At 26.7% G+C, this 230,686-nt stretch carries 247 protein-coding genes, 1 tRNA gene, 1 pseudogene and 1 riboswitch (1 of these 250 cut by a window edge); of the genes and pseudogenes, 55 read left to right on the top strand and 194 right to left on the bottom strand.

Annotated elements, in window-relative coordinates; translation table 11 throughout:
- Nucleotides 1-290: 290 nt before the first annotated feature.
- The 18 genes from mtrH to MarbSA_RS07615 all read right to left on the bottom strand — a co-directional run bounded on the left by mtrH (nt 291) and on the right by MarbSA_RS07615 (nt 17,612).
- Nucleotides 291-1,223, bottom strand: coding sequence for a tetrahydromethanopterin S-methyltransferase subunit H (gene mtrH, locus MarbSA_RS07700; RefSeq protein WP_054834878.1), 933 nt, complete (start codon nt 1,221-1,223; stop codon nt 291-293).
- A 16-nt stretch (nt 1,224-1,239) separates the two neighbouring features.
- Complete coding sequence (gene mtrG / locus MarbSA_RS07695) at nt 1,240-1,482, bottom strand: tetrahydromethanopterin S-methyltransferase subunit MtrG (RefSeq protein ID WP_042703054.1); 243 nt, start codon at nt 1,480-1,482, stop codon at nt 1,240-1,242.
- A gap of 12 nt (nt 1,483-1,494) precedes the next feature.
- On the bottom strand, nt 1,495-1,695 hold the full coding sequence (locus tag MarbSA_RS07690) for a tetrahydromethanopterin S-methyltransferase subunit F (protein ID WP_042703053.1): 201 nt from the start codon (nt 1,693-1,695) through the stop codon (nt 1,495-1,497).
- Between the two features lie 12 nt (nt 1,696-1,707).
- On the bottom strand, nt 1,708-2,433 hold the full coding sequence (gene mtrA / locus MarbSA_RS07685; RefSeq protein ID WP_054834884.1) for a tetrahydromethanopterin S-methyltransferase subunit A: 726 nt from the start codon (nt 2,431-2,433) through the stop codon (nt 1,708-1,710).
- On the bottom strand, nt 2,433-2,759 hold the full coding sequence (locus MarbSA_RS07680) for a tetrahydromethanopterin S-methyltransferase subunit B (RefSeq protein ID WP_080459569.1): 327 nt from the start codon (nt 2,757-2,759) through the stop codon (nt 2,433-2,435). The genes mtrA and MarbSA_RS07680 overlap by 1 nt, the downstream gene beginning before the upstream one ends.
- 11 nt (nt 2,760-2,770) lie before the next feature.
- Entirely contained in the window at nt 2,771-3,610 is an 840-nt protein-coding gene (mtrC, locus tag MarbSA_RS07675; RefSeq protein ID WP_042703049.1) for a tetrahydromethanopterin S-methyltransferase subunit MtrC, read from the bottom strand.
- On the bottom strand, nt 3,610-4,314 hold the full coding sequence (gene mtrD, locus MarbSA_RS07670) for a tetrahydromethanopterin S-methyltransferase subunit D (RefSeq protein WP_054834879.1): 705 nt from the start codon (nt 4,312-4,314) through the stop codon (nt 3,610-3,612). The genes mtrC and mtrD overlap by 1 nt, the downstream gene beginning before the upstream one ends.
- Nucleotides 4,315-4,327: 13 nt before the next feature.
- Nucleotides 4,328-5,218 carry a tetrahydromethanopterin S-methyltransferase subunit E gene (mtrE, locus tag MarbSA_RS07665; RefSeq protein WP_054834880.1) on the bottom strand — a complete coding sequence of 297 codons (891 nt, stop codon included), beginning with the start codon at nt 5,216-5,218 and terminating at the stop codon, nt 4,328-4,330.
- Between the two features lie 244 nt (nt 5,219-5,462).
- Complete coding sequence (gene mcrA / locus MarbSA_RS07660) at nt 5,463-7,115, bottom strand: coenzyme-B sulfoethylthiotransferase subunit alpha (RefSeq protein WP_042703044.1); 1,653 nt, start codon at nt 7,113-7,115, stop codon at nt 5,463-5,465.
- Between the two features lie 15 nt (nt 7,116-7,130).
- Entirely contained in the window at nt 7,131-7,880 is a 750-nt protein-coding gene (mcrG, locus tag MarbSA_RS07655) for a coenzyme-B sulfoethylthiotransferase subunit gamma (protein ID WP_042703042.1), read from the bottom strand.
- A gap of 3 nt (nt 7,881-7,883) precedes the next feature.
- Nucleotides 7,884-8,486, bottom strand: coding sequence for a methyl-coenzyme M reductase I operon protein C (mcrC, locus tag MarbSA_RS07650; protein ID WP_042703040.1), 603 nt, complete (start codon nt 8,484-8,486; stop codon nt 7,884-7,886).
- Between the two features lie 126 nt (nt 8,487-8,612).
- Nucleotides 8,613-9,059, bottom strand: a complete 447-nt coding sequence (mcrD, locus tag MarbSA_RS07645) for a methyl-coenzyme M reductase operon protein D (protein ID WP_042703039.1) — start codon at nt 9,057-9,059, stop codon at nt 8,613-8,615.
- A gap of 184 nt (nt 9,060-9,243) precedes the next feature.
- A complete protein-coding gene (mcrB, locus tag MarbSA_RS07640) occupies nt 9,244-10,575 on the bottom strand; it encodes a coenzyme-B sulfoethylthiotransferase subunit beta (RefSeq protein WP_054834883.1) in 1,332 nt (443 codons plus the stop codon).
- Between the two features lie 891 nt (nt 10,576-11,466).
- On the bottom strand, nt 11,467-12,720 hold the full coding sequence (mmp10, locus tag MarbSA_RS07635; protein WP_221061328.1) for a methyl coenzyme M reductase-arginine methyltransferase Mmp10: 1,254 nt from the start codon (nt 12,718-12,720) through the stop codon (nt 11,467-11,469).
- A gap of 318 nt (nt 12,721-13,038) precedes the next feature.
- Complete coding sequence (locus tag MarbSA_RS07630) at nt 13,039-13,878, bottom strand: DUF4013 domain-containing protein (protein ID WP_221061327.1); 840 nt, start codon at nt 13,876-13,878, stop codon at nt 13,039-13,041.
- A gap of 328 nt (nt 13,879-14,206) precedes the next feature.
- Nucleotides 14,207-15,016: a DUF4013 domain-containing protein gene (locus MarbSA_RS07625; RefSeq protein WP_221061326.1), complete on the bottom strand. Its 810-nt coding sequence runs from the start codon at nt 15,014-15,016 to the stop codon at nt 14,207-14,209.
- A 306-nt stretch (nt 15,017-15,322) separates the two neighbouring features.
- Nucleotides 15,323-16,126 carry a DUF4013 domain-containing protein gene (locus MarbSA_RS07620; RefSeq protein WP_221061325.1) on the bottom strand — a complete coding sequence of 268 codons (804 nt, stop codon included), beginning with the start codon at nt 16,124-16,126 and terminating at the stop codon, nt 15,323-15,325.
- Between the two features lie 310 nt (nt 16,127-16,436).
- Nucleotides 16,437-17,612, bottom strand: a complete 1,176-nt coding sequence (locus MarbSA_RS07615; protein ID WP_221061324.1) for a tRNA (guanine(10)-N(2))-dimethyltransferase — start codon at nt 17,610-17,612, stop codon at nt 16,437-16,439.
- Between the two features lie 584 nt (nt 17,613-18,196).
- On the opposite strand from MarbSA_RS07615, the gene MarbSA_RS07610 reads away from it, so the two are divergent.
- Both MarbSA_RS07610 and MarbSA_RS07605 read left to right on the top strand, forming a co-directional pair.
- Nucleotides 18,197-19,303, top strand: coding sequence for a DegT/DnrJ/EryC1/StrS family aminotransferase (locus MarbSA_RS07610; protein ID WP_221061323.1), 1,107 nt, complete (start codon nt 18,197-18,199; stop codon nt 19,301-19,303).
- Between the two features lie 445 nt (nt 19,304-19,748).
- Entirely contained in the window at nt 19,749-20,789 is a 1,041-nt protein-coding gene (locus MarbSA_RS07605; RefSeq protein ID WP_221061322.1) for a hypothetical protein, read from the top strand.
- A gap of 158 nt (nt 20,790-20,947) precedes the next feature.
- Here MarbSA_RS07605 and MarbSA_RS07600 read toward each other — a convergent pair whose 3' ends face one another.
- The 5 genes from MarbSA_RS07600 to MarbSA_RS07580 all read right to left on the bottom strand — a co-directional run bounded on the left by MarbSA_RS07600 (nt 20,948) and on the right by MarbSA_RS07580 (nt 25,025).
- Nucleotides 20,948-21,253, bottom strand: coding sequence for an MTH1187 family thiamine-binding protein (locus MarbSA_RS07600; protein ID WP_042703021.1), 306 nt, complete (start codon nt 21,251-21,253; stop codon nt 20,948-20,950).
- Between the two features lie 64 nt (nt 21,254-21,317).
- Nucleotides 21,318-21,998 (bottom strand): SepCysE family protein, encoded by a 681-nt coding sequence (locus MarbSA_RS07595; RefSeq protein WP_054835602.1) that lies wholly within the window; start codon nt 21,996-21,998, stop codon nt 21,318-21,320.
- A 36-nt stretch (nt 21,999-22,034) separates the two neighbouring features.
- Complete coding sequence (locus MarbSA_RS07590) at nt 22,035-22,514, bottom strand: Lrp/AsnC family transcriptional regulator (RefSeq protein WP_221061321.1); 480 nt, start codon at nt 22,512-22,514, stop codon at nt 22,035-22,037.
- Nucleotides 22,515-23,237: 723 nt separating this feature from the next.
- Nucleotides 23,238-24,149 (bottom strand): methanogenesis marker 7 protein, encoded by a 912-nt coding sequence (locus tag MarbSA_RS07585; RefSeq protein WP_221061320.1) that lies wholly within the window; start codon nt 24,147-24,149, stop codon nt 23,238-23,240.
- Between the two features lie 243 nt (nt 24,150-24,392).
- Nucleotides 24,393-25,025: a hypothetical protein gene (locus MarbSA_RS07580; RefSeq protein WP_221061319.1), complete on the bottom strand. Its 633-nt coding sequence runs from the start codon at nt 25,023-25,025 to the stop codon at nt 24,393-24,395.
- 267 nt (nt 25,026-25,292) lie between these two features.
- On the opposite strand from MarbSA_RS07580, the gene comB reads away from it, so the two are divergent.
- The 4 genes from comB to MarbSA_RS07560 all read left to right on the top strand — a co-directional run bounded on the left by comB (nt 25,293) and on the right by MarbSA_RS07560 (nt 29,767).
- Nucleotides 25,293-26,012: a 2-phosphosulfolactate phosphatase gene (comB, locus tag MarbSA_RS07575; protein WP_054835614.1), complete on the top strand. Its 720-nt coding sequence runs from the start codon at nt 25,293-25,295 to the stop codon at nt 26,010-26,012.
- Nucleotides 26,013-26,622: 610 nt separating this feature from the next.
- The gene (locus MarbSA_RS07570; protein ID WP_221061318.1) at nt 26,623-27,789 is read left to right on the top strand and encodes a TraB/GumN family protein; all 1,167 of its coding nucleotides are present in this window, start codon (nt 26,623-26,625) and stop codon (nt 27,787-27,789) included.
- A gap of 359 nt (nt 27,790-28,148) precedes the next feature.
- Nucleotides 28,149-28,376 (top strand): DUF1922 domain-containing protein, encoded by a 228-nt coding sequence (locus MarbSA_RS07565; RefSeq protein WP_042703006.1) that lies wholly within the window; start codon nt 28,149-28,151, stop codon nt 28,374-28,376.
- Between the two features lie 56 nt (nt 28,377-28,432).
- The gene (locus tag MarbSA_RS07560) at nt 28,433-29,767 is read left to right on the top strand and encodes a hemolysin family protein (RefSeq protein WP_221062075.1); all 1,335 of its coding nucleotides are present in this window, start codon (nt 28,433-28,435) and stop codon (nt 29,765-29,767) included.
- A 125-nt stretch (nt 29,768-29,892) separates the two neighbouring features.
- Here the strand turns inward: MarbSA_RS07560 and MarbSA_RS07555 are convergent, their stop codons facing one another.
- The 7 genes from MarbSA_RS07555 to MarbSA_RS07525 all read right to left on the bottom strand — a co-directional run bounded on the left by MarbSA_RS07555 (nt 29,893) and on the right by MarbSA_RS07525 (nt 37,930).
- Nucleotides 29,893-30,750, bottom strand: coding sequence for a TIGR00269 family protein (locus MarbSA_RS07555; protein WP_042703005.1), 858 nt, complete (start codon nt 30,748-30,750; stop codon nt 29,893-29,895).
- 153 nt (nt 30,751-30,903) lie between these two features.
- Complete coding sequence (cofG, locus tag MarbSA_RS07550) at nt 30,904-32,031, bottom strand: 7,8-didemethyl-8-hydroxy-5-deazariboflavin synthase subunit CofG (RefSeq protein ID WP_221061317.1); 1,128 nt, start codon at nt 32,029-32,031, stop codon at nt 30,904-30,906.
- Between the two features lie 256 nt (nt 32,032-32,287).
- On the bottom strand, nt 32,288-32,731 hold the full coding sequence (locus MarbSA_RS07545; RefSeq protein ID WP_054834980.1) for a DUF2120 family protein: 444 nt from the start codon (nt 32,729-32,731) through the stop codon (nt 32,288-32,290).
- A gap of 180 nt (nt 32,732-32,911) precedes the next feature.
- Entirely contained in the window at nt 32,912-33,850 is a 939-nt protein-coding gene (mptA, locus tag MarbSA_RS07540) for a GTP cyclohydrolase MptA (protein WP_221061316.1), read from the bottom strand.
- A 250-nt stretch (nt 33,851-34,100) separates the two neighbouring features.
- Complete coding sequence (locus MarbSA_RS07535) at nt 34,101-34,871, bottom strand: class I SAM-dependent methyltransferase (RefSeq protein WP_054834979.1); 771 nt, start codon at nt 34,869-34,871, stop codon at nt 34,101-34,103.
- A gap of 936 nt (nt 34,872-35,807) precedes the next feature.
- Nucleotides 35,808-36,452 carry a fibrillarin-like rRNA/tRNA 2'-O-methyltransferase gene (locus MarbSA_RS07530; protein ID WP_221061315.1) on the bottom strand — a complete coding sequence of 215 codons (645 nt, stop codon included), beginning with the start codon at nt 36,450-36,452 and terminating at the stop codon, nt 35,808-35,810.
- A gap of 200 nt (nt 36,453-36,652) precedes the next feature.
- Nucleotides 36,653-37,930, bottom strand: coding sequence for an NOP5/NOP56 family protein (locus tag MarbSA_RS07525; RefSeq protein WP_221061314.1), 1,278 nt, complete (start codon nt 37,928-37,930; stop codon nt 36,653-36,655).
- Nucleotides 37,931-38,266: 336 nt separating this feature from the next.
- Here MarbSA_RS07525 and MarbSA_RS07520 point away from each other — a divergent pair, with 336 nt between their 5' ends.
- From MarbSA_RS07520 to MarbSA_RS07505, 4 genes are all read left to right on the top strand, one after another.
- On the top strand, nt 38,267-39,196 hold the full coding sequence (locus MarbSA_RS07520; RefSeq protein WP_221061313.1) for a dihydroorotate dehydrogenase: 930 nt from the start codon (nt 38,267-38,269) through the stop codon (nt 39,194-39,196).
- A gap of 132 nt (nt 39,197-39,328) precedes the next feature.
- Nucleotides 39,329-40,159, top strand: coding sequence for a dihydroorotate dehydrogenase electron transfer subunit (locus tag MarbSA_RS07515; RefSeq protein WP_221061312.1), 831 nt, complete (start codon nt 39,329-39,331; stop codon nt 40,157-40,159).
- A 31-nt stretch (nt 40,160-40,190) separates the two neighbouring features.
- The gene (locus MarbSA_RS07510; protein ID WP_221061311.1) at nt 40,191-41,252 is read left to right on the top strand and encodes an AI-2E family transporter; all 1,062 of its coding nucleotides are present in this window, start codon (nt 40,191-40,193) and stop codon (nt 41,250-41,252) included.
- Nucleotides 41,253-41,311: 59 nt separating this feature from the next.
- The gene (locus MarbSA_RS07505; RefSeq protein ID WP_221061310.1) at nt 41,312-43,162 is read left to right on the top strand and encodes a DNA-directed DNA polymerase; all 1,851 of its coding nucleotides are present in this window, start codon (nt 41,312-41,314) and stop codon (nt 43,160-43,162) included.
- A gap of 146 nt (nt 43,163-43,308) precedes the next feature.
- Here the strand turns inward: MarbSA_RS07505 and MarbSA_RS07500 are convergent, their stop codons facing one another.
- The 3 genes from MarbSA_RS07500 to npdG form a co-directional block, all read right to left on the bottom strand.
- A complete protein-coding gene (locus tag MarbSA_RS07500) occupies nt 43,309-43,923 on the bottom strand; it encodes a TetR/AcrR family transcriptional regulator (RefSeq protein WP_221061309.1) in 615 nt (204 codons plus the stop codon).
- A gap of 980 nt (nt 43,924-44,903) precedes the next feature.
- Nucleotides 44,904-45,998: an NAD(P)-dependent alcohol dehydrogenase gene (locus tag MarbSA_RS07495; RefSeq protein ID WP_221061308.1), complete on the bottom strand. Its 1,095-nt coding sequence runs from the start codon at nt 45,996-45,998 to the stop codon at nt 44,904-44,906.
- A 154-nt stretch (nt 45,999-46,152) separates the two neighbouring features.
- Nucleotides 46,153-46,833, bottom strand: coding sequence for an NADPH-dependent F420 reductase (npdG, locus tag MarbSA_RS07490; protein WP_054834954.1), 681 nt, complete (start codon nt 46,831-46,833; stop codon nt 46,153-46,155).
- Between the two features lie 638 nt (nt 46,834-47,471).
- Here npdG and MarbSA_RS07485 point away from each other — a divergent pair.
- The gene (locus MarbSA_RS07485) at nt 47,472-48,797 is read left to right on the top strand and encodes a sugar porter family MFS transporter (protein ID WP_221061307.1); all 1,326 of its coding nucleotides are present in this window, start codon (nt 47,472-47,474) and stop codon (nt 48,795-48,797) included.
- Nucleotides 48,798-49,120: 323 nt separating this feature from the next.
- On the opposite strand, the gene comE is transcribed toward MarbSA_RS07485, so the two are convergent.
- From comE to MarbSA_RS07410, 15 genes are all read right to left on the bottom strand, one after another.
- Nucleotides 49,121-49,714 (bottom strand): sulfopyruvate decarboxylase subunit beta, encoded by a 594-nt coding sequence (gene comE / locus MarbSA_RS07480; RefSeq protein WP_054835685.1) that lies wholly within the window; start codon nt 49,712-49,714, stop codon nt 49,121-49,123.
- Nucleotides 49,715-49,762: 48 nt separating this feature from the next.
- Nucleotides 49,763-50,254, bottom strand: coding sequence for a sulfopyruvate decarboxylase subunit alpha (gene comD / locus MarbSA_RS07475; protein ID WP_221061306.1), 492 nt, complete (start codon nt 50,252-50,254; stop codon nt 49,763-49,765).
- 255 nt (nt 50,255-50,509) lie between these two features.
- Nucleotides 50,510-51,538: an L-sulfolactate dehydrogenase gene (gene comC, locus MarbSA_RS07470; RefSeq protein ID WP_221061305.1), complete on the bottom strand. Its 1,029-nt coding sequence runs from the start codon at nt 51,536-51,538 to the stop codon at nt 50,510-50,512.
- 351 nt (nt 51,539-51,889) lie between these two features.
- Nucleotides 51,890-52,915 carry a phosphoribosylformylglycinamidine cyclo-ligase gene (purM, locus tag MarbSA_RS07465; RefSeq protein WP_054835892.1) on the bottom strand — a complete coding sequence of 342 codons (1,026 nt, stop codon included), beginning with the start codon at nt 52,913-52,915 and terminating at the stop codon, nt 51,890-51,892.
- Between the two features lie 403 nt (nt 52,916-53,318).
- Nucleotides 53,319-55,223 carry a beta-CASP ribonuclease aCPSF1 gene (locus MarbSA_RS07460; protein ID WP_054835546.1) on the bottom strand — a complete coding sequence of 635 codons (1,905 nt, stop codon included), beginning with the start codon at nt 55,221-55,223 and terminating at the stop codon, nt 53,319-53,321.
- A gap of 463 nt (nt 55,224-55,686) precedes the next feature.
- Nucleotides 55,687-56,319, bottom strand: a complete 633-nt coding sequence (psmB, locus tag MarbSA_RS07455) for an archaeal proteasome endopeptidase complex subunit beta (protein WP_042702987.1) — start codon at nt 56,317-56,319, stop codon at nt 55,687-55,689.
- A 795-nt stretch (nt 56,320-57,114) separates the two neighbouring features.
- A complete protein-coding gene (gene coaBC / locus MarbSA_RS07450) occupies nt 57,115-58,338 on the bottom strand; it encodes a bifunctional phosphopantothenoylcysteine decarboxylase/phosphopantothenate--cysteine ligase CoaBC (protein ID WP_054835627.1) in 1,224 nt (407 codons plus the stop codon).
- 314 nt (nt 58,339-58,652) lie between these two features.
- Complete coding sequence (locus tag MarbSA_RS07445) at nt 58,653-59,201, bottom strand: PsbP-related protein (protein ID WP_054835628.1); 549 nt, start codon at nt 59,199-59,201, stop codon at nt 58,653-58,655.
- Nucleotides 59,202-59,233: 32 nt separating this feature from the next.
- Nucleotides 59,234-59,911: a hypothetical protein gene (locus MarbSA_RS07440; RefSeq protein WP_221061304.1), complete on the bottom strand. Its 678-nt coding sequence runs from the start codon at nt 59,909-59,911 to the stop codon at nt 59,234-59,236.
- A gap of 271 nt (nt 59,912-60,182) precedes the next feature.
- A complete protein-coding gene (gene pheA, locus MarbSA_RS07435; RefSeq protein WP_221062074.1) occupies nt 60,183-61,001 on the bottom strand; it encodes a prephenate dehydratase in 819 nt (272 codons plus the stop codon).
- Between the two features lie 292 nt (nt 61,002-61,293).
- Nucleotides 61,294-62,118 carry a CBS domain-containing protein gene (locus MarbSA_RS07430; protein WP_054835538.1) on the bottom strand — a complete coding sequence of 275 codons (825 nt, stop codon included), beginning with the start codon at nt 62,116-62,118 and terminating at the stop codon, nt 61,294-61,296.
- Nucleotides 62,119-62,370: 252 nt separating this feature from the next.
- Nucleotides 62,371-63,318 carry a CBS domain-containing protein gene (locus MarbSA_RS07425; protein WP_042702977.1) on the bottom strand — a complete coding sequence of 316 codons (948 nt, stop codon included), beginning with the start codon at nt 63,316-63,318 and terminating at the stop codon, nt 62,371-62,373.
- 644 nt (nt 63,319-63,962) lie between these two features.
- Nucleotides 63,963-64,703, bottom strand: coding sequence for a 7-carboxy-7-deazaguanine synthase QueE (locus MarbSA_RS07420; protein WP_244987862.1), 741 nt, complete (start codon nt 64,701-64,703; stop codon nt 63,963-63,965).
- Nucleotides 64,663-65,307 (bottom strand): 6-pyruvoyl trahydropterin synthase family protein, encoded by a 645-nt coding sequence (locus tag MarbSA_RS07415; RefSeq protein WP_156314788.1) that lies wholly within the window; start codon nt 65,305-65,307, stop codon nt 64,663-64,665. The genes MarbSA_RS07420 and MarbSA_RS07415 overlap by 41 nt, the downstream gene beginning before the upstream one ends.
- A 122-nt stretch (nt 65,308-65,429) precedes the next feature.
- Nucleotides 65,430-66,116 carry a DUF366 family protein gene (locus tag MarbSA_RS07410; RefSeq protein WP_042702974.1) on the bottom strand — a complete coding sequence of 229 codons (687 nt, stop codon included), beginning with the start codon at nt 66,114-66,116 and terminating at the stop codon, nt 65,430-65,432.
- Between the two features lie 446 nt (nt 66,117-66,562).
- Between MarbSA_RS07410 and MarbSA_RS07405 the strand changes: the two genes are divergently transcribed.
- From MarbSA_RS07405 to MarbSA_RS07395, 3 genes are all read left to right on the top strand, one after another.
- Nucleotides 66,563-67,702 carry a DNA polymerase subunit beta gene (locus tag MarbSA_RS07405; protein ID WP_221061303.1) on the top strand — a complete coding sequence of 380 codons (1,140 nt, stop codon included), beginning with the start codon at nt 66,563-66,565 and terminating at the stop codon, nt 67,700-67,702.
- Between the two features lie 418 nt (nt 67,703-68,120).
- A complete protein-coding gene (locus tag MarbSA_RS07400; protein WP_221061302.1) occupies nt 68,121-69,410 on the top strand; it encodes a homoserine dehydrogenase in 1,290 nt (429 codons plus the stop codon).
- Between the two features lie 803 nt (nt 69,411-70,213).
- Complete coding sequence (locus tag MarbSA_RS07395) at nt 70,214-71,020, top strand: hypothetical protein (protein ID WP_054834515.1); 807 nt, start codon at nt 70,214-70,216, stop codon at nt 71,018-71,020.
- Between the two features lie 157 nt (nt 71,021-71,177).
- On the opposite strand, the gene MarbSA_RS07390 is transcribed toward MarbSA_RS07395, so the two are convergent.
- From MarbSA_RS07390 to MarbSA_RS07315, 16 genes are all read right to left on the bottom strand, one after another.
- Nucleotides 71,178-71,345: a hypothetical protein gene (locus MarbSA_RS07390; protein WP_221061301.1), complete on the bottom strand. Its 168-nt coding sequence runs from the start codon at nt 71,343-71,345 to the stop codon at nt 71,178-71,180.
- A 110-nt stretch (nt 71,346-71,455) separates the two neighbouring features.
- Entirely contained in the window at nt 71,456-72,487 is a 1,032-nt protein-coding gene (locus MarbSA_RS07385; RefSeq protein WP_221061300.1) for a hypothetical protein, read from the bottom strand.
- 109 nt (nt 72,488-72,596) lie between these two features.
- Nucleotides 72,597-73,310 carry a hypothetical protein gene (locus MarbSA_RS07380; protein WP_054834519.1) on the bottom strand — a complete coding sequence of 238 codons (714 nt, stop codon included), beginning with the start codon at nt 73,308-73,310 and terminating at the stop codon, nt 72,597-72,599.
- Entirely contained in the window at nt 73,303-73,593 is a 291-nt protein-coding gene (locus MarbSA_RS07375) for a hypothetical protein (RefSeq protein WP_221061299.1), read from the bottom strand. The genes MarbSA_RS07380 and MarbSA_RS07375 overlap by 8 nt, the downstream gene beginning before the upstream one ends.
- Before the next feature lie 3 nt (nt 73,594-73,596).
- Nucleotides 73,597-73,737, bottom strand: coding sequence for a hypothetical protein (locus MarbSA_RS07370; protein WP_156314521.1), 141 nt, complete (start codon nt 73,735-73,737; stop codon nt 73,597-73,599).
- The gene (locus MarbSA_RS07365) at nt 73,734-73,994 is read right to left on the bottom strand and encodes a hypothetical protein (RefSeq protein ID WP_054834521.1); all 261 of its coding nucleotides are present in this window, start codon (nt 73,992-73,994) and stop codon (nt 73,734-73,736) included. Before MarbSA_RS07365 ends, MarbSA_RS07370 begins: the two co-directional genes overlap by 4 nt.
- 3 nt (nt 73,995-73,997) lie before the next feature.
- Nucleotides 73,998-74,828, bottom strand: coding sequence for a hypothetical protein (locus tag MarbSA_RS07360; protein ID WP_221061298.1), 831 nt, complete (start codon nt 74,826-74,828; stop codon nt 73,998-74,000).
- Nucleotides 74,829-74,842: 14 nt separating this feature from the next.
- The gene (locus tag MarbSA_RS07355; RefSeq protein ID WP_221061297.1) at nt 74,843-76,123 is read right to left on the bottom strand and encodes a hypothetical protein; all 1,281 of its coding nucleotides are present in this window, start codon (nt 76,121-76,123) and stop codon (nt 74,843-74,845) included.
- Nucleotides 76,123-76,272 carry a hypothetical protein gene (locus MarbSA_RS07350; RefSeq protein WP_197272486.1) on the bottom strand — a complete coding sequence of 50 codons (150 nt, stop codon included), beginning with the start codon at nt 76,270-76,272 and terminating at the stop codon, nt 76,123-76,125. Before MarbSA_RS07350 ends, MarbSA_RS07355 begins: the two co-directional genes overlap by 1 nt.
- Before the next feature lie 68 nt (nt 76,273-76,340).
- On the bottom strand, nt 76,341-76,904 hold the full coding sequence (locus MarbSA_RS07345) for a hypothetical protein (protein ID WP_221061296.1): 564 nt from the start codon (nt 76,902-76,904) through the stop codon (nt 76,341-76,343).
- 5 nt (nt 76,905-76,909) lie between these two features.
- Nucleotides 76,910-78,004 carry a baseplate J/gp47 family protein gene (locus MarbSA_RS07340; protein WP_221061295.1) on the bottom strand — a complete coding sequence of 365 codons (1,095 nt, stop codon included), beginning with the start codon at nt 78,002-78,004 and terminating at the stop codon, nt 76,910-76,912.
- Entirely contained in the window at nt 78,001-78,351 is a 351-nt protein-coding gene (locus MarbSA_RS07335) for a contractile injection system sheath initiator (protein ID WP_221061294.1), read from the bottom strand. The genes MarbSA_RS07340 and MarbSA_RS07335 overlap by 4 nt, the downstream gene beginning before the upstream one ends.
- A gap of 1 nt (nt 78,352) precedes the next feature.
- A complete protein-coding gene (locus MarbSA_RS07330; RefSeq protein ID WP_221061293.1) occupies nt 78,353-79,375 on the bottom strand; it encodes a transglutaminase domain-containing protein in 1,023 nt (340 codons plus the stop codon).
- A gap of 5 nt (nt 79,376-79,380) precedes the next feature.
- Nucleotides 79,381-80,436 (bottom strand): XkdQ/YqbQ family protein, encoded by a 1,056-nt coding sequence (locus MarbSA_RS07325; RefSeq protein ID WP_221061292.1) that lies wholly within the window; start codon nt 80,434-80,436, stop codon nt 79,381-79,383.
- Nucleotides 80,433-81,233 carry a hypothetical protein gene (locus MarbSA_RS07320; RefSeq protein WP_221061291.1) on the bottom strand — a complete coding sequence of 267 codons (801 nt, stop codon included), beginning with the start codon at nt 81,231-81,233 and terminating at the stop codon, nt 80,433-80,435. Before MarbSA_RS07320 ends, MarbSA_RS07325 begins: the two co-directional genes overlap by 4 nt.
- A gap of 4 nt (nt 81,234-81,237) precedes the next feature.
- Nucleotides 81,238-83,643 carry a phage tail protein gene (locus MarbSA_RS07315; protein ID WP_221061290.1) on the bottom strand — a complete coding sequence of 802 codons (2,406 nt, stop codon included), beginning with the start codon at nt 83,641-83,643 and terminating at the stop codon, nt 81,238-81,240.
- An 82-nt stretch (nt 83,644-83,725) separates the two neighbouring features.
- Here MarbSA_RS07315 and MarbSA_RS07310 point away from each other — a divergent pair, with 82 nt between their 5' ends.
- On the top strand, nt 83,726-85,462 hold the full coding sequence (locus tag MarbSA_RS07310) for a hypothetical protein (protein ID WP_221061289.1): 1,737 nt from the start codon (nt 83,726-83,728) through the stop codon (nt 85,460-85,462).
- 15 nt (nt 85,463-85,477) lie between these two features.
- On the opposite strand, the gene MarbSA_RS07305 is transcribed toward MarbSA_RS07310, so the two are convergent.
- Nucleotides 85,478-85,669, bottom strand: coding sequence for a hypothetical protein (locus MarbSA_RS07305; RefSeq protein WP_221061288.1), 192 nt, complete (start codon nt 85,667-85,669; stop codon nt 85,478-85,480).
- Nucleotides 85,662-86,012, bottom strand: a complete 351-nt coding sequence (locus MarbSA_RS07300; RefSeq protein ID WP_054834538.1) for a hypothetical protein — start codon at nt 86,010-86,012, stop codon at nt 85,662-85,664. The genes MarbSA_RS07305 and MarbSA_RS07300 overlap by 8 nt, the downstream gene beginning before the upstream one ends.
- A 205-nt stretch (nt 86,013-86,217) precedes the next feature.
- Between MarbSA_RS07300 and MarbSA_RS07295 the strand changes: the two genes are divergently transcribed.
- Together MarbSA_RS07295 and MarbSA_RS07290 are read left to right on the top strand one after the other, a co-directional pair.
- Nucleotides 86,218-86,457 carry a hypothetical protein gene (locus tag MarbSA_RS07295; RefSeq protein ID WP_221061287.1) on the top strand — a complete coding sequence of 80 codons (240 nt, stop codon included), beginning with the start codon at nt 86,218-86,220 and terminating at the stop codon, nt 86,455-86,457.
- A gap of 252 nt (nt 86,458-86,709) precedes the next feature.
- Nucleotides 86,710-86,889 (top strand): hypothetical protein, encoded by a 180-nt coding sequence (locus MarbSA_RS07290; RefSeq protein ID WP_221061286.1) that lies wholly within the window; start codon nt 86,710-86,712, stop codon nt 86,887-86,889.
- Here the strand turns inward: MarbSA_RS07290 and MarbSA_RS07285 are convergent.
- The 51 genes from MarbSA_RS07285 to MarbSA_RS07040 form a co-directional block, all read right to left on the bottom strand.
- On the bottom strand, nt 86,876-87,931 hold the full coding sequence (locus MarbSA_RS07285) for a hypothetical protein (RefSeq protein WP_054834541.1): 1,056 nt from the start codon (nt 87,929-87,931) through the stop codon (nt 86,876-86,878). The two genes, MarbSA_RS07290 and MarbSA_RS07285, sit on opposite strands and share 14 nt — an antisense overlap.
- Before the next feature lie 6 nt (nt 87,932-87,937).
- Nucleotides 87,938-88,132 (bottom strand): hypothetical protein, encoded by a 195-nt coding sequence (locus MarbSA_RS07280; RefSeq protein ID WP_221061285.1) that lies wholly within the window; start codon nt 88,130-88,132, stop codon nt 87,938-87,940.
- Nucleotides 88,116-88,616 (bottom strand): hypothetical protein, encoded by a 501-nt coding sequence (locus tag MarbSA_RS07275; protein WP_054834542.1) that lies wholly within the window; start codon nt 88,614-88,616, stop codon nt 88,116-88,118. The genes MarbSA_RS07280 and MarbSA_RS07275 overlap by 17 nt, the downstream gene beginning before the upstream one ends.
- Nucleotides 88,613-89,050 (bottom strand): hypothetical protein, encoded by a 438-nt coding sequence (locus MarbSA_RS07270; RefSeq protein ID WP_054834543.1) that lies wholly within the window; start codon nt 89,048-89,050, stop codon nt 88,613-88,615. The genes MarbSA_RS07275 and MarbSA_RS07270 overlap by 4 nt, the downstream gene beginning before the upstream one ends.
- A gap of 5 nt (nt 89,051-89,055) precedes the next feature.
- A complete protein-coding gene (locus tag MarbSA_RS07265; protein ID WP_054834544.1) occupies nt 89,056-89,502 on the bottom strand; it encodes a hypothetical protein in 447 nt (148 codons plus the stop codon).
- A gap of 59 nt (nt 89,503-89,561) precedes the next feature.
- Nucleotides 89,562-90,866, bottom strand: a complete 1,305-nt coding sequence (locus MarbSA_RS07260; RefSeq protein ID WP_054834545.1) for a carboxypeptidase-like regulatory domain-containing protein — start codon at nt 90,864-90,866, stop codon at nt 89,562-89,564.
- A gap of 40 nt (nt 90,867-90,906) precedes the next feature.
- Nucleotides 90,907-91,893 (bottom strand): XkdF-like putative serine protease domain-containing protein, encoded by a 987-nt coding sequence (locus MarbSA_RS07255; protein WP_221061284.1) that lies wholly within the window; start codon nt 91,891-91,893, stop codon nt 90,907-90,909.
- A 91-nt stretch (nt 91,894-91,984) separates the two neighbouring features.
- Nucleotides 91,985-92,809, bottom strand: coding sequence for a hypothetical protein (locus MarbSA_RS07250; protein ID WP_221061283.1), 825 nt, complete (start codon nt 92,807-92,809; stop codon nt 91,985-91,987).
- Nucleotides 92,806-94,260, bottom strand: coding sequence for a hypothetical protein (locus tag MarbSA_RS07245; protein ID WP_221061282.1), 1,455 nt, complete (start codon nt 94,258-94,260; stop codon nt 92,806-92,808). Before MarbSA_RS07245 ends, MarbSA_RS07250 begins: the two co-directional genes overlap by 4 nt.
- Entirely contained in the window at nt 94,260-95,501 is a 1,242-nt protein-coding gene (locus MarbSA_RS07240) for a PBSX family phage terminase large subunit (RefSeq protein ID WP_221061281.1), read from the bottom strand. Before MarbSA_RS07240 ends, MarbSA_RS07245 begins: the two co-directional genes overlap by 1 nt.
- Complete coding sequence (locus MarbSA_RS07235) at nt 95,467-96,033, bottom strand: hypothetical protein (protein ID WP_221061280.1); 567 nt, start codon at nt 96,031-96,033, stop codon at nt 95,467-95,469. Before MarbSA_RS07235 ends, MarbSA_RS07240 begins: the two co-directional genes overlap by 35 nt.
- Nucleotides 96,034-96,260: 227 nt before the next feature.
- A complete protein-coding gene (locus MarbSA_RS07230; RefSeq protein WP_221061279.1) occupies nt 96,261-96,446 on the bottom strand; it encodes a hypothetical protein in 186 nt (61 codons plus the stop codon).
- Between the two features lie 239 nt (nt 96,447-96,685).
- A complete protein-coding gene (locus MarbSA_RS07225; protein WP_054834553.1) occupies nt 96,686-97,018 on the bottom strand; it encodes a hypothetical protein in 333 nt (110 codons plus the stop codon).
- 59 nt (nt 97,019-97,077) lie between these two features.
- A complete protein-coding gene (locus MarbSA_RS07220) occupies nt 97,078-97,482 on the bottom strand; it encodes a hypothetical protein (protein WP_054834554.1) in 405 nt (134 codons plus the stop codon).
- A 17-nt stretch (nt 97,483-97,499) separates the two neighbouring features.
- Nucleotides 97,500-97,649 (bottom strand): hypothetical protein, encoded by a 150-nt coding sequence (locus MarbSA_RS07215; protein ID WP_221061278.1) that lies wholly within the window; start codon nt 97,647-97,649, stop codon nt 97,500-97,502.
- A 234-nt stretch (nt 97,650-97,883) separates the two neighbouring features.
- A complete protein-coding gene (locus MarbSA_RS07210; RefSeq protein WP_054834555.1) occupies nt 97,884-98,276 on the bottom strand; it encodes a hypothetical protein in 393 nt (130 codons plus the stop codon).
- Between the two features lie 42 nt (nt 98,277-98,318).
- Complete coding sequence (locus tag MarbSA_RS07205; protein ID WP_054834556.1) at nt 98,319-98,612, bottom strand: hypothetical protein; 294 nt, start codon at nt 98,610-98,612, stop codon at nt 98,319-98,321.
- Between the two features lie 13 nt (nt 98,613-98,625).
- A complete protein-coding gene (locus MarbSA_RS07200) occupies nt 98,626-98,817 on the bottom strand; it encodes a hypothetical protein (RefSeq protein ID WP_054834557.1) in 192 nt (63 codons plus the stop codon).
- A gap of 161 nt (nt 98,818-98,978) precedes the next feature.
- A complete protein-coding gene (locus MarbSA_RS10440; protein ID WP_280636253.1) occupies nt 98,979-99,104 on the bottom strand; it encodes a hypothetical protein in 126 nt (41 codons plus the stop codon).
- A 26-nt stretch (nt 99,105-99,130) separates the two neighbouring features.
- A complete protein-coding gene (locus MarbSA_RS07195; protein WP_054834558.1) occupies nt 99,131-99,421 on the bottom strand; it encodes a hypothetical protein in 291 nt (96 codons plus the stop codon).
- 41 nt (nt 99,422-99,462) lie between these two features.
- Entirely contained in the window at nt 99,463-99,678 is a 216-nt protein-coding gene (locus MarbSA_RS07190) for a hypothetical protein (protein ID WP_054834559.1), read from the bottom strand.
- A 164-nt stretch (nt 99,679-99,842) separates the two neighbouring features.
- Nucleotides 99,843-100,205: a hypothetical protein gene (locus tag MarbSA_RS07185; RefSeq protein WP_054834560.1), complete on the bottom strand. Its 363-nt coding sequence runs from the start codon at nt 100,203-100,205 to the stop codon at nt 99,843-99,845.
- Nucleotides 100,202-100,345 (bottom strand): hypothetical protein, encoded by a 144-nt coding sequence (locus MarbSA_RS07180; protein ID WP_156314531.1) that lies wholly within the window; start codon nt 100,343-100,345, stop codon nt 100,202-100,204. Before MarbSA_RS07180 ends, MarbSA_RS07185 begins: the two co-directional genes overlap by 4 nt.
- Complete coding sequence (locus tag MarbSA_RS07175; protein ID WP_054834561.1) at nt 100,342-100,611, bottom strand: hypothetical protein; 270 nt, start codon at nt 100,609-100,611, stop codon at nt 100,342-100,344. The genes MarbSA_RS07180 and MarbSA_RS07175 overlap by 4 nt, the downstream gene beginning before the upstream one ends.
- Entirely contained in the window at nt 100,608-100,766 is a 159-nt protein-coding gene (locus tag MarbSA_RS07170; protein ID WP_221061277.1) for a hypothetical protein, read from the bottom strand. Before MarbSA_RS07170 ends, MarbSA_RS07175 begins: the two co-directional genes overlap by 4 nt.
- A 23-nt stretch (nt 100,767-100,789) precedes the next feature.
- A complete protein-coding gene (locus MarbSA_RS07165; RefSeq protein WP_221061276.1) occupies nt 100,790-101,458 on the bottom strand; it encodes an ERCC4 domain-containing protein in 669 nt (222 codons plus the stop codon).
- Entirely contained in the window at nt 101,455-101,919 is a 465-nt protein-coding gene (locus tag MarbSA_RS07160; RefSeq protein ID WP_221061275.1) for a hypothetical protein, read from the bottom strand. The genes MarbSA_RS07165 and MarbSA_RS07160 overlap by 4 nt, the downstream gene beginning before the upstream one ends.
- Nucleotides 101,916-102,089 (bottom strand): hypothetical protein, encoded by a 174-nt coding sequence (locus MarbSA_RS07155; RefSeq protein ID WP_221061274.1) that lies wholly within the window; start codon nt 102,087-102,089, stop codon nt 101,916-101,918. Before MarbSA_RS07155 ends, MarbSA_RS07160 begins: the two co-directional genes overlap by 4 nt.
- A complete protein-coding gene (locus tag MarbSA_RS07150; protein ID WP_054834565.1) occupies nt 102,089-102,679 on the bottom strand; it encodes an HNH endonuclease signature motif containing protein in 591 nt (196 codons plus the stop codon). Before MarbSA_RS07150 ends, MarbSA_RS07155 begins: the two co-directional genes overlap by 1 nt.
- A gap of 58 nt (nt 102,680-102,737) precedes the next feature.
- A complete protein-coding gene (locus tag MarbSA_RS07145) occupies nt 102,738-103,022 on the bottom strand; it encodes an aegerolysin family protein (protein ID WP_054834566.1) in 285 nt (94 codons plus the stop codon).
- 299 nt (nt 103,023-103,321) lie between these two features.
- Complete coding sequence (locus MarbSA_RS07140) at nt 103,322-105,856, bottom strand: DUF5906 domain-containing protein (protein WP_221061273.1); 2,535 nt, start codon at nt 105,854-105,856, stop codon at nt 103,322-103,324.
- Nucleotides 105,844-106,086, bottom strand: a complete 243-nt coding sequence (locus MarbSA_RS07135; RefSeq protein ID WP_054834571.1) for a hypothetical protein — start codon at nt 106,084-106,086, stop codon at nt 105,844-105,846. The genes MarbSA_RS07140 and MarbSA_RS07135 overlap by 13 nt, the downstream gene beginning before the upstream one ends.
- Before the next feature lie 32 nt (nt 106,087-106,118).
- On the bottom strand, nt 106,119-106,628 hold the full coding sequence (locus MarbSA_RS07130) for a hypothetical protein (RefSeq protein WP_221061272.1): 510 nt from the start codon (nt 106,626-106,628) through the stop codon (nt 106,119-106,121).
- A 13-nt stretch (nt 106,629-106,641) separates the two neighbouring features.
- Nucleotides 106,642-107,391 (bottom strand): AAA family ATPase, encoded by a 750-nt coding sequence (locus tag MarbSA_RS07125; RefSeq protein ID WP_221061271.1) that lies wholly within the window; start codon nt 107,389-107,391, stop codon nt 106,642-106,644.
- Nucleotides 107,392-107,396: 5 nt separating this feature from the next.
- The gene (locus MarbSA_RS07120; protein ID WP_054834574.1) at nt 107,397-107,624 is read right to left on the bottom strand and encodes a hypothetical protein; all 228 of its coding nucleotides are present in this window, start codon (nt 107,622-107,624) and stop codon (nt 107,397-107,399) included.
- 1 nt (nt 107,625) lies between these two features.
- Entirely contained in the window at nt 107,626-107,787 is a 162-nt protein-coding gene (locus MarbSA_RS07115) for a hypothetical protein (protein ID WP_221061270.1), read from the bottom strand.
- Nucleotides 107,772-107,945 carry a hypothetical protein gene (locus MarbSA_RS07110; protein WP_156314537.1) on the bottom strand — a complete coding sequence of 58 codons (174 nt, stop codon included), beginning with the start codon at nt 107,943-107,945 and terminating at the stop codon, nt 107,772-107,774. The genes MarbSA_RS07115 and MarbSA_RS07110 overlap by 16 nt, the downstream gene beginning before the upstream one ends.
- Nucleotides 107,946-107,957: 12 nt before the next feature.
- Entirely contained in the window at nt 107,958-108,173 is a 216-nt protein-coding gene (locus MarbSA_RS07105; RefSeq protein WP_054834575.1) for a hypothetical protein, read from the bottom strand.
- 33 nt (nt 108,174-108,206) lie between these two features.
- A complete protein-coding gene (locus tag MarbSA_RS07100; protein WP_221061269.1) occupies nt 108,207-108,428 on the bottom strand; it encodes a hypothetical protein in 222 nt (73 codons plus the stop codon).
- A 17-nt stretch (nt 108,429-108,445) separates the two neighbouring features.
- Nucleotides 108,446-108,772: a hypothetical protein gene (locus MarbSA_RS07095; protein ID WP_054834576.1), complete on the bottom strand. Its 327-nt coding sequence runs from the start codon at nt 108,770-108,772 to the stop codon at nt 108,446-108,448.
- Between the two features lie 5 nt (nt 108,773-108,777).
- On the bottom strand, nt 108,778-108,996 hold the full coding sequence (locus MarbSA_RS07090; RefSeq protein ID WP_054834577.1) for a hypothetical protein: 219 nt from the start codon (nt 108,994-108,996) through the stop codon (nt 108,778-108,780).
- Nucleotides 108,997-109,011: 15 nt separating this feature from the next.
- The gene (locus MarbSA_RS07085; protein ID WP_054834578.1) at nt 109,012-109,200 is read right to left on the bottom strand and encodes a hypothetical protein; all 189 of its coding nucleotides are present in this window, start codon (nt 109,198-109,200) and stop codon (nt 109,012-109,014) included.
- 25 nt (nt 109,201-109,225) lie between these two features.
- The gene (locus MarbSA_RS07080) at nt 109,226-109,693 is read right to left on the bottom strand and encodes an HNH endonuclease signature motif containing protein (RefSeq protein WP_221061268.1); all 468 of its coding nucleotides are present in this window, start codon (nt 109,691-109,693) and stop codon (nt 109,226-109,228) included.
- Nucleotides 109,693-109,854, bottom strand: coding sequence for a hypothetical protein (locus tag MarbSA_RS07075; protein WP_221061267.1), 162 nt, complete (start codon nt 109,852-109,854; stop codon nt 109,693-109,695). The genes MarbSA_RS07080 and MarbSA_RS07075 overlap by 1 nt, the downstream gene beginning before the upstream one ends.
- The gene (locus MarbSA_RS07070; protein WP_156314540.1) at nt 109,855-109,998 is read right to left on the bottom strand and encodes a hypothetical protein; all 144 of its coding nucleotides are present in this window, start codon (nt 109,996-109,998) and stop codon (nt 109,855-109,857) included.
- A complete protein-coding gene (locus MarbSA_RS07065) occupies nt 109,998-110,348 on the bottom strand; it encodes a hypothetical protein (RefSeq protein ID WP_054834580.1) in 351 nt (116 codons plus the stop codon). Before MarbSA_RS07065 ends, MarbSA_RS07070 begins: the two co-directional genes overlap by 1 nt.
- Before the next feature lie 4 nt (nt 110,349-110,352).
- Nucleotides 110,353-110,532 (bottom strand): hypothetical protein, encoded by a 180-nt coding sequence (locus MarbSA_RS07060; protein WP_054834581.1) that lies wholly within the window; start codon nt 110,530-110,532, stop codon nt 110,353-110,355.
- Nucleotides 110,533-110,535: 3 nt separating this feature from the next.
- Complete coding sequence (locus MarbSA_RS07055) at nt 110,536-110,910, bottom strand: hypothetical protein (protein ID WP_054834582.1); 375 nt, start codon at nt 110,908-110,910, stop codon at nt 110,536-110,538.
- A 432-nt stretch (nt 110,911-111,342) separates the two neighbouring features.
- The gene (locus MarbSA_RS07050; protein WP_054834583.1) at nt 111,343-111,579 is read right to left on the bottom strand and encodes a hypothetical protein; all 237 of its coding nucleotides are present in this window, start codon (nt 111,577-111,579) and stop codon (nt 111,343-111,345) included.
- Nucleotides 111,576-111,719 (bottom strand): hypothetical protein, encoded by a 144-nt coding sequence (locus MarbSA_RS07045; RefSeq protein ID WP_156314541.1) that lies wholly within the window; start codon nt 111,717-111,719, stop codon nt 111,576-111,578. The genes MarbSA_RS07050 and MarbSA_RS07045 overlap by 4 nt, the downstream gene beginning before the upstream one ends.
- Nucleotides 111,704-111,973 (bottom strand): hypothetical protein, encoded by a 270-nt coding sequence (locus tag MarbSA_RS07040; RefSeq protein ID WP_054834584.1) that lies wholly within the window; start codon nt 111,971-111,973, stop codon nt 111,704-111,706. Before MarbSA_RS07040 ends, MarbSA_RS07045 begins: the two co-directional genes overlap by 16 nt.
- Before the next feature lie 175 nt (nt 111,974-112,148).
- Between MarbSA_RS07040 and MarbSA_RS07035 the strand changes: the two genes are divergently transcribed.
- Together MarbSA_RS07035 and MarbSA_RS07030 are read left to right on the top strand one after the other, a co-directional pair.
- Entirely contained in the window at nt 112,149-112,322 is a 174-nt protein-coding gene (locus MarbSA_RS07035; RefSeq protein ID WP_156314542.1) for an AbrB/MazE/SpoVT family DNA-binding domain-containing protein, read from the top strand.
- 354 nt (nt 112,323-112,676) lie between these two features.
- Complete coding sequence (locus tag MarbSA_RS07030) at nt 112,677-112,826, top strand: hypothetical protein (protein WP_054834585.1); 150 nt, start codon at nt 112,677-112,679, stop codon at nt 112,824-112,826.
- 287 nt (nt 112,827-113,113) lie between these two features.
- Here the strand turns inward: MarbSA_RS07030 and MarbSA_RS07025 are convergent, their stop codons facing one another.
- Nucleotides 113,114-113,329: a hypothetical protein gene (locus tag MarbSA_RS07025; RefSeq protein ID WP_054834586.1), complete on the bottom strand. Its 216-nt coding sequence runs from the start codon at nt 113,327-113,329 to the stop codon at nt 113,114-113,116.
- A 196-nt stretch (nt 113,330-113,525) separates the two neighbouring features.
- Here MarbSA_RS07025 and MarbSA_RS07020 point away from each other — a divergent pair, with 196 nt between their 5' ends.
- Nucleotides 113,526-113,726 (top strand): hypothetical protein, encoded by a 201-nt coding sequence (locus MarbSA_RS07020; RefSeq protein ID WP_054834587.1) that lies wholly within the window; start codon nt 113,526-113,528, stop codon nt 113,724-113,726.
- Nucleotides 113,727-114,327: 601 nt separating this feature from the next.
- Here MarbSA_RS07020 and MarbSA_RS07015 read toward each other — a convergent pair.
- Complete coding sequence (locus MarbSA_RS07015; RefSeq protein WP_054834588.1) at nt 114,328-114,540, bottom strand: hypothetical protein; 213 nt, start codon at nt 114,538-114,540, stop codon at nt 114,328-114,330.
- A gap of 117 nt (nt 114,541-114,657) precedes the next feature.
- Between MarbSA_RS07015 and MarbSA_RS07010 the strand changes: the two genes are divergently transcribed.
- Entirely contained in the window at nt 114,658-114,936 is a 279-nt protein-coding gene (locus MarbSA_RS07010) for a KTSC domain-containing protein (protein ID WP_082397946.1), read from the top strand.
- Here MarbSA_RS07010 and MarbSA_RS07005 read toward each other — a convergent pair.
- Nucleotides 114,904-115,278: a hypothetical protein gene (locus MarbSA_RS07005; RefSeq protein ID WP_054834589.1), complete on the bottom strand. Its 375-nt coding sequence runs from the start codon at nt 115,276-115,278 to the stop codon at nt 114,904-114,906. The genes MarbSA_RS07010 and MarbSA_RS07005 overlap by 33 nt on opposite strands.
- A gap of 508 nt (nt 115,279-115,786) precedes the next feature.
- Between MarbSA_RS07005 and MarbSA_RS07000 the strand changes: the two genes are divergently transcribed.
- Nucleotides 115,787-116,614: an AAA family ATPase gene (locus tag MarbSA_RS07000; protein ID WP_221061266.1), complete on the top strand. Its 828-nt coding sequence runs from the start codon at nt 115,787-115,789 to the stop codon at nt 116,612-116,614.
- Nucleotides 116,615-116,634: 20 nt separating this feature from the next.
- On the opposite strand, the gene MarbSA_RS06995 is transcribed toward MarbSA_RS07000, so the two are convergent.
- A complete protein-coding gene (locus MarbSA_RS06995) occupies nt 116,635-117,735 on the bottom strand; it encodes a site-specific integrase (protein WP_054834592.1) in 1,101 nt (366 codons plus the stop codon).
- 58 nt (nt 117,736-117,793) lie between these two features.
- Here MarbSA_RS06995 and MarbSA_RS06990 point away from each other — a divergent pair, with 58 nt between their 5' ends.
- Nucleotides 117,794-118,180 carry a CRISPR-associated protein Cas4 gene (locus MarbSA_RS06990; protein ID WP_221061265.1) on the top strand — a complete coding sequence of 129 codons (387 nt, stop codon included), beginning with the start codon at nt 117,794-117,796 and terminating at the stop codon, nt 118,178-118,180.
- 208 nt (nt 118,181-118,388) lie between these two features.
- Nucleotides 118,389-118,679, top strand: a complete 291-nt coding sequence (locus MarbSA_RS06985) for a hypothetical protein (protein WP_042702971.1) — start codon at nt 118,389-118,391, stop codon at nt 118,677-118,679.
- 161 nt (nt 118,680-118,840) lie between these two features.
- Here the strand turns inward: MarbSA_RS06985 and MarbSA_RS06980 are convergent, their stop codons facing one another.
- The 19 genes and pseudogenes from MarbSA_RS06980 to MarbSA_RS06890 all read right to left on the bottom strand — a co-directional run bounded on the left by MarbSA_RS06980 (nt 118,841) and on the right by MarbSA_RS06890 (nt 133,323).
- Nucleotides 118,841-119,497 carry a DUF5612 domain-containing protein gene (locus MarbSA_RS06980; RefSeq protein ID WP_042702970.1) on the bottom strand — a complete coding sequence of 219 codons (657 nt, stop codon included), beginning with the start codon at nt 119,495-119,497 and terminating at the stop codon, nt 118,841-118,843.
- Between the two features lie 236 nt (nt 119,498-119,733).
- Complete coding sequence (gene ehbP, locus MarbSA_RS06975; protein WP_042702968.1) at nt 119,734-119,994, bottom strand: energy-converting hydrogenase B subunit EhbP; 261 nt, start codon at nt 119,992-119,994, stop codon at nt 119,734-119,736.
- Between the two features lie 177 nt (nt 119,995-120,171).
- The gene (locus tag MarbSA_RS06970) at nt 120,172-121,170 is read right to left on the bottom strand and encodes a respiratory chain complex I subunit 1 family protein (RefSeq protein WP_221061264.1); all 999 of its coding nucleotides are present in this window, start codon (nt 121,168-121,170) and stop codon (nt 120,172-120,174) included.
- Nucleotides 121,171-121,290: 120 nt separating this feature from the next.
- A complete protein-coding gene (locus tag MarbSA_RS06965; protein WP_221061263.1) occupies nt 121,291-122,424 on the bottom strand; it encodes a hydrogenase large subunit in 1,134 nt (377 codons plus the stop codon).
- A gap of 314 nt (nt 122,425-122,738) precedes the next feature.
- On the bottom strand, nt 122,739-123,185 hold the full coding sequence (locus tag MarbSA_RS06960) for an NADH-quinone oxidoreductase subunit B family protein (RefSeq protein WP_042702964.1): 447 nt from the start codon (nt 123,183-123,185) through the stop codon (nt 122,739-122,741).
- Nucleotides 123,186-123,363: 178 nt separating this feature from the next.
- Nucleotides 123,364-123,885 (bottom strand): 4Fe-4S dicluster domain-containing protein, encoded by a 522-nt coding sequence (locus tag MarbSA_RS06955; protein WP_221061262.1) that lies wholly within the window; start codon nt 123,883-123,885, stop codon nt 123,364-123,366.
- Between the two features lie 102 nt (nt 123,886-123,987).
- Nucleotides 123,988-125,607 (bottom strand): 4Fe-4S binding protein, encoded by a 1,620-nt coding sequence (locus tag MarbSA_RS06950; RefSeq protein ID WP_221061261.1) that lies wholly within the window; start codon nt 125,605-125,607, stop codon nt 123,988-123,990.
- Between the two features lie 348 nt (nt 125,608-125,955).
- Entirely contained in the window at nt 125,956-126,210 is a 255-nt protein-coding gene (locus MarbSA_RS06945) for an energy-converting hydrogenase B subunit J (protein ID WP_221061260.1), read from the bottom strand.
- Nucleotides 126,211-126,319: 109 nt separating this feature from the next.
- A pseudogene (locus MarbSA_RS06940) lies at nt 126,320-126,775 on the bottom strand (MnhB domain-containing protein); the annotation flags it as partial.
- Between the two features lie 13 nt (nt 126,776-126,788).
- Nucleotides 126,789-127,142 (bottom strand): Na(+)/H(+) antiporter subunit B, encoded by a 354-nt coding sequence (locus tag MarbSA_RS06935; protein WP_231624087.1) that lies wholly within the window; start codon nt 127,140-127,142, stop codon nt 126,789-126,791.
- Entirely contained in the window at nt 127,135-127,479 is a 345-nt protein-coding gene (locus MarbSA_RS06930; RefSeq protein WP_221061259.1) for an energy-converting hydrogenase B subunit G EhbG, read from the bottom strand. The genes MarbSA_RS06935 and MarbSA_RS06930 overlap by 8 nt, the downstream gene beginning before the upstream one ends.
- Entirely contained in the window at nt 127,480-128,976 is a 1,497-nt protein-coding gene (gene ehbF, locus MarbSA_RS06925) for an energy conserving hydrogenase EhbF (RefSeq protein ID WP_221062072.1), read from the bottom strand.
- The gene (locus tag MarbSA_RS06920) at nt 128,966-129,391 is read right to left on the bottom strand and encodes a cation:proton antiporter subunit C (RefSeq protein WP_081720061.1); all 426 of its coding nucleotides are present in this window, start codon (nt 129,389-129,391) and stop codon (nt 128,966-128,968) included. The genes ehbF and MarbSA_RS06920 overlap by 11 nt, the downstream gene beginning before the upstream one ends.
- Nucleotides 129,388-129,624, bottom strand: coding sequence for a DUF4040 domain-containing protein (locus MarbSA_RS06915; RefSeq protein WP_042702953.1), 237 nt, complete (start codon nt 129,622-129,624; stop codon nt 129,388-129,390). Before MarbSA_RS06915 ends, MarbSA_RS06920 begins: the two co-directional genes overlap by 4 nt.
- Nucleotides 129,617-130,186 (bottom strand): EhaC family protein, encoded by a 570-nt coding sequence (locus MarbSA_RS06910; RefSeq protein WP_221061258.1) that lies wholly within the window; start codon nt 130,184-130,186, stop codon nt 129,617-129,619. The genes MarbSA_RS06915 and MarbSA_RS06910 overlap by 8 nt, the downstream gene beginning before the upstream one ends.
- The gene (locus MarbSA_RS06905) at nt 130,179-130,448 is read right to left on the bottom strand and encodes a monovalent cation/H+ antiporter complex subunit F (protein WP_197016891.1); all 270 of its coding nucleotides are present in this window, start codon (nt 130,446-130,448) and stop codon (nt 130,179-130,181) included. The genes MarbSA_RS06910 and MarbSA_RS06905 overlap by 8 nt, the downstream gene beginning before the upstream one ends.
- Nucleotides 130,449-130,704: 256 nt before the next feature.
- Nucleotides 130,705-131,022 (bottom strand): Na+/H+ antiporter subunit E, encoded by a 318-nt coding sequence (locus tag MarbSA_RS06900; protein ID WP_054834945.1) that lies wholly within the window; start codon nt 131,020-131,022, stop codon nt 130,705-130,707.
- Nucleotides 131,023-131,350: 328 nt separating this feature from the next.
- Nucleotides 131,351-132,178 (bottom strand): metal-dependent hydrolase, encoded by an 828-nt coding sequence (locus MarbSA_RS06895; protein ID WP_082397976.1) that lies wholly within the window; start codon nt 132,176-132,178, stop codon nt 131,351-131,353.
- Nucleotides 132,179-132,555: 377 nt separating this feature from the next.
- Entirely contained in the window at nt 132,556-133,323 is a 768-nt protein-coding gene (locus MarbSA_RS06890) for a succinylglutamate desuccinylase/aspartoacylase domain-containing protein (protein ID WP_221061257.1), read from the bottom strand.
- Between the two features lie 1,793 nt (nt 133,324-135,116).
- On the opposite strand from MarbSA_RS06890, the gene MarbSA_RS06885 reads away from it, so the two are divergent.
- From MarbSA_RS06885 to fen, 6 genes are all read left to right on the top strand, one after another.
- Nucleotides 135,117-136,292 carry an argininosuccinate synthase gene (locus tag MarbSA_RS06885; RefSeq protein ID WP_221061256.1) on the top strand — a complete coding sequence of 392 codons (1,176 nt, stop codon included), beginning with the start codon at nt 135,117-135,119 and terminating at the stop codon, nt 136,290-136,292.
- A 482-nt stretch (nt 136,293-136,774) separates the two neighbouring features.
- A complete protein-coding gene (locus tag MarbSA_RS10435) occupies nt 136,775-136,909 on the top strand; it encodes a hypothetical protein (protein WP_269316537.1) in 135 nt (44 codons plus the stop codon).
- 258 nt (nt 136,910-137,167) lie between these two features.
- Nucleotides 137,168-138,343: a homocitrate synthase family protein gene (locus MarbSA_RS06880; RefSeq protein WP_054835425.1), complete on the top strand. Its 1,176-nt coding sequence runs from the start codon at nt 137,168-137,170 to the stop codon at nt 138,341-138,343.
- Nucleotides 138,344-138,392: 49 nt separating this feature from the next.
- On the top strand, nt 138,393-139,649 hold the full coding sequence (gene hacA, locus MarbSA_RS06875; RefSeq protein WP_054835424.1) for a homoaconitase large subunit: 1,257 nt from the start codon (nt 138,393-138,395) through the stop codon (nt 139,647-139,649).
- A gap of 70 nt (nt 139,650-139,719) precedes the next feature.
- On the top strand, nt 139,720-140,280 hold the full coding sequence (locus MarbSA_RS06870; RefSeq protein WP_221061255.1) for a chorismate--pyruvate lyase family protein: 561 nt from the start codon (nt 139,720-139,722) through the stop codon (nt 140,278-140,280).
- 246 nt (nt 140,281-140,526) lie between these two features.
- Nucleotides 140,527-141,516 carry a flap endonuclease-1 gene (gene fen, locus MarbSA_RS06865; protein WP_054835423.1) on the top strand — a complete coding sequence of 330 codons (990 nt, stop codon included), beginning with the start codon at nt 140,527-140,529 and terminating at the stop codon, nt 141,514-141,516.
- Between the two features lie 275 nt (nt 141,517-141,791).
- Here the strand turns inward: fen and MarbSA_RS06860 are convergent, their stop codons facing one another.
- The 3 genes from MarbSA_RS06860 to MarbSA_RS06850 all read right to left on the bottom strand — a co-directional run bounded on the left by MarbSA_RS06860 (nt 141,792) and on the right by MarbSA_RS06850 (nt 145,004).
- Nucleotides 141,792-142,553: a DUF2119 family protein gene (locus MarbSA_RS06860; RefSeq protein ID WP_221061254.1), complete on the bottom strand. Its 762-nt coding sequence runs from the start codon at nt 142,551-142,553 to the stop codon at nt 141,792-141,794.
- Between the two features lie 85 nt (nt 142,554-142,638).
- On the bottom strand, nt 142,639-143,889 hold the full coding sequence (locus MarbSA_RS06855) for an adenosylhomocysteinase (RefSeq protein WP_221061253.1): 1,251 nt from the start codon (nt 143,887-143,889) through the stop codon (nt 142,639-142,641).
- Nucleotides 143,890-144,182: 293 nt separating this feature from the next.
- The gene (locus MarbSA_RS06850; RefSeq protein ID WP_244987860.1) at nt 144,183-145,004 is read right to left on the bottom strand and encodes a succinylglutamate desuccinylase/aspartoacylase domain-containing protein; all 822 of its coding nucleotides are present in this window, start codon (nt 145,002-145,004) and stop codon (nt 144,183-144,185) included.
- Between the two features lie 405 nt (nt 145,005-145,409).
- Here MarbSA_RS06850 and MarbSA_RS06845 point away from each other — a divergent pair.
- The 7 genes from MarbSA_RS06845 (at nt 145,410) to MarbSA_RS06815 (ending at nt 154,794) form a co-directional block, all read left to right on the top strand.
- Nucleotides 145,410-145,518: transfer RNA gene (locus MarbSA_RS06845), tRNA-Met, on the top strand.
- A 374-nt stretch (nt 145,519-145,892) separates the two neighbouring features.
- Nucleotides 145,893-147,047 (top strand): aldo/keto reductase, encoded by a 1,155-nt coding sequence (locus tag MarbSA_RS06840; RefSeq protein ID WP_221061252.1) that lies wholly within the window; start codon nt 145,893-145,895, stop codon nt 147,045-147,047.
- A gap of 567 nt (nt 147,048-147,614) precedes the next feature.
- Nucleotides 147,615-148,940, top strand: coding sequence for a type I glutamate--ammonia ligase (gene glnA / locus MarbSA_RS06835; RefSeq protein ID WP_042702934.1), 1,326 nt, complete (start codon nt 147,615-147,617; stop codon nt 148,938-148,940).
- Nucleotides 148,941-149,394: 454 nt separating this feature from the next.
- Nucleotides 149,395-151,230, top strand: coding sequence for a DUF128 domain-containing protein (locus tag MarbSA_RS06830; RefSeq protein ID WP_221061251.1), 1,836 nt, complete (start codon nt 149,395-149,397; stop codon nt 151,228-151,230).
- Nucleotides 151,231-151,876: 646 nt separating this feature from the next.
- Nucleotides 151,877-152,680, top strand: coding sequence for a molybdate ABC transporter substrate-binding protein (modA, locus tag MarbSA_RS06825; protein ID WP_221061250.1), 804 nt, complete (start codon nt 151,877-151,879; stop codon nt 152,678-152,680).
- A 179-nt stretch (nt 152,681-152,859) separates the two neighbouring features.
- A complete protein-coding gene (locus tag MarbSA_RS06820; RefSeq protein WP_054835616.1) occupies nt 152,860-153,642 on the top strand; it encodes an ABC transporter permease in 783 nt (260 codons plus the stop codon).
- 42 nt (nt 153,643-153,684) lie between these two features.
- Entirely contained in the window at nt 153,685-154,794 is a 1,110-nt protein-coding gene (locus MarbSA_RS06815; RefSeq protein WP_244987859.1) for an ATP-binding cassette domain-containing protein, read from the top strand.
- Nucleotides 154,795-154,947: 153 nt separating this feature from the next.
- Here MarbSA_RS06815 and MarbSA_RS06810 read toward each other — a convergent pair whose 3' ends face one another.
- From MarbSA_RS06810 to MarbSA_RS06725, 18 genes are all read right to left on the bottom strand, one after another.
- The gene (locus MarbSA_RS06810; RefSeq protein WP_042704496.1) at nt 154,948-155,259 is read right to left on the bottom strand and encodes a DUF2097 domain-containing protein; all 312 of its coding nucleotides are present in this window, start codon (nt 155,257-155,259) and stop codon (nt 154,948-154,950) included.
- Nucleotides 155,260-155,281: 22 nt separating this feature from the next.
- Nucleotides 155,282-155,575 carry a DUF2097 domain-containing protein gene (locus MarbSA_RS06805; RefSeq protein WP_042702928.1) on the bottom strand — a complete coding sequence of 98 codons (294 nt, stop codon included), beginning with the start codon at nt 155,573-155,575 and terminating at the stop codon, nt 155,282-155,284.
- Nucleotides 155,576-156,045: 470 nt separating this feature from the next.
- On the bottom strand, nt 156,046-156,864 hold the full coding sequence (locus MarbSA_RS06800; protein WP_042702927.1) for a formylmethanofuran dehydrogenase subunit C: 819 nt from the start codon (nt 156,862-156,864) through the stop codon (nt 156,046-156,048).
- Between the two features lie 9 nt (nt 156,865-156,873).
- The gene (locus MarbSA_RS06795) at nt 156,874-158,583 is read right to left on the bottom strand and encodes a formylmethanofuran dehydrogenase subunit A (protein WP_221061249.1); all 1,710 of its coding nucleotides are present in this window, start codon (nt 158,581-158,583) and stop codon (nt 156,874-156,876) included.
- A 12-nt stretch (nt 158,584-158,595) separates the two neighbouring features.
- Entirely contained in the window at nt 158,596-159,945 is a 1,350-nt protein-coding gene (locus tag MarbSA_RS06790; protein WP_221061248.1) for a formylmethanofuran dehydrogenase subunit B, read from the bottom strand.
- Nucleotides 159,946-159,960: 15 nt separating this feature from the next.
- A complete protein-coding gene (locus MarbSA_RS06785) occupies nt 159,961-160,500 on the bottom strand; it encodes a molybdopterin dinucleotide binding domain-containing protein (protein WP_221061247.1) in 540 nt (179 codons plus the stop codon).
- An 11-nt stretch (nt 160,501-160,511) separates the two neighbouring features.
- Nucleotides 160,512-160,742 carry a 4Fe-4S dicluster domain-containing protein gene (locus MarbSA_RS06780; RefSeq protein WP_042702921.1) on the bottom strand — a complete coding sequence of 77 codons (231 nt, stop codon included), beginning with the start codon at nt 160,740-160,742 and terminating at the stop codon, nt 160,512-160,514.
- A gap of 58 nt (nt 160,743-160,800) precedes the next feature.
- Complete coding sequence (fwdF, locus tag MarbSA_RS06775; RefSeq protein ID WP_221061246.1) at nt 160,801-161,838, bottom strand: tungsten-dependent formylmethanofuran dehydrogenase subunit FwdF; 1,038 nt, start codon at nt 161,836-161,838, stop codon at nt 160,801-160,803.
- Nucleotides 161,813-162,289, bottom strand: a complete 477-nt coding sequence (locus MarbSA_RS06770; protein WP_054835137.1) for a 4Fe-4S dicluster domain-containing protein — start codon at nt 162,287-162,289, stop codon at nt 161,813-161,815. Before MarbSA_RS06770 ends, fwdF begins: the two co-directional genes overlap by 26 nt.
- Nucleotides 162,290-162,903: 614 nt before the next feature.
- Complete coding sequence (gene moaA, locus MarbSA_RS06765) at nt 162,904-163,920, bottom strand: GTP 3',8-cyclase MoaA (RefSeq protein WP_082398083.1); 1,017 nt, start codon at nt 163,918-163,920, stop codon at nt 162,904-162,906.
- Nucleotides 163,904-164,752 carry a molybdopterin-guanine dinucleotide biosynthesis protein B gene (mobB, locus tag MarbSA_RS06760; protein ID WP_221062069.1) on the bottom strand — a complete coding sequence of 283 codons (849 nt, stop codon included), beginning with the start codon at nt 164,750-164,752 and terminating at the stop codon, nt 163,904-163,906. The genes moaA and mobB overlap by 17 nt, the downstream gene beginning before the upstream one ends.
- A gap of 799 nt (nt 164,753-165,551) precedes the next feature.
- On the bottom strand, nt 165,552-166,760 hold the full coding sequence (locus MarbSA_RS06755; RefSeq protein WP_221061245.1) for a Coenzyme F420 hydrogenase/dehydrogenase, beta subunit C-terminal domain: 1,209 nt from the start codon (nt 166,758-166,760) through the stop codon (nt 165,552-165,554).
- A gap of 42 nt (nt 166,761-166,802) precedes the next feature.
- Nucleotides 166,803-168,863 carry a formate dehydrogenase subunit alpha gene (gene fdhF, locus MarbSA_RS06750; protein WP_042702914.1) on the bottom strand — a complete coding sequence of 687 codons (2,061 nt, stop codon included), beginning with the start codon at nt 168,861-168,863 and terminating at the stop codon, nt 166,803-166,805.
- An 871-nt stretch (nt 168,864-169,734) separates the two neighbouring features.
- Nucleotides 169,735-170,574, bottom strand: coding sequence for a formate/nitrite transporter family protein (locus tag MarbSA_RS06745; RefSeq protein WP_054835225.1), 840 nt, complete (start codon nt 170,572-170,574; stop codon nt 169,735-169,737).
- Between the two features lie 988 nt (nt 170,575-171,562).
- Nucleotides 171,563-171,805 (bottom strand): hypothetical protein, encoded by a 243-nt coding sequence (locus tag MarbSA_RS06740; RefSeq protein WP_042702912.1) that lies wholly within the window; start codon nt 171,803-171,805, stop codon nt 171,563-171,565.
- A 346-nt stretch (nt 171,806-172,151) separates the two neighbouring features.
- Complete coding sequence (locus tag MarbSA_RS06735) at nt 172,152-172,727, bottom strand: FmdE family protein (protein ID WP_432420118.1); 576 nt, start codon at nt 172,725-172,727, stop codon at nt 172,152-172,154.
- Between the two features lie 54 nt (nt 172,728-172,781).
- Complete coding sequence (locus MarbSA_RS06730) at nt 172,782-173,603, bottom strand: ABC transporter ATP-binding protein (RefSeq protein ID WP_197016890.1); 822 nt, start codon at nt 173,601-173,603, stop codon at nt 172,782-172,784.
- Between the two features lie 40 nt (nt 173,604-173,643).
- A complete protein-coding gene (locus MarbSA_RS06725) occupies nt 173,644-174,684 on the bottom strand; it encodes a FecCD family ABC transporter permease (protein WP_054835649.1) in 1,041 nt (346 codons plus the stop codon).
- A gap of 901 nt (nt 174,685-175,585) precedes the next feature.
- On the opposite strand from MarbSA_RS06725, the gene fdhD reads away from it, so the two are divergent.
- Together fdhD and MarbSA_RS06715 are read left to right on the top strand one after the other, a co-directional pair.
- Nucleotides 175,586-176,338, top strand: coding sequence for a formate dehydrogenase accessory sulfurtransferase FdhD (fdhD, locus tag MarbSA_RS06720; protein WP_042702908.1), 753 nt, complete (start codon nt 175,586-175,588; stop codon nt 176,336-176,338).
- Nucleotides 176,339-176,539: 201 nt separating this feature from the next.
- The gene (locus MarbSA_RS06715) at nt 176,540-176,872 is read left to right on the top strand and encodes a carboxymuconolactone decarboxylase family protein (RefSeq protein ID WP_197016922.1); all 333 of its coding nucleotides are present in this window, start codon (nt 176,540-176,542) and stop codon (nt 176,870-176,872) included.
- Nucleotides 176,873-176,969: 97 nt separating this feature from the next.
- On the opposite strand, the gene hxlB is transcribed toward MarbSA_RS06715, so the two are convergent.
- Nucleotides 176,970-177,560 (bottom strand): 6-phospho-3-hexuloisomerase, encoded by a 591-nt coding sequence (gene hxlB / locus MarbSA_RS06710; protein WP_042702903.1) that lies wholly within the window; start codon nt 177,558-177,560, stop codon nt 176,970-176,972.
- Nucleotides 177,561-178,114: 554 nt separating this feature from the next.
- On the opposite strand from hxlB, the gene MarbSA_RS06705 reads away from it, so the two are divergent.
- The 4 genes from MarbSA_RS06705 to lysS all read left to right on the top strand — a co-directional run bounded on the left by MarbSA_RS06705 (nt 178,115) and on the right by lysS (nt 184,886).
- Complete coding sequence (locus MarbSA_RS06705; RefSeq protein ID WP_221061244.1) at nt 178,115-179,035, top strand: helix-turn-helix domain-containing protein; 921 nt, start codon at nt 178,115-178,117, stop codon at nt 179,033-179,035.
- Nucleotides 179,036-179,770: 735 nt separating this feature from the next.
- The gene (locus MarbSA_RS06700) at nt 179,771-180,697 is read left to right on the top strand and encodes a carbohydrate kinase family protein (protein WP_221061243.1); all 927 of its coding nucleotides are present in this window, start codon (nt 179,771-179,773) and stop codon (nt 180,695-180,697) included.
- A gap of 472 nt (nt 180,698-181,169) precedes the next feature.
- Nucleotides 181,170-182,474 (top strand): phosphomethylpyrimidine synthase, encoded by a 1,305-nt coding sequence (gene thiC, locus MarbSA_RS06695; protein ID WP_221061242.1) that lies wholly within the window; start codon nt 181,170-181,172, stop codon nt 182,472-182,474.
- 825 nt (nt 182,475-183,299) lie between these two features.
- The gene (lysS, locus tag MarbSA_RS06690) at nt 183,300-184,886 is read left to right on the top strand and encodes a lysine--tRNA ligase (protein WP_054835458.1); all 1,587 of its coding nucleotides are present in this window, start codon (nt 183,300-183,302) and stop codon (nt 184,884-184,886) included.
- 190 nt (nt 184,887-185,076) lie between these two features.
- On the opposite strand, the gene MarbSA_RS06685 is transcribed toward lysS, so the two are convergent.
- From MarbSA_RS06685 to MarbSA_RS06615, 15 genes are all read right to left on the bottom strand, one after another.
- On the bottom strand, nt 185,077-186,213 hold the full coding sequence (locus MarbSA_RS06685; protein WP_054835457.1) for a cation:proton antiporter: 1,137 nt from the start codon (nt 186,211-186,213) through the stop codon (nt 185,077-185,079).
- Between the two features lie 23 nt (nt 186,214-186,236).
- Nucleotides 186,237-186,312: riboswitch (Fluoride riboswitch) on the bottom strand.
- A gap of 323 nt (nt 186,313-186,635) precedes the next feature.
- Nucleotides 186,636-187,406 carry a proteasome assembly chaperone family protein gene (locus MarbSA_RS06680; RefSeq protein ID WP_042702891.1) on the bottom strand — a complete coding sequence of 257 codons (771 nt, stop codon included), beginning with the start codon at nt 187,404-187,406 and terminating at the stop codon, nt 186,636-186,638.
- 232 nt (nt 187,407-187,638) lie between these two features.
- Entirely contained in the window at nt 187,639-187,806 is a 168-nt protein-coding gene (locus tag MarbSA_RS06675; RefSeq protein ID WP_221061241.1) for an RNA-protein complex protein Nop10, read from the bottom strand.
- 116 nt (nt 187,807-187,922) lie between these two features.
- A complete protein-coding gene (locus tag MarbSA_RS06670; RefSeq protein WP_042702889.1) occupies nt 187,923-188,702 on the bottom strand; it encodes a translation initiation factor IF-2 subunit alpha in 780 nt (259 codons plus the stop codon).
- 131 nt (nt 188,703-188,833) lie between these two features.
- Nucleotides 188,834-189,013 carry a 30S ribosomal protein S27e gene (locus tag MarbSA_RS06665; protein WP_042702887.1) on the bottom strand — a complete coding sequence of 60 codons (180 nt, stop codon included), beginning with the start codon at nt 189,011-189,013 and terminating at the stop codon, nt 188,834-188,836.
- 189 nt (nt 189,014-189,202) lie between these two features.
- Entirely contained in the window at nt 189,203-189,481 is a 279-nt protein-coding gene (locus MarbSA_RS06660; RefSeq protein WP_042702885.1) for a 50S ribosomal protein L44e, read from the bottom strand.
- A 406-nt stretch (nt 189,482-189,887) separates the two neighbouring features.
- Entirely contained in the window at nt 189,888-191,069 is a 1,182-nt protein-coding gene (locus MarbSA_RS06655) for a DNA replication complex subunit Gins51 (protein WP_221061240.1), read from the bottom strand.
- A 306-nt stretch (nt 191,070-191,375) separates the two neighbouring features.
- Complete coding sequence (gene pcn / locus MarbSA_RS06650) at nt 191,376-192,110, bottom strand: proliferating cell nuclear antigen (pcna) (protein WP_042702882.1); 735 nt, start codon at nt 192,108-192,110, stop codon at nt 191,376-191,378.
- A gap of 594 nt (nt 192,111-192,704) precedes the next feature.
- Nucleotides 192,705-193,550 (bottom strand): tetraspanin family protein, encoded by an 846-nt coding sequence (locus tag MarbSA_RS06645; RefSeq protein WP_054835196.1) that lies wholly within the window; start codon nt 193,548-193,550, stop codon nt 192,705-192,707.
- A gap of 332 nt (nt 193,551-193,882) precedes the next feature.
- A complete protein-coding gene (locus MarbSA_RS06640) occupies nt 193,883-194,197 on the bottom strand; it encodes a transcription factor S (RefSeq protein WP_042702876.1) in 315 nt (104 codons plus the stop codon).
- A 157-nt stretch (nt 194,198-194,354) separates the two neighbouring features.
- Nucleotides 194,355-194,798, bottom strand: a complete 444-nt coding sequence (locus tag MarbSA_RS06635; protein ID WP_221061239.1) for an NUDIX domain-containing protein — start codon at nt 194,796-194,798, stop codon at nt 194,355-194,357.
- A 360-nt stretch (nt 194,799-195,158) separates the two neighbouring features.
- Nucleotides 195,159-195,434 carry a DNA-directed RNA polymerase subunit L gene (locus MarbSA_RS06630; protein WP_042702873.1) on the bottom strand — a complete coding sequence of 92 codons (276 nt, stop codon included), beginning with the start codon at nt 195,432-195,434 and terminating at the stop codon, nt 195,159-195,161.
- Nucleotides 195,435-195,511: 77 nt separating this feature from the next.
- The gene (locus MarbSA_RS06625) at nt 195,512-196,081 is read right to left on the bottom strand and encodes an exosome complex RNA-binding protein Csl4 (RefSeq protein ID WP_042702872.1); all 570 of its coding nucleotides are present in this window, start codon (nt 196,079-196,081) and stop codon (nt 195,512-195,514) included.
- A gap of 333 nt (nt 196,082-196,414) precedes the next feature.
- A complete protein-coding gene (gene dph2, locus MarbSA_RS06620) occupies nt 196,415-197,422 on the bottom strand; it encodes a diphthamide biosynthesis enzyme Dph2 (protein WP_221061238.1) in 1,008 nt (335 codons plus the stop codon).
- 162 nt (nt 197,423-197,584) lie between these two features.
- Entirely contained in the window at nt 197,585-198,919 is a 1,335-nt protein-coding gene (locus MarbSA_RS06615; RefSeq protein WP_221061237.1) for a signal recognition particle protein Srp54, read from the bottom strand.
- A gap of 595 nt (nt 198,920-199,514) precedes the next feature.
- On the opposite strand from MarbSA_RS06615, the gene hpt reads away from it, so the two are divergent.
- Both hpt and MarbSA_RS06605 read left to right on the top strand, forming a co-directional pair.
- Entirely contained in the window at nt 199,515-200,084 is a 570-nt protein-coding gene (gene hpt, locus MarbSA_RS06610) for a hypoxanthine/guanine phosphoribosyltransferase (RefSeq protein ID WP_221061236.1), read from the top strand.
- Nucleotides 200,085-200,288: 204 nt separating this feature from the next.
- Nucleotides 200,289-201,587, top strand: coding sequence for a tRNA pseudouridine(54/55) synthase Pus10 (locus MarbSA_RS06605; protein WP_054835563.1), 1,299 nt, complete (start codon nt 200,289-200,291; stop codon nt 201,585-201,587).
- A 202-nt stretch (nt 201,588-201,789) separates the two neighbouring features.
- Here the strand turns inward: MarbSA_RS06605 and MarbSA_RS06600 are convergent, their stop codons facing one another.
- Nucleotides 201,790-202,962 (bottom strand): acetylornithine transaminase, encoded by a 1,173-nt coding sequence (locus MarbSA_RS06600; protein WP_221061235.1) that lies wholly within the window; start codon nt 202,960-202,962, stop codon nt 201,790-201,792.
- A gap of 731 nt (nt 202,963-203,693) precedes the next feature.
- On the opposite strand from MarbSA_RS06600, the gene MarbSA_RS06595 reads away from it, so the two are divergent.
- Entirely contained in the window at nt 203,694-204,116 is a 423-nt protein-coding gene (locus tag MarbSA_RS06595; RefSeq protein WP_042702866.1) for a peptidylprolyl isomerase, read from the top strand.
- A 167-nt stretch (nt 204,117-204,283) separates the two neighbouring features.
- Here the strand turns inward: MarbSA_RS06595 and MarbSA_RS06590 are convergent, their stop codons facing one another.
- From MarbSA_RS06590 to MarbSA_RS06550, 9 genes are all read right to left on the bottom strand, one after another.
- Entirely contained in the window at nt 204,284-204,886 is a 603-nt protein-coding gene (locus MarbSA_RS06590; protein WP_155930742.1) for a HemK2/MTQ2 family protein methyltransferase, read from the bottom strand.
- A 43-nt stretch (nt 204,887-204,929) separates the two neighbouring features.
- Nucleotides 204,930-205,826 carry a 16S rRNA (adenine(1518)-N(6)/adenine(1519)-N(6))-dimethyltransferase RsmA gene (gene rsmA, locus MarbSA_RS06585; RefSeq protein WP_221061234.1) on the bottom strand — a complete coding sequence of 299 codons (897 nt, stop codon included), beginning with the start codon at nt 205,824-205,826 and terminating at the stop codon, nt 204,930-204,932.
- A gap of 276 nt (nt 205,827-206,102) precedes the next feature.
- The gene (locus MarbSA_RS06580) at nt 206,103-206,729 is read right to left on the bottom strand and encodes a DUF655 domain-containing protein (protein WP_042702862.1); all 627 of its coding nucleotides are present in this window, start codon (nt 206,727-206,729) and stop codon (nt 206,103-206,105) included.
- An 859-nt stretch (nt 206,730-207,588) separates the two neighbouring features.
- Nucleotides 207,589-207,927, bottom strand: a complete 339-nt coding sequence (locus MarbSA_RS06575) for an RNA polymerase Rpb4 family protein (RefSeq protein WP_042702860.1) — start codon at nt 207,925-207,927, stop codon at nt 207,589-207,591.
- Between the two features lie 4 nt (nt 207,928-207,931).
- Nucleotides 207,932-208,222, bottom strand: coding sequence for a 50S ribosomal protein L21e (locus MarbSA_RS06570; protein WP_042702858.1), 291 nt, complete (start codon nt 208,220-208,222; stop codon nt 207,932-207,934).
- Nucleotides 208,223-208,669: 447 nt separating this feature from the next.
- Nucleotides 208,670-209,557, bottom strand: a complete 888-nt coding sequence (gene dapF / locus MarbSA_RS06565) for a diaminopimelate epimerase (RefSeq protein WP_221061233.1) — start codon at nt 209,555-209,557, stop codon at nt 208,670-208,672.
- Between the two features lie 77 nt (nt 209,558-209,634).
- A complete protein-coding gene (gene lysA / locus MarbSA_RS06560; RefSeq protein ID WP_054835109.1) occupies nt 209,635-210,945 on the bottom strand; it encodes a diaminopimelate decarboxylase in 1,311 nt (436 codons plus the stop codon).
- A gap of 408 nt (nt 210,946-211,353) precedes the next feature.
- A complete protein-coding gene (locus MarbSA_RS06555) occupies nt 211,354-213,051 on the bottom strand; it encodes an MFS transporter (protein WP_221061232.1) in 1,698 nt (565 codons plus the stop codon).
- A gap of 305 nt (nt 213,052-213,356) precedes the next feature.
- Nucleotides 213,357-213,782, bottom strand: coding sequence for a MarR family winged helix-turn-helix transcriptional regulator (locus MarbSA_RS06550; RefSeq protein WP_054835125.1), 426 nt, complete (start codon nt 213,780-213,782; stop codon nt 213,357-213,359).
- Between the two features lie 259 nt (nt 213,783-214,041).
- Here MarbSA_RS06550 and MarbSA_RS06545 point away from each other — a divergent pair, with 259 nt between their 5' ends.
- Together MarbSA_RS06545 and MarbSA_RS06540 are read left to right on the top strand one after the other, a co-directional pair.
- Nucleotides 214,042-214,449, top strand: coding sequence for an NUDIX hydrolase (locus MarbSA_RS06545; protein ID WP_054835126.1), 408 nt, complete (start codon nt 214,042-214,044; stop codon nt 214,447-214,449).
- A 471-nt stretch (nt 214,450-214,920) separates the two neighbouring features.
- Nucleotides 214,921-215,190, top strand: a complete 270-nt coding sequence (locus tag MarbSA_RS06540; RefSeq protein WP_221061231.1) for a transcriptional regulator — start codon at nt 214,921-214,923, stop codon at nt 215,188-215,190.
- Nucleotides 215,191-215,316: 126 nt separating this feature from the next.
- Here MarbSA_RS06540 and MarbSA_RS06535 read toward each other — a convergent pair whose 3' ends face one another.
- The 6 genes from MarbSA_RS06535 to hisF form a co-directional block, all read right to left on the bottom strand.
- Nucleotides 215,317-216,819, bottom strand: coding sequence for a serine--tRNA ligase (locus tag MarbSA_RS06535; RefSeq protein ID WP_221061230.1), 1,503 nt, complete (start codon nt 216,817-216,819; stop codon nt 215,317-215,319).
- A gap of 18 nt (nt 216,820-216,837) precedes the next feature.
- A complete protein-coding gene (locus MarbSA_RS06530) occupies nt 216,838-217,485 on the bottom strand; it encodes an HAD family hydrolase (RefSeq protein ID WP_221061229.1) in 648 nt (215 codons plus the stop codon).
- A gap of 12 nt (nt 217,486-217,497) precedes the next feature.
- A complete protein-coding gene (locus tag MarbSA_RS06525; protein WP_221061228.1) occupies nt 217,498-218,427 on the bottom strand; it encodes a class I SAM-dependent methyltransferase in 930 nt (309 codons plus the stop codon).
- Nucleotides 218,427-219,824 carry a B12-binding domain-containing radical SAM protein gene (locus tag MarbSA_RS06520; protein WP_221061227.1) on the bottom strand — a complete coding sequence of 466 codons (1,398 nt, stop codon included), beginning with the start codon at nt 219,822-219,824 and terminating at the stop codon, nt 218,427-218,429. Before MarbSA_RS06520 ends, MarbSA_RS06525 begins: the two co-directional genes overlap by 1 nt.
- A 380-nt stretch (nt 219,825-220,204) precedes the next feature.
- Nucleotides 220,205-221,176 carry a DNA glycosylase gene (locus MarbSA_RS06515; protein WP_221061226.1) on the bottom strand — a complete coding sequence of 324 codons (972 nt, stop codon included), beginning with the start codon at nt 221,174-221,176 and terminating at the stop codon, nt 220,205-220,207.
- 151 nt (nt 221,177-221,327) lie between these two features.
- Nucleotides 221,328-222,152: an imidazole glycerol phosphate synthase subunit HisF gene (gene hisF / locus MarbSA_RS06510; protein ID WP_054835577.1), complete on the bottom strand. Its 825-nt coding sequence runs from the start codon at nt 222,150-222,152 to the stop codon at nt 221,328-221,330.
- A 394-nt stretch (nt 222,153-222,546) separates the two neighbouring features.
- Here hisF and MarbSA_RS06505 point away from each other — a divergent pair, with 394 nt between their 5' ends.
- The 7 genes from MarbSA_RS06505 to MarbSA_RS06475 all read left to right on the top strand — a co-directional run bounded on the left by MarbSA_RS06505 (nt 222,547) and on the right by MarbSA_RS06475 (nt 228,919).
- Entirely contained in the window at nt 222,547-223,257 is a 711-nt protein-coding gene (locus MarbSA_RS06505; protein ID WP_052332123.1) for a DUF2162 domain-containing protein, read from the top strand.
- Nucleotides 223,258-223,366: 109 nt separating this feature from the next.
- The gene (locus MarbSA_RS06500) at nt 223,367-224,011 is read left to right on the top strand and encodes a MotA/TolQ/ExbB proton channel family protein (RefSeq protein ID WP_042702847.1); all 645 of its coding nucleotides are present in this window, start codon (nt 223,367-223,369) and stop codon (nt 224,009-224,011) included.
- 107 nt (nt 224,012-224,118) lie between these two features.
- Entirely contained in the window at nt 224,119-224,457 is a 339-nt protein-coding gene (locus MarbSA_RS06495; RefSeq protein WP_054835375.1) for a DUF2149 domain-containing protein, read from the top strand.
- 220 nt (nt 224,458-224,677) lie between these two features.
- Complete coding sequence (locus tag MarbSA_RS06490; RefSeq protein ID WP_231624181.1) at nt 224,678-225,523, top strand: energy-coupling factor transporter transmembrane component T; 846 nt, start codon at nt 224,678-224,680, stop codon at nt 225,521-225,523.
- On the top strand, nt 225,471-227,195 hold the full coding sequence (locus MarbSA_RS06485; protein ID WP_244987857.1) for an ABC transporter ATP-binding protein: 1,725 nt from the start codon (nt 225,471-225,473) through the stop codon (nt 227,193-227,195). The genes MarbSA_RS06490 and MarbSA_RS06485 overlap by 53 nt, the downstream gene beginning before the upstream one ends.
- Before the next feature lie 206 nt (nt 227,196-227,401).
- Entirely contained in the window at nt 227,402-228,016 is a 615-nt protein-coding gene (locus MarbSA_RS06480; protein WP_052332122.1) for an ECF transporter S component, read from the top strand.
- Between the two features lie 159 nt (nt 228,017-228,175).
- Nucleotides 228,176-228,919 (top strand): sugar phosphate isomerase/epimerase family protein, encoded by a 744-nt coding sequence (locus tag MarbSA_RS06475; RefSeq protein ID WP_054835369.1) that lies wholly within the window; start codon nt 228,176-228,178, stop codon nt 228,917-228,919.
- Nucleotides 228,920-229,204: 285 nt separating this feature from the next.
- Here the strand turns inward: MarbSA_RS06475 and MarbSA_RS06470 are convergent, their stop codons facing one another.
- Nucleotides 229,205-230,686 carry the end of a DUF1565 domain-containing protein gene (locus tag MarbSA_RS06470; protein WP_221061225.1) on the bottom strand. Its footprint extends 3,420 nt past the window's final position, so 1,482 of the gene's 4,902 nt are visible here — the last part of the coding sequence; its start codon lies beyond the right edge, outside the window — the gene reads right to left on this strand; its stop codon occupies nt 229,205-229,207.

The following is a 230,686-nucleotide window of genomic DNA, read 5'->3' as shown; positions in this document are numbered from 1 at the left end:
TCTTCAAGCATATAAAGTTATTGAAAGTATAAAAAAAAGTCAATTATAAAAATAATATTAAATTTATATAAAGAAATTTTATAAAAAGATATTAAAAATAAAAATATTATGAAATAAAAATATTATGAAATAAAAGTATTATGAAATAAAGAATATTATAAAATAAAAAGTATTATGAAATAAAAAGCTATAAAAACTAAAAATAATAAAAAAAGAAAAGATAGATTAGATGATAATCATCTAACCTCGTATATTGTTTTGTTAAAGAATAAACTATGAACAGATTATTCTTATATCATTTTGTTTATTGGATGGTCTTCTACAGGTTCAGTTCCCATATCTTTAGCAGCTTCAGCTATAAATATGTCAGCCATTGCACATGCAGGGAAAGCAATTTTAGCATTTTCAATAGGGCCAAAGAGAACAAAGTCTCCACCTACCATTTGCTGAACAATGTTAGAACCAATATCACAAACAGGCCATGCTTCTTTATGTTCTTTTTTGTATTCTCTTAACCAATCCCATGCAGAAGGCACATTGTGAATACCAGAACCTACAGGTAATCCCCATTTACTTTTTACAGCAAAGGAAGTTCTTGCAGCAACCCCAGCACCTTGACCAAGAGGAGTAACAGCAGTATCCATTAAAGGCTTAGTAATTCCACATTCTTCAGACATTTGTAATAAACCTTGATCGATGGTACCATCACCATCTTCCCAAATACCAATTTTACCTTCAATAGTAGCATTCATTGGGTTAAAACCTAATACAATAGAAGCAGAAATATCAGATTCTTTTACAGCTTCAATTTCTTCAGCTTCTGCAGCCATGTTAATTGAATTGTAAATAGCTCTTTCAGATAATCCAGCTTCAGTAGCATATTTTGCTCCAGCCATTCTTGCTTCACCAGAAGTAGAATCTATAAGGAAAGGAGCGTCAGAAATGTCTCCAACAAACTCTAAGTACTTAACTAAAGCTTCTTCAGTTTGTCCGAAAACTTGTACTAAACAAGGATTTCCAGTGACATCCATCATTTCTTCCATAGTTTTAATTCTTTCTTCTGCAGCATCTTTATCAAAGACACCTGCTTTTTCATCACTAATAATATTATGTCCACCATAAAAGATGGTACCTGCTAAAACAGTAGGATATTCTCCTGGCTGGCCTCCAATATTAACGCCAGCTATATCCAATACTTCTTGTTCTTTATCAAACCTAAACATTTATAATCCTCCATCCTTAGAGTAATGCGCCTAATAGTAATGGTAAAAGATTATATTTCATAACTACAACCATTATTATAAGACCTATTATTATACCATATAAAATACCAACATCTCTACCAGTTTGTTGACCTAATCTTTGGTAGTATTCACCAAGAGTAAACTCAACTTTTTCTTCAATCTCATCTAATTTCTCATTAGATTTATTATAATCATCAGCAGAGACAAGTACTCGAGGTATTGTATTTTCTTCAGACATTCATAACACCTCTTAGAACAAATTCGCTATATATGGGATTACTACAACTAATAAAAAAGCAATAGCTATTCCTAAGCCAATCCCAGTAAATCTTGTTGAAATTAATCCTGCGAATAATCTTCCTTCTCTTCCAATCAATTGAGATCTGTATTGTATATCTTCGGATACATTTTTAATACCACGGACGTTTGGTTTGTTAGATAACTTAACCATAATTAAACCTCCTTATATAAATCCTAGGAATAAACATCCAACTACCAAAGTAAAGATTAGTCCTATCATAATACCTTGAACTTTACCAGAATAATTACCAGCAAAATTTCTTTGTACAGCACCAATCATTTTAATTTGAGTTTGAATGTTTCTCATCCTTGCCTCAATTAAAGCAGTTTCAGGAGCAACTGGGCGAACTTCTTCACCCTCATCCTCTTCATCTCCACTATCATCAAGAGAAATTACATAAGCTTCCTCTTCGAAAGCACCAGGATCTTTTTCAATACATTCTTTAACTTTAGCTTCAATTGCACCAGCATCTTCCACATCGATCATGTTGACAATCTCAAGTTGAGATTGGAATCTTTCAATTCCTTCATCAGGAATGTTTTCAACATAGGGAATAGCTCCAGTAGCACCCATTATACTTCTTTTTTCTGGGTCTACACCATTTTGATGCAATGCTTCAAAACTTTGACCTGTAATGTGTCCTTGAACTTCAGACCCACATAATATTAAAAATCTAATGTTAGGGTTTGATATTATATTAGCTACAACTTTCTCAATACCGAGATTCTCTGTTTTACAAGGTCCAGCAATAGCTGCACCAGCGTTAGCAGGAACATCTTCATTGTGAGAACCTAAAGTTGTAACAGCAACAGGACTCTCAGGGTCTCCAGCAATATAATCTCCATTGATTATTGGCCATCCTTCTGCAGGTGATTTTTTATCCACCATCATAAAACCCCCAGATTAACGAGTAGAGGAATTGCAGCTATTAAAACAAATAAAGCTATTAAGAATCCATACACCATGTTTGTAAGCATACCGGCAGTAGCATAGGCACCTTCTCTTCCAGGATAGGATCCTCGAGAAACAGTGTTTGGATCTAGTGAATTCATTAAATCGTCTGCTGCAGCCTCTAAATCAGTTATTTCATTGTTTATATCATCCATAGAGAGTACTAAAACTTCTCTTCCTAAAGCAGCCCCAACTATCCCAGTAGAGGGATCGAGAGTTAAGCTGTACTCAGGAACAATTTTAATTAAAGGTAACATTTCCATATTTTCTCCCCCTATTGTTCTTCAACCTTAGGCCATAATCCAGACCATTTGACAGATGCAGCTTCATTGAATGATGCTTTAATGTATGCTCTGATAGATATTATCCAACCAATTGCAGCAACAATAATTACAGCTACCCATACAGGAATTCCCATCCACATATTAGGAACAGGGTTAATAATAGTTAAAATTCCAGTGATAAACATAGCTAAAAATGCTGTAGATGCAGCTAATTTAAGAGTTCTAACTTGGTTCTCATTAGGACCTAAACATGCATTAAATGGATGTTGTATAGCCATAGTATTCATTATAAAGAATAAAGCAATGAATCCAGGAGCTACAACAGAAGTAAGAATTCCATCAATATTATAGGTTCCTGCAAGAGTTGCAGAGAATGCTAAGACAGACAAACCAGCAGCACCTGAAATTTCAGCAGTACATCTTTCAAGTACTGGTATTTTCATTCCAACAATCTTCTTTGCTATTACACCAATAATAAGACCTAAAACCATTGAAAGAATTAAAGCAATGATTGGTCCTAAAATTCCAAGTCCACTAGCAAAAGAAAGAGATACTAAAGCAATACCAGCTAATGCACCGATAATACCTATTGAAAGAGACATATATCCGATAGAAGGTACACCAGTACCTAAACCGTAACTTGCAACTCTACGAATAGCATCTGCACCCCATACTATAGCACAGACCCCACCAAGAGCTGCTAAAACAGGACCGAAAACTGGGTTAAATTGGACTAAATAAATTCCAACAAGGCCTCCAACTATTCCTAAAAGAAGCAATTTTTCAGCACCAATTGCACCACCAGATGGTCCTCCACCAGCTGCTGACATTATGCAACACCTCCAGTTAAAACAATAGCAAATACACTCATTATAATAGAAGCAATAGCACAAGCAAGTATACCAGTACCAATTCTTTTAAATTTAGGGTCGTGGAAACCTTCAATAGTACCACCAATATTATAAGAAGCAATTACTGAATTTATAAAGAATACACCAACTGCAAGAATAGCAGCTAAACCTGCAGTTATAGCAGGATCAGTTACAAAGCTTCCTTCAGTCATTGCAATATTAATACCATAGTAAACAAGTCCACCACCAGCACCACCGAGTAAACCACCGATGATACCACTTACAAAACAAACAGTAGGAATACCATGCCCTTCAGTACCAGAAGTAACATATTTTTCTTGATTTCTACCAGTTATTGGGTCAACTTCAACTTTAGCAGAAGAAGGTACAACACCAACACCGAAAATATAAATAATATTTGCAATTAGCATAGTTATTCCAATCATCATCATTGCACCTACTGCACCAGCGATTGCAATGATATACCATGGCTGACCAGTCATAGCTGCTGCAGTGATTAAACCAGTTAACCCAGCACCCGCTGCGAGCATTGCTGTACCAGTTCCTACACCAGTAGCTGTTGCCATAGCTGCAGGAGCTCCTCCTACTGGTATGAAGTGTACACCTCCACCAATGAGGATTCCTCCAACTGTTATAAATAATATTAAACTTATTGGATCCATAAATGAAACCTCCTTAATCTTCCTTATATGGTCCATATTTAGTTCTGGCAAAGTTTTCAAGTCTTTCATTCATAATAATAAGAAGAATAACTATAATCAAGCCTGCAATTAATCCTCCGACTAACCCAAATACTACGGTTATCCAGAAACTTAAAAATACAATAGCACCAAAACAAAAACCAGTTAATGGTCCACCAAATTTCGCACAAAAGTTAACAGTATCAATAGAATTTCTTGCACCAAGTTCAGACTTAGTTACTATATCACCATGAATAGCTACAGGAATACCTCCACCAAATGGATATTGTTGGTATTCTCTTTCTGCACCATAAGCAACATCCCCAGTAGAAGAACCAATAGCACCAATAGTTATCCCCCATAAAACAGCAAGAAGCGGTAATGGGAAAACGTGTAATGGAGTTCCATTAAGAGGTATAGTCATTAAGTAAGATATACTTACAATACAAAAGGTAGTTATAAAACCATGACCTGCAATAGGTCCTAAAGCTTGGGTTAAAGCATCCATAAATAATGGCTGCTCAAACTGAGATTGACTTACAATCCGTCCCATATGTGCTGTTACTGAGTATACAACATGTACTAAAGCAGCAATAGTTGCACCAATAGCAATTCCTACAATAGGCATTAAATTAAAGTTAAACATTGGTGAAATCAAAACAAATGCTATAGAACCTGCGATACCACACCAAGCACCATATGCAACTGGTTCACCAGAAACAGCCTTATTAATAAATCGGTGTAAATGTCCCATTTGAGGAGCTAGCTGAACTTGTGAGTTTGGATTACTCATGGAACCAACATCAGATTCTAAATCTTCAGAAGTTCCAGCTATAGTTGCAGCTGCACCCATCAATGCAACAACACCTAATGTTATAGGGTCCATATTTTCTTTTCCTCCTTAGTTTTTATTAAATTGATTATTTAATAAATATAATATTTTTTATTAGTTAATAGTTGTCTATTATTATTAATTTACTAAGATTAAAATTTACTATGATTAATTTATAAGTTTTAAATTTTTCAATTTATGAAACATAATGATAATAATGATAATTAATGTCTTAACTCTCTCAAATCATGAATTAAACAACTAACAAAAAAATAAAAAATAATAGGTGTTAAAACACCTATTTAGCTGGTATAATTAGAGATCTTTCACCATCTGGCATGAATTCTCTTAATGCACCTTTTGCAATTTCAGCACGAGGTTGGGAGAAGTCGAAACTTAAGTTTTGATCAGCAAATGCGATTTTAACCAATGGGTTAAATGCAAATGCATCTCCACGAGCTGAATGAGGAGCTTGTGAAATACCTGCGTATTCACCTTGGTGTCCTACATTCATTGCATAGTTAGGATAGTTTGGTCCTCTCATTTCAACTGGTAATCCTTCGTCATTTCTTATAGAGAATACGTTGGATGCACCACATTGATCTTGTAAATCGTAACCATAGAATCCTAATCTAGAGTGTTGTTCTTTGTGTAAGTACATAGATAAATACCATGCGCTTAAACCAGTTTGGGAGTTTCCAGTAGCGAAAGCTGTTGCACAACCAGCAGCGGCTGAAACAACAGATGCTCTTTGAGAACCACCGAATTGGGTTTCAAGTAATGCAGGATATTCTTCGTATTGTTCTAATCCATAGAAAGTTACTTCAGAACCTACATCAAGAACAGTGTCCATGTTGTTTGGAGCTTCACATATTCCAAATTTGTCTTCGACATATTCTTTACCATAGTATAAGAAATCGTCAAGAATATTGTCAGTATAAGCTGCAGATGCGTATTGAGTAAATCCAACACCACCAGACATGTAAGAACCTAACCAAATTTGGTCGTATAAAGCAGCTCCAGCAGCTACTACATCTAAAGCAGATCTAACTGGATCATCAGGGTTAACTCTTGTAGATTGAACCATATCAGCTAAGAAACCAAATGCAATTCCACCAGGTTCATTTTCTGCTCTTGCTCTTCTAACTGGTAAGTAAGTACCCATATGTATAACTTCTGCATGTTTAGATGCGTAAGCAAAGTCACCAGTAGCTCCTTCACCAGCACATTGATTATAAGCAGAAATCATTGACATACCAATTTGCATAGCAGACCATCTGGAAGTAGTACCACCATCACAAACTCTTCCAACAATAGTCGGAATTCTTACAGCTTGCCATACTTTATCACCAACTTCAGCTTTTAAAGCTTCAGCTTGGTCTTCTGGGAACTCTTTGTTAATGTCTAAAACAAATGCACTGTCAATTTCATCAGCTAATTCATCATCACCAGTAAATACTTTTACATAACTGTCAGCTACGAGTGATGGGTTAGTTTCAACCATGTGCTCTTGTACAACAGCAGCACCAGGCATAGCGTGGTTAACAGTTTCTAAATATTCAGTAATTGTTTCAGGAGTAACTTCCATACCTAATCTTTTTTCAAGAACATTGTGTGCAGTGTTTAATCCTACAATAACAGTTCTTCTGATGTCATCCCACATTTGTTGGATAGCAGCATTATTAACAAAATGGAAATCGTCCCCTTCAACATAAGTGTCAGTTGTAGATACTTGGTAAGGCATTAATGCTCTTTGTCCTAATGGAGAACCTACATCTGGGTTATATTGAGGAATACCTCTTTTTTCGGCAATTTCTTTACCTGCGTTAGCAAATTCAGTTTTCCTTTCAGATTGTTTCCATCCACCTAAATTATAAAAAGTAGTGGTTTTTTCTTCAGGATCTTCTTTGAATTTTTTATTTAATGCTTCGATAAACTTTTTATCAGCCATATTAATCTCCTCTCCTTATTCTGGACAGAATCCACCTTCGGATCTTGTGACGTGTATTCTTTGTAATATTTCTACAGCGTCTTTATCGTCCTTATAAGCTTCACCATCTACTCTGTAAATAGTGGTCTTCTTCATTAAAGTTTCTTCATCTAATGGCTCACCGAGTACAACAGGTTCATCAAGTTCTTTACCAATTTGGTCCTTTACCATTTCGATTTTTCCAGTTTCTTTGTTTAATAATTGTCTTCTTAACATATCAAACATTACACCATCTTCATCGAGTCTTAAAGAGTGACCATGAACAGATTTACCTCTGATTCCAGATCTTGCTGGATCAAAGTATTCGGTTTCTAATAATTCTTTTGATATTTTTTCGAGATCTCTTTCTCTTGCTTCGATAATTTGTCTTCCAGACAAAGTACCTGCGTCTACTCCTCTATATCTGTTTAAGTAAGATCTAGATCTTAAGTAAGGTTGAGCAGGAGCAAAATACATTGAATCTACAAATTGAATATATCTAACTCTATCCCCGGCTTTTGCACCATCGATTGGTTCTACTAATTCTCTAATAATGTCCTCAGGCTCATCCATTTCATCTAATGGTGGGTGAACACTTTTATATTCTTCACCTGGAGCTCTGTGACCTAATACTTTTACTACACCTTCATCAGATATTTCTCTTAATTTTTCTAACTCATAATCAGGGTCAGAAAAGTTTCTTCTATTTTGAGCTACCTGAGAAGTTCCTGGATAATATTGTGCCATAAATCATGCACCTCCTAATGCTAACTTAACTTTTCTAATAATCTCATCTAATTTTTCTTGGGAACATGTTTCTCCCCTAATAACACCACTAACAATATCAACAATTTTACCCTTAGTTTTAACTCCTTCATTAGCCTCATCAGGCATGACACGAGAGGTTTTAACACCAATTTTAGCAAAATCTTCAAAATCGACAGGATATTCACAAATAATAACACAAGGACAATTGACATTGCGAAGTATTAATCTCGCTTTGTAAATAATATGATTTTTAACTCCTCCAAGATGAATGACCAGTAACTTGAATTGTGACATTTGATCAACTTCTTTATCAGTTAAACCAAATCCCCCACTTGCACCTGGAGCATCCGATGGAGTACCTGCGCCAGCATTAAGTATCATTGTACTAGTTAAAACATTAGCTTCGCGAAGTGCAAAGGTTATTTCACAAACAGGTTTTGTGATATGCCTTCTTCCAGGAGACATAGCTACTGCAAGAACATCACTTCCACATTCTGCAAAAGTTCCTCTTTGAGCTATTCCTCCACCTTCACCAAGACCCATTGTTTCACGACAATCAACAACATGGGTACAACGTCCAATCATCTTATTCATCCTTATTATATATTATTTATCCTTACTATTGATCATTAATATTTATCTTTACTATTGATCATTAATTGATATCATAGTATATGAAATATTTCAATAAGATCCTTTTAAATAAAATCTTCAATCCTTATCTTTTTTTATGATAGTTACTCTGTCTGAGAGCTTAGCTGATTGATCAGTCATTCCAATTAACTCTTCAGGAATGTCTGCATCCCCATATTTAATGTTATCAGAGACAGTCTTCTGAGTTCTGATGTATTTTCCAATATTTATATCAAATCCAAAAGGAAGATATTCATTGCATATTTCCCTTATATCATCAATAGTGGATTCATTTGAAATTTCAACAAAAATACGGCCAGTTTTAACTTTAAGCTCAAGTTCTTTACCATTGACTGTAATTTTTCTTCTATCAACATATCGTGGATCTTCGTTAGGGTCTTCAGGAGGGAGTCTTGGTCCTTGAATAACCGTCCTTTTAACATCATCAAGACTTTCAATACCATTCAACAACTTTTCAGTTGTATCTGCTCCTAAAACTCTATGTGGAAATACTTCTATGTCCATTTATAATTATCCCCATTTAATTAGTATGATTATATGATTAATTTTAGTATATCTAAATAATTTATCCCATATCCTAGATATTGATTCTAAACAACATTTAAATACCATATTAATATTTAAACACTATCTTAATAATTCATTTAAATATTTTATAATTAATTAATCACAAAAAACATGCGAGATTTTAGATGTCACCTTTTATGTCTGCAGCTGCTTCCACTACATATTTTAATGGTTCTCTGAATTCATCAACACTACTGAATACTTCTTTAATTAATCCAGAAGTAGCTTCAGGTGAGAAAAGCTGAGTACCTGCGTCAAGACACATTGCAGCTACAACACAAGGGATACAGAATCCTTTACTGTGTCTGGTTACAACGTGGTTACCGTTAAAGAGACCTGGGCCTCCTCCACCATAAATAGAGTGACTAAAGAATGAAAATCCTACAGCTACCCCTTCAGCTCTACCGAAATCTACACCAGGAAGACCAGTTGCAAATTCAAGAGAGTCATTGAAATACAAAATTGAAGATGGTACACCCTGAGCAGCTCTAGCAGCACCTACATTTACTATAGTTGCAGCAGTAGCTCCAGCAGCAGCATAAGCATTCCATTTAGCTAAATCGTTAGTTTCATAAACATTGAAACCATTTAAATCTTTTTCTACACTAACAACACTATCATCAGTAGCTCTAGCAACAGTATCATTCATAACAGAACCAACAGTTCCTTCTTTAGCATTATCTTTAACTAAGTCTAAAACAATATTGTCTGCGTTCATTCCTTGATATGCTAATCCTAATAAGTGCATTCTTTCAAATGCTCCAATAGCATCACCCATTTCAAACATAGCAGTTTGTTCTAAGATACTGGAAAGTGCAGTTCCTTGTAATGTGTTTTTTAATGTAGCAGCAGCTACGTGGTTAGCCATAATATTTCTTAAAGCATAACCTGGACCTTCAAGCTTTTGAGGAATATCTAACATAGTTGCAATGTTAGAACCCATGTAATCAACAGACTGAGGATATCTTCCAAGAATTGCAGCTTTTACCATGTTAGCATCATACATACTAATATCAAATTGTTTAATAATAGCTTGTACTAATGCAGTTGCAGTAGATAAGGTTGCTACAGAATATTCAGCAGCAGATTCTAATCTTGCAGTTGGTATTTGAACTAAAATCCTCTTTCCACCAGAAAGAAGCTCTACATTTGTATCATCATCATCAGTTACTTGAACCATTTCTTTTAAAGCAGATGCAATAGCTTGAGCATTGCCAGTAATATCTAGGTCCATTTCTCTTCCTAAAATCTTAGATCCTGCTCCACCGACAGATGCAGATCTTAAGGAATTTTCAATACCTTCTAAGTTTACAGCTACGGTCCTTTTTACACCACTAACGATGCTTTTTATTGCAGGGTTCCGTAGTGGGCTTAAGGCTTCGATAGGTACATCAGATTCAACTAATGACCCTCTATCGTCGTATAAATCGACTTTATCATCAAACTTCGCCATTTTTTCCCTCCTAACTAAATATAGTTATTAATATACCTCTCTAATACAAACGGTCATTTTTAAGCTTGTATTGAGTAAGCTCATTTGCAGTTTTTTGCAATAACTAGCTATTTGGTATACGAATTTTAATTTGATTAATATATATTATAAATATTATTTCTGAAGGCAAATAGCAAAGCTTATAAAGGAGAAGGAAACCTGAATTTTTTAAGAATCCTATAATAGAAAGTAATACTTTTTTAAATGAATAAAAAAGAGTTTTAACAGTTTTTAAAAACATGAAAATGATTTAAAATAATAAATAGACATTAAAATACTTTAAATAGTAAAAATAGAATTATTAAATTAATGATTATTAAAAAAACCATTAAAATCATTTTAAATAAAAATATGTTAAAATAATGAAAAATAGGACTAACATAAATAAACAAAATATTAAAAAATATTAAAAATAATGTAAATATTATCTAAAAATTATATAAAAATTGAAACAATATCAAATTAAATAATGAAATAATAAAAATTTTATAATTATAATAAGTAATAATAATCATTGGATAAAAAGTAAGGGTATTTTGATATCATTTATTATTTTTTATCATAATAAATATAATTTTAAAGAGTAATTTTAAAGATTTAAGGAATAATTTTAAAGAGTAATTTAAAGAATAATTTTTTATGTTAGATCGATTTGTGGATTGTTTTTATAAAAATTTAATTAATATAAATATTAGTTAAAATATTTAGAAAATTAGTATAAAATATTCAAAAATATTATTATAAATAAAATATTATTATAAATAATTTAAAAAAATATTATAAAAAATTTAATTTAAAAAAATAGTATAAAAAATTCAATTAAATACTGAAACTAAAAATAAAAAAGATACTTCAAGTCTTTTTCATTTTCATACCAAAAAAGTTAATAGCCTCGACTAAATCTCTAAATAATTCAATTTCTTTTTCAATTACATTTTCTTCAGTCAAAGTTCCACTCATTTCTCCATCAACAGACAATTTTTCAGGACCTCTACCAACTACCCTCTCAATGCCATCAGAACTAAAAATCTTCTCTGCATCAATTTGATGAACAAAACATCTGCCAGGAATTATAACTGTATCTTTTACATCAGATAAATCTAAATCTTCTAAATCATTCTTTGTAATTAAGCAAGCAATATCTTTTTTAGTTGCAACAACATTAACATCATCAGTATCTAATTTATCGAATATTTTTTCAATATAAGGTGCAGCTATTTTAGATGTTACGATTGTAGCTTCACCAGTTATCTCTTGAATAAACTGAAGATAGATCTCATTTTCATTTTTTGATAGTGCAAATGGAGCACCAGTATCTGGATCTGAAACAGGAGTTCCAGTAACTCGAATATTATATTCTTTATTTATACTTTCTACAAGCTTTTGAAACTCATCAATACTAGTAGAGTTTATGCCATTTATAACAGGCTCATTACCTAAAATTAAGCCTTCATTTGTAGTATTAGCAAAACGCATAAGAATCAAAGCTTTTGCACCCCAACTTTCAAGATCTTCACAAGTTTGATGTAAAATATCCCCATCATTTACACCAGGAATTATAACTGTAGCTGCATGAAGATCAGTACTTTCAGCAAAGATTTTTGCTGCTTTAATAGATTCTTCAGGATTAGGATCTTTCATCCAATCTGCTCGAAGTTCAGGATTAGAAGCAAACAATGTATATGTAACTTCATCCACTCCATGATTTATCAATCGATTAGCCATCTCTGCATCATCAATACCTTTTCCACTTGTATAACCAAGATGTATAGGTATATCAAATTGTTTTAAAGTTCCAGTTAGTTCTTCAAGATGAGGATAACAGCTAACATCTCCCCCACCACTAATATTGACCTTAAGATTATTATCATTAGGATTAGTCATCATCAAAGTAGTCTGAATCTCATTTACAACAAAAAAAGGCATTTTAAATTCATTTTTAGTTTCACTAACACCTTCACTACAATTAGAGCATCCAACTTTACCAGGAGAACACTTAGAACATCCTAAAGGTTCAATAGATTTTACTTTCCTAAAATAACAATATTTACAGAATCCTCGACAGTCTTTTCCTGGAATCCCGCCAACATCAGCTACAATTTGCATATTAATACTATTTTTTTTATACTATAAAAATCTTTTTAGTTATAAAAAATAGTATTAAAAAGAAAAAAATCATGGGAATTCTAATAATTATTAATTTTTTGATTGTTATTATTATCTTTATTTATTAATTAACGAAAATAAAATAAAATAAAAAGAAGAAATGAACAGCCCAATGATGAAAATGTAAAAAATAAAGAAATAAAAATGAAAAAATAAAAAATAAAAAATAAAGAAAAAATAAAAAAGAAAGAAAAATTTAAAAATGAAAGTTTTTAATAATTGATAAAAGCTATAACTAATAGATTAATAGTTTTTAATTCAATTATTTGCTTCATTGTATATTAAACCAATTGATCTTGATTGGAATAAAGTCAAGAAAGATGGAATAATTAATAAATAAATAATGAAACCAATTATTGGAATGAAAATAATTAGAGCAGCTATAAAAGAAATAACAACTACAATTATATACAGAAGTATAAACCAAACTATATAATTTCCCCAACCAATTCTAGAAATTGTATCATTTATTTCTCTAAATTTGATAATTGAACCTAATTTACCAGATTCAGCTAATTTTGCCATAGCAATAAATGCAAACAATGAGAATATTACTGATAAAATAGCTGCTACAGTATTAACGATAGCAACTGCATATCCATTACTAACCATATATCCTGTAGCAATTGAATTAGGTAAATACGCTCCAGTTTGATTATAAATATTTAAAGATTGATTAATACTTGCAAATTCAGAAAATACACCTAATGCATAAGCAAAGACCAAAGTAATAATAACTGGTATTATCATATATACAATATTTAAAACTAAAACCTTTAATCCATCAACAATGTTGTCAGACCACTTAAATTCTGGTAAAGATTCTTCTTGATCATCAATTGCCACATTTTTGTTAAAAATAGTTTCTCTTATTACACTAAGACCATACCCACTATAAATTAAACCAACAATTATAGCAAAAATTAATGCTATAACAAATATTATAGCTATTGGAATGGCTTGGGCAAATAAAAGGCTAATTCCAGCAATAATCATTAATATAAATAATCCTATTATTAATAAACCTAAAATTAAAACTTTGCCCCAATCTTTAGTTGGATATTTAAATGAATTTTTAAATAATTCTGAGATGTTCATTTTATCACCATAAAGTTATTTGGTATAATTTATCTAATTTACTTAATATATAATCTAATAAATTTAGCCTAATAATAAATTGTCTAATAAATAAACTGTTATTGTAGTTATGTTATTATAGTTATTTTTTAAGTTATTTATTATGTTATTTTTTATACTTCTGTTATTTTTCTATATTATTATTAATTTCTATATTATTATTAATATTTTAATTATTAATAATTATTATATTAATTATTATTCTGCTTTTTATTTTGATTAGTATCCTAATTACTGTTTTAATTATCTTTTATAATCATTTTATATCATTTTTTTAATATTAAAGATCCTAAAAATTTCTAATTTTAGATTTTTTATAAATTAAACCTATACTTCTACCATAAAAAATTGTCATAAATGGTAAAATTACTAAAAATAGTATTATCATACCTAAAAATGGAATAATCGAAATTATAAATCCTACAAATAAAATAAACAGTGAAATAAAAAATAATATTACTAATAAAAGTATATACTTACGCCAAGATATTTTTACAATATCTGAAAATACTAACTTAAAATTTAATCCATCTTTAATATTACCAGAATCAGCAAACCTTGCAATAGCTATAACCAAAAACAATGTAAATATAATAAACAAAATAATAGCTATTATAGGGATTATAACAATGTTAGGAATGGTTTCAACCATAAAATAACTTGGAATAGAAGTTTCAATACCAAAATAAAAAAATGATGCAAATATTTGGGAAATGATATTATATGCACCAATTAAATAAGCGACAATTAGAACTATTATTGCAGGTATTAAATAATATGCAATAGAAATAATAAATACTTTAATTCCATCTGAAAGATTTTTTATAATTCTTATTGAAGGAATATCCACATTTTCATTAATAGTACCTTTAATTATAGATATTAAATAACCAATAGCTATTAATACTATGAAAATACCTATAATATTTGAGATAAAATACAAGATCTGAGTTAAAACCCCATAACCTAAAGCAGTAGTGAGTGAAGGTAAAAGAGATATAATTGCATCAAAGAAAAATAAAACACCCAAAGTTAATAATTTATCAACATCTTTACTTGGATAAGATAAAGAATCTTTAAAAAGTTTAATAGTCTTCATTTTTCTCACTTACAAGTATAAAAATCAAATTTTAATATTTAACTAGTAAAAATTATAACTAGTAAACAATACTTATTAAACTATTGATATTAAACTATTTTAAATTATTGTTTTAAAATAATATTTATTAAATTTATTATTAAATTTATTTTAAATTAATAATAATTATTAAATTAATAATAACTGTTAAATTAATAATAAAATAATAATGATTGTTAAAATAGAACATTAATGAAACTAGAATAAAAAGAAAATAAAAATAGAATAAGGATAGAATAAAAAATATAAAAAATAAAAAATTAAAATTTATTCTTTAGATTCATTGTATATTAAACCAAGAGTTCTCGCAGAAAATATCTCAGTATAAGATTTTACAATCAAAAGTACTATTATAGCTCCAATAAATGGAATAGCATTAATTAAAGTTGTTATAATACCAATGACAATCAAAATTATTGCGAAAAGAATAAGCCATATTATATAAGTTCCCCATCCAATTTTACTAATTTTTTTGAAGACATTGGCAAAGTTAGCAGCTGCACCTAAACTTTCAGTTTCAGCTAAAACAGCTTTAGCAATTAAAAGCAATAATCCAAATATTATGAATAATATTGCAGCTATTATAAATACTGTAAGAAAACTAAGACCCGCAGATGCTACAAGAGATTCTGGCGCAGTCTGAATAGATCCAGTAGAAGCACTTAAAATCGCTAATTGATAAAAGTAATTAAATGCACCAGTAGCATAAGCTACAATTAAAGTAATAATAACTGGGATTATATAATATACTATATGTAAAATAGCTAATTTAATTCCATCGATAAAATTCTTTCCCCAATCAAAATCAGGCAAAGGATCATCTGTATCCTTGACTGTTGTTCTAACTATACTCAAAGTATAACCATAGATTATTAAACCTACAATAATGAAAATAATTGCAGATATAATCTCTAAAATGTTTGCAGCAATATACTGACTTAATGCAATACCTAAAGCCTGTAAAAGACCAAATATTCCCGCGATTATGAATAAAACACCAAATATTAGTAGTTTATTCCAATCTTTTGTTGGATATGTTAATGAATCTTTAAAAAGTTCAATGATTTCCATATTTTCACCTCACATAGACAAAAAATAATACTATTTTTTGTTATTAAATTATTTGTCTAATATTATTAATATAGTTTTAGGATTATTTAGATAAAAAGTAGGGATATGAAAAAACATTTAGATTTAATCATTAGATACTTAATAAAAAATCATACATACAATAGTTAGATATTTAATAAAAAATTACATGTACACTAATTAGTTATTAATAAAAATTATATAATAAAAGTAATATCTATAATAAGAGTAACATCTTGTAAAATAAAAATAATAATGTAAAAAATAATACCACTAAATAAAAATTATACTGTTATACTAAAGAATTAATAATCTCCTTTAATCTTACAATACCAATATCTGATTTTACACCAATAGGATTAAAATGAGTTTTAACCACTATATAACCCTCTTTTTTTATTTCATCCATAATATCAGCTATCTTAGGAGCACTTATTTTAAGATTTTTACAAATTACATGAATATCATAGAAAGTAATAGGTGCATTTGACTCCTCGAAGCAGCTATGAAGTAATTTTAAGATCTTATCTTCAGTGTTTAATTTTTTCCTATTAGAATTATCTTCATCCAGTTTTTCAATCATTTTAGAAATAAAATCAGGATTTTGAAGCTTACCAATCCACAAAGGACCTGCAGAAATTAATTTTTCCCCACAAACTGGACAAAATTCTGGAATTGGGTTAGCTAATCCTTTTATAGCAGTTCTATAAAGACATTTTTTACAATGAGAAATATAACCAATATTAGAAGCTAGTGAATCATCAGTAGCTTTTGAACCTTTATCGATTTTAATATATAACCTCATATAATGTTCACTACTATGAGAAAGTTTAATATCTTCAATATATTTTTTATACTTAGCAAGAGTTAAAGAAACAAACCCTGCTAAAATCCTAATTCCATTCTCATGACAATACTCACTTTTAAAAGGTACTGCATTATATTTCCTAATACAAGGCTCTTTATAAGTACCACATAATGCAGAAGTATCAGTAGCTGTAATACAGAGAAGTGAATCTTTTTTTAAAGAATAACCTACAGAATCAACAAAATAAGAAGGAGTACCAAAAGGATCAATATCAACTACATCAAAGACTCCCCTATTCTCACGAAGTATTATATTAGCTTCTTTTTGATAAATATCAATTTCAACATTGTTATTAAGTGCATTTTGTTTTGATTGTTCTATAGCAAGTGAACTAATGTCATTTACAGAAACTATCCCCACTCCCTCAATTTCTTTTTTATATCGAATAGCTCTTATTCCACTTCCTCCAAAAACATCACAGATATTTATTTCTCTTTCTACTTCCTCTTGAAATGTTTGTAAGGCAAGTATTGATATATCTCTATTAAATTCCATTTTAGGATTATAAAAAACAGGTGCACTAGATGAAACTTTATCAAATTTAGGAACTCTAATTTCAACTAATCCTTCATTAATTATTTCAATTTCCTGTTTATCCATAAAAAAAGCCCCTATAATTGATTGAAATTTCAGCATTGATAAATCCAATACTAGGTTTATAGTATTTTTAAATTTTTAATATTCTTAAGCTTATAACATTCTTAGAATTTTAATATTTTAAATTTATAATATTCTTAAATTTCTAGTATTTTATTTTTTGCTTTTATTTTGTTTTTTCATTTATTTTTATATTTTATTTTTATATCAATCTTAATTCTTTTAATTATTAATTTTATTATTAATTCTCTTTTATTAATTCTCTTTATTATTGCTTTTTTATTATTATATTATTCTTTATAGATTAATTTATATATTAACTCAATGTAATAATAAAATTCAATGCATAATAAATATTAACTCTAAAATAAATATCAAATCTAATAAATATTAATCTCAGATATAATTATCTCAAATATAATGTTAAATCTCAATATAATTTATTATGATTACTGTCAATTACTAAGATATATTAATAATGATTAAAATAAATATCTTTGTAATGTATATTATAAATTATAAAATTATTATAAGATTATTATTATAAAGTTATAATGTAATTTTTGAATATAATAAAAGGTGTATTAATGTCAGAGATTAAAATTCCCATTGCAAATCCTATTATTGGAGAAGAAGAGATAGAAGAAGTTGTAAAAGTTTTAAAAACAGGGTTTATTGCTCAAGGCCCTAAAGTAGCTGAATTTGAAGAAAAATTTGCAGAATTTGTTGGTGCAAAGTATGGAATAGCTACTAGTTCAGGAACAACAGCATTACATGTAGCTCTTCTAGCTTGTGGAATTAAAGAAGGAGATGAAGTAATCACAACACCATTTTCATTTGCAGCTACTGGAAATTCAATTTTATATACTGGAGCTAAACCAGTATTTGTAGATATAGACCCAAAAACATTCAATATCGACCCTAATAAAATAGAAAATGCAATAACCGAAAAAACAAAAGCTATAATGCCAGTTCAATTATATGGTCAAGCAGCAGATATGGATAAGATTAATGAAATAGCAAAAAAACATGATTTATATGTTATTGAAGATGCTGCACAAGCTCATGGATCCATGTATAAAGATAGTAAAGTTGGTAGTATAGGAGATCTTGCTTGTTTCAGTTTTTATCCAACTAAAAATATGACCACAAGCGAAGGAGGAATGATTACTACTAATGATAAGGAATTAGCTGAAAAAGCAAGGATCTTTAGAGCCCATGGTGAAACAAAAAGATATGAACATGCTGTTTTAGGCTATAATTTTAGAATGACAGATATAGCTGCAGCTATTGGTCTTGCACAACTCAAAAAAATTGATGAATTTAATCAAAAGAGAATTAATAATGCTGAATACCTTGATGAAAATTTAAAAGATGTTGAAGGAATAATTACTCCAAAAGTTCTTAGTGGAGTAAAACATGTTTATCATCAATATACTATAAAAATAAAAACAGGAAATAGAGATGAGTGGGTCAATTTCCTTAATGAAAATGGAATTGGAACAGGAATTCACTACCCAATACCTATTTACAAACAAGAACTTTATATTAACTTAGGATACGATGATAATCTTGAAGAAACAGAAAATGCAGCAAGTTCAGTCATTTCACTTCCGATTCATCCAAAAATCAATCAAGAAGATTTAGATACTATTATTAAAGTATTAAAAGAAGCATCAGATAAATTTAGCTAATTAATTTAGTTAAGATAAGTTTAACTGATAAAACTATCTAAAACTTAGCTTAAGTTAGTTAATAAATTATGGGTTTAAATAAATTACTGGTTTAATAACTTGATTATATTCATTTTAATTTTTATGATATAGATTTTATTTATTATATCTTTATCAATTTATTATATTTTTTATTATTAAATCGTTTTATTTTATAGTTATAACTAATAATATTATTTATAATTAATAATTTTTTAATTATATTAAATTTATACACTATTTTTAGTCTAAAAAACTAAAATATTAAAATTTAACTTTTATCGTGATTTAATGTTTTCTAATATTCTATAAAACTATTCTATCAGGATATTGATAAAGAATAACTTATTATATAGAAATTATATAAGAATATACTAATTATATAAAATTATTATAACATGATTCAATTAAGAAGGAATTTAGTACTATGTATGGAAAAGCCTATGGAAAACATTTAAAATTTATTTTTATGATAATTTTCTTATTATTTGTTGTTTCTTCATTAGAATGTTCTTTAGCTACAGATATTGATAAAAATAATATTTTTATTGGTAATAATATTAAAACAAATGTAGAAACTAATTCAACATCAAATGACACCTTAAACACAAAAATAGATTCAAAAAAAGAGGATTCAAAAACAAATACTCCTACTAACATAAGTAGTAAAAGTAAGTCTAAAATAGAAACTGGTTGTTGTTCTATAATTCTTCAAATAAACTCTAGTGCTTATACTTATGCTTATAGAAGAGATTCAACATATGCAGCAAATTTATACATAAAGAAAGTAAAATTATATGGAATTGAAGCATTAAAAGAATATAAAACAACAAACACATACTTTTTCCATTCAATAATATTCAAAAATGGATGGTATCTTGCAACAGGAGGAAGCGATAATCCAAAGGTTAATAAATATCTTCAGAATTTAGGAGCTAAGATGGTATATAAAAACACTATAAACTCAGTTTATATGAAAAAAGCTATGAAAAAAGTTAAAAGTTTAGGACTTGGGCATTTTGTTATTAAAGCTCCAAATGGAAAAGTTGGAGTAGTAATTTATAATTATGGAGTTTCAAAACTAAGTATCTTTAAAATGAAGTCTGGAGAATATTTAAGTATTCCAAACAGCCCTAATTTATTCAGACACAACAAATACACAGTGAAAAAAAATAAATCTGTTGATGCAGCTATATATATTGCAGGTACTGATAAATTTGGAGTAAATAGAAGAAATATAATAGTATATAATGTTGAAAACTTTAAATACAAAAATAAACTTAATAAAAATAAATTAAATAAAAAAACACTGATAAAAATTTGGGTAAGTAATGATAATGGAAGATACGTTGGAAGAAATACTGGTAATAAAGCAGATAATGTTATATTTAAAGGTAAAACTGTTTATGCAGGATCTATACCAAAAATTCCTAACAAAAGATACATTGGAAAAGTTTTACTAAAATAAAGATTACTAAAATAAAGATTACTAGATTACTAAAATAAAGATTGACAATTTATAAAATATATAAAATATACGAAATATCTATAAGTAAATATTCTATAAATAAGTATTATTTTATAATAAATATCTAATATATTTGTCTATCTCAATGTATTTGTCTATCAATCTATTATTTCATTAACAGTTGCAATTTTATCCTGCAAACCCCTATTTTTTTTATCTCTTCTATCATCTATTTTTAAAACAGTGAAAACTCTGTTAGCTCCAATATCAAAAACTGCTTCTTGAGCAGTTTTAACTGCTTCATAAACTTCATCAAGGTTTTGAGCTTCTATTTGAGTTCCCATTCCTGTAAGTTCATATTTAAGTCCAGATTCTTTAATAGCTTGAACAGCTACAGCAACATATTTTCCTAAGTCAGTTTCTTTAGTTCCTATTGGAACAACACCAAAATCTACAAGTATCATATTCTTACCTAATATTTATTAAAGCCTAATATTTTCTTACCTAATATTTATTAAATATTTAGCATTAGTTATTTTCAATGATTTCAATAAGTTCATTATCATTTAAATCTTTAAGATTATCATTCAAATATACTATAGCATCATAATACTCTTCTGCTCTTTTTCCAAGTAATTGTCCGTTTAAATCATTTTCAGCCAACACAATTATTTTTTCTGGATTTAAAGAATTTTTCTTTCGATTAATATCGTTATGTATATGTTTAACTCTTGTTTCTATTCCTTTTAATGCAGATTCAGGAATTTTTGGATTAATCTCTTTGATATCCATTACATCAAGAGGAACACTAGCTACTATTATTCTTTGAACATCCACACCTAATTTCTTTAAAAGCTTTTTAAAATTATTTTTAGAAGTTATAAAAAGAATATTTTCAGTTAATTTAGACATATCAATTTTTTCTTCTGTTTTTTCAATAACCTTAAAATCTGTAAGAATAGAATCTATATTATTTCTTGCTGAAATAAGAAATTTTGTAAATTCTCCTGCTTCTTCTTCAGAAAGTTGATGTTTAGGTAAACTACTATATATAAAGTCTTCTGCAGCTATCAAATCTTTAAATATATGTTCAAATATTTTAACATTAATATTTGCAGAGTTAGGAGCTTTTAACTTAAAATCTCCCTCTGAATTTACAGCAGATTTTTTTAATAAATGTTGAGCTTGCTTTAAACGAAAATCTTTCATAAAATTCCCTTTTATTAATCCTTTTTGACTTAAAAATTAAAGCATGTGAATTGAACTTGAGTCTTCTTTAACCACATTAAGAACAGTTTGAGTATAAGTTCTTTCTACATAAGGCTCTTTTAATAAATTTTTCACAAATCTATCTAATTCATCAGTGTCTTTAAATTTAGCTATTAAAAAAGCATCATACTCCCCAGTAACATCATAAATAGCTAAAACATGTTTACTAAAAGATTCTTTATTCTCCCAATTTTGTAACTTACCTCCTTTTACTCTAACCCCAATAATACTAGTAAGACCATATCCCAATTTTCTATGATCCATTATAGGTGCAAATTTCTTAATTACTCCAGTTTTCATTAGTTTGTCTACACGGTTATGAACTGTTCCAACAGAAATATCAAGTTCCCTTGAAATTTGTCTATATGGAGTTCTAGCATCTTCATTTATCATTTCTATTATATTCTTATCTGTTTCATCAATGATAACCACTTCATCTTTGTTATTACTATTCATATTATCCTCCTAAAAACAATACATACCTAAAAACAATATTTAAATTAGTTAACAACACTAGTAATGAAAATTAGAAACTAAAAGATTATGATGTTCTAATTTTAAAATTACTATATCTTTGAACAATGTTTAGTTTTTCATTATTAATATTCTTTTTCTTTTTAAAATTTTTATAAAAATATAATATTGGTACATTTATATTTACAAATAAGAATAAATTTCAGATAAATAATATCATATTAAAAATAGTACCCTTATTATTATTGCAAAAATATTAAAATATTAATAGTTACTATAAAAATAAGAACAATAATTATAAAAATATTAAATAAATATTATTATTGTAAATATTATTAACAATTTAGGAATTAACATAAGTTCGTAAAATATGGAGTTTCAAAACTAGATATTTCTAAAATGAAATCTAGAGAATACTTAAGTATTTCAAATAATTACAATATATTAGCTTAAAATATATCTTTGTTTTATAATACCCCTTCAAAAGCATTTAAATTAAATAATTAATTTAATAATTAAATATGGATATCAAATATACTATTTCTTATATTTAATAAAATTAAATTTTATAAATTTTTTAAGAATAATTAAAAAATATAAATTAATAAAATAAATATAAAACAATACAAAAATAAGCTAATAAAGAAATATAAGCTAATAAAGAGCTATAAGCTAATAAAAAATATAAATTAATAAAAGAAAGAACTATACAATAGCACTTTCACTTAAAAGTTTAACAAGAATATAATCATACATCTGAGATTTTTTAATATCTGCAATTTCCCCTAAACGTTTATCATTTACCATAACATTAGATATTTCTTCATTATATTTATCATAATCAAGTTTAACTCTAACACCATCAAGTTGACTTGTAACTGGTGTTGGAGAAATAATTTCTGATATAGCAGGAACTTGATTTTCAATAGCATTTTTAACTAGTATAGAAGGAGCTAATGGGGGGTCCAATGCAATATTCTTTCTTTTTTTATCTAAAACATCTTCAACAACTTCAACAAGTTTTCTAAGAGCCCTTATATTCTCTCCTCGCTTTAATCTTCTAGGGATCCTACCTAATCCACTAACATATTCATCAGCACCAGGAAGATCATTAATATCAATTTCAGGAGCTCCTGTAACAATCACTGGAATATCAATATCATCAAATAAGAAAGTTTTATCCATAATACATTGTTTAAAGCTACCAAGTGCATATATAACTATATCATGCTCTTCAATTAACCTTTTTTCATATTCTGTAATTCCTGCAGTACCTTTTCCAGCACCACGAGCAAGTCCAATCATGTTATCCTTAGCACCAAAACGTCTAAGATATTCAGAAATATCACATGCTGCATGAGGCAAATGATGTCTTGCAAGAGTCGGAGACACTATAGCTATTTCACAACCAGCCATTGGAGCAACAGAAATTTTACCTAGCAATTCTTTAGCTTTTTCTTTAATTTTATCAACATCATCAATAGGAATTGCCATGTTTAAAATTAAATCCATTTGAAGAACATTTTCTTGAAGAATAAATCCTCCTAAATCTTCAATGAGCTCCCTAATTTCCTCACTTTTATGGACTCCTCCAGAATAAGTTAAAGTTTCATACATAGTGTCATCTCAAAATATATAATCAAACGATAATTTAAGCAAACAATAATTATTAAATAATTATTAAATATATGTATAATCAAAGATCAAAGCCTTAAAAATACATTACAATAAAAATATATTATCAATCATTATTTATAAAATTATTTAATTATTAAAGGTTAATTATTAAAATTTAATTATTAAAACCTACTTATTAAAATTTATTTAATTATTAAAATAAATTAAACCATTAAAATTATATTAACTCTTTAAATTATTTAAAATAGAATATCTCAACTCAGCTCGTTTAATTGGATTTTTAGATACATTATTATGTGTGGGAATAGAAATTAACCCATATTTCTTGTTTTCTTCGTCTATATCCATATAATCTGGAAATATAATGTAATCAATATTTGAACTATTACTTTCTAAATCAACAATATTAAAGCCCATATCCATTATAATATCTTTAAGAAAAGATGAATAAACTTCAACATTTATTTTCGAGTTTTTTTCTTGAAAAACATTTTTTTTATTCATATCTAGCCAATCAGATGCTAAAGGATATTCTAAAAATATATCATTAATTTCTTGAGAGTTTAAAGTTGGTTCATAAAAACTAAAATCAATTTCATTCCAATTAAATTTTGAAGAATTTGAATTGTAGTGTTTATTTAAAATATTTTTAATTTTAGACACTTGAATAATGCTATTTTTTATCTGGGAAAAAGTATTTAATTTTATTTTTAATGAGTCCATTTTAGTATTGCTTTCAGATAAAATAATAGCTAAATCCCCATCTTCATTATCAGGATTTTTATTAACTTTGTAATCAACTATCCCTACAAATTCAAGTATCTTTTCACACATAGGTGTTGTGACAATTTTCATAATATAATATAATTCAATATGTAATTTATAATTTTAGAATTTTAGAATCTTAATAATGATAAAAATTAGATTTTCAATATAAATTATAATCTTAACAATGGTTTTAGAATCTTAACAATGATTAGAATTTTAACAATAATAATAAATTCTAAAATAATAATAAATATCAAACGAATAATAATAAATATTAAAGGAATAAATATTAAAAGGATAAATATTGTAAGAATAATAATGATTTAAAAGAAATAAAACTTTAAAGGAATCAAAATGGAAGTTACACTAAATCTTGAAAAAACAAGTTCAAAAGATATTTCTATAATGGTTGATGCTTTTAGAGCAAGTACTAGTATCACACTCGCTTTAGATAAATTTAATGAAGTTATACCTACATTCACACCTGAAAAAGCGAAAGAAATAGCAAAAGAAAAAAATGGAATGCTTGCAGGAGAACGTATGGGAAAAGCTTTGGAAGGCTTTGATATAGGAAATTCTCCAGTTGAGATAAATGAGTTAAATACTAAATTAAAAACCTTAATTTTGACTACAAGCAATGGAACAAGAATTTTAGAGAATATGAAATCTACCGTCCTTATAGGATGCTTTATAAATGCCAGAGCAGTAGCTAAAAAAAGTTTAATCTTAGCAAAAGAAAATAATTATAGACATATCGATGTAGTTATGGCTGGTTGGAAAGGTAATTTTGCAATTGAAGATTTTTTAGCTAGTGGTGAAATATTATACTGGATTCAAAAAGAATTATATGAAAACCACACCACGGATGAAGATTTTGATATTAGTGAATATGCTCAAAGTGCTATTTTAGCTAGTAGAGACTATAAAAAACTTAAAGAAGTCATCTATAACACAAAATCATCTAAAAGACTAAAAAAATTAGGGTACGAAAAAGACATAGAACTATCCCTTAAAAAAAATATTAATAATAATGTAGCAATATATAATGAAGGTGTCTTAAAGCTATTAAAATAAAATTATTTGGATAAAATTAATTATAAGTTGAATATAATTTTAAAATAAAATATAAGAGTTAAAAATAGATAATTATGATTAAATATCATGATAATTACTAATGAACTCAATTATAATGATTAAAAATAAAAATAATTTCAAAAATTAAAAATAAAAATAATCTTAAAAATTAAATTTATTATTCCTTAATAAAATATTTCTTAATAAAATTCATTATTTTTTAATAATATATTAATTTATAATAAATTTATTATAATTTTTAAATACCTATTAAAAAATTAATTATAAATCTATTATAGAAATATTGATCTTAAATATTAATTTTAAATATTAATTTTAAATATTGTATTTATTTTTAAAAGTTTTATTTGTTTTTAATTATTATATTTTATTTTAAAATTATATTCAACATTTATTTTCAACTTTTTATTTATTTTAAAAATAATAATCTAATTTAAAAATAGTACATAAAGTTTTATATATAAATAGTAACATATTATTATAGCTAATAATATTAATTTTATGAATTGTATAAATTATTAATTAAATTAAAATTAACTAATCTAAAGATTTTTATTTAAAGGTTTTTATTATCAAGAGTGTTTTTTAAATGAAAAGAGAATGTTTAACTATCATTGGAACAGCTCATGTTTCTCAAAATAGTGTTGAAGAAGTTAAAAATGCTATATATGAACAAAATCCAGAAGTAGTTGCAATAGAACTCGATATTGGAAGATATGAGCGTCTTATGAAAGAACAAGCAGGTATTGAGGAAGACGAAGAAATATCTGTAACCAATATAATTAAAGAAAATAAAGTAGGGCTATTTGTAGCTAGTGGAATTTTAACATATATCCAAAGTAAAATTGGAGAAGATGTTGATGTTAAGCCTGGTTCTGAAATGATTGGAGCAATAGAAGCAGCTAATGAAATAGGTGCAAAAATTGCTTTAATTGATCGAGATATTAACATAACACTTCAAAGGGCTTTAAATGAAATGTCCTTATGGGAAAAATTAAAATTTATGATGAGTGCAGTATTTTCATTATTTGCAAGTGATGATGATCTTAAAGATATTGAAGATTTGAAAAATCAAGACACTTTAGATGAAGTAATGGAATACTTTAAAGAAGCATCCCCAAGTGCTTATAAAGTTCTTGTTAAAGAAAGAGACGCTTATCTTGCAAATAGTATTTTAAATATACCAGAAGATCATGTGATAGCTGTAGTTGGAGCAGGACATAAGGAAGGAATGGAGAAGTACTTAGACAATCCTGAAAAAATTCCACCAATAGAAGATTTAACTAGTATTAAAAAAAAAAGTGGAATTCCATGGCTTAAAATTATATTAGCAGCTATTCCAATATCTTTTGTGGTGATATTTTTTCTTGCTTTTTTAAATGGAATAAATATAGAAAATAACCTGTTAGAATTTGTTTTAATAGGAGGAGGAACTGCTTTTATTGGATCTATACTCTCTGGATCAAAAATACAATCTGCAATAGTTGGTTTCATTGTTGCACCTCTTACAATAATACACCCTCTTCTTGCTGCAGGTTGGTTTTCTGGATTAACTGAAGCAAAATATAGAAAGGTTAGAAGAAGTGATATTGCTAAGTTAAGTAAAATTAATAGTTTTAAAGACCTTTGGAACAATAATATATTCAGAATATTATTAGTTGTTATTGGGACAAATTTAGGTGTTAGTATTGCTACTTTGGTTATATTACCCTCTAGAGTTTTTATTCCGTTATTTTTAAAAATCTTTGGAATGTAAACAATTTGATCATGAAATATCATTATAGGATAATAATGATAATAACTATCTAATAGAAAATAGTAAGAATAATATAGAATGACAATAGAAGAGAATGACAAATAGTAATAGATAATAATTAAAGAATAATAAAGAACAATTATTATATTAAATGAATAAAAAAGGAATAATGTTTACAGAATATAACTAATATTTATAAAATATGAATAATATAACTATATTAATAAAAAATTAGTTAAAAATATTATAATAAAAATTATAATAGAAATTATAGGAAATATTATAATTTATAAATATAATGTGTTAATTATCTGTAAATATCTATAAATCTGTAAATTTATTATATATTTGGAGAAAAAATGTATTTTATTTTTCGTTGCGATTGTGGTAGAGCTTTATACTCAAAAGAGGGAGTAGCTACAAGAAAGTGTGTTTGTGGAAAATCTCTTAAAGTTAAAGAAAGAAGAATCTTTAAAAAAGTAGAATCAGCAGAAGAAGCTTCACAAGCAGTCCAAAAAATGCAAGAAGAAATTTATGGAGCCAGTGTATTCAAAAAAGCAAACGAAATTCCAAAAAAAAGATTTTGAAATTTATGATATAAAAATTATGATAAAAATATGCTCATCAAGGAAATAGAGAAATGATATATGATACGATATTAGAAATCATTATAATACTCATTTTAATAGTTTTAAATGGAGTATTAGCTATGTCAGAACTTGCAATTGTTTCTTCTAGAAGAAGTAAATTACAACAAATGGCAAACGAGGGTAAAAAACATGCTAAAACAGTTATAGAATTGATTGATGATCCTAATCAGTTTTTATCTACAATACAAATTGGAATCACATTGATCGGTATTTTAGCAGGTGCTTTTGGTGGAGCAACATTAGCAGAACCTTTATCTCAGAATTTAACATTTTTAGGAGATTATGCTAATGGAGCTAGTGTTATAATCGTCGTTTTAATAATTACATACTTATCATTAGTAATTGGAGAATTAGTTCCAAAAAGAATTGCTTTAAATAATCCTGAAAATATAGCAGTTCGTGTAGCTAAATACATGAAAATATTATCTAAAGTTTGTGGACCTCTTGTTAAAGTATTAAGTTCTTCAACAAATTTTATCTTAAAAATTATTGGATCTAGTGAATCAAAAGATAGCATAGTTACTGAAGATGAAATAAAAATGCTGATTGAAGAAGGGATAGAAGATGGAACAATTGAAAAAGAGGAAGAAGACATAATAAAAAGAGTTTTCCGTCTTGATGAACAAAAAGTAGATATGTTGATGACTCCAAAAAATGAAATTATTTGGATTGATCTTGAAGAATCTTTAGAAGAGTCAAAAAAGAAGATAATTGAAAGTGAAAGATCAATATTTCCAGTTGCAGAAGGAGATTTGGATAACTTATTAGGAGTAGCACAAGCAAAAGATATTCTTAGTTCAATATTTAAAGAAGAAAACTTAAATATTAAAAATTATTTGAAAAAGCCATTGATAGTACCAGAAAATCTTCCATCATTAGATATATTAAAATTGTTTAAAGAAAATCTCGAATATGTTCATATTGCTATTGTTGTTGATGAATATGGTAGTGTAGAAGGATTAATAACTTTAAATGATATATTAGAAGGTATTGTTGGAGATATTCCAGGTATTGATGAAATGGATGAACCTAATGCAATTGAAAGAAAGGATGGTTCATGGCTAATTGATAGTGGTTATTCTATTGATAGGTTCAAAGAACTTTTTGAGATTGAAGATTTAAACGAAGAAGAAGGGAATTTTACTACTCTAGCAGGTTTTATTCTTAGCTACCTTAATAAAATACCTGAAACTGGAGAAGAGTTTAGTTGGAAAAACTTCGATTTTGAAATAGTTGATATGGATGGACACCATATTGACAAAATACTAGTTATAAAAAATGAGATAAAAAATTCTGAAGAAGAAACATCTGAAGAAAAAGATAATTAGTATATAACCACTAATATCTAATACTAATCCATAATCTCTAATATCTAATACTAATCCTATAATCCCTAATATCTAATAATAATCCCATAATTATTAACAACTAAAATTAATATTATAATTATAATCTAACTACTATCAATAAGATCGATTATCTCACAAGCTTTACATATTAGCCCAGAACTAGGTTCTCCACATTTTTTACATTCATTAATATTATTTTTTGGAGTCTTGATATTCAACATCATTTTTTTAAAAGACTCCATTATATTTTCTTTAGTTCCAGGATTTTTAGATTCTGTTTGATTAAGAAAATTCTTTGTTTTTCCCCTAAGTGAAATACTCGAATAAGGACATTCATCAAGATGAATATCAATATTATTCATTACTGCCCAAGTTCCAACATCTTTTTCAGAAGTGTTCCAAAGAGGTTTAATTCTAGGAATAAGCTTCGGATGAATCATGCTGAGCATTGGCCCAAATTTAGAGAATTTAACTGTATCTGCTCTAGAAAAACTCATTAAAAATGATTGAATTTCATCATCAAGATTATGGCCTGTAGCTATTTTATCTGCACCAATTTCAAAAGCTGTTTTATTAAGAATATTTCTTCTAAAAACACCACAAGGAATGCATGCACTTTTAAAATGATGATAAATATCATCTAAGGTAAAACCTACTTCTTCATAAAATGACTTTTGTATAAGATCTACTCCAAGTTTTTCAGTATTTTTTATAGCAGAATCAATACCATGATGACGATAACCTCTAATACCCTCATCAACTGAAATAGCAGTTAAATCAAAATCAATATTAGATATATTTTGATATTTGACTAATGAATGTAATGTTAAAACACTATCTTTTCCACCAGAAAGAGCAATAGCTATATTATCCCCATTTTCAATAAGATTATATTGAACTATTAGATTTTCTATCTTAGAAAATATCTTCTTATTAAAATCATCTTTCTTTAAAATAGTCATAAAAACTCCATATTAGCTAAATTATTAGCTATATTAGCTATATTAGTTAATTATTAGTTAATTATTTGTTAACTATAATTAACTATTAATTAGTTATTATTAGTTATTAGTTAGCTATTAATTGATCATTATTCAATTATTTGTTAATCATATTTAATTTAATGATTTTTTTAATTCTAAAGTTCTGTGCAAAAGTTCATCATTTAAATATGTTTCATTAATATATTTATTATAGATTGGCAACCTTTCCTTAAGATTTAAACCTGCATCTTTTGTTAAATTACGCATATGATCAATTTCAGGCCAAGGAGAATCAGGATTTACATAATCTTTTGTTATTGGAGAAATTCCTCCCCAATCATCAGCACCACATAATAAGAATACCTGATTTGTTTCATAATTAAGATTAGGAGGAACTTGAATAGAAACATCAGAAAACAATAATTTAGCTACCGAAACAGTCCTAATCATATCTAATAAAGAAGGTTCTGGGTTTTTTTCCATTGGAATACCTTTTTTAGATCTAAAATTTTGAATTATAATCTCCTGTATATGGCCATATTTATCATTTAAATTTTTAATTGTAAGTAAAGAATCAGCAATTTCTTCTTTTGTTTCCCCAATTCCAATTAATATCCCTGTTGTATAAGGAATTTTTAACCGACCTGCTTCAGCTATAGTATCAATTCTAACTTTAGGATCTTTACCAGGACTATTTATGTGAGCTTCAATAGTTCTAAGTCTGTCAGATGAATTTTCAAGCATCATCCCCATTGAAACATTTACTTCTTTTAAAGATTTCATCTCTTCATAGCTTAAAACACCAGCATTAGTATGTGGGAGGAGTTTTGTATTTTTTAAAGTACTTTCACAAATATCATAAATGTATTCATTCATGTTTTCAAAGCCCTTTTCTTTTAATGCTATTTTTACAACTTTTTCTTGATCTGCTTGTTCACCAAAAGTAAATAAAGCCTCTTTACATCCATATTTTTCTGCATTTTTAAGTTGAAAAGTAATTTCTGTTTTATCTTTTAAAATAATGGCATTATTATCATTAGGGTCTTTTCTAAAAGTACAATACCCACAATAATTCCTACAAATCTCAGTTAAAGGAATAAAAATATTTTTAGAGTAAGTGATATTATTATTTTCTCTTTTTGAATTAGCTATAGCCATTAAATCAATAATATCATTCTGATTAGTATTCAAAAGACTTATAATTTCATCTTTTGTTAAATTTCCTTTTTCTAATTTGGATTTAGAAACATTAAAAATCATCAGATAAACCTCTATTAAAGAAAGTCATTAGAAATCATGAATTATAAATATGACTCCTAAACAAAATATACTAAAACTTATAATAAAAGATATAGTAAAATGTAATAATTATTAATAAGAATTATATATTAATAAGAATTATAATAAAAATTACAATAAAAAAATAATTAAAAAATTTAAATAAGAAATAAGATTTAAATAAAAATTATTATTTAAATAAGATTTATCATTCAAATAAAAAAATAATTATAAAAAATCATTCTTTCTCATCATCAGAAACTACAACTTCAACAAACAATGGACCTACATTAGCTTTATCCTTCCAAGTAACAACAAATACTCCAGAATGATTTAAATTCATTAATCTAAATTTTACAAATAAATTCATAGCTTCTAATGATTTTGTCATCCTCATTATTCCATTAGAATCAGTATCACCTTGAACAGAAACACTAGCCCTTATTTGTTCATCCATCCTATTTATAAGTTTTGCTGCTTCTTCAGATACCACATCAACATCAATTCCCTGAAGATGTTCTCTCAATTCATCCAATTTTGATTCCATATCATCAATAGATATATTTTTTGATGATCTTCCTCTGACAATTAAAATTCTATCAGTATCTAAAGCTGCTCTTGAACCATCAAAAGCTTCAAAAAATCCCATTACTTGCCCTGCGATTTTATGTAGTTTTACCATTAAATCACTCTTTTATAAATTTAATATTTTTTTTTATAAATCTAAACTATTTATAGATAATACTATTTTATAGATTACTAATACTCTTTTATAAATTAGTACTATTGTAGATTAAATATTTTTTATATTACCTATTTTATAGATTAAAACTATTTTATATATCATACTCTTTAATTTAAATTAATTATCTTCTATTTCTGCTTTTAAATCTCCCATAGTAGAAATTTTCTCTGCAAAAGCATTATGTCTATGAATACTTTCTTCATTAACTTGACGAACAGTAACTAATGTGTCATCTGGAAGATGAGAATAATTTTGAATAATCTTTTCAACCATATTCCTAACACAATCCTCAACAAAGCCAGGCTTTTTGTGTGCTTGCATAACTACAGCATTTTCATCAGGTCTTTTAAGAAGCTCACAGACAGGAGAACTCATAGAATCTTCAATAATTTGAATTATATCTTCTCCACGAACTACATGATGCTCTGGAACTTCTATTATAACAGTCCCAATACCTCTTTGATTATGAGAAGCAAAAGTAACAGTATCTACTACTTTTTGAGTAGTTTCTTCATCTAAGAATTCTAATAGCTTGTTTCTATCAGCTTCCATTACAGATTCTTGTGCGCATGGACAAACAGTCATTCCTACAACTTCTGCACCAATACTCTTTCTAATCTTAAATTCATCATTGTTTCTATAACCAACCGCTTTTGCTATAAGTTTTGTCATTTCCTGAGTTTTATTTTCAGTGACTGGAGATTTTTTCACAAACATGAAGTCACTGATCATTCTTACTTCAGCCACTTTAGCATATTTATGTTTTTCCATCATTGTCTTGACAATTTCAGCACATAGTGACTCAATCTCAACAGAACTCTTATTTACAACCTCTTCTACAACTTCACTAATAGCTTCTGGACTCCTAGACATATGAATACCACGTTGATCACTTGGAAGATCAACAAAAGCATCAAATTTAGGAATAAGAACTATAGGTCTTTTTTGACCCCTTTCTATTTTTAAAAGTTTTTTTACCCCAGTAACTCCAACACGAGTTAAATGAACTGGGATTTTAGGCATATTATCTTGTGTATCTGGGAAACAAACTACCAACTGTAACACCACAGTAAACATAAGTCAATTTTATGAATAAATATTATCATTCACGAATATTTATAAATAATTTAATCAATTTAAAAAAATTTACATTTGCATTCTTAAAACTTTATATATTTTCTATATTTATAATACTAACATTTGTACTAATAATCATTTAAAAGTATCTAAAAATACCAAACAAACAAAAATAATAATTAATTATAAAATAGTAATATAATACTTAATAGTGAAATAATAATTACCTTTAAAATATTCTCGCATCAACAACACAATGAACTACTCCAGGAGAATATTTTTTTATAATCCTATTGCCTAATATTTCTACTTCTCTATCTTCAGCAGCTTTTTTAATTCTTTTTATTGGACGTTTATCCATCAGTTTTTCTGGAACAGTTTCATGATAATGAATAATTCCTCCAGAATTAATAGAATTTACAGCTGGAGCTAAAAAATTATGGGTTGTTTTTACATATCCCATTAAAATCCTATCTGCAGATATATTAGGAGTTATTAAAGCAGAATCTCCCAAAATAGGTTTTATTACATCATACCCTAAATTTTTATTAGATTTATGATTAATTTTATTTAAATATATATTTTCATTAAGATAAAAATAAGATTCTGGGTTTATTTCAATAGAATAAACCTTTTTTGGATTAGAATGAAGAGCAATAGGTATTGAAAAATAGCCAACTCCCGCAAACATATCAACAATTACTTCACCATCCTGAACAAGATTTGCAATCCTCATTCTCTCGGTTGTATTGCCTTTTGACCACATAACTTTAGATATGTCAAGTTTGAACAAACAACCATTCTCTTTATGAATGGTTTCAGTAGATTTACTCCCTGCTAAAACTTGAACAGAGGGTTTTCTCATTTTTCCATTAATTCCTGTAACTTTAGCTATTGTATCTACATTATGTTCCTTTAAAAGATTGTCTAATTTTCCAATATAATCATCTTCTAAATTCTTATCAATGATAAGTATTCTACCTATTTTTTTCCACTTCATATAAATCTTTATTATTGTTTTTTATATTATAAAAGAGCATTAGTAAATTTAATTATATAATTTTAAGTGATATAATTTTAATTAATATACTTTCAATAATATAGTTCTAATTCTATAATTCTAATTAGTTCAACCAGTATAATTCTAATTGTTTTAATTATTATAGTTATATTTAGTATAGTTAATTAATATAGTTCTAATTAATATAATTTTAATAATATAATTTTAATAATGTAATTTTACATATTCAATAAAAATTCTGATGAGGATAAAATAAGTTTTATAATATATTTTAAATATTGAATAGGTAATTTAAGAGGATTCAAAGCTGAAAAAAGTAATACTTTTTCGAGTTTTTTTAAAAATAGTCAATTATTAATGATTTATCATTAAAAAATAGATAGAATAATCAAATAAGGGAAATTCTGTATAAAAAAATAAGTAAAAATAATCATTTTTAAAGAATAAGTTCAATCCTCTGGATTTTACCAATGTGGAGTGTATATGAGTGTGAAAATTCCCAGAGGACGAATTATGAACTTTTTCTTATATTGCATTAGCAAATATATTTATAGTAATACTAGTATAAAAAGCTTTCTTTAGTAATACTTTTTTAAAGTTTTTCAAAAAAAATATTCTCTACAAAAAAAGAGATAATTCTTAAATAAGTATTGATACTATTTATATGATTATAATATATTGCTTTAATAGAGTGATTTAATAAATAGAATTTTTAAGATATTTAATAATAAAACATATATAAAAACAAACATCATAATTATTAAATATTCTAATTATTTATTTTTATTAAAATAATCTTACATTTTTAATCTTTAAAACAAGACAAAAAATTTTTAAAAATATAACAAATAATACTTTATAAGAATAATACTTTTTATAAATAAAATATTAAAAAGTTTTAGAAAATAATAAAATCTAAAAAATGTTTTTAACTAAAAAACATATGTGATCCTTTTCATAAGGCTCAAGTTTAACTTTTTCTACTATTTTAAACCCTTTTTCTTTTAATTTTTTTTCTTCTTGTTTAAATATCTTTTGTGGTTTCTGATTAACATCAATACTCCTTGATTTAATCATTATAATTCCAAAACCATCTTTTTTCAAAAAAAGATTCATATTATCTATAAAAGCATCAGTTTGATTTGGTTGAGCTACATCACAATAAACTAAATCCACTTTAGAAACCAAATTAAGATATTTTTTTGGTTTAGTGGCATCTCCAAGAATTGGAGCGATATTTGGACGTTTTTCACATAAACGGACTAATTTTCGCATACTTACTGGTGAAAATTCTAATGCATAAATAAAACCATCTTTTGCTATATCCGATATATGAGATACTGTAGTTCCAGTGGAAGCTCCAAGATATAAAATTTCTGATTGTTCATCAATATTCAAATTTTCAAGCCCATTAAGATATGCTGCAGCTAATTTAGAACGAGTTGGATTCCAAAATCTGTATTCTAAATTATCTTTTTCAAATAGCTGCTCTCCATATACTCTTTTCCCAGGAACAATATTTTCAGTTGCTATTTCATCATCTTTAATATAAATATTCATAATAATCAGTTCTTATATAATTTAATCATTTATTATATAAATTACAAAATAATAAATTACAAGATAATAAATTACAAGATAATTTTTATTATACATACAATATAATAATATTAACTTTATCAAAGTCATTATCAATTCATAAAATATCATTTCATTAGCTAAATATTATTTTTAGCTAAATATTATTTTTCAGCTTAATATTACTTCTTTTTTCTTTTTTTATTCTTGAATTTTTTCTTTTTTTGTTTTTTAGTTTTCTTATATGATTTAGATTTTTTTCCTTTCTCAAAATTTCTTTCCTCTTTCCTTCTTTTTGTTGTCTTCTTTGGGAAAGGATTGTCTTTTTTAATTTCTTCTACTCTTTCAAGAAAACTTTCAGAAATACTTGGATCAAATTCTCCAGAAAATACATCTTTTCTTACAGCTAATGATATTTTCAAAGCTAAAGTTCTAGCTATTTTTCCTCTAATCCACCAATTATTTGTTCTTACCTGAGGATGCTGGAAAATCAGCCCATGTTTAGGAGGTCTTTCTCCTGTTTTAAGGTGTCTAAATAGAGCTTTTTCTGCCCCCATAATTTGAATAGTAGATGCAGAATACATCGAAAGATTTTTAATCCCTCCAATATGGGCAATTAGCTTTGCAGCTAAAGAAGAACCAAGTAAATCTCTTAAATTTGGAGCTAATTTTTCCATCTTTTTATCTATATATCCTTCTGTTTTATTTCTTGTTTTTTGAAGAGATTGAATTGATTTTGCAAAATTATTTATCATTTCTATGTCTTCAACTTCTATATCCGCACCACTACTTCCATTTTCAATATCAATTTCATTATTTTTTAATATAATATCAGGAGGAGATTCAATAATTTTTTCTCTATCATTATCTGCAATTAAATTGATAAAACTTTCATTATTTTGAATTATATCAATTTCAGGGAAATGTATAACATTCCATTCACGAAGTCTTTCTATTAGTTTACTAATAGACTCATCAATTTCATCTATAGAATTAATTGCTTGAATAACTAATTTATCTTCTTCTTTAGAAGATTCCTTCATTTTAAAAATAGCTATTTTGTTATAAATTGAAATTAATTTAGACTTATTATTTAATCTTTTAGAATTATCTAATTTTTCAGAGTCAAAAAAACCTATTTCACATAGAACATTCTCTAAATTTGACCTAAGGTAATTTCCTCCCCTATTTGGAGTCTGGATATGAATTTTATCTTTATATTCAGTACCTAAATAAGAAATATAATTAGAAAGCCTTATATTACTTTCAATGATTATATTATCATTATTTTTGATCAATCCTCTTATTAAATCAATTTCTTCAGTTAAAATTTCATTATTTTCTATTTTAACAAAATTTAAAGGTATATCATCTTCTTTAAAAAGATTATAATCAATTATATTTAATTTTTCATCAAGAGCTATGAAACCTGCAATAGAACTTGTAATATAAATTTCCATAATATAGTTTTTAATTTACATAATTATAAATCTTACATTATCTAAACATTTATAATATAAAATATTAAATTTATTAAATAATATTATTATTAAATAATATCAGTAAATTTACTAAATAGCCCTAATATCATAAAATTATTATTAAATATTAGTAAATTTACTAAATAACCATATTAACAATAAAATTTGTAACAAAAACTGAGAATAGTAAAATTAAAATTAATAAATCATACAATTAATTATAATAAACTCAATTATACTATAATAAAATTAAAAATAATAAACTTAAAAGCATTAAAATTAAAAATAACCAATATAATTAAGTGGAGTTTGTATATGCTTAAAACAGAATTATGTGGAATCCAATTTCAAAATCCTCTAATATTAGCTGCAGGAGTCATGGGGAGTACTGCCTCTTCCTTAAACTTGATTTTAGAATCTGGTGCTGGAGGCGTTGTAACAAAATCTTTTTCAATAAATCCTAACAAAGGTTATAAAAATCCAACAACAGTTGCAGTAAAAGGAGGAATTATAAATGCTATTGGTCTTTCAAGTCCAGGTGTCAAAAACTTCAAAAATGAATTAAAACTTATTAACAAGAAAAATAGGAATGGAGATGAAAACATATCTATTGCCTCTATCTATGGTTCAAATTCTGATGAATTTGGATATATGGTGAATGAAATAGAGTCTCTTGTTGATATGATTGAATTAAATGTTTCTTGCCCTCATGCAATGACTGGATGCGGTGCAGCTATTGGTCAAGACCCTGATCTCACATATGAAGTTGTTAAAGCTTCAAAAAACGCAACATCTTCAAATACTCCAATTATAGCTAAACTTACACCTAATGTCACCGATCTTACCCAAATAGCAAAGTCTGCTGAAAAAGCTGGTGCTGATGCAATAACTCTTATTAATTCAGTTGGTCCTGGAATGAAAATTGATATAAATGCTGGAACCCCAATTCTTTCAAATAAATTTGGTGGAATGTCTGGTCCAGCTATTAAGCCTATAGCTATCAGATGCGTTTATGATGCTTATGCAAATTGTAACATTCCAATAATAGGTGTTGGAGGAATATCTAATTATGAAGATGTGGTTGAATTTTTATATGCAGGAGCATCAGCTGTTCAAATTGGAACATCAATAATGTATGAAGGAATAGGTATATTTTCAAAAATAAAAGATAAGTTAAAATTTTTCATGAAAGAAAATGATTTTAAATCTATTGATGAAATGATAGGATATTCTAATAAAGGATAAAATATTCTAAATGATAAGATATGTTAATAAATGATAGGATATGCTAATAACTATTAAATCCATTTACTGAAAATTTTATAAAATTATTGGAATTTTTAGAAATTTATTTGGAAATTTACTAAGGGGATTTTAATGAATAAAATTATAAACAATTATGAGATTTTAGAAATTAAAAAAATAATTTCTGAAACTGATACTATTAAAACATTTATATTTGATTGGGAAATGAAAGAAGATAGGATACCGATTCCAGGACAATTTGTCATGGTTTGGAATTTTTTAGGAAAAAGTGATGAAAAACCAATGTCTATTTCCATAATTGATAGAGAAAATAATAAAATAGGAATTACCATTAAAAAAATTGGAGAATTTACTGAAAAGTTACACAGTTTATCTGTTGGAGATAAATTAGGTATTAGAGGGCCATATGGAAATGGTTTTAATCTTGAAAATATAGAAAATAAAAAAATACTAGCTATTGGAGGGGGAGTTGGTATGGCCCCAATAGCTTGTTTTACAAGTTACATAGGACAAAAATCTAATATAGATGTTATTTGTGCTTCTATAACCAAAGATGAATTGTTATTTTCTGAAAAATTAGAAGATGGTAGTGCAAATATTTTCACATGTACTGATGATGGAACATGTGGATTTGAAGGATATGCAACTCATCGAACTATTGATTTACTTAAAAGTAACTCATATGATATAGCAATTGTTTGTGGACCTGAACTAATGATGAAAGGAATTTTTGATTTACTTGAAGATAGAGAAATACCTGCACAATATTCTATGGAAAGGTATATGAAATGTGCAATGGGAATATGTGGTCAGTGTTGTGTAGACAATACTGGTTGGAGAATCTGTGTAGAAGGACCTGTTTTTTCAAATAAAGATTTAAAAAAAATTGAAGAGTTTGGAAAATATCATAGAAATGCCTCAGGGGAAAAAGAATCATATTAAATAATAATTATTATTATAAAATGGTGTTAGAGTGAAAGAAAAAATTTTTGATACAATTGGATCATCCCTATTTATAATATTGATTTTATTAATAGTGTCATTATTCACATTAATGCCAATATTAAATATGATAATACTTGGAATAATAATAGCTTATGGAATAAAGCCAATAAAAAATAAGTTTCAATCTAAACTTAAATACCCTTCAATATCCATTATATTAAGCATAGTAATTGTTGTTATTCCACTAATATTATTATTTGCATATACAATTTCAGTTACAATAGATTTATCTTATACATTTATTAATAATAACCACAACATTTTAAGTCAAATAAGTTTCAATCAAACAACAAGCATTATTAATAGTTATATACCTACTGAAATGCAGTCATCAACCGAATCAATCACTACTACAATAACAGAATTGATAAATGACATATTAAAATTATTCTTTGGATATTTCATAGAATTTGTAAAATCACTACCATTTGTTATGATTCAAGTATTTGTTTTAATATTCTCAACATTTTATTTTGCAAGAGATGGTTATAAAGTAAAGTCATATGTTAAAGCACTTATTCCAAAAGAAAAACATCAATTCTTTGGAAACATGATTAAAGAAATTAAAACTGTGTTAAAAAGTATATTCTATGGACATTTCCTAACAGGATTTATTATTGGACTTATTGCAACCATTGGATTCTTAATATTAGGATATCCTTATGCCCTATTTTTAGGTATTTTAACTGGTGTATGTCAATTAATACCACTCATTGGTCCTTGGCCAGTTTATACAATATTATTTATATATGATATGGTATCTGGAAATTATGTAAGGGGAATTATAGTATTATTATTTGGATTTGGTTTAAGTTTAAGTGATATGTATATAAGACCTACCCTTTCTGGAAAATATGTCGATATTCATCCAATGATACTTTTACTTGGATTTGTATCTGGACCAATTGTCTTCGGATTGATTGGATTTATATTAGGCCCTTTAATATTGGGAATTACTTATGCTGTTGTTAAAACATATAAAAATGAAAAAGAAAGATTAAGTTTAGAAAATAAAAATGTAACAATCTAAAAAGATAAAAACCATCTGAAAAAAATAAAAAAATAAAAAACAATTTGAAATGATCAATTATGGAAATTAAAAATATAATATTATTGGATATTGATTATATAACTCATGAAGAAAAAGCTGTTATACGTCTTTTTGGAAAAGAAAAAGATGAAAATGGTAAAACAGGTGAAAAAAAGATAATAGCTTTAGATGATACTTTTGAACCTTATATATATGTAATAGCTAATGATATAGAAAAATGTATAGAAGATATTGAAGATTTAGATTTTAAACTTAAAAAGATTGAAAAGGTTCATAAAAAGAAATTTCAAATTGAAGGTGAATTTTTAAAAGTAACATTTACACATCCTCAGGATGTTCCAAAAATAAGAGAAATAATAAGAGATCTTGAATCTGTTGATGATATAAGAGAACATGACATTCCTTTTTATAGAAGATATCTTATTGATAATAATATTTTTCCAATGTCAGAAATAGAAGTTTCTGGAGAAACAATCCCTTCTTTTCCAAGTATTAAATCTAAAGATTCAAATTTAAAAATAATGAAATTAAAAAAATCTCCTAAAACAGTAGATAGTGAATTTCCAAGTTTAAGAATATTAAGTTTTGATTTAGAAGTTAGAAACCCTTATGGAATGCCAAATTCAAAAAAAGATGAAATAATAATGATTGGTATTTCAAGTAATTTTGAGGTTGAAAAAGTAATCTCTACAAAAGGAAAAGAGCTAGATTTTGTAGAAACTGTTTCCTCAGAAGAAGAAATGATAAAAAAATTTGTAGAAGTTGTTAAAAATAATAATGTAGACATTATTGTAGGATATAATTCTGATAATTTTGATTTTCCTTATCTTAAAGATAGAGCAGGAATTTACAACATAAACCTTGATTTTGGAATGGATGGTTCAGGAGTGAAATTCTTAAGAAGAGGTTATGCAAATGCTGCTTCTTTTAAAGGACTTATACATGTTGATTTGTACTTAGTTATGAGAAGATATATCAGTTTAGATAGATATACTCTAGAAAGAGTTTATTTCGAGCTATTCGGTGAAGAAAAGATTGAAGTGCCTGGAGATAGAATTTATCAGTTTTGGGATAATGGCGGAGAAGAATTAACAAACTTATTTAATTATTCATTAGATGATGTTTTATCTACTTTAAAGATAGCTGAAGAAACATTACCTCTTAGTTTAGAATTAACTCGAATTGTAGGGCAGCCATTTTTTGATTTAACTCGTATGGCAACGGGGCAGCAAGCTGAATGGTATTTAGTACGAAAAGCATATGAAGACAATGAACTTGTTCCAAATAAACCGACTGGAGGAGAATTTTCTTCAAGAAGATCAGAAAGTGCTGTAGGAGGTTATGTAAAAGAACCAGAAAAAGGATTACATGATAATTTAGTACAATTTGATTTTAGAAGTCTGTATCCCAGTATAATAATTTCAAAAAATGTTTCTCCAGATGTTCTTTTAAAAAAACATTTAGGTGATGATTATAATATAGCTAATTATCTTTATAAAGAAGAAGAAATAGATGAAGATGAAAATAAATTCAATATATCCCCTGAATATGATAATAAATTTGCAAAAACTCCAAAAGGATTTATTCCTTCTGTAATAGGTAATGTAATTAGTGAAAGATTAAAAATAAAAAGACAGATGAGAGAAACTGATGACCCTACTGAGAAAAGAATATTGAAAGTACAGCAAGATGCATTAAAACGACTTGCAAATACTATGTATGGAATTTATGGATTTTCAAGATTTAGATGGTATTCTATGGAATGTGCGGAATCTATCACTGCATGGGGCAGAGATTATATAAAGGAAACAATGAAAAAATCAGAAGAATACGGTTTTAAAGCAATTTATGCAGATACTGATGGATTTTATGCTAAATATGATAAATAATTAAAAAACAAGGGAAAAATAAGTTTTAAAGTCTATTAAAAATAGCATTATTGGCAAATTTTTATGATATAAGCAAATATGACATAATACAGATTATAATTTATTAAACTAATAACATTCATTAGTAAAAATAATAAAATTAGTTTTTAATCAATTAATAATTTTTCCCATATTTGATCTAGATGATTAGAAAATGAATCAAATAAATTTAAATCATCAGATGCAACCCATGAAACAAGATCCCCTATATATAATGCAAAAATAATTGTAGACATTTCATTAGAATCAATATTTTTCTTAATTTTTCCTGATTTTATATCATCATCGATAAAATTTTTTACTATATTAATAATGTTTGATTTAGTATTATTATAATTATCTTTTAAAAATTTATATTTTCTAAAACTACTTAAAAAAAGTCCTGCTAACTTTTTATAATCAATTTTTTTACCACTATATGTGATATTATTGAATTCTTTTTTGTTTAAATCATATCGAATAGATTTAGAATAATATAATTTTATTTTATCTATAGTTGGAACTTTTGAGTTTATGATTTTTTCAGAAGGTATATTAAAATAATAATAGATATATGTTTCCATTACTTCAATAATCAAGTCATTTTTAGTCTTAAAATAGTGAAAAAAGCCCCCATTGCTGATATTTGCTTTTTCCATTATTTTAGTAACAGGAACATTCTCAATTCCATAATCTAAAAAAAGTAAAAATGCTGATTCAATAATTTCATCTCTTTTACTCATATTTTTAGTCTCCTCGAATAAATTATATATAAAATTTGTATAGTTATACAATACATAGTATAAGACATGAAATTTTATATATATTAAAAATTTCTAAATAATGAAAAATTTCATCATTCACTTTAAAATTAAATTTAAAGTATATATAACCATTTTATAAAAATGTTTAAAATAAAATTTTCCATGACTATAACTATAATTTTATGTCCATCATGAAATAATAAGTAAAGTTACATTTCATTAATTATATATTTGTCATGATACTTTGTCATGAAAATCTATAATATTATACTTACTATTGATATATATTATTTTAAGAATAAAAACATTGTTATAATTTATTGACAAGCAACCAATTATGTTTTTGTTAAACAAGGTTAATATTTTTTAAATTTAATTAAAAAATATTCAAATTATTTTAAATAAAAATACATTCTTCATTTTAATATATATCTTAATTAAACAAAAATATCGTACATAACCAATCCATTTAAAAAAAATTTAGAAAAAAATATTTTAAAAAATGACTTTGTAGAAAGTCCTCTTTAATATCACTAAATTGATAAAAATTTAGAATTAAAATGATCTATTTTAATATTAAAGAAGAATTAACAAATTATGGTGTACTACTTAAAAATTGTAACTAATACTTATTTTCACATTTTTTTGTAAAAATTTCTAAAAATACTTTAATTCGAATCTGAAGAACGTTTCAAAATTAAGTATTAATCAAAATTAATCATCTATAGTAAATTTTGGTAATATACTATAATTTCACAAAGAGAATTATTAAATATGAAAAAGAAGTGTTTCTACAAATCCTAAAAATAAAATAAATTATGCAAAAAATATGAAGAAAAAGTATAATCAATAGATAGATCAATAACAATTTATCATAATAATATAAAATACTTTTGAAAATGAATTAAATGTGTAATCATAAAATAAAAACAAATGACTACACATATTGACAATGCTTATTATTCTAAATATACAATTGGCTTTATTAATTCTCTTGGTTTGTCTTTCATTAGAATGAGTGAATCTTCAATTGAATCAAAACCATTAAATTTGTGTGAAATCATTTTAGATGGATCAAGTCTACCATATTTAACCATATCAATTAATCTTTCCATCCTATTTCTACCTCCAGGACATAATCCCCCTTTAATTGTTTTATGACTCATTCCCATTCCCCAACCTAATAATGGTATTGGTATGGTATCTTGTTTACTGAAATAATTAACATTACTTATGTTTCCACCAGCTTTAGTCATATTAATAGCATCCATCATTATACTTTCATTACCTCCAGCAATAATAACAGCATCAGCACCTTTACAATCAGTTTTTTCCATTACTTGTTCTACAGTATCTCCATCGTGATAATCGATTATATCTGTAGCACCATATTCTTTAGCTAGTTTTACAAGGTTCGGTCTACTTCCAACGGCAAATATTCTTCCAGCCCCATTTAATTTAGCTCCTGCTACAGCCATTAGACCTACTGGGCCAATTCCAAGAACTACTACTGTGTCTCCAAATTTAATATCTGCGTTTTCTACCCCATGAAATCCTGTTGTAACCATGTCAGATATCATAACACCATTTTCTACAGAAACTTCATCAGGCAAAATAGCTAAATTCATATCGGCTTGTGTAACTTTAAATAAGTTAGCAAAAACACCATCAACAACAGCGGTGAATTTATATGCTCCTAGAGCGTCGTCTATTTTTTGACAATATCCTGTTTCATAAACAGCATGTTGTGGGTTTCCGTTTTGAATTGCTTCACAATCCCAATCTGGAACAATTGCAGGTACAATTACTCTATCTCCAGGTTTAAAGTCTCTAACTTCATCTCCAACTTCTTCAACTATTCCAACAGCTTCGTGTCCAAGTATAGCATCATGTAAATCTCCAAGAGTACCATCAAATACTGTGTGTACATCTGATGAACATGGTGCTACAGCTATAGGTCTTATAAGGGCATCTCTTCTACCTATTTCAGGTTTATCTTTTTCAACCCATCCTACTTCACCAATTTTTTTCATAGCTAATCCTTTTACTTTCATAAAATAATTCCTCCTTTTATTTAAAATTATTCATCATAAAAAAAACAATTTAGTAACTAATTAATTTTAGATAGCTAAAAATATAATAGCTATCCAAATCCTAATTAGTTAAATAATTTATTTTTCCATTTGAGCGATGAAAATTAAACTAATATTATTTTTGTTTTAATCCAGTTATTCTTAATCCACCATAATGTGTTTTATATCTTATATTTAACCCGATCAAAAGAGATGTTATTCTTTCAACTGTTCTTGCTTGCTCTAAAGGTCCTGCATCAATACATTCAATTCCAGGGATTTTTTCAATTAATTCACTCACGATTTTTTTAGAATCAGCATCATCACCAGATATAAGACAATCACAATCAACTTTTTCATTAAAATTCATTAAACTAGAAGAACTTATATTATTAAATGCTGATACTATTTTTGCTCCATTTCCTTTTAAAATAGCTTCTGTTTCCTCAGCAGCAGATCCTTCCCAAGGAATAAAATAAGTCATAGGTGTACCACCAAGATTAGACTGTAAAGGAACAGTAGCATCAACAAATATTTTTCCATTTACAAATTCCTTTACAGATTCTAATGTTGGTTTTTGAGCGGTTATTGGTACAGTCAATATTAATATATCACCTTTTTTTGCAGCATCTTCATTAGATAATCCTTCAATATTATCTAAATTTTTTTCTTTAAGTAATTCTTTAATTTCTTCTACAGCTTTTTCAGCTTTTTCAGCTTTACGGGAACCAATAATCACATTTTCACCCGCTTGAACAAAACGAATGGCAATGCCTAAACCTTGATCACCAGTACCACCAAGAATTGCAATTTTCATAGTTTTTTCTCCTTATATTTTTTTTATTAATAAACCAATAGTAAAAAACCATTGTTTAAAGAGATTTTTGTTTTTATAATATTTAAACATTCCGTTTACTCTCTCTGTAATAATATTTCAGAAAAAAATAATAAATTATTGAATATAACTAATATATTAAATCCATTCTAAAGTCTACATAAAAGTAGAATTATGTAAAATACCAAATGAAACAAGACAAAGAATAAAAAACTATTATAAAAATATTACTATCTAAAACAAGCCAAATATAATTAAAAGAATAAAAAATCAGAAACTAAAGAAAAATAAAACAAAAACAATGATATCTTATATTAATATACATAAACAGCTGAAAAAATGCTTTTTATTTTCTTTAAATTAAAATTAAATAATTATATAAAAAATAAAAAAATTTTAACTCACCTAATAATATTAACATATTTAATTTTTCCAAAAGTATATTATACTACTTATTATTCATTGTAAATTTTATATGAACTTATTACTAAAATTTTAAAAGATATAATTTATATGAATTAAAAAGTTATATTTAATTATAAAAATAATTTAATTAATAACAAGTAATTAGAATATGTTGCATAAAATATTCTTTAATTAAAATAGTATCTATCAGTTCCATGACAAATTATAAACATTTATATTGGATAATCTCTATTGTAATGACTGGAGGAATAGTCTGTGGTTTAAATATCGCAGGAATTTCAGGAGCAGTTAGTCAAATTCAGAATATTTTTAATTTAGATGATAATGGAATAGGAATAGTAGTAAGTTCGCTTACTATTGGATGTATTATAGGATCCATGATATTGGGCTATTCATCAGAAAAATATGGCAGAAAAAAAACATTAATTTTAACTTCAGTACTGTTCACTATTTCTTCAATAGGTAGTGCATTATCTACTTCCCCCTTGTCATTAATATTTTATCGTTTTATTGGAGGAATAGCTGTTGGAACAATTTCATTTTTAGGACCTTTATATATTTCAGAGATATCCCCTCCAAAAATTAGAGGAAAACTCGTTTCTCTAAGCCAGTTTGCCATTGTTATTGGTATTCTTTTAGCTTATATTTTTGACTATTTTTTAATAGATATAACCAATTCTTGGAGATATATGTTATTAGTTCCATTTATTTTCAGCATCATATATATGGTACTTTCAACCATTTATCTTCCTGAAAGTCCACGATGGTTAGTAATTAATAACAAAAAATCAGAAGCAAAAAATGTTTTTGAAAAAATAGAAGGGAAGAAGTTAGCTAAAAAATATATAAATAACATAGAAGAATCTTTATCTATAAAAAATAAAATATCGTTTAAATATTTCTTAAAAGGGAATATTAGGAAGATAATATTAATAGGACTACTTTTAGCTATTTTTCAGCAAGTTGTAGGGATAAATGCTGTTATAACTTATGCTCCAATGATATTTGAAAATATAGGAATTCAATCCCAAAATGCATTATTACAATCAATTTTAATAGGTTTTGTGAATTTTTCAGCTACTATTATTGCACTTTGGTTAATTGATAAGAAAGGTCGTAAAATATTGCTTATTTACGGAGCAATAGGGATGACAATAACATTATTATATCTTACTTATGCTTTTAGTTTTAGTCAAAGCAATATTTTAATACTAATAGCTATTTTAATGTATGTTATATTCTATGCATCCTCGTTTGCACCTATTCTTGGAGTTATTAATTCAGAAATATTTTCAAATAACTTCCGAGGAATAGGTATGTCATTTGCAGCTGCAATAAATTGGTTATCTGCGTTTTTAGTAGTTCAATTTTCTCCATATATTATAAATAATTTAGGAGGGTCTGTGTTATTTGGAATTTTTGCAGTCTTTAGCTTATTAGCACTAATATTTGTTAAACTTTATATTCCTGAAACAAAAAATAAGTCTTTAGAAGAAATAGAAAAAGAATTAAATTCATAAAAACAATATTTTTAATAAATTAACATTATTGAGTAATATTTTAATTTATTAAATGAAATTAATATTATTAGCTAAATTATTAATTAAATTATTAATCAATTTATAAATTCAATATTATCTAATTATTATTTGGATTATTAGTTAATATTATTATTTAAGTTAAAATTAAGTTTTTAGTTAAATTATTATTAATATTATTAGTTAATAATATTAATTAATGTTATTAGTTAATATTATTTTAATTTCTATTAAAAATCATAATAGTTGTAATAACAGTGAAATATTAAAAATTAAAGGTTTATAAATATAAAATTTATAAAGTATTAATGGTTGCTGGTATTTAATGAATCCATAAACCTAGTTTTAATTTCTTCAGGACTAAAATCTATAATTGGAGAATCAGCATTTCCTGGAAGAATCTTATAGTGGATGAAAACAGGGCCTTCACATTCATCAAGTAAAATATCCTCAAAATCAATATCATTATAATCATGACAATTTTTAAAGCCAATACTTTTAGCTACTTCTAAAAGATCAATATTTTGTGCATAAGTACATTGATTACCAGTAGAACCATAACATCCATTATCAAAAACAACGAGGATGAGATTTTTTGGATTTTGATTGTAAATTGTGACTAATGATCCCATGTTCATTAAAACAGAGCCATCACCATCAAAAACAATTATTTTTTCTTTATTTTTTTTAAAATCATTTGCATTGGTAATAGAATTATCATTAGCAATAGCCAATCCTAGACCAATAGAAGAAGCAAGCCCCATTGATCCTAACATGTAAAAATTCTTGGATCTATCTTTAATTTCAAAAAGCTCTCTAGAAGGAAATCCAATATTACATACAATAATCTCATCATCAACATATTGCATTATATCTAATATTGCATCAAAACGTTTCATAATATTGAATCCTTAAAATTTATTTAATATTTGTAATTTGTTTAAAAATCACCAGTAGTTTATATCTAATAATATTGAAATAGGAGATCCTTCATCAACAGACAAATCCCAGGATTTAGATATAATATCTTTTGAATCGATGGGATTTTTAGGATTAAAATGTTCTAATTCCATTGCATCTAATACTTTTGGAGTTGCTTTACCCATTGGGACTTGACCCACTATTGGTTCTCCTTCAGTTCCCCTATGACTCATTATCATTACAATTGGCAAAGAATATAGCTGGTAAAGAGATCCTAAAGCATTTACACAGTTGCCAAGACCAGAGTTCTGCATTAAAATAGCAGTTTTTTTACCTCCGAAATAAGCTCCAGCACATACTCCAAGCCCTTCCTCTTCTCTTGTAACTGGAACATGAATGATATCTTCATCTTCATCAATTATTTCGAGTATTTTTCCAAGATTTACACAAGGAACACTAACAATAAAATTAATTCCAGCTGATTTCAATCCTTGATAAACTGCTTCACTACTATCCAATTAAAAAACCTCATTTATAAAAAAATATGAATAATTTAAATTTATATTATTAAATATAAATAACAATTTAGGTTTAAAATAATTTAAGTTTAAAATAATTTAAATATTAAGTAATATATTTTAAAATAATTTAAATAAGAAATAAGTTAGTTTAATAATACCAATAATTAATAAGAATAATTATAAAGATAATCATTAAATTTAATAACCATTAAAAAACTTATAACTAAAAAACTTATAATTTAATATTCCTGATTATTCAGAGATATATTCATTAATATCGATATCTAAACCATTACAAATTTCCTTTAAATTATCATATAGTTTTTTATCCACAGCTAACCCCGATTTTTCATTCTCAGCAATATTTTTCACTTCAAGATCACCAGGAATAAAAGTATTTCCAGTTTCACGAACTTCAGTAACAAACTTTTCATTTTTTTCTTTAAATTCATCAAGATCAACAAATTTAGAAGGATCAATAGCTATGAAAAGGTCACCCTTAGTACATTTTTGTGTATGATTAGCTGTTCCTTTAACTCCAGTTCCAACAGAAGCATTAACCAAAGTTCCGGTCATTAATTCAATCATAAAAGCTAAAGCATACCCTTTATGTGCACCGAATGGCAATATAGATCCTTTCAAAGCTTCAGCAGGGTCTGTTGTAGGCTTACCTTCACTATCTAAAGCAACACCTTCAGGTATCTCTTCGCCTTTTCTTAGAGATTCTAATAATTTCCCTCTAGCTGAAGCAGAAGTAGCCATATCAACAGCAATGTATGTATCTTTAGAAGGAATTCCTATAGCAATGGGGTTAGTTCCAATCATAGGTTTATTTGCTCCTAAAGGAGCAATAGCTGGTTCAGTATTAGCAGTAACAATACCTATAACATCATTTCTTATAGCTAAATCAGAATAATATCCAGTAACTCCAAAATGATTAGAATTATGTGTTCCTACAGCTGCTATGCCCATTTTTTTAGCTTTTTCAATTGCCAACATCATAGATTTATAAGCAACTAATTGTCCAAAAAGACCATTACCATTTACAAGAGCCATAGCATCGGTTTCTCTTTCAATTTTGAGATCTCCATCAGTTTTAATATTACCATTCTCAATACCATGAATGTATTGAGGGAATCTTCCAATTCCATGAGAAGTAAATCCTTTTAAATCAGCATCCAAAGTAGCATCGGCTACAATTTCAGCATCTTCTTTATTCAAACCTAATTTAGTTAATATTGCTATTAAAAGTGATTTTTCTTTTTCCGCTGTTAATATCATTAAAACACCCTAAATATTTTAAATTTTTTATCTTATAAATAATATTCCTTCTTATAATAATATTTCTCATAAATAATCGTTATTATTATTAATATACTTATTATTTTAATATATTTACTACATACTTATTATAATTAATAAATGTTAATTTTAGTAAAAGCATTTATAATTAATAAATAATACTTATCATAAATAATAATATTTAAAATAGTTATATTAATAAAATAGCTAAAATGAATAATTTATATATTCAATTTTCAATATATTTAAAACTAATTTATTTTAAATAATATATCTAAAATCAAATTATTAATTAGCATTTTCAAGCCAATTTATCTCAATTAACTAATTTTAATATTCAATTTCATTAGATTTAAAAGTTGTAATTTTGACTTTATTGGAATCTGATGTTACTTTACCTATTTTATATGCTTCACAATTGTTTTTTAAATTATCTAATGCTTCATCTGCATCTTCCTCAGAAACAATTACAACAAAACCAATACCCATATTGAATACTTTATACATTTCTTCTAAAGATACTCCCTGATCATATATTAATTTAAAAATTTCTTGAGGTTCAGGAAGGCTATTTATGTCAAAACCAACATTTTTATTTAGTCTTTTAAGATTATTAAATCCACCACCAGTTATATGAGCTAAACCTTTTATATTTAGATTATTTTCAAGTAAATCAACAATTGGTTTAACATATAATTCTGTTGGACGTAACAATTCTTCTCCAATAGTAGTATTTTGATCATTTGGTAAGGGATCATTAATATCAAATTTATTATTTTCAAGAAGAGTTTTTCTAGCTAAACTCAAACCATTACTATGAATACCACTACTTCTAATACCAATAAGAATATCTCCATCAGAAATATTTGCACCAGTTATAATTTTATCAAGGTCAACAAAACCAATTCCAGTTCCAGCAAGATCAAAATCATTCACTACTTCTGGAAGTGAAGCTGTTTCTCCACCAATTATAGCTATTCTTGAAAGTTTTGCACCATAAGCAAGGCCCTCAGCAATTTTTTCAGCGATTTCAGGATTAGGCTCTTCAACAGCTAAATAATCAACTAAAGCTATTGGTTCTGCACCTACGCATAGTATATCGTTTACAACCATCGCAATACAATCAATACCAATAGTATCATATTTTTCCATCATCTTAGCCACTAATATTTTACTACCAACACCATCAGTACTCATTGCAATTCCACGATTGCCAATTTTAACTAAAGCTGCAAAATGCCCACTTTCAGTTATAATATCCCTATATTTTAAGGTTGGTTTTAATTTTTCTGCCAATTTGGCAACTGTAACTTCTTCAAGATCTATGTCAACTCCAGAATCGGAATAGGTAACCATTTACTCACCATTTTCTAAAACAAATTAATGATTAAAATATTATATAAAAAACTCAACTATATCTATCTTTAACGATATCTAAAACTTAATTATATCTAGACTTAATAATTTCTAAATTTAATTATATCTAATTTAACTAACCTAAACTTAATATATAGACTTAAATATATAATAATTCAATTTTAATATAATAATTAACTTTATATCAACTTAAAACCTTTATATCAACCTAATACTATATTATAATGATTTAAAAAATTAAATATAGATTAACATTTTGCAATAAAATTTATTATAAAGTTTGTATGAAAATCCATTATACTAATATTCTTATACAATGAATATTTATTGATTTCATATTATTTATAATTATTATATTAAAAAACTATTATATTAGAGTCATTTATTGAATTCTAGTAGATTCTAAATTAAGCGGTGTCTTAGTTTCAATTTTATAACTTCTATGAACACTTGAAGCTAGATCCAATGTTTTATATGCATCACCATGACACATTATAACTTTTTCTGGTCGTGGAGAAAGTTTCTTTACATATTCCATTAATTGGCGCCTATTAGAATGACCACTGAAACCTTCAATAGTTTTAATCTCCATTTTAACATTATAAAGCTTAGTCTTACCTTCTTCTTTTAGAGGAATTTCTTTCCATCCTTTCTGTATTCTTCTACCAAGAGAACCTTCAGATTGATATCCAACAAATATAAGGGTGCTTTTTTCATCTTCACTCAACCATTTAAAGTATTCAACAGAATTACCACCAGTCAACATACCAGAAGTTGAAAGAATAATACAAGGCTCACCTTCCACAATATCTTTCCTTTCATTAACATTTTGAACTTTATGGAAAGATTCTGAAATAAACGGATTCCTACCCATATGGAATATTTGATCCCTAAGATCTTTGCTTAAGTATTCTGGCCTTGCAGTATGAATAGCTGTAGCTTCCCAAATCATACCATCAATATAAATTGGAACTTCTTCTATCATACCATGACGCATATACTCTTCTAAAACAATCATTAATTCTTGAGCTCTTCCAACAGCAAAAACAGGAATTAAAACTTTTCCTCCACGCTTAAGAGTTTTATAGATAGTTTTCATCATCTGTTTTTCAGCATTATTTCTTGAAGGTTGAACATCCTCATGACCACCATATGTACTTTCCATAACAACAGTTTCAACTCTTGGGAATCTAGCTGTAGCAGGTTCTAAAAGTCTACTTCTTTCATATTTAAAGTCCCCAGTATAAACCATATTATGTTGACCATCACCAATATGCATATGAGACATTGCAGAACCAAGAATATGTCCCGCATTATGGAGAGTAAGACGAATATCAGGAGAAATATCAGTTACTTCACCATAATCAAGAGTTATTGTATGTTTAATACTTTTTTGAACATGTTTAATATTAAATGGAAGAGGATCATCTTCTCTATGAGCAATATCAATATGATCAAGTTGAAGTAGTGTCATCAAGTCCCTAGTTGGAGCAGTACAATAAATAGGACCTTCATAACCATAATGATAAAGATAAGGTAAAAATCCAGTATGGTCCAAGTGAGCATGTGAAATTACTACTGCATCAAGATCAGATAAGGAAAATTCTGGAACATTAAGGAATGGATATGCGCTTTTTTCATCTCCAGCAACATTAACTCCACAATCAAGAAGAACACGACTATTTGGTGTTTGAAGTAACATGCATGAACGACCAACTTCTCTAAATCCTCCCATGGAAGTTAATCTTGCCCATTCATTTTCATATTTTGAACCTTGATGTATTCTAGTACCAAGATCTTGTAATATCTTTTTTCTTTCTTTACTATTGTGTTTAAGAGTATTTCTAACTCTTTCAATAATTTCAGAAGATATTGGAGGAGTTCTTAATATTTTAGGAGCCCAACCAGTATTTTTAACAACTTCTCTAGAAGTTACTCCATATTTCCCAATAACAAGCCCTGGTTTTTTAGCTTCAATGACAACTTCACCAGTTACTTCATCAAAATATATATTTGTAATTTTTGCTTCTTCTGGTACAATTTCATGTATTTTGTCAATTGTTTTTTCAGGATCTAAAAGTACTGATTTATCAGATCTGATTATGATTCTCTTTCTTAGGTCTTTAGCTAAATTTCTAATCAAATCTCCATTTTCAGTTATTATTTCTGGATTTTTTGTATAAATAACAACTTCTGGACCTTCAAATTCAACTTTAGCTACTTGCACTCTTTCAGGAAGTCTTTGTACGATTGTTTTTTTGATTTCTTCAAGAATCTCTGAAGTCATATAATCACTTTGAAAAATGAGATGTGTAAAAATCTTGATTTAAACAAAAATTATCTAAAAATTCTAAATATTTTATATTATCCTTTCTAAATATTTTATATATTCTAAATTTTATATTATCCCAAATAATTAAATAATTCAAAAATAATTCAAAAATCTGAAATATAGTCTAAAATAATACGATCTTTGAAATTTATGTATTTTAAAATGTTTAATTAATATGAAACAAATTATTATATTATATAAAAATGATTTCTAGAAATCTCTAAAAATTCCTAGAAATGAAATATTAGTATTATAAATATTAAAAATATTATAAGAATTTTTAATTTAAGTTTTGTAAAAAATGTATTTTCATGAAAACAGTCTTTAACAAATAATATTTTGTTTGCTCAAGTCTTTCCAAATACACATATTTTAATAAAATAAGTTTTAATAAATAAAAAATGTAAAATTAGCTAAATTAACTAATTTCTTTTAATTTTGCTTCAATAACATCTTTAGATAACATTTCGAAGCCTTTTTCACTGTTAACAGTAGCTACTAAAATACCATTTCCAGAATAAGTATCACGTTCCATAGCTGCTCTAATAGCCCTAATAGCTACATCAACACCCTCTTCAACAGTAATATCTTCTTTTACTCTGTCTTCTAGTACACCATAGGAAAAAGTAGAACCAGATCCAGTAGATATAAATGAATCTTTAATCATTCCTCCTGCAGGATCAAGAGAATAAATTGAAGCCCCATTCTCATCGACTCCACCAAGTAAAGTTTGAACATATAATGGAGAAGAATGTAAAATATTTGCAGCTAAAGCTGAAGCAGATTCAATGCTAATATTCTCACCATTTCTCATTTTATATAATGAAACTTCAGCACTTATAACTTTCATTAAACTTTGTGCATCAGCAACAGATCCTGCAATTGTAGCTGCAATATGATCATCAATTTTGAATATTTTTTCTGCGACTTTATGAGCTACTAAATTTCCCATACTAGCTCTTCTTTCGCTAGCGAAGACAACACCATCAGTGCATGTAATGCCTACAGTTGTAGTGCCTTCTAATGTATCTAATGTGTTTTTATTATTCATCCAATAACACCTCTTAATGGTAATAATTCTATTAAACAATAATTCTATTTTGAATTATAATATAAGCTTTAATAATATAAATTTTAATAATACGAATTTTAATAATTAATATAAGTTTTAATTAATATAAATTTTAGCAATACTGATAATTAATTTAAAGTTATAATTTAATTAATTTTTTAAAATTATTTTTCAAAAATAAAGCTAAAAATCACCTGTAAACAATTTTTAATAAAAAATTTGATAATAATTAAATGTGATATTATAAAATTAGCATAGTTTTAATTAGAGATATTTTCAAACATCTAAGAATGAAATAAACATATCAATATGATTTAATCTAAATCAATTTAACATGTTCAATCTAAGTAATAATATTTATGTATTTTACAGATATATAATGTTTTCTATAACTAATGTTTCATATAACTTTATTTAATTTTATTCTAAAAAATTTCTATAAAAATTGAAAAATTAATAGAACAGTGATTTTATATTATATAGTATTCAAATCTGAAATTAATAAATATAAGTTACAAAAACAATAAAATAAAAAAATATTAAAACTATTAATTAAAATTACCTAATTATTATATAGATTACACAATATTATAAATTGTTATATTATGAATTATCATACATATTATAATTTATTATTAATATATTATTTGTAAGTTCACTATAATAAAGTTTACTATAAAAATACTATTAAAAATATGATAACATAAATATACCGATTAAAATCATATTATCCAAATTTTTTATAGTTTAAAACCTTTTTAGTTTAAAAACTTTTTAATTTAAAAACTTTTTTTCTAATTTATCAAATATTATCTCAGCTATTTCTGATTTAGAACAAATTGGAAGTTCAAGAATATCCTTATCAACTAACACAACTTGGTTATTATCAGAACCAAATCCACAATTTTCAATGCTAACATCATTAGCAACAACTAAGTCAGTACCCACTTCTTTCATTTGTTTTTTAGCTAGATCTATCATTTGATCATTTGAAATATTATATTCAGCTTTAAAACCTACTAAAAATATATTAGGGTTTATCTGTTTTATCTGTTTTATAATCTTTTCAGTTTTTTTGAATTCTAGAGATAGGCTGATTGAAGAAGATATTTTAGAATCTTTTTTATTGATTGGAGCAAAATCAGAAACAGCAGCAGTAGCTATAAAAATATCATATTCATTTACTAATTCTTTTGTCTTTTTATTCATCTCTTCACTAGATTCAACATAAGTTACATCCAAACATTTTGGTATATCCACATCTACTATTCCTGCTATAATTTTAACATCTAAACCTCTTGAATAAGCCTCTTTAGCTAATTCTAATCCCATTTTTCCAGAAGACTTATTAGTTATACCTCTTATAGGATCAATAGCTTCATAAGTTCCACCCAAAGTAATTAAAACCTTTTTACCTTTTATATTTGAAATTTCATCGTTTTCATCTATAACATCTCTATTTTTATTAATTCCAGTGATGTTCTTATTTAAACTAATCAATCTCTTAGATTCTAATACAATATCAGTAATCTTTGGAAATTTAGCTTTACCTTCCTCTATTCTAGGATCTACAAAATTTAATTTATTATAGTCTGTTTCTGATTTAATTTTATTGATATTATCTGAAATTGATTTAAGCATAGAGTCATGCATAGACGGAACAAATAAAATAGGAGTGTTATGACCATGAGCAGTTATAAGAAGTGAATTAATAGGATTATCAGATATTTTATATGCAAATTTGGTTATAACATTGGCAGTAGCTGGAGCAACTAGTATTAAATCAGCTTGAGAATACTTAACATGTTCTATTTGACCAGTAAGATCCAAAACAACATTTTGACCAGTGGCAAACTCCATAGAATTAGGATGAATTATTTGTGTAGCAGCATCACTCATAAATGCTTTAACTTCAAAATTTTGCCTTTTTAATTCTCTAGCTAATTTAATTGATTCAGTAGCAGCTATACTTCCAGTTATACATAATATGATTTTCATTTTAAAACTCTCAAGACTAATTTTTTATGATTAATTTGTTGAAAGATATCAATTATTAAAAATAATTAAATCTAAAAATTAAGTTTAAAGATCAATTTCAAATATTAAATCTAAAGATCAAGTTTATCTAAAGACCAAAGTTAAATATTAAAATTAAAGATTAAATCTAAAGATCAAGTTTATCTAAAGATCAAAGTTAAATATTAAAATTAAAGATCAAAGACTAAATTTAAAAACTAAAATTTAAAAAATTAAAGTTAAAAATATAATAAATTTAAACTATAATTGTGAGTTTTTAAGCTATCTTAAATCTTTTAAGTTATTCTAAAGTTATTTAATATAAAATCAAAGTTTTTAATTTGATTTTGGAAATCTTCCTGAGGAGCTGTACACAAAATAACAAAAACTTCGCCATTATTTTCTATCCAAATCGCTCTATGTTGTTTTACTGACCCATTGCCTTCTTGAGTGTAAACAGCTTCTAATGCATTATATGAGCCAATAGACGTGTTTCCTATAGCAACTGGAGTGTAACTCGAGTTTGAAAATAATTTAGAGTATGTTTGGTTGAAATAGGTATCTAAAGATGAAGGAAGCTCTTTTTTCTGAATATTAACATTAACACTACTAAATCCAGTTACAGAATCTTTAAATTTAGGATCCGCAACAGCCATTATAGAATTATTTACATCAGATTGTGCTACAACCCAAGATCCAGGATATTTAATCAAAACACCATTTTTAGCCATAGTTTTAGGAGGTTCTGTTCCATTAACACCAGAATTATCACTAGAGGAAGTGATACAACCAGATACAAAAATAACAGCTATTACAAGTATGATACCTAAAATATATTTTTTCATTAATTCACCCATTAGTTCTTTGGTGTTATAGATTAATTAGAAGTTTTAGATTCAGAATTATCAGAATTTCCACCGCCAGAATCTCCAGAATCACTATTGTCCCCATCATCCTTACCATTGCTTCCATTATCTGAATCATCATTAGAATCTCCAGAATCAGACCCATCACTAGAAGAGTTAGTATCAACAGATACATCAGTAGTAGTTTGAATGTTACTATTATCAGAAGTAATGTTTGTAGCATTAGCTAAAAAATCAGGAAATGCAGTATCATCAACCATAACAGAAGCAGCAGGAATGGCTGTTTGAGGAGTAGTGAACAACCCAAAGCTTATTCCAACTAGAAAAGCTCCGATTAAACATACAACAGCTAAAATAGCATATTTCCCTTTATTAGAAACCGGAACATTTTCTTTTATATTTTTATCTTCTTTTGATTTTACTACATATTTGTTAATAAGATCTTGATCTTCTTTTTTACTAGCTTCAGCCATACTTCTTTGAACAGAATGAGATTTAAGTTTTTCATCACTTTTTCTACCTTGCATAGACCTTATTCTATTTGTAGCATCTAAATTAGCTATTCTATTAGAATATTCATTAGATAAATATTTATATTTATCTTCAGAAATATTTCCTGCCTCATAATCTTTTTTAAGCTCTTGCATAATCAGTAAAAGCTTTTGTTTATCTTGATTAATATTAACCACCTCATAAGGCTTTTTTTCTAAAAATAATATTTAAAATTTAACTTATTTATATTAATTATTATTATAATACATTAGTGTCTTATTTAATTTACTATTTTAATATAACACATTTAATATTTATTTTGTTAATATATATTTTTATTAATATATATTTATAATAAAATCAAGATATATATTTATAATAAATATACATTTTTATAACAAATTTTATATAATAATTTAAACTTTTAATTATATGAAATAATTATATGTAAACTAGTTTATTTATAATTTATCCAAAATTTACTTTTGGATATGAACCCAATATTTTTAAATAAGATACTTTTTCTTCAATAGTATTTAAAATATTTTCAACAATATCTTCATTTTTATGACCTTCAAAATCAACGAAGAATATATATTTACCAAGTCCTTCTTTAGATGGGCGAGATTCGATCTTAGTAAGGTTAATATTGTTCTTTGCAAAAATTCCTAAAATATCATGAAGACCACCAGGATTATCATCAAAAAGAGAAAATAAAATTGAAGTTTTATCATTACCTGAGATTTCAGTTTGATCTTTAGAAAGTACAATAAATCTCGTTTGATTATTTTTTATATCTTGAATATTTTTATCGATCGCTTTTAAACCATATAATTCTGCAGCTTTTAATGTTCCAATAGCCCCCACACCAATTTTACCTTTTATAGACTTAGCAGCTGCAGCAGTACTTAAAGTAAAATGAGTTTTCATATTATGGTTTTCTAGATAATTTTGACACTGAGCCAATGCTTGTGAATGAGAGTATACGTCTTTTATAGTATTTATATCAATAATATTATCATAATTATCTTCATCAACAAGAAGATTATGATTGATTGGAATAATCAATTCTCCTTCAATATTAAGATTAATTTTATGAGCTAAAAGATCTAATGTTAAACCAACTGGACCTTCAATAGAATTTTCAATAGGTACTATCCCTTTACAACATTCACCAGTAACAACAGAACTCATAACAGAAGGAATAGAACAATAAGAAACTAATTCACCTTCTAAAATAGATGCAGCTTCATGAGAAAAAGTTCCTTTAGGGCCTAAAAAAGCAATTTTAGATTTTTTTTGAGTATTATTTGAATTTAATTTCGTATCTATATTAAAAACTCCTTAATAAATTATTTTAAACTTACAACCTATTTAAAACTATTTAAAGCTATTTAAATTACTTCAGAATAATCTAATCAAAGTTATCTATTAATCTAACCTAATATAAGTTAATATAAGTTAAATTTTTAAAATTATAGCTAGAACATATAAATAAAAATCAATTAAAATGCCAAACAAGAATAAAAATAAGAAATGAAAAGAAGAGCTAAAGAAAAAATAAAAAAGAACTAGTTAATTATCTTCCTAGTTCTAAATCAACAATTAACCCAAGTAAATCAGATTGAGTAACAATACCAATAACTTGATCTTCTTCATTCACAATTGGATATCCATTATATCCAGTTTCTAACATAGCATTAGCAACATCAGATACACTAGCATCTGAAATTATCCTATTGACATTAGGAGACATAACCTCTTCAACTAATATATTTTTTATTTGTGCTTGTTTATATTTATCTGGAACATGTTTTCTAAATGAAGTTAAAGCTCTAGCTATATCTTTAGAGGTTAATATGCCTGCAAGCTCATTATTTTCATTTATTAAAAGTCTTCCAATGTTAGAATCCATTATAACCCTTCTTGCATGAATTAACCTATCTTGAGAAGAGACTGATATTAATTCACTACTCATTATCTCAGTAGCTAATATTTTTTCATATGCTTTCCCTTTACAAATATCTATAAAATCAGATTTAGTAATTATTCCTACTAGATCACCATTAGAAATAACAGGAACTGCACCAATATTCTTTTCAAGAATCATTTTAGCAGTTTTATTAATATCCATATCATCTTCTACAGTGACAACATCTTTAACCATTACTGTAGAAACATGAAAATGAGAAGGAGCTAAATTACCATATTTTGAAGATCCTAATTTTGTAGCAATATCTTTTTCTGCAATAATTCCTACTAACTCTTTTTCATTATTCTCATTTTGATTAGTGACAGGAAGTCTTGATATTTTGTGTTTTTTCATTAGTCTAAGAGCATCACAAATATTTTGATCTTTATCAATAGTTACTAACTCCTCAGACATTAAGTTTTTTACTTGCATATTTATCACCAAAGCATACGAAACTTTATAAAAATATTAAATCCATGTTCTAAAATCTATACATAAGATAAAATTTGCATAATTTGCAAATTTTAAATAATATATCTATTTTATTATATTAAATTTCACAACAATACATTTTAAAATAGAATATAAACCTTTTTTATTAATTATAAATCTATAACCAAATAAGGTTTATATCAAACGTTTATCAATAATGAACAAAGTCTATTATTAATTATAATTTATTAATTACCTTTTAATCGCCTTTAAGATGTCACTCTCAGTTATAATACCTAAAAGCTCTCCATTTTTAACAACAGGAACCCCACCAATATCTTTTTCTCTTAATATTTCGCACAAATCTCCTAAACGAGTTAATGGTTCAACGGTAATAACTTCATCCTCCATTATCTCAGAGATTTTAGTTTCTAAAACTCCAAGAGCACTGTTAGATTCCATTTTACTAAATAATTCATTATCTCCTAAAAATTTTAAAACATCACTAGAAGTTATAATACCTTCTAAACTTTCTTTTTCATTATGTACAGCAGTATCTTCTATAGCTTTTGCTAAAATTGGAATTCTTCTTAGTTTATTTCTAACCATTATTTTAGAAGCACTTTCAATTGGTGTACCAGGAGTAGTTGTAATAACATTATTACTCATAAAATCTTCAACTAGTTCTTCAGTCAAAACACCTGCCATAGCCAAAACAAAATCTCTTTCAGTTATAATACCTACTAATTTTTCATTTTCATCTGAAATTGGGAGAGCACCTACATCTTTCTCTAACATTAAATTAATACAATCATTGATTGAATCTTTGTTTGTCATTGAGATAACATCACGAGTCATTATTTCCCTTACAGACTCATTTATAGCTCTTAAAAAGTTATCTTTATACTTTTCTTCAACTATATTAAATTTATCTCCCCCTCCTAAGAAATTTAAAATATCCATAGCAGTTACTATTCCTAAAAGTTTTTGAGATCCAGGATCTGTAATTGGAATTCTTCTGAATTTTTGTTTTACCATAACTTCAGCGACTTCTATTATACTAGTAGTTGGAGGAACAGATATGACTTCTTTTTTAGCTAATGTCATTATGTCACCAACATGTTCTGAAACTCTGGTTTCATTTTCTATAGATCCTCTTTCCATAGATTTTCTTAAGTTTATGGCACTTTTGTCTTTCATTTCTACACCTCTATAGACATAACTCAAAATTAGATAACTTAAAATAAAAGTTTATATTACTAAGAGATTTTTTAACTTCTGTTGTTTGTTATCTAGGTTATATATATCTGTGATTAATCATAAATATTTTTTGTTTAATTTTCAATTTTATAAATAATATCAACAAATTTTATCAATAAGTATAATAATATTAAATAAATATAATCAAGATTTAAAAAAATCCAAATATTTCTAAAAATCATACAATTTTATATGAAATAATTGGATAATATATAATAAAACAGTCAATAATGACAAAATAATCAATAATAATAAGGCAATTTATAATATTCTATAATACAACTCATTATAAACAAAATAATAAAAAATAAAATAAAAAAATAATAGAAGAATAATAAAGGCTAAAATAAAGATAATAATAAAAAATAAAATAATCCATAATAAAAAGCTAATAAAATTTTTATAATAAATTGATTAAGAATAATCATAACACAAATCTATACTACAATATTATCGATACTAAAACATCCCAAATAAGTATCAATATATTCTAAATATTATCTATTCTAATAGTATATATTATAAATAATATATTTTATAAATGGTATTACTATATTTTAAATTAATATTATTATATTTTAAACTCATTCAATATTAAGAATTTTATGTGTTTGAGGAATAACAAAAACATTAAAATATTCACCAAGAGACTCTGAAAACTTAAAAAAAACATGAGATTTATTTTTCCACTGCTTTATAGGGCTTTCTGGTTGAATTACAATGAAAAATTTATCATTTGGAAATATTTTATGGATTTTTTCCCCCAATCCTTTTATAGTATTTAAACTAGTTGAAGGAGATACTACAATTTTACAATAAAAGTTTTTTTTATTAGCTATCAATGATTTTATTGAAAGAACTTCATTATTAAATATTTCCTCATTCCAATCCATATTAAAATGTTCTGGAAGCTTTAAATCCAACGATACACAGTTTAAATTGTTAATTTTAGATAAAAAATCAGGCAATGTACCATTAGTTTCAATCATAATTTTAAAATCAATTTGACTGATTATTTCATTGATAAAATCAAAATATAATAAAGGTTCACCTCCAGTAAATGAAATAGAATGCAAATCTGGAGTTTTTAATTCTTTAATTTTCTTAACTACTTCTTCAACAGACTTTAAGATTCCATTATTAACATTTTGACTATCCTTAGTGTCACAGTAGTTACAATTTAGATTACATCCAGCAAAACGGACAAATATCTGTCTTTTGCCAATCCATAATCCTTCTCCTTGAAAACTTGAGAAAATTTCTACTATAGGTGCTTTCATTAAATCATTCCTTTCTACAGAAAGCTCCTTGACCAATTCCTTCATTTACACATACAGATACAGAATCAATTTCATAGCCTTTCTCTTTTAAGTCTTCAAATATAATATTTGCAAAATATTGTGATAATTCTTCAGCAGAACTGTGTTTTAATGGTAAAAGGACACAGTCTTCCATTGGGAACTTATACTCCTTATTTTTAATAATAAATTCCACATAATCTTTATTGCAGAAATCAAGAACAGATAATTCATCTGAATCCGATGATTTGTCTGAATCTTCAGATTTATCTGAATCTTTATATTCTTCCGAATCTGCAGATTTATTTAAATCTTCATCTGGATAATCTTCTGATTCTTCTTTTTCATCTGAATCTAATTCTTCAAAATGATTTATCCCCTTAAATTTCATATTTTTATTATTAATTGGAATTAAAACTCGATGATCTAATTTTTTGCATATAGATCTTACAGCATTTTTCACATCTTTGAAATCAACCACAAAATCATAGTCTCCAGATCTATTACCTTCAATTTCTACATCTACAAAATAAGAATGTCCATGAATAAACCCACAAGAAGCATGGGCAGGGATAATATGAGCAGATGAAAATCTTAAACCTGCATTAATTCCATTAATCATAATTTTCATAATCTTTACTCCATTTATTATAATATATAATAATTAATAAATTATTAACTAAAAACAAAAATAAAAAATTAAAACATAAAACAAATCATAAAACATATAATTATCAAAAAACTTATTAAATATTAAAGTAAATTAGTTTTGCTTATGTCTAATTCAATATCATTCAATTCATCAATATAATTTTTAACAATGTTATTTATAAAATCAATTAGATTAATATTATTCAAATTAGAATTATTTAGGTTAATTTTATTTAAATTAACATTATTTAAGTTGATATCTTCAAATAATTCAAGTATTCCAATTGTTTCAACATCCTCAGGAGTTCCTTCACGAGTTATATTTATTCCTAAATGGATTTTCATAGAACTTTGAGATATTGTAGCTATTGAAACTGTAAGTTTTTTATAAACAGTATTAGATAATATATCTGAGGATTTACTTTTGGATTTGGATTTATCTTTAGAAACAATATAAATATCATCTCCTTTACGAATAGATTCAATTCCCATTTTAGACAACATATCCTTTAATATAACAACTAATAATCTTTGACGCATATAAGCAATTCTCAAGTTAGCAGGTTGCTCGTCAAAGTGTTCTACAATAATATTAATAATTTTATCTGACTTTATTTCTAAGCCGATATCTTCAAAATCTTTTAAATTATCGGGAGTGATATTCATAGATCCAATCCAAGTTATTATACTCGAACCTTTTATTCCAAATGATTTAAAAGCCCAAGAAGCTTCTATTTGACTCCCATCATATTCAATGCTTTCTTCAAGATGTTTATGAGTAATTAACATGCAAATTCCACATATATTCTAATTAGAATTTTTATAACTAAAATTTTCATTATTTTCTTAATAAAATTTTTAAATTTCTATGAGTTTTTAATAATTCTATAACTTTTTAATAATATTATCTATAACTTTTTAATAAAATTAGTAATTTTAATAAAGTATGAAATAGTATATGAATTTAGCTATTATTATAATTATACTATTAAATTATACTATAAAAACATAATTATAAAAATATAATTATATTATCAAAATGACTATCAAAATAAAAATTATTATCAAAATATAAAAATTCTAAAATATAAAAATTCTAATAATTATATTTATTCTCAATATAATTATTTGTTATTATAATAAATATTATTTTTATACTCTATTAAATTCCTATAATCGTTATAATAAATTAAAAAACTTTAAGGATAATAAAATTTAAAAAAGGGGGAATATTCATGAAAGTTAGAACTAGAGATTTCATTTATACTAAAGATGATCTTTTCTTTGCATCTACAAATTATATTCATCCAGAGGATAGATTTATTTCATTTTTAAGATATATCCCTAATGAAAATGGAGACCGCACAAAAAATGGGAAAAAATATTCAAAAGTCACATCAGAAGAAGCTTATGATTATTTAAGAAAAAATCATCCAGAATATTTGTATTTTTGTGATATTAGTCAAGTGGAAATGATGGGTGTTCCAAAAAACAAAGTCCAAGAAATTATAAAACCCGAAGAAAGATTAAGTGAAATAATGAATGATGAAAAAGAGAGATCTTCAAATAATCAATTAATAGATAAATTATTAAAGATAGCTGACTTTTTTCATTATAAAGCAGGAATAAATTATAAAAATCTTGGAATATCAGGTTCTATTCTTCCAAAACTTCAAAAAGACACTGTTTCAGACATCGACTTTGTGGTTTATGGTCTTGAAAACCACAGAAAAGCTATGGAAACATTTAAAAAATTTAAAGGCAAAGAAGTTGAAATTAATAAAATTGAAGTAATTAATAATGAGAACAAAAAATTCAAAACAAATAAAAAAAGTGAAATAAAAAAAATAACTCTTAGTCCTATAAAAGATGAGTATTGGGAAAAAGTTTACAATAAAAGAATGAAAGATTCTAGTTTAACAAAAGAAGAATTTTGCTGGTATGAAGATCGTAAAAATAACAGAGGAATAATCGAAGGAACATTATTTGATATTTTAGCTACTCGTAATTGGGACGAAATAGAAGGTGAATGGGGAGACACTCGATATGAGCCAGTTGGAATAGCTAAAGTAGAAACTGTTGTTGAAAATGCAATTGCATCATTTGATAATCCTGCTACATACAAAGTTAAAGATTTAAAAGTATTAAAAGTTGATAAGGGGAATGAAAAATTAATTAACAAAGTGAATGAGATTTCTTCATTTACTCATACATATGCAGGACAAGCTATTGAAAATGAAAAGATAATAGCAAAAGGAAAGGTTGAACGTGTTTTAAAAGGAAAAGGTCAAAATAAAGAAGAAAGTTATAGATTGATTGTTGGAACAACAAGAGAATCTATAAATGAATACATAAAATTAAAAAATATCCCTTAAAATAAAATTCCATGAGATTATTCCTTAAAAATATTCTCTGAAAAATATTCCTTGAAAAATTTTTAAAAATTAAAAAGAATATTGTTAAATAAAAGATAGGCATTTTAAATAGCTAAGTATTTTAAATAAATAAGTATTTTAACAAAATCATTTAACAAAAATATACTCCAAATCATAATTATAAATAATAAAGAATTAATATAGAATTATATAAGAAATAAATATAGAACTATAAATAATAATTAAATATTAAAATTAAAATTTATAAAAATTTAAAATTAATAATTTATAAAAATTTAAAGCTAATAATTTATAAGGATTTAATATTTATAAGAATTTAATAATTTAAGAATAAATTAGAAAATTAAAGATAATCAATAGTAAATACAATATTAAATATTATACTTGAGGAGATCTAATGAGTAAAAGTGAAATAAACATAGGACTTATTGGTTTTGGTACAATAGGTGCTGGAGTAGTAGAAATATTCAATAAGAATCAAGATATTCTTTCTAAAAAATGTGGAAAACCAGTTAATCTTAAGAAAGTTGCAGATTTAGATATTACAACTGATAGAGGGGTTAAAATAGATGAAAGTATTTTAACTACCGATGTTAATGATGTTTTGGAAAATGATGATATTGATATTGTTATTGAACTTGTTGGAGGGTATGAACCAGCAAAAACATTTGTTTTAAAAGCTATGGAAAATGGAAAACATGTTGTTTCTGCAAATAAAGCACTTATAGCTAAACATTGGGAAGAACTAATAAGTAATGCTGATAAAAATAATGTTCGGTTCTCATTTGAAGCTAGTGTTGGAGGAGGAATACCAGTTCTTCAACCTTTGAATGAATGTTTATCTGCGAACCGCTTTGAAGCTATTTATGGAATTATGAATGGTACAGCTAACTATATTCTAACAAAAATGAGTGAAGAAGGATTAAAATTTGAAGATGTTTTAAAAGAAGCTCAAGACAAAGGTTATGCTGAAGCTGATCCTACATTTGATATAGAAGGCCATGATACTGCTCAGAAATTGATTGTGCTTACAAAACTTGGTTTTGGAGAGTATGTTCCTCAAGAAAAATTCCATGTTGAAGGAATTACAAAAATAACTCCTGAAGATATAGAGTTTGCTAAAAATGAATTAGATTATGTGATAAAGTTATTAGGAATAGCTAAACAAACTAATGATGGGTTAGAGATTAGAGTTCATCCTACTTTTATTAAAAATGATCATCTACTAGCATCAGTTAATGATGTTTTTAATGCAATATATTTAATAGGTGATTTCGTAGGGCCTGTTATGTTATATGGTCAAGGAGCTGGAAGGATGGCAACAGCAAGTGCTGTTGTTGGTGATTGTCTTGACATTATATTTAATGAAAATAAAAGAATTAGCTATGGTCCAGTAGAATCTCAAGTTAAATCAATGAAAAATATAGATGATATTATATCAAAGTATTATATTAGCCTAACTGCAGTTGATGAACCAGGAGTTCTCCAAACAATTACTGGAACATTGAATAAAAATGATATAAGTATTGAATCAATAACACAAAAAACAAATATAGATAGTGAATCAGTTCCCATAATAATCGTTACACATGAAACTGAAGAGAAAAATATTCAACAAGCTATTCAAAAAATAAATGAATTAAAAGAAGTTGAAGAAGAAAGTAAATTAATTAGAATATTAGAATAATAATGTTTTTTACTTTTTCCTTTACTTTCTCTTTTTATAATTATTATTTATTTAAATTATTATCTATTTGATTTTTATTTAATATTCTAAATAATATTCTAGTTAACATTATACTTAATATTCTATTTAATATTTCTACAAATTATTATATATTTCTATTCTAAGTTTAACCCCTATTTTATTCTATTTTTTATTTTATTCTATTTAATATTCTTTTGATATTAAGATTAGTATTTCTATTAGCATTTTTACTAATATTATTAGTATTTTTAATATTATTTCTATAATATTTCCATTTTTTTTATTGAATTTCTGTTTTTATTAATTTTTGTCCTAATTTTTATTATAATTAATTTTATTATAATTATAAAAATTTTTTATTTTTATAAAATTAAGAAATCTTTAATTTTTAATAATTATAAAAATTAATAATTATTTTAAATAATGCTTATTTTAATATCATTTTATTTTTAATAATATTTTTAACTTTTATAAAAATTTTAATTTTAAATATATTTAATTTAAACATTTTAATTTCAATCAATCCCATAAAAATCATTCATTTTTATAATTATAATAAAAATAAGGAAATTTTTGAAGTTTATAGTCATATTTAGCTTAAAAAAAGATTAAATATTTATCTAAAAAGTAATAAAATAATAATTTATAGTAATACTATTAGTTAAGTAATATAATAGTAGTTGAGTAATAATTATTTAATTTTTACTAGCTAATTTTTGCTTATTAATTTCTACTTACTAAAAAATTACTTTAATATATATAATTAAAAAAGAGAGATTAAAATGATCAGTATATCTTCAATAAAAAGTTATATGTTTTGCCCAATGAAACTATATCTTGAAAAAACATTCGGTGAAGAATCAAAAGACATTCTTCTACATAAAACAATGAAAGAACTAAGAATTGATGTAAATGATTTATTTCAAAGAAATTTAAAAAAAATAACAAAGGAAATGGAATTAGAAGAGATAGAAGAAAATTTAAATAAAAATATAGAAGAACATATAGAAAATTCTTTGTCTACATTAGTAAAAATAGAAGAAAAAAATAATATATACAAATTTAATAATGATTTGAACAATGATAAAGAAGAAACAAGTTTAGATAAATTAAAAAGCAAAAAATACACTAAAAATTTAAATAATTCTAATAATGATTCTACCAATAATATTAATAGTTTTAATAATAATCCTAATAATAATTCTACTAATAATACTACTAATAGTGATAATAATAATTTTAATAATAATTCTACTGATAGTATTAATGATATTTCTAATAATAAGCCCAATAATAATTCTATTAATAAGTCTAGTAAAAATTTAAAAGAAAATTATGATATCAGAACAATAGAAGAAGAAATTGAAAGAATAGATAGAATACAAGAAATTAAGATGAATTTAAAAACAGAAATTTATTATAATTTAAAAATACTATCTTTAAAAACAAAAAAAGCTATCTTATTAAATCAAAAAGATGGAAGCCAAATAGCAGAATTATTCTTTCCAACAGCCATGTATAGTTATCTAATGCAAGATAAGCTAGTTATGTATAATTTAACTCTTGTTTTGACATACTTTTTTAATTGAATGTATTAATAAAAATAGTGTAGAAGTTTATATATAAATAATTAAACATTATTGTTTTTATGGTGGTTTTTGTTGAACATGATATTTTTAATAATAAAAACTTAATAATTATTACAGTATTGGGAATAAAAAAGAAGACATAACAAATAAACTTTTTTTAGCTTATCATCATGTCTGTTTCTTTTTTAACTTCAACATTCTCATATTGAGGTTCAACCAATATTATTTTATTTTTTTGTATTAGTTTTATTTCATGATTAACACCCGTATCATGATAGCAAGTTACTGTTTCCTTGTCTTCAGATAGGTAGTATAGGTTTTGCAAGACCAGTCCTTCAAGTAAATGAATGGTTAGGTAACATTTGGTTAAAAGGGTATTGTCTTCGTATTGGTCTAGTAGTGCAATTTTAAGGTTTTCAGCAATATTCATTTTTATCACTTTTCCCAATCAATTAAATCACTATGATACTCTTTACCGTTTAACCCACCATTCGGGTATATTTCATACTCTATAAACCCTTTAGGTATTTCTATTAAATCTTTTTCATCAGCATAACCATCTTTATAATCCAATGCAGAACCAGTAAAACCAAAGAATCTGCGGTAATTTACACCGTCTCCAGTTATATAAGTACTAAATACATCAGTATCATGATTATGTCCTTCTAAAAATAAGTCAGCTGATTTTTTATTTGTATCTCTTATAAATGCCCCTTGTCTTAAATGCTGTTCTTTATTTGTGTGTTTTCCATGGTATAAATGTATTTTTAGTGTTTTTCCATTAACTATAATTGTATCATATATTTTATGCCCATATTTTAGAATATCTAAATCTTCACTCATTGACCTATTTAAACTATAATCCAGTTCTAATAATCTTTTATCATGATTTCCACTAACAGATGCTCTAAACGGGTTATATCCTAATCTTTTTTTAAGATTATTTACTTTTTTTTTAAATATATGTTCTTGGTCATTAACATCATATTTTTGTCTAAATGAGCTATCTCCAACTTTTTTACTAGCTACTTCAAAAATATCACCCATAAGATAAACCACAACATAATTTTTACATTTAGCTATTATATCAAACCAATAATCTAACCATTCTTTATTAAATTGTGGCGAACCTATATGTAAGTCCCCTACTGGAAATATAGATAATTTTTCATCTTTTGGTAAATAAACTTCTAATACATCTGAGGTATTTTTAATTATTTTAAATTCATCTATTCTTTTAATTCCATTATTTACAGTTCCTTTATATGTTATTAATGTATCATCTTCTATGTTGTCTAAATCTAATATTTGTGTTTCTTCTGTTATTTCTTCGCATACTGGTTCTATTGGAGGATTAAGGTAATCTTGTAGTTTGTGTTTATCATATGAGGATTTAATTATGTCTCCATCATTAATGATACTGTATCTTTGTTTGCCATTTACAAATCCGCTTTTTACAATGTTCATAGTGTTTTATGCTCCATGTTTTATAAAAAATAATAATGTTTCAAAAATAATCACAAAAATGTAAAATAAAAATACTCAAAAATGTAAAATAAAAAAAAGGAATTAAAGTTTAACTTTTACCATCATCTGATAAAACCCAACTTTCGTTATATCCTCTAACAGTTCCGTTTAAACACCAACCAGTACCAATTGGATAAACTTTACTGTTTTTATCAGCTTTAGCACTTATATCTACAATAGTCCATTTATTAAATTCTCCACCTTTTATTTCAAATTGGGTATGTCCTGAACCTGATTTACAATTTACGTGTCTGTATCTTGTTTGATAAATGGATTTATTGTCTTTTTTAAATTGTGAAGCTATATATACACCTAATTGTGCAAAGTCAGTGCAATTCATTGCTTTACCAATGGTTAAATTTTTAATCTCTTGGGATAATGTGTAAATATCATTATAATAGTAAGAATATCCAAAACCACCCATCAAGTTATAAAACTCTGTGAAATTCTTAGGAATGTATTTTTTACCTTTAATATTAACTGTTGGATTATTATATTTAGGAGTTAAAACATTAACTGTGTTTTTGGGTTTTTTTATCCAAACATTATTTAATACTTTTTTAGGTTTATCCTTTTTATACTGTTTAACCCTTTTATACATATCTTTTAACTGTTTATAACTTATATAATCCTTCTTGGAACTATTTAAATAAACATTAGTAGGGTTTTTACCATTACCTTTACGGTAAGCTCTTGTTCTTCGTATCATGTCTTGGTAATTACCATAAGTTATTAAAAGTTCTTTATTTGATAAATCAGCCATAATATAAACACTCCTCATAATCTTCATCAGACTCTTTTTCTGTTTCCAAATCTCTTATCTCATCTTTAAGGAAATCCACCCGCAATATTGTAAGTATACGATTCAACATAGCACTCAAAGCTATAACCCCACCTACAACCTCAGCGTTTAATCCATATCCTGCTCCATAAGCACCAATATACCCCAGTATTGCTATAATAATAGTTAAATAACCTGTTATGTTTTCTAATATTTTTCTTGGATTTTGTTTTATATAATTTATTAATTGTTCTATTTTGTTCATTTTTTAACCCTCTTTGTTTTTGATTTCCATGTATTCTTTCTCTAACCTTAATTGTTCAAAATAATACTCTTCGTTATCATCTAAAAACCTTAAAAAAGCTAATTCGCTTAATCTTTTTCGTATCTGTTTTAATCTGTCTGTCATGCATCATTCTCCAACCTTTCCAAATACTCCTCATCAGTTAAAGGTTCTTGTTGTGTTTCTAATTCCATAATACGATTTAATACTGTTTCTTTACTAATATCACGGACTAATTTATTGTTTATTATTTTATATTGTTTGTTTTCTAATGTTTCAATAAAATCATCAGCTACTTCAATAGTAGACACTTCTAAATCTTCTAAATCAAAATACCAACAAACAACCTGCAAACTACTGTTTAATTCATAACCAACCAACATAAATTACCACCACGCATAATAAACCACTATATTAGTTCCAGTAGACTCAAAACGATACCTTATAGTCCAATTAGAACCATTCAACTGTTGATATTGAATATAATAAGCACCATTACCCCCTTTAGTGAAAAACACAAACTTACTACTACTAGCACCACTAGGAGGAGTAATATCCACAGTCCCAGCAGTATTCGCAGTAACAGAAGAAATAGTGAAACTACCAATATTAATAACAGGAATACTACTCACACTCGAGGCTGTTGCGAAATAATCACTATTATGCCCATCTAACAAGTCAGCATCTAATCCAGACCCTGCCCCATCCACGTTTGAAAGTTTACTTAATATACTACTACCTGTTTCGGTAGCACCATCAGCCCCATTTGTAACTGTGAAATCTGTGTGTGTACTGTTACTAAAACTAATACGGTATGTATCTACCAATCCAACGGTGCTTATTTTACTTACACTTGTTATACTAACCCCATTATCTCCATCTGTTCCGTCTTCACCATTTTTAACCTGAAAATAAGAATAAACAGGCTCTTTACTATAAGTTATACGGTAAATATCAACAAGACCATCACTTTCAACCTTATCAACAGACAATATACTACGTCCATCTTCACCATCACCACTAATCGTTTTATCATAAACATTCGTAATAATAGGAGGGTCGTTATAGTCAGTGTAGGTTACTATTACAATATCTCCTATTTCTAATTCTAATCCAGTCGTATTCTCAACATAAGTGATTATATTCCGTGTGGTGTTTTCTAATCGCACATCGTATTGATTATCTCTTTTAGCTAATACAATACCTTTAATATTCATAGTAAAACCCCTTTTTATTGTATACTTAACATGAAAAAATCCCAGCTTAAAATACGAAGAGATCCTTGATAATAAATAAAAGTAACATTTTTACTACCTTTATATACGCTCCAACTACAATTAGTATCAACTAAACCACTATCAACTGTACCTCTTTTATTTTCGCCCCAACAAGCTAAAACAGTTTTAGGAGCGATTGGTAAAACATTACTATATGATTCTTTAAAATCTAATTGAGTAGGTTCCCTTCCACGGAAGGTTACAACTGTTAACATTACATTAAGATTATTAAACATGTATTGTTTTACAGTAAAATCACCCATTGGGTGTGTGGGATTATCTACCCATGAACCAGATCCTACTAATGTTAAATTGTCTGTTGCTATTTTTGATAGTGCTATTAGTGCATTATCGTTTATGTCTGCATTTACTATGCTTCCATCTATAATGTTTGAACTATTTACACTATTATTTGCTAGTTGTGTGTTTGTCACTGCATTATCATTTATTTTACTAGTGGTTACTGATTTATCATTTATTTTACTTGTTGTTATATTATTGTCTGTTATTTTAGGTGTTGTCACTGCATTATCTGCTAATTTACTTGTAGTAACATTACTATCTGATATTTTTGCTGTTGTTACCGCATTACTTGCGATTTTATCATTAGTAACACTACCATTTTGAATGTTTGACGTGCCAATACTAACAGTTTCTAGGTCTTCTTCTACTCCTGTTTTCCAGTCTTCTAAGCCTATTATTTGTTGTGTAGGTAAATTAATAAGGTTATTATTATCATACTTCTTAGTATTAACTCCCAATATGATATTAGTAATAGTACAAGCACCAGTAAAACTAACAACAATCTTCAACCGTGTTTTATCAATAATATAACTAGTTAAATCCTCACCATTAGTAATGCTCCGTATTGTAGTGTTATTTTCATCTTTCAACACCAGACCAATATTGGATAATCCTGTTCCCTCAAAGGTTATTTTATTCCAACTTTTAAAATTAGTTAAAAACACCGTACAATCAAGTGTGAAAGCATTACCATTAGCCCCAACAAGCTCATCACCATTATTAGTCGCAGTATTATTAACAAGATTCACATTTAAAAATTTAGTCCTTTGTGGTGTTTCAGTACCATTAAAAAGCCCAGTGCTAAAGCCTGATGGTATTTGGGTGTTAAGTATCATTTCTAACACTCCACCAACGGCTATACTACTATTCAAATTCTTATCATAAATTGGGTCATTCGCTCTACTATAAGCATCGTTTTCATCATAAACCATTATAATTCCTCACATTCCATATTTGGCGGTTGTTCTGTTATTGTTTCTCCATAACATTCTACACATTCATAGTCTTTATTGAAAATCATCGTTACTACTCCTTTGATACTTGTTTTAATAAACTCTCCTTCTTCGGTTGCACTGCTCAACAATCGTTCCGTATCTATGGGTATTAGTGTTGTGTCTTCTATTCCTTGTCTTAATCTTTCATAATCTATCATAATGTTACCTCATAAGGCAGATAATCCCTTAAAAATTCAATAATATCTGTTTCAACACCATTAGGTACATTTATATGCACTATTGTTCCGACTGTGTCTGTTAAAAGGTCATTTGTTGTGGTTTCATCACTAATTAGCTCATTAAGTGTGTTTTCATCACTAACTCTGAATCCTACAACTGTGTAATCACAGGTTATATATCCTGTACTGTCATCAAGAACATCAATATACAATTTATTAAGAACAGTTTCTAATCCCCTAAGAGTCATAATATTATAATACCTTATCAAAATTAACGCTCTATATTCACTATAACTCCAAGTAGGGTCTTTTTTCAACTTCAAATCTTCACCATACAAATGAAGGTAACTATCTGAACATCTTACAGGACTTAAATCTAATGATAATTGACTAAGAAGTTCTTCAACAAAATCAAAACTTTTTCCTTCAAGATTATAAAAAAACCAACCCATATCATTAGGTGGGTTCATCATATTATAATCTTCAGGGTAATTGTCACAAATAATGTCCCCAAAAAATGATGAGCCATCATAAGCCATTATAATCAATCTCCTTGGTTTATTTGTAAATCTCCATTTATAATGGCATATTCGGTATTGGTTAAATCAACAGTTTCGAATCCTGTTAAACTTGCATATCCTACTCCTTCGACTGTTTCACAGTAAAATCGTAAACAATCAGGGTTAAAAACCCCTCCTAATGGTAATTTATCAATATAATTATTAATGTTGATTATTATTTGTTCTAATGCTGTTTCAAAACTAAAATTAGCTCTCATATAAATGGTTATGCTCATTGTTTCATCAATAACCGCACAGCTCTCAGCCTCACTTATGGTTAATTCATGATTAACAATACTATTCTCTTTTTTACTGAATAATTGTATTAAATCTTCAGTTGTTACTCCACTTGTTGGTTTATAAACAAGTGTTCCATGTTGATAATCTGTAAGATTGTATAATGCATCAGTTACAAGTGTTTTAGCTGTTTCTTCAAACCATAAACTAGTACCTGGAGATGAACTGTTTCTTATTCTTTCACGGTAATCATCATCGGTTTCTTCATCCACCCCTGTTGTGAAATCATATGGGTTAGTAACGGTTAAATTGTATGGTAAGTCTGTTATTATTGTGTTTATAGTTCCTGCTTTAACATTACCTATTACTCCGTGTTCATCACAGATTACATCAGCTGTTATAGTGCCTGTTCCTGTGTTGAAGGTTATGTCTTCTTTTAATATGAATATTATACTATCCTCTGTACTTACCTCTGTACCATTGTAGATTGTTATATTGCTTGTAGGTATGGGGGTTAATGTTAAATTAACGGTTCCTGTTGCGAATGACCCCTCTTCACGGTACACCCCTTTTCTTTCCCCAATATCATCAAGTGCATCACCCTCAGCACTTTTAATAAAATTAGCTTGTTTAACAAGGTCTATTAAAACCTCAAGGTCATATTGTATCAATCCTTGATTAACAGCTTGTTTAAAGTTCTCACCATTCTCTGACCAGTCATTAACCGTTGATAAACCACTAAGGTAACTGTTACTCACACGGTCCATAATTTCTTGTACTATGTCTGTTAATTTTCTTTCAACACCATCTGCTTGTGTGAATGATTGTTCTGTTATGTTCAAAATATCCCCTCAATTATAAAATCTTCCTCATCATCAGTTAAAGGAGTTACCTGTAATTTATATTCCCCATTTTCGTAATATGCTTGACATTTACTAATCCTTGGGTCTTCGAGTGTTACTGTTTCAATTTCTAAACAAATTAAGGCTCGGGTTATCTCGTTATTGTCTTCACCTATGAATTCTCTTAAATCACTACCAAGCGAATCGTTGATATATGAATAAGTACCCTTATATGTCATGAGCCTATTACGGATACTTTGACGGAGATTATCCAAACCACTCACAATTGGTATTTGCCCTCTACTGTCAAGACTTCCACCACTCTTTAAATCTGTACCATAATCCATTTTATATCACCACTCTTGTTTGTTTATATTTTAGACATGCTGAAGAACTGCAATCATAAATTTTGCCTTTGTATGCGTTCCAAAAATGCCTATAAGTTGCATTTTTCCAATATCCTTTTCCTTGAATAATCTTTACTTTTATTCCTGCCCCACGACACATTGTATAAAATATCCAAGCAAAATCTACACAGTTTGCGGTTTTATTTTCCCAACAATATTTAGCACTGGTTGGTCCGAAATTGTATACACTTTCTTCTTTTACATGATTAAGATAATATTTATAACGGAAACCCCCTTTCCCCCCGTCTTTTCTTAACCATTTATAAATATCAGTTATACTTCCTAATTCCTTACCTTTAAGCATTATCCTTTTTTCAATAGTACTATTTGCGCCTTTACTCGTAACACTCTTAGTACTTCCACCATTAGAATATTCTGTTCCAACATCTGGCAATCTATCGTAGAGTGTTAATGTCATATCTATGGGGCTTGTGTCTATTTGCCCTATGAAGAATGTTTTGGCTTTTTTAACTAAGGGTGGTTTTAATTCAATATATTTACCCTCACTTATCCCTTTTAGTGGAGGTATGGTTAGTTTGAAATCTTTTTTAGGTTTACTTTTATCTTTATAATCTTTCTTAAGTTCCGTAAGTGCTTCTTTTTTATCCTGTTGGGTTGTTTCGGTTTTAGCATTAGTTGAACTATTACTACTTGCTTTTTTTAAGTGTAATTTTGAACCATAAATTTTTTTATAACCTGTTACTCCATCGAAATCATTATCACATTGTTTACAAGTTATTTCTCCTTCTGTTGCTGTTTTTCTGCCTTTTGCTCCATGAGGGTATAATATTCCTGCTTTTTTACAGTGAGGACAATAATTTTCCCATGATTTTTTATAAAGTATATATTTATAACCTCTTTTTACTCTATCCCAACCACCAGGAACCATTCTAACAGTTATTGTTTTTTTATCATATTCCCAACGAACCCCCGCTTGAACAGTACTTCCTTTATAACTTGTCAAAATAATCACCCATTATAAATTTTACCTTCAAAAGGATCTTTAAGATTTTTCCGTACACTCATTGGCTTCAACATAGTGCTAAATCCATTATAATTAAAATCTTTCCACCCTTTACTATTTTTATACATGACAGTACGGTGTGTTCCACTACTAGCATACGGGGAATAATAAGATATTATTTTACAAGGAACATGATGAGCTTTAAGTTTATTAAATATACGGTCACTCATGCAAAAACAATCACAGCTATTATAACTAGTGTTTCTTAATTGTTTGTTAATATCAAGCACTATTCTACTTATTTCTTTATCTGATTTATTACTTTCATTAGTGGTTGTATTATTTGCCGTTAGGGTTTTTGTTAAATTTATAACTCCCCAAATATTTGATAAATCCCAATTAGTAGAACTTTTTAATGTGCTGTTGTTAGGGTCTAATAAACTGTAAGATGTTGCAATCTCTGAATAATCAAGACTATTGGTGTATTTATTAGCTATACTTAAACTGTATCCTTTAATTTCTTGTGGGTATGGTTTCCATGTTAAAGTTCCGTTTTCATCAACATCAAAATAAATAAGAGTGCCTCTTTTGTATTCAAGGCTTAATAGGTTACTTATAATTTCTAATAATGGTTTATCTTGAAATACTAAGCTTGGGAAAACATTCTTGGTTTTACTTATTTTAAATTCTAAAATTTGTTTATTAGTAGTGAAAGTATCGACTAATGCTTTTAATATTTGACTACTAGTTTTATTTACTGGAGAATAAGATTTACTGGTTAATAAAAACTTTTTATAATCTAGGCAATCGTAAGAATAAAAGTCGGATGAGTCTTCTGTTTTCTTAACTATTTGCCCTCCAAAAGTTTTATGGTCTGTGCTTACCAGTTTTACATGTGTTCCAGGGGTTAGATAAGTGGGTGATTTGAATGTTAGACTTCCTGCTTTATTCCAGTCACGTTTTATGTTCCAATCATTGAATATTGGCACTTCTTTGAACTCATTACTGTTTTTATCAACCTCGTCGAGTTCTTGGTATCGTGTATAAAGCTTTGAAGTCATATTTTAAACCTTTTCTTAATGTATGCTCTACAATTTTTATCCCATACTCCACTTACTCGGATTTTAGCTTTTTTTCTTTGCCATTTTTTAAATTCTTGTTGAGTGTATTTACACCAAAGACCATCTACTATATAATTTTTATAGTAACCATCGGATTGTAGGAGCCTTTGTAGGCATCGTACACATTTACGGCCTCTTTTATTACAATCTGCCTTAAAAACTCCACATTTATACAAATATTTTATAACTGCTATCGCCTTTGTTTTACTGTTTTTATTACTGTTTACGGTTGCTTTTTTATAATTAAAAGTTTGGAAATCTTTAATTGTTGTTGTGAAGTTTGCTTGTTCTGCTATCTCCCAAGAATACTCTCTCTCACCATTAACATTGTCTTTCCATGTTAGGCTTGTTATAACTCCATTGAAACTTAATCCATTAACCTTTTTAACATCATAATCTTTCATATTATTAACACGTGTAGGAATTAATCCTATATCATCGTTTAAAATAATAACCGGTAATGATTGAGTTTTACTATTCTTTTTAAGCTCTAAATAAAGCTTATGATAATCAACCACCTCACCGTACAATTGTTTTTTAGTAAGTATAGTTGAAAATTTTATAACCTCACTACTATCCCTCATAAATTTATGATAAGTTTTACCAGTCGTTAATTCCCCACTAATATAATTTTGAGTGTTATTCCTATCCACTCCAGTGTTTTGGATGAGTTCTATCGCTTGATATGTTTTACCAACTTGGTTGATGTTAATGTTTCTTATTATAACTTGAACCATAATATTATACTCCTGTTCTCATCCTTTCTAATTCATCTCTACGGTCTATCACATTTATAACATGATTAGGGAAATCTTTATCCATATACAAGCTTTTGAAAACATAAGTATTCCCAGTCTTACTCCCTGATTGGTTATTATTATTATTTTGTGAGGTTTCTTCAAAAGGACTACCAGCGTAACCACCATTATTATTATGTGTAACCTCCCATGGACTGCCTCCACTGCCAGTAACAGCATTAATAGCTATACTAGCTAAACCGCCACTAACACTATCTAATGCTGCTACAAACGCAGTCCAAGCAGCAGTACCTGCATTAGCAAAAACACTTTTAACTTTATCAGCAACACCACTAATAGCATTATAAATCTTGCCAGGCAATGAAGTGAAGAATTTAACAACAGTATTTACAAAACTACTAGCAGTACTACGCCCCTTACTTATGAGGTTAGCTCCCCAACTACCTACTCTTGCTATTACCCCTAATAATATAGTCCATACTCGACCAGGAAAACTACTTAAAGCAGCCAAACCAGCAGATACAAAACCAATAATAGCAGTCTTAACAATAATGAGTTTAGCTACAAGATTATTCCATGCAGCTATAAGAGTTCCATAAATTAATTGCCCTACATACATTAAACCAGCACCGAGAGCATTAATACTATTCCTAACAGTTTCATTATTAAAATATAAGTAAGCAAGTATAGCAACAAGTGCAGCTATTGCCATAATAATAAGGAATATTGGGTTAATACTCATTACAAAATTAAGTGCTGTTTGTGCAGCTGTTTGTAACCATGTAGCGGCAGTTAATATGCCTGTTTTTATAGCACTTCCTGCTGCCATTATGCCAGATTTAACATAATTACCTGCAGCGGTTAATGCTTGTCTACCTGAATCAAGGAAAGCAGTGCCTAATGTTTTTAATTTACTACCTGCTGTGGTTGCAAAGCTACCTATTTTACTACCTGCACTAGATAAAGCACCAGTCACAGCAGTCTTAAAACTATTAACTTTACTAATAACACTACTAAAAATAGAACTAGCACTATTTTTCATTCTTAAAAAAGACTGTTTAATATTATTAACTCTTGCCTTAATTGACTCACTTAAACTATTAAAACAAACTGCACTAGTTTTATTATTTTCACATAAATGCATAGCTCCTTTGAAACTACTAAAAGCATTATTTACTTTACCAAACACGCCTAATAATGCTGTAAATCCTCCTGCAAGTATAGCTAAACCACCAGCTCCTACAATGAAAATTCCTAATAAAGTTTTAAATGGTCCAGGAATAGTGCTTATCCCATTAGCCACCCATTCAAGAGCACTAGATATTTGCTGTAAAGGAGGAGTAATCAAAGGTAATATAATATTGCCCATAGCAGTTGCCATTTTACCCATAGTGTCATCGAAATTCTGTTTTAATGTAACATAACTATTAGCTAATTTATCATTAACTTCTTGAACGTCATAATTTTTTTTTATATATTCATCAAAGTACCCTACTCTTTCTTCAGGGGTGGCGGCTTCCCACATTTTAAGGAAAGATTCTTCAGTCATACCCGCCTGTTGAGCTACATCTTGAACACTAACTCCAAGGGTACGGAAAGCTCTGTTTGGACTTGTACTGATAAATGCTTTACTTAAACTTTGCCCTACAGTTGATATGTCTTTACCTGTGATTGTTGCGAAAGCTGTAACATCTTCAGTTAGTGTTGATAATGTGTCAAGACTTCTAACTCCTCCTACTCCAAATTGACTCCACATGCTTCTTATTTGACCTTTTCCTAGTGTGGTTCTTTTTGCAAATTCCCCTACTTTAGCATTCACAGCATCCATTGTAGCACTACTTTCATTTAATTGTAATGCTTGTGATAATCCCATTGTAGATAATTTAGCATCTGATGCACTTGTTGCAAATGAGTCTAGTGTTGCACCACTAGCGATAGCTGTTATTCCTCCTAATACTGTTGTTAGGTCATCTAATTCTGCGCTGGAATTTGCTGCAGCATCTCCTATCCCTTCAACATCTTCAGCGGTTTGTTGTGCTCCGCTCCCATCTAATTCGTCTAAACTTGTTTTTATTCTTTCTATTTCTTCAGCAGCATCGCCAGTATCAACATCGATGAAAAATTGTTCATTTTGAACATCTAATAATAAATTGTTCAATTCAGATACTTTTTCGTCTGCTCCGTCTGTATTCATGTCAAGATTAATTATCCTGTCTTGAATTTCGTCTTCTAATGCTTGTAATTCTTGTAGTTTTTCTGCTGCTTCGTCAATTTCTATTTCTGGTTTGATTGATGCTCCATTCATTTCTTCTATTTGTGCTCTTAGTGATTGTAGACTTTCATCATCGACTTCAGTGCTTATTCGTATTGTTATTTCCTCGTCTGCCATGATAGCTGTCGCTCCTTTGTAGTGTTTTTAATAGAAAGTTTTAATAATAAAATAAGATAAAAATAATAAAAAAGGTGTAAATGTGAATAAAAAAAATAAAATAATAATGATAGGGATTTTTTTTGTATTTTTAATGTTAAGTATAAACACAATTAATGCAGCATATCTTAACAATATTACAGTTGATAAAAAAAGTCTTGTTTATGGTCAAGAAGATATTATCACAATTAAATTAACACATAATAATACTCCTGTGACAAATGGAAGTATAAGTGTAACTGCTTATCAAAATGGAAGTTATTATAATGATTACTTATATTCTGGTAAAACAGATAATAATGGAGAAATAAAATTCAACATGAGTCAATTAGGTTATGGTTTTCATCAATTATTCATATCTAATTATAATTTGACACATACTGACGCATATTTATCAACATACCTACAAATTCGTGATACAAATAGTTCTCCAATAGATATCACTACCTCAAAAATTACTATTTTAGATTATAATGCATATAACATTACTATTAAGGCAGAACAAACTAATAATCCTTTATCTAATAGGGAAATTATTATATCAACTTCTGATTTCCCTAATTATTATTCCGGGGCATATCTCAAAGGAATAAGTAATAATGAAGGGATAGTTATTTTTAATCTGTCTAAATTTTCTAATGACCAATTTATAATGTATTATGGGTTAGTTGATGACAATAAGAATTATTTAAAAAATTCTTCTTTAATTAAAATTCCATCTATAAAGATAAAAGCGATTATAAGTAATCTTAAATATTTAGCAAATCATAAAACTCAAATAAATATTCAATTATTAGACCAATATAACAACACTTTAAGTGGAGCTTACCATTTATATTTAAACAAATTAAAGAATGGAAAATTATATAATGAAATTACCAATACAGAATGGTATGAAACTGCAAGATATTTAGATTATTACAATAATTATTTAGGGGATTATGGTCAAATTGACATTAAAAAAGGAGTTAATACTGTTATTCTCAAAGGATGGATTTATAAAGGAATTATAACTCTTGAAGATTTTGGAGGGTATAATATATATGGTAATTTAACTGTGGATAATAAAAGACCATTAAATATTAAAGTAATGGGTAATTATTTAAATAGTAAATATTATTTTATAGAATACGCTGTTTATGATAGTGGGAAAAAAGTTTATAATGAATTAAAAGCATTAGTAAATGGTAAAACTTATTTTGGCGAAAATGGACATGTATTAATACCTATTAATGGTTTTAAAACTTATAATGTTAAATTATATTATAATGGAGATTCAGTTTTTTCTAAATCAGAAATTAACACATCTTATACACTTACAGGTAATGAAATAATTAAACAAAGTATGACTGGTAAATTAATTAAAAAATTTAAACGTTTTGGTCATACTTATGGTAAATATAAAATTTATAATGTTTATCAAAAATTAAATGGAAAAATATTTAAGGAATTTTCTCATTATGAAACTTCCTTGTATAGTGCTGAAAAATATAAATTATTTAAAACAGCAAATGAAAAAATAAAAATAAATGGATTTATCCCTTCAATTTATCTTAAAAATAAGCTTAGAATTAAAGCTTATTATGATGGGAATAATGATATTAAACTTAACTACTATTTCCAGTATAAAAAAGGAGGAATAAGTAAACTTGCAGGTTATATAAAAATACACAAATATAAAACTTATTATAGCTGGTATAATAAACAATTCTTGCTTAGTTTTTCATCTAATCTTAATAAAAAGTTAGCTATCAAATATGCAAGAATAATAGGATGGTAATTAATAATATTTTTATTATTTTTTCCATCCATTTAATTCTCTTTGATACTCAATAATCTCATTAGCAATAATATCATAACAAAGCTGTACAACAGGGGGACTGTCAAAATAATCCTCCCTACTTATCCCTTTCATTACACCAGATAGATACAATCGTGTTATGTTTCCTAATCGTCCCTCTTTATAATTAAATTCTTTTTCAATCAATGGGAAGATCTAACACTTCCATGTCAAAGCCAGATGATTTTATTATTTCCATTGCGATGTTTTCAGTTAATCCTCCAAGTCCTTCAAATAGGATTTTCAATTGGTCTTCTGTGAATAATTTATTAGTCTGTGGATTGTAAAGTGTGTTGTTTAATATGTATTCTATTCTTTCTGTGACTGGTTTTGTCCCTGCTATTGCGTATATTTTATGTGATAATAATTTAAAGTGAATTTCATACTTTACTTTATTTACTGTGAATGTTCTTGTTTCATAATAGTCTTTGTTTAGTACTTTTTCTTTTGTTTTTTCTAATAAATCGCTTAGTGTTTGTTTTTTTGTCATGTTTGTTTTCTCCTATTATATGCGAAGGTTTTATATATTAATAATTACATAAATATTGTTTATGTTAAATAAAAAAAGATTATTTATTGTCTTTTTAATAATAATAGTCTTAGGATTTACTTTAAACACGACCTATGCGAAAACATATAATTTCCACGGAAAAGAAATTAACGGGAACGCGGAGTATTGGGGTGAGAATAGTAAAATGGCTGTGAACACTTTTTATACTCATCATAAATGTATCGTTAGTGTTACAAGTAAAATTAAGGTTAAATATTTAAGGTATTATTATTATAAAGGATATAATTTAAAAGTTAAAAAATTATCACTTAAACAACCACGACCACGATATAGTGGTGCTTGGAATGGTAAAGTGAGGGATTATGAAAAAACGGTTAAATGTAAACCGTATCATTACCCCGTGAAAATAAGTGTTGTTGTTTAGCTTGGCAATGCACTAGGCATGTTTTTGATTTCGTCGAATTGACATTCAAAACTAACGGTTAAGCCGTCGCCTGGTTTCCATTCGCTTGAGGGTACTACATACCCTCTTAGGCATTGCACTCGTCTTAGGTATTGTTTTCCATTTCCTGCTTTGCCAATAGCACTGAATGTTGCTTTCTCTATACTACCCTTTTCAAGGTATTCCTCAAAAGCGATTAATTCTTGCACGCTTGCAGGTAGTTCCAAGCTTTCTATGCTTATTTTTCCACCTGTTGCTGTGTTGGGTGTTTTGACTGTTCCTTTGTTTGTGTCTATACTTCCACTGTTATCGTCCTTGTCTACTTTTATACTGGTTATGGTGAGTTCGGGTTGGTTGTCTAGTTGTACTTTAACATCTCTTAATAAGTTTACCATGTTATCTATTCCTCGTTGATTATTAGTGTCATGTTCACATCGAATTTTCCGATTATATCGTCTTCGTTTAGGATTATGCTTATTTCAGCAGTATTTTGACCTGTTTTAATTATGTTAAATTTGAGGTCGGTTATGAATCCAATATCCATGTAGGTTTTTTTAATACTTCCAAGCTCGGTTAAAAGGTGTGGATATCTTAATTTTATATTGTTATCTTGTCCTTTATACTTTTCAAGCATTAATCCTACTTCATTAACGAGTAAATGATACACTCTCTCAATCTTTAAATCTCTACCAGTTGGAGTGTTACTATTAACAATTTCAATAATATTATTCACACGATCACGATATTTAAGAGCCAATCCACCATTATTTATAATTGATTGGTAAATCTCATCACCATACACTTCTTTAGTTATATTACCAGTCACACCATCAAGCACCATTCCTGTTTTACTAATATTCTCAGGTAATAATAATGTTCTTGCTGTTTCTATTGCTCCTGTTTCACCAAGACTGTAACTTTTTAACCCTTCATTTTCTTGGGTGGTGATTATCTCGTTTATTCCACCATCAATGAATTTAGTTGCGATTGCTTCTTGTTTTGCTTCTGTTGAAACCATTATAGTGTTTATTCCAAATGCTTTCATTTTAGCAAATTGAGCGTCACGGAAAGTTTTAACTATTGTTTGTTGAGCATCTGTTAACTCATAAGCAATATAAATAATATTAACTCTTGCATCTTCCAATTCAAGTAATAAACTTGAAAGTTTATCATTAGTTAAAGTATAATCCACGGTCGCGCCAGTACCACTAGTAGTATTCAAGAGTACTACATCGGTTTTGAAACCTTTCTCTCTCATTCTTTGAAGGTAATTATAACCTACTGCTTCCTCCACGCTTGTTTTTTGGTCGCTTAATGCTAAGTCCATGTTCTTATAACTTTTGAAAGTGAAGCTGTTATCTTTAAATGGTGCCATTACTGCAACCACATTACGGTAGTTGATTGTTGGTGTTACACCGCTTGTTTCTTTCATGTTTATGATTGTTTCGCCTTTCATCCTTAATCACTCTTGTTTGAATTTGTTAAATCGTTCTTCCAATTCCTCGTTACTTATGTCTTCATTGTAGTATTCTGATTCTTTGAATGCTTTTACTAGGTATTTGTTTTGTTTTTTTAATTGGAATTCCTTTTTAACTTCTTGTTTTACTACTTTCTTAGATTCTTCTGTTTTTTTATCTGTTTTACTCTTCTTCGCCATTTACTTCAACCCCTCCAAAAAGGACCGTATAATCTATATCATCTTCATATTCCCAATCATAAGACTCTTGGAAACTAAGTATTGTTTTACGAAACTTACAATCATATTCTGAACTTATAACCATCTGTGATTGATTAAAACCTTTATATGTGAAGCTTAAATCATTATTTTTCATTAGTAATTTAATAACTTCTTTAGTACATATGTCAATTTGTGTTTTAGCCTTAGAATAATCTGTATCTTTACTACTAACAGTTAAAACAACATTAACATCAAATATGTTTGTTTTATTAGCTTTTTTAGATTCTTTAGTGTTTGTTTCACCAATAAATAATCCATAATTTTCTTCTTGTAATTTCTGTTCATCAGGTCCACTAAGAGTAAAATTTTTTAAAACAATATTACCCTCTTCTTTAGCTTCCTTAAGCATACGGTATAATCTTAAATCAGTACTAAACAGTTGTTCTGTTGTAACATTTATCATAATGTACTCACCTCAACCCACATACTATTCAAATCACTTATTAATGCTTCTCTAGATGGTTCTGCGAAAGGATGTGGTTCTAAAACTCTTCCCGGATTATCTCCAAGTTCATCAGTAACTAAGTATGGAAAACCATTATTCTCAGCATTATTATCTACTACCCACTCTAAACTACCAACTGAGTCAGTGTAGAATGATTCACGACCATTTCCTGTTTCATATGGGTGTGTGTGTTCATTATAATACAATTCCTCATATTGTAATAATTGATTAGCTGAGGCTTCACCAATATTCTCTGCTGATTCATCCAAACGATTAGATATATCATCAACAATATCTTTTAAAGGACTAAAAATCCCATCAACTGGTAGGCTATCTAATCCTGTTTTATCCACACTAACACTAATGCGAGTAGTGATAAAACTATCAGTCATATTATTTACCCATTTATTGTTTTACGAGTTTTAACAGTACTTATTTTATGATTATCTAATTGTTTAATAGCTTGAGAAAATAAAACACCTGCCCTGCTCTGTGGAGTAACATCTTCTTCTTGTTTATTATTGACTTTAAGATTAAACTTTCCAAAAAGGTTACTTGCAGTTAAAACATAAACTGCATTAAGGAATAATTCTTTATTAACATCATCGAAAGTATTTAATAATCTTTTAGTGTAATTTTGAGCATAATTTAAAGAACTTTGATAAATGAGTTCAACTTCAAGCAAACTAATTTTTTTATTCTTATTATCAAATAATAAATCAATTTCTTCTTCGGTTAATTCATCAGTATTAAATTCAATATTCTCATCATCATTAGAAAGTGCCCATCCATCAAGATGAACTAATATTTTGTTAATTTTTTCAGGGTCAAGCTCATTAATCATAATAATACCTTCATATAAAAAAAGAAAAAAATAGATTATGGAAAAAAATGTTTATAAATTTAGGACCCTGTTAATTTAATAATAACAGTACCAGTTGCATCATTAAATACAGTACTTACAGTTTTATCATCAAAGCCAGTTGCAGATACATTAACATCATAAGTACCATATGGTACATTACTTATATTACATCCACCTGCTACTCCAGTAGTACCTGTTTTATTAGCTCCAGGTAATTCTATTTCAACACTTGCTCCATTAATTGCACTATCATCAGATACATCTAAAATACTAAATGCAACACTATTAAGCACATTTCCAGAATCAGCTATTTTAGCACCAAGAACATCTTCAGCAAATATAATACCTACTGCAAAACTGAAATCAGTACTAGTTACATATGATTTGAGTAATTGTTCATAGGATGATTCTGCTTCTGCATCCATAATAGGACCATAAGCAATACTATCAGGGTTTGCGATTAAAACAGTTCTGCCTAAATCTCTTAAAGGTTCATCGAGAACATCTAACTGTACTACTTTTCTTCCTCTTATAACAAGGTTATCTTCACTATCAAAGAAGAATAATTTATCACCTTCAACAGTTTCACGGTTACTTGCTTCATCAATAAGATCAGCTTCCATTTCAGAATCAACATAAATGTTTGCTAATTTACGATTACCTCTTTGTTTAGTATATGCTTTAAGCATAGAAGCTATTTGAGGAATTAATTCAGCATTAGGATTAATATCATCATACCAACCTTGAGGTGCTTTAGGGTCTGTTGAAGTACCTGCAGCAACAGCTATTTTATCCAATTCAATAAAAATACCATCAGTAGCATATATTCCATCAGTTTCTCCACCAGTTGGTGCTTGTGAAACATCATCTATTCCATAGAAAGCTATTTGTTCAGCACTGAAAGCTGCGGAAGGTGCAAGGATACTTTGGAATTTATTCATGAATCCATCTTTTTCTATATTGTCTTTTAAGAACAATTTAGGTACAATGGTGTAAGTTGTAAATGCACCTGCTATGAGTGTTTGTTTTAAGAAAGTGGGTACTGTTTCTTGCACATCAGTAAGGTTTTGTATTTGAGCACCTTTGTTAGCTCCACTGATTTGTTTTAGGTTTTGTAATTTAGCTTTAACTCTTAAATGTTGAATGTCTTGTTCAGGACCATTCATTTCAATTGATCTACATTCACTTAAAAATTGTGCTTCACTTTCAAGTCTTGTCATAAATTCGGTTGCTTGTCCGTGTACTATTCCATCAGTTACTTCTTTGGTTGATGGATTAATGTCTATGTTTTCCCATTTAGCTATAAATGGTTTGTTCATTTTTATATCGTTTTTGGTTACCATATTATCATCTTAACTCTTATTATCATAACAATGAATTGTATTATTTTCTTATTTTACAACCAGTGATTGGGTCTCTGTTAGTTAATTCAAAATAGTTCGGGTTGGTTGCTTTTTCTTCAACACTACCTACTATTTTTGAAGATTTAACAATCTTTGGTTCTTCTTTTTCCTCTGATTCTTCCTTTTCTTCAGATTTACTGATTTCTGCTTCAGGTTCTTTTTCTTCACCTGCTTGTTTAATAGCTTCTTCAATTTTGTTTATCCTTTCATCTTGAGCATCGATTCTGGCTATTAAATCAGAAATACTTGGTTCTTTTGAAGGTTCTTCAGCTGGAGGTTCTTGTTTAACATCTTCAGCTTTACTTACATGTGCTTCAGATTCTTTTACTTCTTCTTTTTTATCTTCAGGTTCTTCTTCAGGGATTTCTGATTTAGCTACAAAAATCTCTTGTTTCTTAAAACCGAGTAACTCGGCTATTTTAGCTAATTTATTATTAGCATCCATTTCTTTAGTCATATAATCACTTTTACTAATATATACTTCATAATCCATCACATGCAAACCCACACCATTAGCAGGTTTTAAAACAAAACTAATGAATTTAGGTAATGCACAATCTGCATCAGGCAAATCATTATATCTTATTTGCCCTACTAATCCCATTGAACAGGATTTTTTTATATCATTCCATAAGCTAAGTCCTTTATATTCTCCTGTTCCGCCTAGTTCAAGAGGTAATATTTTAGTTTGTATTTCAGGATTATCTATTCTAAGTATAACAATCCATGAGCCACTTGGAACTAATGTTCCGCTTATGATTTCATCATATTTACTAATATAGGATTCTTGAATAGTTATTCCATCTATTGGTATTCTTTCGTGTTCTTCATCGAATAATATTTCATCACTATTAGTAAATATCTTTTTAACATCTGTAACCCCAGTTACAACGTCTCCTTGTCTGTCTGTGATTCCATTAATCATTAATGGATACTTCACGTATAATGCATCTTGTTTATCGTACATAAATATCAGCTTTTATTTTTATAGCTCTCACTAGCCCATTAATTGGGGCAAGTTATAATTCATAAGAAAAAATTAAAAAAATAAGAATATATTATTCAGTATTAAAAGCAACACTGCAATCACAATTACAAATATTACTACAATTATTACTATCGTTTTCCACATCACCAGGAAACAGTAAATCATCACTATCTCCATTTTGTTCATTAACAACAGGGAATGGTTCTTCTATATCAACGGTTACCCCATCCATTTCTGAATGTCGTGTATTATCTAATTGTGACCATATCCATGTTTTACTGGGGTATACTGGAGGATAACCGTTTTCTTCAGCTTCTTTGTTTGCAGCTAATGCTTCTTCGTAGTCACTTGCATGTGTTTTATATCTATCTAGGTTTTTACTGAGGTTTTCAATTTCTTTATAAGTGTATTCTCTCCCTCTTGTACTTAATCCCTTTTCGGATGCTTTTTCAAGAATATTAAGTCTGTTCACTTTAGGGAATGATTTTGCCATTTGATTATATTGGCTAATGTTAATTTTATTTTCAGATAATGTTTTTTCAATATATTTAAGATTGTCAAAAACTCTTTTAGTTTCTACCTCACTAATAATCCTATTAACTCTACCTGCTTGTTTCATAGTTAATTTTTCAAATGCTTTTGAATTATTAGTCAATGGACTTTCTAATATTCTTCTAAACATTTTTTCTGTTGATAATTTATTAAGTGAATAAATAGTATCATAAACAACAGCATTTTCAAATGCTTTTCCTGAAGCATTAGGATTGTTTACTTTTTTATCAACAAGGTTGTTATTTAGTAATTGTAATTTAAGATGTAGTGGATCATTGGCTTTTTGGATGAATGTTAGTCTACGGTTTTTAAGATATGCTAATCTTTTAGTGTTTATTATCATTCTAATCCACTAATCATATTGTTTATATTATTAAATTCTTCTATTTGGGAATCATTAAGAGCTGTGTCTCCGAATGGTTGTCCGTTGTAGTATCTTGCATTCCATAGTCCTGTGTTTACTGTGAAATCATATTCTTCCAATTTTATAACTGGTAAATATTCGCTTAGTGCTGTTAAGTATTCTTGTAATGTTAAGCCTGCATTATTCCATGCTTCATGTATACGGTTGGTTTCTATTTCTATGGTGTCACTGAATATTGGGGTTGTTATGTTAATTTTACCTTTAACTCCTTTAGTTAGGTAAATAAATTGTTCTATTTTTTTATTTAAAGGTTTTTGGAATGTTCCAAGGTCTTTAGTATAAATTTCCCATACTGATTGATCTCTTGTGCTATTCATGGATTGTTTTTCATCCATTATGCCCAATCTTATCTTAGGTACATTATATGAAGATAAAACTTTATACTCTGCTTTTTCTTCTATATTGTTTAATGATTCATTATCTTTAGATTCAATATCAACAAGTTGGAAACTACGAGGTTTCTCAGTACGAGAATAAATTACAGCTATTCCACCATCTTTATCTTCTAACTCCTCATCAATAATGTCTTCTTCATCAGGAGCTAATTCCATAATAGGATTACCTTCTTCATTAAGTAAAGCTTCACCTTTACTATTAACTTTAGGCACTAACTGGTTGCCTCCCATTTTTGGCTCAAGATTAACATGAAGTATTGCATCAGCTATATTACCATTTTCTATCTTTTTTTCATATTTATCATCAATGCCAATATCTGCAAATAATATTTTCTTTGCTTGTAACCATTCTGGTTTTTTAAGGAATTTATAAAAATTATCCCCTCCAAAGATAACACATTGTCCAAGGTCTTCTTTTCCATATGTGAAATCTTTGGGGTATTCTTCACCTATTATTTTAAAGTAATTTGTGCTAGTGTCTGTTTTTTGTTCAATTAAGAAGTATGTGTTTTTTTGGAATGTTGTTTCTAATAGTTTAGTTGTTATTACTGGCATTTGTGAGAGTTTGAATTTAGTACTTATTTTTTCGTCATAGGCTACTTCAAAAACACCATAAGGGGCATAAAAATAATCTATACATGCGAAGTATAGTTCTTCTTGGAAGTCTATTAGGTTTTTTTGTATTTCTTCTGCTTTCTCTTTATCTTCTTCATTTTCAGGGATAAATGTAAGTTCTCCTAAAAATAAGTCTTGTGCTAGTATTCTGGATACTTTAGCTACTATGTGGCTATTATCAAATACGTATAAACAGTCTTCTAGTGTTACTGGTAGTGGTACTTCTGTTGTTCTTTTTCCTGTGTCTTCTTTTTTTGTTTTTGTTTGTATTTGACTGTAAACATCTTTAAGGGAATCGTCTATTGATTTGCTTATTCTTAGGAGTGTTTTATCAACGTTTTTGGATTTTATAAATAGCATTAAACTCTTCTCCTTATTTTTTTACCAGCTTTTAGATTATTGATTATAGGTCTGTTGTATTTTAAGTTATTACGGTGTAATATGTATCTTATTGTATCCATACTATGGTCGTTGATTTTTATTGGTTCTTCTATTTCATTACCTTCTTTGTCTTTACGATAACGATATTGTTTTATTTCTCTTGCAGTATTAGGACAATTTTTTTCATCAATATGTAAAGGTGTTGCTTTAACACTATCTATGCCTGCAAGCACTGATTTATCAGCTTTTTGTGCATTATAACCTGCTCTTCTAAATTCTTCTATACGGTCAGGTTCTGCACTATCACAAACAGTTTCTAATAGCATTGATGGGTGTAAATTCATTTCTTTTAATAATTCATTAGCTTTAGTTATTAATTCTTTATTAATCAAGCCTGATTCATAAACTTCTCCAATAACATAAGCTTGCCCATCTTTTATCCCTATAACTAAGAAACATGATGGATTTACATAACCAAAATCAGCACCAGCCAGGTAATAATCATATTTAATATCATCTGGAATATTATAATCATAATGAGTATAAATAGCCCCACTTGCTTGTATCCATTCACCCAGCGTATAATTACGGTAAAGATCAGGGTTTATCTCTTTCAATAATTCATATTCAGCCACATACTCTTTTGGTAAGTACATTAAATTGTCTTTATAGCTAAAATGAATTACTTTAGTTTTTTCAATTTCGGAATTAGTGTAAAATACTTTATAAAGAAAATGAGCTGTTGTTTCAGGTTGAACAATAATCAATAGTTGCCCATAATATTTTTTACTGACTTTTCCCCTGAGTCTTTTTTCTATTTCACGATAGCTGTATTCACTTATTTCTTCTGCTTGTTCAATAAGTATAAAATCAGCGTTAATGGATCTTATTTTACTAAATTTATCTAGACCTTTAAAGCTAATAGTTGATTCATTAAAAAAAGTTATTTTAAGTTCAGATTTATTTAGGTCGTATGGTAATTCATATTTATCTAATAATTCTATTATCTCTAAATATATTGTATCTCTTAGACTAGCTAATGTTTGTCTAAATACATAACATCTTGCTTGAGGATATTGTAATGCATAAAGTATTGCTTTATGTGCCCCATATAATGTTTTACTTGAACCTGCAGAACCAGTTACCATTAATTTACGAGATTTATCATGAATATGATGTAGTTGCTTAGGATTTAACTCCATCTCCACTTTCATCTTCATCGCTTTCTTTTGGGGTGGTTAGAACAATTTCTAATGTATTATCATTATCATTTTTATTATCTGATTTAATAATCTCAGTTGGCTCACCAGTAACCAAACGATTATTCTGAATAGCAATATCAGTACCCTTCATAACCTTCTCAAAATTAAAACCACTAAACTTATCATCACTCAATATTGCTTTAGCCTTACCCAAACCTTCCTTAGTAATACTCTGATTCAAACTAAAAATCTCTTCCAAATCATCCAAGTAAGACTGCTGTATTTTATCAAGTAATAGTTCATTCTGATATTTCTGATAAGCTTCCTTCCTTTTAACCCACTCTTCAAGATAAGCCCATGTTTCAAAAGTCTTCCATGTAGGTAACTTATAGGAAAATTCATGATTTTTTTCTGTTTCTTGTTTGAGTTTTTTGTAGAATTTGGGTATGCTTATTTTTCCTTCGTGTTCTAGGTATTTCATGAAAAAGTAGTAGTGGTTGTTTAGTTCTTTTGGTTTTTGTTCCCATGGTTGTTGTTCTTGTTTTGTCATGAGAATTCATCCTTTTTTGTTCTTTTTGTTTCGAGGTTTTTCTTGTATTATTGAAAGTTTTTTATAATAGGATTGATAAAAATAATAATTAATTGTTTAGTGTTTTATGTGAAAAAAATAGTAAGGAGGTTATTATAATTGATTAAGACTATTTTAGCAATTATTGGTGCGATATTTATATTGTTATTTGTTGGAAGTTTTGTTATAGGATTTTTATTAAGTGTTTTTTAGTAAATTATTTTTATAATGTTTTTATAAGTAATCCTATTATTATAATTAGTAATGCAGATAGTACTGGTAGTCCTATTCCGAATATCCATTTGAGTATGTTTACGTTCCCTGTTAGTGTGCTGACTGCTTCTTTTAGTCCTTGTACTATTTCTTTTATGTTTTTGTCTTCGTTGTTTAGGCAATCTACGTCTTCTTTTATGTTTTTTATGTCTGTTTTATTTTGTATATTGTCGGTTTCTAGTCGGTTTATTCTTTTTTCTTTGTTGCAGGGTTGGTTGTGTGTATTCATAGTAGTAGTCTCTTGTTGGGTTGGCTGTTGCTAGGGGGGGTTAGTTGTAAGATTAAGAAAAAATAGTAAATTTTATTATATTAAAGAATATTAAATTTAGTATTTTAAGATTTTTTAATATAATTTTTGTTTTTATATTGTTCCAAGTACTTCTTGTTCTACTTGGTTGAATATTCTCTGGTATTCTAATTGTTTCCTGTTAGAGTGTTCCAAACTAGTCATTTGATAAGAAGCATTACTGGTGGGAGTGTAGTCTTTTAATCCTTGTCTTAATACCATTCCACAGTTTTTACAAGTTATTTCATCTCTTTTGGGATAGTATTCTGGTTCTGATTTATCACAGTTATCACAGGTTATGTCTTCTTTATTGTTGAATTGTGTGCTGTAATTATTATTTTGTTTTATAGATGTGCCTAGTTTTTCATCTATTTCTGCGAGATTTGATTCTGTTGGTATTCTAATCATTTTATATTACAACTCTCTTTTTTATGTAACTCACCTTATATGTCCACAGCAAGGATTTATTATTTAAATAGTGGTGTGTGGAAATGGTAACCTATACGGTCAGATATTAGACTATATAGTTTCCATGTTATTTTATATTCCTTCCAAACACCGTAACGGTCTATTTTTATTGTTTTGTCGTATCTTCTTTTAGTTCTAAGACACATTATTACTATTATTTGCTCCTCACTGCAATTTGCACATAGTTTTTTGAAGTCTTTTATTTGTAATATTATGTCTTGCACTTCTCGTATTTCATTTTTGGTTAGTTTTAGTTGGTTTCCTAGTATGTATGTGTCTGTTAGTTTGTTTTTTAGGTTTATGTTTAGTGTTGTTTGTGTGTGTATTGTTAGTTTTTCTTCTAGTTTGTTTTGTTTCCATTTTGTGGGCATTGTTGATTGTATTATTTCATCAGTAGTAATCATATTAATTTAACCTCCTTTTAGTAGCATGTGTAGTCTTGTTCACGGTTTCGTAGTTCTGTTTCGATTTCCTCTAACGTGTCTTCCCAGTCATTAATGTAACTTTTTATGTTCTTTTTTTCTTTTATTAAATTAGGAGTACTTGATAATCGTATTTCTAAACTATCCATGTTTTATCACCTTATTAATTCATAATCCTTATATTTTGGGTTATTGTTTAATTCTTTTGTTAACTCATATGCTGTGCCTTGTATGTTAATTGTATCATATTTCATAATATTATGCTCCTTTTATTGTTTCTAATATACTAATAGCCTGTACTATTTTCTCATTATACTCTTCAACATCATATAAACATTTCAAAGCTTTATTTACTAATGAAATATCCTCTTGTTTCATTTTTATCAATCCTTTATTAAATCATCATAATTGTACCCATATTGTTCTGATAATTCAATTGCTTTTAACTCATTAGCTTTTCTTAATTCTCCTGCAATCTTATCCACTGTTATGTTGATTTTTTCCAAAGGGTCTTTATCAGCTTCAATTATAGCTAATCTAGAAGCTAGTCTTAAGTTTTCTAAATTTGATTGTCTTAATTTTTCTTTTAAATTAAATATCTCTTTATAAAATTTACCATAATCATGTATTATTTTATCTAACCCATCAGGCACATTCATAAATAATTTATCATTCCATATTTCTTCATCTGTTTCATTAAGAAATAATTTTTTATCATCCCATTTGTTTCTTTCTTCAATTTCATATCGAAAATTTAAATCTTTATTATAATCCATTATTTAACTCCTTTCCAATACTTTCATTGTTTCACTAGCTCCTTAAAATAATTCTTTCCAATCTTTTGATGAATTATTATCTTTATATAATATTGTATCATCAAAACTAATTGGTCCTACTTTATTATCAGCTATACTTCTTAATAAAGCATTTAAAGAATTATAATGTCCTTTATAAGTACTTATCTTATATATTCTACCCTCTAAATCACCACTATAACTAACATTCTCTATTGGTATATCAAAATCTTCAAAAAGTTTAATTAAACTTGCTATGAAATTAGCATGTTCAAATCCTTCAAAAGGCACACCTTCTAAAGTTATAATAGTATTCATTGTTTAAACTCCCTTAATGTCCTTTTGATACAATATGTTCTTCTAAATCACAATCACAATACTTTTTACAGCCTTCAATTAAATTTTTAGCTGTTTTCTCACCTAAACGATAATCTTTGCCTGTTCCAGTTATTCTTAAAGCTTTTTCACCATCTATAATATCAATAGTAATACTATCATTAATTTTTATTTCTTCATGTTCCATTGTATTCACCCTTTTTTTAGTATCAACTGCAATCTTCTTTCACTATTTTATTTATCTCCAAATCTAACTTTTTAATCACCGATTCACAACACCGACGATACTCTACGTTATTATTATTACTCATCATTTTAGTATAATATTCTCTTGTATTTTGCAATGTTTTAAGCATATCTTCCCTTTGATTCATAATTATCACACTCTAAACTCTTCTGCTTACATTTCTCTTTCTTTCCACAATTATTACAGGGAAACACCCATCTATTTAATATTTTAACCAATAATCCCATAAAAAACACACCACACCAGGGTTTTTTTAATAAACATTCTTTAAGAAATCCTCCTTATCCCTTAAACTCATATGATAAAACACATTCGGATGTATAGTATACTCATCAACACCCACACGGATAAACAATTGATGATCCTTATACGTGTATCTCTCAAGGAGGGTTTTTAATTCTAATGGGTTTAAATGTATGTTAGGATTTAATGTGAGAATATTCACCATACGAGTTAACCTGTCAAGATTACTAATACCTTCGTAATACATGGTTGCGAGTATTGAGCTTTTAATTTGTTTTCGATTTGAAACTGACACTTTCATAATTTACATACCCCTCCTAAATCTTTTTTATCATATTCATTTTATTTATCTAAATGCACTGTCAAACAACCTTCTTTTAATTGGGTTAAATATTCTTTTTTATCCTTTACTGTGTTCTTAAATTTAGTAATATTATTTTGCCAATGTTCCACTTCTTTTTCATGTTTTTTTAGGAAGTATTCGGCTGTTTGTATACCTCTTTCGTATTGTTCTATACTTGTCTTAGTTTTCCTTATTTCATCTTTTAAACAAGTCATTTTTAATCAAACTCCTTTTTTAATGGTCTGGTTGTACGTTCATGTAATCTTGTTCATCCACTAAACCGTAACAAATCATGCATAAACCGTTAATAGTGAAGTTGGTTGGTTCTCCACATTTTCGGCATTGTGTTTTGTATTCTTGTTCAACCTTAGGGCTCATATTATAATTCCCTGTTTATTAATATAGTTAACTTATTAATGGTTTTACGTTCTAAATTGGTTGTAGGTGGTTTAAACAAGCCATTATTCTGTGTTACTAATTCATTCTTAAAATTACTATCAATTTTAATATTGTAATTTAATTCTAAGCTTTCAAGGAACTTTATTAACTCCTCACTTATTATTATTTGTGTTTCTGTTTCTAATTCAATGAAAATCTTATCGTATGTTGTTGTAACCTCAAAATCACCGTCTAAGTATTCTATAAACTTATCATATATTATGGCTTCTTTTTCATTCATTACTTCACTATTTTCATCTACTAAATCACTGTGTTTAAATAAATCTTTTATAACTTGTTTCATACTTTTAAGCTCCTTGTTAAGAATTCTCCTAAATTATATGCTTGTTTATCCCTAAAATCTTTATAATCCTTCAACCCATTAAGAATAGTGGTTATTCTTTTAGATTCAGATTCCAACCTTAAATCATCAAAAACATTCACTTTTTCACTTCCTTAATTGTTTCTAAAACACTGCGAACAAATCTATTAACAAAAGTTAAAATATAAACTTCTGATTTTTGAATTTTTTCACAAAGATTTTTAATATGATTTAATTTATTTTCACATTCACTTAATTCAACATCTGTTTCAGCCAACCATAAAACAAGGTTTTCAGGTGCTTCTTTCCTACTAAATTCAACAATTCTTCTTTTTAAAAATCTTGATTTTGGTTTATTTATAATAGAACCTTTAGATTTAACCTTCATTTCTTAACCTCTTTAATACTTAAACTCTTAACATCTCCCATATACTCTGCCATTTGTTTATTGAACCATTTTATTATGTCTTGAATGTCTTCGTTTGGTTCTCCTTCTATGGTAAAATTAATTTCAAAATCTTTAACGTTTTTCAATGATCCCATGTTTAATCACTCTCCCCTGTTTTTTATCCTATCGCTCCAAGTATACTCTCAGCTGTTTTATTCCCTACACCTTTCAAACTCAACAAACTATCCTTATCCAAACCTAAAAGGTCATTCAAATTCTTTAATTCTAACTCATCACTAACTAATTTAGCTGTGTCCTCCCCAATATTATCAATACCATTAATATAAGTCATAGCAGGATTATCTAACTTACGAATAGGCACTCTACAATGGTTTTTACCATCAGTACTCTTTTTAAAACATAATTCCATCATTTCTAAAGCTTCATCATAATCTTTTATAATAATAATCTTAGTTTCTTGCACCATACCACTAATAAAACCGTTCCAATTTTTCTTAGTGAAATAAATATTCTTTTTCCAATACCTCATACTATCTAAATAATCATCAATATCCCCCTCAATAAACAAGTAATGGTCTTTATAAATTTTCTGCATAGTGTTTACTTGTTTAAATATATGCCCACTCATAATAGATGATACAAGGTCGCCAATGGTCTTATATTCTATACCTACAACATATTCATCGCCTATTTTTAAACGGTAATCTGGACTTCCAAACTGTTCTACAATGGTGTTTTCTTTCCCAAAATACTGGATAGTTGGCTTTATTCTTACCCCTTCCCTTGATTCAATAGATATTTTACTACCCTGTGGAAGCAAACTCATGATTTAACCTCTTGCCAATCATATTTATGTATTTTTTTAGTCTTAGCAGGTTCAATTATTTCTTCTATAATTTCTTTTCTCTCATATTTTACAACTTGATTTAATTCAATTTTAGCCCCACAGAATGGACAATAAAATATGGGTATTTTTATTTTCTTTTTATCTAATGGAAAACCATCTAATCTTTTAAAATGTCTCATAGCATAAAGATGGGTGTCCCATTTAGCTCTCCCCATACAATAATATGTCGTATATCCTTCTGTCCCTGGAAAATAAGTTTTTGAACCTCCTATTTTTAATCTATCAATATCAAAAAATTTTTTCATTTTATTACAACACCAATTAGCAGAAATAAACCTATCTTCAGGGGCAGAATCTACATAAGTTTCATAACTAATAACACATTTTGGGTAGTATTTTGGTCTTTTATATTCTTGTTTTTTCCAAAACTTCCAATTCATACTTTCACCTCTTTCAACTCACAAAACTCTGGAAAACCAGTAGGAGCTTTATCTGTGTGATTAAATTCTTTATCCGATAAGCTACAATGTAAAAACTCCCCATAATCACGGTAATAGTTACATAAACCGTTGCATTGTATAATGGTGTATTCTGGTACAATTCGTTTCATTATTTCGCCTCTTTTAATATTGTTTCATCCAAACCAGGACCTTTACCCATATTATGCTTTTCACATAATGTTTTAAGGTTCTCCATACTATTAGGACCTCCCACAAATCTTGGTAACCGATGGTCTACAGTTAAAGGATTATCTATGCTTCCTTTATGCCCACATTCCACACATTGGCGGTTATCTCGTTCAAATACTGCTTCTCTCAACCAATCTGGAACAGGAGTGTTATTTCTTTTAATATTTAATAATTTTTTAAGTGTTTCATTCTCTTTTTCCAACTGAGTATTAAGTTTTAACCGTTTTTTACGAAGTAATGTATTGTATTTCTGCTTAATACTATTCCTTTCTTTGTTTAACTGTCGGTTTTCCTTTTTTAGATTTCGTAGATTCTGATTATACTGATTTTTAAGATTATTCGTGTTTTTCCAATATTGCTTTTTCAAAACTTCCTTAATCTTATTTTTCTCATGTATAACATCATTAATAACACCGGTTTGAGTATTATATCGTGTTTTTATTTCTTTTAATTGACTTGCCTCTACAAGTGGATTATCCACTAAGTCCAAGTATGTTTCAATCCCACACATAATCCAACCCCTCTTTTGTTTCCATATTGTTTTTCAACTCCCATAAAAAAATATATTATTATTTATTCCAATCTTTTTTTATCCCAATATCTTCATAAACTCTCATAGTTTTTTTAACACCATCAACGGAAACCCACCGTCCTATTTGTTCGAATCCCATTTGGTTCATTGTTTTTTTAATGTGAATTTTAGGTATTTTATTATCAGAGATTAATTCTTTTCTCTTTGAATATCTATACCATCTTTTAATTTCCATTTTAACTTCTTTAATTGTTAAAAAGGAATTTTCTTTGTCTTCAAAAATTTCATTAATACATTTTTCCAGTGTTTTAATATTTCCCATTATATCTCCTCTTACATTTTTGACATTACTGTTGTGAAATGACAAGAAACATACTTTTTCATATTACCTTTTTTATACACATTTTTTAAAAAAACCTATAAATTTTTGCTAATATAAGGAAAGTATGTATTTTGTCACAAATGTAATAATTCTTACATTACTGACATATTGTATAGTAAAAAGCAATGTTTTTTAAATACATAAAATTTAAAAAGATTACTTATAAAAATACAATATGAAAAGTGCCTTGTTCTGTCATTTCACAACAGTAATGTACAGAATGTAAGAATTATAAAAACTTATACTAAAATTTCACTACCATTTTCAAAATTTGCATAAATTACCAACCAGTCTTTATTCATTTTAATATCTTCATAAACACGATGAGTACCATTACCTCCATCTTCATCATAAAAAGATTTTCTAGTTTGATAATAACCTGCTCGATCCATCGCATTTTTAATAGCACGAGTAGATGGTCTTTTATGTTCATCAAACACAAAACCTTTACGAACAGCCCAACGGAACCAATTCTTAATCTCACGATTAACAACACGAACCTCCAAATCATTAAACTCACTATCAAGGAAAATAAACTCAATAGCACTCTTCAAAGGGTCTGATTTAAATTTATGCTCTTTAATCATAGCTTCCTTATGCTCAGCACTAACAAAAGGCTTACTCCTATTATCCATATACAAATTAATAGATTGATAAATAAGCCACTCCAAGCCCTCATCATATTTACCATTCAATATATCCATCTGTAAACTATCATCAACATTATCTGGTGAAAGAGTAATATCAGCTATTATTATAATCATACGCCGTTCAAATCCATCCCCCACTACTGGGGGTACTGCATTACTTCCACCCCATAATTTGGGAGTGTTATAAGGAGTTAATGGTATTCTTTCATTTTCTCCTTTAACCTCAGCACTACCACCATTACCAGTAATAATAGTGTTAAGTTTCCCTATGCCTTTCCATACATCAGATTGAAGGTCATCATCAATATTAACATGTTTACCTACCATTGGAGATAAAGTAAAACGGTCATTCTTAATAATATCTGGTATGGGAACCTCACTATAAGTGAAGAACCTTTTAAGCATAGTTAATAATGTTGATTTACCCGCTCCTGGTTTACCAACAATAATAGGCAATATGCCTTTTTCAATACCACCCATACATGAATGCCCAATACATTTAAGGAAAGTATCCTTATTATCCTTAAAACCTTTTTGTTTAGTTGATAAAATATTTTCAACAGCCTCTTGTATTTTACCACCATCAGCAGTACTATTCCACTTAAAAGGGAAAATAATCTTAGGTATGAAATCTTGACAAAAATCATTTTCATGGAAAGTTAAAGTATTATCATCATTATTAATAACAAGCATACCATTAGTAAACTGTAAAACATAAGGTTTCATCCGTATAGGTCTTGTAATATAATTAAGGACTCTTTCACATTGTTTACGGCTAAATTCATTATAACCGAAAAGTTCATTACAATGATTAATTATAAATAAAGCATCTATTTGTCGGATGGTTTCATCACCATTTTTGACATAATAGTTTAGTGTTGATGATTCAAAGAATAAAGTACTGTTTTTCTCTATGGATTCAATAATCATTTTGTCTGTGACATTGTAACCATATTCAAGGTAGTATGCTATTCTTTCATCAATATCTATAACATTAAAATCAATCTCTTTTTTATCTGGCTTTTTACGGTCTTCCACAATTTTTTTAACACGGTTAATATCTCTTGGAGATAATAATTCCCTTAATGCACCTATACCTGCAACATCTTTTTTAGGTTTATCGAATGTCCGTTCAAGCAATCCCAACCGATGGTCAATTTCCTCATCATCATGGAACACTTGATTAAATATATTAATACATTGTTCAAGATTATACCCTTTCTTGTACAAATACCCACTAACTGATTTGGCTAATTCATCTCTTGACCCCTCACGAACATAACCCTTAAAAATACTGATTAAATCTTCTGTGTCTTTTTGACTTTTAACCTCCCTGTTATGCTCAACCATCTTAACAGTCTTCTTAACTGGTGGAGTCCAAAGACCTTTATCTTCAATTTCAGATAATATTTCCTTTAAAACATCATCAGTAGAATCAACCACTAATATATCATCAGGACTACCATCAACTTGATTATATTCTTCTTTAATAAAACTAAAATTATTAACCTCTAAATTTTTATTTTCTTTATAAAATTTACCTAAATCAATAATTTCATCATCATATTTAACACCATAACGGTAATTGCAAACAACATACTTACCCTTACGTTTACCAGTATTAGCCTGATAATCCAAATTAAATGAAGGTTGTTTAAATTCAGGCTTATTTCGTGATAATAAATATATATGATAACCCCCAGATGGAGTGATCCGTGTGTGAGTTTTATTAATCCACCCCTCACAAACAGTTAATAAATCACTCATACTAATATCCTCAGGATTTTTAGGACTATCCAAATCAATCACAGCAAGGTATAAATCATATTCTGGTAAATAATTACATAAAACAGCACTACCATAAACACTATCATTATAACCCTTATATTCTCGTGGTGCATGCTTCCAACTATAAGCAGGATTTTTACCTGTTTTAAAAGATGGAGCATAAAAGGTTCGGTTAGGATTTTGTTTTTTAAAATCCTCTTTAACCTTATTACGCTCATCAGGAGTCATATTATCCCATTTAATTTTTCTTGGAATACTATACCTAATCTCTTTAGGACTAGCCAAAGCAACAAGTGATGATTTTTCTATAACTTCTTTGTAATTTATACTATGCATGGTAGCAAATCCTTTAAATGCTCTTGTTTAATAATTGTTTCATTAACAGTTCCATCTTCTTTAAATGGATAATCTATGGGGAATTCTAAACATAATCCTTTTTCATCAGTTTTGATTTTACAATCAGCCCAATTCATTTGTTCCATTATGTTTAAAAAATCTTCACTATCCATTTCATTGGTATTAAATGAGAATTTTATACTTGTTTCAATAATAATAAATCCCTCCAATGTTTTTTTTTATTTAAAAAATGAAAAAAGGATTAATTAATAGATGTTACTTTAACAAGATTATACTCAATAATCTCCCCACTACGGTTTTCAAATTCATCACTAACAATCACAATATTAATATTACTCATATTATTAATTTCATCTGAGAACTCTTTAATATTAAAATTAGTCAACTTATTACCCTTAATAGGAGTATCATTAACCTCTGCTACACTCCAAATGAAAGTACCTAGTTTAGATTTCTTCCAAATATCTTGAACATCCGCCTTGGTTTTTAATTTAATCCCTGCCTCAAAGACTTCTTCATCTTCATGGTTAATAACTCTTAATTTAATATTGTTTTGAGTTATTTCTTGCCCTGTGAATTTATCTTCAAATGTTTTTTCATATATTTCACTCATTCGTGGCTCACCTTTAAAGGTATCACCATCTCCAAAATCATTAATATATAGAGTATCATATTCTGGGTATTCGTCTTCATATTCATTTATTTCTACTTCTTCTGTTTCTACTTTGTTGAAAAAATTATCTAAACTCATAATTAATCACCATTTATACTAATTTTAATATTCTGTCTTTCATTTCATCATTTAAATTACTATCAGACTTTTTCATTTCTTTATATTCTCGGAGGACTTCTATTTTACTTGGGTTTGGTTTATTTAGATTGGTTTTGATTTGTTCAAGATAATCCCCTGCAACCATATCTGTAGACTCCTTACTAACTGATTTCTTTTCGGTTTTATTATCCTCTAATTCTTTTCTAAATTTAATTAATGTTTGTGTAAATGTATCTCCATCTCTTTTACAAGAATATATCCAATTAACAAGACTATTAATCCTAATTATTGACTTATTTGGGGTTGTATCCTGGTAAGAATCCAAAGACATATCCCATTGACCTATAAATATAACACTTAAATCACTACTTAATAATTCTTTTAAAATAGAATTAAAACGGTCACTACGGTCTGCGAATCTTCTCATTCCATTTGCTGAGGATATTAATAAATCTAACATTGTACCTACACCATCAAATACAATAGTGTCATATTCTTCGGTGTTTTTAACTTCTTTTATGACTTCTTTAATCCCTTTATATGCTTTTAAATCAGAACTCAAATCAATATTTACTACTGGACTTTTAGTGAAATTAGTTGAATCAAAATCAATTACTATTTCTTTTAGATTGTTTTCTCTACAATATTCATTACAGTATGAGCTTTTCCCTGAGCCGGGGTCTCCGTAGATGAGTACTCGTTTTGGTATGTTTCCTGCTCTTCTATCCTTTAATTTTAACATATTAATCATTCTCCTGTGTTTTCTTTTGTTTCATTTATTCCTAAAAATTGTTTCATATATCCTTTAAAATGGTCATTTTCCATTAATTGGAATTTTAATTTATCATTTTCTTTTTCAAGAATTCCTATTTGTTCTCTTAAATCTCTAATAGTATCTTCATATGAGTCTATTCTCTCTTTTTGGTGTTCCGTATCCCATTTAAGATTTCTAATATTATTTTCTAAACTTGGCATTTTAATCACATTCGCATTGTTTTATATTTAATAATGTTTTTAATTCAACTGCTGAGTACTGTTTTAATAAGGTTAAGAACCCCTCAGGGTTATTTTCACAGTCTTGGAAGTCTTCATAAAACTTATCTTTTAATTCATTCATGTTTTTTAATCTCCTACACAATTATTAATCAACCAACCTAATGTGAAGACTGCGAATAGTAAGCTGATATATGTTCCTTCTTCAGAATGCAAGAGTTCTACTCCTAAACCAGTTAGGATACTTATTAATATTAATATCCATCCTATTTTTTCAGTTCTTTTCAATTCTCTAAAATTCATTCTTCCACCTGTTTATTTTTGTAATACCACTTTTTCAGAGAATAATTTTAGTTTTTCATCAGTACTTATCAAATCATTTTCAAGACCTTTAAGAAACTCTTGTTTCATAAAAGTAGATTCATTATTTAATGCATTTCTTAATATAGTTCCGCCTAATGCAATTTGTTCATCTTTATTTATATTTTGCATTTCTTTTTCTATTAAACTTAATAATTGTTTCCCATTCATGTTTTCACCGTTTCTATTTTAATTAAATATTCTTTAATGTTTAACAATGCCCAATACGATTAATTTATAATTATATCCATTTTTATCTGTGTATCCATCATAATCCTTTGAATATTCAACAGTGTATGTTTTTTCCATAGTTTTAACTTCAAATATATGTAGTTTTTCATAATCAATCTTATCATTTAATATATTCATGAATTGATTGAATGGGGAGACTTTTATTTCGGATTCTTTTAATTTAAATTGTTTCATGTGTTTTCACCTTGTTTTTATGCTTTATTTAATACTGCTCTAACATTATAGCTTTTGTCTTTTCCTGTAACTGCACAAAAATCAGCATCGCAATGATTACAGGTTAATTCGTTTTCATATACTCGTTTTGGGTTTTCTATTAGTGTGTTATTGTGTCCGCATAGTGGGCAGTGGTTTTCCCATGTGGTTGTGTATTGTTTATATTGTAATTGGTTTATTGCACTTGGATAACCAGTAACGGTTATCTCATTTGCTTGTATTTCAGCATAACTTACGGTTATGATTCCTACAAACATTACTAACAATCCAAGGAGGATTATTAGCTTTAATGGCTGAGGAGTCATATTAATCAACCCTTTTTCCTTGCTTTTCCAACCCATAAATAAATATTAGCTATATCACCTAACAAGATTTTAACATATTTTTGAGTAAATCCATCTGTTTCATCAACATATTTTAAAATCATTCTTAATTGGTCTAATGGTACATCATTTTCTATCATACAATCATTTCGTTTACCATGACACCCATTAACGATATTTTCTTCTAAATCGTATTTTTTATTCATTGTTTCACCTTTTGTTTAAAATGGTTCTATATCCCATTCATCTTCAATATGTTCCAAATCAGTAGTATTAATTCTTATAAAAATATTTCCAACTCTTATTAAACTACTAGTAGCTTCACAGGAAGGAAATCTACTCATTCCAGCTATTTCTTTATTAGCCATATCAATAAGTTCTTTTTCTTGTTCTTTTGTTAATTTAATCATTGTTTAGCCTCTTCAATCTCACAAATTAGATTTGAACATGTTTCCAAGTTTTATTATACCAAATATGTTCAAAACCTTTAAAACTCATCCCTAAAGGTTTGGCTATTCGTTTAAAAACTTTCTTTCTATGTACTCCTTGTTTTTTTAGATTTTTTATTTCTAGAACTTGTTTTTCCGAAATTATAACATTTGGGTTTTTTTCACCCTTATGAGATTCACTCATCTTTATTTTTGTTTGTTTATCATGAGTAGTGCCATATTTATGATATTGTCTATGAATTTTATCTTGGATACAAATTAAGTTTTCTATATCATTATTAAGCTTATTCTCATCTAGATGATGAATTATATATCCTTTAGGGATTTTTATTTGACTTCTATCCTCCCAAACAAGTCTATGTAAAAATTTACCTTTATTGCCTTCTTTTTCAGAAAAAATATAATAATATCCTTGACTAACCATTGCATCCCCATATTTTGTTTTAATACTCATTACTTATCACACTCAACCCCAATATCTTTCAAAGCCCAATCAGCGTATCCATCTAAATGAATAATAACTGATTCAATATCGCAAAAATCTTTAGCATGACTTTCTATTTCTTTTAAAACATCTATTGCTATTTGTTTCCGTTGTTCGCCTGTTAGTTTCATTTAATCACCCTTCTTTTTTTTATCGTAACAAATCCAACACAACCCATCAAGAGTATAAACTGTTTCTTCTTGACATTCCTTACACTTCTTCTTTCCTATGACTACAAAAGGCTTATAAGGGTCTTTAAATTTTTTTGTGAACATTAGTCATCATCCTCTTTTTCATGAGAGTATAATGGGCAAATATTAGCTAGAACCATATTATAATTACTTATTTCATCACCATTTTCAAATGGAAACTCTTCACTCATTCCCAAACCTCTAAATTCATTAATAAGTTCAATTATCCTATGTAAATTATCACTAACATCTTCATCTAGTTCATAACCCATTGGTGAACAATCATTACCTCCACAATCTTCTGGTTCATCTCTTGTTGAACCATAACTATACAATTTGTGATAATGTTTGCACTTTTCACAATTTTTGTTTTTATCTGGTTTCCAATCCACATATTTATCATTCAACCTTACCTTACTTCCTTCTTTAATCATTTAACTACTCCCTCTCTTTTTTATAACGATTTCCACATTCCATACAAACATAACCAGTTACTTTATCCTCACTTGGAGATTTAAACTCCCCAGTAACCATTTTATCTTTCATCATCAGTAAAATATCATCTAAATCCATTTTACATAATTGGTTCATTTTGTTTCCACATTCAGGACAATCCATTGCCTACTCCTCCTTTTCTTCGCTTTTGGTAAGATAAAAAGTAACAGTATTCTCACTATAATAATTCAAATTAGCACTACTATGTTGCATAAAACCATTACTAACACTATTAACAGTATCCTTAACAACACTACCAAGTTCGAGAGTGTAATCTGGGCTGATATTTTTAAAAAAACTTATCACTGTATCTTTTAAAGCGATTGGTTCTCTGTGTGATAAAACAACACTCAATCCTCCAGTTACAGGGATTATCTTGACTAGTGCTGGTGGAAACTCAGTTATATTACATACTTCTTCTTTAAACGCGTCTAATTCAGTGTTTATCTGTTTTTCCAATTCGTTTTTATTATCTAGGTTATCAATTATATTATCTAACATATTACCTTCCATTCTTTTTTTATATGCCTTCTTCTACTATTTCACGTGCAGTAGCTATCCCTTTGCCAATATAATAACTAATATTTTCCTCACTATTGATTATCTCTTCCCAATTCATAATTAACAGTCCTCCTTACGATAATCCTTCAACTCACAATCAAAATCCATATCAACAAGATAATCCTTCAACATAATTCACTCCTCCTTGTATAGGTTACCCCTAGGCTTGTTAAAATCCTCTGCTCTCCTCACTGGTCTGATTATTTCTTTTTCCATATAGGATAATAAAACATTAAAAATAGACACTTTAATCACCATTTACTGGTACAATATTATACCCTTCATTCCGATAATGCTCCAAATACCAGCCATTACGGAAAGTATTATCCACGACAGCTACTAAGTTATCGTCTTGGTCTTTAACATGAAAAATCATGTTTTTAATCCTCCTAAAAAACGAAATACTTTATCAGGAGTATCATGAACAGCTATCATATCCTCAAACTTATAAAAAGTAACATTCACACCATTATTTCTTAATTGATTGTATAATGATTGTGCAAAAGGAGATTCAATAGTAACAGCATTTAAACTACCGTTTATTTTAACATTAGTAGGCATGAAACCATGATTACATAGTTCTTCTCTTAGTTTTGAGATTAGTTTCATAATGAGCACACTCCTAACCCTAATAGGAAGTGTTGTATGTTAAAATAAGTACCTTGTTCACAGTTTTGGATTTTATCATAAAATTCATCTGTGTCAGGATCGTTACCTTCTAAAAAAATAGTATTCATAAGCCAACACACCCAACTACTTGTTTTAATTGGCTTATTTTAGTTCTGCACTGTTGTTTAGTGTTTAGGATTAGTTCTATCTCTTTTGATAGTGTTTCTAAACTTTTTACTCTTGGTGCAAGATTGTATAACTCTTTTTTAAGAGTTGTGTTTTCTTGGTGGAAGAGTTCAACAGTTTTCTTTTGGTAGATTAATTCACTTTGTTGTTGGTGAATTAGTTCTTTTAGTTCCTCAACGGAGAAACAGTTTAAATCTAAATTTTCCATTTAAATCACATTCCTTATTAACATTTTTGAAAAATTGATGACTCGCCAAAGTCTTCCAATTTTTCTTATATAATATCTTATACAACATCTTATATAAAGTTTACCATATTATCTTACCGAAATATTTATATAATAAACAGTACAATATATTATATAGTAATAACAAAGGAGGTTTATGAAATTGATAGCAGAAACAAAAGTACAAACAAATGCATATGCTACTTTAACAAGTGTTCCAGCATTAATCAAAAGTGCTATGAACATTGAAAAAGGAGATAAGTTAGTATGGACTCTTGACCCAAAAGAGGATAATTTAACTATTAAAGTAGTTAAAGCTGATGAATCATAATTATTTCTTAAAAATACTATCATTTTCCAAACCCCTATTTTTTAATAAAGTAAGTAAAATTTATATTAAATAATAATCATAATCTATATTAGGTTATGATTTTTTAAGAACTGCTTTTTTTGAATAATTTAAAATTAAACATAATAGCATTCCTTATTAACATTTTCATCATAACCTTAGAGTAGAGTAGCTGGAGCTACGCCAATAGTTACGATAGCTACTCTAATTCTTAAATTACTCTTTTTACTAATTTTTAACATTTTACTAATTTTCTCCATATTTTTACCGCAGAGTTATATAAAAAACCTTAAATAATATTTTCAACCAGACTAATAATATAGGAGGTGAAAAATTATGGCATATACTTGCGGAGAAAGACCTGGAAAAGGTCAATACTATTGCGGCGAAACAGGATGCACAGGAGAAGTGACATTAGATGACAACACTGATAAACTTCCACCTTGCAGTATCTGTGATGCATGTAATTGGGAAAAATCAGTATAATTTTTCCCTTTTTTCTTTTTTTATTTCACAACTTCAAAATGTTCAATATTATATGGTTTACCCATAAACATTTTAAAACTACAAACAAAGCTCTTACCATCTACTGAATATTTACTAAAATACTGTAAAGGTAATAACTGCTTTAAAAACCAACTTAAACTCGGGATACGTGTTCACCTCCTCTTACTTTGCTATATAATACTGGTAAGTTGGATTCAAGAACACAAACCCTATGTTCTAACCTTTCTAAAAATAGGGCTAGGTTAGGGTCAGGATTAAAAATAGTTTTAGGAGTCTGCATGAGCTTCAACTCCTTCAGCACTACCCTCAAAAATAGTCCGCGGGTCGGTAGTTTTACCCATTAATAGGTTAATATCTTCTTTAATCTCATTGAAACCTTTTTTATATAATTTAAGGGTTTCACGATTGTATTCGAGAGCTGAAAGAAGCTCACGAATAGACTCTTCGGTGTAAATTACACCATCAACAATTAATTCATTCATTTTTCTCACTTCGCTAAGATTTTTTAAAAGTTTTTTTTGAGAAGTCCAATTCTCATAAAACTTTTATATTTTATAATTGTCTTTTCTAGTATATAAATGTTCTCTTTTAAGTATCTTTTATTAGTTTCTTTTAAGTACCTTTATATATAATGATTACCATAAATAATAAATAATTAAATTTATATAAATAGGAGGTATGGTACTTATTGATACGGAAGAAAATATAATTCTTGAAGAAACATCAACTGTAACAAAGCATAATAATACTAATTCAAAGAGAACTGTTATTCCACAAAGAATAGCTAATAACATGGGAATAAATGCTAAAGATAAAATATTGTGGAAAATGGTTATGAAAAATGATGAAAAATATTATATAGTTAAACCAGTTGATTAATCTCTCTTTTTTATTACTCTTTTTTATAATAAAATTTATATACTAAAAATGTACATAATAATTAATTGGCTATCATCGTAGTCGAATTCGTAGAAAATCCGTGGAACAAAATTATAATGTAGTGAAAAATCTTAATTTATAATAATTGTTCCAAATATGCTTTGAACTGTAGTTTAAAACTTTAATATTAAAGTTTAACTACATATTCATTGCATAAGATTCTTTTTTTAAACTCTCTTTTTAGATAATATTATAATCTTTTTTTTAGTTAATTTTATAAATAAAAATATACAAATTATTTTATGTAGAGAGCCATCTTCATTAAAAGTTGTCATAAATTTTTTACGATGAAAATGAAGATGATAGTTATGAATGACAGAAAAATACAAATAATAAATATAGTAGTATCAATAGTGAAGATAGTCATAGATTTACTAAAATAATCATTATTTCGTCCGGCACTTTTTTTTATTAGCTTAGATGTTTTTATACAAATGAAGACCATCAATATGTATTTTTTGTCAGCTTTTTTTAACTATATTCAAGTCTTTAAAGAAGATGAACTCTCTATATAAATATTAATTTTTTGTCAATTTGATTATTAAATCTTTACAGGTAATTCTTTTAGTTTATTAACTTCTATTTTAACTTTTGAATGACTTTCAAATATAAATTTAACAATTAGTTCCTTATTTTCAACTATTTTTTTAAACCCTTCTGTTGATTCAGGAATTACCTTTACATCTTTTTCAGTATAAAGATTGTATGTTCCTTTTTCTGTGATTTCCAATAATGGATATGTTTCTTCATTCATTGTTTTAAACCCCTTAAAACCCTAAAATTTTATTATAAGTTATTAATTATTTAGCAACACAATTCAACAATTCTTATATATCAGTTCAATCAAATATCTCATATGTCTACCTTGTAGATAGGAGGTGAAAATATCAGCGAACCTAAATACGAAATAAATAACCCTATAATACATAAAGTTGGCTTTAATCCTTTTTCTGAAATTTTAAGCATTCAATTTTCAAGTGGAACTTTAAAAACATTGCATTGTTCTCTTGAAGATTATAAAGAATTTATTAATAGTGAAAATCTTGATGATTATTATTATGAAAAAATTCATGACACTTTACTTAATCAGAATGCAGAAATTTATAAAAATAGAGGATTAAGTGCTAATAGTAGTAGAATCAGACGATAATTTATTTATTATTGAAAGTGGGAGGTCTATTACTGCCCATGTTTCAATATTTTCATTTGGATTGGCGAAATATTCATCAAGTATTTCTTTTAATATTTCTTTATCTTCTATTTCTGCTTTTCCACTTTCAAGTAATATATCATATGTTCCGTTTGAATTTAAAACTAGTTTTGGATATGATTCTTTTTTTTCTAAGACTTCATCAATATATTTAATTTTTTCTTCATTATCTACAAATGACTCTTTTTTAAGTTTGTAAGTACCATCAGCAAATAATTCTAAAGATTTTGTAATTTCATTGTTTTTATCCAATAAATAAAAACCTCTTATTTTGTTACTCATAAATATTTCACTTCCTTTTTAAAAATAATATTTTGTTCAACAATCAAAAAAAATAAGCACCAAATAGGAAGTGATAATATAATAGACCATAAAATAAAAATAGCCCCAGCTACCCTTAAAATTAAATTTAAGGGAGCAAGGTAAAGTATTTATACTATACTTGACATAATTATTATTGGTTACGAATATAATCTCACTTCGCTAAGTAGTTTTATTTTCTGTGACCAGTGAGTAGAGATTGGTAAGGTGGTCCAACACCGTTATTAACCTTTCACTACTCCAAACGACTTTAATCACATGCTTATTTTGTTTTATCTATTATTTAAATGTTTTTACAATTAAACTTTTTCTCATCATTACTATTTTTTTATAATGACTAATTAATAATATAGTTAATAATATTATATCTTTTTTTCTTCCAACAGCTCATGACAAGTAATAAATTATGATTACTTTTCATACACTTTAGGATAAAATAATTTTAAATAAAAAAACTTATAAAAAAAGTATGTCATTTGAAAGAATATTCCAAACAACATATGAAACCTCGATATTCCGAAACCGGCTACTATTCGACCATGAATGTGAACCTCAAGAATTTAAACACCGGAAATATGAGATGGATACTATTGCAGAATGTATGAAACCATTATTAAATCATGATAAACCAACTAACGCAGTAATTTATGGTAATTGTTCAACCGGTAAAACCACAGCTGTTAAAAGAATATTGGAACATATTGAGAAAATTACTACTAAAGTTGTATGTGTTTATATTAATTCTGAATCAAAAAATAAAAGAGATATTTATAATCATATACATAAAAAAATATTTGGTTATATTATTGAGCAGAACCGTATTGGTACAAGTGAGATAAAAAATAAGATTGTTAGTTATATGAGGAATAAGCATAAAAGTTTGATTATAGTATTAGATGAAGCGGACTGTTTAAAAAAAGAATTAGATGATATTGTTAAAAGCTTATTGAAATTACATGAAGAGTATTATGGTGCAAGAGTTGGATTATATTTAATAGCTTATGATGTTAAAATCTTAAATTTAAGTAGTAGTACTAATAGTCTTTTTCAACCTAAAGAAGTGTTTTTCAATGAATATAGTAAAGAACAAGTATATGATATATTAAGTAAACGGTGTGATTATGGTTTTGTGAAAGGAGCTATAACTGAGAGGCAATTGAAGGAGGTTGTTAATGTTTCAATTAATATTCGTGACGGTTTAAGTATTCTTATGAGTCTTGGGAGGTTAGCTGAAAGAGATAATAGTAAAAAGATAAAAGATGAGTATTTAAATAAAATAATTTATAAAATAGTATGAAAAAATAATAATAAGTGTGTTTATTTTATAGGTCTATTATCTGCTTCTTCTAAACGAGTTAAACGCTCATTCATATCCTTAATCAGATTATCTTTAGCTTTTAACTCTTCTCTTAATTCCTTAGTAGCTTCACTATCAACCGTGTTAACAACTGTCTTATTAATTGTTAATTTAGGCAAATGTTCAAGATATTTCTCTTTAATCCTTTTAGGGTTATTTTTAAAATAAGTTTCGGTTATGAGATCAGATTTACGGCCTTGTAAAGTATTTGCTAAACCAATATCTTCAATCGTGGTCGCATGGAATTTTCTAAGAGCGTGAGGATGGAAAAAATTATAATGATTAACTTTTCCCCAGTTTAATTTATCATTTATTCTTTGGAATATTTTCAATAAATTTATACTAGAATCTATGCCAAAAAGCCTTTCATTATTCTTGATAGTTTCTTTAGTTTTCAAATATTTTAGTATCATTTCTACTGTTTCATGACTGCAACATGTATTATAGTAGTAATCTGTTTTACTCCTATACATGTCAAATAGAGGAATTATATCTTTTTGGTCTTTTAATTGATCAATGACTTCATAAATATTTTTTTTATTATGATATTCTTTTGTGGCTTCAATAAAATCTTGTATTGTTAAGCTTAAAGTTTCTTTATTGGCAGTTCCACTACTTGCGATGAATAATATCACTGCTTTATGTTTAGGATTGTTTGTAGTTTCTAATGCTTCTCTAATGTGTTTTATAGTGGGTATGTCTGCATATCTAATATGAACATCATTTTTTAGTCTTGCTGGAGGGATGTAAGGTATCTCAATACCAAAATGCCTATAAAATGTTTTTACTTTTCCAAAATAATTTTTTATTGAACTTACTGCATGTTTTTCCTGAATTTTCCAGTTCCTATAGTTTTTGAGTCTTTTCACTATTTTTCTTCGTTTTGGTCGGATGCCCTGTTCTTCCTCTTCATCTGCTTCATCTATTAATTCTTTTAAAGACATGTTGTTTAATTCTGAGTATTCTCCTAAAATATATGAATAAAGTCTTTTAGTGTTATATGCAAAGTTTCTGTCTATTATAAATTCTTGAAAAATTTCTTCATCTTCAATTTTGTGCATGTTATTTTTTATTGTTTTTTATAATATTTAAAGTTATACATAACAATATAGTTATCTAATGCGAGATACACAATTAGATATTGTTGGAACATGTGATAAAATTGAAATAATTGATGGAAAATATTTTCCAATAAGTATAAAATCATCTAATCCACCTTTGAAAGGAGTTTGGGATGGAGATGCAATAGAATTAATTGCAGCGGCATTATTAATAGAAAATGAATTTGATACCGAAGTATTTGTAGGATTTGTGGATTATTTAAAGTTAGGGGAGAGAAGAGTTGTTGTGATGGATGCAAACTTAAGAAAAAGTTTTTTTAGAATCTTAAATGAAGTCGATGATATTATAACCAATGAAATAATGCCTGAAATTAAAAAAGATAATAAAAAATGTCATAAGTGTGTTTATAATTTGATATGCAATCAAGAAGCAGATTTTGAGTGAATTTTAAAATTATTAAGATATCCTAGAAAACAAGTGAAATACTAACTATTTTCATAAAATAATAAAATTAGAAATAAAAAGTTAAAATAAAAAGTTAAAATAAAAAGTTAAAATAGAAAGTTAAAATAAAATACTAAATAATAAGTACTTGAAAATATATATGTAAAATATAATTACAAACTGATAAATTAATAATATAGGTGAAAAAATGAATGACAAAGAATTAATAAAAAAGTGTGAATCATGTGACTTCTATGATGACAACGATTTAATGGCTAACTGTAGAGCTGTTTTAACAGATTTAGACGAATGTAAAGAAGAATTAGGTCTAAGTGAAGAAGAAGCTGAAACTTACTTAAAAATGGTAGAAAATTTAAAACCACAGGATGTTTCTAAAGTCTTAACTTTAGCTCTTAAAATAAGAGAAAGTGGAAAAATCAAAAACCCTGAAATAAAAAATGATGCTAGTAGATTAATAAGAGCTATAGAAATGAGTTAAACACATTATAACTCTTTTTTAAAAAAATTAACAATAATAAGTATTAATAAATATTAATAAATTTCAATAAATTATTTACTAGTATTATTTTATTTACTAGTATTACTTTTATTTTAAATAATTTTAAAAAGAATTATACTCTCTAAAATATGTGAAAACATTTAAAACTTATTTTTTTTCAATTTTTTAATATCAAAAATAGCAGTATCGGCTATTGCCATAACAGCCATTACTCCTGCTTGTATAGGATCAGATATTACAATGTCTGCTATTTTAGTAACACCACCAGGCATATTTAAACTTATAACAACCAAATCATGTTCAGATTTTACATTTGATACTGATTCAGCTATTTTACCTCCCATTAAAGATCCTGCCAACACCAATGCACTTACTCTTGGAAGTCTAGATAAAGCTTCAACTGCCTCTGAAATGTCGTCTTCACCAACTAAAGGGATTGTGTCAATACTTATTCTTTCCCCTCGTATATTATGCCTATCTGCTTCAGTTATAGCTCCCATTGCTACCTGAGACACTTGAGCACCACCACCAAATATTATAATCCTTTTACCATAAATATCATTAAGAGAACTATGAACTTCAACAGATTGAACGGAATCAATAGATTTTATATCCTCGAGTAATTGTTCAAGGTTATTGATGCTTTCAAGTTCCAGATTAATTGATCCTAAATTGTTTTTTTCGATAAATAGATGAGTATAGCTGATATTTGCACCATAAGATGAAATTATATTAGTTATTTCATCCAAAACTCCTTTTTTTTCAAGACTTTTAATTGTTATCGCAGTGTTTGGCATTTAAACACCTAAATGAATAAAATAAAAATTAACTATAAATAAACCTGATATAATAAATTAATAATAGAAAACTAAAAAATTAAAAATAAAGACTTTTTAAAATTACAAGATTAGAAATAAAAATTAATATACATAATATGTTTTAGACATAATATGATTAATTTTAGATTTATAAAATAATATTAGATATAATATTATCAGATGTAATATTATTAAATATAAAACAATTTTAAATCTTAATTTTCTAATTTTACTAATTCTAAGTCAGCTTTAGCTTTTTTAAACAGAGATAGAAAACTATCTCCTTCACCAACAGGTATAACCTCTAAACCTAAATCCCTATGCTCATCAATCCATTTTTCATTAAAAACAGGGATCTCGACCTTAATAGGTTCATCAGATTTATTAACTAAAATAATATTTCTATATGGAAAATTTCGCTCAACAATATATCCACCAAGGCTTATAATATGATGAGCTCTAACTACAAATTTCAATAAAATCACCGAAATATTAACTTTTATAATATTAAATTTAACTTTTATAGATATTATAAATTTTTATATTTATTATTATTTATATTAATATCTATTTGAAACAATATCTATATATTTGAAATAATATCTATATATTTAAGATAATTATCTATTTAATAATTAAAACAATGATAATTACTACAATAATCCAATAGCAATAGCTAAAACTCCTAAAAGAGATGACGCAATTACAACTGGATAAAACTGCCTATAAGTAAATACTGGAGAGAATGCACTCATTATACCCATTATTACTGGGAAAATAACTGCAACAAGAATATTTACCAAAATCCCCCAAGAGAATATATTAGGTGGAAGCCCAATAAATAAAACTGAAAATAAGGCTCCTAAAGTAAACATTAAAAATCCTCTTGTAATATAAACAAAAGACCTATATTTTGAAGCATATTCCATATAAGGACCTTCAATAACATCAGCTTTAGCTTTTAAAATATTAAAAGGATATTCATTTAAAAGAATCATATAACCAATGAAGAAAACTATAGTTCCAATAATTCCAGCTACTGTAAATAAGAATGGACCATGAACTTGTTGATAAGCAACAATATCTCCAAGGAATATACTACCAGTTATAGCTACAGGTATAAATATTGATAAATATAAAGGGAATGAACCAAAAGCAATCATACGAAATGCTCTATTTGAACTTAAATCTTCAAGATAAGATCTTTGAACATTTGGATGAGTTGCTCCTTTAACAATATCAGGAAATGGAAGTCCAAGAGACATTACAGATTTAGAAAGAGATCCCATCAATACATAAGCAACTTCTTCTACTTTCAAAAATCCAACAATAGCAATAATACTAGCTAATGCTCCAAAAAAATACATTTGAGGAGTTAAAGCCAACAATATTAAAATTACCACAATAAAAGAAACAATAGGTAACGACTTGTAAAGAGTTGGTACTGGTGAATTCGGAGATATATTTTCCTTAAAGAAAAATTTTATAGGAGCCATAATCCCTGGACTAGTGACAGGAGGCCCTATTCTTTGTTGAATTCTCGCCTGAATATATTTTCTTTCAATTCCAGGAAGAAAAGTTCCCACAATAAGGGCTAGAACTAATGTACCAATCACTGCTAAAATTGAATATATGATTGTGATATTTGACATTTTATTTCCTCTTAATTTGTATAGTTTGTTTAAATTATAGTTTATTTAAATCTAATTTATAATTTATTTAAGTTTACTTTTTAAATTTAATTTATAATTATGAAATTTATTAATTATGATTTAAATCTTAATTATTTTAATAGCTCTGTCAGTACAAGTAAAACATGGGTCACACTGAACTATACAGAGCTGTGCATCAGTAACATGATCTCCAATACAGGCAGTTTGCATAGCTCCAATGTTAGACATTGAAGGAGTTCTAATTATACTTCCTCTTACCCGACCATCTTCAATTGCATAAGAATGATATAAAGTTCCTCTTGGAACTTCAATATAACTTTTTATTGTATCACAATCAAACATATCCCAAAATCTATTAACAATAGGACCTTTTGGGAGATTTTTTATAGCTTGACGTATGATATTAATTGCTTCTGGAATTTCAAGAACTCTCATTAATATATTAGATTTCACATCCCCATCATCCTGAGTTACAATGTTAAAATCAAAATCATCATATTCTTTCATAGTAGCTCTAAGATCTTGAGAAATTCCAGTAGCTCTAAGAGTTGGGCCAGATACTTCAAGGGTTTTTGCTTGTTTTTGAGTAATTACCCCAATTCCTTCAATTCTACTCATAACAATTGGATCAGAAACAAATCGATCAGCAAAATCCAATATTCCTTTTTCAAGAGTATTCATGCCTTCAGCAAGTTTTTGAATTCTCATTTCAGTAAGTTCACATCTTGGTCTCACTCCTCCAATTATAGAAGCTCCGTATTGAACACGATTACCCCCAATCATTCGAAGTAATTCCATTACTGTTTCTCTAAGATAAAAAGCTCTCATTGAAAATGTTTCATGTCCTAAAACTTCACATCCATGAGCAAGATAAAGACTATGACTATGTAATCTCTCAAGTTCTTCGACTATAATTCTAATATAATTAGCTCTCTCAGGAACATCAATTCCAAGGCCTTTTTCTGCAGTTAAAACTGAATTCCATATATGAGCATTAGAACAGATCCCACAAACTTTTTCTGTAAGGGCATTTGCTTTTTCAACAGGCAGTCCTTCCATTATTCTTTCAATTCCTCTATGATTAACACCAATAGTAATCTCAGCGTCCCTTACAATTTCATCTTCAACAAAAAGTCGGACCCTATATGGTTCCAACGCAGCAGGATGGACAGTTCCCATTGCAACCTCAGTTTCAATTATTTCCTGCTTTATTGGTCTTTTATCTTCTGTCATTATATCACTTAATTGTAATAATACATTATAATTAATTTTTAAGTAAATTCAAGTATTTAATAATTATGCCTATATAAATATAATAATTTTATTAACCTAACAAATATTTTAGTAGTTTAATAAGTTTTTCTAATTTATTAATTCTAATTTATTAAATTTTATCATATAATTTTAGTATATACTAATTTATTAATTCCATAGCTATCTTAAAATTCCTAGCTATCTTATATAAATTAATATTAAATTCGATATTTAAATATTAAATTAAATAGCCAATCTAATTTTTAAATAGCTAATCAATCTAATTTCAGTAGTTAATCTGCTTCTAAAAGTTTAGGAAGTGCAGCTACTACACCAGAAATTACATCTTCTGGTCTAACAGCACAACCTGGTACTTTAGCGTCCACTGGAATTATGTTCTCAACTGGACCCATAATTTCTTCAGAGGGTATATCACCATGAATATTTTTATAAACTCCACCCATTAAAGCACAAGCTCCTGCAGCTATTACAGCTTTAGGATTTGGAATAGCTTCATAAATTTTTTTTAAAGGTGCTTCATTAAGCTTTGTTACAGGACCTGTAACAACCAAAACATCAGCTTCACGAGGATTCCAAGTTAAAAAAACCTTATATTGCTCAACATCAAATTTAGGTGAAAGAACACAATTAACTATTTCAATATCACAACCATTACATCCTCCAGTATATACTAACATTAAATGGACAGCTCTTGCCCTTGAAAATGACTTAAGGCTCATTAAATCCCTCTATAATTTTTATTTTTATTTATTAATTTTTATTCATTAATTTGATTTATAATATTTATTAATTATTATTTTTAAATCTAATTTTATTATTTATGAAGATAATTATTATTTATAATAATTAGAATAATTATTATTTCTAAATTTAATTATTAATTTTTAAATTTTATTATTATTTACTAAACTTATGTAATTTCTTAAGTTTATTCTCACTAGTATTATTTTTTATCACAGTTTTATCAGATAAATATTGAGATATAAATGAAAGTTTATCTTCAGAAATTTTAAATGGTTTATTCATATGTTCTTCAAGGTCTAATTCGACTTTGCCAACATCATGAGGATGTATTGTAGCTTTTTCACCAAATAATGCATAAACTGGGCAAAAATCATGACAGTAATAACATACAACACATTTTTCTGAATTGAGTTTTGGGACTTGTGTTTTGATCCATCCATCCATCAGCTCTTCAGGAGTTTCTAAATCAACCATATCAATTGCATTAGTTGGACATACATTTGCACAGCCAGAACAGCCAATGCAAGCATTGATAGCTACTTTATCTTTTGGTTTTATTTTACCATTCAGGATATCTTCTCTCATTTCCATATCCGTTACTCTATTAGAAGCAAAAAAAACCTTTTTAAAATTCCCAAAAGCTCCTTCTAGCATTATTCTTATTAAATTTTTCATTCAAACACCATAAAGTTATTCAGTTAAATATTATTATGAAGTTATAATAAATATATTTTTAAATAGATTTTTTAAAATATTCTTGATCATTAAAGATAATTATTATTTATTACTAATTTTATCATTGAAATCTTCAAATTCTCTTTCAAAAATAAATGCTTTTGCAGGACAGGCATTACGACATGCACCACAATAAATACATTTACTATCATCCACCATCATCATTCCAACATCTTCTCTATCAATAATAGCGTCTTCAGGGCAAATTCTATAACATAATTTACAATTCATACAAAGCTTATTATCAATTAAATTGAAGCCATTGGAGATGCGTTTTTTAGCCATTGTAGTTTTTGGAATTGCATCTACAGGACAATGAATTCCACAAGTTTCACAAAGAATACATTTATCCATATCGACTTCAATGGTGCCTCTTTTTAAAGTAATAGCATCTTTAGGACAGAGTTCACTACATATTCCACAGGATATACAATCATCTGAAACAGAGCCATCCCACTCAGCTGTAATAAATTTACGAGCATTCTGTCTATCACATACTTTAACACATTTACCACAAGAAACACAATAACCATTAAGTGCAAATTCATCATTTTCGTCTTCTTTAAGTGTAGAAACAGGACATGAATCAATTGATTTTTGATTAATTTTTTCAAACCCAACATCAGCTTTTAAAAGTTCTTTAGCTAATGCCATATCATCTTGAGCTAGATATTTATCTCCAAAATCAGATATTATATTATTATTACTTTTAATATCTTCATTATTAGTACTAACTTTATCATTAGTGTCAAATGCATCATCTAAAATATTATCAAGAAGTTCATTATCAAATTCATTATTATCCAATTTATTATCTTCTAATTTATTATCTTCTAATTTATTTTTAGCTCCTTGAATATTAATAGAAGGATCAAAACGCATCTTACCATTAATTTGTTTTAAAGCACCAGTAGTACTATTATCGGCACATAAACCACAATTAAGGCATGAAACAATTGAACCAGTTATTTCATCCTCAGGTTTAATAATATTAACTTCAAAGTTGTCTGCTTTAATAGCACCATTTGGACAATTTTTAAGACAATTCAAACACAAAACACATTTATCATGATCAATAACACCATTTTGAATGGCATCTGCAGGACAAACATCTGTACAAACCCTACACTCCGTACAAACACCTTTTTGATTTATATTAACATCAATAGCTTTAGTAGGACAATAATACTCACACCGCCCACATAAGATACAATTTTCATGGTCTGTTCCAACAAAGTTTCTTTTGGTATGAGACTTTGAAGATTTAGATTCGTTTAATGTAGGAATAGCTAAATTAAGTGATTTTAAAAAGTTTAATTGTTTCTCTTCAATTAAATCAAAGCCATCTATCCTAGATTTAGTTGGGCAAGAATCAACACAAATTCCACATCTTGCACAGATACCTTTAGTCATTCCATTTTCAATGTGAATACTATTAACTGGGCAAGTAAATTCACATACTCCACAGCCATTACATTTGGCCCTATCAACTACATACCCCCCATATCTATTTTTGAAGATAGCTTGATTTGGGCAAGCCTCAAAACAAGCCCCACAAGTAATACAGCTGAAAGCCTTACCATTTATAAGGCGAATAGCTTCAGTGGGACATATTTTAACACATTCTCCAATCCCTTCACATTTATTTGTTGATAAAAACATGATTTAACTTCCTATCATCGTAAATTCTTTTTATAATTGAATTTTTTATAATTAAGATTATTATAATTAAATTTTTTATAATTAAACTTATTTTTTATAATTTAAATTTATATAATTAAATTTCATATAATTGAACTTTATAATTAATTTTTTTATAATTAATATTTTATAATTAATATTTGATATAATTAAATTCTTTATAATATTAAAATTTTCATAATTTAACTTATGATTAAAATTTATATGATTAAATATATTATATGATTAAATTTTATATAATTAGATTTTATATAATTAAACTTCATTTAGTTGAACTTTTATAATTAAACTACACATATCCTATTTAGTTTATTGGGTTTTTGATATTATTTTTTTAATTACATTTCCAACTATCAAACCAATAGCTGCAGACAGAAATGATGTGGATATAGGCACATCATCAAAAAATGGGTATGGGCCAGATTGCCATGCAATTATAAGAGCTACTAAAAATATGATAACATAAGATCCTATTGTGAGATTAATACTACTAGTATTCCTAACTCTTATTCCTACAACAAATCCTATTAAAAATCCAAATATTACAGGGCCTAAGTATAACATATATTCAATCTCCTATATTTAGAGAATCTTTATTACCATTGGTATTTTTACTATCCATATTAGATTTACTATCATTAGTATTTGTTTCATCTTCTTTATCATTAACATGTTCTTTAATCTTATCAAACTGTGAAAAAGCTATTACAACAGCACTTAAACCAACAAATACCTTAAAACCTACCAATATATTAAAGTAAGGAACTATTCCTGCATTAGTAGGGTCCGGATAATGAAATATATTAACAATATATTGTGGAAGTATATTATAAAAATCTGTACCTACATTATATAAAAAGAATCCTGTAGTAAACAAACCAACTAAACCTAAGATTATATAACCCATAGCACCAATACTTTCAATTGCAGATATAAAGTCATGGGAAAAGTTTATAGGGCTTTTTTCAACACCATAAACTATAATACATAAAATAACTCCAGCAGCAATCATTGCTCCTCCTTGGAAACCACCACCAGGAGTTATATGGCCTCCCAAAATAGTCATAACTCCAAAACATACTAGTATAAAAGCACATGGAAATGCAAATAATTTAAGAATAGGACTCATCATTCTCTCTCCTTTATTCTTTCTCCTTAGAATTTCCGTCAACAATACCTCTTCCAAACACTAAAAGAATAACAATTACAGCAGTTACTAATATTAAAGATTCTCCAAGAGTATCATAACCTCTCCAATCAAAAACTACTAATGTAATCATATTAGGTTCAATTGAAGTACCTAATGCATTATAAATTTTACTAATACCAGGATTTATAATACTTTTAAAACCGAACATAACTTCAAGTAATGTAAAAGAGAAAAAAGCTGTTGAAATAGACAGTATTAAAGTTCTAATACCAGTATAATTATTAGAATTATCTTTTTCACTAGAATCTTTTTTATCTCTAACATATTCATTATTTTCATTAGACATGGTTAGTTCCCCAATAAATTACAGTAATCAAAATTCCTAAAGTAAGAATCGCATAAAAAGTCATCTTTTCCAAAGATTCACTTTGTTCTCTTTTAAGCCTTGGAATAAGTGGCATATTACCAACTAAAAATACTCCTAATACTAAAACAACAATTATTGTTAAAAATATATTAATATGTCTAAGTAAAATTGCTGCTATTAGAATAGTTGAAATTAAAGTTAATTCAGCAGCTAATGCTGAAGAAACAAGCTCATTTGTAGCTGAGTCTTCACCTATTTTTTCTTTAATATTAATTATATTTTTAAGTGAATTAACAATTTTATCATAAAATCCCATCTAAATCAACCCCATTGCAAGTTGTGAAATGCTATCTGTAGCTAATTGAGGGAAAAGTCCAAGTATGATACATATTAACAATAATACTCCAATAGCAACTATAGATGACTTTGGTAAAGGTTTATCAGAAACCACTAGATCATTCGGCTTTGGTTTTAAATATATTGAATGGTATGCTTTCATGAAAACCATGAATGTTACAATACTAACTAAAACTGCTATAATAGATATTTCAGGGAATCCAGAATCTAGAGATGCTTGAACAATCATCAACTTACTCTGAAATCCATTTAATGGAGGTACACCAGCCATCGCAAACCCACCAATCAGAACCATAATCGCAACTATAGGATTATGCTCTAACATACCACCAAGTTTTTTAGTGTTTGAAGTTTTTGTAAGATATAATATAGTTCCAAATCCAATGAAAAGTAAAGCAGTTACTATGATCTCATTAAGTGCTTGAAAAAGGCCTGCAGTAATAGATAATTGAGTTGCAAGACCAAATCCAAGTCCAATATAACCTAACTCACCTACAGCTAGAAATGCAATCATTTTTCTAAAGTCAGTTTGCATAATAGCCATTGTAACACCTAAAATCATTGCAAGTAATGAAAATATTACAATCAATGTTTTAAAGAAAGGCAAATATGAGAATATTCTAAATATAGCAATTCCTATTGAAATAAAAGTGATTACAGTAAATGTTTGAAGTAAAGCTGCAGAATTTGGAAGAGCTTTACTATAAATTCCTGATTTTATAGTATGGAATGGAGGCAATCCTGAAACATATAACCAACCAAAGAATATTAAACTAAATGCAAATAAAAGAGTTGGTGAAAGAGGATCTACTAAATTATGTGAAATTGCATAAACAATATCAGTGATATTTACACTACCAACAGCACCTAAAACAAACCCTATACCTAAAAGTAAAAGTGGACCACCAATAGAACCTAAAATCATATATTTAAGAGCTGTTTCATAATTATTATCAGATTTAGAAGTTAATATAATTCCTGTTTGAGCTAGTGCAGCTATTTCAAAAAACACATACATATGAAAAATATCATCTGAAAGCATGATTGCTGTAACTGCCGCTGTTCCCATAAACATTAAAAACATTAAAGGACCAGATACTCTTTTATTTTGGCTTAATGATGTGAATATTGCAAAAAATGCTACAATTCCTAATATAAATATGAATATTTTCTGAAATGCCTCATAAGAATATGTAACAGCAGGATGAAATAGTGCTATTGTTGAATTCTGTAAATTTGCTGGAAGAGTAGAGAGTAACGTTGGATCAGAGATTAAAGGAGCATGTCCACCGAAAAAATACACCCCATAATTTGCCAATAAAGGAATAGCAGGAATTACTATAGCTACAAAAATAGCTAATAATTTTACAGTTCTATCCTTTTTATGGAATAAATTCAATAGTAAAGCACATATTATAGGAATAATTACCATTAGAGGAATTAATTCATTCATCAGTACCACCCATTTCATTAGCTACATTTTTTGTTTTTCTATCCCCTAATATTTCAGAAGCACTTAAAGTACCATACTTTTTGTATAAAACCATAGATATAGCCAACATTACAGCTAAAGTACTTGCACCTATAACAATACTTGTGAGAACTAATGCTTGAGGCAATGGGTAAGCAGAATTTGCAGCAAACCATTCTTGGGTCATTCCCGGCATAATAATTGGAACTACGCCACCAGATTTATAACCAAGAGCAATAATAAATAAATTAGCTCCTTCTTCAATAAAAGCTATTCCAATAATCTTTTTTATTATATTATCAAGGAATATCGCCGCAAAAAGTCCTACAATTATAAATCCTGCTGATGTAAGCAAAGACATCAGCTGAGTGTCACTTAGAATCAAGAGAATGTCAGTCATTTATCATCCATCCTTTGAGTTTTATAAATAGCCATTGCTAAAAATACTGGAACAATTGCAGATCCTACAATGGCTTGAGTTAAAGCTACGTCTGGAGCAAGTAAGAATTGAAAAAGAAAAGCTACACATACACCATTAATTCCTGTGAGAATAGCTGCTTTAAGCAAGTCTCTTTGCATTATTGCAAGGATACATCCTAAAACTGCAATAAACATCACAACAACTTCAATCATGATTTTTTCCCCTATTTCGGTTTAAATTTCGGTTTAAATTACTATTTTCAATATCATCAGTACTGACTTCTTTAATAGTTACATTATTAGCTAGATTTTCAGTCACACTATCAGTTAAATTGTCAGTGCCATTAGTAATAGATTCAGAATGATTAGAACCTGAAAAATTATTTTTACTATCAAATTTATATTTAGATTTAGTTACAGTAATGTCATTTTTTCCAATAGCTAACTTATTGTAATCATTATCATTAATTTTACCAGTTAAATTATCATCAGACTCGTAATTACGATCATCTTCACCATAATAGTATGCATTAGCCATCGCATGAGCTAAAAATGGAGCTAATACAAAATAAATACCTGCAACAAGGAATTGACCTAATCCAATCATTGCTAAAACACATGCAATATCAACCATACCTAACATATGAATTCTTGCATAAATTACTTTATCAATATCATCATCAAGACGAAGAATTCCAATAGCAGTAATTAGAACTATAATAGCTGCAATAATAAGACAGATTGATTGAATAACTTCTACTAAAAGTTCAATCATGACTAAACCTCCTCAATGCCACAGCAAAAGCTATTGTGCCTACTACTCCAAGAAGAAGTAATGCTAAAGCAATATCTTTGTAGAAATCGATTGTATAAATATTTCCTACAATCAAAAGGAGTACTGATATAGCTAAAGAAAATGTGGAACATCCAATAAGCCCCATAGCTATTGTTTTATGTGTAAGTATTCTAACAGCTGCAAACATAAATATTACAAGAGCAACTATTAAGATATATTCTGAAATTAGCAATATACTCATTTTTATCACATTCAAGTAGATTATAAAATTTAATGATTATTAAAACATATAACTGTTAATGTAGTTATCAATACAATTTAATTATCAATGTAATTTAGTTATTAATTTAGTTTAATTATCAATATAGTCATAAAAATTGATATAAAGATTATTAAAAAATTTAACCCATATTTATTTAACCAACTTCAATATTATTAATATAAACCTTATTTTTAATTTAATATTTTTGATTTATACCATAATCTAAATTATAAAATTATTCTAACATCTTTTTAATGTAAGGTTCGAATGGAATAACATCTTTTACATCCCTTGGCGCTATAATAGCAACTTTAAGAATTTGATTTTCACTATCAATATCGATAGTCAATGTTCCAGGAGTAAGGGTAATACTATTAGCCAATAATGTTTGGGAAATTGGTCTAGTCAAATCAGTTTTAATATCAATGACTACTGGGTCAATTGTTTTGCCTCCTTTAGCAGATCTTATAGCAGTGTCAATTGTTGATTTGATTATTTCCCATATAAGTACTATTACATAAGCAATGCCATAATAAATTCTGTTTAAAAACATTTTAAAGGATCTCCATCAAAAAATTTGAAATACAATAATCATAAGATATTTATTTATCAATTTACATTAAGATAGAATATTTCATTAAATTTTCTTCAAAATACTATTAAAATCATAAATTAATTATTCAATATGTATTTTACTTTCAATGTATTATTATTATTTTAATGAAAAAGTATTATCTTATGTTTCAAATAATGACAATTTCAATTAGTCATGATTAATAATTAAATTTTAAAGTATATAAAAATTTTCCTTTATGATTCCTTTAAATAAATCTTAAAGAAATAAAAAATCTCAAAAATATCTTTATTTATGGAAAAATCAGTCAAAAATAATAATTATAGGTAAAAAAATATTTTAAAATAGCTAATAATAAAATAAGAATTAAACAAGCTACTGCAAATTTTTTGTGTACTTTTTTTGATGAAAATGGTCTAAATAACTCAATACCTGCAGGAGTTAAAGAATCCAAAATAAGGTGAGTTAAAAACCCTAAAAATAATGGCAAAAAGAAACATATCATCATTTGATTGATAAAAACTAAATTAAAATCTGTTATTAGATTTATACCGATTATCGTATTTATAGAATAAATTAACCAATTAATAAAATTATATGAAATATCAAATGTAGTGAAAAACGAATAATACTCAATTGGTAAGAATATAATTCCCAATAAGAATAATACTATGAAAGGAACAATCAAATTTTTATTTATAGTTAGTATCCCTAATACTAATACAATTATAACAGTAGAAACCAGAAAATAATTCTCAATGTTGTTCATTATAGCTAAATATTCTAAAGAAGGATAAATCAAAAAAATTCCCATAATGATAACTATTGATAACAGTAAAGATAATAAAAATATTCCTAAAATAGAATGAGTAAATCCCCTATGATTCGAAAAATAAAAAATAATTGGAATTATAAGGAAAATTATTCCTACAAGATAAGGTAAATTAGCTATATAGAGAATTATAAAAGAAATAAGTCCTATAATGATCATTTTATATACATTCAACTTTTTGATATTATGATCAAAATCTGGTAAACTAGCACCAATAATAACAAGTACAATAGATATAGGATTTTGAAAGAATATCAATGAAGTTAAAATTGCAAATAGAACATGTTCTTTATAAGAAGAAATAGAATCACCAGTTAACTAAATAGTGAAATAAATAATACTCAATAATATCCAATAATATAATTGGTAATAGTAAGATTGATATTTAATATATTTATTAATTTTGTGAGCATTTGAAAAGTAATATAAAATTAAAATAAATGGATAAACTATAGACTAGATAAAATATAGATTAAAACATAGAATAAACCAATAAATTAAGTTAAATAGAATAACCTATAGATTAAAACAATAGAATAAATAAATTAAGTTAAATAGAATAACCTATAGATTAAAATAAATAGAATAAACCAATAAATTAAGTTAATAGATTAATCTAAGTAGATTTATAATTAAAGATTAAATTTATATTTAAAAAATAAATTTATATTTAATATGAACTAAATTGAATCTTTTGAAATTATTCCAAAATAGGATAAATAATACTCCATCTGATCTAACGATCGTTCCCATGCTTCTTTTTTAGCTATTCCATTAGGTGATAGAACTTCACATGTAACTGCAGGAATTAATGCAATATTACACTCATCTTCAAGAGCTCCTTTATATGCATTTCCAGCGTTTTTATAAAAAAGTAATTCAGATTTTGTAGAGTCTGAAATATACTTAGCAATTTGGAAACTTTCAGGAGATGGTTTCATTGTACAAAAGATTCCTTCCTTTCCTGGCATGCTATTTATAGAAGTAGAATGAAAATCTCCAATAGAATTTAAATTGAACTCTTTTATTTTAGATAAAATTTCATTAGTTATAGAACCTTTAACAGAAGTTATTCTATTTAAATCAACGCCATTAAACCATCTTGAATTATCCATTGTTGATTTTGGAGAAGAAAAAGGAATTATATAAATAGTACCAGATATTTTATCCTCTTTTTCTAATTTTTCAAGTTTATGAATAAGTTTAATAGCAGCAATCTGAGGAGACAATTCATTACCATGAATTCCTGCAATTATCATGACTTTTGGAGAAGAAGAGCCAAATTTAATTATAGGAGTTCCTTTAATAGATTCCTTTAAAATTTTCCTTGATATAGATGTATTTGGAATATTTTCAAAAATCTGACTATTAGCAGCTATATACCCTCCAGAATCATTAGAAATACGACCTATTTTTAAGCTATCATTTGATTTAGATCTATTAAACATTCCAGAATTTTTTATATCAGATTCAATTTTTACAGAACTAATTAAATCTTCTTTTTTCTCATTTTTGAAATCTATATAGCCTTTAATATAAGTCCCCCATTAGAATTTTATTATTAATGAAAGTTAAATAAATAAATTCAATATAATAGGTAATAATAAATCAATTTTAATCAATAAATTAAAACATATTTAATACATATGATGCATTGATTATATTAACTTAACTCATAGATTATTTAAAGCTATTCTATAATATATCCTTATTTAAAAATTTTTTACAACATATCTAAATATATTCTATAAATACACGAAATTGTATTTCAAGCATAATTGCTTATAAAATCTACCATCATGTCATAAAATTATACATTCTCATTGAATAAAATAGCAATATAAATATATGTAAAATCACTCATAAATTAGTTATTAACTAGACTATTAAATATTTACTATTGAATATAATAAATATTTAGAATAATAATAAATAAATTTTAAAGATATATACATATAATTATTATTCATGAAAAGTTTATTTTTGTATTTGTTATTATATTATAAATATCATTATAATTAATACTATAAGTATTTAAATCAAAAAATAGCTTAATTTAATAATTATCTGATTTATTAAAATAAATATCAACTCTAGATTTATCATTAATCTCATTATTAATACTATTTAATTAACTTATTGAAGACATACTAATAAATAAACAATAAATACTAGGATTTTAGATAATAATTATTATGATAGATGATGAATAATACAATAAATAGATTAATATTATTAATACTATAATAAAAGATACTATAATGATAATAATTTATAATAAAGAATATTATTATAATGAATGATAATTTACTGAATATTATCATACTAAATAATAATATATAGAATAATGACCTATTGAATATTGATGTGCTAAATAATTACATACTAAATAACAGTATCTTAGAATAATATTATACTAAATAACAGTATACAGAATAATAGTATACAGAATAATTAGAAATACTAATAATTAATTAAAAAATTATATAAAATAATAATAAAAATTATTAATAAGAAAATTTTATTAATAAGAAAACTATTAAGAATAAAAATTTAGGCTTGCCTAAACATTTATATAATATGAAGTACAATTTATACTTGTGAAATCTAAAACATCCTAAAATAAAATTTTAGAAAATAGGTCTCATTCCTTAATTGGTAAAAATGTTCTCTCAAATGTGTCATCTCAGCTTTATTTTAATAAAATACCAATTAAGGACTTTTCTTCTGTCTTATATTTAATTAAATACTATAAAGCTAGACATTAAATTAATTATTATAAATTAACTACTATTTTTAATATTTAAAACATTTTAGAGCCTAAATTAATTTATAATCAAAATAATACAAATAGTCCTAATAATTACAATAATATCAATATTTAATTATCTTTAATTTAATTATCTTTAAATATTATAATAGATAGAATTTAAAATATTGTATTTTAAATTTATTATTTAATACTTTATTTGATGATATTATTATTCACTAACTTTTTACTTTATTAATTAAATATCAAAGTAATAAATTATTTAGCTAAATTAACTTACTAACTAATGATGAACTTATAATATAACAACGAAATTATAAGATAAAAATTAAGCTTTAATTGTTTAATCTAAAAATATTTAAATTAAAAGTAGTGAATCCTTTAAATTAAAGATAATGAATCCAATAATTTTATTGATTAATTATTTATAATGTTAAAATAATATTAAACTCCAAAAATATGGTGAATTAAATGGAAAAAGTAGTGCTTGCATTTAGTGGTGGATTAGATACCACTGTATGTGTTAAATTGTTAGAAGAAGAATATGATTTAGAAGTGGTAACTGCATGTGTAGATGTTGGTCAGCCAAAAGAAGAAGTTGAAAAAGCAGAAGAAGCAGCTAAAAATCTTGGAGTAAAAAAACATTACACAATCGATGCTAAAGATGAGTTTGCAAATGAATATATATCTAAAGGAATAAAATCAAATGCAGTATATGAAGGATACCCATTAAGTACTGCTCTTGCAAGACCATTAATAGCTATGAAAATCATTGAAGTAGCTTTAAAAGAAAATGCAAAAGCTATAGCTCATGGATGTACTGGTAAAGGAAATGACCAATTCAGATTTGAAGCAGTAATTAGATCAATGTCTGATTTTGATATAGTTGCTCCAATTAGAGATTTAAACTTAACAAGAACAGAAGAGCAAGAGTACGCTGAAAAACATGGAATCCATATCTCTTCTGACAAAATATACAGTATAGATGAGAATGTTTGGGGAAGATCAATAGAAGGAGATATTCTTGAAGACCCTGCTAATGAACCTCCTGAAGAGATTTATGCATGGACTGCATCATCTGAAAATGCAAAAGACAGACCTACAAAAGTAGCTATTGAATTTGAAGAAGGAGTTCCAATAGCTATTGATGGAAGAATCATGCCACTCTTTGAGCTTATAGAAGAAGCTAACAAAATAGCTGGAGAAAGTGGGATTGGAAGGATAGATACAATAGAAAATCGTATGATTGGCCTTAAAAGCAGAGAAATCTATGAAGTTCCAGGTGCATTACTGCTAATTCGTGCTCATCAAGCTTTAGAAGAATTAGTTCTTACAAAAGATGAAATATTATTCTCAGAATACATGAGTACAAAATATGCAGACTTAGTTTATAATGCTCTTTGGCAAGAACCTCTTAGAGATGATATGGATCAAGCTATTGACAATATGCAATTAAGAGTAACTGGAAAAGTAGTTTTAAAACTCTTCAAAGGATCAATTCTTCCTTTATCACGAGAATCTGATTACAGCTTACATGATATTGAACATATAAGTTTTGAAGATAAAGAAAACGATCAAAAAGAAGTTGAAGGTATGATTAAACACCATGGACTTCAAGCAGCTATCTACCAAAAATTAAACAAATAAAATAAAGAGCTCTATTAAAAAGCTTTTATTTTCCTCAATTATCTTTTTATTCTTTTAATTACTCTTTTATTTATTTTTTTATTTATTATTATTTTATTGTATTTTTATATTTTCAATTTTTTGTATTTTATTAATATTCTAATATTTTTATCATTATAATAGAGTTTATTTTCATTTTCATTCTAACTTTTTAAAATTTTATTGAAACATTAATCATTTAAATTTTGTTATTTAATCATTTATTTTTGAATTTGTTTTTTAAATTTTGTTATATCGAATAAATAGGATTTATAAATAGTATAATGAATAAAATAGTAAATATAGGAATGAATTCAATGATAAATCTAAGAATAAATTTAATAATGAATATAATAACGAATCTAAGAATAAATATAAAAAAAGAAATTTTCATCAATAAAATAAACATAGCTTTTAAGAATAATTAGAAAAAAACTAATATAATTAATCATATATATTTACTTATGAACAATAAAGTAAAAGACCTTGTTGTGGATAAAGATGTTAGATGTCCACTTTGTGGTGGAGAAATGAAAAAATCAGGATCTTTAAAAGGGAAAAGCAAATTTAAATGTGTTATTTGTGGATATGAACTATAAATTTAATGATATAAAATATAATACTATTAAATACTATTATATAATTATCATAGAACACTAATACAAAATATCATCTCCATAAAAGACATTATGATATAAAAAAAGAAAAACAATATAAATAATATAAAACAAAATTAGTAATTTGAATTTTACAAAATTAATAGATAAAAATATTATGTAAATATATTTATGTAAATATATTTTAAGTGTATAAATATCTTTTATCTAAATATTTATTTTCAATTTTAGGTGAATTAATTGCAATATTATGTAAGTCCCTTTAATAAAGAAGCTAAATTAAAGTTTCCAAAAAAAATCACAATTTACGACACAACACTTCGTGATGGTGAGCAAACTCCTGATGTATGCCTAAATCCAGAAGAAAAATTAGAGATAGCTAAAAAACTTGATGAACTTAAAATTCATCAAATAGAAGCAGGTTTTCCTATTGTATCTAATCAAGAAAGAGAAGCAGTAAAAGCTATAGCTAATGAAGGATTGAATGCACAAATCATATCTTTAGCTAGAACAAAGAGAGAAGATATTGATAGAGCACTTGATTGTGATGTAGATGGCGTTATAACGTTTATGGCAACTTCAGACCTTCATCTTGAACATAAGCTACATTTAAGTAGAGAACAAGCATTAAACGTATGTATGAACTCTATTGAATATGCTAAAGATCATGGTTTATTTGTAGCTTTTTCTGCAGAGGATGCTACAAGAACTGATCTTGATTATTTAAAAAGAATTTATAAAAAGGCAGAAGATTTTGGAGCAGATCGAGTTCATATTGCAGATACAGTAGGTTCAATCAGTCCTCAAGGAATGGACTTTCTTGTAAAAGAGCTTAAGAAAAATTTAAATATTGATATAGCTATGCATTGTCATAATGATTTTGGCATGGCTCTTTCAAACTCTATATCAGGACTTCTTGCAGGAGGAAGTGCAGTTTCAACTACAATAAATGGAATTGGTGAAAGGGCAGGGAACACTTCTCTTGAAGAGTTAATAATGGCTTTAAGAATTATTTATGGTATAGATTTAGGATTTAAGATAAAACACATACAAGAGTTATCAAAAACCGTTGAAAAATATACAAAACTCCCAGTACATAATAATAAACCAATTGTAGGAAGAAACATATTCCGACATGAATCTGGAATACATGTAGATGCAGTTATTGAAGAGCCACTTACATATGAACCATTTTTACCAGAAATGGTTGGTCAAAAACGCCAATTAGTCCTTGGAAAACATTCTGGTTGTAGAGCTGTAAAGGCTAAACTTGATCAATGTGGTGTTGAAGTTACAAAAGACGAACTCTGTAAGATTGTAGAGGAAGTAAAAAAGAACAGAGAAGAAGGAACATACATTGATGATGAAGTCTTCAATCATATTGTTAAAACAGTTAGAGGGCCATTTGATATTTAAATCATGAAGTTCAATAAGGTTCTAAGGAAAATTATAAAGAGTGTTAAAATTGAATATTACAGAAAAAATCCTTTCAAAAAAAGCAGGTTATGATGTATCACCTGGTGAAATAATAGAAATTGATGTAGACCTAGCTATGTCTCATGATGGTACATCACCTCCAGCAATTAAAACTTTTGAAAAAATAGCTAAAAAAGTCTGGAACCCTGAAAAAATTGTTATTGTGTTTGATCATACTGTTCCTCCAAATACAATTGGGTCTGCAGAATTTCATAAAGTAGCGAGAAAATTTGGAAAGGAACAAGGAATAAAAAATCTTTATACACATGGTGAAGGAATATGCCACCAAGTTTTGCCTGAAAAAGGACTTGTAGAACCCGGGCAAGTTATTGTTGGTGCAGACTCCCATACTTGTACTTATGGAGCATTTGGAGCATTTTCGACAGGAATGGGTGCAACAGACATAGCTATGGTTTATGCTACTGGTAAAACTTGGTTCATGGTTCCAGAATCATATCGTATTGAAATTAATGGCAATTTACCAATTAATGTAACATCAAAAGATATTATTTTGAATGTTATAGGCCATATAGGTTCTGATGGAGCAACTTATAAAGCATGTGAATTTTGTGGTGAAACTATTGATAATTTAGATGTTAGTTCTAGAATGACAATTACAAATATGGCAATTGAAATGGGTGCTAAAAATGGAATAATGGAGCCTAATAAATTAACATTAGATTATATTGCAGAGAGAACTAATAAATCCATTGATCAATTAAATGTAGTTAGGTCAGACAAGGATTCTGTATATGAAAAAGAATTTTCTTTTGATATAAATGAAATAGAACCTCAAATTGCCTGTCCTAATGATGTAGACAATGTTAAAAATATATCAGAGGTTATTGGAACCCATATTGACCAAGGTTTTATTGGTTCATGTACCAATGGGAGATTAAAGGATTTAAAAGAAGCAGCAAGAGTTATAAAAGGTAAAAAAGTTCATCCTGATGTTAGACTAATTGTTTCTCCTGCTTCAAAAGAAATTTATGAAATAGCTATGGAAAAAGGGATTCTTAAAACATTTATGGATTCTGGAGCTATTATTTGTAATCCTGGATGTGGACCATGTTTAGGAGGACACATGGGTGTTTTAAGTGAAGGAGAAGTTAGCATATCCACTACAAATAGGAATTTTAAGGGTAGGATGGGAGATCCTAAATCTGAAGTTTATTTATCCAATGCAGGAGTAGTTGCTAGTTCTGTTATAAAAGGGTATATAGAAAGTCCTGAAAATATATTATAAGCTGAAATAGATTATAAACTGAAAATATATTATAAATTGAAAATAAATTATAAATTATTTGAGGAATTTTATGAATAAAAAAGAGCTTAGAATTATTGATAAGATAGAAAATCTTGAAAAAAAAGGTGCTAAATTATCAAACACCCAAAAAATACTTTTAGCAACAGACGGTTCTGTTACTACAATACTTGATGTCTTAGTGGGAGAAATTAAAATTAAAACCTTGAAACAGGAATTTCAAGAAGCTAATAGTGACATAGCTAAGCTTCTTAGTATTGATGAAGGTGAAATAGTAAACTATCGTGTTGTTGTAATGTATAACGATAATTCTCCCCTAATTTATGCAACATCATATATTCCTATTAAAAGATTAACATCAGAATTTAAAAAGGACTTAATAAGTGCAGATATTCCTATTGGTAGAATTTTAAGAAAATACAATATTGAATCTAGAAGAGAAATTCAAACAGTTCAAATTGAAAAAACCCCCAAAGAAGAATTGAAAAATATTTTTAAAACAAATGCTAATTTTTTAAGTAGGGATTATCATATTATACATAATGATGAAATATTGATTTGGATTGAAGAAAAATTCCCTATCGATTCATTTTTAAAGAATTATAAAAATTAAAAACTATAAAGTCTTTATATTCTTTATTCTTTATATTCTTTATATTTCTTATTCTTTATATTGTTTATAAGAGTATTAATACAAAAAATTAAAATCATTATAAGATTTAAAATAATAATATACATATTAAAATTAATATAAAGTTTAAAATTAATATAAAATCTAAAATTATTACATAAAACAAAACTAATATAAATCATGAAAAATAATTTTTAACTTCAGATTAGTGTTCATAAGGGTGTTTTAATGGGAGTTAAATTCAAAGATATTATAGAACCAGAAATTATAAATTTCAAAGATTTAAATGGTAGAACAATAGCTATAGATGCAGCTAATTCTTTATATCAATTTTTATCAAGTATTCGTCAGGCTGATGGAACACCATTAATGGATAAAAATGGAAATATAACCTCTCACTTGAGTGGAATATTATATAGAACTTCAAATATAGTTGAAAAAGGTATCAAACCTATTTATGTCTTTGATGGAGAGCCCTCTGAGTATAAAGAAAACACCATAAATGAAAGGCGTGAAATAAGACAAGATGCAGAAAAAAAATGGAAAGAAGCTCTTAAAAAAGGAGATGAACAAACAGCAATGAAGTTTGCAAAAAGATCATCTCGAATGTCACCATATATCCTTGAATCTGCAAAAGAACTTTTAGAAATAATGGGAATCCCTTATGTTCAATCATTTGGAGAAGGAGAAGCTCAAGCTTCTTATATGGTTTTAAACGGAGATGCATGGGCAGTGGCTTCTCAAGACTATGATTGTTTACTTTTTGGTGCTAAAAAAATCATTAGAAATCTCACAATAAGTGGAAACTTATCTGATTTAGAATATCTAGAACTTGAGAATGTTTTAAACAGATTAGAAATTACAAGAGAACAGCTAGTTGATATTGCAATAATGGTTGGAACAGACTTTAATCCTGGAATAAAAGGTATTGGTGCAAAAACTGGCCTCAAAATAGTTAAAAATTCAAGCATAGAAAAATATATAAAAGAAAAAGGCATTGCATTTGATTTGAATCTTGAAGAACTCAAAAATATCTTTTTAAATCCAAACATTAATAAAAATTATAGTATCAAATGGAGAAGTGTTGATAAAACTAAAATAGTTGATTTTTTATGTAAAAAGCATGATTTTTCTGAGGAAAGAGTGCTTAGTGCTGTTAAAAAAATGGAAAAACTAAATACTACTCAAAAAAGCCTTGAAGATTGGTTTGGAAAGTAATCATTGAGACATTTATTTTATCAACAAAATAATTTTTAATAAAAATATTTCTTTTAATAAAGATATCTTTTTTAATAAAGATAGCTAATTTAATAATACTATTCTTAATATATTTATTCTTAATATTTTTGTTATTAATATTTTTATTTCAAAATTTTATTCAATACATTTATTTTTAATATTTCTATAATTATTTTGAATAATTACTAATTTTATAAATATCTAAAACTAATTTTTCTTTGATTTTATTAAAACAGATTTTTGTTAAAGTATCTCTAAAAAGGAGGAAATTTTTCACCAAAAATTTCTTTTGCATATTTTACAGCTAGTTCAACTTGTTTTGGATATTTTTTTATCATTATTCTTTGAAATTCATCCCTAGTTTTTACTTTAGATAATATTTTAATAATTTTTAAATAAGTATTAAATGATTTATTTAGATTATAGTTATTTACATTATCATCTTCATTTACATTATATTTAGATATATCATTCTTAGCTATATCTTTATTTACATTATATTTAGCTATGTCATTCTTATTTATATTGCCTTCAGTTATACTACTCAAATCATTCCAATATAGCTTTTTGTTAATACAAGGAATTTCTAAAGTTTTGCAAATAGTTTCCATTTTAAAATATTTTTTTCTGATAAGTGGAGAAACAGAACTTATTAAAACATGATTCTCAAGATCAATAAGAGGTGGAACACCTTGAGATTCACGCCTATTTGGGGAAATCAGATTTTCATAATTTTTAATATTATAGCAATGAAGTTCTATATAAAAATCAGGATTATGTTTTTTAATAAGGTTTATAATAGTTTTACCAATCTTAGTTTCATAATATTCTTTTTTTATAGTAGAGATATATTCTGTATAATCAAAATTATAAATAAAAGTTTTACCCTTAGAAAAATCAGAATAAGAGATTGATTTAAGAAAATCAATAGTAGTTTCACCTTCATGACCGTGAATTCCACCTACAAATAGTTTTGTAGGCCCTTTTCCTTTATCGATAAATCTATAATATGACATAGAATATATAAATAAGATATATTTTGTATAAATCTTGTATAAAATTATAGAAAGGTTTGTAAAAAGGAAAGAAATATAAATAAATTTAAGTTCCTTCTTGCCAATTATTTAAATATTCATTTTGACGATCAGACAAGTTATCAATTTCAATACCCATAGATTTGAGTTTTAAACCAGCTATCTTATAATCAAGCTCATCTGGAGATTTTATAACTCCAACATCAAGATCATTTTCGATTATATATTTAGCTGAAAGTGCTTGAGCAGCAAAACTTAAATCCATTATTTCTGCAGGATGTCCTTGTCCTCTTTCTGCAGCTAAATTAACAAGCCGTCCATCAGCTAACAGATAAATTTTCCTTCCATCTTTCATAGTGAATTCTTCAACACTCTCTCTAACTTCTTCAATAGATACAGACTGATTTTCAAGATCTTTTCTGTTGATTTCAACATTAAAATGTCCAGAGTTTGCCAACATGCAGCCATCTTTCATATTTTTAAAGTCATCCCCACTAACAACATTAATGTTCCCAGTTACTGTTATTAATAAATCAGCATGTTTCACTGCTTCTTTTGTTGGCATGACCCTATATCCATCCATTCTTGCTTCAAGTGCTCTTATAGCATCAACTTCAGTCACGATTACATTAGCTCCCAAACCATTTGCCCTAATAGCTACACCACGACCACACCAACCATATCCACAAACAACAACAGTTTTACCAGCAATTAACATATTAGTAGTTCCCATTATAGCATCAAAAGTTGATTGACCAGTACCATATCTATTATCAAATAAATATTTAGTATAAGCATCATTTACAGCTATAAGAGGGATTTTTAAAGCATTATCGGCATGCATAGCTTCTAATCTATGAACTCCAGTAGTAGTTTCTTCACAAGCCCCTTTAACATTAGAAAGTAATTTTTTTCTTTCTTGGTGGAGAACTAATATCATATCAGCTCCATCATCAATGATTATATCAGGCTTATGATCAAGAACATCATTTATAGTTTCATAATACTCTTCTTCGGTTTCTTCTCTCCAACCATACATATTAAGTCCAAGAGCTGCACCCCCAGCAGTTGCATCATCATGAGTAGATAATGGATTACATCCAGTCATTGCAACTTCAGCTCCACCAGCTTGAAGAGTTAAACCAAGATTAATTGTTTTAGGCTCAAGATGAAGGCAAGAACCTATAGTAATACCTTCAAAAGGTTTTGTCCGTTCAAATTCTTTTTTAATGTGTTCAAGAACTGGCATGTGTTTTTGGACCCATTTAATTTTCTTAATACCTTCATCAGCTAAATTCATATTTCTTACTTTACTCATAAAAATCACAAATATTATTAATCTTAATATAGTTTTATATTTATTTTCATTTTATATAAAATTATTAATACTATAATTATTAATACTACAAAAAATAATTTTGAAAGTAATTTTCAAAAAATAGAATTAAAAATGAATGATTAGAATATAAAAATAGATAATTAAAATAAATAGATGATTAATAAAAAATAGGTGATTGAAATAAAAATAAAGGGTTAGAATAAAAATATATAATTAAAATAAAATTTTAAAATAAAATAAATAATTAAAAAATTTATTATACTTTAAAATTATTAAATATTCCCATTAGACTTTAACAAAGCTAACATTTGATTAAAAGAAGTTTCAACACTTCCAGAAGAAATTTCACCATGAGGAGATGTAGATAAGCCTGTAATTGAAGGAGTACCTCCCATATTTAAAACATCTTCAATAGCCCCTTCATAATCAACTCCTGCAACTTCATGAACTTCAATACCCTCATTTAAAAATTTAGTCATTTGAATTGCAAATAAATAGCTCTCATAAGTTGGATATTTAGAACACATTATTACATCATGTCCAGGCACAGCACCAGGAGCTGTTGAATGAAAATCACCAACAAAAGTTGAATTTCTACTAACAGCATATGTAACAATATCATTAGAAGGAGTTCCTACTTCATCAGCAACAGTATTGAGATTTTGACCATTCAAAAGTTTTTCATTATTGGCAGTTAGATTAGGAGCTGCAAATGGAACAATATAAACAGTTCCATGAATTTTTTTATTATCCAAATAATCAATAAGCCTTATTGCAGCTATTTGAGGAGGAAGTTGGTTTCCATGAACTCCTGCAACAATAAATGTTACTGGTTCCCCACCATTCCCAAATTGAATGACCGGAGTTCCATTTTTAGCTGAATCAATCATAGCTAAACTTAAATTAGAATGATTATGCATAATAATATTAGATCTTAAAACATTATTTTTATTAACATCATCTCCATTTTCAGAGTTAATATAATCAATGTTTACTAAATTTTTATCCAAAAAAACAAAATAAATAGTAGTTAAAGAAATTAATATAAGTAGAATAATTATTATAGAAATTAAAATCTTTTTATTGTTATTCATTTAAAGTCCCCCATCTTTAAGCTTTTATTAATTTATAAAATGATAATTGTTGTATGATAGTTTACATAGCAAATATATAATCAATAATTATTATAACTAATAAATCTTACAATATTTATTTATAATATGTATAATACTTATTAATCCAATATGATTAATATAGGCCAATATGATATATACAATGATTATTATATTATATATAATACATAAAAAAAATTATTATAGTTCTATATAGTATATACAACAGTTATTATACTTCTATAATAGTTATTATAATTATATATAATATAAACAATTTATCATATATATTAAATATATATTAAAATTTATCGAAAATCTGAAGATATAATCAAAAATAATCGAAAAGTATAAATGTGATAATAATCTGATAGATGATAGTCAGATGCCGGGGTGGCTCAGCTGGTTAGAGCGCACGGCTCATAGGGTTTTAAGCAGTGCTCTGACTAATTCCTGGGATACCGTGAGGCCGCGGGTTCGAATCCCGCTCCCGGCATCATACATATCCCAGGAAACATTATATTTTTATTTTTATTCAAATTCAAGTATTTTTAAAAACTTATTCTTTTTTTCAAAATGTTTTAAAACTGTTGAGATAAAAAATTCGAATATTATTACTTAAAAAATTAAAAAATAGCGATAATTTTAGAATAATAGTAATAATTTAGAATATAGTACTAGTAAAACAAGATATACTAAACATAGTACAAAGTTACATAATAACTAATTTAATAAGATTATAAAACATAATTTTAATATGGATTATTAATTACAGTTTATAGAATTATAGAGTAAAATTTAATAGAATCATAAATATAGTTTAATAGAATTATAAATTGAATAGTTTTTGAGAATAATTTAGGTGTTAAGATGCTTTATAGAAAATTAGGAAAAACTGGTGAAAAAGTATCAATTTTAGGTTTTGGAGCTATGCGTTTTCCAACAATAGGAAACAAACCAAATAAAATTGATGAAAAAGAAGCTTCAAAAATGCTTGAATATGGAATTGATAAGGGAATAAACATTATTGATACAGCTTATTCTTATCATACTCTTGATTTCAATGAACCTGGAGAAAGTGAGCCATTTTTAGGAGATTTTTTATCAACAGGATACAGAGAAAAAGTATTAATCTCAACAAAGCTTCCAAGTTGGATAGTTGAAAAAAAAGAAGATATGGATATCTTTTTAAATCAGCAATTAGATAGATTAAAGACCGATAACATAGACATATATCTACTTCACTCATTAAAGGAAGATTATTGGAAAAATCTAACTAACCTCGATGTTTTTGAATTTATGGATGATGCACTGGCAGATGGGAGAATTAAACATATTGGATTCTCTTTTCATGATGAATTAGATCTTTTACTTGAAATTCTTGATTCTTATGAATGGGAAGTTGTCCTTACCCAGATGAATTATCTAGATGAAGGTTATCAAAGTGGAATAAATGGAGTACAATATTTAAGCAGCATAAATATGGGAAACATGATTATGGAGCCTTTAAGGGGAGGCAAACTTGTTGAAAATATACCTCAAGATGTTCAAAAAATTTGGAATACTGCAAAAGTGAAACGTAGTCCTTTGGAATGGGCATTTAAATATTTATGGGACATGGAAGGAATTAGTACGGTGTTTAGTGGAATGAGTAATTTAGAACAGGTAAAAGAAAACATCTCTATAGCAAATCAAGGATATCCAAACACTCTTACTAATGAAGAAAAAAAACTGATAAAAGAAGTAGCTAGAGCATATAGAGATAAAAAAGATGTTGAATGTACACAGTGCAATTATTGCATGCCCTGTCCAGAAAAAGTAGATATACCTACTTGTTTCAAAGAATATAATATAGCTAAAATGCTTGATAACCCTGAAGCTAGTTCAATGCAATATTTTTCACTTCTTGATGAAGAAAATTATGCATCTTCATGTACAGAATGTGGAGATTGTGTATCAATGTGTCCTCAAATGATAAATATTCCTAAAGAATTGGAAAAAGTAAAAAAACTTTTTGGTAGATAGCTTTTTTAAATATTAAAACCAAATTAAATATTATGGATAAAATCAATGCTATAGATAATTTAAATATAAAATAAATAATTTAAATATAAATTTGAATTATGAAAATTAAAATTGACAGCAATGAAAATTAAATTAAAAATTGAAAGTTGATAAGATTGAAAGCTAATTAAGATTAAAAGTTGATAAATTAATCAAAGATTAAAATTAAAAAATTAAAATTAATATTTTTTTATTAGAAAGTAATAAATTAGAAATATTTATATGTCATGAGTAGGAAAATTATTTCCGACTACTAATTATTACAACTATAAATTTCAATATTTATTGTATAAATATAAAAACAAGGAAATCAATATACAATATAATCATATATCACATAAAAAAAATACAATAAAAAAACTAGTATAATATAAAAATTGTAAAATTTTTGTAGTCGAAATAGTTGGTTGATATATTACCATGATATATAATGATTATATTGACATTGTTTAAAATTTTTAAACAAAATAAAACTATTAATAGCTAATCAAAATTTATGTTGGCTAATTTCTTATTGGAGAAGATTTAATGGATGTTATAGGAAACGCAATTGAAATAATGAATGAGAAAGGAATTAAATTTATAAGATTGCAATTTGTAGATATTAATGGAATCCCAAAAAGCGTATCTGTTCCTTTTGGGAGTGACGAAGACTTAGAAGATATGTTTAATGATGGAATATTATTTGATGGATCTTCTGTAGATGGTTTTGTTGAGATAAATGATAGTGACTTAATAATGAAACCAGACCCCAACACAGTTTCACTTTTACCATGGAGACCAGAAGAATCTGGAGTATGTAGATTTATATGTGACATATATAATACTGATAACACCCCATTTGAGGGAGACCCAAGAAGTATACTCAAAAAATCACTGAAAAAAATTAGTGATGAAGGATATAACTACAATATTGGACCTGAACCAGAATTCTTCATAATAGACAAAGATGAAGAAGGTAATTACATCCCACATGATGATGCAAGCTATTTTGATGTTGAACCATTAGATAAAGGACCTAATTTTAGAAGAAAATTAGTTTTCGACCTAGAAGAACTTGGTTTTGAGGTAGAAGCAAGCCATCATGAAGTTGCTCCTGGTCAAAATGAAATTGCATTTAAGTTTGACGATGCATTGAAAACAGCTGATGCTGTAATAACCTTTAAACAAGCTATTAAAGCTATTGTTGACAATATGGGATATATGGTAACATTCATGCCAAAACCATTCTTTGGAGTAAATGGTAGTGGAATGCATTGTCACCAAAGCTTATTTAAGAATGGAGAAAATCTTTTCTCTGATGAAAATAGTGAAAATGGATTATCTCAAGAAGCATTATACTTTATGGGAGGACTACTTAAACATTCAGCAGCTCTATCTGCTGTTGTTGCACCTACTGTAAATTCCTATAAACGATTAGTTCCAGGATATGAAGCACCTGTTTATGTTGCTTATGGACTTAAAAATAGATCTGCTCTTATACGTATTCCAGCTGCACGTGGAAAAGGAACAAGAATTGAATATAGATGCCCTGATCCATCATGTAATCCTTACCTTGCATTTGCAGCTATGTTAGAAGCAGGATTAGATGGTATAAATAATAAAATAGACCCTGGAGACCCAACAGAAATTAACATTTATAAATTAAATGATGAAGAACTTGAAGAAAGAGGAATTAAAACTTTACCTGCAAGCTTATGGGAAGCATATCACGCATTTGAAGAAGATGAAGTCCTTAAAAAAGGACTTGGATCTCATATTAGTGAAAAATTCCTAGAATCCAAATATGCAGAATGGGACGAATACAGAATACAAGTATTCGGATATGAACAAAAAAAATATATGAGTCTTTAATTATTCAATCTATTAATTCTTTAATCTATAAACGATGATGAAAAATATTAAAGAATATATAAAATATTACATAAAATAGTAGAAAATTTAGAGAATATTCTTTAAATGACTACTATTAAATTTTTTATTAATTTTAAACTTATAACTAATTCTAAACTTATAAATAAACTGCTTATTTTAAAAATATTATAATCTTTATATTTAAAATATTAATAATATTAATAATATTAACAATATTTAAATTAATAATATTCCAAATTATAAATACTTCAATAAATATTTCAATTATATTGAACAATATTTCAATCATAATGAACATTGTCTATAAATATTTTAATATAGATAAATATAAATAATAATTTAATAATAATAGGACTATGATTTAACAAGGTTATTATTTAACTATTGTTAAAATATAATTATTATTAAAAATACTGATTCTTAGGAGTTTTTTATGTCAGAATCACAAGAAAAAATAATTGAAATATTAAGAATTATAAATGAATATGATAAACCAGTCGGTGCAAGGGTTGTTTCCAAGGAATTGATAAACCGTGGATATGATCTAGGAGAGAGAACTATCCGATATCATATGCAAATTCTTGATGAAAAGGGGTTTACTAAAAAAGTTGGATATTCTGGAAGAGAATTAACTAATTATGGTAAATTACAGTTGAAAAATGGTCTTATATATGATCATGTTGATTTTGTATTTTCAAAATTCGAAGAAATGATATATCAAACTGATTTTGATTATAAAACAAAAAAAGGGAATTTGGTTGTAAATGTTTCAAGTGTCACCTTAAAAGATTCAGAATTAGATAAAAAAGAAAAAAATCCTATAGAAATAATGAAAAATGTCTTTTCATCAGGATTACATATAAGTCCATACATAGGATTAAAAACAAGAAATATTGAGAATTCTGATAGTAAAGAATATTTAATAAGAACTATATGTGGAACTACTATCGATGGAATATTTTTAAAAAAAGGCATTCCTAGTTTACCTATTTATGGAGGACTTATAAAAGTCAAAAACTATGTTCCTCAAAGATTCACGGAATTAATATCATATAAAAAGACTTCAATCACCCCTATAAATGCGTTCATAGCTGATGGAATGACTTCAGTTTTGGATGTTATAGAAACTGGAAATGGAGTTATTCCTGCTAACTTTAGAGTAATACCAAAAGACTCTCTCGAAAAAACTAAAGCTATTTTAGGTGATTTAAATAAGATTGGAATTAATGGAGTCATATCAATAGGAGAAGCTGGAGAGAAAGTATTAGGAATTAATGTAAATGAAAGTATGGCAGGTATAGCAATTATTGCAGGTATAACACCACTTTGTACACTTAAAGAGTTAGATTATCCTATTGAAATGAAAATAAGTGATGAAATGGCTAGTTTTGAAAATTTAAAACCTGCACATAATGTCCTTAAAAAAAGAAAAAACTCCACCAATAAGAATAGTAAAAAACTCCAAAAAAATAGTATTCTAAAACCTTCAGCTAAAGAAAAAGAATTGAAAGTTTCATTTTTGCTTTCAAAAGCATGGAACCTTATTCAAAATGTTGATTTCGATGTTGAAACTTGTGAAGGAAATTTAATAACTAATTTATCATATGTAGATAAATCAGATTTAGAAGAATCTATAGAAATCATGAAAAAAAGTTATAAGCTATCTAAGAGATATTTAAGTCCATATTATAAAATAATTGAACCTGAAAAAGGAACAAAATATCATGAAAATAATAAAATAGGTATAGCTACAATTTGTAGTTTATCAAGTGATGGAGTACTTATCAATAAAGGAATTATGTCAACCCCAAAATATGGAGGGCTTTTAGAAATAGGAAAAAATCCATTTTTTACAGAACTAATTTCATATGATGGTTCTTCAATAGATCCACATGAGATATTTATTTTTAAAAATATGACTTATGTTCTTAACAAAAATAATCATGATGAAAATTATTTGAATAATCCAGATTATAATTTTGATATTAATGGTTCAAAAAAAATACTTGCATCAATAAAAGAAGTTCCATTTATTGCAAGAGATAAAACTAAAGAAATATTAGATGGAATGGAAAAGATAAAGTTACCTATTTTTAAAATAGGAAAACCTAGAGAACTTGTTTATAATGCAAAAGTAGACACATACAACTTTGGTTTTGTCACAGGAAGTGGATTAAACCAAATAGCAGCTATTAAAGAAAGTGGAATTGATGTTGATATCAAAGCTGTTCAAGGAACAATAGAGATTGATGAAATGGAATTATTATAGCTAGTATAGATATTATAGTTGTTATCTATAATTATTATAATTAATATAAAAATATTAATATAAAAATATTTCATAATATTATAAGCCTATATATAAAATAACTACTACAAAATCTTACTAAAATCACTATTATAATTTATAATCTTTATATAATCCCTATAACCTCTATTATAATCCACACTAATAAAAAAATCTATAATGAACATTACAATTATATCTTACTTACAAAATTTCTATAAATATTATCAAAAATATTGAAACATTTTTTTAACATTAATAAGATAGTCTACTATCAATATTTTATAAGTCACTCATATTATAACCCACTATCATTAAATTTTTTAAATATATGATTTTTTAATTACACGACAAATTTTAAATATATAATATATATTCTTATTGAATATTCATATTAAGCCTAATTTTAATTAATACTTATTTTGAAAATATGTGAACATTTCAATTAAAGCATATTTTATTCAATATTATCCAACTATTACCAATTATTATAAAAAAATCAATTTAACTACCTGCATAACTAAGAATTAAGTAAAAAAACTTATATAAAAGGTAATACAAATTTATATCCGATATGAAAAATATTTCACAATTGACATATTTTTAAAAAAATAGTAGGAATGATTGTATGAATAAGAATAGTAAAATAATAATTTTAATTATTGTTATAATAGCAGCAATTGCTATTGCTGGATTATATTTGAGTGGGACACTTACAAGTGGTGGTTCAAATGAAGAAGGAAGTATTGATGTACTAGTTGGTGCAGGTTTTAGTAAAGTTGGTGCAGATCTTATTAGTGAATTTAATAAAAAATATCCTAATATAAAAGTAAATGCTAAATATGGAGGTAGCGGAGAGTTATTTGCTACTCTTGAAACACAAAAAAGTGGTGATGTTTTTTTACCTGCTGATTACAAATATATGGAAGATGCTATGAACAATGGCTATATGGAGAATAATACTGTTAAAAATATAACCAAAAATGTTCCTGTGATTGTAGTTCAAAAAGGAAATCCTAAAAACATTACATCACTTGAAGATTTAGCAAAACCTGGTGTTAAAGTAGGTGTTGGTGAGCCAGATGGTCCAGCTATTGGTAAAACCACTCAAAAAATACTTGAAAAAAATAATTTAACTGATTCAGTCCAATCAAATGTAGTAGTTACAACAACCACTGTTAATCAGCTACTCACATACATAGTAACTGGACAAGTCGATGCAACTATAATTTGGGAAGATATGACTGTTTGGAAAGAAGGTGACGGGAAAATAGAAGTTATAGAAATACCTGCTGATGAAAATATAGAGAGTACTGTTCCTATTGGAATAACTTCATTTGTAAAAGATAAACCAGCAGCAGACAAATTTGAAGAATTTGTTACCTCAGAAGAGGGTAAACAAATATGGAAAAAATGGGGATTTGAAATATAGATAAATAATTATTCTATGATACTAATTAATCTATCTTAAAATCCTTTTTTATTTTTTAAATATTTTATATTATTTAAATATTCTAATAATATCTTAATATCAATAATATTTTAATATTATATAACAAAATATTTTAATATTCATAATATATTGAGTAAATTGTAAAAAGATGGTAAAAAATGCGATCGAAATTTGAATTGACATTTATAGGGTTAACTGTATTTATAACAATAATATTCTTTGTAGTTATTGGGAGTATGTTCCTAATACCAACATTTCAAGGGTTCGTAGATGCATTATTCTCAGAAGAAATGATTTTTGCAATTTCTCTAACTTTAACTACCTCTATAGTGTCGGCCATATTAGTTATGGTTTGTTGTATCCCTATGGCATATACATTAAGTAGATATGAATTTCCTTTAAAAGGATTTTTTAATATTATTATTGATTTACCTATGGCATTTCCAGAGATTGTTATAGGAATAGCTCTTTTAATGTTTTTAGGATCAAATGGTATCGGTCCATATCTTGAAAACGCTGGAATTGAACTTGTATTTAATAGTACGGGTATAATTATTGCCCAGTTTTTTGTTGCACTTCCTTATGCAGTAAGAACATTATACTCAACTTTTAATTATATAGACCCGAGATATGAATTTGTTTCAAGGAGTCTTGGATATAGTGAAATTGCTACTTTTATTAATGTTACTTTACCTATGTCTAAAAATGGACTTTTTGCAAGTAGTATTATAACACTTGCTAGATGTATCGGAACTTTCGCTTCTGTATTGTTTGTGGGAGGAGGTATATTAATGAAAACAGAGACACTTGCTGTTTCAATGTACCTTAATCTATCAACAGGAGATATAGATATGGCAATTACAGCAGGAATATTATTAGTTATTATATCATTCATAACAATAGCAGTGATGGAAAGATATGCAAAAGAAAGTAATTTATAATTATACTATTAATTCTTAACTATATTATTATTCTGTGATATTATGTATTTAGAGATAAAAAATTTAACTGTAGATTTAGGAGATTTTATATTAAAAAACATAAACCTTAGTATACATGAAGGAGAATATGTAATACTCATTGGACCTACAGGAAGCGGAAAATCCGTTCTATTAGAAACTATTATTGGTTTTTATTCTCCGAATAAGGGTGAAATTAATTTAAATGGCAATATAATTAATAATTTACATCCAGAGGATAGAGGAATAGGAATAGTATATCAAGACAATATTTTATTTCCAAATATGGATGTTTATGAAAATATTGCTTATGGAGCTAAAAAAAAGTTTTCAGATGATGAAATTGATGAAAAAATAAAGAGTATAGCTAAAAAGATGAAAATCTCCCATATCCTCCATCGTGACATAAATACACTAAGTGGAGGAGAAGCACAGCGAACATCCCTTGCAAGGGCACTTATTGTAGAGCCAAAAATAATACTTATGGATGAACCTTTTAGTGCACTTGATATTACAACTCAAGGAAAATTAACTTCTATGATTAAACACATAGTGAAGGACTATAAAACAACAGTTATTCACATAACACATAATTTTAATGAAGTCTGGAATTTAGCAGATCGAGTTGGTGTAATGAAAGATGGAAAAGTTCAACAATTGGCCTCTGTCCATGAAGTATTTTCCAAGCCAGAAAACAATTTTGTTGCTGATTTTGTAGGAGTTCGAAATATATTTGAAGGAAAAGTTGTTGAGGCAGATTCGGAAAAAATAATCGTGAAATTAGATAGTGGTTCATTAATTACTAGTTCAGACACAGAATGTACTGGAAAAATAAAAGAAAAAGGAATAGAGAAAATTTTAATCGCTGTTCGCCCAGAAAACATTATATTTTCTAATGAAAAATTTGAATCATCAGCCAAAAACCAACTAAAAGGAAAGATTGTAGATATTAGAGAAACAGGGCCGACTGTTTTAGTTAGTGTTGATGTGGGAGGAGATATATTCAGAGGACTTTTAACAAAGAGTTCTGCTGATGTTTTAAAAGTTAAGCTAGATAAAGAGATTTATATGAGTTTTAAATCCTTAAATGTTACAATACTAGACAAATATAGCTATAATAAAATAGAAATATAATAAAATAGAGCTATAATAAGATTAAAAATTAAGTATATACGATATATTAGAATATAAAAATAGTATATGAAAGATAATAAATTAATAAACAAAGAGTTAATAAATAAAGAGATTAAAGCAAAGAGTAATTAATTAAATATAATTATTAGATATCTATATATCACATTTATCAATTATAATTACTATTTTTTCATCTTTATTTTGTGGTATATGAATAACTTCAATCAACTCTTCTTTAACTTCTTCGAGATCTACTTCAACAGTAGAGGTAAATGTATCTTCAGAAACATGAATAACAACTTTTAAACCACTTTTACCATTATACTCAGAAGTATCAATATTTAAAACTTCCCCTGGAGTGAAAACCCTGTTATAAGAAAGTTCTAATACGTCATAAATCTGAACATTTTCTTTAATATACTCAATAGCTTTATCACAGTCCATTTCAAATTCTGTTGTATTCATAATCTCACCCATATATAATTGATTAATCTTCAATAACAATAATAGTCTCTTTTTCACCACTAATATGACCTATTTCCAATAAATCATCTTTAATGTCATTCAGATTGACTCTAACCACATCACTAACAAGTTCTCCATTTAAATGTAAAGAAACAATGACATTTTCTTCTCCAAATTCTTCTTCAATTTGTATATTTAAAACATCTCCAGGAGCATATACTCTATTATAAGATAATTCTAACACATCTTCTTCTTTTACATTCAACTTAACATATTCTAAAGCTTCATCAGGCTTTAAAACAATTTCTTCTTTCATAAATATCACTTAATCCAGATTGGATAATTGATAAAATAATTTTTATCAGTCATTAATATCTAAAAATTGTTGATTTATATAAATCTACTAAATTAATAAATTTAACTAATAATTATTTATCATTTCAACTATTAATCATATTAATTATTTTTAATCAAATTAATTATTTGATCCTATTAATTATTACTTTATTGATTATTACTTTATTAATTTTAATATCATATTTCAAATCTATATATAATATATGTTTTAATTATTTTAATAATTATTCTAATAATATTTTAATAATTATTCTACTAATTATTTTAAATTTTCTAATTTTAGATTTTTAGGATAATTTTTTAGAACAACATTCTAAAAATGATAATAGATAAAAAAATATCATGTTAAAATTAATATATCTTCTTAATTACCATTAATAAATATTAATAAATAAAAAAATAAAAAAATAAAAAAGAAAGTTAGTTAAATTAGAGCAAATGTCTATTTTTCTCTGCAGCTAAGTAGAGACTTCCTTTACCATTTCTAGCAATATCTCCAGTAAATTTTATATAATTTCCTGAAAAAGATTTTCCAGCGATGGTTGGATTTTTAACAATTTCTTCTTGTTCAAAACCTTCAAGGAATCTTGAAAGAGTTCCATTGATAACAATGTCACCATTTTGCATTTGACCACCAGGCCATCTAGTGACATCACCATCAATTTGAATAAGACCTTTGTTCATGTGAATACCAGCAAGAATATCACAGTTACCTTTAACATGTATTTCCCCACCAGTTAAACATTCACCTAATTGCTTTCCAGCGTTACCATGAATAGTAATGATTCCTCCAGTCATACCTCTCCAATCACCTATATAAGAAGCACCACAAAATTCTTTTACATTACCAATGATTTCTAGATTTCCACCAGTCATTTCTCTGCCAGCATAACTTTCAGCATCACCATTAACAAGTATGCTACCTCCAGTCATTTCAGCACCACAGTGAAGATCTACACTACTATTGGCAATAACTTGACCATCAGTCATCTTAGCACCAATATACTTAACTCTACCCAAATCTCCATTAAGAACCATTTTAACTTGAGCAGGAGAATCAGCTTCTCCTTCCACTTCTACATCAAAGTAATCAGAAAGTGGAAACCTAGAATTCCCAATAGGCACCATATATTTATCAAAATCAGATTTATCCCAACCATAAATTTCATCAGGGATTAATTCATCAAATTCAAGTGCTATTGGAGAAGTCTTTTTTTGATTAAAAGTTATAGTTTTCAAATTAAACACCTCTAGATCCTATTTACCTGCTTGGACATTAACCTCAATTGGGTTATGCACATAATGGTCATGTACCACATAATTTTCAAATTTAATAGTATAGTACTTATCAAATGCTGGCATGATTTTTTCCATAAGTGCATTTTCTTTCTCTTCAATACCTTTAACATTAGTCCAGATAGTTTGACTTTCTTTAGTAGAAACAATATCTCCATTTTGAACAATAATTTGACCATCTTTAACAGTTAAATTAGCGTTACCAAATGCATATTCAATAGTTTCATACTCTTTAGAAGGATCAATATCATTAGGGTTAATATCATATACAGCTACATCAGCTCTAGCTCCAACACCTAAATGACCTCTATCAGTAAATCCATAAGCTTTAGCAGGAGCAGCTCTTGAAATAGTAGCTATTTCATTGAAATCATACTCACGATCTAAAGTTGCAAGAACTGATTTTCTTCCAACAGCTTTATGAACTTCACCATTTTCAATCATTTCAGTTCTACGTTTATTACTCATCAACCAAGAGATAACTCTAGGATATCTTATGAAAGGACCTGCATTAGGACTGTCAGTGGTTAACATGATTTGCCATGGATTATCAACCATTAAAAACATTTCAAGACCAATAGCCCATTGTACAGAGTGTACACTGTTTCTTCCAGAATAAATAAATGGAACAATACCAGCAGCTGTTTCAAGTTCAATATCTTTGTTAGCCCATTTAAGTCCATTTAATTGATGAAGATCAAATTCCATAGGTGCATCTGCTGTCATTGTAGTGGTTTCATCTAAAGTGATTTGACCAACATCACAAGTAACATAATCATTTTTATTAATGAATTTTGCCACGTCTTCAGCACCAGATTCAAAATCTCTCCAGTTAGTTCCAGCATAAGAGTGATATTGAATATGAGTCATGTGAACAGTTTGATCTCTTACAGGAGAATTTTTGGATATATCTTTTATAACATCCATAGTGTCTATTGTAGTATTATAATTACCTGGATGACCTAAATCATTAGGGTGAAGATGTATTGAATGTGGAAGTCCTAACTTTTCATTAGCTTCTGCTAATGCATGGATAACTTCACGAGAAGTAACATCCCAGTAAGGAACAGGGTCATCTAATCCATGTACATTCATACCCCAACCCCAAGCTTCACTACCACCAGGGTTTACTATTTTAACTCCATAACCTCTTGTTATTTTTAGCCACTTTGAAATAAAAGTAGCTAAATCATCAATATTTTTTTCTTTTGCATATTCTAATACAAACCAGTTATTACCAAATAATGATAATGCTGGAATATCAAGATTAGGGATTGCTAAAATCTCTTCATGAGTGTGTTTTGCTTCCAAAGGAGGCATAGCTGCTTCCACAACAGTTCCATACCCCATTCTAGAATATCTATAACCAGTTGACGGACAACTTGGTATAGAAAATCCAGTTTCTGCACGAGTAGTAGCTGTTTTAGGTTTAATCCCTTTTCTTGAATCTTCAGGCCTATATAATCTTCCTACAACCAATTTTGGTCCAGCAATATGAGAATGAGGATCAACACCAGCAGCCATTACAACTTTATCAGTTGCATCTAATACTTTAGCATCAGAAGAAACGCTGTCAACAATTTTACCATCTTTAAACATTACGTCCTTCTTTTCCCCTTTTACTTTATTAGTAGGATCATAAACGATACCATTTTTAATTATGTATTCCATTAGATCACCTATTTATTTACTAGCTATCTTTGAGCCTTTAATTTTCTGAACTCTTTCATGGAGTTCTCTAACAATCCATTCGTCATCCCTACAAGTTTCAGGTTTATCAATAGCCTTTTTCATATAAATTGGAACACCATCCATCCTATAACTAGTTCCAGCAGCTTCTACACCAATGAAAGAACCTGGTAAAACAATATCAGCAAGTTCTGTGGAAGGACCCCAATGAATATCAATTTGTATAACAGGGATATTAGCTAAGTGTCTGTTAGCTCCACCAGGGAAGTGAGCTCCAGGATCAGCAGCTATTACCATAAATACATCTGGTTCTTCTCTTGTTAACAAATCAATAGTGTTAGTTTCACCATTCATATATCTTGGATAACCTCTTGAAAAGTCAACACCATATGGGAATCCCATTTCAAATGCCATGAAAATATTAAATCCATTAACATTAAAATGCCCTCTCATAGGTACTAAATTCCATTTAGTAAACTTGTTTAAATCTTGAATTAAATTAATTGCAATATCAATATTTCTTTGTTTAGACAAAGTATGGGTTAATCCTAAACCAAAGAAAAGAGAACCATATTGAGTAGTTTTCATAGCTTCAACAAGCTCTTCAATATCTTCCTTAGGTATTCCAGATATTACATCTTTTTTAAGTTTTTTACCTCTTAAAACTGCCCTCATAGCATTATAAAATTCATAATCTCCATTTTGTTCAAATCCTACCCATATATCAGACATTTTTGCAGTATCTGTATATCTTGGATCCATAGTAACAATAGTCTTATCAAATCGACCTCTTTTTCTAAAGTATCCTCTAGGGAAAGCAGAATATCTTCCCAAATGTCTTGGGTGAGAATTCATTGCATTGTTTCCAGAGTAAACAATCATATCAGCCCTATTTTTAACTTCTCCCAAAGTGTTAACAGGATATCCTGCATTCTGAACAGCTTGAAGAGAAGGTCCGTGACAGATAGTAGCTTGATTATCTAAAACTGCACCTACGAGTTCTCCTAGTTTAATACCATGTTTCATGGTTTCAATAGATGTTTCACTCCAACCATAAAATACTGGTCTTACAGCCCCAGCAATAAGTTCTGCAGCTTTGTCTAATGCAGTGTCCCAGTCAGCTTCAACAAGATCTCCTTCTTCATTACGAATCATAGGAACTAATAATCTTTGATCCATATCTTCCATAACTTTACTTGCACCTAAACGACAAGCATGTCTTACACCCACAACATGTCCATCTTTAATTAAATAGGTCAAATCATCACAATTACAACCACAGAAAGCACAAGTACAATTTTCAACTATTTCATCATAGTCTGTAATTGGTTCTTCATATGCCATATTTACATCTCCTATCTATTCTTCTGGCTTAGTTATACCTACATTAATCCTTTTTTCAGTTAAACGATTAGTAGATTTTTCAGCATCTTTATCATATTTCATATAAACTTCTGCCATTAAATCAGCCATAAGTAACGGTTCTTTATCAGTTTTTTCAATGGTTGCTTCAACTCCTTTGTAAGTAGGGTCACAACAGCAGTAAGTCTCAGGACTTACAATAACATTTGCCCATGGCCCTTTACAAATAAAGATTTGACCTTCATGAGGAGCATCTCTTGAATGAGCTGTAAAAACTACAACTTCTCCCCAGTCAGTTTTTACTAAAGCAGTGTCCCAATTTTTGACACCTAATCTTGCCATATCTCTAGGATCCATATAAGCAGTACCAGAAGCATGTCTATATTCATCTTTTAAAGTAGAACCTCTCTTTTTACATGCTCCTTGATAAATATCAGACCCAGTATTTAACATAACTTCAAGTTTATTTCTTTTAGTTGCCATAGGTTCATCATATTTAACAACATTTGGAACAGGTGGTTTTTCAATATATGTCATAATTAGCACCTCTATTCTAAAAATATGGCGTCAACAGGACAGAACATCTGACAAGTCCCACACTTGGTACATTTGTCATCACTGAAAAGTTTAATAACACCATTTTCAACCATCATTATTACTTCTTCTGTTCTAGATCCATGCCCTCCAGCAACATCGTTACTGATTGAAACATTAACTGGGCATGCAACTACACATACACCACACCCAAGGCAGTTATCTTGATTTACTTTAAGTTCCATATAATCACCAAATAATTAAATAGCTATTAATTATAGTATTAAATACTATTATTAGCTATTAGTTTTTTAAAGCCTCAAATTTCTCTATCCAAGATTTAGATTTAGTTGGAGTGTGATCAACATTAGTAATTTTAACATCAATAGCATCAACAGGACATGCTCTTTCACATGCACCACAATGTATACAATATTGCTCATCTTTTTTAATGTTATCCACTACAGTAGCTGGTCCAGTAGACTCAGGGAATGATAAAACATCACAAGGACAAACATCAATACAAGTTCCACAGACAGTACATTTGTCTTGATCTATATCTAAAGTTCCTTCATACTGTTTTTTAACTTTAGCAGCATCTACAGGACAAATTTCTTCACACCAACCACATTTTACACAAAGTTCATCATCAATAAAAGAACTTCCAGTAGTTACAGCATCTGCTGGATCTATATCATAGTCTCCATAAGAACAAATCCTACAAGCTGCTTTAATTGCATTTACAGGACATGATTTCTTACAAATTAAACAATATACACATTTATCTTTGTTAATTTCAATACTTTCAGCACCAGGGGTTCTATCTACATCAATAGCATCAGCTGGGCACATTTCATCACATATTCCACAATGAATACAAGTTTCTTCATCAACTTCTATTTCACCAGTAACTAAATCAGATCTTTCTGGTAAAGATCTAGCTATAGTTATAGCCTCTCTAGGACATGCAACTTCACATCTTTGACAATAAATACAAGTATCATCGTCAATTTCAGCAGATGCAATATAATGAGGATATGCATCAATAGTAGAAATAGGTTCATTATCTATAGTGAAATCCAATGCATTTACTGGACATAAACCACTACACATACCACAAAGAACACATTTATCTTCATCAATGTCGATTTTAGAAATATCTACTTCTTCTCTTACAATAGGACCCATATCAGCAACAGTTATAGCATCTACTGGACAAGTAGATTCACATATCCCACAGCCGATACAAATATGATCTTTGAAAGATAAATTTCTTACTTCTTCTGCTGATCTTTTAATGTCAAAGCCTTCATCTTTAACTTCTTTCGTATTCGCGATCATTTTTTACCTCCAAAATTTTTATAGAATTTGTTGGACATCCTTCTTCACAAAGAAGACACCCACAACAGTAAATGGAGTCTATCTGAGCTTTCAAAGAGTCTAAACTGACTGCCTTCATTAAGCACAAATCTACACATAATCCACACCCAATACATGAATCTGAAACTTCTGCATGATAATCCCCATTCTTACAAATTAAAGCAATTTTACGGGTTTTTTGTTCATCTTTAAACAAGGTCTGTGTCATAATTAAAAAATCTTTAGGACACATATTTGTTATAGTCTTAGCTACCTCGATAGAATTCCATGATAAATTTCGACCGTTAAGATAATGAGAAACAGTTGAACGATCGATATCAAGTTCATCTGCAATCATTTGCTGATTAAAACCTTGTTTTTTCAGCTCAATTGCAGCTAAGTATTTAAGACCAGAAGCAATATGATTTGGCATGTTCTCTCACCATGTGTATTATATACACATTTAATTTCTATTAATATAAAGATGCCTACTAGAATCATGCCGAAAAATTTATATAGTATAGTGTAGAATCAACACATTAAAAATTTTTAAAAAATGTTAAAAATTAGTATAAAAAGGTTTAAATCTATTTATAGGATTATTTATTTAAAATAATAAATTATATTAATTTTAAAATAAATAAAAAGACTAATATCTCTTAAAATCAAAATAAAAGAATTATTAAAAAATTCAAATTTCTATCAAAAATGGGTATAAATTAGGGGTTCCAAAATCATTATTTTGAAAATTTTAATATATAAATAAAAATCAAAAAATGTTAAAAACTAAAACCAAAAATACCAAAATAAATATCTAAAATAATAAAAATAAAATAATAAAAGTTAAAGTAAAAATAATAAAAATAAGTAATAAAAATGAATGCATAAAATATGAAATATTAAAATTAAATATGAAATTAGAATAGAATACTTAACAATATTTAATAGAAATTTTATTAATAAAAGAATATATTAATAAAATAATTTATAAATAAAAAGTTTTATAATTAAAAATTTTTATAATTAAAAGTGTTATAATTAAAAAACCTATTCATTATCATTAATATAATAAGGTTCTCTATTACTTATTCCCTCTAAAAAGATTTTTCGAAGACTATCTTCAGAAGCTCCCTCTCTTAAAGGAGTGATTATATCAATAAGATTATCATTCCTAAGTAAACAAGGTTTAATTTTTCCTTCAGGAGTTATTCTAAGTCTAGTACAATTTTCACAAAATTTAGTGTTATCCATTGGTCTAACAACTTCAATTTCACCATCATCAATAAAATATTTTTTCCTATCTTGCATAAACTTACGAGTTCTGACTTTTTTTGCCAATTTTGCCAATTTTTTTTCTATTAAACTAACATCAAAATGATACTCTTCACTAAAAGCATTATCATCACAGTTTTCAGATTTCATAAGTTCAATTAACTGAAGAACAAGCCCATTATCTTTTGCAAATTCAAACATTTCCATAACTTCATTATCGTTAATATTCTTCATCACAACCATGTTTAACTTAACTGGGTTTAATCCTACCTCAACAGCTTTTAAAACGCCTTTTTTTGCTTCTTTAAGATAGTTTTTTGTTGTAATTTTTTTATAAGTTTCAGAATCAAGAGTATCAAAACTAACATTAACTCTAGTTAGACCTGCATTAAAAAGATCCTCAGCATATTTAGCTAACAAAATTCCATTAGTAGTTATAGATATATCTTTAAAATTTAAAGAAGCAGTTTTCTCAATAATTTCAACAATATCCTTCCTAATAAGCGGTTCACCACCAGAAAACCTTATTTTTTCAACACCCAGTGTTTTGGCAATCTTTAAAATCTGAAAAATTTCATCAGAAGTCATTTCATTATTTGAAGGCATCATACCATCATGATGACAGTATAAGCAATTTATATTGCATCTATTAGTTATAGAAAGCCTAAGAGAAATTATTGGACGATTGTATCTATCCTCAACTTTTTTTGAAAGATTTTTTAAAGAACTATCATCAAAATTATCCTCTAAAAAAGGAGATAGTCTCTCTTCTATATTATTTTTTGTTTCCATTATTAATCACAAGTTCCACTTTATCAAAGTCTTTTATCCCATATTCTTCAGTTTTGAGAGAATTTAACATTCCAAGGATACTATTTTTCATGAAACTACTTACAAAAGAGTTCACACCAATTACTTTTTCATTGATAGAAAGAAGAACATCAATATCTTCAACTTCAAGTTCTTTCAACTGCTTTTGAATTTCTTTCTTTTTATTTTCTTCTTTATTCTCTTCTTTACTATCTTGTTTATTTTCCTCTATATTCTCTTCTTTACTCTCTATTATATTATCTTTTATATTATATTTTTCATTCTCTTTTCTTTCTTGAGATTGACTTATTATAGCTTTTGCAATGGATTCAGCATCATTAAGACCACAATTATTAAGGTATAATGTATCTAAAATATCATAACTATAATTTTCAATTAGATCAACAAGTTTTGGTATTTCAGAATCTTTAATATTTAATGCATCCACATTCTTTAATGTAAATTCATCATTAATTTCATTTGATGTTGAAATTTTTGCATAGTTGTAATTTTTGAATCCTTCAACTACAACAAAATCTGGCTCATCAATTAGCTTTATCAAAAATAGAAGTCTCTCTAAAGTCAAATCTTTATCTATATTAAAAAAAGTTCGATTACCTATTCCAACCACTGTTTCAGAACCAGCTTCTTTATGTTTCCATGTATCAGTATTTTCACGGTCCATTTCAAGCATATGATGAGAATGTTTAATGGTAGCAACTTTAAAACTCCTTTTTTTCAATTCTTTTATTATTTTAACAGTTAATGAAGTTTTACCAGTATTTTTCTTACCCACAACAGAAATTATTTTAATTTTAACACTCCCCAACACTATAAAACAATCAAAAATACTTTAAAAATTTATTTTAAAAATTTGCGTACAAATAATCATATATAAGCAAATATTGTAAATATTAATTCTATTATAAAAACTAATTCTAATAATTATACTAAATAATAAGTGAATATATTAAATAATAATAAAAATATTAATTATAAAGTAAAAATACTACTCATAAAGTTTTTTAATTATATTATAAATAGTTTGTATTTTCATCAATATTAAATTTATCATAATAACATTATATTAAAAAACAATAATACCATTAACAATATTACTACTAATATTAATAATATTAATACCACTAATAATATTAATCATACTAATAGTAATATCAATATTACTACTAATATTAATAAATAATATTATTTCAAATAATTAATATAATAAATATAATTAATAATTTTGAGTCTAGTTTTTAATATAATATTTAAAATTACTAAAAAAAAGAAGAAAAATAAAAAAGATATTGATAAACTCTAATGATGAAATATGGATTAATCAGATGAGCGATTCTTATTATATATTAAAGAGGGTACATAATTTCAATATCTTAAATTTATTTTCTTCTATAAAAGTTTTTAGTAAATAAAGGTTTTTAATAAATAAAATTTTTTAATAAATAAAGGATTTTAGTAAAATAAAAGCTTTAATAAAGATAGATAATAATATAAATTTTTCTCGCCATTAAATCTATAAATATTATCTATCAAATTCCTTTTAAATCGAGTTTACTAAAATTCCTTTAAATTTAATTTACTGTCTTTAAAGTTTAGTCTCTTAGTCCTTTATCCTGATAATATGTTAATGGAGACACAACACCTTCATCTTCTACACCACGGTAGTAGTCGAAAATTTCTTGGATTTTTGCATTTACAGTGTCCCATACTTTAGCTACAGGAATTTCAGAAGGGCAAACTTCCTCACATTGTCCACAATTAGTACATGAATCAACCATATGCACCATTCTTTCTAAATGAAACATTGGTGCAGCTGGAATTAAAGCTTTAGTAAGCCAATCCGGACCATTAGATTCTAATGAACATTCAGGACAATAACAAATTGGACAAGCTTCACGACATCCATAACATTTCATACATCGAGAGAATTCATCTTGATATTCAGCAAAAACTTCTAAAATATCTCCTTTAATATCACTATAAGCAAATTCTTTAGACTTATTAGCTAAATTAACCATAGATTGATTAATTTTGCCCCTAATTTCTATACCTTTAGGATTAGCTTCTTCAATATTTACAACACCAGCAGAAATAGCTTTATCAAGAACATCTGCACCTTTATCAGAAAATACCTCTACAAAAGTTGCTTTTCCAGCTAGTGGACCAATAACTCCCCAATTACCTAAAGCCATGTCAGCCATTTGAGGAATGTTGACTTCACATCTTTGACAATTGGTTCTCCTACCTAATCCATCTTCTTCAAGTTCATCAATACTGAAAGACTTTTCATCATTTTCTGTTTCAATAATGAGTTTTCCTTTAGCTATTTCTTCTTTAACAACTTCATCAGGATCCATTTCATATACTTCTTCAATCATTTCACGGGTTTTAACTGGAGGCATAGTTCCTCCACAATTAACACCAACCATGATTAAATTATCTTCTATTATTCTTCCTTTTTTTATAAGTTCTCTTATAGTCATTGCATCACATGGTTTACATGTAACAGCAACTTTAATATCATTTACACCATCAAGATACTTTTCAACAACTTTCGCGATATTTAAAGTACCACAATGAAGAGAACCAGCAGATTTAGCTATATCTTTAGGATCATTAATTAAAATAGGTACAGCATCATAAAGATCAGCACCTTTTTCAACAGCCAAAACTGCATCAACAATACCATTTTCAAGCATATATTTCATCAATGTAGTTACAGCACCACCGTATTCACCTTTTTTAGCTAAATCATCATCAGCAGACCACATATAACACATATCATTAACTTTTACTGACATTTTAAATCACTTCCTTAATAACTTACCCTTAAAAACTTAAATTTACTCCATCTTTTCGACAACAGCTGCACATACTTTTAACTCTGCCATTTTAGATTTAGGGTCAAGTTCTTTAGAAGTAGTCAACATATTAGCTGCACATTCTGCAAAGTGCATAGGTATGTTAATTTCGCCTTCTTTTATATCATCAGTTACTCTTGCAGGAATTTCAATTTCTCCTCTTCTAGATTTAACCTTAACAAGTTCTCTATTCAATATACCAAGCTTTTTAGCATCATTGGTGTGAATTTCAACATAACCTGTTGGTAATTCATTATCAAGTGTCTTACACCTTCTTGTCATACTAGCATGATAATGGAAAAGAGTTCTTGTTGTAGTTAATATTAGAGGATAACTGTCATCTGGAAGTTCAGATGGACCTATATATTCTGCAGGCTCAAATACTCCCATTCCATCAGGATGAGCAAAAGTATTAACATGCATTAAACCAGTACCAGGATGATTTTCATCAGGACATGGCCAATGTAACGCTTCTGGACGTTCTAAACGTTCTCTATTCATACCTTTATATTGAGGAGTAATTTCTCGCATTTCATCAAAAATTTCTTCTGCATTATTGTATGTGAATTGTTCTGGGTCAGCTCCCATCTTAACAGCTATCTCTTTCATGATCTCCCAATCAACTTTAGCTTCACCAGGTGGGTTAACAGCTTTTCGTACAAGTTGAACCCTTCTTTCACCATTAGTAAAGGTTCCTTCTTGTTCACCCCAGCCTGCAGCCGGAAGTACAACATCTGCATATTTACCAGTTTCAGACATGAAAATATCCTGAACAACTAAAAAGTCAAGATTTTCCATAGCTTCAATAACATGATTAGTATCTGGATCTGAAAGTACAGGATCTTCACCAGTTATATACATTGCTTTAATATCACCTGCAGCTGCCGCATGAATCATCTCAACAACAGTGAGTCCTGGAGCACAATCATTCAAAGTACAAGTCCAATTTTGCTCTACAAGACGTGTAGCATCTACATCAACAACTTTTTGATAACCTGGATAATCAGTTGGAAGTGCACCCATATCACAAGCACCTTGTACATTGTTTTGTCCTCTAAGTGGATTTACACCAGTACCATTTCTACCAATATTACCAGTAAGCATTGCTAAATTAGCTGTTGACATTACATTATCAGCACCATGCCTATGTTCAGTAATACCTAATGAATAGACAATAGCGGCCTTATCAGCTTTTGCATATAACATTGTAGCTTCTACAAGCTTTTCAACATTTACTTCAGCAATTTCAGCAGCTTTTTTAAGATCGTATTTACTTACAACTTCTTTCAATCTTTGATAGTTTTTAGTTCTGTCTTTGATGAACTCATCATCCTGTAAGCCTTCGTCTATAATGATCTTCATCATAGCATTTAATAATGCAACATCTCCACCAGATCTAAATTCCATATAAATATCTGCAAGTTTTGCAGTTGGAGTAAATCTTGGATCAGCAACAATGATTTTTGCACCATTTTTCTTAGCCCTTATGACTCTTCTACCAAAAAGTGGATGTGCTTCCATATTATTAGAACCAATTATAAAAACAACATCTGCTTCTTCAATACTTTTGAAATCATTAGTCATAGCACCAGAACCAAAAGTCCTAGCTAAACCTGCTACAGTAGGTCCATGACAAATACGAGCACAGTGATCAACATTGTGAGTTCCTATTACCTTACGCGCAAATTTTTGAGTAATATAAATATTTTCATTTGGTGATCTTGCACAAGCTAAAAATCCAATGTTGTCAGGATTTTCATCTTTAATTTCTCCTAATTTTTTTGCAACAAGATCAGTTGCTTCTTCCCAACTAGCTTCTTTAAATTCACCATTTGGTTGTTTTATAAGTGGTTTAGTCAATCTATCTTCTCTATGAATAAATTCATGAGAAAACATTCCTTTTGGACATAATTTTCCTTCATTTACTGGATGTCTTTTCCATGGTTCTACACCAACGACTTTTTCATCGACTACAACGAGATTAAGTCCACAACCAGTTCCACAATATGGACATATTGTAGGGACATATTTCATTTCAACCATTTAATACTCTCCTTAAATGACTTATATAATAATTCAATATACTAATTGTCTAATCATGACAAACTCAATATTAATCCTTAAATTCAATATCAAAAGACAATATTAACTATATTCAAATTATAAATCTAAGAATATGAGATTATATTTAGTATATTGCTCTTAATTAATATATTATTCTATTATTTTATTTAATATATCATAAATTTAAAATTTCATCAATTTAAAAAGAAAACTCTCGAGTATAGAGTAATATAAGCATTATTAGATAAAATACAAATGTAACATTAAATTTAAAATTAATAATATTAATTATTATTAAAAATCATATAAGTATTATAATAATATTAACTATCATTAATAATCATACAACTATTATAAAATATTGATATGGTATTAATATATTGATATGATATTAATTACTATTAGTAATACATATAAGCAGTATAATAATATTAATTATTATTAATAAAGATATATTAGTATCACCATAATATTATTAATATTAAAATTAGTATTACATATCAATACTAATCATACATAACACAATAATAATGATATAATAATAACATAACAATACTGATTTTACAACAATACTGTTTAAATAGTGAATACTATTAATGGAACTTGTATTAATAAAGCTTTTTGAATAATTACGCTAATCAAGGTTTTGTTTAAAAAATTGAAAGCTAATAAATTTGAATGATTATAAACTATAATAAATACAGATTTTAATTTTAGCAGTACTTATTGTTTATGTCTAATTACTATTATTAATCTTATCAATATCATCTAATCATCAATTTTATTAGCTAATTTTAAATTCCATTGATTTTTTTTACTTTCTATTTATATATTTTAACTGTGTATTTTGCTATGTACTTAGATCTTGTCCTCTCAAATACGTGTACCAGTACAAGAATCCAACAAATATAGCTCCACCGATAATATTACCTATGGTAACAGGTATTAAATTATTAACAAAACATTGATACCAAGTTACTTTACCTAGGAAAATTCCTACAGGTATAAAAAACATATTAGCAACACTGTGCTCAAACCCTAAAGCTACAAACGCCATAATAGGGAACCATATACCCATAACTTTTCCAATAATATCATCAGATGCAATAGCTAAGTATACTGCCAGACAAACAAGCCAGTTACAACCAATAGACCTAAGAAATGCTTTATCCCAAGTTAAAGAAACAACAGATTTACCTGCTGACATAAACTCAGCGCCACCCAGCGCTTTAGTTTGAGCAATAGTAGCAGCATTACCCATGAAAGGTTCAACAGTTAGGATACCAGCTAAATATGCAAAAACATAAGCAACAAAAACAGCACCTATAAAATTGAAAATCCAACTAACAACCCAATTTTTACCCAGTCCTTTCAAACTTGCTTTACCAGATAAAACACCAACAGCCATATACATGTTATTCCCAGTGAAAAGTTCTGATCCAGCTATAACAACTAGCATCAAACCAACTGGAAACACAGCACCGAAAAATAGTTTCACGAGTCCTGGCGGGAACCCAGCAGCAGCCATACCACCAGTAGCAACCTCAGCCAAAAGACCTCCAAATGCGATATATGCACCAGCAAGGAAACTTAAAATAAGAACATTTCCTAATGGTGCTTTCTCTTTAAGCTCTGCGATACCAGCAATAGCCTTAGCTGTATCAGCAGGACTCTTAAAAGACGAACCCATAATCTCAACCTCTTTATATTGTGTTTAGATCATATTAATACATATAGCATGCATTAATACGCAATCTATTTTTATACTTAATCATATGTCAATTAAGTAACTATTGTAATACAATAGTAATACAATTTTTATATTTTTTAATATATTATTTAATATATTTAAAAAATTTAATAATACTCTGATGTTACAAAATTTTAAAAACTTATCATAGTATTATTAACATATCATTTGTGGTATAGTATAAAAATAATTATCTTTTGGAATCAAAAGAAAAAACTTATATATAGCATAATACAAAAATAATAACCTCCTAAGAGAAAATGATTAAATAATCAAAAAATTATTATTTACATCTATTAAACACATTAAAAAGTTAAATATCAACTATTATTTTTACTTAAATGAATATAACTATTTTTAAAGAAGATTCAATACAAACAAGGATAATTAATAGTTTTAAAATTTTGAAATTGTTTGAATATTTATTTTCATATATACGAACATTTTAGAAGTTATCTTTGTTATATATATTATTTACTTGTAAATTACTAATTATCAATTTTAATATAATAACAGATTATTATAAACTATTAACTATAACATATAACAGTAATAAAATATAGAAATAAATATTATTTATATAATAAAATAATAATAAATTGTAATAATATAATAATAAAGATATTGTTTACATTAAAAAAGGATAAGAATAAAAATAAAATAAAAACAATTTAAGAATAATCTAAAAAAATAATAAAAAAGATAATAAAAAAATAACATAAAAATAATGCAAAAAATATAAAACGATTAAAATAATAAAAAAACAATGAAAATAATATAAAAATAATGCAAAAAAATATAAAAAATATAAAACGATTAAAATAATAAAAAAACAATGAAAATAATATAAAAATAAAATATTAATAATAAGATATTAATGATAAGACCTTAATGGTAAGATATTGACAGTAATATATTAAAAATAAAACTAATCTTTTCCAATTATTTGTTCTTGAATCTTTTTATTAATTTTATCCCTAGCTTGACCCCTAATTTGAGCATCTATTTCAGCTTCAATTTTTTCATTAATTTTTCCTTTAATCTGTTCTTGAACTTGTTTTTCAACTTCAGCTTCTACTTTACCTTTAATCTGATCTTGGATTTCAGCTTGGATTTCAGCTTTAATCTTTCCTTTAATTTGTTCTTGAATTTCTTTATCAATGCTACCCATACAATCACCTATTAGTAATAAAATAATATTAACTATCAGTATAATTTTCATAATATATATATTTTATTAAATAATAATTTATTAATAATAATAGATTTTATTCATTGAATAATGATTTATTTTAGTAAATATTAAATACAAAATGAAAATATTCAATTTAAGATAAAAAAAATTCAGTTAAAAATATAAAAAATATAGAATATTATAGAAAATATAAAAATATAGGAAATATAGAAATCATAGAATATATGGAAAATATAAAAGAAAATAAGAATAAAAAAGAAATAAAAACTAAATTAATCAATAAATAAACTAACTACTCAAAGATGAATATAAACAAAGATGATTATAAAATTCTATAATATGAACCTTCAGCACATGATTTACAAAGAGATTTTCCACCAATAATAATCTGTTTTCCATCCATTACTTTTTCATTGCATGAAACACAAAAGACTTTATCTCTAGGGCTTCCTGGTAACTCATTCTCATTTAAAATAATTTCAACAGGTTGTAAACTAAATAGTTCATCACTAGGAGTTTTTTTGAACCTTTCAATCATTTCTTCAGTAGTTTCATCTCTTTTTTCTTTAGAATTTGCATCAAGATCAGTAACTCTAAAAGATTCCCCAGTGGAAATCTTATAAAAAGAAGCTGCAAATTTACCATAATTCATTTGTTTTAAAGACCTTTTACCCATAGAACATCCAGTTACAGCTTGAACAGCATCAGACATACACCTATCAATCTCCAAAAAAACAATCAAATCTTTATTTTTTTGATTTAGTTCCATTCCTAATTTTCCAAGTGCATAAATAGCTAATTTTGTACCTATTACAATTCCGCCACAAATATCTCCATGAAATTTACCTGCTTTTTCCAATTGTTCTTCAAAAATTTCTTTATTATCAATGATATTCATATTAACACCAAACTATAATTATTTTAAAAATTTACTATTTAAAAACTTAGTATATTACTCTTTAAAAAAATCAAAATCAAAGAAAGAATTACTTTTAATAGGAACACAAATTTTTCTATTATTGGAAAGTTCTAATAGTTCTAAATCAATATTATAAAGAAATTTAAGAGTTTCCTCTGTTATAACATTTTCAGGAGTTCCAAAATCAATTAAATGTTTATTTTTCATTATAGCTACTTTATTAGAAGATATAAATGCATGATCTGGAAAATGAGAAGACATTAAAATGGTCAAACCTTTTTTTGAAAGATTATCAATAATTTCTAAAAATCTAACTTGATTTCCAAAATCTAAATGAGAGGTAGGTTCATCTAAAATAAGTAAATCAGGTTCTTGAGCCAAAACTCTAGCTAAAAAAACCAACTGTTTTTCCCCACCACTTAAATTAGTATATTCCCTATCAGCCATATGTAATATATTAAGGTTTTTTAAAACATTTTCAGCTATTTTAATATCTTTTTCTCCTGGAGACTCAGTTAATCCAAGATAAGGAGATCTACCCATTAAAATTACATCAAGAACTGAAAATGGAAAAGTCGGAATATGTCCTTGAGGTATATATCCAATAACTTTTGCTATATCTGTAAAACTAAGTGATTTTAATGGATTTCCTTTTAAAATCACTTCACCTGATTTAAGATTATTTAAACCATTTAAAGATTTTAATAAAGTAGTTTTTCCAGTTCCATTGGGTCCTAAAACACATAAAACATCTCCTTTAGATATACTAAAGCTTATATCCTCAAAAACATTATTTTCATTATCATAAGAAAATGAAGCATTTTTAATTTCAAGTATTTTATCCATAAAGATCACTTTTAATAAAAAATTTCAATAAATTTTCTATATTCATAAGCTAATGCCATTCTGAATAACCTTTTCTAAGTAAATATAAGAATATTGGAACTCCAATAATTGCAGTTAAAATTCCAATTGGTATTTCAATAGATATAACTGTTCTCGAAATTGTATCTATAAGTAAAAGAAAGCTAGCACCAATACTTAAACTAGCTGGAAGCAGTACTTTATGATTAGGACCAACTACCATACGGGATATATGAGGTATTAAAAGACCAACCCAACCAATTATCCCACTAATAGAAACTGCCGCAGCTGTTACTAATGTAGCAGCGATAATTATAATAAATCTTAGTCTTCCAGGATTTACACCAAGAGATTGAGCTTCTTCATCTCCCATAGCTAAAATATTTAGTCTCCATCTTAACATTAGAAGTATTGTTGCCCCAATAACAATAGGAACTATAATAACATATAATCTATCTATATTTACATCTACTAAACTTCCCATCAGCCAATAAACAATTTGAGGAAGTTTATCAGTCGGGTCTGCTATAAATTTGGCTCCTGAAATTAATGCATTGAAAAAAGCAGATATTGCAACACCACATAAAACTAATACAAGTATTCCTCCAGATTTATAACTTTTAGAAATTAAATATGTTATTGAAACTGAAATAAGTCCAAAAATAAAGGCAAAAACTTGAATCATCCAATTCCCTGCAGCTAATAAAATTGCAATACATGCCCCAAAACCAGAACCTGCAGACACACCAAGTATATCTGGAGATACTAGTGGGTTTTTAAAAATTCCTTGAAAAGCTGCTCCAGCTATAGCAAGTGATGCTCCAACTAACATAGCAGCTACAATTCTAGGAAGCCGAATATTAAAAACTATAGAGGTTATAGATGGTGAAACTGCTAAATTTGGATTTATAACACTTAATAATGTTAATACTACATCATTTGGAAAAATTGGAAATCTTCCTACAAAGAAGGAAAGAAAAAATAAAAAAATTGGTAAAAATATTAAAATAACTAATGCAAAATATTTATTAGGAATACTTTTATTAAGAACATGTTTATTAGGAACATTCATTATATCTTAGCCAATTATTCTGTTTTTTAAACTCTGCTGAATTTTTTAGTTATTTGAAAGCTTTTAATCCTTTGAAAGTTTAATTTGAAATTTTTATTTTTATTTTTATTTTCAATATTACTTTTATAATTACAATTAATACTAATATTAATATTATAACTTAATATTAATTATAATACTACTTTTAATATTATATTTAATACTAACTTTAGTACTATATTTAATGTTTTTATTTAAAAATCAAAGAATATCTTCCTATTTTATCATAAAATCCAAGAGATTATTCGATATTACATAGTTTTACTATAGATATGTATTTTTACTTTTAAATAATATAATATTTTTTTAAATAGGAGTAATATTATGATTTTTAAAAAATTTAGAGAATATTTTAATATATTCAATATAACTACACAAAACATAGTATTTTTATATATTAATAGAGTATCAGATTATATACAATAATATAGCTATTTTTAGTTCAAAATAACTATTTAAATTAGTAAAACTATTTTTAAATTAATATAAATTGATATAGATTAATTTAGACTAATTTAGATTAATTTAGATTAATTTAATATTAATTTAATTATCTTTAGATTGATTTGATTATTTTTAGAGGATTTAATTATTTTTAGATTAATAGGAAAGTTAGTATCTCTTATTCCGATATGAATAAAAATACATATCAAAATAATGTATAAACTTCTTTCTATATAAACCTACCCAAATAGCACATTTAATGATAAATATATCTTATAAAAAAAATAAATAATTATAATAATTGATAAATATTAAATTATAATAATTAATTCATAATAATTGACAAAAAATTATTAAGACTGTTATTAAAATATCTAATAATTTCATTAAAATATCAAAAATAAGAAAAAGTGATACTTTGAAGTTAACAAGAAATATTAATGCGATTAGTTATAAAAACGGGAAAAACGTTCAAAATTCTGAAGAAATAGTATATGATGAAATAACTAACCTGAAGATTAATAATAAGCATATATATAATTTTTCAAGTATAAATAATTCCCTTGAAGATTTTGCAACAGGGTATATGATAGGAGAAGGGATTATAAAAAATTCAGAAGAAATAAAAAAGATAAAGATTAATGGAATGAATATAGATGTTGAAATAGACAATTATAATGAAAAAAAAGATTTAATTCTTCCATCAGATAGTGCTGGTGGTTGGAGGTCAAAAATTAATGCTATACCTCCAATAAAATCTGATTTGAAAGTTGAAAAAGATGAATTACTTTTAAATATAGAAAAACTTAGAAAAAATGCTAAGATATGGCAAAAGACTGGTGGAACTCATGTAGCAGCATTTGTAAATAATGATAAAAATCAATTCATTGTTAGAGAAGATGTCAGTCGCCACGTAGCTGTGGATAAAGTAATAGGTGCTGCAACAAGAAAAAAACTTGATTTTTTTAATTCCTACATAATATATAGTGGAAGGATGCCTGCAGATATGGTTATAAAAATTGTTAGATCAGGAATACCTCTACTTGCATCAAACGCTGCACCATCTTTTTCAGGATATAGTGTTGCAGAAAAAGGAAATGTTACATTAGTTGGATTTATAAGAGAAGATAGATTCAATGTTTATACACATTGGGATAGAGTAATATTCTAAAAATCATTTTTTTTTAAAAAAAAAAAAAAAAAAATTAAAAATCTTAAAATTATTAAAGGTCTTAAAAATATTAGAGTTATTAAAGCTATTAAAATTATTAAAGCTATTAGAATTATTAGAACTATTAAAATTAATAAAGCCATTAAAAGTTAGATTAATTAAAAATATTATTTTCATTTAAAAACTCTAAAAAGAGAATATATTAAAAAAGGAGATGTTAAAATTAGTTTACCAAAACAATATACCAGTATAAGAGAAAGATTTGAAGAATATGGTAAAGCATTGGAAGAGCTTGGAAAAGCTAGTAAAGAAGGTCCGATTGATGAAAAAACGCTTCATTTAATACAGTTAGCTGCAAGTGCATCTATTAGAGCAGAGGGAGCTGTTCATAGCCATACAAGACGTGCTTTAGAAGCAGGAGCAACAAATGATGAAATTTATAATACTTTAATATCAATTACAAGCACTATAGGCTTTCCAACAGTAGCGGCAGCTATTTCTTGGGCAGAAGACATAATCCTAGATGATGAGTAAAAAACTATAAAAACAAAATATTAGATAAAAATATAAAAATAAATAAATGAAAATATGAGAAAATAAAAAAATATTTAAAAAATTATAACTAAGGAATTTACTCTAATACAGTGTGACGATATTTTAAATCATCCTCTGTTTTACCCATCTTTTGCATTAATTCAGCTATAAGACCATCTAAAAAAATAAGGGAAGTTAATTCAAATGCTGTACCAAGAGGAGTTACAGAAACATAATTTCCATCAATTTGTCTTTTAATATAATCCTCATCATCAATGTCAATCTTAGTTCTACCTTTAACTTTCATTACACAATCTGCAAGTTTTCCTAAAGATGATTCTGGATAAGATGTGAGAGCTAAAGCTTTAGAACCTCTATTTTTAGCAATATCAACTGCTGAAACAATAGTATTAGTTTCACCAGATCCTGAAATAGCCAATATACAATCATCATCATATATAGCTGGAGAAATAGTTTCACCTACAACATAAGCACTAATACCTAAATGAACTAAGCGCATAGCAAAAGCTTTAGCTACAAGTCCAGATCTTCCTGCACCCATAACAAATACATTTTTTGATTCAGTTAATACTTTCATAAACTCATTTACTGTTTCATCATCAATAAATTCAGTAGCTGACTCTATATTACTTAAAATTTCTTCAATAGCTGCTTTCATTAACTTCATATTTCAACCTTAGATTCTTATATTAATTTTAAGAGGATAATAATACTTTTATTAAATTATAAATAGTCATGATTTAATAACTTTAAATTATACTTATAAAAATAATGGTATAATGAATAATAAATATAATCATATTATATTTTTATGTCAAATAATTTTTATGTCAGATATATTATAGATTTTTATTAAATTTTAATTTATTTAAAATTATTTATTTAAGATTATCCATCTAAAAATTTATAATATTATTTATTTAAAATTATTTATTAGAATATTTATAAAAAATATTTATATAAAATTATATTTTATTTAAAATTATATTAGCTAATAAAACAAATAATTTATTAATTTTAATATGTTTTTATTATTATATTTTATGATTTTATTTTATAATTATATACTTATTTTATAATTATACCTATTTTATAATATTTTATAATTATAATATTTGTTTTATAATTTTTAAATAGATAATAGCATAACTAATAAGATAACTAATAAACTTCAAATAATCAATATTTATCTGATCAAATATCTAAAATGTGAGTAATTATATGAAATATAAGATTGAACCAAAAGTTGAGATTAAAATTAATGGTGAAACTTATAGCTATAAACTATTTGAATCATTGAAGCTATTAGATGAAATGAGTTCTCAAAGAGCCGTGGCTAAAAGACTTAATATATCTCATTCTGTTCTAAATAGAAGAATTAAAAATGCTGAAAAAAAACTTGGTTTTGATTTAGTTAAAATTTCTGGTTCTAGAACTTATTTAACTGAAAAATCTAAAAATCTAGTTAACGTTTATGAAAAATACAATTCTAGAGTAGTTGAAACTGATAAGTTAATAATTGCTGGAGGACATATAATAACAAACTTTTTAGAATCAATATCTAATGAAATGCCTTTTGAAGTTGATATCTATAGTAGTGATGATAATAGTGCTTATAAACTAGCAAAAAAAGGTTTGATTGATATTTTAGCTCTTGATGATCCTCAAATAGCTTTTAAAAATGATTTAGACTTTAGAGTGATTGGATATGATAATTTAGTTCTTGTTTCAAATGAAATGTCCTCTAACATGAAGATAAAACAGATGAAAGATTTAAAAAATCTTGAATTTGTATCTATCGAAGGTACAGCACAAAGATTAGCTTGGAGTACTCTTGATGAAAATAATATACCCTATAAAATAATAAAAAATGTGAAATCAGAGTTTGATGCTTTTAAAATTGTGCAGAACTCTAATAAATTATATACTTTTTTAAATGGAAGTTATTTTAAGGGAAATAACGTTTTAAAAGAAGAAACAAAGCATGCTATTAGTTTAATTGCAGTTAATTCTGAAAAAAAAGAAGTTCAAGAATTTATTGAATACTTTTTGAATGATGGTCAAAAATTAATATCTAGAGAAGGTTTTATACCTATAAAACCTTGGAAAACAAAAGAAAAGAAGATGAAGTTATCAATTTAATATTTAAATACCACCTAATTCAAATATTTTCAAATAAAAAGTCTTAAATAATAATCTTAAAATAATAGTTTCCAAAATAATATACTTAAAACAACATTATTAAATAATTTTAAATAATATTCTTAAAAAAATAAAAATTAAAAATAATATGTCCAACATATTTCCCATCTAATGTTTCATGAAACTAATAAGAATAAGCTCATGTATGGGTTCGTCTTTTCATGCATTAGATAATAAATTATGTAAGAATTTATTATTTTATTAGGACTAAATATATTTACATTATACTACTTATATTTTTCTATTATTAAAATATATAAAATAATTATAAATAAATAGTAGATGTCTAAACAGCTATCATAAATAAATTAATAAAAATAGAAAAAATACATGAAAATAGGCTAAAATAGTAGTTATAATCTAAAATAATGATCATGGACTAAAATACTAGCTATAAGATAAAATAATAATTATAATCATGATATTAATATTAGTTTTCATTTACTATCCAAAAAGAAATATAAGTTTGTATATCTAATTTATTTATAGTATTTATTTTATATCAATTAAATTATTATATCAAATTAAGTATAATTGTATATCCAATAAGATAATTATATATTAATTTAAGATAATTGTATATTAAATTAAGTATAAATTGATATATTCTATTAATACTATAATTAATGAATAAAATGATATAAAGTAAAAAGAGAAATAGAAAGAGGTTTTTAATTGATTAAAAAAGATGATTTACTTGTTATAGGTCATACAGCAATAGATTATATAATGACAGTAGAGAAATTTCCAGCCCCAAACTCATCCACTCCTATTAAAACAATGAAAATATTCCATGGAGGTGCTGGAGCAAATGTAGCCATGGTTGGAGCTAAATTAGGCCTTAAAACATCTCTTATATCTGCAGTTGGAGAAAAATTTTTAAAATCAGAATACTTAGAGAAAATGGCTGAATTAAAAATTAATACTGATTCAATGATTATATCTAAAAATGAAGATACACCAACAGCGTTTGGTATGACAAATAATAAAGAAGATCAAATATTTTATTTTTATTGGGGAGCTGGAAAAGAATTTTTAAAATATGATCCTCCAGAATCATCTGTTCAATCCTGTAAAGCAATTCATTTAGCTACAGGAGATCCCACATATAATATAAAAAGTAGTATTTTAGGTAAAAATAACAGTAAAATAGTTTCATTTGACCCTGGACAAGATTTAAACATGTATAATGCTCCAAAACTCAAGGAGGTTATAAATAATTGTACAATATTATTCGGGAACCATCATGAAATAGAAAGAATTCAAAATTTATTAAAATGTGATATAAATGGTTTAAGAGAACTAGGTCCGACTATTATTGTTAAAACATGCGGGAAAGAGGGTAGTGTTATTTATACTGAAAAAGAAAAGCTAAAAGTTGATTCAATCTATCGACCAGCTGTTGACCCGACAGGTGCAGGTGATTCTTATAGAGCAGGGTTTTTATATGGATACATTAATGAAAAAAGCCTTGAAGATTGTGCTAAATTTGCTTCAGCTGTTTCATCATTTATTGTAGAAAAAAAAGGATGTCAAACAAATATTCCTAATTTTGATCAAGTTAATGATAGAATGAATCAATTTTATAATAATAAATCTTAGATATATTCTAAATTTTAAATTACTTTTTAAAAATAAATTATTTTTTAAAAACATATCATATTAGTAAATATTTACTAATATATTTAATAACAAAAATGTTTACTATAAAAGATATTTACTAATAAAAAATATTACTAATAAAAATAATTACTAATAAATATATTTATAAAAAAGTCAAAGAAAATTTAAATTTTTCAAGTTTTCTTTAATTTAAGCTTGTATTATACAAATAAAATAGATTAATTTATAAGCTATAAGTTTATAATAAGATATATTCAATCTAAATGTATTTAAATTCAAATAAAGTTTAAAAAATTAAATATTATTTGAACTAGCTTTGGTTAATAATTTGATTGAAATAAAATTTATTCAAATATTTTTATTAATAATAATTATAAAACTTTAAAATTATGTAAAAATTTTGAAGTTATAATAAAAATTTGATCTTATTTAATTAAGAATGTGATTAATTATGACACAGATAGAAGATGCAAAAAATGGGATAATTACAGAAGAAATGAAAATAGTCGCTGAAAAAGAAGGGGTTTCTGAAGAATTTATAAGAAATTCTGTGGCTAATGGTACTATAGTAATTCCATCAAATGTTAACAGAGATATAACTCCTTGTGGTATTGGAGAAGGTCTTAGAACAAAAGTAAATGCAACAATTGGAACATCTACTGACATTGTTGATTTTGATGAAGAAGAAAAGAAAGCTCAAATAGCTATAGATAACCAAGCCGATAGTTTAATGGAATTAAGTATTGGTGGAGACCTTGATGAAATCAGAAGAAGAATTTTAAAAATGTCTGATATTCCTGTGGGAAGTGTACCAATATATCAAGCAGCTATTGAAACAATCCGAAAAACTGGATCTGCAATTGACATGGATGAAGAAATAATGTTTAAAACCATTGAAAAACAAGCCAAAGATGGCATTGACTTTATGGCTATTCATTCAAGTGTTAATATTGAAACTTTAGCTCGTCTTAAACGTCAAGGAAGAGAAGGAGGACTTGTAAGTAGAGGTGGAGCATTTATATCCGCATGGATTGTTGAAAATGAAAGAGAAAATCCATTGTTTGAAAATTTTGATTATATACTTGATATTGCAAAAGAACATGATGTTGTACTTTCTTTAGCTAATGCAATGAGAGCAGGAGCAATAGCTGACTCTACAGATAGAGCTCAAGTTCAAGAATTAATTATACTCGGAGAATTAGTTGATAAATGTCGTGAAGCTGGTGTTCAATCAATGATTGAAGGACCTGGACATATCCCTATTAATGAAATTCCTGCTAATGTAACAATACAAAAGAAAATGTGTGGAGGAGCTCCTTTCTATATGTTAGGACCTATTGTATGTGATATAGCTCCGGGTTATGACCATATAGTTTCTTCTATTGGAGCAGCTGCTTCAGCTAAAGCAGGAGCTAATTTCATCTGTTATGTTACCCCTGCAGAACATTTAGCACTTCCAGGACCAGAAGATGTTAAAGCAGGAGTCATATCAACAAGAATCGGTACTTATGTTGGAGATATGGCAAAAGGAGTACACAATGGTGAAAAAGACTTAGCTATGGCTAATGCAAGGAAAAAACTTGATTGGGAAAGTCAATATAATTTAGCTATTTGCCCAGCAGATGCTAGAGCTATAAGAGAAAACAGACCTCCAGAAGATCCTGACACCTGTACAATGTGTGGAAACTACTGTGCTGTAAAAATAGTTAATGAATGGTTAGATCAAGCAGAACCTGACTTTTTTGACAATGTTTAAAATTATTTAATATTTAAAAATAAATTTTTAAAAATAGATATTTAAAAATAGATATTTAAAAAATTTTAAAAACCATAAATTAGCTATTATCTTAAAATTTATATAATAATAAATTTATATTAAATTTAGATTTTTATTAATATTAAGAAGATAAATATAAAAATAATTATTAGAACAATTATTAAAATAATAATAAAATAATTATTAAAATAATAATTAAGAGTCTAATAATTATTAATTCTATTTTTTATTTAATTTCTACTTATTTTAATTATTTATATTGATTTTAATTTATCTATAATTAATATAATTAACTTATTAATAACTCATAATTATAATTATTAATGTGTAATTATTGTATATAATTATTATAAATATAATTTAACATAACCTATTTTTATTGAATTAAAAAATTAGTAACAATAATATTTATAAGAATTAAAAATAAATTTATATAATGCTTATTATTCAATACTTATTTTAAATTTCAATTAAATAATTTAAAAAATAGGGTATATATTTAGTATTTCTATATTATATAGAATAATTATATAGAATATATATTATAAAATATTTACAATAAGCTGATTTAACTCTTAAATTAAAATTATATCTATATATCTAAATTATACTAAAAATATAATTAATTAGATTAATTTAATATAATTAATTTAATAAATTAATTAATATTTTAACTAATATTTAATATAACTTAATTAATTTAATAAAAATAATAAAAATAGAAATATAATTAATTTTGTTCACTATATAATTCATTGATATATCTTAAATAAAAGTACGACTTATTATTTTACTGGTGAAATGATGAAACATTGGATAGAAAGAATTGCTGATGAATTAAAAGAATGGAATGTTGAAAAACATGTTATTGCAAGTGGAACATCTATATCAGGATCAATACATATAGGAAACTCCTGTGATGTTTTTATAGCTAATGCTGTAGGAAAGCAATTAAAAGAAATGGGTGAAAAATCTGAAACTATTTGGATTGCAGACGACCATGACCCACTTAGAAAAGTTCCACACCCATTACCAGAAAGCTATGACAAATATCTAGGTATGCCCTACTCCAATATCCCATGTCCCGATGGATGTTGCGATAGCTTTGTAGAACACTTTGAAAAGCCATTATTAGATGTTTTAGATGACTTTGGAATAGAATTAACTCCAAAATCTGGCTTTGAAATGTATAAAGATGGAATTTACGATGAATATATAAGAATATCCTTAAAAAAGGCAGATAAAATAAGAGAAATATTCAATCGATACAGAGAGCATCCATTAGCTGATGACTGGTTACCTTACAATCCAATTTGTGATAAATGTGGTAGAGTAAACACTACAACTAGCTATGCATTTAATGAAGATAATGATACCATCTCTTATAAATGTGAATGTGGTGCAGACGCAGAAATGAACATTACATCAGGAAATGGTAAGTTAACTTGGAGAGTAGAATGGGCAGCTAGATGGAAAATATTTGGAATTACATGTGAACCATTTGGTAAAGACCATGCAGCCAGTGGTGGATCTTATGATGTTAGTAAAATAATATCTGAAGAAATTTTTGATTATAAAGCACCGTATCCAGTCCCTTATGAATGGATCACCTTAAATGGAGATGCAATGAGTAAATCTAAAGGAGTATTTTTTACTCCAAAGCAATGGTTAGAAATTGGACCTGCTGAAAGTCTTAACTACTTTATATTTAGAAGTAAACCAATGAAACACAAAGATTTTTCACCTAATATGGCATTTCTTGATTTTATTGATCAGTTCGACAAAGTGGAAAAAGTTTTCTTTAATGAAGAAGAAGCACCATCAGAAAAAGAGGGTAAAAAATTCAAGAAGATTTATGAAATTGCTCAAATAAACGAAGGAGATTCTTTACCATTTAGACCACCTTACAGGTTTTTAACTGTTGCTTATCAGATAGCAGGAAATAATCCAGAGAAAATATTTGAAATTCTTAAAAAGAATTCTCAGCTAACTAAAAGCTTCCAAGATAAAGAGTTTAAAGATTTAGAAGAAAAAGAACTTGAACAATTCAAACAAAGAATCAAACAAGTTAAGAATTGGTTAGATAAATATGGCCCAAAATTTGTTAAATTCCAAGTTATGAAAAAAATTCCAAGATTAGAGCTATCTGATGATCAAAAAGCTTTTCTTAAAAGTTTAGCTGATTTAATTGAAAGCAAAGAATTTAATTCTGCTGAAACACTTCATGATGAAATGTATGAAATTTTAAATGAATATGATTTAAAACCTCAAAAAGCTTTTCAAGCTATTTATAAGATGATTCTTGGGCAAAAACAAGGACCAAAAGCAGCTTCATTCCTCTTGTCCTTAGATAAAGATTTCGTAGTTAAAAGATTAAGAATGGAAGAATAAAAAATTAGTATTTTTGTATATTAATACTTTTATAAAATTTTTTATAATCTTCTTTATAATCTTTTTTATAGTCTTTATTAATAATATATTTTTATATTAATAATTTATTACTCGTATTTTAATTTTATTTTATATTTTACTTTTTATTTCTATTTTTCTATTTTATTTTTCTTATTTTATTTTTCTTATTTTAATTCAAATCCTCTAAATGTCTTGGTACAAACCATTTTTGAGCAATTATTGTAGGTAAAACAGCACTTAAAACTAAAACTCCAGTTAATATTGAATAAGAATAATTATTTAAAAGACCAGTGTTCAAACCAAATAAAGTAGCTATTAAACCAAATGTTAGACCAGTGCTCATCATCAAAGTAATATAACCAGTATCTGAATTTAAATACCTTTTAGTCACAAAATAAACACCAACGAACTTAGCTAATTGTCTAAAAGCAAAGATTAAAATAAAAATTCCAAGTCCACCAATTACTAAAGGTATTGAAACTTTCATTCCCCCGATGATGAAAAATACTGGAGTTATAACTGCAAATGCAACAGTTTTTATCCTTTCTTTTGCTTTTTGCCCATTAGAATTTTCATTTAAAGTATTAGATAGTAACATACCTAAAATAAATACTGGTAATATTGCTTGTCCTCCTCCCCATGCTGCAAAAAACATTAAAATGAAAAGCAAAAGGAAAATATATTTTATTTCTATCTCTAATATCTTATCTTTTAAAATTTTAGAATTAACCAAGAATTTATAGGAATATTTAAAAGCAAATATCAATAATAATATGGATACTACATAAAAAACAAAGATATAAAGGTTAGGTTTAGTAAAAAGTATACTTAAAGCAATAGCTGTGCAGATATTTGTTACAAATGTTGCTCCCATTAATATCTTACCAATATCATACTTAAATAAGTCTTGCTGGAGTAACGTTGAATAAACAACAGCAATTGATGTTTCAGACAAAGCAGTTCCAGCTAACAATGAAGCAACTAGATTCCAACCAATTAAAAAATGAACAACTGAAAAAATCAGAATAAATGGTATTAAAAAAGATAAAAAGCCTATTAAAACTGTTTCTTTAAGTTTTTTTCTCATAAGATTAACATCAATCTCAGTTCCAGACAAAAATGTTAATAATATTCCTCCAAAACTTGCAATAAATAGCATCCAAGTTTCAGAATGGATTATACCTAAATTTCCAGCTATAACTCCAAACAAAATCTCTATGATTGATACAGATAAACCTAAACGAACTGAAATCAAACTTGAGATAAAAACTAATAATCCTAATACTAATAAATAAAAATCTGCCATAATAACCCTCTAAAAACATTTTATTGATAGTAGAAGTCATCATCCAGATTTTTTTAAAAAAATGGCAGTTATAGGTGGAACTTCATCACCTTACTGTATAAATAATAAAATTACACTATTGATAAAATCACAATATTAATTAAAAAATCACAAAATAATTAGTAATTTATAAATATATAACTTTATTCTATAATATAGCATTAATATATGTCTATATTCTACTATTTATATTTTTTAGTAAATTTATAAACCTATAAAATACTCAAAATATCAAACTAAAAAATCAAATTAAATCATAAAAGTAGATAAAAATAAAAACTGCTTAAAAATAAGAATTAGTTAAAAAATCAGCAAAAAATAAAAATAGTAACAAGAAAAAAGGAAGTAAAATGAATAATGAAGAATGTAAATATATAGTTTAATTAACCAATATATCTTAAATCGTCTTCTCCAGCACCCATAGTTCTATTAACCATTTCTTGTTCCATTTTTTGAGCTTTAGATATCATTTTCCTTGTTTCTTCAGCTCGTTCATCAAGTTTATCAGTATTAATTTCTATATTAAGAAGATTAGCTAATTTTTCTAAAATAGCTTCTGCAGCTTCAGCATCAATGAAATAACCAGGTGTTTCACCCATCAAACAAGCACCCTTAATATTCTTAAGTTTTCCTAATCCAAGGAGTAACCCAGAAGCTCCTACAATTCCACCATCGGCAGATCTTATTTCAATATCTAACTCTCTCAATGTCTCAATGATTTCAAGATCAGTAGCAGCACCAAATACACGAGATTCTTCAATAGGATGGCCAATAGCTAATCCACCAAGAGTATACATTTCTTTAACTCCAAAATCTTCAATGAAATCTAATATAAACCCAGACAAATCATATTGTCCTTCTGGAGATAAAGCTTGACTATTACCAACTAAAATTATATAATCTCTTTTATCTTCTCCTAGAGATTTTAAATAATAAAACTCATTCATCATATTTTCAATGAGTCCGTCTTCATCAACAAAAACTTGAGGAGGGAAATGATAAGAATATAGTTCTGCAAATTTAGTAGCTCCTAATTCATCAATAATATGATCGGCAGCTAATTTACCAACATGACCAATTCCTGGAAGAGCTTCAATAAAAATAGGATTATTTAATTCAACATCTTCCAAAATATTGATTTCAGTATTTTTCATAGAAATCACCTTATAAATTCAATATACCTTAATAAAATCTAATATACCTTATAAATTCAATATACCTTAATAAAATCCAATATACTTCATAACTTCAATATACTTTATAAATATAATATACCTTATAAATATAATATTATCAAAGTCTTCTTTAATAATGCTTATTTAACATTATAAAAATAAAAAATTTTTATAAAAATAAAAAAATCTTTGATTTTTTAATAATTACAAATTATTTATCACATGCTTCTTCTTTTAATTTTCGACGATATTTACCATATTTATCCTCAATAGAATATTTTGGAGGATATATAACATTTAAATCCCCATCACAACTAGGACAAACATTTTTAATCGTATATATATTGCAAGAATTACATTTATGCATTTTCATCTTCATTTAAGTCACTTGAATAAAATAGCATATTAATTCTATATTTAAAAATGAATAATAGCTAATAAATCATATTAATAAAAAATAATTAAAGATAATGGTTAATTTAATAAAAACTAAAATTACTCTAATTCACGTAAAAAAGTTCCATTACCATTTGATTCTTCAATAATTTCAATAGCCCTATCAGCAGCAGCTTTTAAATCTTTTTCTGCCTGGATATAATCAGAAGACTTGACAGTTATCCTATAACGAGGAGCTCCAACACACTGAACCTCAACATCCTCATCTTCAGCAGCTAAAAGAGCTTCTTTAATTATATCTACACCATTAGCATCAAAAGTTTGAATATCGATATAACCAGTTATATGAACCTCAGGAGGAGTAATATTTTTCTTAGCTATCTCCACAATTGTTTTAGCCCATTCTTCATCAATACCTTCTTCAATAAGAACAGATTCACCTTCTTCAGCAGCACTTTCAAAAGCACCATAAATATCACCAAAACTGTCCATTAACCTATAACCTACTTCTTTATAAGCAGTATCAAGATCTTTATCTAATGATTTAGCAGCTAATTCTAAAAATTTCTCTGCTTTCTGTTCAACTTTCCATTGTTGAATCTTTTTTGTTCTTTGATCTTCCCTTATTCTCTTTAAAGAAGCATCCACATGACCTTTTCTAGGATTAACCCTTAAAACTCTAGCTACAATTTTTTGATTTTCTCTTACATGATCACGAATATTTTTAACCCAACCAGAAGATACTTCAGAAATATGAATAAAAGCTTCTTTTCCTTCATATTCTTCTAGATTAGCAAATGCTCCGTAACCAAGAACCTTATAAACAGTAGCTACAATTAATTCTCCTTCACTTGGCCATTCTTGATTTTTTCTTACCATTAAAACACCTGAAAATAAATAAAATCAGACTAAAGAACTTTTTAATTAATAATTTTCTAATTAATAAAATTCCCTAGTAAAATAATTAAATTTAGTAAAAACTTAAAAATAATTAAAAATTAAACCCATGTTTATTTCAATACTGAATCAATATGAGCAGTTATTTTAGCTTTTCCTCCAAGAGGTTTTACAAGTGTTTTACCACAAATAATACATTGAACATTAGAAGCTGCTCTATCAAATACTATTTGTTCATTATCACAGTCCAAGCATTTGACTTTTAAAAAATTTCCTCTTCTTTCATTTGACATTTAATCACCAATATAATTATGAAAATGTAATTTAATATTAAATGTTAGTTAAAATATAATAAACGTGAATATTAAATAATAAATTTGAATATTAAATAATAATACTAAATATTAACTGATTTAAATAACTATAATCAGATAATTCAACTATTAACTAACAAAATTTATAAATTATTTGTTTAACTAAAACTATTGAGCTACAAATTCAGGTTTACCAGTTCTAAAAGAAGATGCAACACGAGATTTGCCGCACTCTTTACATTTATACCTTAAATCTAATTTTTTAACTGGCTTATTTCCACCAGGCAAAGGTCTAGGATATCCCCTATAACCAGCAGTAACTCTTCTAAATTGTCTTTGTCCCCATTTTAACTCACTAGCTTTTCTTTTCTTAGCTACGAGTACTTCATGAACAGTATGAGTTTTACATTTTGGACAGTAAGTTCTTTTTTCTTTAGGAATTTTCATTTAATCACCTTTATTGTAAATATGTAAATATATGTCTCCATGACATAAATTAATAATATTATAAAAATATCTAAAAATATACAACAGTACGATATAAAAACAGTACGTTGAATATTTATTATCTTAAAATAATTGTCAAAAAAGCAATATATTAATTTTAAAGAAAAATATATCACTAAAACATTAACCTAAATGATTTAAGCTTAATAAACCCAAAATAGGTCCTAAATTTTATAAAAAATTAATAATAAACTTTTCATTTAAATAATAGATATTAATATAATATATTATTTTAATCCATATTTAAATTTAATGGAATAATAAAAATTTTCATAATGTAAATGAAAAATTTTTACATTATTGAAGCTATTAATTATAGCTAAAATAGATAAAACAATGTATAAAATTAAATTTTAACCAATCTACCTTTTTTATTCTTAATTAAGATTTTTGCATTAATATCTGGCATTATAACAATATCCTGAGGTTTAAAAGGACCATAAATCTTTTTATCTACACCCATAATAGAATTAATCTCAGAAAATATTAGAATCATTACATTAGCTATTTTATTCACTGTTGATTTTGATTTATTTAGATCAAGAGAATTAACAGAACTAAATGTCTCATCAACAACTAATGAATCTAAATCAACAAATTGATCATCTTCATTACCAATAATATTAGCTAATTCAGATTTTTGTCCATTTTTTATATTCTTATTGCCCTGAATACAATTATTTTTCTTAGAATCTTTAGAAACATTTGATTTATCTGTTTTGGGGGATTCTATTGATTTTGGTAATTCTGAAGATTCTGAAGATTTTGAAGATTCATAATGATTATTTTTTTCATTAATATTATTTGACTTAGAAATTTGCTTTTCAATGCTTTCGACTTTTTCATCTTCAATAACTTTAGCAGATTTTATGGTTTTAAGTCTTTTTAGAACATTATCATTTTTAACATCATTATCTTCAATTAAATTATTTTTAATATCATTATTTTTATTCTTTAATTTATTATTAATGAATTTATCGTCAGATTTATTATTAGATTCAATATTATTAGACCCACTATTAGATTCAATATTAGAAGTAACATTATAGTTACTATCATCAGATTCATTATTAATAGAATCATCAGAAGATTTTTTATTTGATAAATAATTAGAATTATTATCATCAGTTGTGAGTTCATCTAATGATATAGACCTTCTATGTGCTTTTAAAACATCAATAAATGAAAAATAAAGTTTTTCTTCTTCTTCAGTAATGTTCAAAGGAGTTGTATCTATTAAATCGAATTGAGGCTTTCCTTGAAAAAGATGATAAGACCTATGAATATTCATGACAGCAGCATCAGCTATCTTATGTTCTCTAATTTCACAGATTTCAGTAGCTATTCTCTGAGCATTCCTTAATAAATCGCTTTCTTCTGAAAAAGGATCATTAACAGCAATATCTCTAATATTATCTAAGTATCTATGAGTTCTTTTATAAAAATCATTTCCAACTCTAGCTAATGAGCTATTTGCACGTTCTTTTCTTTGAATTTCACGTAATTTAGCAAAAAATTGATCTTCCAAAAATAATCATCTCTAATTAATTTTTAATAAAAGCTAATAGCTTAATAAAATCTAATAATCTACTAAAAGCCAATGATTTAATAAAAGCTAATTTTAAGAAGCTAAAATAATTTAAATCTTGAAATTATATGTAAATTAATTGATTTATGAATATAGGATTAATATAGAACTTAAAATACTTAAATATCACTTATTGCAAGTAAACATTTGTTATTCTAAATATAAAATAAAATTAACTGACCTAGCATTGAAAAACTATATGTAAGTAAAAAAACTAAATAGATTAAAATTTAAATAAGAAACTGATTAATCTTCAGTTTCTATCCTTGGAGCAAGCAAAAAGCTGAGTTCACCATCATCAGAAACCATTTTAAGTTTAAGATCTAGAGGCATATCATCTCCAAGTTTAATAACAGCTATATCAGAAAATTTATCTGCTTTGAGCATTTCTCTAATTTTTTCAAGTGAAAAAACTGATTTAGCGTCTGTTTCAATTTTTTCTCCATGAAGATACTCAATATTAGCATCACCAAATTCACCTTCAGCTCCAGCCCTAAAGTACTCATTATCAACTTTTAAAGAAATTTTATCTGAAAATATATCAATATCCGCAATAGAATCCTTTAAAAGTGCAAAAGGAATTTCAAATTGAGTAGGATGGTCTAATTTAGGAGGTGAAGGAGGTTCCTGATCAATGTCAATTAATCTGATTTTAAAAGTTCTTTTAGCTTCCCCTTCAAAAGTTATGATAAAATTTCCTTCATCAAGAGACATTATTACTCTATCATCACTTTTAGAACGTTTTAAAACTTTAACGAATTCGTCAGTGTCTATATTGATTTTTTCTGGTTCATCACAAATAAATTCATCAAATAAACTTGCTTTAAGTTCCAAATGAACAAATGTAATGTGGCTACGATCTAGGGCATCCAGTCTAATACCCTCACTATCAGTTTGAATTTGTACTTCATCAACAATAGATGAAATAGCATCAAAACTTGTTTTTAAAATATTAGGATTACTTAATTCAGCTTTAAACATTTTAAAATCATCTCTTTAACTGTTTTAAGATTTTAGATAACATTAAATTAGTTAATAAAAGAATTATTCTACTAAAATAATTATTATTAATTATTAAATTTATAATATTATAATCTACAATATTTTTATATTTTATAATATTATTCTAATCCATTAATAACTATAGTGTTCAATGTTATTCATCATTATATAATGTATATATATGATAGTTCTTCATCATATTTATACGTATATAAGATTTTCAAAGTTTATAAGATTTTCAAAGTTTTATAAATTATAAGTTTTATAGGTTATAATTTAAATGAATTAAATGTTATATTGAATTTTATAGCTTATAAAAAATGTTATAGCTTATAAATCTGAAACTTATTAAAAATAAAGATAATTTTAACATTTTATAAAATAAATATAAATTTTATAAATGAATATATTATAATAGTATATTGTTATAATAATTATTATAAAAACTATAAATAGAAACTATAAATAGAAACTATAAATAGAAACTATAAGATAATATCATTCAAATCTATACTATATTATAATTATGCTATAGTATATTTATATTATAGGTTTAAACCTATAACACATTTTTTATTTATCATTAGACTCATTAAGCTCATTTTCTTCAATAGCTTCAGTATCTTCATTAGAATCTTCTTTTAATTTATTATCCTTAGATTTGGAGATATTTTCAAAGGTTTCATCATTATCCTCTAAGATTTCATAATTATTATCATCATTAGAAATACTCTCATTAGGAATTTCATTTCCATCTTCATCTAAATCTTTGAATTTCTCTATATTATCAAAATTATCTAAACTAGAATCTTTATTTGAATTATGTTCCAAGTCATCTAATTGATTTTTTGAATCCTTAACTTCAATTTTATGCTTATTGTTAGGTTTATTGTTAGGTTTATTATTAGATTTATTATTAGATTTATTATTATCTTTAGATTCATGATCATCTTCATAATCATCTTCGTCTAATAATTTTAAGTCATCAAGATTAAATGTATCTAAAATTGGGCCTTTTTTTGATAAAATACCAAGAACAGAAGCTCCGAGGATTACAATTCCCATAAATATTATAAAAATAGCTAAGGTACCAGTTTCACCTGAAGCAACACTATCAACAACTCTTTCAGAAGCTCCTAAAATAAAAAAAATCCCTGCTAAAATAATAACTATACCAATTACCATACCTACTATAGCTAAAAAAGGAAATTTGCGTTTAAAATCATTAGAAATGATTTCATCTGTTTTAGATGTTAAAAATAAGTCCTTATCAGAAGTATTATCTTTTGATTTTTCATTATTATCCTTTTCTTCTTCATTTAATCCTTCATCAGAATCAACTTTATCGATTTTATTAATAGATGAAACAATTTTATCAATAATCGATTCATCGTCAGAATTTTTCTTGGAATCAGCCATTGGATTTCCTCAATAAATTTTAAATATCTATACTATTTAGTTTTTAATTAAATATAAAAACTTATTATATATAAATCAGTAGTATATACTTATCTAAACAGAAAAAATGAATAATAATAATATAATATTCCATCATTTAGTGAGGAATATTAATAATAATTTAATTACATATAATATATAATCTAATCACTTATGATAATATAATCTAATCAATAACAATATAATCTAATCACCATGAATAATGTAATCTAATCATTATACTATTGATAGTAAATTTTAAATAATGAATTCTAATAAATTAAATTTTAGAATATTGAAAGATTAATACTATCTTAATCATATTCTCTCCAAGTATGTTTACATTTTAAACATCTTAAAAATCTTGTTTCTGCTTCATCAGCACTACGAGTTTGTTGTAACCACCAAGAAGCTTTTTCATTGCCACATTTTGGACATGTTACTTTGGTTGTAGGAAGTGTATTAATATCTTCTCCTTTCATTATGACATTTTCTTTTGCATCAACTTTTTCATTAACTGCATATTGATTAACATCTTCTTCAGTTAAACTTTTAGTATAACCACATTTACATTGAAATTTATCACCATTTGGAAGCATCATAGCTCCACATTTCGGACAAAACTCCATAATATTCCTCCCAATAATATAATATTAATATGATATTAATGCATGATCGATTATAATTCCATGTTATAATCAATATTATTTTCTTATTATTTTATAATCATAATTTTATAAAAACTTAATCATTAAATTTTTATGATATAATTTTTATATGTTTAAACTATTTCAATTCCTTAAAAACATCACATAGTATCTTTTTATGATCAAAAGCAAGATTAAGATCTTCAATATCCTCAAAAGATATTATTCGAGCATCTGAAGCATCACTATCTGCTTTCATTTTGCTAAAGTCCCCATTAGCCATATAAACAATAGTAATCGTGTGCCCTCGAGGGTCTCTTTTAGGATCTGAATAAACACCGAAAAGTTTTTTAATTTTAACATCAACCCCTGTTTCTTCTTTAGCTTCTCTTAAAGCAGCATTTTCCACCAATTCACCATAATCAACGAATCCGCCAGGTATCGCCCAGTGCCCCCTAAATGGTTCATTTTTTCTTTTAATTAAAACTAATTCTTTATTTTTGGTTATTCCATTATTTCCATTGTTTTTTTCATTAAAAATAATTATATCTACTGTAATAGAAGGTTTTTTGTAATTACTCAAACATATCACAACTAATTATATAAAATTATATAAAATTTCCATTTGAAGCTGATTTTATAAAATTATGATAAAACTAAAATAAAAATAATAAAAATAGTAAATAAATAACAGACCCATAATTTATTTTAATACCAGAAATTAATAATTTTAATAGCTTTAATGATTTTAATAGTTTTAATAAGTTTAATAATTTAATAATTTAATAATTTAATAAAAAATCAATAAGATATTAAAATAATTTTACAATATAAAATGTATATAATTAAACATATAGAATATCTCTAATATATCCTTAAATCCTTAATATAAATACGACAATATCCTAAAACAAAAAATATTGAATATTTATGTTTCAGATATTTACATTGATTCTATTAAATTCTTAAACTCTTCAGTTTGGTCTTTTAATTTATTAGATGCCTTTAAAAGTGATTTTTTAGGATCTTTAGTTCTTTTAGCCTTAATTGTTATTATTGGTTCACCTATTAAGGGGTGATCAATACCATAAACAGCATAATCAATTTCCTCATCTTCCATAAGGATTTTTCTCAAAGCATTACAAATAGTGTGGCTTTCACCAGGAATCATTAATTCCAGTTCTAATTTTGTACTTTTCAAAATCTCAATATCATCCATTTTATCATCCTATAAATATTATCAAATATTAGCTGAATATTATAAATATATCAGTTATTTATAAATATATCATTTATTCAGCAATCATAGTTTGTGGAAACTTTTCTTCTTTCTTTTCTATCACAAACTTCACAATAAACTTCATCTTTCCTTTCAGTTGGCACCATATATGCACGACATCTAGTGCACATAGCTTTTACAACACCATCTTCATTATTTTCAGTATTTAAATCTAAATTATCTCCCATTATTTTAGATACTTTGGCTTCAATAATATCCCCAATTCTAAAAGCATCAGTTAATTTTTCTAAATATCCTTTTTTTACTTGTGAAATATGAATTGCAGCCATATATGGGAGAGCTAATTTCCTAGAAGTATTTTTCATTTTCTGGACATTAATCATTGCTCTTTGACCACGAACATCAGTTATCTCCCCATAAATACTATCCCCCACATTCAAAACAGCAGGATTGCCTGAAGAAGGGACTATAGAAATTTTTTTCTTTGAAGAATTAATATCAACTGTTCCTAAAACAGATGCTCTAATATAACCTTCATCATCATAGGTCCATTTATCAGGTAAAAATTGTTCACTAACACCAAGAACATCTCCTGGCATCACAAAATCTCCAGATTTAACTTTCATACTTATACCTCTAAAAATAAGAATTTTAATGAAATTTGAATAAAAAACTAATAAAACAATGTTACAAATTAGCTTTAAAATTATAAATTGTTTATATTATATATAATCATTTTCAATATTATTAGTGTTGCAAGTTATAAATTTTGAATTTCATCATATATATTAATTGTGTATAAATGAAATTGTTTATAAATAAACTTTTTTATAAATGAACTTATTTAGAAAAAAGGTTTTCATAAAAATTATGTATAAAAATTGATTGTAAAAATTAGATATATTACAATTCCAATATTAATAAATATTAATATAATAAACAGAAATTAAATAGAAGACTCAATATTTATTTTTTTCATGAAACAGTATTTCATCAAGCTGATAATTTTCCCATTTTCTTTTATTTAGAGCTATTTCTAATTCTTGAGGAGTTATTAGGGGTTTTTTATACATTTGAGAATCATCAATAGCAATTCGAGGACAAGCAGTAACAACAAAAGCATCTAAATCCATATAATGCAAAAGTGCATCAGGAGTTATATTATCAATCATTATTAAATAAGCTTCCATTCCTTCATCATTAAGGGTTTTTTTTATTTCTTTAGCTAATTCAAACCTATATTGTCCTTCTTTAGAAGAAATTAGTATTCCCCATTTTTTAGCTTCTTTTGCTTTAGTTATTCTTGCAAATCTTATTCTAAGAATCCTATCAGCAAAGTCCCCTATATCTCTTGCTTCTCCACTATAAGGATCAGCAACTATTACTGGAGATTTAGTAAAAAGATGAATACCTAATGGATGAAAATTTCCACTACCTAAAAAAAGATAAGCATCAGCATCAAGATTTTTTATAGAAGAAAAATTACAACCTAAAACTTGTCCTTTCAAAGTACTTTTTGAAGACCCTAAAACAATTTCTTTCCCATTATCTTCTAAATAGTCTTTTATTTCATTTAAAAGATTTAAATGTTGTGTTGTAGTAGCTACAGCAATTTTAGAATAATTTTTAATCAATTCAAGAGCTTCATCAAGAGATTTATAAATGTCAACTTTAGAATAGCTTTCAATAAACAGTACTGGAACATTATATTTAATCGGAAGGGGAGTATGAGCATAATGAATAATTAAATCAACTATATCCTCCATCTTACTATCACTTACATCACAAGCACCAAAACAAGGATCTCCAGAAATTATAATATTAGCATTGGTTTCTTTCTCAAGAATTCTTGCAATATTAGTTCCTTGAGTCTTAAGACCTTCTGGAAATTGGAGACCAACATTCTTAGCATTCTGTTTTTTAATAGCTTTAATAGCTTTTTCAATATTCATATCATATAATGACATACTTACTCCTATAAGAGTTAAAATAAGTTTAAAAATAGATTTAATTGAATTTAGAATAAATTTAAATGGATTAAATATATTAAATAGATTTAATGGATTTAAATGGATTTAGATTTATTAACTTAAATGTGTTTAAAAATAAATTTAAAAGAAATTAAAAATTTATCTCATGAATTGACCCATAAGTCGCCCCATAGATCCTCCACCCATCCCTCGTTTTCCTATGCCTTTCATAGCTTTTTTTGTATTATTATAATATTTTAAAAGTTCTTTAACTTCTTCATTTTTAACTCCAGAACCTTTAGCAATTCTCATTACTCTAGATTGCTTAATAACCTTTGGATTTTCCTTTTCATAAGTACTCATAGAAGACATTATAATTTTATACTTATTTATTTTATCTTCAGTCATTTTAGAAGCTTCTTTAGGTACTTTTCCACCAAGACCTGGAATCATATTCATAATTTGTTTCATTGGCCCCATTTTATTCATCATTTCAAACTGGTTTTCCATATCTTTAATAGTGAATTTACCACTTAACATAGCATTCATTGTTTCAGCAGCTACATCTTCATCAACAACTTCTTCAGCTTTTTCAATTAAACTCCTAATATCTCCCATCCCAAGTAAACGAGAAATAAATCTTTCAGGATCAAAAACTTCAAAATCATCTACTCTTTCACCAGTCCCAATAAATTTTATTGGTGCACCAATTTCAGCAACAGCTGAAAGAGCACCTCCTCCTTTAGCTGAACCATCTAACTTTGTAATTACAATTGAACCAACATCAGTAGTACTTGCAAAAGCTTTAGCTTGTTCTCCAGCCTGTTGACCAATAGTTCCATCAATGACTAACATTGCTTCATTTGGCTCAATAACAGAAGAAAGCTTCTCCATTTCATCAAGAAGATCTTTTTCTTCTTTATGTCTTCCTGCTGTATCAAATATGATGATTTTTTGATTTTTAAACTTTTTTAAACCTTTACGAGCTAAATCAACCGCATCTTTATTATCAGGATCACCATAAAGAGATATTTGCATCTCTTCTGTTAGCTGTCTCAATTGTTCATAAGCAGCTGGTCTCCAAGTGTCTGTAGAAACAACAGCAGGTGAAAAACCTTTTTTTTGTAAAAATCTGCATAGTTTTCCAATGGTAGTTGTTTTACCACTTCCTTGTAATCCTAAAAACATTATTTTAAAAGGTTTATCATTTATTTCAAGTTCATGAGGTTCACTTCCAAGAAGATTGACCATTTCTTCATAAACAATAGTTATTACATGTTCTCTTGGAGTAATTCCTTTTGGTGGTTTTTCATTAAGTGCCCTATCTTCAATTTTTTTTGATAAATTTAAAACTAAAGATATATTAACATCAGACTGAATTAAAGCTCTTTGAATATCTTTAACAACTTCTTTAATGGTTTTTTCATCGATTACAGTCATACCTGCCAATTTTTTCATTGTGTTTGTAAGACTCTTCCCTAAATTTCCTAACATCTAATCACCAGGCTTTTAATTAATAACTTTTAATTAGTAAAATTCACGATAATATTTTTAAATAATTTAAACATGATCATATTATAAGCAATTATTATATCCTAAATAATAATTACACTATATAATTACACCATAAACAATAATTATATTTTAAATAGTAATTATATAACATTTAATATTAATATTATAAAAATTAACATACAAAATTAACATATATAAACTAATATTATAAAAATTACAGAGATTATTTATACAAAATTATATTTAGTAATCATTTAATAAATAATTAATGATTAATAAATTGATTAAGAAATTTATTAAAAATATCTCATAAAAATTATGTTTTTAAAACTAATTAATAATAATTAAATCTAATAATACCGTATGAATAATATAAATAAGTATAATAATGATATTAATAAAGGTAATAAGAATATAAATAATGATAATTAAAATATAAATAATTATAATAAATATAATAAAGATAATAAGGATAATAAGAGTATAAGTAAAGATAATAAGAATATAAATACTAATAATGAAAATATAAATAATAATAAGGAATGTAAACAAAAATAGTTAATAAAGTGATAATATGCTTGAAGAATTTAAAAAAACATTACAAGAATCTCCAATCGTGAAAAAAGGAGAGTATAGTTATTTTGTTCATCCTGTATCAGATGGAATCCCTGAAATGAAGCCTGAAATCTTAAGAGAAATTGTAGAGGTTATTAAAAATAATTCTGATTTAGATATTGATAAGATTGTTTGTATTGAGGCAATGGGAATCCATTTAGCTACGGCACTTTCACTTGAAACAAATATTCCTTTTGTAGTAATTAGGAAAAGAGAATATGGGCTTCCTGGAGAAGTTCCAGTATTTCAAAAAACTGGTTATAGTGAACAAAACCTATATATTAACCAGGTGAATAAAGGGGAAAAAATACTCCTTATAGATGATGTTGTGAGTACTGGTGGAACATATATAGCTGTTATTAAAGCTCTTAAAAATATGGGTGTTGAAATTAAAGATGCAATAGCTGTAATTGAGAAAGGAGAAGGTAAAAGAATTGTAGAAGATGAAACAGGATGTTCCTTAACAACAATTATTAAAATGGATGTTATTAACAATGAAGTTGTAATTGAATCAACAATCATAGATTAAATTTATTTTTACTTTAAATTACTCCTAAACTAAATTGATTTTTAAACTAAGGTAACACTGAACTAAAGTAATGCAGAATAGTAAAATAATATAGAATACTAAAGTAATACTGAATGAATTCTTATAATTAAAATAAACCTTATAATTAAAATGAACTCTGATAATTAATATCATACTAATTTAATAAACTATTTAAATGATAACATGGATCAATACAATCTTAAAAAAGCTAAAGAGCTAATAAAACTAAATAATGAGAACATTTGTAACTGTTGTCTTGGAAGAAAGTTCTCTAATTTAAAAGAATTAGAAAATATTTCTGGAAATAGAAATAGAGGCAAATTAATTAATGAAAAACTATCTGAAAAGGATTATAATTATAAAAAATCTTCTTCATGTAAAATATGTAATGATATTCTTTTTAAAGTTCATGAAAACATTGCAAATGAAAATATATTAAAAAAAATCATTGAAAAGATTGATTATCTAAATTTAAAATTTGAAACATTTTTAATTGGATCAAAAATACCTAATAAAATCTTAGAAAAGGATGAAGAACTAAATAATATATTAGATTTAGATGTAGAAAACATTAAAAAGGAAATTAATAGAGAAATAGGGAAATTAATAGAAGTTAAATTAAATAAAACTGTTGATTTTGAAAATCCAGATATTGTAATTATGGTAGATTTGAGAAAAATTCTTGATAAAGATAAAGAAGAAAATGCAGAAGATTTATCAAAAATTAAGATTAGAATTCAGATAAATCCAATATTTATAGAAGGAAAATATAAAAAATTAATTCGTGGCATTCCTCAAACTAAGTGGCCTTGTAGGAAATGTAAAGGAAAAGGTTGTGATGAATGTAACGGAACTGGTAAGATGTATAATGAATCTGTAGAAGAATTAATCTCAAATATAGTACTAAAAGAAACAAATGGATATGAAGCTAAATTCCATGGAGCTGGAAGAGAAGATATCGATGTTAGAATGTTGGGAGAAGGACGTCCATTTGTACTAGAAATAAAAGAACCAAAATTTAGAAAATTGGATTTGTACAGTATAACAAATAAGGTTAATGAATATTCAGAAGGAAAAACTGAATATAATGATCTTAAATTTACTGAAAGAAATAGAAAGGCCGAAATAAAAGTTTCATCACCAGATACATTTAAAGTTTATCGTGCTTTAGTAGAATGTGAAGCAAAAATCTCAGAAAAAGATTTATCTAAAATTAAACAGCTTGAAAACACCATAATTAAACAGAGAACTCCTCAAAGAGTATCTCATAGAAGAGCTGATAAAGTTCGTGAAAGAGAAGTAAAAGAAGTTTCAACCAATTTAATAAATTCTAACACATTTGAAATGATAGTTAAAACACAAGGTGGGTTATATATCAAAGAACTCATTTCAAGTGATAATTCAAGGACAAATCCAAGTGTTAGTCAAATATTAAATACAAAATCAATCTGTAAAGAATTAGACGTTATCGAAGTAGGATAATTTTAAATTTAATATTAAGTTAATAAAATAATAAAATTAAAATATTAAAAATTATATATTATTTAAATAATTTTTTTAGTAATAAAAAGAATATTAAAAGTAATAAAAATAATAAATGTAATAAAAATAATAGTAATAATAATATTAGTAATGGTAATAATATTAGTAATAATAACGAAAAAAATAAATATTAAATTTTTAACTAAATCTCAGAAAATACTTGATCTAAAGCTAAAATCATTTTATCAATTTCTTCTTTTGTTATTATAAGAGGTGGGGCAAACCTTAAAACATTGCCAGCAGTTGAATTAATTAAAAATCCTCTTTCTCTCATCTTATTTGTTATTTCAGAAGAATCTCTGTCTAATTCAATAGCTAAAAAAAGACCAAAACCACGAACATCAGTTATAAAATCATATTTTTCATTTAAATTAATAAATTCATTTTTAAGATAGTTTCCAAGATTTTTAGAATTTTCAAGAAGATTTTCATCTTTAATTGTTTCAATGACAGTCAAAGCCACAGCACATCCAAGAGGATTTCCACCAAAAGTAGATCCGTGATCACCATAATCAAAACCCTCAACAACTTCACCTCTAGCTAAAAGCCCACCAATTGGATATCCATTACCAAGAGCTTTAGCTATAGTCATAATATCTGGCTTAATTCCAAATAATTCATAAGCAAACATCTCTCCCGTACGTCCAAAACCTGTTTGAACTTCATCAAGAATAAAAAGAACCCCTTTTTCACGACATATAGCTTCAACTTCTTTTAAATACATTTTTGGAGGAACTACAATACCTCCTTCTCCCTGAATAGCTTCAATAAGAACAGCAGCAGTATCATCAGTGATAGCATTAGCTATTGCCTTACTATCACCAAAAGGTACATGAATGAATCCAGAAGGCAATGGTTTAAAAGGTTCTTTATATTTATCTTGACCAGTAGCTGTAACAGTCACAAGAGTTCTTCCATGAAAAGAATTATTGGTGGCAATTATCTCACCTTTTCCAGTGAATTTTCTAGCTAATTTTATAGCTCCTTCATTTGCTTCAGCACCACTATTTGCAAAGAAAATACGGTCAAAAATAGTTATTTCAGCTAATTTTTTCGCAAGTTTTACTTGTTCTTCAGTATAGTAAACATTAGAAACATGAATCAACTTTTCTGCTTGTTTTTGAATAGCTTCAATTACTTTTGGGTGTGACTGACCTAATACATTTACAGCTATTCCTGCAAAAAAGTCTAAATATTCATTTCCATCTGCATCCCAAATATTAGCTCCATTACCATGAGTCAAAGCTATTGGTTGGCGTCCATAAGTTTGCATAATATATTTAGAGTCTAAATCGATGATTTCTTTGTTATTCATTGTGTTTCCTCATATTAACATAATACTAATTGTATAATAATTAGTATAATAAATTTTATTTATTATGATAAAATTTATTTTAATTATTTTATAATTTTTATTAATTTTATATTAATTCTTTATTACTTTTTATATTAATTCTTTATTAGTTTTATATTAATTCTTTAATTATTTTATATTAGTTTTTTAATAAATTAAAATGGTTGAATCCATATTTATTATTTATCTATAATTATTAGGTTATCTATAGTAAAATATTAATTACTGATAGTATAATTATTAATTTATCTATTATTATTAATTATATCAAAAAATAGTTATACAATAAAAAACATAAAAAATTTTGATATAATTTAGATATTTTTATATTAATTAATATTTTATATAATAAAATGATTCTTATATAATAGAATGATTTTGCATATTATCGAATATATTTTATATATTGAATAATTATATTATATAATCGAATAATTGTATTAATTATAATTAGATTAATTATTATTGTATTAATTATTAAATAATATAATTATATATAGTTAAATAATTTTATAATATATTTTTATATCAAATATTATTATATCAATAGTATTATGTTGAATATTATTGTATTAATGTTATTATATTAAATATTGTATATTAAGTATTTTTATATTTAATATTTCTTATATTTCGAATGTTTAACATGTTTTAGACATTGATCTAAATTTAAATAAGTTTTAGGTGATATTATGAAAAAAGCTATTATTGAAACTGAAAAAGGTAACATAGAGTTAGAATTATTTGAAAAAGATGCCCCTAATACTGTTGCTAACTTTGAAAAGTTAGCTAAAGAAGGATTTTACGATGGTTTAACATTCCATAGAGTTATTGATGATTTTGTAATTCAAGGCGGATGTCCAAAAGGGAATGGAACTGGTGGTCCAGGATACACAATCAAGTGTGAAATAAACGATAATAAGCATGGAACTGGTGCTTTATCCATGGCACATGCAGGTAAGGATACTGGAGGAAGCCAATTTTTTATAACTCATTCACCTCAACCTCACCTTGATGGTGTTCATACTGTTTTTGGAAAAGTTATCTCTGGAATGGATGTTGTTAATTCAGTGAAACAAGGAGATAAAATGTTAAAGGTGACTATTCAAGGTTAAACTTTAAAAAATATTTTTTTTCTATTTTTATTTTAATTTCTATTTTTATAATTATTTATATCCTATTATTTATATCATATTTTACATTTACATTTTATTTCATACTTTATTTCATGTTTTGTTTTATATTAATAGACTTAACTTAATTTTAATTTAATAATAATCAATTAATCTAAAAATCCGGTTATTAATACAATTTCTTCAAAGAAAAATTTTTCACTAGCAGTAATCTCAACTAAAAATCCTAATTCTTCTAGTTTTAATAATGTTTGTTCTATATTAGAAAGTGAAGACTGAATAAGCTGTACCTTTCCATTCTTATTAAGATGATTTTTCACTTGATTTAAAAAAGGATCAATTACTTTTCTTCCATCTAATCCACCATCAAATGCATAATTTAAATCATCTTCTAAAATTTCATCATTTTCAGTTGGTAGATATGGAGTATTAAATAAAATAACATCAAATTTTCCATTTCCATCAAAACCTTCAGATTCAAGAGGTTCAAATAAATCTCCAAAAAGAATATTTATATTATCAATATTATTTAACAAAAAATTTTTTTCAGCAATTTCAATAGCATTAAAATTAATATCAGTAGCTACAACTTCACCAGCAACTTTTGAAGCATACATTGCAACTATTCCAGACCCTGTTCCTATTTCAAGAACTTTTTCACCAGGATTTATATTCAAATTATCAATTAAAAGAAAGCTATCATCTGATGGTTCATAAACCATCTTTTCTAATTCAATATTAAACTCTCCAATCTTCATACAATCCATTCCTATTATTTTACAATTTACTCTAAAGTTATCCCCATAATATAGGTTTAATCAAACTAGTTAATTCTAATATTTCCTCAGGAGAGGTTTTTACAACTCTTTTAACTAAAAATGATTCTAATTCAGGACTAGAATCTAATAAATCCCTTAATATTTTTTTATCAGAATAGCCTAAAATATTTCTTGAATCAATTAAAGCATTTCTAATTTTCTTATTTTTATGAGGGAAAATTGCTCTACATACCACTGAATAATCCTTTTCATTAGTCTTATTTGAAAAAAAACTTTCATTTTTTATATGAGTTAGCTTAACAACAGCTGAATTTACTTTTGGTTGTGGAATAAAGGACTGAGGAGATATATTATCTAAAAATTCAATACTTGTTTTAAAATACAACATTGCAGAAAGTCTTGAATAATTCTTATCGCCTACTTTAGCTATCATACGATTAGCAAACTCTTTTTGATACATTAAAATAGCTAAATCAAAATCAAATTCCAGAAATTTAAAAGTTATTGGAGAAGATATTTGATAAGGCAAATTAGAAACTATCTTATTAGATTTTGAAAAAGTTGATATTTCAACATTTAGTGCATCGTCATTTATTAAATCTATATTGCTAACATTTTCCTCTTCTATTCTTTCAGATAAAATTTCAAATATTTTCTTATCCTGTTCAATAGCTACTACTTTTTTAGCTTTTTTAGACAGTTCTATTGTTAATGTTCCAATCCCCGGACCGATTTCTAATATAGTGTCATTTTTTGAAATATTAGCAAAATTAATTATCTTTTTTCTTTTATAATCATCAATTAAATAATTTTGCCCTAAATTTTTATTTAAGCGAATTCCATGCTTTTGAAGTATATTTTTAGTTTCAGTAGCTAAAGAAAAACTATGCTCATTATTTTCATTAGATTTCAAATTATCACTTCAATAAATAGGAATCAGCAAACAATAATTATTAAATAGAACTTGATAAATAAGGATTAATAAATATAGATGATAAATATTGATAATAAATATAGATAATAAATATGGATAATAAATATAGGTAATAGATATTCAAGAGATATAAATCAACATTTAGAAATTAATAAATATGAATTTATTATGAAAAACAGAATAAAAATAAAAAAACAAAAAAATAAAGAAAATTATAAAATAAAAAGATTAATAAATAAAATAAAAATTAATCTATTAATCTCTTCTCCTATGCTTATTTTTACCTTGTCTTTTTCTATTTTTTGAGTCATGCCTTCTTGGAGAATGAGTAAAAACACGATACTTATTTTTACCTCTTTTCGGTTGAGTAGTGTCAAGTTCCATTTTCACTCTCTTAGCAATACTATCAATAGGATCTTTAAGTAAAGGAACTCTCTCTTTTAAATCATTGAAATTTTTAAAGGGTTCTTCTTCTCTTGCTTCAATAATAGCCCACATATGCTTTTTACCTATACCAGGTAATAGTTCTAATTTATTCAAACGTGTGCTTAAAGGTCCGGCTTCATTAATCCATTTAATATACTTATCTTCATGATTCATTATTATTTCACTAATAACATAATCAATTTCAATCCTACTTGTTGCAGTCAAATTTTCGAAATCAAGTTTTCCTTTAACCCGACTTATTTTGTCTCTTTTTCCTGCACCGATGTATACATTTTCATGAATCTCTAAATCAACATTGTCTTTTGGAATTAACTCTAATAAAGTAAAGTTTTCGGTTCCGATAGCCTGAGCAACAGGCTTTTTCTTAAAGGTAGACATATTTTCCTTTACATAGCCTAAAGGTAAATAGTCTAATATTACTGCATTATCTTCCATTTAATCACAACATTAAGCACAGATTTTTATTTTTATAATTCAATACTCTGCCTTAAGATTATAAGTTTTTATATTAATTCTGTGTGTAAATTTTTATATTTAGTATTTATATATAATTCTTAATACTTCTTATGTAATTATTATGTAATTATTATGTAACTATTATGTAATTTTTAATGTAATTTTATATGTAAATTGTTTAAATTAAAGAACATTTTAAGTTATAGTTATCTTCATATTGTTTCTATTACATTTAATACTTTTCTATATAATTAAAATTATGATATAATTAAAAACTTTTAAACCATATTAATATTATTTGATTTAATACGATAATCATAAATTATTAAATAAAAATATAGCAATAAAATATAATTATGAATTATAAACTACAAAAAATCATTAAATAGTTATTTAATCTATAATTAAAATAATTTCTGATATCAAAAATTATTAAAGTTATTTTCTAATTAGTTATGTGAAACTAAACATAATATAATATTTTAATTATAAAGCTAATTATAAATAATATTATAGAAAATAAACTAATAATTAAACCAATTAATAATAGTAAAATAAAAAAAGACTTCTAATAAATATTATATTAAAAACAATGATTAATAATAAATCTATTAATAATAAACCTATTAAATAGATAATAAACCTATTATTAAATAATTAATTTATTAATTATTGATTTAGTTAATAATATAATAAATACAAAATATCAATATGAAATCTATAAAAATATTGAAATCAATAAATTTATAATATAGAACAGTTACAATTCAATAGCTCATCATTAAACAATAATAAGCTATTAAATAATAGTTAAAAAATTAGATAAGTTATGCAAAATCTATTCATCATCCCTATATTCATCAACAATAGAAAGAATTTCTTCTAATTCTTCTTTTGATATAGGTAATCTTTCTTTAGCAAACAAAAGTCTTAAATCAGACAAATCTTTAGGCATTAAGTCAGCAATACGTACTGCATGCTTTTTCTTAACTATCTCTTCTAATTTCCCTATTAACTCTTCAGTATCTTCTAAAGAAAGTTTATTGAACTTTGTAACATGATCTAAAGTTAAATTCTGTTCATAACTTAATTCATATTTCTCTTGAAAGTCTTCAAGTATCTCTTTTACTTTAGCTGCAGGAATTGGCTCATTTTCTAATGCTTTCTTCCCTATCATAGAATCACTCTTGTGGTTTCAAGTGTTCTGGTCTAACAATCAATTCTTTAGCTTTGTTACCATCGTTTAATGCTAAAACATAAGCATTTCCTTTATATCCAATTACTTTAGCTGTCTTACCATGGAATCTTGGATGTGGTTGACCTCTATGGATACTAGGATCAATAATAATATGTACTAAATCATCATTATTAAATTTCTGAATTTTTCTAGTTATAGGGTTAGATCTTCCAGGTCTTGAAACCTTAGTCATTTTATTTCTTGATCTACTTCTAAATCCTCTTGATCTTTGCATTTAAATAACCTCGTATAATTATAACATGTAAATAGTAATATAGATATGTTATTAAGTAATTAAATATAATAACAATCTAAAGATTACAGAATATCATTGGACATAATTTCAATAAGTATTTTTAAAGTTTTATATTAAAATAAAAATTATGAAAAATTATCCTATCTTTGATAATATTAATATATTCTTATTGAAGGTATTAATATATTTTTGCCTTTTTGAAATTTTATACCTTTTAAAATTTTAATAATAAATTTAATAATAACTTGAATAATAAATTGAATAAAATACTAATGAAAATATTAATAAAAAATATAATGAAAAATATTATTAAAAATATTATTAAAACTATTAATTGAAAATTATTAATGAAAAAATTAGTGAAAAATAATTATTAGTGAAAAATAATTAATTTTTATTAAATACGTGAAATAAATAAAAATTATCTTAAGCTATTTCACCATTAAAGACTAATTCTGCATCTCCTTTCATAAATGCTCCTAATCTATCATTTTTTTCATAAACTTCAATTTCCAAATCCCCCCCAGGAAGATGAACTAAAACATTATTATCCAAAATTCCAAGTTTAAAACCAGATAAGACACAGGAAGTAGCTCCAGTACCACAAGCATAGGTAAACCCTGCACCCCTTTCCCAGGTGATAACTTTAATTTCATTTTTAGAAATTATTTCAACAAAATGGACATTTATCCTATGAGGAAATGCCTCATGATTTTCAATAGCTGGACCATAAATATCTAAATTAACACTACTCAAATCAGAAAAATTAGTATTTTCTGTGAATATTACTGCATGAGGATTGCCAACACTAACTGTGGTCATAGTTATCTCTTCATCATTAACAATTAATACCTCATCTAAAAATTCATCCACACTAGCTATCATTGGAATTTCTGAAGTTTTAAAAGTTGATAAACCCATGTTAACTTTAAAAAATTTAGATAAATTTTTATTTTTCTCATCAACAGTGATCTCGACTTTTTTTAATCCACCTAAAGTTTCAACATTGATTTTATCTTTTTTAATGATATTATTATCATAAACATATTTAGAAAAGCATCTGATACCATTACCACACATTTCAGCTTCGCTGCCATCTGCATTGAAAATTCTGAACTTTATTTCACCATTATCTGTAGCTGGACAAACAAAGATTACTCCATCAGCACCAATAGAAAAACCTCTTTTACATATATCAATTGAAAAGCGAGATTTTTCATTTTCTGGGATTATTTCTTCATTAAATTCATTTATAACAACATAATCATTTCCAAGACCATGCATTTTAGAAAACTTTAATCCTGATAAATTCATTTACAACCTCTTTTGAATTATTAAACCATTTAATAGTTAAATTTGTAATAATTAAACTAAACTAATAAACCATTAAACTAATTTTCTAACCTTTTAGGAAGAATTTGGTTTCTGAAAAGATCATCGTAAGTTTCTCTTTCCCTTATTATTTCAGACTTTCCATCTTTCACAAGAATTTCAGCTGGTCTTGGTCTTGAATTATATTGAGAAGCCATAGAAAATGAATATGCTCCTGCATTCATTATAGACAAAAGATCACCTTCTTCAATTATCGGAAGAGGCCTATCTCTTGCAAACAAATCTCCAGACTCACATACATTACCAGCAACATCAACTTTTTCAATTTTTGCTCCATTTTCAGAAGTTTCATTAGCTTTATTAGCTACAACAATATGATGATATGATCCATACATTGCTGGGCGAAGAAGGGTGTTAAATCCAGAATCTACACCAATAAATTTACGATAACTATTTTTAACAGTGTTAACTCTAGTTAAAAGAACTGATGCATCACCAACAAGATATCTTCCAGGTTCTATATACATAGAAGGTTTGTTTGTCCCATCCATTCCATATTCAGATAATTTTGATTTAAATATCCCAGTTATTTCCTCTGCAAATGGATCAATATCAAGTAAATTTTCTTCTGGTTCATAAGGTATTCCAAGACCACCACCAAGATCTAAAAATTCGAAATCAATATCTGCTTCTTGAGAAACTTTCCCAGCAATATCCATTAAGACAGTTGTAGCTAACTTGAAAGGTTCTGGATCTAAAATACCTGAACCAATATGAGTATGCATTCCAACAGGTTCAAAACCCATGTTTTTAGCTAATTTATAAACTTCTACTGCTTCACTCTCTTTAATACCAAATTTACTCATTTCTCCACCAGTGATACAGTGTTCGTGATGTCCTGCACCAACCATAGGATTTACTCTGAAAGAAATCTTATATCCTTCAGGATCAACAATTTCAGCTAATCTTTTTAACTGAGAAACAGAATCTAAATTTATCCTAACCCCAGTTTCATCAATATATCTTAATTCATCGTTAGTAACATTATTTCCAGTGAAAAGAATCCTATCAGAAGAGAAACCAGTTTTTAAAGAGGTGAAAACCTCACCTGGAGAAACTGCATCAATACAACTACCTTCTTCTTCGAGTATTCTCATTACAGAAAGATTAGTATTAGCTTTACAAGCATAAAGTATTTTAAAATCAGAATAATATTTAGTAAAAGCATTAAAAACTCTTTTATAATTATCTCTTATTCTATCTTCATCAATAACATACAAAGGAGTTCCATATTCCTCTGCAAGTTTAGTAGCATCTGCTCCACCAATATCCACATGACCTTTATCATTAATTTTAAGATTTAAATCCATTTAATTCACCTGATGCAATATAATAAATTATTAAATAAATTATTATTTTAAATATTTATGCTCACATTCTCAAAATTTAGTTAATAGCTATTAATAAATAATATTTTTTTTATATTATATAAGCTTTTTATAGGAATAATATAAGTTTTTTATAAGAATATGAATTTATTATATGAATTTTTATTAAGGTTAAAAATAGAGCTAAAATTAAAAAAGAAATACAAAAAAATATTATAATTTAAAAATATTATAATTTAAAAGTATTATAATTTAAAACTATTATATTAATTAAAAGTACTATAATTAATTAAGAGTATTATACTCAATATAATGATTAAAGATAGTTTTTTAATAAATAAAAGTTTTTAAATAAAGCTTTTTAATATTATCCTAATATTATATATTCTATTATCTATGTACTAACATCTTCATTAAAATGTTATTTATATCTCCTCTACTGATAATACCAATAACATGCTTATTTGAATCTAATACTGGGAGTTTTTTAAACTCATTCTGAGATAAAATTTGAATAGCTTTTTCTAAAGTATCATTATCGTTTAAATAATATAATTTTCTTTTAGTTATCAAGCTATCAATACTATCAGTTATTTTATTATTTAAAACTTCTTGTTCTGATTCTCCTTCTTCAATTAATATATTGTATATAAAATCATGGGCAGAATAGTCTTTTGGAGCAAGATATCTTATGATATCCCCATCACTAACCATGCCAATTAGCTTATTTTGATCATTGACAACCGGAACTCCTCCAATATTATGTTTAGAAAATAATTTTAGTAAATCTTTAATTTCAGCAGCAGGATGTATAGAAATAACATTTGAAATCATGAAATCTTTTACTTTAAGAGTTTGCTTTGATAAAGTTTGTTTTGGTAGAGTTTGCTCTGGTTTTTCACTTTTAATTTTAGATTTTGGACAGATATAGTTCCTATTTAGTACTATAACTATAATAGAGCTTACAACAAAACAACTTCCAACAATAAACGGTGTATTAGGAGCATATAATTCAGTTAGAATCCCAGCTAAAAAAGGTGCAATAGCTCCACCTATCATACGTAAAAAACTAAAAGCAGCCGATGTTGTTGAGGCTTCAACAGGCGATGTTGTCATTACAGCATTAGTAAATAAAGAATTACTATTTCCAAACAATAAACCAGAAATAATTATACATCCAGATATAATGAGTAAATCAGATGTAAATATGCCCATGACTAAAAGAAGAATTGTAAATAAAATTAACATGACATATAATGATTTAATTGTTCCAAAAGTCTTTTCAAGTCTCGGTGCTATGAAATAAGAAGAAATACCAAGAAGAATACCCCATCCTAAAAATATAAGTCCTATATTAAAGGGATTTAATCCTAGTATCAATGGACTATAAGCTAATAATGTAAAAAAACCAAAATTATAAAGAGAGTTAGCAATTCCCAAAACTGCAATAGATCTATTTTTCATTGCACGAAAAGGTTCTTTTAAAGAAGTGTTTGATTTTGTACCGAGATCTTCTTTTACATTGGGTAATTTAGTGAATAATAATAAAAATACAATAACCATCATCACTCCAATTCCAATAAATGGATATCTCCATGAAAATTGTCCAAGAATTCCCCCAATTAATGGCCCTGCTGCAACTCCTATTCCAACAGCAGCTTCAAACAAAACAATTGACTTTGTTTTTGAAACTCCTGCAACAGTTACCATAGCAGCAAGCCCTGTAGCAAAGAAAAGAGAGCTTCCTAATGCCCAAATACCACGTAAGCCAATGATAGTCCAAATATTAGTTGCAAATCCTGCAATAGCTGCAAAAACACCAATTATAATAATACCAATAAGTAAAGCTTTTTTAAGACCTAGTCTTGTAGATATAACTCCTGTAATTAGTGCACCTATTGCCATTACAATATTATAACTACTATATAACAAAGTAACTTCACTAGGACTTGCTCCCAATTGAGTTGAGAGTGTTGGTAAAACAGGTCCTATAAGTCCCATACCCATTAATGCAGTGATAATTGCAATAAATAGCAACCATACAGATGAAGGCAATCCTTCATTTTTAATTGATTCATTTGATGACAATTAATACCTCCTTAATTTTTATTATAAATGATATATCAACTATTGATATATCAGCTATTTTTAGATAGTCAATAAATTAAATTAATTAAATAGATTAAATAAAGTAAATTAAAAATATTAAATTAATTAGATTAAATAAATTAAATTAAAAATTATTATAATTAAATTAAAAATATGAGAAAAAATTCATATAGAATAAGAAATCATATTGAATTATGGAAAATCATATACAAAAGCATCATATACAAAAAACTGTAGATAAAAAAGATGTATATATAATATATAGAAAAACTAAAGATAAAAAATTATAAATTCAAATCTAATTTTTCCAATAAGTAAAATAGTTTTTCAAGTTCATCTTTAGTAAAAATACTTTTAATCTCTTGAGAATTTTCTAACATTAACTTAGATGTATCCTTATATAAATTCAAACTTTTATCAGTTAAATATATTAAAAACTCTCTTTTATCTTGAAAGGAAACTTTTCTTTCAATAAGTCCTTTATCAGCAAGAATATTCAAACTTCTTGTGATAGCTCCAGTATCTCTATTTGAAGCTTTTGAAAGCATTTTTTGATTACATCCTTCATTTTGATATATAAAATATAACATATACCACTGTTCAAATGTAATATCATAATATTTAAATTTATTTTGAAGTATCCTTCTTAATTTGTAGTTTATTTTTATAAATTCAAATAATAAATCACTTTTATCAAAAACATATTCCATACAATGACCTTTTCCTAACAATAGATTAACTTGTTAAATAAATTTTAATTGATATATCAACTATTTTTAAATAATAGTATTTAAACTTTTTGAATTTCCAATATTAAAAATATGAATAATTATGATAATTATAGATGATTATAAATGATTATAAATAAATTTACATAATTTATGAATAAGGTTAGATAATTAATAATATATTGAAGAGTAATAATATATTTTATATAAAATATAAAAATAACAGTTAAGAGTTGATAAAATGAAAAAACCCTATGGTCTAGTAATGAGAGGATTATTAAAAAAAGATGAAAAAATTCTACTATTAAAAAGACATCCTAAGTCTAAAACAAATCCTAGTCGGTGGGAACTTCCTGGAGGGAAAGTTGAACCAGGAGAAGACTTTGACAAAGCACTCATCCGTGAATTTAGTGAAGAAACAAACTTATCTATTGAGTTAAGCGATTTAATAGGAGCAGTTCAAGAAGATTTTCCTCATAAAAAGACTATAGCTGTTGTTATGAATGTTAATATTACTTCTGAAATTCCAGAAATAAAAATAAGTAATGAACATGTTGATTTTAAATGGGTTGATATTGAAGAAATTAAAGACTTGAAAATATCTGGATGGTTCAAAACTTTAATGAAAGAAAAAAACTACTCTTTATAACTTAAAATTAAAATAAAATTACAGTTAAAGAACTCTAATAATTTTTAACAAGTTGATAATAATACTAAGTATAATTAGTAATATTAATAATGCTAATAATGCTAATAATGCTAATAATGCTAATAATGCTAATAATGCTAATAATGCTAATAATCACTAATACTATTATTTAAATTATTTTGAATACTAAATTTTTATAAAAAATTATATGAACATTTAAAAAATTTTAAAAATAAATATTATTTCATTTGTTTAGATAACTTTGGATGGCATATAAACTAAATGAAAAATATATAAAAATCAATATAACTCTATATTAAACTATTTTAAATAAAATTATGTTATTTTAATAAACTTTATAATTTTTAATTTGTGTTGATATTATATCTGATTTTGTATATAATTTAATTTACATCTAATTTGATCTTAAACAAAAAATTTGATTAATTATAAACAGATGGAGATAATATTATGAAAGAATACAGTGATGAAATAATAGAATTTTTAGTATATGTTAAACCTTCAAAATATAGACAAAAGATATTAATATCACTTAAAGATGAAAAATTAAAAATTCCTTCTGAAATAGCTAGAGATGTTGGAGCAATAACAAGCCATATTAGTATCTATTTATCTGGATTAAAAGAAAAAAATCTAATAAAATGCATTAATGAAGAAGCAACTAAAGGAAGACTATATCATATAACAGAAAATGGTAAAAAAGTATTAAAATATATATAACATTGAAAATTACTTCATATTATACTTATTTTATAAGATCTATATTGTATCTTTTATTAATTTTTTTCATATTTATCAATTTAATGTTTTAAAATACTTATCTTCTATATTTTGAGATTTGATTTTTTATAATGTCTTTATTCCCAAAGGTAATTTTCCAAAGTATTTTTTGAATTTATCAGGCCAATTTTCAATGTTTATTCCATGTTGGCTTATAAAAGCAGCTGTCCATCTTTCTAAACCTATTCCACTGCATCCAGACCATAATTTTTTATTATTTTGAGATTTTACATTGAAACCTTTTGTATATTTATCCGCATTAACAGATAAGTTTTGAAATTCGATCCATTTATTATTATAAGGAGTTATTGCTTCATAATCAACAGTTCCTGCACCTTCCATATCAGATAACCCTTTTTTTCCTTCTTGGGCCATAAACCATGGTGTAACCCATGCAGTCCTCCATTTAAGCTCTAATATATTTTCAAAAATATTTTTATATTTTTCTTTAATCTCTTCTGCCATTTCAAGTGTTTCTTTTCTGGTTCCTAACCATACTAACTCCAATCGATGAAATTCATCAACTCTTTCAATTCCATGAATTCCCCCAGATTCATATCTATGACTAGTTCCAGAATGATCATATACTTTTAAAGGTAATTGATCGATAGAAACGGTTTCGCCTTGCAAAAATCCCCAAAAAGAAGGACATTGAGCATAACACATACCTCCAATTGGTGAATCAATTTTATTTTCGATTAAATCTATTGGTATTTCTTTTGTTATATTATATATGTTTTTTACATCTTCCCAATATTCAGGATCTCTAGTTTTTGGAGGACAAACATAATATATTTCAGGATAAACACCCTGTGCATGCCCACTCCTCATCCAAACTTCCCATGGTACTAACTTTGGAAAAATCATTTCTGAAAATCCTAAAGGCTCCAACAATTCCTTTAATGTTATTTTCTCAAAAGTTCTAAATAAATGAGTAGCTTGAGGACCATAAATCCATTGCCCTCTATTATAACCTCTTTTAATCCATCCCTCCTTTTCCATGACCTTAGTAGGATCCTCTTTAAATTTAAATTTTTTATCTTCACTTTCCCATAACAATTCCCAATGTTCATTTTTACCACCATAATCATTCATTTTATTTTTTAATAAGGTGATGATTCTATCAGGTATTCTTTTTTCAATTTCAGAATATGTAATTTTGTTTTCTGATTCAGTATCAAACAATATAACTATGCATTTATCTCCATATTCTATATTTTTAACATAAGGTAAATTTTTTATGTTCAATGATTTTTTTGATTCCATTTTTATATCAAAATATTTTATTAAAACATCCCGAATACCTATTTTAAATTTTTTTCCTGTAAAATTTGATAATTCTTTTTTTAATCTTATTAACACTTCATGAGCTCTAATAAGTTGGTTACTCTCAAATTTTATTGTTAGTATATTCTTTTCTATTTTAAAATCATTTATAGAACACCCTATTTCTCCATTTTTTGTTAATATTTTTTTTGTATTTTCATTTAGAAATTTATATATAACTTCTTTTAAATCAGTAATATCTTTTGTAAAAACAAAACTTCCAATTAATTTGAAATAAATCATTTTATTCACATCTTATTTTTAATTTAATAAATATTTTTCTAGTTTTTCATGGTTTTCAAGGATAATATCTGCTTTATTTAAAAAAGAATCTCCCAAATATGTTTTTAACCCTATACAAAATAAATTTGCATTTTTAGCAGATTGTATGCCTAAAGGAGCATTTTCTATTACAATAACCTCATTTTTTTTAATATTTAAAGCGATTAATGCTTTTAAATAAGGTTCAGGATCTGGTTTACTTTTATTTGTATCATCACCAGTGATTAAAACTTTAAAAACATTTTTAAAATTATTTTCAACAATTTTTTCAACATTTTTCCTATTAGAACCTGAAACTATTGCTAAGTCATACTTTTTTTCAAGTATTTTAAGCAATTTTACTACACCATCAAATGGTTTAATTTTAACAATTTCATTAAATATTTTATCTTGTTCTTTTCCTAAAAACTCTATATCCTGCTTTTTTACTTTTTTCCCCATTCTTTCAAATATTATCTTTACTGTCTGTTTATAGTCCGAACCTTCCAATTCATATATAATTTCACTATTAATCTTCAAACCATATTTTTCAAATGCCAATTCCCAAGCTTTTACATGATAAGGCATAGAATCAATTAAAACTCCATCCATGTCAAATATCACAGATTTTATTTTTTTTAATTTCATGATATGACTCAACTATTTAGATAATAAAAATTTAGAGTAAGGACCTTGGTGAAAAAATTCCTCTGGAAAGCCAAGATATTTAGAACTTTCAATGTTAAAATTTAATTTTTTAAACATTAACTCCCATTCTTCCTTTGTTTTAAATGAATAAGGCATAGGCATGGTTCTATTCAAAAATAAAATATTTGATAACCAATCCATTAGCAATAAATAATTCATTTTCTCCATTATTGTTAATTTGTTGTACTCATTAGTAGCTTCATTGTTTAATATCCCTTTTTCTTTTTCAGAAAAACAATATTCAAAAATTATAACTCTACCATCAGGTTTTAGTTTTCTATATATATCTTCCAAAAAATTACTTTGATCTTTAAATTCTATATGATGCAACATGTCAATTATCAATATAATATCCATAGATTCATCTAAAACTGGAATATTAACTGGTGAATCTTGTAATAGAAATGATATGTTTTTTGAACTTATTAAACAAGAATCAATATCATTAGGTAAATAAACATCAGTTCCAGTATAATTGACATTATCATCATCTAAGAAAAAATATGCCATATTTCCATTACCACATCCCACATCTAAAATATCATTTCCTCCATTAATCCAATTTTTTACAAAATTAAATATTTTAGTATATCTTACTTGTTTAATTTCATATTCAATACGATGATTTTGAAAATTTGGATGATTAGTAATATAAGGAATAAATCTTTTAACATTCTCTAAATCTTCCTGAACTAATAATTCTTTTATTTGTGTTATCAAATCTTCTGAAATATTATTAAAAGAATATCCTCTTTCCAATGATTCAATTAGAAAATTATACAAATTTTCATCGAAGTTTTTAATATAATCAAACCATGATGTTTTCTCAAATTTCACATTGTTTTTTATTGTTTCTTGTTTACTCCTATTTTTTATTTTCATTATAAAACCTCTTCTAAATTTAATACTTTGAAAAAATAATTAAAAGACTCTTCTAAATAAGGAAATTCCTTAATTTTTTCTTCAATCCTATTTTTATAATTTTCACTATTGTAAAACCTCTTTATAACATCTTTTCTAATACTAATCCATTTCTCTTCTTCGAGAATATGATTTTTAAAAACTGGCAAATCAGCAGTAAAACGATTATTATCTTCAGTTAAATTGTCACAATGTTCTTCATAGGAAGATGTTCCTACAAAAGGAGTATAAAAACCTAATCTTAGTTGATCAATTGGTAAATCAATAATATTCTCTAATATATTGTATGTATCCTCAGGAACTTGATCAGGGAAACCCATCATTATATATCCCCTTGTAATTATACCATTTCTATCTGCAGCCGATAATGATTTTTTAATTCTTGAAAGTTTTTGAAATTTTTTAATTTTTTTTAACCTATAGTTTTCAAGAGCTTCAACACCAAAACCTAATCTTCTAAAGCCTGCATTTTGAAGTTTAAATGCTGTTTCATCATCTAAGTTTTGATTTACATATCCAAAACTATAAATATTGTTTAACTTTGATAGATCATATAATAGTTCATATAATTTGTTTTTATCATTATTAAGAGCTAAATCAGTCCAAAAAAGAGAATTAGTACCAAATTTTTTCTTTAAATAATTTATTTCATTAATAACATCAGAAACATTACGAAAAGAAGTATGTGTATCCGACCATATAAGAGAAGATGCACAAAATGAACAATTAAATAAACATCCTCTACCATAAGAAATCATTGCAGGATTTATTTGTTTATCTGGTGATGGAACTGATAATGGGAATGATTTTGCTCTTTTCAAAAATTTTTCATTTCTAATAGGCCATGGGCTATTTTCACCCATATTTAACTTGAAATTCTCATCATTTTTAAATTCAGAACCAGTCAGTGATTTAATTAAATTCAACATTTGAATTTCACCTTCACCAAGTATACAATGATCAATACAAGAATTTTGGCAGAAATTTTCATCTCCTGAAGGATGATATCCACCACTTACAGTAATAATTTCATTATCAATATCCTTAATTTTTTCAAAAATAGAAATAACATCATTAGCAGCATATGAATATGTTGAAACACATACAACGTTTAAATCATGATCAAATTTTAATTTTGAAACAATCCTGTCATGATCATATATGTTTTCTTGAAGGATATGGATATCCAAAATTGGAAGATTTTCTTTTAAAAAAGAGCCTATGCATTCCATAGTATAAGGTTCCCAAATACCAGATGGTGCACCACTACCATAACTCCCCTGATTAGGAGTACTTACCATTATTTCATTATTAATTTCTGAAACAATAGGGTCTATTAAATAAATTTTTATTTTCATTGTTTATCCCTAAAAAAATATATTTTTGAATTTGAATGTTATTTCAAACTACTTTACATAAATTAACGTTTGTTTTTTTTATTATATAAACATAGCGAGTATTCTGTATAAAATTGTCATGTTAAATAATAAGACATTATAACCTAAAATAATGTTAAAACCTATTAAAATATTCAAATCATATTATTAAATTAAAAAACAAGTAAATACTTAAATTAGATATATTTCGTATTAATAATTGCAATTAAATATATAAATCTAAGATTATAAACATCTAAATAAATTAAATTAAACAGTTTAATCAGAATTATATTAATATTCATCATAAACAAAAATGATAAAAAAGTATTAAAGTATATATAATATTAAAAATTACTAGATTACTTCAATTTATTCATTAATCCAGATTTACGAGCATAATGAAACAAATAAAGTTGAACATAGCCTGCGTATTCACCAAAATGCTCCATTCCGAACTCTCGGATTTTAGAAACAGAAATATCTTTATTATCAAAATACAGATAAGAAATAATTCTTTTTATCCATATATCAGTAGGAAAAGCTTCTTTAAACCCATAACCATAAAGAAGAATACAATCAGCCACTTTTGGACCAACACCTGGAAAAGTTAAAACTGTTTCGAATGCTTCTTCATAATCCATATCAAATATTCCAAGGAGATTTATATCATTCGAGAGAATTTCACTTGTTTTTTTGATGTAAGAAGCCCTATAACCTACACCACATGATTTTAGATTTTTAATGCAAAATTCCATATCAATTGACCCATTAAAAGAATCAAATTCTTCTAAATCATTTTCATGAACAAACTGGAGTAATTCAGGACAAGGAAATTCATAGAATATTCCAGATGAAAATTTAACAGGATTTCCCCATTTTTTCCGGATATTAGCTATCGATTTTGTCCAACGAACAATAGAATTATTAGCTGATGCAATTGAGGATACAATAGCTTCAAAAGGATTTTTAGCTAAAAATAAACGAAGTCCTCTCGAAAAATCAACTGTTGGTTTAAGTTTAGAATCTTCAGATAAATAATCATAGAACCTATTAAGATCAAGATTTAAATCGAATATTCTATTAATTTCGTTTTTTATATTTTTTTCAATGTTTTTCTCATCAATAGAATCTTTTAAATATTCAATATCAAGAGGAAGCTCATAATTAACATTTAAAGATGTTATATCATCTTGATAAGCATTAATAAGGATTGGCACCCCATTTAAATAGATCAAATCACAATATTTGCCATACATCTCAATCCAAGGAGGTTGAGATGTTTGACCTGATTTCTGTGTTAGTTCCAAATTTATTAAATTATCAAATTTCATACTAAAACTAAACCCCATATTAAAAATTATGTCCTACCTATTAAAAAAAATAAATTCCTTATCTATATTAAAAGCTAAATCCATTATCCATATTTCCAACTAAAGTCAAACATTAATATTTTCAGCTAAAGTCAAACATTAATGCTTTCAGCTAAAATCTAACATTAATATTTTTTTCCTTTAAGTATTCCTTAACCTCAGGAATTGGATATTCATTAAAATGGAAAATACTAGCTGCTAAAGCTGCACTAGCATCAGCTATATCAAAAGCTTCAAAAATATGTTCTGGTTTACCAACACCACCTGAAGCTATAACAGGAATATCAACAGAATCATTAATAGCTTTAGTTAGTTCAAGGTCATATCCATCCTTAGTTCCATCCCTATCCATAGAAGTTAATAAAATTTCACCAGCACCTCTTTTTTGACATTCTTGAGCCCACTCAATAGCATCCATACCAGTAAATTCAGTTCCACCATAGATACTAGTGTCAAACCAACAATAACCATTTTTAGTTTCTATAATATTTTTATCATCACTTTCTTTTGGATTATCAACATACCTTCTTTTTGCATCTATTCCAACCACACATGCTTGTGTTCCAACTACCTCAGATGCTTCATTAATAAGGTCAGGATTATGTATAGCTGCAGTATTGGTTGAACATTTATCTGCCCCAGCTTTAAGCATATCAATATAATCATCAACTTTTCTAATTCCCCCACCTATACATATAGGTATGAAGACATTTTCAGTTACATCTTTAACTACATTTCCCATTGTAGCTCTTTTTTCTCTTGAAGCAGTAATATCAAGAAGTACAATTTCATCAGCTCCCTCTTCATAATACTTATTAGCTAGTTCAACAGGATTTCCAGCGTATTTAATTTGTTTAAATTCAACACCTTTAACAACACGCCCTTCTGGAACTTGAAGATCACAATCTAAACAGGGAATTATTCTCTTTGTTAACATTATTATTCTCCTTTTTATTAATGATAAGTTTTTATAATAGCAAAATCTGCAATAATAAAATTTGATACTAAACTATTTATTAATAATAAGTGTAATACTAAAAATTGTAATACTTGTAATACTAAAAATCATAATATTTGTAATACTAAATATCGTAATACTAAAATATTTATCAATAATACAAATAATACTAAAGTTTGTACAATTATTTTTTTATTTATCATAGATATTATGTTTTATACTTATTAACAATATCTTATTTTAAAAATAATAATGATAATAAAAATAGTAATAACTATTTCTATATGCCATTTAAATTTTCAAACAGAGTTGAAAAAAACTTAAATTAACTTTATATATCTTAAGATATATAATAAAAAATGAGGTGTAATAAATGGATATAGTAGCAATATTATGGCAATTGGGTGTTTTATCTGCAATTTTAGTTTTTGGATTAAAGATAGGTCTTGCTTCTGGCTTAGCTAATCTTTCAAAGAAAGCATTAGCAACAATAGTAATAAGTTATGGAATAGGAGTTTTAATAATCACTTTAATCGCATCATATTATTCATCTCAAATAACAGAGATAATGTACACTTATAACAGTGGATTTTTCCTAATAATGGCAGCTATTATGATTATTTCAGGTGTATTAACTATAAGAGAATGGAAAATACACGAAAAAAACACATCTAAAACTGCAGCAATTGCAATTATTGCACCGTGTCCTTGTTGTTTCTTATCAATAGTAGTGAGTATATTAGTAGTAGCCCCAACAATAGGCTTAACACCTTTTAACCTGAGCCAATACGCAGCATTAGCTTTAATGATAGTCATAATTGCTGCATACTTTGGAGCAAACATATTCAATAAGATAGTTAAAAAACCATACCCCGTTGTTCTTGGAAATTTCATGTTTTTTTTAGGATTATATTTCCTCATTTCTTCCTTAATACTCCCAAACATAAGCAGTGTATTAGCAAATCCTATGGGAAAAATTTCAATCGAATCAACAAGCTCACTAATCATAGCATTCCTACTATTCATAGGATTACTAATTGCAGGAAGAATTATAAACAAAAAAATAAGCAATCTCAATAATTAAATCTTATAATTAATTTTTATATTAATTTTTATGATTAAATTTAATAATAAAATAATTTTTCAATAAATAAGACTCTCAAATAATTAAATAAAAGAATGGTGATTTTAAGATGGTTACAAGTATTCCGGGTAGTGATATTTTAACTTCTGGTTTGAATGTTATTTCTCAAAGTTTGTTGATACCAGTAATAGTAATATTACTGATTTTTGTAGTATACGCAGTAATAACCCTTGGTGGTTTAATTTCAGAATACACAAGCAGGAAAAAAATACCCGCAAACACAATAAAAGATTTAATCTATGAAATATCGGATTCTGAAAACCCTGAAGAAGTTAAAAAAGTTATAAATGATTCAATAATTCCCAAAAGTCAAAAAAAGATTCTAACAGAACTAGCATCATCTGAAAATTTAAAAAATAAATCAAGACTTGCACTTGCAAATAAATATATTGAAAGTGAAGAAAACCATATCGACAAAATAGTTGAAAAAACAGACATAGTAACAAGAATCGGCCCTACCTTAGGATTAATGGGAACATTAATACCAATGGGACCAGGACTAGCAGCACTAGGAAGCGGAGATGTAACAGCACTATCACAAGCAATAATAGTAGCATTCGACACAACCGTAGTTGGGATCGGAGCCGGAGCAGTAGCCTACTTAGTATCCAAAATCCGCAGAAGATGGTACGACGACTACCTATCCAACCTAGACGCACTATCAGATGCCATCCTTGAATACATGGAAACCTAAAAAATAAGGAAAGAAAGAATAAAAAATAGGAAAGAAAGAAAAAATAGGGAAAAATATGAGAAAATAAAAAAAATAAACGAACGAGGATGAAAAGGAGATAAATCATCATGGCAAGAAAAGATAGAAAAAATAGAAGATCCTCAAGAGTAGAAGAAGACCCTATGGCTGGAACAACCAACTTAGTAGATGCAATGCTAGTAATATCAGTTGGCTTACTGGTATTTTTAGTAATGTCATGGAATATGCAAAGTGTAGTATTCAGTGACATGACAGCAGAAGAAAAACAAGACACCATGAAAGAAATGCAAAAGGTATCGCAAGTTAATCAAGGAGAAGAACTAAACGACACACCCAACACAACCGAAAGCTCAGGACAAGGATACGTAGAAATGGGAAAAGTATACAAAGACCCATCAACGGGAAAACTCATAATGGTAGAAGGATAAAACCCTTTTTCCCCCAAACAACAAAAAACCAATGAAAAAACTAACAAAAAACCAATATAACAACCAATAAAACTATTCTGAATAATATAAAACATATAAGTGGGAATAAAAGATATTAAAGGCAATTATGAATCTAAATACAATACATCCAGGAGTAATATCAGTTTATTATATTATACTCATATTATTTTCACTATTATTTAATAATATTTATTATTTAGTGAGTTTATTGATATTTATAATTCTATTAATTTATTTACAGGGAGGAGAAAAAGAAATAGGTTCCACACTAAAATATTTTATCCCAATGTCTTTAATAATTATTATTTTAAACCCATTATTTTCACATGTAGGAACCACAAAAATCTACTTATTCAATAATTTATTCAATAATACATTTAATAACTATTTTATTACTCTTGAATCTCTAGTTTATGGATTTTTAATGGCATTTTCATTGTTAATAATATTATTGCTTTTTTTATCTTTTAATAAATATGTTGATTATCAAAAAATCCTTTATTTAACATCCAATCATTTTTCTACTGTATCAATGATTGGAGTAATGGCAATGAGATTTATACCATTATTAAACTATAGATTAGGAGAAGTTAATAAAATATTTAAATTCAATCATGATAATTCAAATGAAAAAAGAATAGATAAAGTTAGAAAAATGGGATCTATGTTAGCTATTGTAATATCTTGGTCTTTAGAAGAATCTATGTTAACTGCAAAGTCTATGAAAGCTAGAGGGTATGGAATTACTGAAAGGACAAGCTATTTAAAATATAATATTCATAAAATTGATATTATTATAATTTTAATAATAGCTATAACCTCAATATTATCATTAATAGGATTGTACTATGGTTTTGGAAATATTGAGATTTACCCTACTTTAGATACATCGTTTTTTGAATTTCCATTAAACATGTATTATATAATATTTTTATTTTTACTTTCACCTTTAATATTTTTAGAATTGATGGAAAGGATATTATGGAAATATAATGGAAAAAATTATGTTAATGGAGGAAAATATGGAACTAATAAGATTCAATGATTTCAGTTTTGAATATTCTAATAATGAAAAAATTTTTTCTAAGCTAAATCTTACAGTAAATAGAGGAGATTTTGTACTATTCTGTGGACCATCTGGTTGTGGAAAAACAACATTGTTAATGAACTTAAAAAATGAAATTAAGCCTATTGGAAATGAAGAAGGAATAATTTACTATGATGGAGAAAATATAAGACAACTTAGTAAAGAAAAATCTGCAAGAGATATAGGTTTTTTATTTCAAAATCCTGAAAATCAATTTGTTTGTGATACAGTAATTCAAGAAATTAGTTTTTCTTTAGAAAATATGGGGATTCCTACAGAAGAAATCAGAACAAGAATAGCTGAAATATCAACATTTTTTTCTCTAGATAAACTACTTTATAAAAAAGTAGATGAACTATCTGGTGGACAAAAACAGCTGGTTAATTTATGTTCACTCTTAGTTTTAAAACCCAAAGTATTACTTTTAGATGAACCTACTTCTCAACTAGATCCTATTGCATCATATGATTTCTTATCAATACTTCGTAGATTAAATGAAGAATTTTCAATAACAATACTAATGACAGAACATAGAATAAATAATGTATTCCCATTTATTGACAAAGCTGTTTTTATAGAGGAAGGAGTAATTGCATATAATAACCATCCAAGAGAAATATGTTTAGAAACATGCAATAATCCAATATTTTCTAATTATCTACCTTCAACTGCCCTAATTCATTTTTTATTTAAAGAATATTATTCATTTTCTCAAGATAGAATAGTTCCACTTAGTATAAGAGAAGGGTTAAATGATATGTATGAAATGAATCAGGAAATGCTGAATAATTCAAAAAATACCTTTTATGATGAATATAAACTATTAAATGAAAAAATATTAAATGAAACAAAATCAGGGGCAAAAATAGATAAAAATAAAGCTATTTTTAAGTGTGAAAATCTTTGGTTTGGATACAATAAAAATCAGGTTATAATAAAAGGAGTATCATTTGAAATTAAAGAAGGAGAATTTATTAGTATTTTAGGAGGAAATGGTACTGGAAAGAGTACTTTATTGCAATTATTAGTTAAAATCCTCAAACCAATCAAAGGAAAAGTGAAACATGATAAAAAAATCAAGTTAGGATATGTTCATCAAAATCCAATGATACATTTTAGATTTGAAACTGTTGAAGAGGAATTAAATACAGAGATTTCAGAGATTAATTCAGAAAATAAAGAAATTATTATGGATAAAAAAGAAAAAAAAGACCTAATAGAGTTTTTTGAAATAGAAAACTTACTGAAAAAACATCCTTATGATTGTAGTGGTGGTGAACAGCAGAAAATAGCTATTGTGAAATCATTATTAAGAAAACCAGACATATTATTCTTAGATGAACCTACTAAAGGCCTTGATCCTATATTCAAAAAAAATCTCGGTGATAAGTTCCAAAAACTTCAAAAAAATGGATTATCCATAGTGATGGTTACACATGATATTGATTTTGCAGCTGATTATTCTAGTAGAAGTTTTTTAATTTTTGATGGGAAAATTCAAGTTGATACAACCCCTAAAGATATGTTTTATAATAATAATTTTTATACAACATTTGTAAACAGAATGGTAAAAAATTATATACCTAACTGTGTAACTTTAAAAGATTTAAAAAGTATATGGAAGACTTAAAATATTTAAAATAAAAATTAATACAAAAAATAGGAATTAATAGAAAAAATAAGAGTTAATAAAAAAATAAGAATTAATACGAAGAATAAATCTTAATACAAAAAATAAGAATTAAGAAAGAATGAAACTTAATAGGAAAATGAATGTTATTACAAGAAATAAGATTTAATAATAAATAAGAATTATGCAAAAATGAGTGTGAAATAATGGAAATCATGTCTTTAACTTACTGGATAATATTTTTCATATTAATTGTTGGAATATTCATTGTTTTTTTTAAGATGTTTGAAAAATCAAAGCCTACTGTAGAAAATATTGTTATTATAGCTATTTTGATAGCTATAGCTGCATTGGGAACTCTTCCAACAGCAGCAATTCCTGGTGTTCAGGCTGCATCATTTATTATTATAATGACAGGTATTGTTTTTGGGAAAAAAACAGGATTCGTGACTGGTGCTTTAACACCTATAGTAACAGGGCTATTTTTAGGATTAGGATTTTGGACTGTTCTACAAATGATTGGCTGGGGGCTTATGGGTTTTACTGCAGGAATCTTAAGCAAAAAATTGAAAAATAATACTCCTTCAAGAGCAGTATTTGGTTTAAGCTGGGGAATCCTCTATGGATGGATAACTAACATAGGAATGCTACCTTTCTTAGGAACTATTTCATTAGGATCTGTATTAGGAGTATATGCAGCAAGTTTTACATTTGATCTGATTCATGGTATAGTAAATGCTATTTTATTGATATTATTATTTGGAACATTCGAAAGAATATTCCTAAGAGCAAAAGAAAAATACTTTTTAGAGGGTAAATAGCCTAAAAAATGAAAATTCAATAATTTGAATAGTTAAAATAGTTAAAATAACTAGAATAACTAAAATAACTAAAAATAATAATTAAAATAGTTAAAATAACTAAGATGTATATTATGTCTAAATAATAAATTATTATTTAATTAAATAAAGGTAGTCCAAATGAAAATAGGAGTCTCATCATCATCAATTTATGAAAAAAACCTTCAAAAAAGTTTAGAATATGCTGAAAAATTAGATATCAAATATGTCGAAATAATGAACGAATATCCTAATGATTCAGTCGATGTTGATATGATGAACTCTTATGATATTAAATATAGCATACATTCACCAATTACAGATTTAAATATAGCTTCTTTAAATAAATCTATTCAAAAAGCTTCAATAAACGAGATAAAGAAATCTATAGATTTAGCTAACAAGTTAGATAGTGACATTGTTGTAATACATCCATCTGGAATGACAATTTTAGGTTATCCATGTGAAGATAAAATATTATCTACATGCAAAGAATCATTAGAGATATGTGGAAAATATGGAGAAGACAATGGAGTTATGGCTACTGTAGAAAATATGCCCAATAGTGATTGGCTAATTCATCAAAACATTTTTAAATTAAATGAATTACTATTAGAAATCAATATGTATATGACCTTAGATATAGGCCATGCTTCTACAATGGAATATAAAGAAAGAGATTTATATTTCGATTCAATTAAACACTTACACTTATCTGACAATTTCCTTGATAAAGATCTACATTTAGGATTAGGAAAAGGAAAGATAGATTTTAAAAATATAATTAAAGTATTTAAAAAAAATAATTATAAAGGAAAATACATACTGGAAATTAATGATAAGTCTCCAATAGTTGATAGTATAAATTATCTAAAGAGATTATAATCTTTTATAAATTATAATCTTCTAAAATTAAATATTTTATAAACTAATGATAATCTACAAAGTTATGATATTTTATAAAATTATAATATTATATAAAATTAAAGTAATTTATTAAATGTTAAAATAATTATTAAATATGATTTTAATTATATAGTATATAATAAGTATTAAATATAATTTAAAAATTATATAGTATAATTTAATACTTATATAGTATATACTTATATAGTATATATTATATAGTATATTTTTTATATAGTATATTATTAAATCTATTAATTATATTTATGTTTTAAATTTTTTTAAATTATTATTATAACTAAATTCTTTAAAATTCTTATTATAATTAACTATCGCATTTTTTAAGTATTTTTTATGATAGGAATACTTAAAAAATTTAATATTCACAATAGTATATTTTCCAGGTTTTAAAGCTTTAACTATTGCAACACGCTGATTAATTTTTTTTCCAACTTTATAGAAAACTTTAATCTTAGTTTTTTTAGAAGAAACAGATCCTTGATTTTTAATAAGTATTTTATAAGAATTTCCATATCTTTTAATTTTTGAAATAGCTAAATCAGCAATATTTTTTACAGTTTGAGTTTTATATATTTTTGAAGAGAGATAAGTTTTATCTCCCTCATAAAACAATTTAAGATTATATTTCCCAGATTTAAGATTAGAAATCTTAAAAATAGCTTGTCCTTTAGAATTAGTAAGTTTAGTATATGTCTTCTTGTTTATTACTAATTTAATTTTCTTATTAGCTAAAAACTTGCCATTTGAATTTTTAAGAGTGACAGATATAAGAGTTTTCTTTCCTTTAATTATTGTAGGGGATTTAGCAGTTAAAATAGTTTTTATTTTATTATTTAAAGAATTTGAATATGTAAAATTCAATACTCCTACTCTAGAATTATAATAATCACTTCCAGCAAAATTATAATGTAAAGTATACTTTGAATTACTACTTAATTTTAATTCAGATAATTTTATTTCAGCTTTTCCCTGGTTATTAGTTTTAATATTAAAATTTTTATTATATCCATTTCCAATTAATCTAATGCTAATAATTTTATTAATCAACGGAGTTCCATCAATATCAGTTAAATAAATCACTACAGTATTATTTTTTAATGTGATACTAATTTTAGTTGTTATTTTAATAGTAGGTTTTGAGACAATTAAAGTACTAGCAGTACTAGTATTATAATACCACTCATTCTCAATAAAATTTACCAAAACCATATAATTACCTTCAGTTAAATCAAGTGGAAGAGTAATAAAACCTTCATTATCAGTAGTTAAATTATAAACTTCCAAAAATCCATCTTTCTGAATTTTAATAATTATTGATTCACCAGATAATGCCCTTCCATACATATCAGTCAATAAAGCATAATATTTATTATTAGTACTATTATTAGTAACATTAAATTTGACTAATGGATCAACAATCAACCTAACAGCTATTTTTTCAACAACTAAAGTTCCACTGATGTTGGTTCCAATATACAAATCATCTCCTTTATAGACAACATTAACTTTATAAGTACCTGGAAGTAAATTTACAATTAGTCCTGCAGTACCATTACTATCAGTTTTAACTGCAAATGTTTGATTTTTATTCCCTTGAGTTAAAGTTATATATACAGTCTCATTTTTAGCTACATTACCATTATTATCCACTAATTTCACAAAATAAACATCACCTCTCCCATATAAGATAGTGACATTTAAAGTTAATTTAGTTCCAATAGATAA

Source organism: Methanobrevibacter arboriphilus (genome assembly GCF_019669925.1).
Lineage (GTDB): Archaea > Methanobacteriota > Methanobacteria > Methanobacteriales > Methanobacteriaceae > Methanobinarius > Methanobinarius arboriphilus_A.
The sequence above is the reverse complement of the archived record's forward strand: the minus strand, read 5'-3'. Positions and strand labels throughout refer to the sequence as shown.

Coding starts and splice junctions, on each gene's coding strand:
- mtrH (WP_054834878.1), bottom strand. CDS start 1,223: ATGTTTAGGTTTGATAAAGAACAAGAAGTATTGGATATAGCTGGCGTT.
- mtrG (WP_042703054.1), bottom strand. CDS start 1,482: ATGTCTGAAGAAAATACAATACCTCGAGTACTTGTCTCTGCTGATGAT.
- MarbSA_RS07690 (WP_042703053.1), bottom strand. CDS start 1,695: ATGGTTAAGTTATCTAACAAACCAAACGTCCGTGGTATTAAAAATGTA.
- mtrA (WP_054834884.1), bottom strand. CDS start 2,433: ATGGTGGATAAAAAATCACCTGCAGAAGGATGGCCAATAATCAATGGA.
- MarbSA_RS07680 (WP_080459569.1), bottom strand. CDS start 2,759: ATGGAAATGTTACCTTTAATTAAAATTGTTCCTGAGTACAGCTTAACT.
- mtrC (WP_042703049.1), bottom strand. CDS start 3,610: ATGTCAGCAGCTGGTGGAGGACCATCTGGTGGTGCAATTGGTGCTGAA.
- mtrD (WP_054834879.1), bottom strand. CDS start 4,314: ATGGATCCAATAAGTTTAATATTATTTATAACAGTTGGAGGAATCCTC.
- mtrE (WP_054834880.1), bottom strand. CDS start 5,218: ATGGACCCTATAACATTAGGTGTTGTTGCATTGATGGGTGCAGCTGCA.
- mcrA (WP_042703044.1), bottom strand. CDS start 7,115: ATGGCTGATAAAAAGTTTATCGAAGCATTAAATAAAAAATTCAAAGAA.
- mcrG (WP_042703042.1), bottom strand. CDS start 7,880: ATGGCACAATATTATCCAGGAACTTCTCAGGTAGCTCAAAATAGAAGA.
- mcrC (WP_042703040.1), bottom strand. CDS start 8,486: ATGATTGGACGTTGTACCCATGTTGTTGATTGTCGTGAAACAATGGGT.
- mcrD (WP_042703039.1), bottom strand. CDS start 9,059: ATGGACATAGAAGTATTTCCACATAGAGTTTTAGGAGCAGATACAACT.
- mcrB (WP_054834883.1), bottom strand. CDS start 10,575: ATGGCGAAGTTTGATGATAAAGTCGATTTATACGACGATAGAGGGTCA.
- mmp10 (WP_221061328.1), bottom strand. CDS start 12,720: ATGCAAATTGTAGCTGATGTTGGCGGGATTCCAGGAAAAGACTGTCGA.
- MarbSA_RS07630 (WP_221061327.1), bottom strand. CDS start 13,878: ATGAACATCTCAGAATTATTTAAAAATTCATTTAAATATCCAACTAAA.
- MarbSA_RS07625 (WP_221061326.1), bottom strand. CDS start 15,016: ATGAAGACTATTAAACTTTTTAAAGATTCTTTATCTTATCCAAGTAAA.
- MarbSA_RS07620 (WP_221061325.1), bottom strand. CDS start 16,126: ATGGAAATCATTGAACTTTTTAAAGATTCATTAACATATCCAACAAAA.
- MarbSA_RS07615 (WP_221061324.1), bottom strand. CDS start 17,612: ATGGATAAACAGGAAATTGAAATAATTAATGAAGGATTAGTTGAAATT.
- MarbSA_RS07610 (WP_221061323.1), top strand. CDS start 18,197: ATGTCAGAGATTAAAATTCCCATTGCAAATCCTATTATTGGAGAAGAA.
- MarbSA_RS07605 (WP_221061322.1), top strand. CDS start 19,749: ATGTATGGAAAAGCCTATGGAAAACATTTAAAATTTATTTTTATGATA.
- MarbSA_RS07600 (WP_042703021.1), bottom strand. CDS start 21,253: ATGATACTTGTAGATTTTGGTGTTGTTCCAATAGGAACTAAAGAAACT.
- MarbSA_RS07595 (WP_054835602.1), bottom strand. CDS start 21,998: ATGAAAGATTTTCGTTTAAAGCAAGCTCAACATTTATTAAAAAAATCT.
- MarbSA_RS07590 (WP_221061321.1), bottom strand. CDS start 22,514: ATGAATAGTAATAACAAAGATGAAGTGGTTATCATTGATGAAACAGAT.
- MarbSA_RS07585 (WP_221061320.1), bottom strand. CDS start 24,149: ATGTATGAAACTTTAACTTATTCTGGAGGAGTCCATAAAAGTGAGGAA.
- MarbSA_RS07580 (WP_221061319.1), bottom strand. CDS start 25,025: ATGAAAATTGTCACAACACCTATGTGTGAAAAGATACTTGAATTTGTA.
- comB (WP_054835614.1), top strand. CDS start 25,293: ATGGAAGTTACACTAAATCTTGAAAAAACAAGTTCAAAAGATATTTCT.
- MarbSA_RS07570 (WP_221061318.1), top strand. CDS start 26,623: ATGAAAAGAGAATGTTTAACTATCATTGGAACAGCTCATGTTTCTCAA.
- MarbSA_RS07565 (WP_042703006.1), top strand. CDS start 28,149: ATGTATTTTATTTTTCGTTGCGATTGTGGTAGAGCTTTATACTCAAAA.
- MarbSA_RS07555 (WP_042703005.1), bottom strand. CDS start 30,750: ATGACTATTTTAAAGAAAGATGATTTTAATAAGAAGATATTTTCTAAG.
- cofG (WP_221061317.1), bottom strand. CDS start 32,031: ATGATTTTTAATGTTTCTAAATCCAAATTAGAAAAAGGAAATTTAACA.
- MarbSA_RS07545 (WP_054834980.1), bottom strand. CDS start 32,731: ATGGTAAAACTACATAAAATCGCAGGGCAAGTAATGGGATTTTTTGAA.
- MarbSA_RS07535 (WP_054834979.1), bottom strand. CDS start 34,871: ATGAAGTGGAAAAAAATAGGTAGAATACTTATCATTGATAAGAATTTA.
- MarbSA_RS07530 (WP_221061315.1), bottom strand. CDS start 36,452: ATGAATATTTATATTAAAGATGATGAAATAGCAACTGAAAATATTGTT.
- MarbSA_RS07525 (WP_221061314.1), bottom strand. CDS start 37,930: ATGGAAATTTATATTACAAGTTCTATTGCAGGTTTCATAGCTCTTGAT.
- MarbSA_RS07520 (WP_221061313.1), top strand. CDS start 38,267: ATGCTTAAAACAGAATTATGTGGAATCCAATTTCAAAATCCTCTAATA.
- MarbSA_RS07515 (WP_221061312.1), top strand. CDS start 39,329: ATGAATAAAATTATAAACAATTATGAGATTTTAGAAATTAAAAAAATA.
- MarbSA_RS07505 (WP_221061310.1), top strand. CDS start 41,312: ATGGAAATTAAAAATATAATATTATTGGATATTGATTATATAACTCAT.
- MarbSA_RS07500 (WP_221061309.1), bottom strand. CDS start 43,923: ATGAGTAAAAGAGATGAAATTATTGAATCAGCATTTTTACTTTTTTTA.
- MarbSA_RS07495 (WP_221061308.1), bottom strand. CDS start 45,998: ATGAAAGTAAAAGGATTAGCTATGAAAAAAATTGGTGAAGTAGGATGG.
- npdG (WP_054834954.1), bottom strand. CDS start 46,833: ATGAAAATTGCAATTCTTGGTGGTACTGGTGATCAAGGTTTAGGCATT.
- MarbSA_RS07485 (WP_221061307.1), top strand. CDS start 47,472: ATGACAAATTATAAACATTTATATTGGATAATCTCTATTGTAATGACT.
- comE (WP_054835685.1), bottom strand. CDS start 49,714: ATGAAACGTTTTGATGCAATATTAGATATAATGCAATATGTTGATGAT.
- comC (WP_221061305.1), bottom strand. CDS start 51,538: ATGATATTAACAGCGGAAAAAGAAAAATCACTTTTAATAGCAATATTA.
- purM (WP_054835892.1), bottom strand. CDS start 52,915: ATGGTTACCTATTCCGATTCTGGAGTTGACATAGATCTTGAAGAAGTT.
- MarbSA_RS07460 (WP_054835546.1), bottom strand. CDS start 55,223: ATGACTTCAGAGATTCTTGAAGAAATCAAAAAAACAATCGTACAAAGA.
- psmB (WP_042702987.1), bottom strand. CDS start 56,319: ATGAATAATAAAAACACATTAGATACATTAGAAGGCACTACAACTGTA.
- coaBC (WP_054835627.1), bottom strand. CDS start 58,338: ATGAAAATCATATTATGTATAACTGGAAGTATAGCTGCTACTGAATCA.
- MarbSA_RS07445 (WP_054835628.1), bottom strand. CDS start 59,201: ATGAAAAAATATATTTTAGGTATCATACTTGTAATAGCTGTTATTTTT.
- MarbSA_RS07430 (WP_054835538.1), bottom strand. CDS start 62,118: ATGCAAGTAAAAAACTTAATGTCTGAGGAGTTAGTAACTATTGATAAA.
- MarbSA_RS07425 (WP_042702977.1), bottom strand. CDS start 63,318: ATGAAAGACAAAAGTGCCATAAACTTAAGAAAATCTATGGAAAGAGGA.
- MarbSA_RS07420 (WP_244987862.1), bottom strand. CDS start 64,703: ATGAAGGAATTGGTCAAGGAGCTTTCTGTAGAAAGGAATGATTTAATG.
- MarbSA_RS07415 (WP_156314788.1), bottom strand. CDS start 65,307: ATGAAAATTATGATTAATGGAATTAATGCAGGTTTAAGATTTTCATCT.
- MarbSA_RS07410 (WP_042702974.1), bottom strand. CDS start 66,116: ATGTTAATTACTCATAAACATCTTGAAGAAAGCATTGAATATGATGGG.
- MarbSA_RS07405 (WP_221061303.1), top strand. CDS start 66,563: ATGAAAGTTAGAACTAGAGATTTCATTTATACTAAAGATGATCTTTTC.
- MarbSA_RS07400 (WP_221061302.1), top strand. CDS start 68,121: ATGAGTAAAAGTGAAATAAACATAGGACTTATTGGTTTTGGTACAATA.
- MarbSA_RS07395 (WP_054834515.1), top strand. CDS start 70,214: ATGATCAGTATATCTTCAATAAAAAGTTATATGTTTTGCCCAATGAAA.
- MarbSA_RS07385 (WP_221061300.1), bottom strand. CDS start 72,487: ATGAACATTGTAAAAAGCGGATTTGTAAATGGCAAACAAAGATACAGT.
- MarbSA_RS07380 (WP_054834519.1), bottom strand. CDS start 73,310: ATGGCTGATTTATCAAATAAAGAACTTTTAATAACTTATGGTAATTAC.
- MarbSA_RS07375 (WP_221061299.1), bottom strand. CDS start 73,593: ATGAACAAAATAGAACAATTAATAAATTATATAAAACAAAATCCAAGA.
- MarbSA_RS07370 (WP_156314521.1), bottom strand. CDS start 73,737: ATGACAGACAGATTAAAACAGATACGAAAAAGATTAAGCGAATTAGCT.
- MarbSA_RS07365 (WP_054834521.1), bottom strand. CDS start 73,994: ATGTTGGTTGGTTATGAATTAAACAGTAGTTTGCAGGTTGTTTGTTGG.
- MarbSA_RS07360 (WP_221061298.1), bottom strand. CDS start 74,828: ATGAATATTAAAGGTATTGTATTAGCTAAAAGAGATAATCAATACGAT.
- MarbSA_RS07355 (WP_221061297.1), bottom strand. CDS start 76,123: ATGGTTTATGATGAAAACGATGCTTATAGTAGAGCGAATGACCCAATT.
- MarbSA_RS07345 (WP_221061296.1), bottom strand. CDS start 76,904: ATGGCTTATGATGGCTCATCATTTTTTGGGGACATTATTTGTGACAAT.
- MarbSA_RS07335 (WP_221061294.1), bottom strand. CDS start 78,351: ATGGATTATGGTACAGATTTAAAGAGTGGTGGAAGTCTTGACAGTAGA.
- MarbSA_RS07325 (WP_221061292.1), bottom strand. CDS start 80,436: ATGACTTCAAAGCTTTATACACGATACCAAGAACTCGACGAGGTTGAT.
- MarbSA_RS07320 (WP_221061291.1), bottom strand. CDS start 81,233: ATGGTTCAAGTTATAATAAGAAACATTAACATCAACCAAGTTGGTAAA.
- MarbSA_RS07315 (WP_221061290.1), bottom strand. CDS start 83,643: ATGGCAGACGAGGAAATAACAATACGAATAAGCACTGAAGTCGATGAT.
- MarbSA_RS07300 (WP_054834538.1), bottom strand. CDS start 86,012: ATGACAAAAAAACAAACACTAAGCGATTTATTAGAAAAAACAAAAGAA.
- MarbSA_RS07295 (WP_221061287.1), top strand. CDS start 86,218: ATGGCTGTGAACACTTTTTATACTCATCATAAATGTATCGTTAGTGTT.
- MarbSA_RS07290 (WP_221061286.1), top strand. CDS start 86,710: ATGCTTATTTTTCCACCTGTTGCTGTGTTGGGTGTTTTGACTGTTCCT.
- MarbSA_RS07285 (WP_054834541.1), bottom strand. CDS start 87,931: ATGAAAGGCGAAACAATCATAAACATGAAAGAAACAAGCGGTGTAACA.
- MarbSA_RS07280 (WP_221061285.1), bottom strand. CDS start 88,132: ATGGCGAAGAAGAGTAAAACAGATAAAAAAACAGAAGAATCTAAGAAA.
- MarbSA_RS07275 (WP_054834542.1), bottom strand. CDS start 88,616: ATGATAAATGTTACAACAGAACAACTGTTTAGTACTGATTTAAGATTA.
- MarbSA_RS07270 (WP_054834543.1), bottom strand. CDS start 89,050: ATGACTGATAGTTTTATCACTACTCGCATTAGTGTTAGTGTGGATAAA.
- MarbSA_RS07265 (WP_054834544.1), bottom strand. CDS start 89,502: ATGATTAATGAGCTTGACCCTGAAAAAATTAACAAAATATTAGTTCAT.
- MarbSA_RS07260 (WP_054834545.1), bottom strand. CDS start 90,866: ATGGTAACCAAAAACGATATAAAAATGAACAAACCATTTATAGCTAAA.
- MarbSA_RS07255 (WP_221061284.1), bottom strand. CDS start 91,893: ATGTACGATAAACAAGATGCATTATACGTGAAGTATCCATTAATGATT.
- MarbSA_RS07250 (WP_221061283.1), bottom strand. CDS start 92,809: ATGATAATAAACACTAAAAGATTAGCATATCTTAAAAACCGTAGACTA.
- MarbSA_RS07245 (WP_221061282.1), bottom strand. CDS start 94,260: ATGCTATTTATAAAATCCAAAAACGTTGATAAAACACTCCTAAGAATA.
- MarbSA_RS07240 (WP_221061281.1), bottom strand. CDS start 95,501: ATGAAGATGAAAGTGGAGATGGAGTTAAATCCTAAGCAACTACATCAT.
- MarbSA_RS07235 (WP_221061280.1), bottom strand. CDS start 96,033: ATGACAAAACAAGAACAACAACCATGGGAACAAAAACCAAAAGAACTA.
- MarbSA_RS07225 (WP_054834553.1), bottom strand. CDS start 97,018: ATGATTAGAATACCAACAGAATCAAATCTCGCAGAAATAGATGAAAAA.
- MarbSA_RS07220 (WP_054834554.1), bottom strand. CDS start 97,482: ATGATTACTACTGATGAAATAATACAATCAACAATGCCCACAAAATGG.
- MarbSA_RS07215 (WP_221061278.1), bottom strand. CDS start 97,649: ATGGATAGTTTAGAAATACGATTATCAAGTACTCCTAATTTAATAAAA.
- MarbSA_RS07210 (WP_054834555.1), bottom strand. CDS start 98,276: ATGGATTATAATAAAGATTTAAATTTTCGATATGAAATTGAAGAAAGA.
- MarbSA_RS07205 (WP_054834556.1), bottom strand. CDS start 98,612: ATGAATACTATTATAACTTTAGAAGGTGTGCCTTTTGAAGGATTTGAA.
- MarbSA_RS07200 (WP_054834557.1), bottom strand. CDS start 98,817: ATGGAACATGAAGAAATAAAAATTAATGATAGTATTACTATTGATATT.
- MarbSA_RS10440 (WP_280636253.1), bottom strand. CDS start 99,104: ATGGGATTATTGGTTAAAATATTAAATAGATGGGTGTTTCCCTGTAAT.
- MarbSA_RS07195 (WP_054834558.1), bottom strand. CDS start 99,421: ATGAAAGTGTCAGTTTCAAATCGAAAACAAATTAAAAGCTCAATACTC.
- MarbSA_RS07190 (WP_054834559.1), bottom strand. CDS start 99,678: ATGACTTGTTTAAAAGATGAAATAAGGAAAACTAAGACAAGTATAGAA.
- MarbSA_RS07185 (WP_054834560.1), bottom strand. CDS start 100,205: ATGAAACAAGTTATAAAAGATTTATTTAAACACAGTGATTTAGTAGAT.
- MarbSA_RS07175 (WP_054834561.1), bottom strand. CDS start 100,611: ATGAAGGTTAAATCTAAAGGTTCTATTATAAATAAACCAAAATCAAGA.
- MarbSA_RS07170 (WP_221061277.1), bottom strand. CDS start 100,766: ATGGGATCATTGAAAAACGTTAAAGATTTTGAAATTAATTTTACCATA.
- MarbSA_RS07165 (WP_221061276.1), bottom strand. CDS start 101,458: ATGAGTTTGCTTCCACAGGGTAGTAAAATATCTATTGAATCAAGGGAA.
- MarbSA_RS07160 (WP_221061275.1), bottom strand. CDS start 101,919: ATGAATTGGAAGTTTTGGAAAAAACAAGAATATAAAAGACCAAAATAC.
- MarbSA_RS07155 (WP_221061274.1), bottom strand. CDS start 102,089: ATGAAACGAATTGTACCAGAATACACCATTATACAATGCAACGGTTTA.
- MarbSA_RS07150 (WP_054834565.1), bottom strand. CDS start 102,679: ATGTGTGGGATTGAAACATACTTGGACTTAGTGGATAATCCACTTGTA.
- MarbSA_RS07145 (WP_054834566.1), bottom strand. CDS start 103,022: ATGGGAAATATTAAAACACTGGAAAAATGTATTAATGAAATTTTTGAA.
- MarbSA_RS07140 (WP_221061273.1), bottom strand. CDS start 105,856: ATGCATAGTATAAATTACAAAGAAGTTATAGAAAAATCATCACTTGTT.
- MarbSA_RS07130 (WP_221061272.1), bottom strand. CDS start 106,628: ATGAGTTTAGATAATTTTTTCAACAAAGTAGAAACAGAAGAAGTAGAA.
- MarbSA_RS07125 (WP_221061271.1), bottom strand. CDS start 107,391: ATGTTAAAATTAAAGGATAGAAGAGCAGGAAACATACCAAAACGAGTA.
- MarbSA_RS07120 (WP_054834574.1), bottom strand. CDS start 107,624: ATGCCAAGTTTAGAAAATAATATTAGAAATCTTAAATGGGATACGGAA.
- MarbSA_RS07110 (WP_156314537.1), bottom strand. CDS start 107,945: ATGAATTTTAGAGAATTGAAAAGAACTGAAAAAATAGGATGGATATTA.
- MarbSA_RS07105 (WP_054834575.1), bottom strand. CDS start 108,173: ATGAATGGGAAACAATTATTAAGTTTAATAGAAAAAGAAATGCAAAAT.
- MarbSA_RS07100 (WP_221061269.1), bottom strand. CDS start 108,428: ATGAAACAATTTAAATTAAAAGAATCCGAAATAAAAGTCTCCCCATTC.
- MarbSA_RS07095 (WP_054834576.1), bottom strand. CDS start 108,772: ATGACTCCTCAGCCATTAAAGCTAATAATCCTCCTTGGATTGTTAGTA.
- MarbSA_RS07090 (WP_054834577.1), bottom strand. CDS start 108,996: ATGAATAAAAAATACGATTTAGAAGAAAATATCGTTAATGGGTGTCAT.
- MarbSA_RS07085 (WP_054834578.1), bottom strand. CDS start 109,200: ATGATTAAATTAACAAAAGAACAAGAAAAAGAACTTATTGATATGGCT.
- MarbSA_RS07080 (WP_221061268.1), bottom strand. CDS start 109,693: ATGAGTATTAAAACAAAATATGGGGATGCAATGGTTAGTCAAGGATAT.
- MarbSA_RS07075 (WP_221061267.1), bottom strand. CDS start 109,854: ATGAAACTAACAGGCGAACAACGGAAACAAATAGCAATAGATGTTTTA.
- MarbSA_RS07070 (WP_156314540.1), bottom strand. CDS start 109,998: ATGTTCACAAAAAAATTTAAAGACCCTTATAAGCCTTTTGTAGTCATA.
- MarbSA_RS07065 (WP_054834580.1), bottom strand. CDS start 110,348: ATGATTAAAGAAGGAAGTAAGGTAAGGTTGAATGATAAATATGTGGAT.
- MarbSA_RS07060 (WP_054834581.1), bottom strand. CDS start 110,532: ATGGATTGTCCTGAATGTGGAAACAAAATGAACCAATTATGTAAAATG.
- MarbSA_RS07055 (WP_054834582.1), bottom strand. CDS start 110,910: ATGTTAGATAATATAATTGATAACCTAGATAATAAAAACGAATTGGAA.
- MarbSA_RS07050 (WP_054834583.1), bottom strand. CDS start 111,579: ATGAAACTAATCTCAAAACTAAGAGAAGAACTATGTAATCATGGTTTC.
- MarbSA_RS07040 (WP_054834584.1), bottom strand. CDS start 111,973: ATGGAAAATTTAGATTTAAACTGTTTCTCCGTTGAGGAACTAAAAGAA.
- MarbSA_RS07035 (WP_156314542.1), top strand. CDS start 112,149: ATGAAATTGATAGCAGAAACAAAAGTACAAACAAATGCATATGCTACT.
- MarbSA_RS07030 (WP_054834585.1), top strand. CDS start 112,677: ATGGCATATACTTGCGGAGAAAGACCTGGAAAAGGTCAATACTATTGC.
- MarbSA_RS07025 (WP_054834586.1), bottom strand. CDS start 113,329: ATGAATGAATTAATTGTTGATGGTGTAATTTACACCGAAGAGTCTATT.
- MarbSA_RS07020 (WP_054834587.1), top strand. CDS start 113,526: ATGGTACTTATTGATACGGAAGAAAATATAATTCTTGAAGAAACATCA.
- MarbSA_RS07015 (WP_054834588.1), bottom strand. CDS start 114,540: ATGAATGAAGAAACATATCCATTATTGGAAATCACAGAAAAAGGAACA.
- MarbSA_RS07005 (WP_054834589.1), bottom strand. CDS start 115,278: ATGAGTAACAAAATAAGAGGTTTTTATTTATTGGATAAAAACAATGAA.
- MarbSA_RS07000 (WP_221061266.1), top strand. CDS start 115,787: ATGTCATTTGAAAGAATATTCCAAACAACATATGAAACCTCGATATTC.
- MarbSA_RS06995 (WP_054834592.1), bottom strand. CDS start 117,735: ATGCACAAAATTGAAGATGAAGAAATTTTTCAAGAATTTATAATAGAC.
- MarbSA_RS06990 (WP_221061265.1), top strand. CDS start 117,794: ATGCGAGATACACAATTAGATATTGTTGGAACATGTGATAAAATTGAA.
- MarbSA_RS06985 (WP_042702971.1), top strand. CDS start 118,389: ATGAATGACAAAGAATTAATAAAAAAGTGTGAATCATGTGACTTCTAT.
- MarbSA_RS06980 (WP_042702970.1), bottom strand. CDS start 119,497: ATGCCAAACACTGCGATAACAATTAAAAGTCTTGAAAAAAAAGGAGTT.
- MarbSA_RS06970 (WP_221061264.1), bottom strand. CDS start 121,170: ATGTCAAATATCACAATCATATATTCAATTTTAGCAGTGATTGGTACA.
- MarbSA_RS06965 (WP_221061263.1), bottom strand. CDS start 122,424: ATGACAGAAGATAAAAGACCAATAAAGCAGGAAATAATTGAAACTGAG.
- MarbSA_RS06960 (WP_042702964.1), bottom strand. CDS start 123,185: ATGAGCCTTAAGTCATTTTCAAGGGCAAGAGCTGTCCATTTAATGTTA.
- MarbSA_RS06955 (WP_221061262.1), bottom strand. CDS start 123,885: ATGAAAAATTTAATAAGAATAATGCTAGAAGGAGCTTTTGGGAATTTT.
- MarbSA_RS06950 (WP_221061261.1), bottom strand. CDS start 125,607: ATGTTTTTATCAACAAATAAATGTGAAGGGATTGGAGAATGTGTTAAA.
- MarbSA_RS06945 (WP_221061260.1), bottom strand. CDS start 126,210: ATGTTATACTTAGGCCCTGTAATATTTGGATTTTTAATAGGATTTGTT.
- MarbSA_RS06935 (WP_231624087.1), bottom strand. CDS start 127,142: ATGTCTAATGAAAATAATGAATATGTTAGAGATAAAAAAGATTCTAGT.
- MarbSA_RS06930 (WP_221061259.1), bottom strand. CDS start 127,479: ATGGGATTTTATGATAAAATTGTTAATTCACTTAAAAATATAATTAAT.
- MarbSA_RS06920 (WP_081720061.1), bottom strand. CDS start 129,391: ATGACTGACATTCTCTTGATTCTAAGTGACACTCAGCTGATGTCTTTG.
- MarbSA_RS06915 (WP_042702953.1), bottom strand. CDS start 129,624: ATGATTGAAGTTGTTGTGATGTTTATTGCAGTTTTAGGATGTATCCTT.
- MarbSA_RS06910 (WP_221061258.1), bottom strand. CDS start 130,186: ATGATTGAACTTTTAGTAGAAGTTATTCAATCAATCTGTCTTATTATT.
- MarbSA_RS06905 (WP_197016891.1), bottom strand. CDS start 130,448: ATGAGTATATTGCTAATTTCAGAATATATCTTAATAGTTGCTCTTGTA.
- MarbSA_RS06900 (WP_054834945.1), bottom strand. CDS start 131,022: ATGTTTTTAAACAGAATTTATTATGGCATTGCTTATGTAATAGTACTT.
- MarbSA_RS06890 (WP_221061257.1), bottom strand. CDS start 133,323: ATGTTTAATAGATCTAAATCAAATGATAGCTTAAAAATAGGTCGTATT.
- MarbSA_RS06885 (WP_221061256.1), top strand. CDS start 135,117: ATGGAAAAAGTAGTGCTTGCATTTAGTGGTGGATTAGATACCACTGTA.
- MarbSA_RS10435 (WP_269316537.1), top strand. CDS start 136,775: ATGAACAATAAAGTAAAAGACCTTGTTGTGGATAAAGATGTTAGATGT.
- MarbSA_RS06870 (WP_221061255.1), top strand. CDS start 139,720: ATGAATAAAAAAGAGCTTAGAATTATTGATAAGATAGAAAATCTTGAA.
- fen (WP_054835423.1), top strand. CDS start 140,527: ATGGGAGTTAAATTCAAAGATATTATAGAACCAGAAATTATAAATTTC.
- MarbSA_RS06860 (WP_221061254.1), bottom strand. CDS start 142,553: ATGTCATATTATAGATTTATCGATAAAGGAAAAGGGCCTACAAAACTA.
- MarbSA_RS06855 (WP_221061253.1), bottom strand. CDS start 143,889: ATGAGTAAAGTAAGAAATATGAATTTAGCTGATGAAGGTATTAAGAAA.
- MarbSA_RS06850 (WP_244987860.1), bottom strand. CDS start 145,004: ATGAATAACAATAAAAAGATTTTAATTTCTATAATAATTATTCTACTT.
- MarbSA_RS06840 (WP_221061252.1), top strand. CDS start 145,893: ATGCTTTATAGAAAATTAGGAAAAACTGGTGAAAAAGTATCAATTTTA.
- glnA (WP_042702934.1), top strand. CDS start 147,615: ATGGATGTTATAGGAAACGCAATTGAAATAATGAATGAGAAAGGAATT.
- MarbSA_RS06830 (WP_221061251.1), top strand. CDS start 149,395: ATGTCAGAATCACAAGAAAAAATAATTGAAATATTAAGAATTATAAAT.
- modA (WP_221061250.1), top strand. CDS start 151,877: ATGAATAAGAATAGTAAAATAATAATTTTAATTATTGTTATAATAGCA.
- MarbSA_RS06820 (WP_054835616.1), top strand. CDS start 152,860: ATGCGATCGAAATTTGAATTGACATTTATAGGGTTAACTGTATTTATA.
- MarbSA_RS06815 (WP_244987859.1), top strand. CDS start 153,685: ATGTATTTAGAGATAAAAAATTTAACTGTAGATTTAGGAGATTTTATA.
- MarbSA_RS06810 (WP_042704496.1), bottom strand. CDS start 155,259: ATGAATACAACAGAATTTGAAATGGACTGTGATAAAGCTATTGAGTAT.
- MarbSA_RS06805 (WP_042702928.1), bottom strand. CDS start 155,575: ATGAAAGAAGAAATTGTTTTAAAGCCTGATGAAGCTTTAGAATATGTT.
- MarbSA_RS06795 (WP_221061249.1), bottom strand. CDS start 158,583: ATGGAATACATAATTAAAAATGGTATCGTTTATGATCCTACTAATAAA.
- MarbSA_RS06790 (WP_221061248.1), bottom strand. CDS start 159,945: ATGGCATATGAAGAACCAATTACAGACTATGATGAAATAGTTGAAAAT.
- MarbSA_RS06785 (WP_221061247.1), bottom strand. CDS start 160,500: ATGACATATATTGAAAAACCACCTGTTCCAAATGTTGTTAAATATGAT.
- MarbSA_RS06780 (WP_042702921.1), bottom strand. CDS start 160,742: ATGGAACTTAAAGTAAATCAAGATAACTGCCTTGGGTGTGGTGTATGT.
- fwdF (WP_221061246.1), bottom strand. CDS start 161,838: ATGATCGCGAATACGAAAGAAGTTAAAGATGAAGGCTTTGACATTAAA.
- MarbSA_RS06770 (WP_054835137.1), bottom strand. CDS start 162,289: ATGCCAAATCATATTGCTTCTGGTCTTAAATACTTAGCTGCAATTGAG.
- moaA (WP_082398083.1), bottom strand. CDS start 163,920: ATGGAAACAAAAAATAATATAGAAGAGAGACTATCTCCTTTTTTAGAG.
- MarbSA_RS06755 (WP_221061245.1), bottom strand. CDS start 166,760: ATGTCAGTAAAAGTTAATGATATGTGTTATATGTGGTCTGCTGATGAT.
- fdhF (WP_042702914.1), bottom strand. CDS start 168,863: ATGGTTGAAATGAAATATGTCCCTACAATATGTCCATATTGTGGAACT.
- MarbSA_RS06745 (WP_054835225.1), bottom strand. CDS start 170,574: ATGGGTTCGTCTTTTAAGAGTCCTGCTGATACAGCTAAGGCTATTGCT.
- MarbSA_RS06740 (WP_042702912.1), bottom strand. CDS start 171,805: ATGGGTAGCATTGATAAAGAAATTCAAGAACAAATTAAAGGAAAGATT.
- MarbSA_RS06735 (WP_432420118.1), bottom strand. CDS start 172,727: ATGAATATCATTGATAATAAAGAAATTTTTGAAGAACAATTGGAAAAA.
- MarbSA_RS06725 (WP_054835649.1), bottom strand. CDS start 174,684: ATGAATGTTCCTAATAAACATGTTCTTAATAAAAGTATTCCTAATAAA.
- hxlB (WP_042702903.1), bottom strand. CDS start 177,560: ATGAAGTTAATGAAAGCAGCTATTGAAGAAATTTTAAGTAATATAGAG.
- MarbSA_RS06705 (WP_221061244.1), top strand. CDS start 178,115: ATGAAATATAAGATTGAACCAAAAGTTGAGATTAAAATTAATGGTGAA.
- thiC (WP_221061242.1), top strand. CDS start 181,170: ATGACACAGATAGAAGATGCAAAAAATGGGATAATTACAGAAGAAATG.
- lysS (WP_054835458.1), top strand. CDS start 183,300: ATGAAACATTGGATAGAAAGAATTGCTGATGAATTAAAAGAATGGAAT.
- MarbSA_RS06685 (WP_054835457.1), bottom strand. CDS start 186,213: ATGGCAGATTTTTATTTATTAGTATTAGGATTATTAGTTTTTATCTCA.
- MarbSA_RS06680 (WP_042702891.1), bottom strand. CDS start 187,406: ATGAAAAATACTGAAATCAATATTTTGGAAGATGTTGAATTAAATAAT.
- MarbSA_RS06675 (WP_221061241.1), bottom strand. CDS start 187,806: ATGAAGATGAAAATGCATAAATGTAATTCTTGCAATATATATACGATT.
- MarbSA_RS06670 (WP_042702889.1), bottom strand. CDS start 188,702: ATGGTAAGAAAAAATCAAGAATGGCCAAGTGAAGGAGAATTAATTGTA.
- MarbSA_RS06665 (WP_042702887.1), bottom strand. CDS start 189,013: ATGTCAAATGAAAGAAGAGGAAATTTTTTAAAAGTCAAATGCTTGGAC.
- MarbSA_RS06660 (WP_042702885.1), bottom strand. CDS start 189,481: ATGAAAATTCCTAAAGAAAAAAGAACTTACTGTCCAAAATGTAAAACT.
- pcn (WP_042702882.1), bottom strand. CDS start 192,110: ATGTTTAAAGCTGAATTAAGTAATCCTAATATTTTAAAAACAAGTTTT.
- MarbSA_RS06645 (WP_054835196.1), bottom strand. CDS start 193,550: ATGGCTGATTCCAAGAAAAATTCTGACGATGAATCGATTATTGATAAA.
- MarbSA_RS06640 (WP_042702876.1), bottom strand. CDS start 194,197: ATGGAGTTTTGTCCGAAATGTGGAGCTATGATGCTTCCAAATGGTGAT.
- MarbSA_RS06630 (WP_042702873.1), bottom strand. CDS start 195,434: ATGGATGATATTGAGATTTTGAAAAGTACAAAATTAGAACTGGAATTA.
- MarbSA_RS06625 (WP_042702872.1), bottom strand. CDS start 196,081: ATGAAAGTTAAATCTGGAGATTTTGTGATGCCAGGAGATGTTCTTGGT.
- dph2 (WP_221061238.1), bottom strand. CDS start 197,422: ATGTCATTATATGATATGAATATTGAAAAAGCTATTAAAGCTATTAAA.
- MarbSA_RS06615 (WP_221061237.1), bottom strand. CDS start 198,919: ATGTTAGGAAATTTAGGGAAGAGTCTTACAAACACAATGAAAAAATTG.
- hpt (WP_221061236.1), top strand. CDS start 199,515: ATGCTTGAAGAATTTAAAAAAACATTACAAGAATCTCCAATCGTGAAA.
- MarbSA_RS06605 (WP_054835563.1), top strand. CDS start 200,289: ATGGATCAATACAATCTTAAAAAAGCTAAAGAGCTAATAAAACTAAAT.
- MarbSA_RS06600 (WP_221061235.1), bottom strand. CDS start 202,962: ATGAATAACAAAGAAATCATCGATTTAGACTCTAAATATATTATGCAA.
- MarbSA_RS06595 (WP_042702866.1), top strand. CDS start 203,694: ATGAAAAAAGCTATTATTGAAACTGAAAAAGGTAACATAGAGTTAGAA.
- MarbSA_RS06580 (WP_042702862.1), bottom strand. CDS start 206,729: ATGGAAGATAATGCAGTAATATTAGACTATTTACCTTTAGGCTATGTA.
- MarbSA_RS06575 (WP_042702860.1), bottom strand. CDS start 207,927: ATGATAGGGAAGAAAGCATTAGAAAATGAGCCAATTCCTGCAGCTAAA.
- MarbSA_RS06570 (WP_042702858.1), bottom strand. CDS start 208,222: ATGCAAAGATCAAGAGGATTTAGAAGTAGATCAAGAAATAAAATGACT.
- dapF (WP_221061233.1), bottom strand. CDS start 209,557: ATGAATTTATCAGGATTAAAGTTTTCTAAAATGCATGGTCTTGGAAAT.
- lysA (WP_054835109.1), bottom strand. CDS start 210,945: ATGGATTTAAATCTTAAAATTAATGATAAAGGTCATGTGGATATTGGT.
- MarbSA_RS06550 (WP_054835125.1), bottom strand. CDS start 213,782: ATGGAATATGTTTTTGATAAAAGTGATTTATTATTTGAATTTATAAAA.
- MarbSA_RS06545 (WP_054835126.1), top strand. CDS start 214,042: ATGAAAAAACCCTATGGTCTAGTAATGAGAGGATTATTAAAAAAAGAT.
- MarbSA_RS06540 (WP_221061231.1), top strand. CDS start 214,921: ATGAAAGAATACAGTGATGAAATAATAGAATTTTTAGTATATGTTAAA.
- MarbSA_RS06535 (WP_221061230.1), bottom strand. CDS start 216,819: ATGATTTATTTCAAATTAATTGGAAGTTTTGTTTTTACAAAAGATATT.
- MarbSA_RS06530 (WP_221061229.1), bottom strand. CDS start 217,485: ATGAAATTAAAAAAAATAAAATCTGTGATATTTGACATGGATGGAGTT.
- MarbSA_RS06525 (WP_221061228.1), bottom strand. CDS start 218,427: ATGAAAATAAAAAATAGGAGTAAACAAGAAACAATAAAAAACAATGTG.
- MarbSA_RS06520 (WP_221061227.1), bottom strand. CDS start 219,824: ATGAAAATAAAAATTTATTTAATAGACCCTATTGTTTCAGAAATTAAT.
- MarbSA_RS06515 (WP_221061226.1), bottom strand. CDS start 221,176: ATGAAATTTGATAATTTAATAAATTTGGAACTAACACAGAAATCAGGT.
- hisF (WP_054835577.1), bottom strand. CDS start 222,152: ATGTTAACAAAGAGAATAATTCCCTGTTTAGATTGTGATCTTCAAGTT.
- MarbSA_RS06505 (WP_052332123.1), top strand. CDS start 222,547: ATGGATATAGTAGCAATATTATGGCAATTGGGTGTTTTATCTGCAATT.
- MarbSA_RS06500 (WP_042702847.1), top strand. CDS start 223,367: ATGGTTACAAGTATTCCGGGTAGTGATATTTTAACTTCTGGTTTGAAT.
- MarbSA_RS06495 (WP_054835375.1), top strand. CDS start 224,119: ATGGCAAGAAAAGATAGAAAAAATAGAAGATCCTCAAGAGTAGAAGAA.
- MarbSA_RS06485 (WP_244987857.1), top strand. CDS start 225,471: ATGGAAAAAATTATGTTAATGGAGGAAAATATGGAACTAATAAGATTC.
- MarbSA_RS06480 (WP_052332122.1), top strand. CDS start 227,402: ATGGAAATCATGTCTTTAACTTACTGGATAATATTTTTCATATTAATT.
- MarbSA_RS06475 (WP_054835369.1), top strand. CDS start 228,176: ATGAAAATAGGAGTCTCATCATCATCAATTTATGAAAAAAACCTTCAA.